Genomic DNA, 230686 nt, shown 5'->3' on the forward strand with positions numbered 1-230686 from the left:
CGATAAAAATTTTGAAAATAAAATTTTGGTTCTGGATATCGGGCGAATTAATAATAATTTAATTGTGCCCCAGCGGTATTCATTAGAAATAATGCCAGCAGCCACAATAATTGTAAACAAACTTATGATCATTGATAGACCGGCGTTTTCAAGGGTGAATTGCCATGCATCATAAGGATGAGGCTTGATATCATTCTCTATATGGTATTCATTAATTGCTATTTCAGAATCAAATCTTACATATTCCTGTCCCTCTTGTACCTTAAGTAACTCCTCGTTTTCTTGAGTTAGCTGCTCTTTCCAATTCTCGTTATAAGATTCTTCGTTTTGATCTCCAAAGATAAATACAATGAGAGCTCCAACAAGTAGAATGCCAGCCAAAATGATAAACATGGACCAAGTACCGAAACGCGAATAAAGCTTCATTTGTTCATTTTTTAATAACGATATAAAGTTAAGCAATGGTATTCTCTCCAATCAACTCAAAGAATTTATCTTCCAATTTACTACGTTCTACTCCTACCTCATAAATTGCTATATCTTCCTCCACTAACTTTTTCACCAATTGAGGTACTGAACTTTTTGGAAGACTTGCCACCACACGATCTTGAACTATTTTGGATGCAAGTTCAAATTGATTTTGGAGAATAGTCTTCGCCTTTTCGATATCATCCACGTCTAGCTTGACAGTAACATCGTCATTCTCTGTATTTGTATCTTCCACTTCTTCTACTGTAATTAACTCACCGTTCTTAATAATACCAATTCGATCACACATTAATTCTATCTCAGATAATAAGTGACTAGATACGATAACTGATACCTGCTCTTTTTCTGCCAAATTTCTTATGTGGCTTCTTATTTCACGTATACCTGCCGGATCCAAGCCATTAGTTGGTTCATCTAATATTAAAATAGAAGGCTTATGTAGTAATGCTTGGGCAATACCCATTCTCTGCCTCATTCCTAATGAATACTTACCAACCTTTTCATTTATAGCCTTTTCTAAACCTACTAATCTAATTACTTCATGTATTCTTTCATCTGTAATTTCTGGTATCATACGAGCGTAGTGTTTAAGGTTTTTCCAGCCAGTCAGAAACGGATACATTTCCGGATTTTCAACGATTGCTCCTACATGGCGGATCGCTTCTTTAAAGTTATTTTTAATACTTAATCCATTTATTTTGATATCACCTGACGTAATCTTCATTAAACCTACCATCATGCGAATAGTAGTTGTTTTTCCTGCTCCATTAGGTCCTAAAAAACCAAACACTTCGCCCTTTTTAATCGTAAAATTCAACCCTTTAATAATATGTTTATTTCCTATTGATTTATGTACATCTTGTAATTCCATTGATGTAGTCATATCGCACCTCCTCTTCATTCCATATTCTATACGTTACAACATAGTATTTCGTTTCATTTTCACTTGATTTTTTTATAACTTTCAATTATGATACTATATATAACAACTAATGTTATAAAAGTTAACATTAGAGAAAAAAAGAAGCAGTTCGCATAAACTACTTCTTTTTGTAAGTTGTTATTTATCTTATTTGTTCGATCTTTTTTACTTGGCAGTTGCATTTAGGCAGCTGCTCTTTTTTGTTTTGGGTAGATATTACGCGCATTACAAGCTATTTGTTAAGTGGATTCAGTTCTTCTTTCAAGAAACAATTATAATAGTTCTTCTTGTTCCTGTAATATATCTATTATTTCATTCGTTTCCAATACATTTACGCCTATGTTTTTCATTTCCTCTATACCTTTTGCATAAACCTGGGACATTGCATCTTCTACCATCACTATTCGAAAATCTCTTTCGCTTGCTTGATAAATGGAAGTTCTAGGACAATTAGGAAAATTACATCCACAAAATACAATAGTATCAGCTTTTTTATTGCGTAAGAATTGTTCTAAATTGGTATTATAAAAAGCTCCCCAACGAGGTTTATACATGACCCATTCATTCTTTCCGATAAGTTGAAATTTTCCTTTAAACAATAGATCTGAATTTATTTTTGATTCATCATTAGGGGTTATTTCAACAACTAACTCAGCTCCATCCGTATTTGGTGTGGCAACACGCAAACCATTTTCAATCGCTTCTCTACGACAAATATCAACGTTAGAGCCATCCTCTTTATATAAGCGAATAACGTGAAAGATAGGTAAATTATTCTGTCGATAGATGTTTAATAATCTCTTCATTTTAGGGACAACATCTAGCGTTCCTTCGATTTTTGCTGGTGCTTTAGGTAAAGTAAAGTCATTTTGCGTATCAATAGTTACTAAGACAGAATTTCTCCAATTTGGATTTGTATAGTTCATTTTAATTCCTTTCAGAGTTTTCTTTCTAATTCAATAAATAAAACCCTCTAAGATACACTGACATTCATCTAATAAGAATACACTCTTCTAAACACGATCTATTTGTTTAAATTGAGAAACTAATTCTTAACCCATATTGATTTTGTATACGCTATTCTCATACCCATCCTTTCCATATTATTTTGACTAATGGAGCCAAATTTCGCTTGTCCTACAATTAAATCGCACTCTTCTAGGGAAGCTTGATACATTCTCTTTTTAATAAGTACACTATGAATTCCATTTCTTCTTAGAGAAGGGATAGTTGTTGCAGCAGCTAGAGTAGCTATACGGTCTTTTGTGAATAGAACTCCAATTCCAGCAGGACTGTTATCTATACTGGCAAGATAAAAAGTCCAGTTCTTGTTGTTATACAATATTTTGTTATTTTGAGCTACTCCTCTTTTCAAAAATGCTGGCATTTGGAATCCTTTAGTGTAGATTTCAGCAAAAGTATCAAATTCATCATTTTTTAACTCACGAATAGAAATCTCAGGTTCAATTATTTCTTCCATTGTCTTTAACTCCACAGTTTTATAAAGTGACGTATGAAAATCTAATTGATAGAATCCTAATTTATTCAGATATGTAAGTAAATCCGATGAAACGTGTGCTGGAGTTAGTTCAAATCTCACAGGAATCTCCATTTGGTTGTAAAAATTTACTATCTTATCTACATATCGTGCATCATGATCTGTTAATCCTTTTACAGTATTAAATGAAGGACCTGGAATGTTCTTTACCGAAAAAGCAGTAGCATTTCCAAACCTTTGTATTTCTACTCCCATAGGATTTCTGCTGATCTCTTTTATTGCAGTCAGCCTTGAAAATAAAGTATCAATTTCTGAATTCTCTAATCGCATTGCCAATTCTTTATTTACAACAATGGTCATTCTTTCACTTCCCTAATCTATATAAGTTTGTTCTACAAATAATTCGGCAATGCCATTTATCGTTCCTCTCTAATTTTCGTTAAATTGCCCGTTAGCTATGAAACCTGGGAGTATTAGGATACACCCTTTCCGCCCAATGTCTTTAAAGTACTTATTCGCTCCACCCCTGTAATGATTGGCTTTGCGCGTTTTATTAATGTTTGTGTCTCTTCAAGACTCAAAGATGCTTGATGGGTATTTTCATCACTCCACACCTCATACACATATACAGAATTCGGTTCATCATCTGTAATACTTACAAGATATACCTCACAATCATCCAAACTTTCCATTGAATCCGATGCTTCCATTAAAAAATCTACCAATGTGTCTCGTTGTCCTTCTTTCACTGTAAATTTCCCAAACAATCCAAATTTGCTCATTTTAAATCCTCCTCGTATATTATGGCAATCACAGCCACTAATATTTTTTAACATTCACGCATTGCGCCTAATACGATGTTATATCCATCAATGTCTTTTATACATGCGTTTTTAAACTCCCACATACCGTGTTTACCAGTATACGGTTCAACAGCTATATAACCACCATTTCCTCGAATTTCCTCAACTAAGGCATCAAGGCTATCCCAACTAACATGAACAAACGTGTCCCAGCCAAAATCAGGCCCTTCCCATTCCGTCGGATAATCGTAACGTTTCTTCGCTCGAAGGTTTGGTCGCACATCCTCCGGTGAGTTAGCTTGTTGAAGAATAAAAATCATTTCATCACGTTCTGCATGCCCCCAATCATCTATTTTACATCCGAGAACATCACGGTAGTATTCCAGAGCTCTTTTTAAGTCTGAAACTAGGCGTACTTGAATTGTTTTTCCGAACGTTCCACTTACTTTTGGTTTTAAATCCACTTTTCTCATCCTTTTTTATTTGATGGGTATTCATTTCGATAACCAGATCACGATTTCCTCTTCTTTTTGAAATTTTATATCATTCGGGGATAATAATAGATGGAGAGTAATTTTGTAATAAAAAAACCGTAGACGTTTTCACCGCCTACGGTCACAATAAATCGAACGCCGCCCAACAAAGTATTGGTACACCATCCTTTATATGAAGTCGAATAAAGATGACCTTTACTTTTGTCTGGACGCACCATGTCTAACTGAGCCTATACCTTTTCCAAACGACAATGCATGTTCAATAGCATCGTGTACAACCTGTTTACTCACCTCAACAGCTCTTGTCATTGGTACATTTTTTGCTAATTCGGCAGTTAAACATGCAGCAAATGTACAACCAGCTCCACTGGTATGTATTGTGTCAATCAAAGGCATTCGAAAGATTTCAAACGACTGTCCGTCAAAATAAATATCAACTGCCTGATCTTCTACCTTTCCAGCCTTTAATAAAACTGATTGAGGTTTGAAGTCATACAACTCCTTCGTCGCTTGCTTTAGACCTTCCAGTTCAGACGGGATTTTTCGACCTAACAGCTTTTCTGCTTCTAACCGATTCGGTGTAATAACTGTTGCTTGCGGAATTAATTGTTCCTTTAATACTTCAATCGCATCATCTGCTAGCAGTTGTGACCCCATTTTCCCAATCATAACTGGATCTATTACTTTATATGGTACGGGGATATCTTCTAGCAATCGACTTACTTGTTCAATAATTTCAGCAGAAAAGAGCATACCCGTTTTAACAGCATCCACACCAACCATCTCTGTTGCGGCATAAAACTGTGCTTCAATCTCTTCTATTTCCCGGATAAAAATCCCTTGATCTGTTTTTGAGTTATTGGCTACTGTTGCTGTAATCACTGACATTCCATATACATCCCGTTCCTGAAATGTCTTTAAATCCGCTTGGATACCGGCACTTCCTTGTGCAGCAGCTCCAGCTATTGTTAATACTCGCTTCATTTGTAACACCTCGATGTCTGATTTCCATTAAATAACGATAAAAAACCAGATAATCATGATCAACTGAATAATAATTTTTGCGAAAGTTCCACTTAGAAATCCAATCAAGGACCCTAACGCTGCCTTGAGTGCTTCTTGTGATGTTTTTTTCTGAATCATTTCCGTGACGACGACTAAAACAAACGGAACAATAATGATACCGAATGGCGGGATAATAAATGAACCAACAATCACCCCGATAGCTGCCATCCGCTCACCTGTTTTACTACCGCCAAATTTCTTTACAAAATAGCTGTTGGCAATAATATCGGAAAAGATCAACAGCAATGTTAAAACAACCATTGCTATCCAGAAAATCCAGCCAATATTCTCAGCCGATAGTGCAAATTGGTAAATAAAAAAGCCAATCCAAATCACCAATACCGACGGAATAATCGGGAAAATAATCCCCACAAACGCCAATACAAAACAGACAATAATCAATGCCCACCATACCATTTCCATGTCTTATAATCCCCTATCCTACAATTTTGAAAAATCCTACTTACCGCTATGCGAGTAGTTTGTTTACCATATACTTTTGTCTACAGTTCAACCACACCCTATTTCCGTTATATCTCACTCATTATTAAAAATGGATGAACATATTAATGTATAGTTCGATTTTTACGACAAATCTTTGTTCTCTCACGGAAGATTTGTCGATTATCTTGGTTTATTCAACAAATCTTTGCTCACTCACAAGAGATTTGGTGGTTATCACTCATATAAAGCCAGACAAAATCACCAAAGTTACTTCGCACTGATGTATTCTCATAGTTATAAAAAGATCTTACAAGGAAAACCCTGTAAGATCAAGTTTGTTTACTGATTGGCAAGGAAGTCAGCATATGCTTTCACATATGGTGGTAAATCCGGTGGGCGACGACTGGAAATAATATGTCCATCTGTTACGACCGGTTCATCACTCCACAAGCCACCTGCATTCGTCATGTCATCTTTAATACCTGGCGTGCTAGTTACTTTTTTGCCACGCAATATACCAGCAGAAACCAGTACCCATCCCGCATGACAAATTTGGCCGATCGGCTTTTTCGCTTGATCCATATAACGTACCATTTCTAGCACTTCCGGGAACCTTCTTAGTTTATCAGGAGCCCATCCACCCGGCACTAGGATACCATCATAATCTTCTGCATTTATATCGGAAAAAGCATAATCAGAATTTGCTGGAACACCATATTTTCCAATATATTTTTGATTAGCCTCTTTTCCTACCAAATCAACCGTTGCACCTTCTTCACGCAAACGTAAAATAGGGTACCATAGTTCCAAATCTTCAAAATCTTCGTCTACTAAAGCAATTACTTTTTTATTTTCAAGACGCACAATATTACCTCCTTCACCTTAATACTATTAGTGTATCAAAAGTGAGCCCACATTATCGAATCATTGCTCCCGTGTATAATAATTAGCGTACTTAAAAAAAGTACTTGCTGTAGTCTCAGGATTTTCGGCTTGGCTAATTGCTGAAATGACTGAGACTCCATCTGCACCAGATTTCATCAGTCGAATCACGTGTCCTAAACGGATACCACCAATCGCCACAATCGGCAGATCTCCTACTCTTTCTCTTATTTCCTGTAAACCTTTTGCCCCAATTGGTTGTTTCGCATCCTCTTTCGTATTTGTGCTATAAATTGGGCCTACTCCAATATAGTCAGCACCGTCTTTCTTTGCCTGAACTGCTTCCTCTACATTAGTTGATGACACACCAACAAGCCAATTAGCAGGGACAATTTTTCTCACTTCATTTATCGACATATCGTCCTGTCCTACATGAACACCATCTGCCTCTATTTCCAGCGCTAATTCCACATCATCATTGACTAAAAAAGGGACATGATATTGATGACATAGCTCTTTCATTTGAATGGCTAATTGCTTTTTAGCTTCTCCTTCAAGAGCACCTCGGCCTTTCTCGCGAAACTGAAAAAGGGTAATACCACCCTTTAACGCTTCTCTTAGTACATATAAGGGATCTTCTTTCGTATTATTACTTCCGAGTATAAAATAAACTTGCAATACATCACGTTTCATTCTTTTAAGAACTCCTAGTTATTTGTTTTTTCTTGTTGACTTCTTCTCCATCTACTACAAACAATTGATCCAAGAATGCTATTTGAAAACTTCCTGGATAGGTATGCATTTCTGCAGCATTTTCTGCTGCCACTCCATAATAGCTAAGTGCATTAGTCACAGCTTCTATCACGTTTTCACTTACCGATAAGAAGGACGCAATAACAGCTGATAATAAACACCCTGCACCAGTTACTTTTGTTAGAAGTGGATGACCATTGGAGATTATAACTCGTTCATCTTGGTTGATAACCACGTCTTTTTCCCCAGTGATAGCAAGAGGTACTTGTAATGTATCAAAAGCTAACTCTGCTAATTGTTGTACATCGATACTACTTGAACCTTCGACACCACGAACTTGAGCATCAACTCCGGCTAAATTGGAAATTTCCCCTGCATTCCCTCTGATACATGTTACCTTGACTTCCTGTACGATTCGCTTAGCGGAATCTGTTCGGAATGTGGTAGCACCGACACCCACCGGGTCTAACACAACAGGTACCCCTGCTCGATTGGCAGCTTTACCTGCTAAAATCATCGCATCGACTTGCTCTTTTGTTAATGTCCCAATATTTAATACGACAGCACTTGCAATCTGCGCCATTTCTTCTACCTCTTCTTTGGCATTCGCCATTACAGGTGCTGCACCAACAGCATATAGTCCATTTGCTGTGAAGTTCATTACTACTTGATTTGTAATATTATGAATCAATGGTTGCTGCTTTCGTACCTCCTCAATTAAATGGCTCACTTGAATGCCTCCCTTTTATGAGGTAAACCTTTTAATCTGTATCCCCAATGATTTGTCGGACCATGGCCATGACCTAGCTCTAAAGGATACTGAATGGCATCTGTAATAAAATCCTTTCCGATTGCCACTGCGTCTTTTACTGTCTTACCTTTTGCCAGTTCAGCAGTGATGACAGCGGAGAAGGTACAGCCTGTTCCATGCGTATGTTTCGTATCAAAACGATCTGCCTTTAGATAATGAAGATTTTTACCATCATATAAAACATCCACAGCTTCCCCTTGCAGGTGGCCACCTTTAACAACCGCTGCTTTTGCACCTAAATCATCCACAATCACTTTCGCTGCTTTTTCTGCGTCCTGATTATGATGAATCTCAAAACCTACTAAAATTTCCGCTTCCGGTATATTGGGTGTTACTACTGTAGCAAGAGGAATTAGCGTATCACGAATAACTTGTCTTGATGCTTCATCCATTAAGGAATCACCGCTTTTCGCCACCATAACCGGATCAATAACATAAGGAATGTTCGTTTTTGCTAGTTTTTCTGCTATTAATTTCATCATATCGACAGTAGCGATCATCCCAGTCTTGATTGCTTGCGGTGGGATATCTGTTAATACAGCATCTAATTGCTTTTCAATAAAATCAATGGACAAGTGTTGCACATCTTGAACTCCCAATGTATTTTGCGCTACTACAGAGGTAATCACACTCATACCATAAACTTCTCGTTCCTGAAACACTTTCAAGTCTGCTTGAATACCGGCACCACCCGATGGATCGGTTCCAGCTATTGTTAGTGCTGACGCTACTTTATGCATTTTAATTCCCCTTTCCATCTAATGAAAATGGCCATGCTTCAACGTTATATGCCATCTCCCAGAATAAATACTCTAGCTGACAGCTTTTCATAAAGGCTAATTTTGCTTTTTGTTTTTCTCCTTCTCCTACTTGTTCTGCCCACTTATCTAAACGTTCACATAATTCAGTCGTAACGGATGCTGTTTCTTCTTTTGCGTAAAATGTAATCCATTCATAGAAAGGGTGTTGCTCTGTCGGTTGATATTTATCTTTTAAATAATGTCCGATTTCCAAATAGGTCCATGGACAAGGTAACAAGGCTGCAATTAATTCACCTATACTTCCTTGCTGAGCTACACTTTTCATGTGTGCTACATAATGATCAGCTGTCGGTGGCAGAGGATATCCTTGCAATTCATCATAGTCCACTCCTGCAACACGACACAAATTATGATGTGGATGAATTTCACTATTTAAGATGAAGCCGATTTTTTCATAAAAATACGTCATATCTTCTCTTGTAGTGCTTTTCGTAATGGCAATACCATAAATATTCATAAACGCATTAAGGTACTCAAAATCTGCTTTTACATAATGAATGATTGCTTCTTTGTGTAGGTTCCCTTCACCAATTCCCACTACAAAAGGGTGTTCAAAAATACCTTGGTAAATATCATTTGCCGCTACTCGCAATTCTTGACTAAATGTCATGTCTACTGCCTCCACAAAAAATATATATTTCCATAAAAAAGCCGCTCGCGGGTAGCGGAGCGGCTCTTTGAATAATCCATATCAAAAAATAAAGGTGCATGTATTCACACACCATCCGACTCCACTTTCCTACGCTGGTTTTAACCAGTTCAGGTTCAAAGGGATCAAGAAATCGATTCTTATCTCAGCTGCTCTTGCAGCACCCCTAGCGGAATTTATTATGAAGTTATAACCAATAAAACATGGATACGATGAAATGTCAAGTTTTCCCGTCTCTAATTAATTATCCCAAATGAATCAATCGGCCAGATCCGCATTTTGACATCTCCAATGATAGCTTCTTCATTAACAAACCCAAATTGACGGCTATCTTTACTAACTCTTCGATTATCCCCTAAAACAAATATTTTGCCTTCGGGAACACGTTCTTTTCCTGTTAATTCTTTAAGAGTGAAATCATTTGTAAGCTTTTGACCTTCAGAAAGCAAAGATTTGTACTTATCAAGATATGATTCTTCATAAAGTTCCCCATTAATATACAGGTTATCATCTCTCATCTCGATCGTATCACCAGGAAAGCCAATTACCCTTTTCACATAATTATCGTTTGAATCTGGTGCTTCGAAGGCAATTTCGTCAAAACGATCTATATTGCTTATCTTACTCAAAATGATCCGGTCTCCATCTTTTAAATTCGGCATCATCGATTCACCTTTGACAACTGAAGGTGTAATCAAAAAGTGCCGACATAGGAGTACGATTATAATAGCAACCAACAACGCCTTCAACCATGAAAGTAATTCTTTAACGACTTTATTCTCCATTATAGACCTTCCTTCACTTTACTTAACTTTTACTTGTGATTTATATATGTTATTCTATTATAATGCTAAATCCAATGATAGTTTCTTACTTATTTTAGCATATTTTGTATGGCAATTGTTAATTATACCATAGAAATAAGGTGAACAAATGAAAACAGATCAACATTTAGCAAAGAAGTATTATACTATTCTTTTTATTACAGGAATTATTCTATTAGCCTTTAATTTAAGACCCGCCATTACTTCTGTCGGGCCCATTATTGGAATAATCCGTGAAGATTTATCCATCAATAATTGGAGCGCAGGCTTTTTAACCAGTCTACCTCTCATAGCCTTTGCTTTTATGTCACCAATTGCTCCAAGAATTGCCAATCGAACAAGTAATGAAAAAGCATTACTTTACGGTCTTTTAACATTATTAATTGGTATTTGGGTTCGTTCCACTGCATCCATTACTTTATTATTCATCGGGACCACATTAATTGGTGTGGGAATCGCCATCATTAATGTCATTTTACCAAGTCTTATTAAAAGTAATTTTCCTACTAAGATTGGTTTAATGACCGGTGTTTATACTACTTCCATGTCTATTTTTGCAGCATTAGGATCTGGGTTAAGCGTTCCATTAACAACAACTGCTGGACTCGGCTGGAAATGGTCATTAGCTAGTTGGAGCATATTAACGATCATTGGTATTTTTGCTTGGTTAGTGGCGATGAATAAAGCGCCCCTTCAAGAAGATAGTGAACTGTTTGAACCGAGCACAGTCAAATTATTGCGTTCACCTGTTGCTTGGCAGGTGACCTGTTTTATGGGGTTACAGTCCTTTTTATTTTATGTGACGATCTCATGGTTAGCTGAAATTTTGATTTCCAATGGGTTTTCGGGATCAGTTGCTGGATGGTATGTAGCATATATGCAATTCATTAGTTTGCCTGCTACCTTCTTCACACCTGTTATCGCGAGTAAACTAAAAAATCAACAGCCTGTCGTCGCAGTTTTTGGTTTGTCTGGACTTATCGGATATAGCATATTGTATTTTGAGCCTGATATTATTGGATCCACCATTGCGATTACGTTAATTGGTATTATGTTAGGGGCAAGCATTAGTTTAGCATTAGCCTTACTTGGACTAAGAACCACTAACGCAAGACAAGCAGCTGAATTATCAGGTATGTCTCAATCTTTTGGTTACTTGTTAGCATCAATTGGACCAATTGTTGTTGGTCTTATTTTTGATATCACGAACGATTGGCAGCCTTCTATTCTAACGATCATATTTATTGCATTACTTATGACCGGTTTCGGTTTAGGAGCAAGTAGAAATAAGAAAGTTTTATAATCTGTTTTGCTCTTCGTGTGCTATTTTGGATAAAAAAGTAATAACATATTATATAAAGTGAGACTATGATCAGGGTGTTAGCGTCTATTAACCCTAACCTTATTCTTGTGTTACTTGAAGCTTGAAGTGGTGGTCTTTCAGACGGTTAGTACCGTGATAAAGAACTTAACTTTACCGTTCTGTATATCAGGTGTATACTGGATGTATGTAATAAGAAAGGGAGATGGTTGTAGCTATGAGAAAATCCCTCATCTTTGTCATGATAATGTTAACCATTTCTCACTTTATCACACTATCAAATTATCAATCTAATGTATTTAACATTGAATTAAACGAAGAACTACATGCGACTTATTATTATGATGCTGACTATCATGATTCATCGGCAGACAAAGGTATTTTTAATGAAGGTCGATTAATGATTGGAATATTACTATTATCCCTGATTCTTTACTCTCTTCAACAATCATTCGTAGCACGACATTATTTGCATGCAGTATTTTATCAATCTAATTATCTGATCACATTCGTACCCCTTCCACAAAAATAATTTGAAGGAGGTATTATCATGTGGTTTAGATTCTTTATGATTGGTCTATTTTCCCTTGCAGCATTGAGCGTCTGGTTGTACCAGGGAATTGAATTCATTCACGCATTTACTGATTACTTTAAAAATCGTTCTTAATAAAAAAGGGTTTTTCTTATCTAATAACAAGAGCACGGTTTCCAAAAAACCGTGCTCTTTCTATTATTTATACAGCTTTTGTTTTTAGTTCTACATCAATATTGCCTCTCGTTGCTTTTGAGTATGGGCAGAAGTCATGTGCTTGTTTTGCTAGTTCTTCTGCTTCTTCCTGTGATACGCCTTTGATTTCTACGTTAAGTACTACACCAATTTTGAATCCTCCGTCAGCTTCATCTTTTAATAAGCTAACTTCTGCCGTAATAGAAGAATCAATATCTTTTTTTTGTTTAGATGCCATTAAGTTCAAAGCACCGTCATAGCATGCAGAATAACCTGCAGCAAATAATTGTTCTGGATTAGAGCCTTTTCCATCACCATCACCAGCTGGATTTACCAGGTTTAAATCAATTAAACCATCATCTGATTTGACATGACCGTCACGGCCACCTTGTGCAGTTGCTTTGGATGTAAATAATTTGTTACTCACTCTATCCACTCCTTCAAATTAAATTAGAACGTTTGCTTTTTGTTCTATATTATTTATTCTACCAGTACTATTCCTTTTCCTTCAATTATTAAACATTCCTTTTAATTAAAGTGGAGAAAATCATCAGATTTCAACCGGTATTAGTTACACACTATTATCTTTAAAGAACATAAAAGCATTATACTTTACACAAACTTAGATTATTGCCATATTTAATAGTGGATGTTGATTCCAAGGAGGTAAAAGCATGCAAAATTTCATTTTTCATAACCCGACGAAGTTATATTTCGGTCAAGGGCAATTAGAGAACTTACAAACAGAATTACAAAGTTACGGCGATAATATTCTTGTTGTCTATGGCGGCGGAAGTATTAAACGAAACGGATTATACGATCGGGTTATTGATATATTAAAGCAAGAAAATAAAAAGATATTTGAATTAAGTGGTGTTGAACCAAACCCACGTGTAACCACAGCACGTAAAGGTATTGACATTTGCAAAGAAGAAAAAATAGATTTCATCCTTGCTGTTGGTGGTGGAAGTACCATTGACTGTACAAAAGCAATTGCAGCAGGAGCCAAATCAAATGATGATATTTGGAATATTGTAACTAAGAAGGCGAATGCTACCGACGCACTTCCATTCGGAACTGTTTTGACACTAGCAGCAACAGGTTCTGAAATGAATCCTGGATCTGTCATTACAAATTGGGAAACAAATGAAAAGCATGGTTGGGGCAGTCCTTATACCTATCCAGCTTTCTCCATTTTGGATCCTGTTTTCACCAAAACAGTACCGAAAGACCAAACGATTTATGGTATGGTTGATATTATGTCACACGCACTTGAGCATTATTTTCATCATGAAGAAAATACATTATTACAGGATCGTATGGTAGAAGGAATTCTACAAACGATGGTAGAAACAGCTCCAAAATTATTAGCAGACCTTGAAAATGAAGAACATCGTGCAACAGTTCTATACAATGGTACGATGGCTTTAAATGGAATGGTAAACATGGGATACCATGGTGACTGGGCAACACACAACTTGGAACATGCCGTTTCAGCTGTCCATGACATTCCACATGGTGGGGGTCTAGCAATTCTATTCCCAAATTGGATGGAATATGCGATCGATGAAAACGTACATCGTTTTAAGCAATTAGCTGTCCGCGTATTCAATGTGGATCCAAATGGTAAATCAGATAAAGAAGTTGGCTTAGAAGGAATAGCTAAACTACGTGCTTTCTGGAATAGTATCGAAGCACCCTCCCGCCTAGCTGATTATAATATTGATGAAGACAGTATCGAGGAAATGGCTGATAAAACAGTGATCGCAAGACCGGAATTCGGTAATTTCAAGAAACTGAACCGTGATGATGCGATTGCGATATATAAGGCTTCTCTTTAAGAATAAAACAGTGACCGATTAATTGTTATCGGTCACTGTTTTCATTTTCATCGGACTCTTTTTCTTCATTATATTCCTGTTCGTCTGGTAATGGATCAATAGTATGCTTATAACCATACCCTTTATTTAAAGTCAAAATCGACAATGCTAGTACACCGATTACTACAATAATACAAACAATAATGACAACCCACATGCCCCGTATCCTTCCCTTTCTTTGAAATAAAACCAATTATAACATAATACAGCATTGTGAAATAACTCACAAAAGGCAACTGTGGAAAGGTCATTTTAACAACCATAGTTTCCATATTCTGCGAAGTAACGTGGACTCCCAAATAAATCTGGGCTGAGCGTGGACATTTGTTCCGCTATTTGTGACGAAAGTCTCGTTGTTAGGGTGGTCGCGGACATCTATTCCGCTATTCATCGAAAATAGTGCTAATTCAAGCCGAAATGAACCAAATAAGGGATTCAATGTCCGCTAACATGAAAAAACAAGTGATTTTCATTCCAATAACGCACTAAATGTCCGCTCAATAAATGTTAGCACCTAGATAAATTTTCACTAGTTCGCAGTTTTTATCTATCACAAAGTATGATTTTGATAATTAGGATAGGTTGTGGCTATTAACGTGTTTTTTGACTGCCTTTTAAAATTCTAACTGGTCATTTTCATCGTTTTTATTGCACTCCCGAACGCTTTTATAGCGATCACATAAAATAAAATAGAAATGTTCATAATCTTGTATGATGAAGGAGTTTTGATCATGTCTAACATTACTCATACGTCTATCAACAGGCGAAAAAAAGGTCGAAAGAAAAAGTCATGCAGCTGCGGTGGTTCCAAAAGAAAAAGACAATAAAATAAGATTAAATAAAATAAGAAATAATCACTTCGATAATCGCCGCTACTCCTGCAACTGCTAATACGATAATGATTGGAATAAATACAGTAGAATAAAAGTGAAAACCTAAAAATAAAAATAGAGCTGACCAAATACCCGTACACCAGTGACACCGTAGTAATTCACCAATCCATCTTTTCCATCCATTCCCCTTAAACATCACAGTCTCTTCTATGGTACCATCGGGCAACCATTTTTCTTCTACTTCAAAAAAAGGTGCTCGAATAAAGCCCGTGATCTTATCATAAACAATCAATCTTGTTAACCTAAATGTCGCCAGTGATAGTAAAACAAAAGACAACCATGTAATCATATAGGCACCTTCTCTCATTTTTCCTTTAGTTTCATATTATTAAGTAGGTGCCTAATTCATGATTAGAAAACAAAAAAAGACCTTATGTTTACATCAGATCAGGATTACATCATTATTTATTTAATTGTTGTTCTACCAAATCACCTATCCAAGGTAATTTGACATAGTGACCTTTTAGGCTTTTACCATTAAGACAAGCGTTAAAGGTAAAATTAAAATATTTACACGCAATCCCAATATCGGAATCACAGCAAGAACCGTATTCATCACTATCACAACAATCCATGAAAAATCGACTGCAATGTATGAAAACGGACAAAGCGATTTTCTTTTTTTAACAGTAAAAAATGATACCAGTAATAAATCTTACTAGATATGTTAATACTCCCGCTACATTCTGATCTAATCCTGAAGATGTTTTGGGCTGTTGCTCTGACTTTTGTGCTTCATTATCTTGCGGCGATTGATTCTCTGTCATCTTCCCCTTCATTCATTTATATTACAATATATAATTTCCATAATATTCATATCATTCATTTCCTCCCCCGGAGAAATTTACTATATAAAGATGCCAAAACTTGTTGAAATAACATGCCAACAACAACCGGCACCGCCACGGGACCAGGAAAATATTGAACAGCTATAACCGCTCCAGCACTAATATTTCTCATTCCGCTGCTAAATGTTAGGGAAATAACATCTTGACTTGCTCGTTTTAACCACTTAGCTAGCAACCATGCTAAGTAATATCCACTCGCAGCTACCAAAAACATCGTAATAGCTACTTTAATAAGATGAAAATCAATATCTAATAAATACTCCGCTACCTCAGAGCTATTTATCATAATCACTAAAGCTAACGCCATTTTTGAGAATGGCGCTAAACGCGGACTCCATTTCTCATGAACTCCTCCACGAGTCATTTCATGTAGAAGCATACCTAATATAGATGGAATCACAATCATGATAAACAAACCTTTCATCATCGCCCATACTTCTAAATCAACGGATGCTCCGATAAATAAGGATATAGACAACGGGACAATAAAAGGTGATAAAATCGTATCAATCAAAATAACGGAAAGCGTTAAGGCAACATTTCCTTTATTCATGGAAACCCAAATAAAACTTGTAATGCCTGTCGGAATAATCATTGCTAATACAAAGCCAATAACCGTTAAATGATCATTGCTAAAAGTAATACTTCCGACTAGGTATGCCCATAGAGGCATTAAAATATGTAGAATAACAAGAGCTATCAATATCGATAAAGGATGTGCTACCACTCGATATAATGCAACAAAATTCAAACTTAAACTTCCTGCAAATGTCATAAATGCAAAGATCCAGATAACCCAGTTATCAAATTGCAGGAAAAAATCTGCAAATAAAACACCCACAATAACACTTGATGGTGCTATAAAGGGCATAATTCGTTGTAACATTTGATTCAAAAGGTTTAACATTTCAGTCTACTCCTAGGGTGTTATTTCTTTTTTAACCTCGGACGTTTCTCTGACCAATCCACCTCTACCGGCACCCCAAAAAATGCTGTTAAATTTTCTGAATTGATCATAGCTTTTGTTGATCCTTGATTAAATACATGACCATCTTTTAACAATAACGATTTCGAAAAAGTCGGCAAAATTTCCTCCACATGGTGAGTTACATAAATAATCGAAGGAGCGTTTCCGTCACTGCTGATATTCTCAATTGATTCTAATAATTTCTCTCTTGCGATAAAATCTAAACCATTTGTCGGCTCGTCTAAAATTAATAATTGGGGATTGTTCATCAGAGCTCGTCCAATTAAAACACGTTGCTGCTCACCTTGTGATAATGTCCGATAAGCACGGTTAGCATAGGAAAAGCAATCCAAGTCCTTCAGTAACTGCTGTGCCTTGGTACGCATCTCATCTGTTGGATTTTCATATAAACCGATCGAAGCGAATCCACCACTTAATACGACTTGGTATGCACTATCGGTACCGTAAATTCGTTGTTTTAAAGTAGATGACACAATGCCAATTTGTTGTCTTAACTGTTCCCCAAGTATATCCTTTCCAAATTGCTTTCCGATTACATTAACTTTTCCCTCAGTTGGAAAATAGTACGCACACAACATATGTAAAAGTGCCGTTTTCCCTGCACCATTCAATCCCAATAATGTCCAATTCTCTCCCTTCTCCATTTTCCAATTGATATCTTTTAGTATCCAATTCCCCTCTTTTTTTAGTCCTACTTTTTCTAAATCCAATACCATTCTATATCACTTCCTTCATCTATTTAGTATACACCTGAAAGCCTGAAATTTCTTGTGTTTGGTTTAGTAGAGAAATTTTTCAAAAAATGTGAACTTTTCTATTGAAAATGATTCTCATTATCGTTATAATGTATTTAATCACATAGAGTGATGAAACATTCCCTTTACACAAATCTTTTGTTACCCCCAATCAACAAAAGTTTCAAGGATGTTTCCCAATCCATAGAAGCAACTATCTCGTTGATAGATTGCTTCTCTTTTTTTACAATTTCTTAATTAAAATTATTTTAAATAAATATTGATTTTTATAAAACTTGTATTATAATAAAGAGTGTAAAATTTTTTAGGGAGAGGTGCTATATATATGAGTCAAGAAAAAAAATACTTAACAACTGCCTCTGGTGCGCCAGTTGGAGATAACCAAAACTCCATTACTGCAGGCCATAGAGGACCAACATTAATCCAAGACGTTCATTTACTAGAAAAACTAGCTCATTTTAACCGAGAAAGAGTTCCAGAAAGAGTTGTGCACGCGAAAGGTGCCGGAGCACACGGCTATTTTGAAGTAACCAATGACGTTTCTAAATATACAAAAGCAGACTTTTTATCTGAAGTTGGTAAGAAAACACCTATGTTCATCCGTTTCTCAACGGTTGCCGGTGAATTAGGTTCTGCCGATACAGTACGTGACCCTCGTGGTTTTGCTGTTAAATTCTACACAGATGAAGGTAACTATGATTTAGTTGGGAATAACACACCTGTCTTCTTTATTCGTGATGCCATTAAATTCCCAGACTTTATTCATACACAAAAACGTAACCCGCAAACTCACTTAAAAGACAAAAATGCGGTTTGGGATTTCTGGTCATTATCACCGGAATCACTTCATCAAATTACTATTTTACACTCTGATCGTGGTATTCCAGCTACACATCGTCATCAAAATGGGTATGGAAGCCATACGTTTAAATGGGTAAATAAAGATGGAGAAGCATTCTATATTAAATACCACTTCAAAACTGATCAAGACATTAAAAACTTAGACCCTAAGGTTGCGGATGAACTTGCAGGTACAAATCCTGATTATCACATTGAAGATCTATATAATGCCATTGAAGAAGGTAACTATCCTTCTTGGACATTAAAAGTTCAAATCATGCCTGAAGCGGACGCGCAAAACTATCGTTACGATCCTTTCGATGTAACGAAGGTATGGCCTCATGAAGATTATCCACTAATTGAAGTTGGTAAAATGGTATTAGATCGCAATCCAGAAAATTACTTTGCAGAAGTAGAACAAGCTGCCTTCTCACCTGGTCACTTTGTTCCTGGTATTGAAGCTTCTCCAGATAAAATGCTTCAAGGTCGTTTGTTTGCATATTCTGATGCACATCGCTACCGTATTGGTGCAAATCATGAAACACTACCAATCAACCGTGCCAAATCACCGGTTAACAACTACCAACGTGATGGTTACATGAGCCATAATGGTAATGGTGGCAGCGCGCCTAATTATGAGCCAAACAGCTTTAGTGACGCGCCAAAAGAAACACCAGAAAACAAAATTAATCCATATGAAGTTTCTGGATTTGCTGATAGTGTTCCATATGATAGTGATGATCACTATTCTCAACCTCGCGCATTATTCCGTGATGTAATGAACGATGAAGAACGTGAGCGTTTAATCCAAAACTTCGCAGACCATTTAAGTGGCGTAACTCGCGAAGGAATTGTTGAACGTCAATTAGGAAACTTCTATAAAGTAGATCCTGAATTAGCAGAAGGTGTTGCTACTAAACTAGGAGTAGAAGTACCAGCACACGTAAAAGAATAAAGAAGAGTCAAAAAGAGACCTAGCACGGTCTCTTTTTGGCTCTTCTTTCTCGGGAGACAAGAAAGTATAAAATTCGCGCGGATGTCTAGCTCCAAGCGCCCAAAAACTAGGCGACTTCACGAATCGCCCTACGATAAAGAAGACTTGCCGATTGGTGAAACCAGAGGCTTAGTCGCCCTTATACCCTTGGGTGAAAGTCATCATCGGATCGCAAGCTCACCGTGATTCCTTTATCTCAGTTGATTCTGAAGCCGCTACGTTTCTAAGCGGGCGCTTTGCGCTTTTCTTACTTTACTTATTATCTTTAAAATAATTAGTTTAGATTAAAGCTCACTACCTTTTGCTCTGTCATGGCTTCAATCGAGGACTTGATACCTTCTCTTCCTAAACCAGATTGTTTCACCCCTCCAAAAGGCATAGCATCGATACGATAATCACTACTATCATTCACCATGATGCCGCCGACTTCTAACTTTTGTATCGTTAAGAACGCATTTCCCACGTCCTTTGTAAATATCCCTGCTTGCAGCCCGAAATCAACAGCATTTGATTGAGCAATCGCTTGATGCACATCATCTACAGAATAGACAAGTACGACAGGACCAAATATTTCTTCTTGGGCAATCACAGCATTAATAGGGACATCTGTTAGAATAGTAGGATAATAAAAGGCTCTCTCTCTTTTTCCGCCAATTTGAATTTTTGCACCTTCTGCTACAGCTTGATTCACCCACGCTTCGACCCTTTTTGCTTCCCGTTCATTAATCATTGGGCCAATGTCTGTTAATGGATCCAATTTATCTCCCAACTGCAGTTCTGAAGTGCTTTGTTTATATAACTCTAAGAATTGATCATATACTTCCTTTTCTACATAAACTCGCTGGACACCAATACAATTTTGACCAGCAACTGTAAAAGCACCTGAAACACAAGCTGCCACTGCTTTTTCAACATCTGCATCATTTAACACAATTACCGGCGAGTTGGAACCGAGCTCCATTCCTACCTTTTTGACACCAGCTTTATGCGCTATTTTCTTCCCAACATCTACTCCTCCCGTAAATGTAATCATTGTAATAGAAGGATGCGTGACAAGTACATCGCCTACATCTCGACCTGATCCGGTCACAACGGACAACATGCCTGCAGGTAATCCAGATTTTGTGAACGCCTCCGCCAAAAGCAATGCACTCAACGGCGTATCAGATGCTGGTTTGACAATAACCGCATTTCCAGAGGCAATCGCTGGACCAACCTTATGAGCTACTAAATTTAAAGGATCATTAAACGGGGTAATAGCTCCAATCACACCTACTGGAAAGCGATAATAATAGCCCACCCTATTTTCTCCACTTTCACTTTGATCAAAATTAATCGTTTCCCCATTTATCCTTCTCGCTTCTTCTGCGCTAATTTGAATCGTTTGTATCGCTCGCTTTACTTCCATGCGAGCTTCGTTAATCGTTTTGCTTCCTTCTAATGCAAGCGTTTCCACATAACGCTCTTTATTTTCCTCTATATAGGAGGCTACTCGTTGAAGTACGGCCATTCTTTCATGAGTTGGCCAAGGTTTGTTACTTAAAAATGCCTCCTCTGCTTTTTCAATAGCCATCAGCATATCATTTTCTGTAGCCAATGGCACTTTGGCAATTAATCGATTATCTTGTGGGTCATATACATCAAATGTTTGATCAGCCGCTATCCATTGTCCTGCAATCAACATTTTTTCTTGTTTTACTTTTAATTGCATGGAAATCACCCCCTATTAAAGTTTGGTTAGCGCGTTTTGTCTGTGATAATGAATAATATCTATAAATAGTGAGTAACCTGTTTCGATTAGCCCTGCACCTGCACCTGTTAACATGATAGGACCAGATAAGTCACATTCGTAAACGATCGCATTTGTCGGACCATTAACACCAGCTAATGGGTCGTTACTATCTACCAGTTCTGGCTTAACTGAAGCTTCAACGGAACCATCTTCCCTTTTAATTAAGCGTGAGAGCAGACGCCATTTTTGATTATTATCTAGGGCTTCTTTTACCATCTCTAAAGTTACATCGCTAATTCCTTTACAGTAGATATCTTCTGATGCTATTTTTTCACCCATTAAATAGTTCGCTAAAATCGCTGTCTTATATCTTGCATCATAACCTTCTACATCACTAGTTGGATCCGCTTCTGCAAACCCGAGGCTTTGCGCTTTTTCTAATGCTTCTTGGTATGTCTTACCTTTTTCCATTTCAGTTATCATATAGTTAGTCGTCCCATTTAAGATACCTTTAATTTCTGTTATTTCATTACCTGCTAATGTCATGACGGGCAATCTGAGTGCTGGCGTCCCGCTCATTACTGTTCCTTCAAATCCCCAGAACACGCCATTTTTTTCAGCTAATGCTGATAATTCATCATAAGCTAAGGCAACAGGACCTTTATTAGTCGTTACCACACTTTTTTTATGTTCAAAAGCTGCTCGACAATGATCAATGGCCGGTTGACCTGTCTTCACATCTGTGAACGTTACCTCGACAATCATATCTGCATTCGTATTCTTGATTGTTTCCATGCTATCCAAGCCTCTAATTAATCCTGTTTGATCTGGATAAGCATCTAAACTCCCAGAATCTCTAACGGCAGATAACAACTTTTCGATGCTTAAACCATCCGGATGATACACAGATCCTTTCATAATATCGGATACAGCGACAACCTCGGGCTCAAAACCATACGATGGCTTTTCACCCTTTTGTTGTTTCAAGAAAATCTCTGTCAATGCCTGCCCAACACCGCCAAACCCAATAAAAGCGACCTTCATAGTCAATCTCATCACCTCCATCAATTTTTAAGAAAACTTGGCGACAGTTGTACGTCGAAATTCACTTCATTGGTAACACAATATAAGTTAAGTCGATGTTAAAAAGTATGATTTATTCCTTAGCAACTGCTTTATTTGTTTATAAATAGACTTTCTGGCAAAGATTGAAAAGCTTGCTCTAAATCATGAATTAAGTCATCCTTATCTTCAAGTCCTGCTGAATATCGAATTAATCCTTCTGGTATCCCCATTGCAGCTCTTTCCTCTGGTGTACATTCAACGTGACTTGTTGTGCGTGAAGGTCCTACAATCGTTTCAACAGAGCCAAGATGTGCTGCACGGTTCACATACTTTAGTTTTGGAAGTAGATGTCTGAGTGTATCCACCCCTCCCTTTACCGAGAAACTTAACATGCTACCAAATCCGTTCATTTGTTCCTTAGCAATCTCATGGCCTGGATGGTCCTCTAATCCTGGATAAAATACCGATTCAACGGTATCAACTGATTTCAAATAGCGAGCAACTGCCATTGCGTTTTCACTTTGTTTCTCAATTCTTAATTGGAGTGTTTTCATCCCTCGTAATAATAAATAAGCTGACATTGGATCTAGTGTTGCTCCATTGATTTCTCTATAATGATAAATACTTTCTACTAATTGTTTAGATCCGCAAACTGAACCGCCTAATGCATCTGCATGACCGCCTAAAAATTTAGTAGCACTATGAATCACTAGATCTGCTCCCAATTCGAGTGGATTTTGGTTTATCGGAGTAGCAAATGTGTTATCAACAATGACTATAGCTCCTGCTTTTTTTCCAACCTTCGCCATCTGTTCAATATCTGTTATTTTCACCGTTGGATTTGTCGGGCTTTCTAAATAAAGAACTTTACACCCTTTTGCTACCTCTTTTTCAATTGCTTCATGATCCCCCGTATCACATAAAACGACGTCCACTTTTTGCTTTGGCAGAAATTCGGTGAATATTTTATTGGTTCCGCCATAGGTGTCTTTTATGGAAACAATTCGATCCCCTGGGAACAATAGAGTTCCGAGTGTATTACTAATGGCTGCCATTCCAGTCGAAAAGCTAGTAGCAGCTTCTGCTCCTTCTAAAATTCTTATTTTTTCTTCAAATGCTTCAACAGTTGGGTTGGTATTACGACCGTAAATATGACCTTCTTTATTTCCGATAGCGACTTCATACCATTCATCCATATCGTCATACCCAAAAGATACACTGTGTACAACTGGAACTTGAGTGGCTCCAAAAGCTAATTGATCTTTTTCCCCTGCCCAAACTGCTTTTGTACTCATTTTTACATCTCTCATACTATTCCCTCCTCATCTAATATCTATCTTAATCATCCTGAAAGCTAGCTGATGATTCCACCCTGTTCTGGAAACGGAAAGGGATCTTGCACAATTAAATCTCTTGGAATATTGGTGAACGTTTCACCGCCATTTTTTGTTACTCGAAATGATTCACTGATCTCAATACCATAGTCTTCAAACCACAAGGCCGGAATAAGGTGGAAAGTCATGTTTGGTTGTAAAACGGTGGAATCCTCTGTTCGGATGCTTGCTGTATGCTCTCCCCAATCTGGCGGATAACCTAAACCTACGGAATATCCTAGTCTTGCCTCTTTTTCAATTCCGTATTTTTTGAGACAGTTATACCAATACCTCTCCAGTTCTCCACAAGTAATTCCAGGCTTTACCGCATCTAACACAGCATTCAAACCTTCTGCGACAATCGGCGCAATTTTCTCCAGCTGCATAGAAGGTTTACCTATCGATACCGTTCTAGCTACTGGTACATGGTACCTTTTGTAACAGCCTGCTAGTTCAATAACAACAGACTCTCCTTCTTTATATTTTCTCTCCGACCAAGTTAGATGTGGTGCACTAGTATTATCTCCAGACGGAAGTAATGGAACAATAGCTGGATAATCCCCTCCATAATCATCCGTACCAGAAATCATTTGGTGATATATCGCTGCTGCTGTATCACACTCTCTATTCCCTACCCGTACGCTTTCTACTGCTTTATACATTGCTTGGTCAGCAATTTTTGCTGCCCGCTTCATATATTCAATCTCTTGCTCTGATTTGATAATTCTTACATAGTTCACTAATAAATCTGCATTTTTAAATGTAGCATTAGGAAGTCCGTGCTTTAACCTTTCGTAAGCTTTGGCAGTGAAATAATAGTTATCCATTTCAACACCAATATTTCTATTTCCTTGCCCTATCTGTTTTAAAATTTCTGCAATGAAATCCATTGGGTGGTAAATCGATGATTGTACATAATAATCTGGGAATGGAATAATATTTTCGTTGTAGATCCATGTGGTAATTTTCGCGCCATTTGCATCTTGATAACGACCAATCCAAATTGGCTGAGGCTCATCAATGATGATAATTAACATTTGGTGAACATAGAATGACCAAGCATCATAGCCTGATATATAATTCATATTAGCTGGGTCAGTTACAAGTAACACTTCAATGCCATTTTCAGCCATCCGTTTTTTTGTCTTTGTTAAACGTGTTTGATATTCTAAAATATCAAAGGCTAACATCGTATCCCCCCTCCACCCTAAAAATATTCTTTCATTTCTTACTTTTATCTTATTAAACAGCCGCTTAAAATGTAATGTTAAGATTGTATGAAGTTTTTGGTTTTCTGTCATACAACATGAATATACACCCGAATTTTAAGATATAATGTCCAATTTTCACATCTTTTCACATAAAGTGAGACTTCCATCAGTGGGGGTTTTTATCCCCGCTGATGGTTAGTGAAACTTATCAGGGTGTTAGCGTCCGTTATCCCCCACTTAGCTTCTTTGATTTACTCGAACCTTGAAGTGGGGGTTTTACGGACGATTAGCACCGTGATAAAAAAAATTTCCGAACGATAACGAATTCTGATCACAGAATTAGTCTATTCGTTCGGAATTTTTTGCATTATAAAGTGAGAGTATGATCATTCGGGGTTTTGATCATTGGCGAAACTTTTCAGAGTGTTAGCGTCTATTATTCCCACTTAGTTTCCGTGTGTGTTACTTGAAGCCTGAAGCGGGACTTCACAGACGTTTAGCACCGTGATAAATGATAGTGTTCAGTAACTCGCTTAATGGTCATTTTGACATGAATGTTCTGCTTAACACTCGCTCCGGCTGTCCGCTTCCCTTTCCACGGTTTTTTCCCCTCAGCTAACTTCGGTAAGCAGAGATCGCTTACCAAAGTGGATCTTCGAGGAAAAATATCCCGTAGGAGTTGAAGCGAACGGCCTTCGCTAAAGGAATACTCTACAACGTTTGTAACAGTTAATATGTTGTTTCTTATTTCGATGAAAGTTAACTTTCTACTGGATGATAAGATCAACATGCTATTTCTTACTTTCGTTGTAGCATATAAAACTAGCGGCGGCCGACCGTTTCGACTCCTAGGGGATTAGCATGATCTGAAGATCCACTTTGAAAAGTGCCTTTCTTTTCAAAGTTATCTGAAGAGCATGCCCCCTGGAAAGCGAAACGGTCAGCCTAAGCGGCAGTTTAGCACTCTATTCATTTCAAAATTAAGACAAAGTAAGAGTATCCCTTAATCGGTTAATAAATGATATGTCTCCGCCTCATCTTCCCTATTATTTTATTTTATTCAGCATCCATAAACGGACACTCAACTCTAATAAGAAAGAATCATCAGCATCAATCAAGGATAAATGCGTTAGAGACTCTATTTTTCGCAACCGATGCAATAACGATTGACGATGCAAATTTAATTCTCTTGCAGTTTGACTAACATTTCCTTTGTATTTGTTGTATGTCTTAAAAGTAAAAATAAGGTCTGTCTGCCTTTTTTTATCGTATTCTAACAATGGTTTCAATGTATCTTTTACAATCTCATGAATATTTTCTTCTTGAGATATGGCCATTAACAGCCGATTAATTCTTGTATCACTATAAAAGGTTCTATTACCAGGACCATCATGCTGCAGTCCAATTTCTAGAGCCGTTTTTGCCTTTTCATAGCTTTCATAAAATGGATACGTACTTTCTTTTTGAAGTGCAATTCCCCAAGAAATATCAATATCTGAAAGCAATTGACTTAACCGTCGTTCAATCGTATCCAAAAATTGGTTTGCTAAATCATGATAAGAAGGATCCTCAACTTGCAAATAAAGAATCACTTCCCCCTTTTCAAAGGTAGTCATCGTTTTTCTCTTAAACAGTCGACCTGCATAGGTGATTTCCTTTTGGATATAATAATTAAAGCTTCTTAACGATGAATGATAAGGGTTATCTAACGTATCATGCTTATCAGATCCTAGATCTTTATGTCTAATTTCTCCAACAATACAAACATAAGGAAGATTTAGATCATATCCTAATAAATGTGCTTTTGTTAATAGTTGATGATCTACTTTCATTTTATTTTTAGCTAAATTTAATACAAAATTATCCTTTAATCGTATCTCGGTTATCTCAATGGCATTCTCCTTCACAAAATATAACGCACAGGCTGTCAATGCATGCTCTAACACATTCATCACAAACCAAGTCAGCTCTTTATTATCGCTCGGTTGAAATACAATATACCCCTGTACTTTGTGGTTGTTTAGAATTTGTAGTTGAAAAAAACGATCTTTATAAAATTTGTATTCTTTCATATGATAATACAATGGATGTTCTTGAAATTTCATATCAGATAGTGGTATCGGTTGTAAATGACTTTCTTCGACTTCGAGACTATAACTTTCTAAAATATTTTTATTAAAAAATTTAAGTGCCCTCCATCTTTTTTCAGAATCTGTGATGGCAACAGGAATTTTAATATGCTTATATAAAGTGTGTGCAATATCTTCTAACCCTTTATCTTCTAGGACACAATTAATTAATTCTTGTCTGGCATCTTCTACCTTTTGACGTTCTTTTTGTTTTACCTCTGTAATTTTATCCATCACTGATTGCCAAATATCCGTAAAACGAACTTCCCATGGAACGTCAATGATAATTAAATCATTTTGATTAGCCTTTTTCAAAATTCGATCAGGGATATTATAAATATATCGTCCTGTGGCAAAACCTAAAACAGATGCCCCCGATTGAATGACATCTTGCACAAAAGATTCTAATAAGTTGAGATTATCTTCGCATCCTATGCCAGTACTTAAAACAAACTCATTCTTTCTGACAAAATTTTCAACAGGAATCTCAATAACAGAAACCCATTCAATCGTCTTGTGCTCTTGCAAATCCTTTCCCGCCTTAACTTCACAACTTTTCATCACCGGCAATTGCATAATAGTATTCACCGTTAAACCCATACCACTCACCTCATTTTGCTACAAAAGTTCATCATCACATAAACATAAGTGCTTAATAAAGCGGGCGTTCTTTACCTTATAAGAATTTATAAATTTAAGGCTGTTTAACTTAAGCGCTCTACGATGAGGACGAGCTGTTAAACGTTTACCACATTTCCATTATCTCAGTCGCTCCAGTCCAACCCTACGTTCCTGACCGAATGCCTTGCACTTTTCTTACCATATAGGAGAGTATAAAGTAAGACTATGATAAGTGGGGGGACACCTACTTATCATTAGTGAACTTTTCAGGGTGCTAGCGTCTATTATCCCTATACACTTATCCTTGTGATATTTGAAGTGGGGCTTACAGACGGTTAGCACCGTATTAAATGGTCAGCAAGGAAGTTATCTCGACTAGTAGTAATCTTACGTGCAACTAGGCTATCGCACTGTGTTAAAAGCTTTGATATCCCAAATTTTCCTTATGACTAATATAGCAGAATGGATAGACGAACGTACAGTGGGGAAGTTAGACTATAATCAAGGTGTTAGCGGCTGTTAACCCAACATGTTGTTTGAAGCTTGAAGTGGGGGGATTTACAGACTTTTAGCACCGTGATAAAGGATTATTGTTATGATGAGTTCTCAATCAAAAGAGGTAAAGAAGCAAATAATTTTACTGTTATATTATTTTTACGCTTAAACACCATACAATATGCCTTTTCATTCCCTACTCTCAAGGAATAGGAAGCTATATTTACGACTTGTGTTTTTGGAAAAGAAAGTCTATCCAGAAAAAAGCACTAATAACAAAAGCTAAGGAAAACGACCGAAATTAACTAAAGATTTGTATACAATTTCGACAGACAACTTTCTGTTTAGGTATTAAATTTTTTATGCACCACTAGTGTTAAATCGCCTCTTCTTGTTGCTATTATATTTAAAAAATAATGTTTGATTTGAAAAAAATCGGGAATAAATAAATTGAATACTTGATGCTCTGACCAAATTTTGCTCATTTGTAAGGATAGATGACAATATTGGAGGATTTATAAAGTTATTCCAATTGAATGGAGCTCAAGTTAATAAAAGGAGATTTATAAAGTTTAATCAAGCTATAAGCGATTTGCGGAATATTGCAAGTCCCTTTATCATATTTAATGTACTATTTGTGCAAATAAATGATTGCCAAATAAGAAAGGAGTAAATTGTGATTAATAACGTACAGAACCAAGCTCCAACACTAGACGTTGTTTTTTCTAAACCAACAAAAAATGATGGAGCATCTATGTGGGAATTAGTTTCGAAATCAACATTAGACACAAATTCTCCCTACAAATACCTTTTAATGAGTGAGTATTTTAGTGATACTAGTGTCGTAGCAAAAGAAAATAACCAAGTGGTTGGCTTTATTACCGCATTTATCCCTCCAAAAAAACCAGATGCTGTATTTGTTTGGCAAGTCGGTGTTGATGCATCACAACGAGGTAAGGGTATTGCATCGAGAATGTTGCATTACTTATTAACAAGTGAGGCATGCCAGAACATCAAGTTTGTCGAAGCAACTATTACACCAGATAACAAGGCATCGCAATCTCTATTCCAGAAACTAGCTCGTGACTTCAATACGGAAATTACTTCAAGCGAGTTTTTTACCAAGGATGTTTTCCCTGGTGATGAACACGAAGAAGAATTAAAGTTTGTCGTCGGGCCTATTAACAAATAATATTGTCGTAATATTTCGTATTTTCAAAATTAGAAAGTGCGGAAATATTCGATATATAAAACAATTTAGGAGGAACTTAAAAGATGAGTAAAAATCTTGATATTATCAATCATCATGAATCTGTAGTTCGTAGTTATGTTCGTAACTTCCCCACCGTATTTACAAAGGCGAAGAAGCACAAAATGTGGGACGAGGATGGAAATGAATATTTAGATTTCTTCTCTGGTGCAGGTGCTCTTAACTATGGACACAATGATGATCATATGAAAGAAAAACTAATTGAATACATCTCAAGTGACGGAATTACACACTCTTTAGATATGGCATCAACAGCAAAAGCTGATTTTTTACAGAAGTTTGATGACGTTATCTTAAAACCACGTGATCTTGATTATAAAGTGATGTTCCCTGGACCAACCGGAACAAACACAGTAGAAAGTGCCTTGAAATTAGCACGTAAAGTAACAGGTCGTACTGATATTATCAGCTTTACAGGTGGATTCCATGGTATGACTATTGGGGCATTATCTGTAACTGGTAACTCTATGAAACGTCAAGGTGCTGGTATTCCACTACAAAATACTGTAACAATGGCTTATGACAACTATGTTGATCATGATACGGTCGTTTATCTAGAAAGATTCCTCGAAGATAGCGGTAGTGGGGTTGCGATTCCAGCTGCAATGATCGTGGAAACAGTTCAAGGTGAAGGTGGTATTAATGCTGCTCGCTTTGATTGGTTAAAACAAATTGAAGAAATTTGCCGTCGTTGGGGTATTTTATTAATCATTGATGATGTGCAGGCTGGTATCGGTCGTACCGGTTCATTCTTCAGTTTCGAAGCCGCTGGTATTAAACCAGATATTATCTGCTTATCTAAATCATTAAGTGGTTATGGTTTACCACTTGCCGTAACATTGATCAAGCCCGAGTTAGATATTTGGAAGCCGGGTGAACATAACGGTACATTCCGTGGTAATAACCATGCATTCGTAACAGCAACAGCAGCGCTTGACTATTGGAAAGATGAATCATTTGAAAAAGAAATCCACGAAAAATCTGAAATTATCTACAACTTCCTTGATAAAATCGTGAAGGATTATCCTGAAATTAAAGGTGAAGTTCGTGGTCGAGGATTTATGGTAGGTATTGCTTCAGAAGTTGAAGGACTTTCTGAGAAAATAACAGCTCGTTGTTTTGAATTAGGATTAATTATGGAAACAGCGGGACCAAATGATGAAGTATTCAAGCTGTTCCCACCATTAAATATACCAAAAGATGAGCTACAAAAAGGGCTCGATATTATTGAACAAAGTGTAAAAGATCTTGTTAAAGATCCCGTTACTAACTAAGTAAAAAACGCGGCTTATCGCCAATTCTTTGGTGAAAGCCTCCGTTTTCGATATTCGATGAAATCTAAATAAAACAGACAATACAGGAGGCAATTTAATATGAAAGTAGTAAAACTAGAAGACGTACTAGGAACTGAATTTGATGTTGATGGAGGTAACTGGGTTAGCCGTCGTTTGATTATGAAAAAAGACGGAATGGGCTACTCTGTTAACGATACAATTATTAAAGCTGGTACAGAAACTCATATTTGGTACCAAAACCACCTTGAATCTGTATACTGCATTGAAGGTGAAGGCGAAGTTGTCACATTAAGTGATAATAAAGTATGGCCAATTACTAAAGATACCCTATATGCACTTGATGAAAATGATGAACACCTACTTCGCGCAAAAACAGATATGCGCATGGTTTGTGTATTCAACCCGCCTTTATCTGGTAAAGAAGTACATGACGAAAATGGCGTATATCCAGTAGACGAAGATTAATTTTAAAAAAGCTTAGTGCGCCCGTGCAACACGGGTGGGTTTTAACTACTTAGGAAATCTATCCCATTTTCTAAGAGTCCTTAAGAAAGACATTCCTATATTTCTTATCCAAAAGCTCCCTTTTCCTTGGGGAGCTTTTACTTTTTTGTATATACTATTGGTGAGGTGTTTGAAATGGGCAAAAAAGAAATAGACGAATATTTACAAGAAGGTATTTACGGTGCAAAGGAAATTAATCCAGATGAAAAAAGAAAATATTTGGGCACTTTTCGAGAGAGAGTTTTATTAGCTTTATCTAAATCACAGGTTCGTGGAGAAAAGGGGCTAGCCGAAATGGAAGAAATGATTCACCAATTTTCTAATACGACGATATTGATGAATGGTAATATGAGTTTACGTTTCTTTAAATCGTACCGTGAGCTTGCTAATAAGCACGATGTTTCTTATACTTATGTATCTAATCGTGAAGTTGAAAGTGATTACGGACTTATATTGGCAGCAAAGACTGCTGTAGACATGGAAGATATTTTGTTAGCTAATGAGGAACAAAAGGAGCAATCTTCAGAGAAGAAGTCTTGGTGGAAAAGGTTGCTAGGCCTATAATATTGTAAAAGTGAATACTAAGGAAGCACACCGGAATATACTTGTTTCCCGTTGGCACCCAAAGGACTCACCTACATTCCAGTTGCTTCCAAAAATATTCATTTTAATTCTTCTTTTTTTCAAACTGACTTCACGCATGAGTATTGGTTGTTTCTAGTACTTTTACGAAGCGTTTCATCCCTTCTTCAATGAGCGCCGGTTCTGAGTTAGTGAAATTCAGCCTGAGTGTGTTTTGTTCTGGATTCGACACATAGAATGGTGCTCCAGGTACAAATGCTACTCCTTCTTTCACGGCTTCGTTTAACAAGTCTGTTGTGTTAATTTGTTTCGGTAGCTTCACCCAGAAGAACATGCCTCCCTTAGGAACTATATACTCCAAACCTTCTATGTCAACTGTCTCTAATAACCGCTTCATCACTAGCATTCGTTCATAATATGTTTTTCTGATGGTTTGAATGTGTCCATCGATATCAAAATCTTGTAATAAGTGTACTAATGCATGCTGACCAATAGAATTAGTATGAAGATCTGTTGCCTGCTTAGCTTGTGCCATAATACGAATAATTTGGTGCGGACCAACGATCCAACCAATACGAACAGCAGGCACCACTGTTTTGGAAAAGGTGCTTGTGTATAAAACAAGTCCATTATCGTCTAATGATGCAATCGAAGGTGGTGCTTCATTTTCATCAAATTGTAATTCTCCATAAGGATCATCTTCAAAAATAACAACATGATATTTATTTGCCAGTTCCAGCAGTTTTTCTCTTCTTTCTAACGACCATACTTTTCCGGTTGGATTTGAATAGGTTGGTACTACATAAATACATTTTGGTTTGTGTCGTACAATTTTCTCTTCTAAATCAGCTAAAATCATGCCATCATCATCAGAATCAACTGCCACTACCTTTGATTCATATGATTCAAACACTTGTAATGCTGCTAAATATGTTGGATTTTCTGTTAAGATAACATCATCCTTATTGAACATTACTCGTGAGAATAGATCAATCGCCTGCTGACTGCCTGAAGTAATCAAAATATTATCAGCTGAGCGGTGTAACCCTTTTTGTTTCATACGTTCAGCTAATAATTCTCGTAGCTGAGGTACTCCTTCTGTTTCACCGTACTGCAGTGCTTTTTTATTCGTCGTAATTGCTTTATGGAAAGCACTGTCAACAGCATCTACAGGAAATAAGTCTTCTTCCGGTAATCCACCGGCAAAAGAGATAATATTACCTTGATTGATTATTTTTAAAATATCACGCACTGCAGATGATTTCATATATTTTACCCGTTCTGAAAAACCATATTTCATTAGTGATCCCTTCTTTCTATACGTATAAGGAGATTTCATTTTAATTCAAAAGTGTGCATCGACGCAATTACTTTACGCAGCTATACCGTCGAAGAAAATCCACGAGAAGTTACGCCACATTTTATGTTTTTTGAGCACTATTTTAAACTACTTTTACTTTTTAGAAAGGACAGCTACTCTCCATCCGAAGTAACTGTCCTTACTTTAACCTAATATTGCTCGGTCATTCTCCATTTGTTTTCCGCGGATTTTCTGGAATTCATGTAGTAATTTTTCAATGGTAAGTTGTTGTTTTTCTTTTCCAGAAACTTCTAAGATGATTTGTCCATTATCCATCATAATCAGACGATTACCTAAGTCTAAAGCCTGTTGCATATTATGTGTAACCATTAGAGTTGTTAGACCGAATTGGTCTACCACATCACCGGTAAGCTTCGTAATTAACTCAGCACGTGAAGGGTCTAATGCCGCAGTATGTTCATCTAACAATAGAATATTAGGCTCTGTAAAAGTTGCCATTAATAAAGAAAGTGCCTGACGCTCCCCACCCGAAAGCAGACCAACCTTTGCATTCAGTCTGTTTTCTAGTCCTAAATGAAGCGTTTCTAAATGCTCTTTAAATAACGTCTTCCGTTTTTTACTGACACCTATCTTTAAGGTACGCTTTTTATTTCTGGCATATGCCATCGCAAGGTTTTCTTCAATCGTCATTGTCGGCGCTGTTCCTGCCATTGGATCCTGGAAAACCCTCCCTATAAACTGGGATCGTTTATATTCTGGCAACAACGTTACATTTTTATTATTAATCTCCACCGTTCCAATATCTGGCTTTAATGAACCGGAAATCATGTTCATTAATGTTGATTTTCCCGCACCATTACTACCTATAACTGTTACAAAGTCACCTTTTTTCATATCAAGGTTTATTCCTTGTAATGCTTTCTTTTCATCTAATGTACCTTCATTAAAGGTAATCTCAACATCCTTCATACTAAGCATTGTTAGCCTCCTCCCGTTTGGCCAGCATTGCCCGCTTTTTCTTTTTTAAGGTCATTTCCTTTCGTGATGAAATAACCTTCGGCGCGATTAACGCAATGATAACGAGGGTAGCCGTAATTAATTTTGTATCACCTGTCTTTAAGAATTCAACTTCAAGTGCCAATGTAAGCACAATACGGTAGATAATAGCACCGCAAACCACTGCTAACGTTGTTCTAGCAATATTTTTTGTACCGAATAATGCTTCACCAATAATAACAGAAGCAAGTCCAATGACAATCATTCCAATTCCCACACTAATGTCGGTAAAACCTTCATTTTGTGCAACAAAAGCCCCGGCGATTGCTACCAATCCATTTGATAATCCTAACCCAATAATTTTTAAATTATCTGTATTTGCAGAAAGACTGCGAATCATTTTTTCATTATCACCTGTAGCTCGTAAAGCTAAACCAACTTCAGTTTTTAAGAAATAATCAGTTAATAGTTTAATAGCTAAAGTAATAATAATCATAATGATTAATACCGCCCATGTTCCTGGAACCCGCTCTGCTCCCATGGCTTGCAATAGTCCATTTAATGCTGAATCAATTCCTAATGATCCCCAAAAACCTTCTATTTGATTAAATATAGTTGGTTCATTCAATAATGCTATATTCGGCTTTCCCATAATACGTAGGTTGATCGAGTAAAGTGCGATCATCATGAGAATACCTGATAATAATGGGTTAATCTTTCCTTTCGTATTCAAGATTCCTGTAAATACGCCGGCAATAAAACCTGCAATAAGGGCATAAAAAGTTGCTAAAACAGGAGGCACACCATTCACAATTGAAATCGCTGCAACAGCCCCTCCAGTAACAAAACTACCATCTACAGTTAAATCAGGGAAATCTAAAATACGAAATGAAAGATAAACTCCCAATGCCATCAGCGCATATATAACACCCGATTCTAGTGCGCTGAAAATTGAAATTAACATGCTACTCTTCCTTTCTATAATACGTGCTGTGATTTTAATCGTTTGTGAGAAAACCTCGACATCCACTCTCAGATAAATGTCGAGGTTCCTAATGAATTAATCTGTTGTGTTTGGTTCCACTATTTCAGCATCAGTTTCCCAATCTGTATTCCATTCAATACCTTGTGCTTCCGCTGCTTTTTTATTTAAGTAGAATTTAACAACTGGAGGATATTCTGCTGGAATCTCCGAAACATCTTTTTCACCAGTTAATATATCTACTGCCATTTCACCAGTGCGATATCCAATATCATAATATTCAATACCGAATGATGCAAAACCTCCTCGTTTAACAGAGTCAGGTTCTCCAACAAATAGAGGAATATCTTGTTCTTCTGCTACTTTAATAACCGATTCTAATGCTGAAACAACGGTATTATCAGTGACAATATAAAAGACATCTGCATCTCCAATTAATGATGAGGCTGCCTGCTGTACCTTACCTGAATTATCAACTGTTGCCTCTTCTATAGATAAACTTGTACCTTCTACCGCTTCTTTTACATAATCAATTTGGATAACAGAGTTTGGTTCACCGGCATTATAAATAAGTCCGACAGTGGATCCTTCAAAATTTTCATCTATAAAATCTACTGTTTTCCGAATCGCATCCGGGTGCAAATCGGTTACCCCAGTAATATTACCACCTGGATTTTCCATTGATTCAATCAATTCTGTATCCACGGCATCTGTTACTGATGTAAATAGAATTGGAATATCACTTGTTGCATTTACTGCCGTCTGAGCACTTGGAGTAGAATTCGCAAAAATAAGGTCTACATTATCCGCTACAAAACTATCTGCAATGGAATTTGCATTTGCTGCTTCACCATTTGCTGTCTGAAAATTATATTCTGCTTTTAAACCAGCATCTTCAATCGCTGCTTGAAACCCTTCATATGCAGCATCTAATGATGGATGCTCTACAATTTGTGTTGCTCCTATCTGATATACTTTACCGTCAGAAGCTGCATCTTCTTCTGTTTCTTCTCCAGCCTCTTCCGAATTTTCCCCCGTATCTTCTGCGTCTGATCCACCATTGGTGTTACCTGTATCATCACTTGCACCACATGCTGCCAAGACAAGTACACTGAAGAAAGAGATAATTAATAATAATAGCAATTTTTTCTTCATGATCCCCTATTCCCCCATTTTCTTTGAATTTGAAATTTTCAAACTTTTAAGATACATTATAGCACAAGTTAAACATCTTCGGTATAGCTTATTTGTGATTTCTCTATTGCTGAATAGGGTTTGCGATTATGAAGAACAAACTTTCCTGATTCCTTTCTTTTTATCCTTCATCATGCTTATGATAGACACTTTTTTCTGTCCTTCATCAAATAAGAAAAACTGGGCAAAACCCAGCCAACCTTCTAACTATATGCTAAGTAAATCTTTGGAGATTGCTGTTAGTAGCCATTTTGGAATATATCTCCGTTTGACCACCACTCCGGCTGCCCACTCCCCTTTCCGTGGTGTTTGCCCTTCAGCTAACTTTTTCGAGCAAAAACTGCTCAAAAAAGTGGATCTTCAGGGCAAACGAGTCCCACAGGAGTTGAAGTGGGCGCCTTCGTTTAATGCCTGAGCTACAACATTTGTCAGACCTAGCAACTTGGGTGATTATCCCTGTGAAAGTGCAAAAACATGGCATTTGCATCACTCATATGGTTATAAAACCAATATACTTTTTCTGATATTTGTTGTAGAAAAAGGTATAGCGGAGGCCGACCGTTTCGACTCCTAAGGGAATAGCATGATCTGAAGATCCACTTTTGCAGGAGCGAACTCCTCCTGCAAAAGTTAGCTGAAGAGCATGCCCCTTGGAAAGCGAAACGGTCAGCCACAGCGGGTGGCTTGCACACATTAACTTTCATCATAAACAACATCACTAGTCAACTATATCTTTATTTAACTCATTTCAAACGGGAATAGGATACCAAAATACTGTGATACCAATGGTTATATACTTTCCTGCTTATTAAAAAACGCGCCTCATCCAAAGATGAAACGCGTGTAGAAATCATTATTCTTATTGATCCGTACGATTGATAAAGTCTGTTACGGCACCTTGTGATGAGCAGGATACGTTGTGTGCATATTTTCCTAGCACACCACGTTTGTATAACTCTGGTGCTTTCCAGTTTGCACGACGTTTTTCTAATTCTTCATCAGAAACATCCATCGAGATTTCTCTTTGTTCAGAATCGATTGTTACCATATCTCCTTCTTCTAAGAAAGCAATTGGTCCACCTGTTTGCGCTTCTGGAGCAATATGACCTACTACAAGACCATGTGTACCACCAGAGAAACGACCATCCGTTAATAATGCTACTTTCTGACCTAGTCCTTTTCCAACTAGGATTGCAGAAATAGAAAGCATTTCTGGCATACCTGGTCCACCTTTTGGTCCTACATAACGAATAACAAGTACGTCACCTTCATTAATCTCGTTATTCATTACTGCTTTTGTTGCTTCGTCTTCATTATTAAATACACGAGCTGGTCCTGTATGACGTTTTACTTTTACGCCTGATACTTTTGCAACTGCACCACTAGGTGAAAGGTTACCTTTTAATACGATTAATGGTCCATCTTCACGATATGGGTTGCTTAATGGGTGAATGATCTCCTGATCATCTGATAGGACTGGTGCATCTGTATAATTTTCTGCAATAGTTTTACCAGTAACTGTTAAACAGTCTTCATGTAAGAAGCCATTTTCTAATAACAGACGCATTACAGCTGGAACCCCACCGATTTTATGTAAGTCTTCCATTACATATTTACCACTTGGCTTCAAGTCAGCTAAGTGAGGGACTTTTTTCTGAATACGATTAAAGTCATCAATGGTTAAATCTACTTCTGCTGCATTCGCAATTGCTAATAAGTGAAGAATTGCATTAGTAGATCCACCTAGTGCCATAACAGCAGTAATGGCATTTTCAAAAGCTTTTTTCGTTAAAATATCTTTAGGATAAATACCTTTCTCTAATAAGTGATACACAGCTTCTCCTGCTTTACGGCAATCATCCCATTTTTCAGGTGATTCTGCAGGATTAGATGAACTTCCAGGTAAACTCATACCAAGTGCTTCTACAGCCGTTGCCATTGTATTTGCAGTATACATACCACCGCAAGAACCTGCACCAGGACAAGCCTGACATTCGATGCCTCTTAATTCTTCATCATCAATATCGCCATTATTGTGTTTACCAACACCTTCAAAGACAGATACGATATCTAATTTTTCTCCATTACGGTAGCCTGGTGCAATCGTTCCACCATAAACAAAAACAGCTGGTACATCAGAACGAGCAATCGAAATTAAACAACCAGGGATATTCTTGTCACATCCACCAATTGCTACGTAACCATCCAGGTTCTCTGCTCCTACTACTGTTTCAATAGAATCCGCAATCACATCACGGCTTGGAAGAGAATAACGCATTCCCGAAGTACCCATTGAGATACCATCAGATACGGTAATGGTGTTAAATATAAGTGGAACACCACCAGCTTCTCGTGCTCCCTCTTTGGCACGAAGCGCTAGCTCATCTAAATGTACATTACAAGGTGTAACCTCGCTCCATGTACTCGCTACACCGATCATTGGCTTTTTAAAATCTTCATCTGTTATCCCAACAGCACGTAACATCGCACGGTTTGGAGCACGTTTTGAATCATCAAACACATTACTTTTGATACGCAAGTCTTTCCCCATTCCAATATGCCTCCCCATTATATTCTTTCAATTTATAATTTTCTGTAAAATTAAGTTTGAGAAATGATCGCTCTACATCTCAATAATGATATAGTATCATATAATTAGAAAATACGGAATAATTCGGACTTTAAAATAGAGGAGAAAAAAATGAAAATTCGCACAATTTTAGTTTTTTTGCTTATTATTGTCATTGGTTACGTTATTTTTCAATATCAAAAATATAGCAGTCGACCGATGCCGACAGAGCTACATCCGATCGTGGAAGACAACAAAGAAGACTTGATAAAACAAGCCAATCAACTCGGAATTTCAATTGTAATTACCGACAGTTTTCGCTCTGCTGCAGAGCAAAATGCTATCTATCAAAAAGGACGGGAAACAGAAGGAACCATTGTAACTTATGCAAAAGCAGGGGAATCCTATCATAATTATGGACTTGCAATAGATTTTGCCCTTCAAACAAATGAAGGTAACGTTATTTGGGATTTAGAATATGACGGTAACCAAAACGGAGAAAGTGATTGGATGGAGGTAGTGGAGATTGCTAAAAATTTAGACTTTTCCTGGGGTGGTGATTTTACCCGATTCAAAGATTATCCACACCTACAAATGGACTTTGGTTTAAGTATCAGAGAATTAAAATGGGGGAAACGACCTGAAGGTGTGGTCGATTAACCCCTTTGCATTATCGATAAAGAACCGTACTATACAATTGTTCAGTAGCACGAGGTTCGATAAATAAGTGTGCTTTATTTACAGCCGTTATAGCTTCCGAATAACCCGATGCAATCAAATTTGTTTTACCCTCATACTGAACAATATCACCAGCAGCAAAAACCCCTGGTATATTAGTTGCCATATCACCTTTCACCGAAATTCGCCCTTTATTTGTAGCAACGTCCCAGTTATCAAGCGGAGTCGCCTGTAATTCAAGGCCGTGATAGGTAAGCATTTCGTCTGTTTCGACGGTGAAAGTTTTCTGCTCTGCCGTTCGGATCTTCACTGATTGTAAACAATTATCTTTAACATCGATATCGGTAATGTCGGCCTCAAAGTAAACTTGTACAGAGCTGTGCAATAGCTGCTCGAGATCCTCTTCTTTTACTTGGTGGAATTTCTGATCAGGGTTTACTATCGTGACAGATTTGGCGTTATCCTTTAAATACAACGCCCAGCCTACCCCTACCTTATTATTAGCAGTGATCACAACATTTTTATTGCTATATTTATCCCGGTTCATCAGGTTAGTAGCAACGTGCTTGCGGAAATCTGGGAAAGGTAAAGCATCCCAATTATCAGGTGTTTTTGTATGGAACGTACCAGATCCTGTGGCAAGCAAAACTGCTTTTGTAGCATGACTTTCACCATTACTCGTAGTTAAAACAAAATGATCCGATTTCTTCTCCATAGTTCCTACCCATCTATTGGCTAACATCACAGGTTGATGGCGGTTTGCTTGAGCAATCATTTGCTCTACTAAATCTTCACCCGAAATATCAGGATACCCGCCGACATCATAGATTAATTTTTCTGGGAAAAATTGCATCACTTTTCCGCCAAATTGGGATTGAGACTCTATCAATTTAACTTTCATATTACGCATCGTCGCATAATACGTTGCAAAAAGGCCTGTTGTTCCACCACCAATAATAGTGATATCAAACAATTCGTAATCCCCCATGTATACACACCTCTATCTTTTATGTAATCGGTCAGTTGCTTGTAATGCCTGTAAGCTTTCTGCACCGACACCAAACATGACCATTTGCAATTCTAATTCTCGAATCTGCATCCATTCTATCACATTTTCAGCAGAATCAATCGCTTCTTTTAAAATAGATCTGGCGAAACCTGCATAATCAGCACCTAATGCAATCGCCTTTGCAGCATGATGGCCATTACGGATACCACCGCTAGCGATGATCTTTTGTTCAGGTGTCATGTTGGCAACCTCTTCTAAACAAGAGGCGGTGGTATTACCCCAGCTCGCGAACGCTTCTGCCGCCTCTCTTTTCAGCCTTTCTTGTGAACGCAATTTCTCTACTTGACTCCATGACGTACCTCCAGCTCCTGCAACATCGATAAAGGCGGCGCCAACATCGGTTAATTGCTTCGCCGTTCTGCCATCGATACCAAACCCGACTTCCTTGATCCCTACCGGAACCGATAACGATTGAACCAGCTTCTCAATCTTTGGTAACAGATTACTAAAATCCGTATCGCCACCAGCCTGTATCACTTCTTGAATCGTATTTAAATGTAAGACCAATGCATTAGCATCTGTCCACTCTAAAATTTGTTTGACTTGATCGACTGTCACCCCATAATTCAATTGTACAGCTCCGATATTTGCAATAATAGGTGTGTTGGGTGCATAATCTCTTACTTGAAACGATTTCCGGAATTTTTCACTTTCTAACATCACACGAGTAGAGCCTAAAGCAAAAATCCACCCCTGTTGTTCCGCTGCGATCGCCAAGTTTCGGTTTATCATCTCGGCCATTTCGGCACCACCTGTCATCGAACTAATCAAAAACGGTGTTGGCAGTGATTGACCAAAAAATGTCGAGGATATATCGATTGTTTCATAGTCGATATCAGGTAAAGCGTTATGTTGAAAATGAAATTGATCAAAACCATTTGTAATACCTTCACCTAACGCCTCGTTTTTTAAACTTAATTCTATATGCTCACTTTTCCGTTTATGGATCTTATCTGTCATAAGATTACTCCTTTTTTGGCAATAATAAATCATTTACTCATAGTATACATAATTCCATGTAAAATCTCTCGTCAACCCTCTTTTACCTTTAGTATGATATGATTAATGATAAAACTATGCATAATGCGAATAAAAACGGAGGCCAAAACATGAAACAAAAACTAATTGATCGACTAAGTAAATATGTACAAATCGATACACAATCTGATGAAAATAACCCAAACTGCCCGTCAACGGATGGGCAATGGGATCTGGCTCATTTGTTAGTAGAAGAATTAAAGAAAATTGGCATGAAGGATGTAACTGTTGATGACAATGCCTATGTGATGGCGACTCTTCCGAGTAACGTTGATAAAGAAGTACCAGTAATCGGATTTCTTGCCCACGTGGATACAGCGACAGACTTTACCGGTAAAGGAGTTCAACCACAAGTAGTTGAACAATATAATGGGAAAGATATTCTAATAAATAAAGAGAAAAACATCATCCTCTCACCAAATGAATACCCTGCATTAGAAAACTATCATGATCACACACTTATAACAACAGACGGTACAACCTTGCTTGGTGCCGACAACAAAGCGGGCATTGCAGAAATTATGACAGCATTGGAACACCTAATTGAAAACCCGGAGATTCCCCACGGAACGATTAGAATCGCCTTTACACCGGACGAAGAAATCGGACGTGGTCCTCATAAATTTGATGTAGACCGATTTGGTGCCCAATTTGCCTATACGATTGATGGTGGACCATTAGGTGAACTACAATACGAAAGCTTTAATGCAGCAGCGGCAAAAATTACGGTAAAAGGTAATAACGTTCACCCAGGTACAGCAAAAGGAAAAATGATTCATGCAACAAAAATAGCGATGGAAATCCAAACACAATTGCCTGCTGAACAAGCGCCAGAATACACAGAAGAATATCAAGGTTTTTACCATCTGCTTTCATTAGAGGGTGATGTAGAAGAAGCAAAACTGTATTATATTATCAGGGATCATGACCGAAATAAATTTAATAAGAAAAAGCAATCGATCACTTCCGTTGTGGAGGGATTACAAAATAAGTTTGGAGAAGACCGTATCCAGTTAGAAATGAAGGATCAATACTATAACATGGCTGAAAAAATCGAACCTGTTAAATATATTGTAGATATTGCAGCGGAGGCAATGAAAGATGTCGATGTAGAACCTTTAATCCAACCAATCCGTGGCGGAACGGATGGTTCACAGCTTTCCTTCATGGGATTACCAACGCCGAATATATTTACCGGTGGTGAGAACTTCCATGGCAAATATGAATTTATTTCTGTCAATAACATGGTCAAAGCTACAGAAACTATTGTCAAAATTGCAGAACGGTTCACAAAACAATGCTAATGATGGCATTGTTTTTTTTGTGTAAAGTTTAGTCTTTATACGTTGACACCCTGCTTGATATTTAATACAATAGCCTTCGTGACTGATAAGTCATTATTGTGACCAAATAGTCAGAAGGTGATCAATTGGATACTAAAAAGCAAATCATGAACACAGCTTTACAACTGTTTTCTGATAATGGATTTAATGAAACATCTGTCCAACAAATAGCAGAGCAAACAGGGATCTCTAAAGGTGGGTTCTATAATTATTTCTCTTCCAAACGGGATTTAATGCTAGAAATGATTGATGAACATCATAGCAAAATCATGAATAATGCCCATAAAATAAATGAAACTTATCATGATTTAGCTACGTATATACAACACGAGCTGGAAGCATGGATAGACCACCAGCCCTTTTTTAATGTTTTGTTTAATGAGTTTCAACCTAAAAAAGACCCACAAATCAATAAAAAAATGGATGAATTACATGTTACCCTTCAACAACAGCACAGAGAAATGTTTTATCATTGCTATGGCGAGGAAATTAAACCTTATTTAGCTGATATGATTGTAATATTAGAAGGTATGCTGAAAGAATATTTGTTATATATGGTCATCCACCAAACCCAATTTAATGCCAAACAATTGAGCATTTGGGTAAGTCATCACATCGATACCATCGCAAATAATCTCGGTGGACTTAAGCCTTTATTACAGGACACGGAAACTGAGACATATAAAAGTGTACTAACTGAAATAAAGAATGCCATTCGGCAAAAAGCTCTGATCAATCAAGGCAAACTATTAAAAGTATTAGAGCAGATTGAACAGGAAATAGAAAATGAAAATACATATTCTATCACTGTTGAAGTGAATCTCCACTACTTAAAAAAGGAAGAAACAATTCTGACAGATGTTTTAAGACTAGAGCGTTTGTGCAAACAAGGGGGAAATTAAATGAATCAAGAAGTAAATCCGACAGAAGTAAAAAGAATACCAATTGTCGCAGTAATGCTAGTAGGTGCCTTTGTCGGGATATTAAATGAAACACTTTTAGCAACTGCATTGCCAAGTATTATGAATGATTTTGGCATTGACGAAAACCAAGTACAATGGTTAACCACTGCCTTTTTACTAACAAATGGTGTGATGGTACCAATATCCGCCTTTTTAATTGAACGATTTTCAACCAGACAATTATTTATCACCGCCTTAAGTATCTTTGCTTTAGGGACCTTTATTGCATCGATTTCTCATACATTCGAATTATTATTGATAGCGAGGATAATTCAAGCAGCTGGTTCCGGTATCATGCTTCCATTAATGATGACTGTCATGTTAAAAATATTCCCTGAAGAGAAACGTGGGGCAGCAATGGGAATGGCCGGGATTGTTATTTCCTTTGCACCTGCAATTGGACCAACTCTTTCTGGTTGGTTATTAGAGTTTTTCTCTTGGAGAGGACTATTTTACGTCGTATTACCGATCGTCATTATTGCCATTATCATAGCCATTATTTTTGTCAAAAATGTAACAGAACAAACCTATCCTAAAGTTGATTTTCTTTCCATTTTGTTATCTTCATTCGGTTTTGGTGGTTTGTTGTACGGATTTAGTAGTATCAGTGGCGGACATGGTGGAGAAGAAGCTACAGCTCAAATAAATGGACAAGCAATAGCCATTATCATTGCTGGGGCAATTATCCTTACCATATTTATCATCCGTCAAATGAAATTAAAACGTCCAATGCTCGAATTTCGAGTATTCAAATATCCAATTTTCTCGTTATCATTAATCATTACAATGATCGTGCTTATGGCTTTGATTGGTGCTGAAACGATGTTGCCATTATACATGCAAAACACAAGAGGTTTTACCGCTTTGGAATCCGGATTAATGCTATTTCCTGGTGCAGTAGTGATGGGGATTATGTCACCTGTTACCGGAATGTTGTTTGATAAATTTGGTGCGAAATGGTTAGCAGCAATCGGAATGGCCATCGTAACAGTTACTACATTCCTATTTACAAGCTTGGAAATGGATACAGCATACAGTTTCCTTGTTGTTATTTATGCAGTTCGAATGTTAGGACTTTCTTTAGTAATGATGCCAGTAATGACTGCAGGCTTAAACCAATTACCACCAGAATGGCATCCACACGGAACGGCAATGGCAAATACAATGCAGCAAGTATCTGCTTCAATCGGAACAGCGATTCTTATCACCGTCATGACTACTGCTGCTACTAATTATCAGCCAGATCAAGCAGCACTAAAAGGTTTAACAGAAGCAGAGGCTATGAACCAAATCGCCAGTAATGCTGCCATTAGTGGCTATAATAATGCTTTCTGGATAGCAACCATACTATCAATTGTCGGTCTCTGTTTATCATTTTTCTTAAAAACTAAATCACAAACAGAACAAGCAAATAAAAATGCTTAGAAATATGGAGGATGATATTGATTCATCCTCCTATTATTTTACAAATGTTTTCAAAAATATATTTCATATATCCTAAATCATGTTAAAATAGGCAATGTATGATTGAAATTAGGGAGGAATAACTTTATGGATGGAAATATAACGAAACCATTAGGATTTGGTGAGATTTTAGATCAAACTTTTCGCATTATCAAGTCAAACTTTAAGTCTTTATTTATGATTACTTTCTTTGTAATGGTGCCAATATACGCTCTTCAAGCCCTGATATTTAGCTTAACGGGTCGTGATCTTATTGTAAGTGGTGATTCGGGACAGACCCTTATTGACCAACTGCTTTCGGGTGCTGAATCTGTAACTAACACAACTATTCAAGAGGACCTAATTGCCACTTTAGTCAATTTATTAACCATGTTTGCTATGCCTATTCTCGCCGGTGCGATTACTTGGGCAGTTAAACATGCTCGAGAAGGAAAAGATTTGAGCGCCAAAGGAATGATCAAAAAAACACTACCAAGGTACTGGCCACTTCTTGGAAGCACACTGCTTTTTGCTCTTATTACATTTGCTTTACTAGTACCTTGTTTTATAGTTATTGCATTAACTAGTGTATCGTTCATGTTTACAAATCCTATTATCAGCATTGTCATCATGATTCTTTTCTTTTTAGGAGTATTTATCGGGTTAGGATTACTTTTAACGAGATGGAGTTTATACTTACCTTCAGTTCTTTTTGAAAATGTCGCACCAGGATTAACAAAGAGCTGGCGCTTAACAAAAAAACAAACATGGAAATTTTTCGGATTATTTATTATCCTGTTCATCATCACTGGCATTATTAGCAGCGTATTACAACTTCCGCTTATCTTTTTAGGAAATAGTGTATTGTTTCAATTATTAACCAATATCATTTCATTAATTACATCTATTGTATTTACGGTTGGATATGCCGTCATGTTTTTTGACTCTTCCGTTAGACAAGAAGGAACCGACTTAAAAGAAATGATTAAAGAATATGAAGTGACAGAAGAATCATAAAGGAGCTTAGCGATGTCATCTTTTCGAAAGGAACGAGAACAATTAAATGACATTTTAAATAAGGAAGAATACCAAGTCTATTATGACGACAATCGCAGCTTTTTAGAAAGAATATGGGATAAGGTATCAGACTGGATTGGTGACATACTCCAAAAATTGTTTGATTCCTTTGAACCCGCCTCCACAGCTGGCAATCTCATTATTGTCCTCATCGTGCTGCTTGTTTCAGCCGTATTTCTATTTGGGATTATCACTTTAGTGATGTTCACAGTTAGAAAAAGACGATTATCGAAACAACAACTATTTACTATACGTGAAGAATTAAATTGGCGTTATAACGATCATTTGCAGGCTTCCAAAGAATATGAATCACAAGCAAATTATCAGCTAGCTACCAGACATCAGTTTCTGGCATTGTTGTTAATATTAGATGAGAATCGTTTATTACAAGCAAAACAGTGGAAAACGAATTGGGATTATTATGATGAACTAAAGCAAAGTAATAAACCGCTAGCAGTAGACTTTTACAACCTCGCTCTATTTTTTGAAAAAGTTACATATGGTGAACAAACTATCGCAGAAGACGATTATCGAAAATATAAGGAGCAAGTAAATAGATGGATCGATTCTACTATGCAGCAGTTAGATACGAAAGAAATAGGTGAACGATAATGTTTGGTAAAAAAACATGGATAATTGGAATCATATTTTTTCTTTTGCTTATCGCGGTCAGTATATTCTCTACAAGTAATACACCGGAGCAGTATCCTCCATACCTTGCCGAATCACCGTCACCTACAGGGTTAAAGGCTATTTATACATATTTAGAACAAAATGATTATGAGGTTTCAAATGAGAAAACATTACCTTCCAAAACAGAAGATACGTTAAGAATTTTAGTTAATCCTCCAGTATTTACTGATAGTAATGTGGAGAATCACTATCTCGATTATGTACGAGAAGGCAATACGATCGTACTTGCAAAAGAAAATCCTGATGGACTGTTTAACATTCAAACAGAATATAAGATGACGGAAACGTTAAACAGTGAACCGCAAACAACAGAAATAAATTATCAAGGAGAAACACTTGAAGTTCTGCAAAACAGCTTCGTACGCTTAGCAGTAACCGATTCAGATACTGTACTGTTAAAAGATAATGCTGGTCCATTGGCAATAAAAAGAAAAATAGGTGAAGGTTATCTCATAGTACTTTTAGAACCAGCCTGGCTTACAAACGAACAAATCAACAAATATGACCATACACCTGTTGTTTTTAACCTTATTCCCTTTGATGAGACGGAAAAAGTCATTTTTGATGAGTTTAGTAAAGTAACATCGGGCGGTCTGGTATCTCATTTTGAATTGTATCCTGGCTGGGCATATGTATTACTGCTTCAAGGAATTATCATTTCTATTTTTATTTTGTGGCATCAAGGTAAACGGTTTGGCCCCATTTATCCAGTACGTGAGGAAACGGTGAGATTAAGTAATGAACGACTAAAAGCAATCGCCATTTGGCAAGTGAAAGGGAAAAATTATCAGGCATCGATCGAGTACCAGCTCGATTATTTAAAAGAAGCCATCCGTGAACGATATGGGATACCATACCATAAAAGCTGGAAGGAAAGACTGGCAGTATTAGAGGATACATTAGATACTATTACGGCTAAAGAATTACAATTCATTGCTCAAGGCATTGAAACCATTTCGAGTGGAAATTCGTTAAATAAACAAGAGTATCTTTCCTGGTCTGCAAAAATAGATAAAATAAGAGATGAGGTGGAGTAAGGATGACTCAGGCGATTACATCTTTATTAGAAAACTATGAACAACGTATTCTTGGTCAACAAAAAAACTTACGATTGTTACTGACTGCTGCTTTAGCTGGTGGTCATGTATTAATAGAAGGGGTACCAGGAACTGGAAAAACTCAGATGGTAAAGACATTAGCTCAACTATTAGATAGTGACTTTAAACGTGTTCAATTCACTCCGGATTTATTACCTAGTGATATCACCGGAAATGCTATATACAATATGAAAGAACACGATTTTCAAACATTAAAAGGGCCGGTTTTTACTAATGTTCTGTTGGCGGATGAAATAAACCGTACACCTGCTAAAACACAAGCAGCACTGTTGGAAGCAATGGAAGAAAAACAAGTTACCATTCAGGGAGAAACATATCGATTACCGAATTTCTTTTTCGTTGCTGCAACACAAAACCCTATTGAATTTGAAGGGACCTACCCGTTACCGGAAGCTCAACAAGACCGGTTTTTCTTTAAACTTAAAGTCGACTTTCCTACGTTGGAGGAGGAAACATCTGTATTACAAATGGTTATACAGGAACAAACAAATCCAGGAGAGATATCAGCGATTTTCTCCAATGATTCACTACTAGATATTCAAAAAAACGTTCAGGAAGTTAATATTAGTAATGAAATAGCTGATTACATAATGAAAATTGTTCGTAAATCTCGTGAATTAGAACATATTCAATATGGAGCAAGTACTCGTGCTGCAATTGCAATAGCAAAAACCGCTCAAGCTTGGGCATACCTTGATGGTCGTGACTATATTACACCTGATGATGTCAAAACGGTAACAATTCCAAGCTTGCGTCATCGTATTCAATTATCTCCATATGCAGAATTGGAGGGATCTGATATCGATGAAACGATTCAAGAGCTTGTGGGATCGGTTGCTGTTCCGCGATAAAGGGATTGTCCCCACAAATAAATTAATAATCTATTACGCTCTGTTTCTCTTAGCTATGTTCCTTCTGGCATTCTGGCAATTTTCGTGGTTGTTCCTTGGAATAGCTACTCTATTGATGTTAAGTCTATTAATCATAGATGCCTTCTTATTACCGAAAAAGGGAGACTTTCAGGTAGAACGTTCTATAGCTGATGAAATGGAGCGCTATGACAAACAACATGTGAGCATTCGTATTCAAAATCGGACAAATGACACGTTTTCGGTCCGACTGAAGGATGGTATACCAGCATCATTTCAAACTATTTTCCCCTTTAATCAGCAGGTTCCAAGTGGGAAAACTGTTGATATTATCTATGAAGTATTTCCACAAACAAGAGGTAAATATCTGATAGATAAGGTATATCTTCGTTTCAAGACAAAAATAGGGCTCTGGGAAAAACAATTCACCTATGACTTACCTAACGAAGTAAAGGTAATTCCTAACCTTTCAGAGACAAAAAGATATTTAGAAAGTGCACAAAAATATTTATTACATGAAGGAATAAAAATCCGGAAAATGCGCAGTGGTGTCGGTGAATTTTCCAAAGTTAGAAGTTATGTAGTTGGTGACGATCCACGTAAAATAAATTGGCGTCAATCCGCTAAATTACAAGATATGATGACTAATGAATTCGAACCAGAACATGGAAAGAATGTAACGATCTTACTTGATTGCGGTCGCATGATGGGCGTCGAATTAGAGGAAGGAAACCGTTTGGAAAAATCTATAGAAGCAGCTATCACACTTGCTGCTGCCGCATTAAAAAATGGCGATCAAGTAGCTGTCATCGCTTTTTCTAAAGAAATTAAAGCAGTGGTTCCTAGTGGAAAAGGATTAGAACATTTAGATACGATCTTACAAATGATTTACGCTATTGAAGTTGATGCACAAGAATCTAACTATCCGCTTGCCTTACAGTATGCGCAATCCATCCAGCGAAAACGAAGTATGATGGTGCTTTTCAGTGATGTTCAAACATTTGCGAATGAAGATTATCAATTATTTTATATGAGAAAAGTAAGAAAAAAACACCTTTTTGTTTTACTGGGCATTAAAGACCGGCTGCTACAGGAACAAATAAGAATGAAACCCGACAGTACTTTATCAGCAATGGAAAAAAGTGTCGCACAAAAACAATATTTAGACCAAAAACAAGTGATCAATAAATGGGAAAAGCATGGATTACCAATGCTAGAAGCACCTGCTGAACGTTTAGCAGTTACCTCTGTTTCCCATTATATTGAAACACTAAACCGTGGACTGCTGTAATGCTCTTTTTTGTAATAGAAAATGGCCAATTATCATATATGCAATCAGACCAATGGCCGTCGTTATTGCTACTGCATACTTCATTTCTAGTGAAATATCAGCAGGTGTGATAAATCCTTCGATGGTACCGGCTATGACAAATAAAGGAATGGTCCCTATCAACAGCTGGACTGATCTTACTGTTTGCGTTTTTAGTCGGTACCCTCTCGAATGATTCCCGGGCACAAATAATTTATACCCCATTAAAAGCCCAGCACCACCTGCTATAAAAATAGCAATTAATTCAATCACTCCATGCGGGACTATATAAGCCCAAAACACGTAAGAATTGCCATAATTCCAAAAAAGGCCTGCAATAGCGCCAACAATAATACCATTATAAATCAATACATATACGGTCAGTAATCCGAACGTTATACCACCGGCAAACGCTAGAATAGCAACTCGAATATTATTGACCATAATTTCTGCTGACATAACAGGCGCATCTACTGCAGCTGGATCTTCGCCTAGTGATTCAGGTTCAAATGACTGTGCCATCTTTTCTGGTAGAATACCATATAAATGCGCTGGATTTTCAACTACAGCTACAAAACTTGCAATACCACCAAAACAAAATAAAAGCATGGCAATAACAATCGCCTTCCATTGTTCTAGTAATAAGCCTACAAATTTACCGGAAAAGAAATGATAGGCTTGTTTCCATGAAGAATGTTGAGATTGGTATAATACGTTATGTGCTTTTCCGACTAATTCATTTAAATAATTCGTCACATCCTCATTCGGAAAATAAGTTTGGCTGTATGATAACTGTCTAACAACTTTTTGATATGTATGTTGAAACTCCTCAAGTTTTTCACTGGTCTTTTTCTTTGGTAATTGGGTTATTAGCTTCTCAAGCCGTTCCCAATCTTGACGGTGCTGTTTAATGAATTGATTTAATTGCATATTATCACCTTTTTTACTAGCATTTTACTTTATTATAATGGAAAATGGTCTTAATGAACAGTATAGAAACATACTCTTCGTATGGAGAAAATGATAAGAAAGAGGTTTAACATGGAACAAGAACAGTTAAAGGTCAAAACACCCGAATATGTCTCTCTGCAATTTCAACTAGCTGGCCTAGGATCAAGATCAGCTGCACATATTATTGACTATACAATAATATTATTAACTCAGTTTTTAATAATAGTTCTATTATTTTTAGCGTTTAATAGTAGTTTAAATGATTTGTTTTTAGGACATCTCGAAAGCGGCATATTAGCTATTATCATTATCATGATTTTTTTACTGCAATTTGGCTACTTCATCTTCTTTGAATACTTCTGGGGAGGCCGTACAATTGGCAAGAGATTGTTAGGTATCCGAGTTATACAGGAAAATGGACATAATATTACATTCCTTTCCAGTATCATTCGAAACTTTGTAAGGTTAATAGATATGTTGCCAGGTCCATATGCTATTGGGATTATTATGATTTTTTTCCACTCTAAACATAAGCGGTTAGGCGATTTAACAGCAGGAACAATTGTTGTGCATGAAAGACGAAAAAAGACGCTTAAACAATCGCCACTTGAAAAATATATCGATCAACTTGGAATTCAAAAGGAAGATTTACAACTAGAAGCATACCATTTGAAACAATTTAATCAAAAGGATTGGCGACTTTTACAGACCTACGTGCACCGAATAACCGATATGGATATCCAAGAAAAAAGCGCTCTGACCATGCAAGTCAGCAAGATTCTCTTACCTAAAATTGAAGAACAAATCAAGGATAGTAAGAGAAGTAAGGAAGTATTGTTATTAATGCTTTATTTACAACTAAAAGATGAATGGGAATACGCTTAATGATAAAAAGGATAAAAGCCCATAAAGATGGGTTTTTATCCTTTTTCATTTCTTAGTTATTGTAATGGATCAGGGAACCTGGTACTAGGTCAATTCCTAGTACCATCCACACGATTAGCATTAATGTCCAAATGACGAAGGCTTTTTCTCAACCTTTGTTAAACCAGCTGCGTCTTCTTTACCTAAATCTTCCGGACCTAAAAACATTTCAGTTAAAACTCCTTTAACCAAAACAAAAAACCCCCTGAATAAAATCAGAAGGTTCTATTTTATCTAGTCCTACTTCCTTGACTAGTTGCTCATCTCATTTTTTTACCAGCAATTGCTGGTTGTACTTGTGAACTGGGTGTTTCTAAATTCATATCTACTTTTAGTTTTTTTCTACGGGACGTAACTTTTTCAATCGCAGATAAAACTAGAAAAGTAAGCAGAATAGTTAAAGAAACCATGTATAAAGAGGTAACCATAGCCAACTATCCCCTTTCCTAAAAAAATTTTCTCATTTATTAATGAATTCAAGTATATAGTACCATATATTTACGATTTGTAAACATATATTACGAAATTCTTTTAAATTCTTTTTCATTCTCCGCATTTTCCTCAATTGCTCTAAATTTGCAATCAATTCGTAATATATAGAAATGCGATTATATCACCATTTTTATAAATAAAGTGAATATTTATTCATGATAATTTAGAATTTTCTGATAATTCGTATCATATCAGTGCTATGATACGTATATACAAATAGACTAATTAAAAAGGAGTTGAATGGAAATGAACAATCATGAAATTGACTTTACATTATACGGGGATGATATGCAATTTGTAGAAGTGGAGTTAGATCCACAGGAGACGGTGATTGCTGAAGCAGGAAGTTTAATGATGATGGATAATGACATCTCAATGGAAACGATCTTTGGAGATGGTTCTTCTAATCAAGGCGGACTGGTCGGTAAATTACTTGGTGCTGGAAAACGAGTTATTACAGGTGAAAGTTTATTTATGACAACTTTCACAAATCAAGGTGTAGGAAAGAAACATGTCTCTTTTGCTTCTCCTTATCCAGGAAAAATCGTACCAATGGATCTAAGTGAACTAAACGGTAAAATTATATGCCAAAAAGATGCTTTCCTAGCTGCAGCTAAAGGAGTTGCAGTTGGTGTGGAATTCCAGCGAAAAATCGGGACTGGTTTCTTTGGTGGAGAAGGATTTATTATGCAAAAGTTAGAAGGAGATGGCATGGCATTTGTTCATGCCGGAGGTACCATCCACAAACGTGAATTACAGCCTGGGGAAAAATTACGTGTCGATACAGGATGTTTAGTTGCTATGACAGGTGATGTAGATTATAACATTGAATTTGTAGGTGGAATCAAAACAGCACTTTTTGGCGGTGAAGGGATTTTCTTTGCTACACTTTCAGGACCTGGAACTGTATGGGTACAATCATTGCCATTCAGTCGCCTTGCAAGCAAAGTATTTGCTGCACTACCTGAGAAAGGTGGAAATAAAGGCGAAGGTGGTATTGGCGGAGTTTTTGACTTATTTAATAAGTAATAAGAAAAGCTTAATGCGCCCGCTTAGAAATGTAGTGACTTCAGAGTCTACTGAGATAAAGGGATTACAGTGATGTTAGACAAGTGAATAATTAACTATTGGTTAATTATTTTACTTTCATTGTGTTTATTTCTCAATGCTCGACAATCAGATAAATTGATCGGAGGAAATTGGAACTCAATTAACTGAACGATTAGAAGATCATGTATTCCTAACAAAATCGATGATGATACTGAAGATGCGGTGGATGATGTAATCACCTGTGGTTCCTAACATGTATATTCACAAAGGAGACGGGGACAAAAGTGATTTGATACAAATAAAATCTAAACGATTATGCGCATTCTACGATTTGAAATTGTTATTGTTCGAATTATTCAATTGAACTATTGATCAAATAATGCTCCCCGTAACTCTGGTGTCAATTTTGAAATGGTTTGAACTGCTAAACATTCGCTTCGGCTACCCGCTTCCCTTTCCGCGGGGTTTTATCTTCAGCTAACTTTTCCAAGCAAAGGCCGCTCGGAAAAGTGGATCTTCAGAGAAAACATTCCCACAGGAGTGAAAGCGGGCGCCTCCGCTTAAAAAAAGTTCTACAACGTTTAGGACAGTTAGCTTTTTGACTTCCGAAAAGATTAGCTATAAATCAAGAAATCAGAGTTGGAATTCTACTACTGACACCGATTGTAGAACTTTTTTAGCGCAGGCGCCCACTTCGACTCCTGGGGGATCAGCGTGATCTGAAGATCCACTTTTGTAAAGTGAATTTCTTTACAAAAGTTAGCTGAAGACACGTCCCTCGGAATGCGAAGTGGGCAAGCCGTAGCGGTTTTCAAGCATTTTATAAATGTCAAAATTACCACTATTCCTATTGTGCATTTTCAGTCGCTGCGCATAACCTTCTTATGTTCATTTTAATTCATTACATTATTCGTCTTAGGAGTGGAAAAATTGTTTTGTCCCAGCCTCCTTTAACATTAATTTATTGAGTAACGGTGATACTTCCGTTTTTCGTACTTAATTTTACTAAATTATCTCCATCACCAATTACGGTATTGTAATCAGAGTTACCAAACAAATTCACCCTACCGTTCTTCACTTTTGTATCAATGATAGCATTGGTAGGTTCTTTTTCAGTCTGTATCTTAATTCTTCCATTGTCAGTCTCAAAATTAATATTGCGATTCAATTCCGCTGTTACGAGAGAAATTGATCCGTTATTCGCTTTGGCATTCAATTCTCCCTCGACGTTTTCAAGATCGATTTTGCCGTTGGAAGTTCTCAGTTGGTATGAATCTGCTACAATATCTTTAAGCTCTACTTTTCCATTTTTTGTTTCTACATTTACCTCGTTTACCATTAAATCTTCCGCTTGTAGGCTTCCATTACTAATATCAACTGCTAAACGTTGATATTCTTGTTCAGGTATATAGACTGTTAATGTACGTGAGCTATTAAAGAAATTAAAACTAAACCATTTCCCCATTTCGTTATCTGTATGAATCGATAATGTATGATTATTTTCCTCTACAACTAATTCCGTTTTAGAATGACTATCTTCTTTACCTGTCAGTTCAACCGTTGGGACTGGATCAGTTGTCGGTATTACTTCTACTTTTTCATTTTGCATTTCGATTTCAATGTCAGTAATTTCAGTACTTTCTATTTTCTTCGTTACAGCAAGAGTTGTTGGCTCATAAAACTGATAAGATATGATGCTGCCGATTCCACCCACTAGTAATAACAAGCAGGCAATCATAAGGAGTCTCTTTATATTTATCATGATTTCATCCCACCTTTAACAAGATTTACATTATAATTCAAATATTTGATCAGACCTTTTGTCGAGAATCGGGTGACATAAAGCATTCCAATCAGAACTAATAACCCGACTCCACATAGTGTAAGAGAAAAGAACATATCAAAAAATTCAAAAGTACCAGGAAAAGCAACTAAATTAACTAAGAACAATATTGGCGACAGTAAGAATGCCCCACCCGATATCCATCCGGCCACAATCAAACTGACTAAAGCGATAAATGGACCGAGTACAATTATTAGGTTAAAGAAGCTTAATCCGATAACAGCCCAAACAGCTTTTAATACATTGCCTGCTGATGAAGTGGATTCAACTTTTTCTACATAGTAACTAGCTAATAGTTCTTTCTCAATCTGACTTGGTGATCCTAACGAATGTGCGATTTCTTCTTCTGTCTTCCCTTCTGCTTTACCAACCTCAAAGTGTTCGCTGAAATCCTGCAAAATATCTTGCCTTTCTTCTTTCGTCAGCTTTTGTAACCTTTTATCTAAATTTGATAGAAAATCCTTTTTATTCATTACTAACACCTTCCTTTATAATATAATTTACCCCTTCTGAGAATTGCCGCCATTCCTTGAGTAAATCATGCAGATAATCTCTTCCTTTATCCGTTAATTTGTAGTATTTACGCGAGGGTCCTTCCAGTGATTCCTGCAAATATGTTGTAAAGTACTCCTCCTTCTTCAATCTCCTCAATAAGGGATAAACAGAACCTTCTGATATAGCAATTTGATCTGATATTTTTTTTACAAGTTCATAGCCATAATGATCCTGCTTATTCAATAAAGCAAGTACACATAACTCTAGCGCTCCTTTTTTAAATTGGATATTCATATTCACTCACCTCCATTTTTCTAACTACTATACATTGAACAGTACTGGTATATAAATAGTACTAATAAGTACACTATACCATCAGCTACTGTACAATGCAAGGTACTATTTTTCTGAAAGTTTATCTTGGGCATAACCCCTAATTAATATTTATTGAGCGGACATTTAGTGCGTTATTGGAATGAAAATCACTTGTTTTTCCATGTTAGCGGACATTGAATCCCTTATTTGGTTCATTTCAGTCTCCATTAGAACTATTTTCGATGAATAGCGGAATAGATGTCCGCGACCACCCTAAAACTGGCACTTTTGTCACAAATAGCGGAACAAATGTCCTCACTCATCCCAGATTTACTTAGGAGTCCACGTTATTTCGCAGCCTATGGCATAAAAGATGATTTTAGGCATTAAAAACCCCCCTTTGTTTTTCCTAAAAACCAGGGGGGTTTTTAATCCTTTAACATTGCTTTAATTCCTGCGATATTAATTCCTTGATCAATCAGTTCTTTAATTCTCTTTAATCGTTCGATATCCTGCAAAGAAAAAATTCTTCTGTTTCCTTCATTTCGAGCTGGGGAGATTAAACCTTGTTCTTCATAGTAACGAATTTGCCTTCCACTTAATTTTGTCAGTTCTTTTACAACACTAATCGGAAAGGTGGCCATATGATCTGGTATATCGTGATTCACTTTCATTTCCTCTCCTTTCAGAATTAAGGCAAACTAGCAATATGCGTATAAATATCCTTTAAATTCGTGAAGCCCATTTCTTCTACTTTTTTCATATGTTCTGACCATAATTTAGCAGTTGCTGCAGCATCATATAGCGCATGGTGTCTACGACCAATATCCACTCCATAATGATCACACCACTCATCTAATGTAACAAGTGACACTTCTGGTGAAACAACCTTTGTTAAAAAAGAAGTATCAATAATGCGATGCTGGAAACTTGTTTTTAGCGCAGTCCAGCTAGCATGTTTCATAAATTGCTTCTCATGGCTTGAGTGGTGGGCAATTAAAGTATCACTACGAACAAATTGGAAGAATTGCCTTAGTACTTCTGGCAAAGGCTCCGCTTGACTTAGCTCTGATGCAGTGATCCCAGTCAAAGCTGTAATTTCTTCTGAAGGAGGTAATTCCGTATAGACCGTTTTATAAAATAACTGGTCTTTTAGAATTTCTGATCCTTTCATTTTCACTGCACCAATGGAAAGAATTCGATCCCCATTGTAAGGATAAAAACCAGTTGTTTCAATATCAAACACTACCACAGCTAATTCTTTAAAAGGGGTGTTTAAAACATCTTTTTGCTTCAATTCTCTTTGTAAATTACGCATATAGGCAATCTTTCTTGCGTCCGTTTGACTTGTTACAGGGTTCATGTCACTCATTTTCCCTGACATCTGTTTAATAAATTGAAGCATTTGATTCATTACCATTTAGAACACTCTTTTTCTATCGTATTTTTTGTTCGCTCAAACAGCTCTCCACCCTTTTTCATGTATTCCTTCAACTCCTGTTTGTCTTTTTTTGATAACTTCTTTAAAGGAATATAATGCACTTCTTCATATTCAACTGCATTTTTTGTGAACTGGAATTTAAAAGCTAACAAACTTTCAAATAGTATCTGATACTCTGTTAAAAAAGAGTATTTTGCCGTAAGCGCTGTAAATCTCTCGACAGTAGGTGCTTTCATTATTTGATTACATAACACTAATAGTCGAAGTGCATTAACAAACGGAAACATTGCAGTGGTTTTGATATTTATTTGACCGGTTCTTTTTCCTGATTGTTGTGGCAATAACTGACCGAAAACTCCGACACCTTTTTGAATAAATCCTACATTATCAATTAGTCTATTCATTATTTCTGGATAACTTTGAATATATGAAAAAGCGACTTGTTTTACATCATCTAGCAATTTTGCTTCACCTAAAAAAAAGCGAGAATCAATGAATGTTGAAAAATGACGTAACGATTGCCAAGTTTCTTCATCAAGCCAGTCTATGACTTGCTGTTTCCATTCATCAATCGGTTTTGTCCATCGTGATTCTGATGCCATCACTTTGCCATCACATCGCTCATAACCTACTTTCTCCAGTCCATCCACAATCTCTTCGCCTAGTTTTTGGAAATAGTCTTGGTGTTGGCTTGATCCATCGAAAACAATGCCATGATCCTGGTCACTCCAAACCGATTGTTCTTTTCTGCCCGCACTACCCATTAGAAAAAAAGCGAAGGGAGCAGGGACTTCACCCTGCTCTTCCTCAAACTTTTCCATCGCTAATTGTACAGTTTTTAGCATTAAATCATCGTGAAAGTTATTTAATTGTTCATGGTCTATTTGTTCATGAATGTGTTGTTCACGCCATTTCTTTATGTCTTCGTAACTCATGACGGAGGTCCTCTCCTTTATCGAAGAACTATGCATTACTTCGCCTGTTGTTCATCAGGATGTGGAATGTTCTCAGGATAACCATAGCTACCATGCTCACTCATGTCAAGACCTATGATCTCTTCTTCCTCAGAAACTCTCAAGCCTCCCATTACTTTATCCATCACTTTAAGGATAATGAATGATACAACAAATGCATATGCACCAGATGCTACAACACCTAAGATTTGAACACCTAATTGTTCGAATCCACCATCATAAAATAACCCTGGTAGACCCCAATCCATTCCAACAGATAATTCATGTGTTGCAAAGAAACCTGTTGAAATCGTTCCCCAAACACCGACAGTACCGTGAACAGACAGTGCGAAAATCGGATCGTCAATACGTGCACGATCAAAGAATCTCATACTTGCGTAAACAATAAGACCACCAATTGCACCAATTACTACAGCTGCCCATGGTTCAACGAAACCACAAGATGCGGTAATAGCTACAAGTCCTGCTAATGCACCATTCAATGTCGTTGGAACATCTGCTTTTCCTGTAACTGCCCAAACTAACAACATTGCTGCGATTGCACCAGCTGCCGCTCCTAATTGTGTATTTAAAATAACATAACCAAAAAATGCATCACTCACACCAAATGTACTTGCACCATTAAATCCGAACCAACCTACCCATAGCAGTAATACCGCTAGTGCTGTGTAAACTTGGTTATGACCTGCTAACTCATTAGAAGAACCATCTTTATTATATTTACCAATACGAGGTTTTAAGATAATCGTTGCCGCTAATGCCGCCATTGCACCTGTTAAGTGTACAACTGTTGAACCAGCAAAATCTTGTTTACCGTGGTCAGCTAACCAACCACCGCCCCAAATCCAGTGTGCAACCACCGGATAAACTAGAGCTGAGAATAATACCGCAAATATAACATATGCTGATAATTTTGCACGTTCAGCGAAACCACCAAATGCAATGGTTAAAGCGATAAGTGCGAACATCATTTGGAACATAAAATCAACTGCTGGGGATAGCCCTTCTTCACTAAATGATGTGTCACCATAGAAGAAATCAGATAAACCGATAAACCAGTTACCTTCTCCATATATAAAGCCCCAACCGACAGCCCAGAATACTATTGATCCGATTCCAATAGTGAAAATTGTTTTTCCTGCAATGTGGCCAGCGTTTTTCATTCTAGTAGAACCAGCCTCAAGTAAAATAAATCCACCAATCATTAATAAAACTAAAAAAGTACCAATAATGACCCATAAATTATCCATAAGTACAGTATCCATAATCTTTTTCCCTCTCCTTGTAAATTTTATTAACATCAACTGTTAGATATATTCTAAGCCGAAACCAAATACTTCACAATTTTTGTGTAAGGATATCTAACAGGGTTTTTAGGAGAAGGTCTTTTGGACCAGTCCGACAAGGGAAAAGTCCTGTATCTTCAGTTAAAAGCACAAGCTTGCATAAAAAAACACCCCCTTCCGACCAAACTTGGGGGTGGGGGTGTTTTGTGTTATTGTATTTGATCTAGTAATTGATATGCTTCTTCCTCAGATTTCACATTTAACAGTTGCTCTCTAAATTGATCATCCATTAATTTTCTGGAGAGCATTTGCAATATTTTTAAATGAGCATCGCCTTCTGCATGTTTTGGTACGGCAATCATAAAAATCAGCTTCGCAAGGGAGTCATCAGCGCTATGCCAATCTACACCATCTCTTTGTATACCGAACACGACACGCGGAGCTTTTACTGCATCTGATTTACCATGTGGGATAGCCACATTCATACCAATACCTGTAGAGCTTTCTGCTTCACGGTCTAATATCGCTTTTCTGAAATCTTGTTTAGAAGTTAACACATCGTTAGCATCTAATTTTGCAATCATTTCATCAATTACATCATCTCTGTCATTTGCTTTTATATCTGTATCAATTAATTCGACATTTGTAATGTCTGTTAATTTTTTAATTTCTTCTATAGATTTGGAATTAGGAGTATTATTTGTTTTCTCTTCTTCTACTGTTGCTGATTCTTCCATTACTGGATTATCAACATCTTTTCTTAGTAATTTAAGCATGAATGCCGTCACAATCGCACCAACAATTATCGCAACAAAGAACATAATGACATTGTCCACAGCACCTAATATCCCAACAATTGGACCACCGTGTGCTACCCTGTCTCCTACATTACTTAACATCGCCACAACTGAACCTGTCATCGAACCAACCATAATACTCGGGATGACACGTAACGGATCCTGTGCAGCAAAAGGAATTGCACCCTCCGTGATACCGAAGAAACCCATCGCTAAAGATGCCTTACCAGTCTCTTGTTGTGCTTGTTCGAATTTATTTTTAAACATTATCGTTGCTAAACCTAAACCAATTGGAGGTACAGCAATTGCCACAGCGATAGGTCCCATAATTTCATAGTTACCTTCCCCAATCATGGCAGCACCAAATAAGAAGGCAACTTTATTTACCGGACCACCCATATCAAAGGAAATCATAGCACCTAAAATGAGCGCCAATAAAATCGAGCTTGTTCCTTGCATACCTGAAAGCCAGCCTGTTAGTGATTCAAATACTTGTGCTACTGGAGCACCAATTAATAATACAAAAAGGAGACCTACTATTAAACTTGAGAATACCGGTATAATAATAATCGGCATAATCGGTTGTACCATCTTCGGCACTTTAATTTTCTTAATCCATAACGCCACATAACCTGCTAAGAAACCTGCAATAATACCACCAAGAAAACCTGCACTAGCTTCACTTCCGTAAAAACTACCATTAGCTGCGATATAACCACCTATCATACCCGGGGCTAAACCTGGTCGATCTGCAATACTATAAGCAATATAACCAGCCAAGATTGGTACCATAAAGCTGAATGAAGCAGCTCCAATCGACTCTATCGTTTTCCAAAATGAATCTTCTGGTATCACAATACCGCCTTCACCAGGATTACCTCCGATGGTTAAAGCAATCGCAATCAATAAACCACCGACAACAATAAATGGCACCATAAATGACACACCATTCATTAAGTGACGGTAAATTGGATTTTGCTTCGTACCTTCTGAAGCAGTTGGCATTTTTTCTCTTTTGCCACCTTCTTCTCCATGATGTACCGGTGCATCATCACTTAACGCTTTTTCAATTAAGCTTTTAGGATTTCGAATCCCTTCCTGTACGCCTGCTGCAACTAATTTCTTCCCAACAAAGCGAGACTTCTCAACCGCTTTATCCGCAGCAATAATTATTGCATCTGCTTCTTCTATTTCAGAAGCAGTCAATTCATTTTCTGCCCCAATCGAGCCTTGCGTTTCTACTTTAATATCAATATTCATTTCGTCTGCTGCTTTTTCCAAATTCTCAGCAGCCATATACGTATGCGCAATCCCATTAGGACAAGATGTAATCGCTAATACTTTAGTCATACAAAACACCTTCCCTTGTTGTAATTACTCATAGTATACCCCTAATTCGACAAATCAAAATAAAAGAAACTTACCACTACTTCCGGCAAAAATGATTTTTTTAGTCGCTGGTACAAGGGAAAATGAATCATTTATTATCAATGAGAACAAAGAAAGCCAAAAGAGAAGGACATCCGCTCGAAATGAAATAATAAAGTTTACTGTAATAAAACATATTCGGGATTCGCTCACTCGTATTGCTGGGTGAATCCCTTAAAAAACCGGATAATCGGGATTCGCTCTCTTGTATCGCTGAGTGAATCCCTTAAAAAACCGAATAATCGGGATTCGCTCTCTTGTATTGCTGGGTGAATCCCTTAAAAAACTGGATAATCGGGATTCACTCTCTTGTATTGCTGGGTGAATCCCTTAAAAAACTGGATAATCGGGATTCGCTCTCTTGTATCGCTAGGTGAATCCCTTAAATAGATGATTGTTGTGACAAGCTTCGATATGCAGTTTATTCTTCTGAAACGTCTAATAGCATTTCTAATAATCATCAGATAGTGGATATTTCCATAAAATAGGATATGTTAAAGTGAATAACTGAGATAAAAGATGAGAACTCACGCATTTTAGTATTCCCTCCCCTATCAAAGATCCTTGCAATTCCTAGAACTGCAAGGATTTTTTAATCTATTAGAGTTAAAAATGTCTCTACATCTGTAACTCCAGTTAGTTTAGCAACCTTCTCCGGATTACCTGCCAACTTTGATAACTGATGAAATAGTCTTCTTCTTTTATCGGATGACTCCTGTTTCAACACAAGAAAGAAAATAAGTGAAACCGATTCTGTTCCCCACATGATTGGTTCTTTTAATGTTGCTACTACTATGGTAGATTCTCTTACTAAATTCGGATCACCATGTGGGATAGCAATACCTCCACCAATCGCGGTTGCCGCGGCCCGTTCGCGGATTAGAGCTTGATGCCCATATTCCCCTTCTACCAGACCATCATAAACTAATCTCTCTGCCAATTTCTCTATCAATTCGAAACGATGTTCTATTGCTAAATTCAAAAATATATAATTTTCTTTCAAATAGCTTCTTAATACAGAAGCACTATTACCTTGGCCCTTTGCCAGCAATGCATTTTGAAGCTTATGTTTATCATGCTCATTAAAAAGAGGTGTAATAGTCACGTGTGGAGGATCTTCGTCATCTAAAGGCATAGTGGAAACAATCAGATCTACTGATTGCTCTTTTAAAAATAGCTTCAACTTGTTTTGTGGAAGAGTCGCAACAATTTCAATTTCCTGAAATGACGCAGCAATTTTCGAATGTAGTATTTCTGATACACCAATACCCATATGACACACAATTATTATTTTTTTATTATACTGACGTTGACCTCTAATTCGTTCCACTGAAGCCTGATAGTGCAATGTTAAAAATGCCACTTCATCTTCTGGTATTTCAAATGGCAATTCTTCCTCCATATCCTGTAATGCGGTAATTAAAGCATCAAACATAAACGGGTACATTTGTTTTATATCTGATGCTAACGGATTTTGTACTGGGAGTTTATATGTCAAGCGGTTGATAACGGAATAAAGATGAATTTTTAGCCCTTCTTTTAATGTTTCATCATTTCCAAAAGGCATTAATGCTAAGACACTCAGTCGTTTTGTTAATACATCGGTTAGCCATTCTGCTTGCTGATCTACACTAGCATCGAAACCTGATGCCTCCCCATGCCTTTCCTGAAATTTCGCTCCAAGAAATTGCATTGTTAAGTAGACCTTTTCATGTTTTGGTACTGTAAGGAGAAAGATATCCTCCAACTCTTCTACTAATTTTTTAATCCACTCATATTCTTTCTTCTTTGTTATGAATGATAAATGATCTTCACTTATTTCCACCCTATGGTTCGTCTTCAATCTTTTCATCATTACAATCATATAGATCTTTAAATTCTTTATACTTTCATCGGTTAAAGGAATATCATAATTTTGAATAAAGGTTAAAAAAGATTGATCCAATGCTCGTCGTTCGTGCTCTTGTACTTGTTGATACATAAAAGAGTCAGATTGTTGGTTTTTCTTTTGTTTATAATAATCGATTTGCTGGATTGCTATTCTGATGTCTTTTTCTTCAGCTTGTACTACAATACCAACTTTTTGTTTGGTCTGAATCTGTACATTTCTAGTTTTTAACCACGCTTCCATCTCGTTAATAACTTTTTTTATAGTCGTATGTGAGACAAAGTAACGATCTGTTAAGTGTTGAATGGAGATATTTTCATGAATAAGAAGCTGATATAATATTTCTTTTTGCTCTGCAACATCTAACATATTTTTTGTTATATTACTCTCAGACTGAATCAATGATAAAATTTCCTGCTTTTCATCCTTAGAAATTTCAATGGATACACCAACACCAGGCTTCCTTATCAATCGGCCGTTACTATGATTATTCAAGAAGCTTTCCACCACTTGCAAATCATTTCGAATTGTTTTCTCTGAACAGTCCAGTTCTTTGGCAAGGCCTTGGACTAGGACTACTTGACTATCGGCTAACAATAAGTTTCTTAATAGGAATCGTTGCCTCTCCTTCATGAAATCACCTCCATCTCCTACACAACATTACTATAGATCATATTCTATCGCAATGGCAATAAACAAGAAAAGACACTAACGGAAATGTTAGTGCCTTCTGCTTCTCTATTTACATTATAGCAACCTTCCGAATACATAGGTAATCAAAAACCATAGAATTCCAAAGAAAATAATTAAATAGGTAATATATTTAATCGCAGCAACGCCAACTTTACTAGAGTCTGATTTCTTTTCTTTTCTCTCTACTTCAACATTTTTATCATGTGTCATATATCATTCTCCTCTCTTTAGTAGCGTTACTGATGTAATACCACTGAGAGAGAATGTGAAACAATCTGCTTTGAAATTAGGAAAAAAGTATTAGCACACAAAAATCTTGTGTGCTTGTTACACTTATTTCGCTCTTATTTGATCTTGAAAACCTATTTCTTTATGTGATCCATCACAGAATGGCTTGTTTTTGGATGCGCCACATCGACATAGTGAAAACTTTGGCTTTGTTTCAAACGGATTCCCTTCCGCATCCACTAATTCGACATCTCCTGTTACTAAAATGGATCCATTGTCTCTAACTTTTAATTGTACTTTGTTGTTCCCTTCACTCATCTTTTATTACCCCCTTTATAAATTTTACCGACTTTATTCTCTTCTGTCCATCATCTCTGTATAAAATCTTATGCTTGTTCACACATTAAAATGAAAGGCGGGATGAAAAATGGAAAATAATGAACATATAAATTATTTTGATCAATCAATTGCAGACTTCAAACGTGGCACCACTAGAATGGAAGAGTACTTGCCTGAAATGACTAGAGGATATTTTCACTTTACCGAAGAAGCATTTAAAGCCGGGACAATTGGTAAAAAAGAAAAGCAGCTCATGGCTCTAGCGATCAGCATTTATGCACAAGACGAGTATTGTATCATTTATCACACAAAGGGTGCTGTGGAAAACGGAGCTAGTGAGGAAGAATTAATGGAGACTCTTGCGGTTAGCGCTGCACTAGGTGGTGGGGCAGCCTTCGCCCAAGCAGTAACCCTAGCAACAGACTCCTACGCGCACTATCAGCAAAAATTGCATTAAAAAGGTCTCCCGACAACGAGTGGATTCATGCTGTTGATTAGCGGAAACTTTCTCCGACTATGATTATGGATAAGTGCTAACATACACTTCCAAAGAAAAGCTTAAAACCCACAGGGTTTTAAGCTTTTTTTAGGCAGGTCTTTTACAGTTCAAAGGGTGTCTCTTGATAAACATAATAATTCAACCAATTAGAGATCAATATATTGGAATGTGTGCGCCAGCGTAATTTTGGTTTGCGCTTTGGATCATCATCCGGGTAATAGTTTTCCGGTATCATCGGGTTCAAGCCAGCAGCCGTGTCCCGATCATACTCTTTCTTTAATGTTAAAGCATCATATTCGGGATGGCCTGTAACAAAGATTTGTTTCCCATCTTTCGAGGCTATCATATACACCCTTGCTCGCTCCGATTCACTTAATATTTTCAGATTCGGGACTTTTTCAATATCTTCTTTTCGGATATCAGCATGACGGGAATGTGGCACTAAAAACTCTTCATCAAAACCACTGACTAACTTTTCCCGCGGATCATTAATTGTATGTGTATAAATACCTGATAATTTTTCAGGCATTATATACTTATCCACTCCATAGTGATAGTACAGTCCAGCCATTGCTCCCCAACAAATGTGCAAGGTAGAGGTTACGTTCGTCTTACTCCACTCCATAATTTGAGACAGCTCTTCCCAATAATTCACTTCTTCATAAGGTAATTTTTCTATTGGTGCTCCAGTGATAATTAATCCATCATATTTATTGGCCTTTACATCATCAATAGATTTATAAAACTGCTTCAAATGTTCTGTTGAGGTATTCCTAGATGTATGCGTGCTTGTATGCAATAATCCGACCTCTATTTGCAATGGGCTGTTCCCCAATAAACGTAATAAGTGTGTTTCAGTTTGTTGCTTCAATGGCATTAAATTTAATATTAATATTTTAAGAGGCCGAATGTCTTGTTTAAATGCCCGACTTTCATCCATAACAAAAATATTTTCTTCTTGTAACTTATTCTTAGCTGGTAATAAATCCGGCACTTTGATAGGCATTTTCTGTGACTCCTTTTTAATTATAATTCACTTAAATACAAAAAATTCACGATAAGACTTATTTTACCTATATTTCGACTTAAAATAAAGGGAAATGTTTTAAAATTCTGACATATTATATTTCTGCTATTATGGTAAAAAAGGATGCCTTTTAAACTTAAGGCATCCTAACTATTACGACATCCATTTTGGTGGTGTATCTTTCCCCCAATAAACTTCTCCTATTGAAATATGTTCTTCAAATTGATCGTCTTGTAAATGATAGTGGAATTGAAAATAATAACCGTCTTGCGGTCTTTTTAACCGATTTACATGAAACTTAGCAACATCTTCTTTTTCTTTTGCATTGTATAAATTAAAAATACGCTCACCGTATCCGGCAGAAGGCTTTTCGGCAACCATTAAGTATTGGCTTTCCTCTTCACCAATTTTTTCATACAATCCATCTAATACCATTTCAAGATTCGGTAAGACTACTTGATTTACATCATTATTCACTTTTGCCGAAATTTTTGTGCCTAATTTTGCTTGCACTTGCTCTTTAGCAAGATTGTTTAATTCTTGCAGATAAAGTTGACTAGAGTCTTCAAGAACGAGGTTTTTTTCTGTTATTGAATCTTCTATTTCAGCTTTTGGCCGGTCTTCACTTGGCTCTATGTCCTTTTTACCTACACCTACATCAGCGTCAATATAGATCGGCGGAACATATAAACCAAGTGTTAAGATTGTCACTAATAAAACGGTTAATTTTTTCATCCACATTTTCATCTCGATCGAACTCCCTCACATCGACTTACTAAAATTTTATCACGTTTTACTAATTTGTCCATACATGTAAAGGGCTTTTTCATTTTTTACATAAATTTTACTTATGTCTGTGCTAAACTTTGTCGTGGAATTTCTGGCTCTTCGGCACCAATCACTTCACTGTTAAGAGATTTACTTAATGTTACGACCGAATCACCTAGTTCATGTAACCGCTGTTTAATACCTTCATCGGCAAGCTGTTTATTCTTAAAATGATCGTTGTGTGCATATACATTACCAGGCAATGTATATGCTTTAAAATAACCGGCTAACGGTTTTAATTGATGTTCAATTGCCAAAAAATGATGATACGTCCCACCAGTTGCGATAAATGCCAGCACCTTCCCTCGCAACGCTGTGTTGGGAATAAGGTCAAATACATTTTTTAATGCACCTGGGATAGATCCTCGATAAATGGGAGTACCTACTATTAGCGCATCTGCTTCAACTATGTCATTAATTATTTTTTTCGAATCACCCTCGTATTCAGAGGGATCGCGACCATCACAAAAATCTAGCTGGTATTCCTTCAAATTTATCAAATTCACTTCTACATGATCATGATGACAACGAATATGGTCAACAGCTTCTTTCACTGTCAGTAACGTTTTAGACAACGGTGTCAAGCTCCCTGCAATGGCAGCTATTTTCATGAAAAGACACCAGCTTCCTTCAATTCTTTTTCTTTTTGTTTCACTAAAGGAATCACTTCTTCACCAAAACGTCTTAGATCTTCTTCATAGTGGAAGTGTCCTGTCAACACCAAGTCGACACCGATTTTCTTTAGTTCAATAATCCGATCCGACACTTGTTCTGGTGTACCGATCAGACCCGTTTTAAAACCATCATTATATTGGACAAGATCTTCTTTTGTTGAATTGGCCCACATACCTTCTTTTTGTTTCGTCGATTGTCCTGCTTCTTTTACTGCTTGTCGGAAGCCTTCCACTGCATCGTCATCTTTATGTGAAATGATATCACGTAATAATTGGACAGCTTCTTCTTCTGTATCTCGTACAATGGCAAAACCGTTCACAGCGAATTTTACTTCTCTTCCTTCTTTTTCCGCTAACTCTTTTACTATGTTAATTTGCTTTTCAAAACCTTCTAATGTATTCCCATTCATGAAATAGAAATCAGATACGCGGGATGCCATTTCTTTAGCTGCTTGTGAATTCCCGCCTTGGAAGATTGGAACATTAGCTTCTGGCTTTGGCTTCATCGGTGCATCATGAATGGAGTAATAATCCCCACTAAAGTTTGCCGGTTCTTCAGTAAACATAGCACGTAATACACGTATAAATTCTTCCGAACGCTCATAACGCTTATCATGATCGATCCACTCTTCACCATAGGCAGTAAATTCATCCTTCAGCCATCCACTTACAACATTTACAGCAGCACGTCCTTTTGTTACATGATCCAGTGTGGACAACATCTTAGCGTAAACTGCAGGGTGCCAAAGTCCAGGTAACACGGCAGCAATTAATTTTAAATTCTTCGTTACAGCTCCTAAAGCGGTCGCTAATGTTATTGCTTCTAGTTGTTTGTCCGCTCCATAACTAGCAAAAAAACGCGTTTGTAACAACGCATAATCAAATCCAACTTCTTCAGCAATTTGTGCATAACGTTTGTTCGCTTCAAAGCTCCAATCTGTTTTTTGTGGTAACTTTGATACTACTAAACCTCCACTAACGTTTGGTACCCAATAGGCAAATAATAAATCACTCATCTTTGCATGCTCCTCACTTTTTTTATTTTTTAAATACTTAACTACATTAAAAAAATCCTTCTCTTAAAGATAGAGAAGGATTCTACTATTGATTGCATCACGTGAATCTTAAAAACAATCGGCGTCGAATCTTCTCATCTTTGAATCAAAATTTGATCCTCTGAAATTGGCACCGGGCACATCTGTGCTGGTTGCCGAGGCTTCTTAGGGTCAGTCCCTCCACCTCTCTGGATAAGAAAATCTTGCGGTTTATTAAATTGTAAGTGAATTACTTGAATTTGTTACAACATCATATCATACAACTTCAAAAACGACAAGTAATTTTTTAAATTTTTCGACAATAGTATAATTCAGCACTTTTCACACCAAAATAAAGATAGCTTATGCTCAAATAAGGTGGGACAAACAATGGATCAAGAACATATCGATAAGTGGAAAGAACTTGAACATGATTTCGATCATGCAATACCAGAAGAGGTACTTCCAGATATAGCTTATTACCGAACTTTTATTGTTAATGTCGTCATGATCGGTGCACCTAATGAAGATTGGGTTTTAATAGATACTGGCACTCGAAAATATCATGATAGGATTCTTCATGCTTGTGAACATCGTTATGGCACCAAACCACCACAAGCAATTTTATTAACACACGGGCACTTTGACCATATTGGTGCTGCGAAGAAATTGGCTGAATACTGGCAGGTACCGATTTATATCCATGAAAATGAGATTGACTATGTCACAGGAAAACAAGAATATCCTCCAGGTGATCCAACCGTTGGCGGGGGAATGATCTCTTTATTATCGACGATCTTTCCGACTAAACCAGAACACTTAGAAGGACTTGTTTCTTCCTTGCCTACCGATGGCTCTATTCCTTTTCTAAAAGATTGGAAATACATTGAAACATTTGGACATACACCCGGACATATCAGTTTGTTTCGTGAGAAGGATAAATTATTAATTGCAGGTGATGCAATTTCAACAGATAAACCAGAGTCATCATGGGCTGTGTTTTTCCCTATTCAGCATGTTTACGGTCCACCTGCCTATTTTACACAAGATTGGCATGGGGCAGAGGAATCTGTTAAAAAATTGGCTGATTTAGATCCTGATATCATCATCGCTGGGCACGGTCTGCCAATGGAAGGCGAGACAATGAAAAAAGAACTGAGAAAACTAGCGGATAACTTTATCGAACAAGCTATTCCTAAACATAAGCGCCACTGATAGGTAATTATCTCATAAAGTCACTCGGTTTATATCGGGTGGCTTTATTGGATTTGTTGTTTAACTTAGTTTATTCAACAAATCTTCGTTCTCCTTGTTGGTTTTGTCGATTATCCTCGTTTATTCAACAAACCTTTGCTTACCCTTCTTAGATTTGTCGTTTATCTCGATTTATTCAACAAATCTTCGCTCTCCCTTTTTGGATTTTTCGTTTATCCTCGTTTATTCAACAAATCCTTGCTCTCTCTTTTTGGATTTGTCGTTTATCCTCGTTTATTCAACAAATCTTTGCTTACCCTTCTTAGATTTGTCGTTTATCTCGATTTATTCAACAAATCTTCGCTCTTCCTTTTTGGATTTGTCGTTTATTGACTCTGCACTAAGTTCTTAAAAAAAAGAGATTAGCCACTAAAACTAATCTCCTTCTTCCTCGTCGTATGGTTTCCTGTTTTTAATAAAAAAGGATAAAAATAACCCTATTAAGGTGATAATCGAAAGTACTAAAAAAGCTGTATTTGCGCCTGTTATCCCTGGATACGGTTTACCACTTTGTTCGGCAATTGACTCTGCCTGTGTTAGTACCGTTACGATGATTGCAGTTCCGACAGAGGCGGATACGTTACGCAATGTGTTATCCATTGCTGCACCGTGCGCAATAAGTTTTTTCGGCAATTGATTTAAACCAGCAGTCGCTGCCGGCATCATTACCATCGAAATACCTAACATTCTGATCGCAAATACGATCGTCAAATAAGTAATGGATGTTTTATCATCTAAAATCGAAAACAAGAAGGAGCCAATTGTCATCAACGAGAAGCCTACAATTGCGAGCCATCTTGCACCAATTTTATCAAATATACGTCCTGTTATCGGAGACATAAAACCGGTGATTATCGCCCCTGGTAAAATAACTAGCCCCGATTGGACAGCCGAGAACTCCCTTGATTCCTGCATATACAATGGAACGAGAGTTTCTACCGCGATCAAGCCCATAAAAGCAATCATACCAAGTGTTACCGTTAATGGGAAAATCGAATAAGTAAAGACACGAAATTCTAACATTGGGTGTTCCAATTTCAACTGTCTTAAAATAAACCAAACAAGTGAAATAACTCCTACAATTAGTACAACAATAGTTATCGGAGAACCCCAGCCATTATTCCCTGCACTTGTAAAACCATATAGTAAGCCACCAAAACCAAAAGATGATAAGATAATCGATGGAATGTCCAGCTTCGGTTTAGATATCTCGGTTACATTTTTCATAACAAAATAAGCGATGACGATATCAATAAGGGCAATAGGCAAAATAATATAGAATAAAACACGCCATGAAAACTGGTCAGTAATCCACCCAGATAATGATGGACCAATTGCCGGAGCAAAAGAAATAACCAAACCTACTAATCCCATAATGGATCCTCGTTTATTAACAGGGAATATCATGAGAAATACGGTTTGCATCAATGGTAGCATAACTCCAGCACCAGCTGACTGAATGACACGTCCAGCTAATAACATGGCAAAATTAGGAGCTAACGCTGCAACTAATGTTCCAAAGGCAAATACGCTCATAGCTGTAATAAATAATTGCCTTGTTGTAAACCGATCTATTAAAAAGGCACTGATTGGAATCATAATACCATTAACTAGCATAAAAATGGTCGTTAACCATTGTGCCGAGTTAGCAGTAATCCCCATTTCATTCATAATTGGAGGAATTGCTGTAATCATTAACGTTTGATTAAGTATAGCGATAAAAGCACCAGCTAATAACAAAGCAACGATAGTTCCTCGCTTTTGAACGGATGTAGTCACTCTCTCACTCCTTTATTCACAGAATATTTCTAGTCACGAAGGATATTGTATTCCCTTTTACAAAAAAAAGCAAAAAATAGAAACTGAAAAACAGCCTCTATTTTAACCATCCTTTTTCATTCACTTTAGCAATCGCTTCAATACGATTATTTACCTCTAATTTATCTAGAATAACCGATATATAATTTCGTACAGTACCATTTGATAAAAATAGTTCTTTCGCAATATTTTTTGTCGTTTTTCCTTCCGCTAATAATTTCATCACTTCGATTTCTCTTCTCGTAAGAGGGTTTTCTTCTGAAAAGGCTATATCAATTAATTCCGGAGAATAAACCCGTTTCCCTCTCATGATCTGACGAATCGATTGTGCTAAATCCTCACTAGGACTATCCTTTAACAGATAACCACTGATACCGGCATTTTTGGCCCTTTCAAAATATCCCGGTCTTGCAAAAGTCGTAAGAATAATTACTTTACAAGAGTGATTGCGCAACTGTTCCGCTGCATCCAGTCCTGTCATCACCGGCATTTCAATATCCATTAGGCAAATGTCTGGCATTTCTTTTTTTACTAATTCCAATACTTCTTCGCCATTATTTGCTTTTCCGACTACTTCCATATCTTCCTCTAAATCTAATAAAGCCCCAAGTGCACCTAATAATAACTGTTGATCTTCAGCAAGCACAATTCGGATCACAGCTCTTCCTCCTCTTCGATCTGCCTCAAAACCTTTGGAACAGATATATACACTTCAAAACCATTGCTTTTCCTCTTAATATCAAGCGTTCCATTGACAAATTCCAGTCGCTCTTTCATGCCTTTTAAGCCATTTCCATAACTCTCGTTATCCTTCTTACCGATACCATTATCGATCACGGCTAGCCGTATTGCTTGTTGCGTTTCTGTAATATAAATGAAGCAGGAAATAGCTTGACTATGCTTCACTACATTGGTTACTGCCTCTTTTAAACACATGCTTAATACATTTTCTAAAAAAAGCGGGAGATGGTCGCAATCTGCATCGAATGTAATTTCTCTCTCTATCCCTGCCGCATCCAGTAACTGCTTGGCATGTTCCACTTCTTCTGCTAATCTGATACTTCTCATATCTGAAACCATTTCACGAACTTCTTTCAATGCTTGGCGAGCCGTATCCTGTACATCTTGTAACTCTTTCTTCACTACTTCAGGATCTTTCTCCACAAGTTTTGCGGATAATTCACTTTTTAAGCCTATCATTGATAGTTTTTGACCTAGTGTATCATGTAAATCTCTGGCAATACGATGTCGCTCTTCAATAATTGCTAATTGGGCAATTTTTCGATTCGCATCCTCCAGTTGTTCTTCTAGTACTTCTTGTTTAAATCGATTATAGCGATTTATCGGAATTAATATAACCCCTAAAATCGTCATAATTAAAAAAGGTGTCTGGGTTAAAAACAAGGAATAATTTAATAAAACTCCTGCTGTAATTGCGCTCACAGTGGTAACGAGATGGATAACATACATCGTAATAAAACCAGCTTTACTTCGAATGTTCCCTATATAAAAGGCGGTGAACAATGCAAAATAAACATATCCAAACAAAATTGTCATCATAATATGAACCACAAATTCGATGCTTAATCCTATGTATACCAATGGACCATGCGAATTAAACGTCATCCAATACAAACCAAAAAACAACATTGTCGCCACTATTCCAGCGGCAATCTCCCATAAGGAAGTGGAACGAAAAATAAAATAAAATGGTAACACACAAAAAATAATCCATATATACAAACTCAACCCTGTATTTCGGGGGAAAATATCATACCAATGCCTCATTACAACCACCTCATTAAGAAAAACCTAGTGACTAGACCAATCCATATTCGAAAAACTACTGCGAACTAGAGAAAATTTATCTAGGTGCTAACATTTATTGACCGGACATTTAGTGCGTTATTTGAATGAAAATCACTTGTTTTTTCATGTTAGCGGACATTGAATCCCTTATTTGGTTCATCTCGGCTTCAATTAGCACTATTTTCGATGAATAGCGGAATAGATGTCTGCGACCACCCTAAAAACGGCACTTTTGTCACAAATAGCGGAACAAATGTCCGCGCTCAGCCCAGATTCACTTGGGAGTCCAAGTTATTTCGCAGTTTATGTCGCCTAGTTCATCTAGACGTATCCTTTTATACTTTACTTTCCAAAAAAATAACCCCTATCTACATTGTACCAAAAAGTAATGGGACAGGGGATAGGGGTCGTCCCAAATTAGGAACGAATCGTTTGAGAACCTTTCGTCGAAGGTATCGATATATTTGATTTCTTCTTATTCTTACTACGCATTTTCATTTCCTTAAAACTAATGAAAGTCTTCTGCTCTTCATCATATAATCGGAATCGAATCGATTCTAAGCTTGTCTTTAGTGTTATAGTAGTTGCCTTCTGTAAAGGTGGTGTTTGCTGGTGTGCCTGCTCTAAATGATAGTTCGGTACTCTTGGTGCTAAATGATGAACATGGTGATAACCAATATTTCCCGTCATCCATTCCAGCCATTTTGGTAACTTATAATAGGAGCTTCCGTCCACTGCAGCCTTCACATAATCCCAATCCGATTCATTCTCAAAGTAAGAATCCTCAAATTGATGCTGAACATAAAACAACCAAATACCAAGAGCGCCTGCAACATATGCAATTGGGAGTTGGACAAGTAAGATCGCCTGCCATCCTAATGTCAATACAATAACCGTATAAATCGTTACCAGCATAAAGTTGATCAAATAGGTGTTCCATCGCTCTTTCTTACGAGCATCTTTGCGATTAAAACGATTGTCATATAAGAATAACGAAAATGGACCTAAACCGAACATAACAAAAGGATTACGGTAAAGACGATATTGTAATCTTTCCCACTTACTAGCCTGTTCATATTCGTTAACTGTCATAATCCAAATGTCGCCTGTTCCACGTTGATCTAAATTACCACTTGTAGCATGATGAATCGAATGCTCTCTTTTCCATTTTTCAAAAGCAAAATGTGTGAGAACACCTGTGATAGTTCCGAGCACACGATTCCATTTCTTGTTTTTGAAAAATGATTGGTGGGCGCAATCATGAAAAATAATGAATGTTCGCACCATAAATCCTGCAGCTACAATGGAGAAAGCAAGACTTAAGAAAATCGAGACTGACAAGCTCTGATATGCCAAAAACCACAATATAAAGAATGGTGGAATTGTGTTTAATAATTGAATCATGCTTGTTTTAGTCTTCGACGTTGCATACGGCATTACATCTTTTCTTAATTTAGCTTGTTTTTGTTTACTCATCATAATCCCTACTTTCGAAGCTTTCTATATATGAAAGTTTACTCCAATTTCGGTATTTTTATAAGACACAGTTGTCAGGATTTCAAGATGACATTTGTCATATTTAGAGTAACATTTTTCCATTACAGAAAATATAACAGGCTTTACCTAAGTCTTTTGCGTATAAGTAGTCATTTATGCGCAACTAAAAAGTTATGATCTCCAATCCGTATTAAACCCTGTTTCACTTGTTATGGAAACAGGGCTTATATCTTTCAGACCGCTATATCGTTATATTCGCTGACCTTTTTGTAAAATCAACATCTTGGTAATATGTATTTTTCACCAAGATATTCGGTCCTAAGCATTTAACAGCTGGGCAATGACAATTCAATGATTTCGCTGTTTTGGATTCCATCCAACGTTCATAGGAAGTTTGTAATGGGGTGTTCTGAATATTGCCAAGTGATGGCTCTTCATCATCACCAAAGTCCGTCACTATCACTTCTCCTGAAAAGATGTTTACGTTTAAACGAGATCTTCCATCCGGATCATTACGTACAGTTACATTTTTCTCTTGGTATAACCTTTTTAACAAAGCTAGTTCTTTTTCACTTTTGTTACATGGATAAAACGGCAATGTTCCAAATAACATCCACATCGATTCATCACGGTGATTCAATAGGCGTTCAATGCCTTCCTGCATTTCTGCTAGATGGAGCGTCTCCATATTACTGGCGAAATCAACTGGATACATGGGATGAATCTCATGACGTACACATCCCATCTCCACCACGTGATCATGAATTGACTCTAAATAAGGAAATGTTCGTTTGTTCAGCATGGTCTCCGCTGATACCATCACACCTTTTGCAGCCAGTCGCTGTGAATTTTCGACCATTCGATCAAAATACTTTTTACGATTTTCCTCACTTGGTTTTCGCTCCATATTCGCAAAACCTGTCTCTGCGAATTCTTCCGGTGTTCCCCAATTATGTGAGATATGTAATACGTCTAAATACGGAATGATTGCTTCATAGCGGGAGTACGGAAGTGTTAAATTTGAATTAATCTGTGTTCGAACTCCTCGTTCATGTGCATAACGAAGTAACGGCACCACATATTCTCGCACCGACTTCTTAGACATCATCGGTTCTCCACCAGTAATACTTAATGTTCGCAAATGTGGTATTTCATCTAATCGTTGCTTTAACAAAGAAAAAGGCAATGCATCTGGATCCTTATCTCGCAACGTATATCCCACTGCACAGTGCGCACAGCGCATATTACATAAATGAGTGGTAGTAAATTCTATATTCGTTAACGTCATTTCACCATATTGTTCAACATCCATGTACGCTTCCCACGGATCATGTGCTGGTGTAATAGGACGCTTTGCTTCATTCACAAACGTCATTTTATTAAACTTCCTTTCTACAGACCTTCATCACAATTGTAACAAATAAATGGATTTTTTTCTTCATGAAATCGACAAAAGAGACAAGAGCAGGAGTAATCCGAAAAGGATGTTTGATTTATATTTCATAAGTGTATGTTGGAAGTAAGGAGGGATCGTAATGTCGCAGGTTTTAGTAGTCGCTGCCATTATTTTCATCATAGCCAATTTGCTATATTTTTTCCGAAATAAAAACTATCAGAAAAGTTATTTCAGTACAGCTCTTTTCAAAAAGTTATTTTTTGTCATGTTTGGTGTTACGGTTGGCTTCGCTCTACTATATTATGCTTTGTCTTTCCAGGAAACAGTAGTTGTGCAGGAATTATCGGACAACACTCCTATTGAGCACAGCTTTAGCAATCTATTATATTTTAGTGGTGTTACTATCCTTGCTGTCGGTTATGGAGATATGATCCCCGTTAATTCTGCACGATTCTTTGCTTTAATTCAAGCAGCGATTGGCGTCCTGTTACCTGCAGCTTATTTTTTGAAGGCGCTAGATCGATCAAAAAGATAAAGCGAGACTATGATCATCAGGGGTTTTGACCCCCACTGATCATTAGTGAAACTTATCAGGGTGTTAGCGTCTATTTTCCCACACTTAGCTTTCTTGTGTTACTTGAAGCTTGAAGTGGGGGCTTACAGACGGTTAGCACCGTGATAGATAAGTTTAAAAAACCTTCGCGATATCGACCTGCCATAAGTCATCCTCACTTGATTCTTCTCCTCCCATTGTTCCATAAACTAAGTGTTGCCGATTATTTTTACATAACATCGCAGGATTAAGCGTATGAAAAGTCCGTTTTTTAGGTTCTAATCGATTCATCTTCATTCAGCGAAAAACTACTCCCGTTTCCGGAGGGATCACTGCAGCACCATATTCATGATAAATACTTTGAATCATCGATACAGCATTTCACCACCTTTCTACAAAACCAAACCAAACTGTATCTCCTTGGCTAAATATCCACGCTCTGGAATAATGTCATAACCTAACTGATAACAATATTTTCTTTTAGCTATTTGACCCGTACGTCCGCTGCCATTTAACCCTTTCAGTTCCTGTTTCTCCGCATTATAAAATTACCAAAAGTTGTCCTCCACCCGAACCGTTCATATGTGGATAGACAACACCTAGTGTAGCAGTAACCAAAATAACAGCATGAATGGCGTTACCACCTTTTTGCAATATTTTCATACCAGCTTGGGAAGCTAAGTAATGGTGGGAGATTACTACGGTTTTGGAGCCATAATCGTTGGTCGATATGCCTTCACACCATCACCTCTGTTAACTTAAGAAATTTAAAATTCATTAATTATTCCCTTTGTTAATTGGATAATATATAATAATTAACAATCGCAAAATCCATATGTTAAAATAACAAAAACTATTCCATTCTTATAGAAAGGGAGTCAGAGCTTCCATGAAACACTTTCAGATTTTTTGGGCGTTTTTTAAGGTTGGGGTGTTAGGCTATGGTGGTGGTCCTTCTTCGATTCCACTTGTTCATAAAGAAGTTGTCGATCATTATAAATGGTTGGATGAAAATGAATTTTCCGACATTCTGGCAATTGGTAATACGCTTCCAGGACCGATTGCAACTAAAATGGCTGGTTACATCGGATATCGTGTCGCTGGGTGGTTAGGTGTAATCAATGCCGTTTTATCAACGATAATTCCTTCCATTACAGTTATGATTATTTTACTTGTTTCATTAAGTACCTTTAGTGAATTACCATGGGTTATTGGTATGACTCATGCCATAGTACCTGTCGTAGGTGTCATGCTTGCCATTCTGACTTGGGATTTTATTAAAAAAGGAACAAAAGACTTAGGCTGGAAGGTTAATTTGATCCTAATTGTCGGAAGTACTTTGTTGTTGCAATTACTTAATATTCATCCGGCCATTATCATACTTGTTTTATTAATCGTTGCATTTGCGACAACACCAAAACAAGAAGGAGAGGGATAGATAACAATGATTTATTGGGAAATTTTTATCGCATTCTTTATCCCTGGTATTGTCGGTTATGGAGGCGGGCCAGCGAGTATTCCTTTAGTGCAGAATGAAGTAGTCAACCGTTATGAATGGTTAAGTCTTTCTGAATTTGGGGAAGTACTTGCCATCGGCAATGCTCTTCCAGGTCCAATAGCAACGAAGATGGCTGGCTATATCGGGTATGAACAAGCAGGTTTACTAGGTGCAGGTGTTGGTATTTTTGCAACTGTAGCACCTTCCCTGATTTTAATGATTATCTTACTAAGTATCTTATATAAATATAAAAATTCATCTAAGGTAAAAAGAATGACGATGTTTATCAGACCAACGATTGCGGTTCTTCTAGGAATTTTAACGTTTCAATTCTTCTTTCAATCGTATGAGAATGAAGGAACATGGCAAACCATATTATTAGTCGGAATTAGTTGGCTGTTTTTGGTGAAATTAAAAGTTCACCCTGCATTTGTCATTATAGGTGCATTAGCGTACGGCGCGGTTTTCTTAGCGTGACAGATTATAGCGCCTTGTAAATGGGCGCTTTCTTATAGTTTCAAGCCTTTTCTACTCTTAAACCGGCGTAATAAAATATGACTTTCCACTCTGGTAATGCCTTCTAAGCTATATAGTTCTTTATTGATAAACGACTCCAACTTTTTGAAATCCTCCACCAAGACATGCATATGTAACGTACTCGGACCTGTCATTTGATAGCAGCTGGCCACACTCGGATTATCCGCCAGACTTTGGGCTACCTGTACTAACGAAGATGGCTCACAGTCTACTTCAAAAAAAGCAGACACTTGTTTACCTACTTTTTCAGCATTAATCACGGCACTAAACCCTTCAATAACCCCTTCCTCAATTAATTGATTCACACGTTCACGTACGGCCACTCTTGATAGACCTAATTCCTTACCAATATCAACATAGGACATACGTCCATTTTGTGCTAATAATTCTAATATTTTATTATCTTTCTCGTCGATTTTCAATTCAAGCATCCTTTCGAACAACTATTTACGTATAGCATGCTATTCACTTAACAAAATGTCAAGAAAAGGTGCCATTTCCTTTCGAAACGAAAAAAAGATATACTTTATGCATACCTTTCCCAGCCTTCAGTAAATTAGTGAAGGCTCACAATCGCTATTTCTTTTCTGTCCCTTTCATTAAAATGGCCTTTACGTTTTTACAAATGAAAAACATCAGGGAACATATTTCCTAATTTACTGAAACTTTTTTCCTGCTACTAACGTCTAACATTTGAAACAAAAACCTTGAAAGGAATGGTTTTATGCAAATGTTAGCAAAAGTTTTACTAACATCATGTGTCCTCATTATTGGATTTTTTCTTTATTCTTCAGATGTGGAGGCTTCAGAGCACGATAAGCCTCAAATAAAAAAAGATATCATCAGTGTCCAATCAACAAATTATATTAAAGATGGGAATGCCTCGATTCGCAGAGTGGATTCACAAACAGTCGGAAGCAGTTGTAGTACTTCTAGCTATTCATCCGTGCAACAAATTTCTTGTACCATTTACTTACAAGTCAAAAATAAATCAACCGGTCAGTGGGTGAATACTGGTAATAGTAGGAGATTTGCTAATAGTTACAGTTCATATGTTAGTGGTAGCGTCAACTTTCGAATTCAAAGGGGGTATGAATATCGTATTCGCACCTATCACACAGCCACAAGATATGATAACACTGAATACCTCTATGCCACCACAGGAAGTCTAAGGTATTAATTTAGGTACCTGTAAGAACCAGGATCTTATTGCTAAATCTTCGCAAACTAAAAAGAGTTTCGCATCTGGCAAAAGATGCGAAACCCTTTTATTTCTCTATCGATTCAGCAATTTTTATAAGGTTTTCTTCTTTTTCTTTACCTTCCAGTAACCAATCCATCTGTGGTGTGCTCCAGATAATTTGTATCATACCATCCTTAAATTCTAACAAACTTGCTTCTCCACTATCTAAAGCAACTGTTTTGACCACTGTATCTTCATTATCAACTACTTTAGCGTCAGCAAAATCATTCGGTTGATAAGTTTGATGTAATGTCAATATATTGTTCGTGTCATTTACATAATTAAGTTGACTTTCCTTAGCTGAGGAATTTTCATAGAATACAGTTACTGTTTCTAATCGGTAATTATCTGGTAAGTAAGTTGGTTTAGCAATATAAAATTCTGTTTCTGCTTGTGCCTCTTCGTACGTCATTTCCTTGCTATCCACTTGAACTTCTTCTGTTTTTATAGTATTAAAGTCAGGCAGAGAATCTGTTGACGGTTCACTTTCTCCCGTTGTCGTTTGGTTAATTTGCGTCGTATCACCATCAGTTGTGACAAACATTTTCACAAACCAATCAAATGCTTGAATTTGATCAGATTGAGCAAAAGCAGAACCAATCACTATAACAGCTAACATGGCTGCTACCAACAAGCTCTTCTTCGGCTTTTTTTTCTGATCTTGGTTCTCCTTGGATACTTCTCTTATTATTTTCTCCCAGTTCTCTTCTTTTGAATGTGGAGCAGCTTCTACTTTGTGATAATCCTCTTTAAACAAATCCTTCCACATATGTTCTTCACTCAATATCATTCACCACCAATCCATTGTCGCTTCGGATCATGTTGCACCTTTTCCTTGATCTTATTCCGCGCACGATGAAGTCTAGTCTTTACGGTAGACTCCTTTATTTTTAACAAGTGAGCAATTTCCTTTATTGAAAGGTCATGGATATACCGTAACAGTATTACTTCCCGATATTCTGCATTTATTTCATAAATCGATTCCAGCAAATCCTCTTTCACTAAATTAGCCTCTACAATATGTAAGGTGTCAAAGCCTTTTTCATTTATATTTTTTTCTTGTATTGCAATGTCCTCTGTTAACACCTCACGTGCACCTTTTCGCTTTCTTAAGATGTCAATGGCAGTTCTTGTTGCAATGGTAGAAAGCCATGCCCCCATCCGTTCTTTATCTTCCAACCGATGCATATGTTGATATGCTTTCACAAATGTTTCTTGCAAAGCATCTTGAGCCAAATGACTATCTTTCGTGATGAAAAAGACATCTCGGTATACTCTCGAATAAAACATGTCATATACTAGACGGAATTCTTCTTGTGAAGGTTCCGATTTTTTAAATATTTTTTTCAACATCCTATTTACACCTTCTTCCATCATACAAATTATAACATTTTTCCAAAAAGTATAAATAGATTTTATAAATATATTTAAATCTCATTTTTTTTGTAACTTTTTTTATGTTGCTGCGTGATATAGTTGAAAGGAAAGGGGGAGCAAATGGGATCAATAGATAAGATTTACCAAAAATATTTTCGAGATATTTATCGCTTCCTTCTTTCTCTTTGTCATGATCACTATACAGCGGAGGACATTGTCCAGGAAACATTTCTACGGGCTTACTTATATTTAGAGTTTTATGATAATGAAAATGTAAAAACATGGTTATTCACCGTTGCATATCGTTCTTTTATCGATCATTATCGTAAACAGAAGAAAGCCGTTACCAAAGAAGGTTCCTTCTTTCATAGGATAAAGGATCCAAGATCGCCCCTTCACGAACAATTACTAATAAATGAAGAGACAAAACAAATTCTAATATGGATCAAAGAGTTGCCCAAGAAACAACAACACGCGATTATTCTTCACGATATCCATGGATTACCTTACAAGGAAGCCGCAAAAGTAATGAATGTAAAACTTAGTCATTATAAAGTCTTACTTTTCCGTGGTAGGCAAACATTAAGAGAAAGGAAGGAAAATGATGAATGATTCATTCCAAAAGAAACTAGAAGCTTATGAAAATGGCGAATTATCCGGAAAAGATTTAGAAGAATTTGAGAAAGAATTAGAGAAATTAGAAACATATCAATCTTTTTTGGAAAATGATGAAATGGATGATATGCCTTTGGATCAAAAGGAAAAACAAATAATTAAAAAAGGTAAATGGAAAGCTAGAATACAAACAACATATTTTGTCATTTTGTTATTCATTGGGTTTACCATCATAACTAGTATATTAACAAGCGTATATTATGCTTGGGGTGATCCTGATCGTGCTGAGGTTTTAAGAAATGTTGTCGATCATACCTTAACGGTTACTAACCCTTATGGATATCTTAGTCATTCCAGTTTGGATAGTGGCAACCTATATTTCAACATGGAACTTACAACCCCGAAAAAAAAGAAAATCGGAGATGAAATTATCGAAGTTGGGGAGTATAAATCCCATTTTATATTTTCATTTTTACGGATGCGCGAAGAAAATCATTTCGGTTCGATATCGCAATCTTCTCCATCTTTTGTTTTTCCTGGTGCAGGTTCTGATATGACATCAGACTGGAGAAAGCTTGAAAGACTTCCAGAGGGAACTGTTACTTCAGCATATGTATCTTTTACCGATTTATTGGATACAGAGGAAGTATATGAGCTTTTTTCAGAAAAAGAAATCGATTTGCTCTGGTTAGCAGTTGACTCAGGGGCAGAAAATGCGGATGAAAGGAACTTAGGAGTAATTTTTAATTCAATCGGCTTTCCAAGCTTTCCAATTTGGCATGATGACGACATGATCCTAGAAAGTCGTGAAGAAGAAAAAGGACTTTTTGGCAGCTCGGTCATTTCCGAAGGTTACAGTTCCCCAACGTATCGCGAAGGGGATTATGATGTACTGCATCAGCAGTTCCTCAAGACATTAACGTTTTTACAAGAACATGAGAATCTTGCCTCTAGAGTCATATTCGGAGATCTCGAACTTGAACATAAAATCAACTATTTAGAAAAAGAAGGGATTAAGCATTACGGCGTCGTTATTACCGGACCGACAAAAGAAATATTATCATTACAAGAGAATGATAATATTTCTGTTTTACAAATAGATGAGTCAAGATTATGGAATTGGATGAATAGAGGTGAGTAGTACCATGTCTGAAATCATCCGTTTCAATATTAGGCGGACATCTGATTCGTTAGTTGTATTAAAATAGCTATTTTCAAGATGTAAGTGGACATCGAGTACGTTATTTTCTTAAACTCCTAAGAAATCAACCTCTATTTTGCTAAATAGCGGAACAGATGTCCACTAACATGGCAATATCATTGTTTTCTCTTGATATAACGGAATAAATGTCTGCGTTAAGTCGATCTTTGTGCTCTTTTTACAAATCCAATCTCAAATTGCCACTTCTAAGAATCCACTAACGCAACTCCCAGGAAATTTCCTCATCGATGAACAGCTAGAACGACTACCCTTCACCGAAAAATATATTGTATTATATATCGATCTAGATCAGTTTAAAGCTTATAATGATATTTACGGATTTTCTAAAGGAGATAATGTTATCTATCAAACGGCAACCATTTTAAAAGAATGTGGTCATCATCTTTTCCTTGGACATATCGGTGGTGATGATTTTATTATTGTTTTATATGATTGGAATTTTCAATCCGTATGTGAGAAAATTATTGACCGATTTAATCAAATGATCCCTTCCATATATAACAAAGAACATTTAGAACAAGGTTACGTCATAACTAAAAACCGTGTGGGGATTCCGGAAAAAATCCCTCTATTATCTATTTCAATCGCTGTTGTAACCAATCAACACCATACATTTAAAACATCCTATGAAATTGTCGAGTTTGCAACAAAAATCAAAAAGGAATGCAAAAGTATATCCGATAGTTGTTATCTCACCAATGATTTAGTGAAATGTATGTAATGATATGATAAATTTTCATAATTAAAAGCCCTAGAAACAAAATATTTCCAGGGCTTTCTGGTTAATTACCAAAAAATGCTTCTGCCTTCTCCAAATATGGCTCTTGATCAACAGTCATTTCATATTCTTCGACAATAGCATCAACAGGACAAACTGCTACACAAGCTCCACAATCAATACAAATATCAGGATCGATATAAAACTGATCTTTCCCTTCTTCAATACAGTCTACCGGGCATACTGTTGCACATTCTCCGGCTTTTTCTGTTTCACAAGGCCCGGTTATCACAAATGCCACACTAAAAACCTCCTCATTAAAATAAGTGGAAAGACAGCAACCATCCTCCCACTTATCTAACACTAAATACTATTTACTTCACAGCTGCTTGAAATTTTTCTGCAACAACATCCCAATTAATGACATTATAGAAATTAGCAATATAATCAGGACGTCTGTTTTGGTAGTTTAAGTAATATGCGTGCTCCCAGACATCAATGCCAAGGATTGCAGTTTTTCCATCTGAAACGGGATTGTCTTGATTAGGTGTACTAGTTACTTCTAACTTACCGTCTGCATTTACGACTAACCAAGCCCAACCGGAACCAAATCTAGTAGCTGCTGCGTTGGAGAATTGCTCTTTGAATTGATCAAAGCTTCCAAATGCGTCATCAATAGCTTTCGCTAATTCTCCTTCTGGTTGATCTGCTTTAGATCCTGGAGCAATCACTTCCCAGAATAATGTATGGTTGAAGTGTCCACCACCGTTGTTTCTCACTGCAGTACGGATATTTTCCGGTACACTATCTAAGTCAGCTAGAAGTGCTTCTAGAGTTTTATCAGCTAAAGCGTCTTGCCCTTCTAATGCGGCATTTAATTTCGTAACGTATGTTTGATGATGCTTTCCGTGGTGAATTTCCATCGTTTTTTTATCAATGTGTGGTTCAAGTGCGTCAAACGCATAACCTAATTCAGGTAAAGTAAAGTTAGCCATATGTAAAACCTCCATTATATTTATTATACCTTTTAGTATAAAAAGTATAATTATATGTTATACTATAATTAACAATTATTCAACACATTTGCTTCAAAATTTCCATTTATTTCTGTATAGACCAATTATATTGTATAATGGAGATCATAAATATAGGGAAGCCAGTGCAGGAGGAATCCCATGACACAATTAACGAAAACGACTAAAGATAGAATATTAGAGTTATTAAAGAAAAAAGTCTCATTATCTGTCAATGAACTTATCAACCATTTAGATATCACGCACATGGCCATTCGCAAGCACTTAACCACACTAGAAAAAGACGGGCTTGTGTACAGTCAATATAAGAAAAAGGAAATTGGACGGCCAATCCAGGAATTCTTTTTAACGACAAAGGGAAAACGTCTGTTTCCTAATAACTATGAATCCATAAGTGTAGAGTTTCTAAAAGATATTCAGGCAATTCACGGGAAAAAATCGATTAATCAACTTTTTGAAAATAGAGAAGAGCGACTGACAAAGCAATATACCGATCTTGTCGATCAATCCTCAAATATCGAAAAAATAAGGGATGTCGTCAATATCCAAAACGAAAAAGGCTATATGGCGGAATTATCTCAACATAGTGAAGATCAATTTGAGATTATTGAATATAATTGCCCTATTTTTGCAGTGGCAAATGAATTTCATATCGCCTGCCAATGCGAAACAAGTATGTTCAAGAAAGTCTTAGCTACAGAGAGTGTAGAGAGAGTGGAATGTAAAACAGAAGGAAATAACCATTGCCGGTTTATGGTGCAATTTGATTAATGAAGAGATATGTTTGGCGGACATTTAATTCGTTATTTATATTAAAATAGCTATTTTCAGGGTGTGAGTGGACATCTATTCCGTTAACAACTTAAATTTCCACTAAATCAACCTCAAATTTGCTAAATAACGGAATAGATGTCCGCGTAAATGAAAAAGTGTCTTATGACATCCCCCATGAAAGCATTTGGTTAATTGCGACTATTTTTTTAATCGATGCTGTATATTGCCTATTGACTTCTTCCTTCCATTTTTGTACACTTTGTTTAATAAAAGCGAAAGGGTGAGCCTTGGGCCAATGAAGTTATAATCCTATTCTCTCATAAATATTTTCATAAAGATCATTATTCCAACATGGGATACGTATGTCTTTATGCAGAATATTCAGAATAGGATTCATACTCATTGACCGGCTTATGTATAAGGGATAATTCGATTATTTCCCTTATACTGATCTGCCTTTCTTACGGTATTGCCTCCTATTCTGAATATGAATAAGGAGGCTTTTTATTGTCTCCGAACAAGAATGGAGTAAAAAGCTTATGTTATTGCAAGCGAAAGATCTTATTATCTCTGTAGAAGCTAGGACGTTATTAGAAATTGATGTAATCGAAATATACGAGGGAGAGCGAATTGGTCTTGTTGGAAAAAACGGAACCGGAAAAACAACCTTATTACACACCCTGGCAAGAATATTGCCACCAGAAAAGGGAACGGTCCATCACTTTGGAACAGTAGATCTTTTACCTCAATTGAAAGCTTCTGATGATCATAAAAGTGGTGGTGAAATAACGCAAGACTATATTCAGGAAGCATTTTCCAAGCAAAGTAGTATTCTATTAGCAGATGAACCAACTACACACTTAGACACCAACCATATCGAGTGGGTAGAAAATACGTTAAAACATTGGCAGGGGTCCTATGTTATTGTGTCACATGATCGAGCATTTTTAGATGCAACCTGCAGCAAGATTTGGGAAATTGATCAAGGGAAACTAAACAAATATAAAGGTAATTACCAACAGTTCAAAGAACAAAAAGAGCAAACAGCACGCCAACATCAACAAGAATATGAAAAATATCAAACCAAAAAGCAACAATTAGAAAGGGCATTAACATTAAAATCAGAAAAAGCAGAAAGAGCTACTAAAAAGCCTAAAAAGACTAGTGCTTCCGAAGCAAAAATAACGGGGGCGAAGCCATACTTTGCAAAAAAACAAAAGAAACTCCAACAAACGGCCAAATCAATTGAAACACGATTGGAAAAGCTTGAAAAAGTAGAGAAGCCTTTTGAAGAAACCCCGATAAAAATGGACTTGCCGAATCAGGAAGCATTATCAGGAAAAGTGCTTGTACGAGTAGAGAATGTAGAGGGAAAAGTAGGCGATCAACAACTATGGAAAAAAGCGAATTTTCTTATCAAAGGTAGTGATAATCTTGCTATTATAGGAGAAAACGGCAGTGGCAAAACAACATTAATCCGTAAAATAGTTGAAGGGGAAACAGGTATCCACCTCTCTTCTGCTTGCAAAATAGCTTATTTTAAACAAGATCTGTCACTTTTGGATCCAAAACTCACCATCCTAGAAAATGTGCAAGAAGGCTCAATCCATAACGAAACATTGATCCGCACCGTACTTGCCCGACTTCATTTTTATCGTGATCAGGTTTATAAGAAAGTTGACGTACTAAGTGGTGGTGAACGGGTTAAAGTAACACTTGCAAAGTTATTCCTTAGTAATAGCAATACACTAGTCTTAGATGAACCAACCAATTTCTTAGACTTAGAAGCAATGGAAGCACTGGAAAAATTACTGATGGAATACGAAGGTACTGTCATTTTCGTTTCGCATGATCGAAGGTTTGTCGAAAAGATAGCTACAAAAATTATCTCTATCGAAGATCAACAAATTACTTACTTTGATGGAAACTACCAGCAATTTAAAAATCGGAAACAAACTCCTGCGAAGAATGACGAAGAAGAGAAATTGCTGATAATAGAGACTAAAATAACAGATGTATTAAGCAGGTTAAGTATTGAACCAACAGAAGAACTTGAAAAAGAATTTCAACAATTGCTAAAGGAAAAGAAACAGTTGGCAAAGAGCACTGACCATTAACCGGTTCAGTGCTTCTTTTCCATTTCTGAATAGATCTTAATAAAAACAAGTAGAGATAAAAATACTAAAATAGATCCGAAAAATAATGGGAAGAGGAAAGTTAACCATTGTGTCGTTACATACAAAAAGGTTAAACTAATCAGCCCCAGTGACATCGATAAAATAGGATGACTGAACATTATAACTGCTACACGTTTAAATAGTTCGCGTATTTTAATATCCATATATACAGCACCAGAGCAAACATGTAGATTATAAACAAACGCGAAAAAGCCAAGGACTATAAAAACATAAGACAAGTTGACGTTTCCTAATTTCATAACATAGAAAAAATCTATAATAAGAACTGCCCAGAAAACTGTGCTTATCATTCCTATCTTCATGCTCTTCTTATAATTTTCTCTATAAAAACTCCAAAAATCACTGAAGAGTTTTACTTCTTCATTTTTAATAAATCGATTAACAACGGAAAACAATGCGATTGTAGATGGAAAGAAAATAAAAGGTGATAACAATAAAGTTATAGTGAATAAGACCAATATAACAGCCATTTCATCTGCTAATAATAGGTTAATCAGAATAAAAATTATTGGAATATTACATACCATCCAAATGATATTAGCAAAGGTAAATTTATAAATCCACTCTGCGATCACATAAAACCTACCCATTATTCCTGAACTATACATATGCATCACCTTCCTATTTGCCAGACAAAACTTGGCAGGCTATTATTCGAACTAGTGAAATTATTACGGTTAAGACCTTCCCATCCCCATTCTTCCGCGAAATCCGTTGCTACAAAGTAGTGTTCAAGCAGCACTATTCACAGAATGAATGGAAAGAAGTGATCTCTAATGTTTGCTTTGCTTCCATTTTAATTTGAAAATACTTTTCTCCTAAGTCAGATTGTACTACTTCAGATATTCCTTTCCACTCATAATCCTTAAAGTGTACTGGTAAACATAAAAGGATATTTGTATCTCGATCCGCCTCAATTACAGCCGAAAATGCCCCTTTTTGCAGATCCCAACGAAAACTTATTGTCCCCGTACAAAAATGAAAGGTATTTATCTTCCCTACCGTCCATTCAGATGGTAATGCAGGCAGTAACTTAACCAGCTTCGGTGAAACATACATCAACATTTCCTGAATAGCGTTTACTACTCCCAAATTGGCATCCATTTGCACTGGTGCGTAGTCAATTTCCATCGTTAACCCCATATTGCGCCAGTCATTATGGACAGTATAAAGGTTATTTAATAAACAGGAACGTGCTAGATGATCGAGACAAGTACGTGCCTGACTCGCATCTTGTAGCCTCGCATAAATACTTGCCATATGAGCAAAGGACCAGCTAGTTTGGGCTCCCAGTTTTCTTTTTTGAACCGCTTTTCGAAACGACTCAAATAATCTTCCCTCTTTTTCTTTTACTAACTCCTGTCCAGGAAAAATCGGATAAATATGTGATAGATGCCTGTGTTCATGATTTTCATCAAACTCCTCACTCATCCATTCCCTGATTCCCCCGTCTTGATTTACTTGATAAGCAGGAATTCTTGCCAGCATTTCCTCCCAAACCGGCAGCTCCCGTTGATACATCGAAACTATTGAACTACCTTCTATTAAATTAGCAAGCAATTCTTTCATCACTGCAAAGTCCATTGTAGCGTTTATCGTAGTTGGCATTGGATGGGCAACAGGCTTACTACTTTCCGGCATAAAATTTGCTGGTGTATTCTCTGGTGATACCGAAGGATAATACTGATAAAATCCATCCTCCCCTATCACTAAGAAATCCCGATAAAATCTTGCTACCTCTTTCATAAACGGTAATGCCTTTTCCTTTAAATACTTTTCATCTCCGCTAAATTGATAATATTGATAAAAATGTTGTGCTAACCATCCAGCAGCTGAAGTCCAATTCATAATTACTGGTACTAATTGATTCGGTTTACCGATACCGGGTGTTGTCCCTGCAGGTATATAGATTCCATGACATCCAAATAGTTTCATTGCATTATCTCGAAAGTCATCGATTAAACTTTCATAATAATTGATTAAGGAAAGATTGTATTCCGACAAACCACCTACAGAACTATGCCAATACATCATTTGAATGTTTTCATTAGCCATCCGATGACTCCACATTAAATGGTAGTCTCCATGCCATATTCCATACATAGAGAAAGGTTGACCACTCGCTTTTGTGCCAGAAATAAATAAATAGCGCCCAAAAGACCATAATTTTTCAAAGAGCCTAATAGGGGCCTTCCCTTTATATGCTTGCAAAAGTAGTGCTTCATTAGGCCATTGCTCTTGGTCATCTGTTAATTGTAGCGTCGATGCAAAATACAATGGCTGATAAATTTGTAGGTGTTCTTCTAATAATTGCTGATAACTAGTATTGATTTTGCTTAACTCTTCCTTTATTGTTGTCCATTGTGTCGAGCTATTTGCTTTGACAAAAACTTTCACTAGTATTAATAGATTATTAGCATTAGTACATCGTAATTTTCCGTGATCTGAACGTATTTCCCCTTCTTCTGCTATTACTCTGGCAACGGCCCCGAAATCTGTGTTATCTTCGTTTGTAGCTTTATAGAATAGAAAGTTTCCTTCTGTTTGAACATCCACCGTACCCGATAGCTCATCATGCCTATCCTTCATGTTAGGCGAATGCGTTGGATGTAAGGAAAAATCTAATATTGCATCAATGGCATTTGTGTTATTCGAGCTAACTTTATAAACGATCAGATTATCAGACCGGGATACAAATAAGTCTCTAGCAAACGTCGTATCCTGTTCAGACCATGTGACTCTGACTTCCCCCGTCTCCATATTAATGCCTCTGCTATACTGGCAAAACCCCTGCTCACAGGGCATTTCCAATTCGAAGTCAACAAGTGGTAGTGGACAAGCTAACTTAGAAAAATAGCCATGTTTTTTTACTTCATTTGTTAAATGCCAATTTGCTTCTTGAAATTTTCCATCATGCATTAATGATCGTGTCTCATCTAAAGACTGACTGACATCGGGTAATTCTCCTTTTACACCCATATGCCATAATTCAGAGTGATTAATTAGTATCGTCTCTTTTTTTATCGCACCATAGACTGCTGCTCCTATTTCGCCATTTCCTGCTGGTAATGCCTCACGCCACATATTTCTCCACCACGAAGCTGGATATTGCAAGATTAGCTTGTTGCGATCGGCGACATTATCAAACAAATCATCGTCCTCCTTTGACCAAAGCACTAAATATAGGTTTGAAAACCTTCCGCCTGAATATTCCATTTCCCGTTTTTAGGGAATCCTGGGTATTCTTCATTTGCATGACCATCCCAACCTGCTATCATCATCGCTATAGCAATTAGCAGACCGCCATTCCCAGGCAGGTAGGCTGTCAACCCTGGCCGTTGATAATTATGTCCATTAGGTAAATACGTGTTTTTTACTGCATCCATTAATAAAAAATCAATAGCAAGTTCTGCCTCCCCTAAACGAGCTGCAGTCATCGCACACATCGGAAAATCCCAGCCCCAGGCCGTATCCCATCGCCATTCTTCATTCACCTTAAGTAAGGTGTTTTTCATTGTTCCTCTATCGATTAATGATCCCGGAAGAACGCCTAATGCCGCCACCATAGAAGGATGGTCATGATTTTTTTCTGAGAATGTATTGTCACCATTTTCATGTGCTAAATAAACACCGTCTTTTTCTCGTGGTCGCTTTATATGATTGACGACATGAAGCCATTTTTCATCAGGAGCAACCCCTAATCTTTCCGCCCATTTTACTGCCGTTTCTAAACCATATTTCCAATATTCGATTTCATATGGTGGATTTTTAGAATCCTCCATTCTGTGGCATTCTTGGGCAGGTATTAACGGCGGACCTAAAACATATACCTCTTCCTCCTCGTTCCAATTTGCAAAGGAAGCCATAAAATCAGCCGACTCAAATACTACTTCCTTATATTGATTAAGAATAGCTAGAGAATTATTATCTCGGTAAAGTAATTCTGCCAACATAATTGGGTGTGGCTGCTGCCATATAAGTCCGGGGGCTACAGGTGATGGACTTTGCTCCCCATCGATTCCCACCATCTTTGGCCACCTTGCACCTAGATACCCTTGCCTGCTAGCAATTTTTTTAGCAATTGGTAAAATGGTTGCATACCATTGTAGGCTTTTATTTAATTTATCAGCTCTACCCCAAAGCGGAAAATGAGCACTATGCCACCAGTGCATTTCTAAGTGTGCTTTGCCAAACCAGCTATTGTACATCAATCCCGTTTCCTGTGGTGGAATAGACCCACTACTATGAACGGCTGTTAGATATTGAGATAAAATTACTCTACGCTCTAACTCATTTGCTCTTAAGTCACTACTTCCCTCGAAGGAGACAAAGGCACCTTTTCGCCAAAAATCTTCCCAATATTGTTGAGAAGCTTCCATCATATCTGCCACTGAATTCACGTTTGCTGTTTTTTCAGGGCTAAACGAAACTGTAAAGCTGTACTCGGTTTTGTTCATCGGAGGAACAAATTGATATTGATGAGTATCTAGATGTGTAAAACTTGCACCATTTTTCTCCCATCGCACATAATAACTATCCTCATCCATCACTCGTTTTAAATGCACGACATAATCGTTATGGTCTGACTCATAAGTGTGATGTCTTTCCTTATGATCCCAGTTTAAAGTAGTCGCCTTATCCCAGCTATTGTGGCTAACATCAGGCAGCGGGAATGACTGTATGATCTGTATTCTACCCGTTTGTAATAAGGTAGAGGATACGTAAACTCCAATTGCGTCAGAGGTTGGATCACAGACTGTTTTTACTAAAACTTCTTCACCATCCACTTCATATCGACTAGTTATGATACCGGACCAAAGATCAAGTTCTTGATTAATATTAGTTATTTCATTTATGTCTATGATCTGCTCATTCTCAGCTAAAAATAGAAATGAAATTTGGCCAAGCTGCAATCGATGTGGATTTTGTCGCAACCAATGGTAAGCTTCTTCTTTATTTCCTGGTTTCATAGGATATGGGATGTTGCTGCCATAATGATCAAAGGTCTGGTATTCTATATCATTTTCACTGTAAAGATGCTTGCCTTTGCTATAATGCCACCCCCAATTAGATTGGGTACCTAAAGGTGTTTCATACATTTCGGGATAGGTTTGTAACCCTGTAAAATCAACACTGAAACCGAACTGACTATTACCTATCGATAATGGTGCTAATGATTCTATTTGATCTATTCTAGGATTATGTTTTTGTACAACACTTTTTCTGTCCAAATCAGTTTCCTCCCCTTACATTGTGCTCCTTATTTTCTATTACTCTATTTAACCTTCTGTACTTACCTGGTGTCATTTCTTTATATTCACGAAACTTACGTATAAAACTATTTTCATGTTGATAGCCAACCTCAAACGCAATGTCAGCTATTTTCTTATCTGTTTTAATCAACAATTCTTGCGCACGCTCCATTCTTAGCCTTGTAAAATAGCCATAAATGGTGTCGTTCATTTCTTCTTTAAACCACTGACTAGCAAGACTCACACTAACGCCAACGGATTCTGCTATTTCTGGAATACCGATAGGCTCACCTAAATGTACATTCATATACTGAATCATTTTTCTACACATTACATATCTTTTAGAATCATTCAACTTTTTTATATTTTCGATTCTTTCTGATATTCTTTCCTTGAATACAATGGCTATATCTTGTAGATTCATTGTTTGAATTTCTTCTGCAGTAAGGAAAGTTGAATTTGCATTCTCTTTATTTCCTAAAAAAACAACCTTTCTTACTTGCTCAATAAAATAAAAAGATAGCTCTGGACTAATATCACTCTCTTGAAATAACTGAAATAATCTAGTAACATCATCAATTGATTGCATAGGGTCTTCAAGTGTAAAAGATTTTACTAGACTATCTATTTTTTCAATCATATTCGTTTCTTTATCTTCCTCCTGTTGATCAGCTTTGGTATAAATATTCCCATATCCCTCAAACAGACGATATTGAAGGGCCTCCTCCGCTTCATTCATTGCGTCTTTTAAATCCAGAAATTGAACACCTGTTTGATTAAGTCCCAAAGAAACGGAAAATCCTAAAATATTTTTTATGTGTGAAAGCGCTATCTTCAAATGGTTTATAACATTGATTTTTCCCTCTAAGTGTTGGATGATGATAATCATTTTATCCCTGCCAATATCTACTGTCTCTACAGAGTAATGGGTCGATAATACTTCAGTTAAAATATTTGCCATACCCGACTTCACTACAGCATGATAATTGCCGGCCACACTCTCTTTCCATGCAGGATAATTGTCGATCGATACTACTAATAGTTGAATATTATCATCTTTCCATTCTTTAAAATAGGCTTGCCACTTTTCCTTTTGCTCGGCTCTATTCATTAATCTGCCGATATATATGTCATATAAAAATTTTGATTTAGCTTCAACCTTCATTTTTTTAATCAATTGGGATAATTGCGCATGGTCACTGACTAAGTCGTCAATAATATTTTCCAAATGAAGTAAGTCTCTTCTATAATGTGGATCACCATCTACTGAGAACAATTCCTTCATTCTTCTAATAGGTCTTAATTCAATTGAATGAATAAAGAAAATAGCGATTCCGCCAATGATTAGTGCAATTAAAGATACACTAAAAACCACATCACGTATCGTTTTTGATTTAGCCAATATACTCTCTTGAGAGACAACGGAAACAAATTTCCATCCAGTATACTCAGATTCAATTTGATTGGCTAATAATATCTTATCGTTGTAAGTAATGTCGCGTAGATTTCCTTTACTTACTTCTTCCTTCACAAATTGGACAGTTTCGTTATCCAATGTGTGGTTCTTTGTCGTATGTAGGATTGTATTATTTTGATCTAAAATATATTGCATGCTATTAGATTGTGGTTCATTAGATGATTTTAATTTTGAGAACAATTCTGTTTGATTAAGGTTAATTGCCACGATCCCTTTCGTTTCCCCGTTTAAATTTATCTTGCGAAACAAGGAAATGTTCGATCCTTTATACTTGGCTCCATCCGGCAGGTTACGATACTTAACAACCCTTGAGGTATCTTTAAATTCATCGATCACACTAGTCCACTCTGCATCATTAAACGTAGTACTGCTAGAGCTGAACCCTTGAGGGATGGCAACAAAGCTATCACTGTTCACATTATAAATATAAATACTTTGTATAAAAGATGAATTCCTTGTGATCGTAGTTAGCTTGTCATATATGTTCTTAATATTTTGATAGGAGAATTGCGATTGATTTGTTAAATAGCGATACACATCATTGTCTAATGCTAATTTTACTGCAATTTGATCGGATTCCATTACATATTCGTCAATAAAGTTCATGTTTATTTTTAACATTTGCTGCTGAGGTTCATTTAATTCCTGTTGTAAAATATCCTTAGAAGTATAATAAGAAGAAAATCCAACCGTCAGTATTATAAATGTAATAGGAATCATTAAAATAAGCAGTAATCTGATTTGTGTATCTGAAAGGTTTTTTCTAAGTAACTTTTTTATTTTAACCGGGAGAAACTTTGACATGAACTCACCCGCTTTCTGATTTCTCTTCTTATTATATGAAACTTCCATTCTTAAAATAACTCTACTCCTCCTCAATAGAAAGAGGAGGAGTATATCATCTACTTAGCTGTTTCATACCATTCCTGGACGCGTTTTGTTACTTCCTTGCCTCCAGATTGATGCCATTTTTCAACAAATTCATCAAATTTGTCGATGGACCATTCACCTATGACAATTTTAGTTAAATATTCTTGGAATAACTTATGTGACTGAATATCTGGATATCCTTCATAAACAGTGCTAGGCATTCCGTCACCAGCAATTCTTCTTGCATCTGCTGTAGTTACTTCAAAAATATCCTTAATCATCTGTTGGTCCTCTTCTGGGAAGGAATTCTCGATACGAATATCCATGGATTCTTTTGTTTGAAAATTTAACATCCCAAGTGCTAAAGGTGTTTCGTCGGTTGCTGGAAGTAATACTTTTTCACCGGCCACGACTTCATGTTGTACACCTTCTATGCCATACTGGATAAAATCTGCATTATCAGGATTATAGAAGAAATCAAGTAGTTTTAATGCATTAATAGCATTTTCTTCAGATGCTTTAGGAATTAGCCATTCAGGAAGTCCCATGCTTTTCTGTGTGATAAATCCCTCAAACCCCTCTACTTCAGGTAATTGCATTCCGCTAACATAGGCGTTGGGTGCTTCTTCTCTCATTGCAGTGAGTTTATCATTCAACTTGGCCGGAAGATGATACCAGCTTCCTACTAGATTATTATTAACTTTCGCTTGCCAGACGTCCCCTTTATTGAGGAATGTTTCGTTATCTAATAATTCTTCTTCGTATAATTCGCGAATAAACTCAATAGCTGCTTTCATATTTTCCGACGTTCCAGCATAATTGATTTCACCATTATAAATATCCCATTCCGGATAACCTTCCCACATTGCTACTCCAAACATCGCAAATAAATGGTCCATCCATCTTCCAAACTCTCTTCCTGTTGTCGGTAACTCATCTTGCTGTCCATTTCCGTTCGGATCTTTATCACGAAAAGCGATTAACATTTCTTTATACTCTTCCAACGTCTGCGGCATCTCCATACCTAATTCTTCGAGCCAATCTTGACGTAACAATGCTGCTCGTGAAGGAACTAGATAAACTTGAGGTACATAGTAAATTTTCCCATCAGGAGATACAGTACGAACTATATCCCATGCCTCTTCAGGAATTCTTTCCCATACATTTGGTGCATACTTAGGCAATAAATCATCTAATGCCAGAGCGCCGCCTTGACTGATAATTGTTTGCTCGACACCACCAATTGGTCTCAATATGTCTGGAAAATCCTTTGAAGCAATCATTAAGTTAATGTATTCCCCAGGGTCTGATCCAGGAGGAGTTGTTTGCAGCTCATACTCCACACCTGTTTTTTCTTTTACGTATTTCACATGTGGATCATCACTGTCAGGAATTGTACCCTTTCCTAAATGACTTTTAAACACACTAACAGTTGCTGATTCATTATCTTTTTCATCTTGACTAGCCGCATCATCACTATCAGAACATGCTGTGAGTAACAGCAAAAACAACATCCACATAGAAAAAAGTAAGAAATAAAAATAATAATTTCTTATCATCCTTTCTTCCTCCCCACGCTTCATTTCTTCAGTAATCTCAGCACCGCTCCATTCACAAATTATTTTTGTAAAGATGGATTTTGATACCATAATTTTGTTAGAGGTATAAAGATGATCGTATTTATGACTACTCCTCCTCTATAGATAGAAGAGGAGTATATAAGAGTTTATTTAGCTGTTTCATACCATTCTTGGACACGTTTTGTTACTTCCTCGCCTCCAGATTGATGCCATTTTTCAACAAATTCATCAAATTTGTCGATGGACCATTCACCTATGACAATTTTAGTTAAATATTCTTGGAATAACTTATGTGACTGAATATCTGGATATCCTTCATAAACAGTGCTAGGCATTCCGTCACCAGCAATTCTTCTTGCATCTGCTTTACTTACTTCAAATATATCCCTTACCATTTGTTGTTCATCTTTAGGGAAGGAATTTTTAATTCTTTCTTCCATCGATTCTTCTGTTGTTAAATTACGCATTCCCAAGGCAATCGGCTTATCATCTGAAGAAGGTAATAATTTCTTTTCTCCGTCTACTACTTCATGCTGGACTCCTTCAATACCATATTGAACAAAGTCAGCATTTGCTGGGTCATAGAAGAAATCAAGTAGTTTCAATGCATTAGCAGCGTTATCCTCTGATGCAACAGGAATCATCCACTCTGGTTCACCCATACTTTTTTGAGTAATAAAACCGTCAAAACCATCAACTTCAGGAAGAGGCATACCTGTAACATATGCATCTGGTGCTCCCTCTTTCATTGCCAGATATCGCTCATGCAAATTGGCAGGAAGGTGATACCAGCTACCGACTAAATTATTATTTATCTTAGCCGTCCATACATCTCCTTTATTCAAAAATGTTTCATTATCTAACAACTTTTCAGCATAAAGCTCTCTTATAAATGAAATAGCTGCTTTCATATTCTCAGACGTACCTGCATAGTTAATTTCGCCATCATAGATGTCCCACTCTGGGTAACCTTCCCACATTGCTACACCAAACATTGCAAATAAATGGTCCATCCATCTTCCAAATTCCCTACCCGTTGTTGGAAGTTCATCTTGTTTACCATTTCCATTCGGGTCTTGGTCACGGAAAGCTATTAACATTTCTTTATACTCATCTAATGTTTGGGGCATATCCATTCCAACTGCATCTAACCAATCTTGCCTTAATAAGGCAGCTCGCTCCGGTATTAGATATACTTTAGGTACGTAATAAATTTTCCCGTCAGGAGATGCAGATCTAACAATATTCCATGCTTCCTCAGGAATTCTTTCCCATACATTCGGTGCATATTTGGGTAACAAGTCATCTAATGCCAAAGCACCGCCTTGGTCGATCAACGTTTGCTCCACCCCACCAATTGGTCTCAAGATATCAGGGAAATCTTCTGAAGCAATCATGAGATTAATATACTCAGCTGGTTCTGATCCTGGTGGCGTTGACTGGAGCTCATACTCCACACCTGTTTTTTCTTTGACATATTGAACATGTGGATCATCACTACCCGGAATTGTCCCTTTGCCTAAATGACTTTTAAATACACTAACAGTTGCAGTCTCTTCATTTTCTTCCGTAGCCGGCTCATCATTTCCCTCTTCTTGACTAGCTGTATCATCACTATTAGAGCACGCTGTAAATAACAACAAAAACAATGTCCACACTGAAAACATTAAAAAATAGAAATTATGATTTCTTCTCATCCATTTTTTCCTCCCTAATTTAAACTTAATTTATTCTTTCAGTGACCCAAGTACTGCTCCTTTCACAAAGTATTTTTGTAAATATGGATAAACTAAAACAATTGGTACCGTAGCAAAAATAATGGTTGCCGCTTTTAAGGTGGTCGTATTAAAGTCATAATCACCCATTATTAAATCAACTGCAGCCATCTCCTCTTCCGATGTAAAAAAAGCTCGCAAGCGCATTTGTAAAGGCCAGAGACTCGGATCTCTTAAAAAAAGCACTGCTGTCTTAAAGGTGTTCCAATAACCAACAGCATAGAATAGACCAATTGTTGCCAACACTGGCTTTGATAACTGTAAATAAATCTGAAACAATAATCGAAATTCATTACAGCCATCAATTCTCGCAGCATCATCAAGATCAGATGGAATACCCAAAAAGAAAGTTCGGACAATAACCATATTAAACGTACTAATTAAGCCCGGAATAATTAAGGCCCAGATCGAGTCCATCAACCCTACCTCTCTTACTGTTAGGAAGAAAGGAATCATTGGCGCATTAAAAATCATCGTAATGACCATCATTAACATGATTGGCTTTCGTAAGAGAAAATCTTTCCTCGATAATGGAAACGCTGTCAAAACTGTGAACAACATACTTAGAATTGTTCCCACTACTGTAATAAATACCGTTACACCGAAGGCTCTCCATAACACTTCATTTTGAAGAATATGCTCCCAGGTAGCCAATGTAAATTCGACGGGTATTAAAAATACTTTTTTTGAATCGGCAGCAATCGGAGAACTAAACGAAACTGCCAGTAATTGCAATAATGGAGCAATCATTGTCACTGCTAATAAAATTAATAACGTATAGTTAAATATTTGAAATAATCTTTCTCCAATTGATTGTTTCATTTACCACAACCCCTGTTCTGATTTTCTTGCAAGCCTATTAAATATCCACAATAGAGCAAAACCAATGACAGACTGGAACAGACCAATAGCTGTAGTTAAGCTATATTGTCCCTGCAGAACCCCTGCACGATATACATATGTTTCAATAATATCTCCAACAGAGTAAGTCATCGGAGTTAACAAGTTAAATATTTGATCAAAACCTAACTCTAAAAAGTTACCAATATTCAATAAGAACAACACAGCAATAGTAGGTAACAGTAAAGGGAGTGTAATGTAAATAGTTTGCTTGAATCGATTAGCTCCATCTATTACCGCTGCTTCATAAAGACTTGGATTGATCGCCGTTATAGCAGCTAAATAAATAATCGTACCCCATCCTACTTCTTTCCAAATCCCAGAAATAATAACAATTGTTCTAAAATACGCTTCCTCTTGCATAAAAAGTATTGGCTCATATCCAAGCATTTCTCTAATTGCGTTTACGAATCCCTGACTTGCTAATAACTCAAATACGATACCACCAACTACAACCCATGACAAGAAATGTGGCAGATAAAATAAACTTTGGACCGTTTTCTTTACAATTAATAATCTTATTTCATTAAATAATAACGCTAAAATAATGGGTGCTGGGAATTGAAAAACCAATTGATACAATGCAATTAATGCAGTATTCCTCAATACCTCATGAAAGTCTTGATAATGCAACAAATGTTTGAAATTTTCAAGACCCACCCAAGGACTTGCGAATATTCCTTTAAAAATTTGGAAATCCTGAAAGGCAATTACACTACCCATAAGTGGAATATACTTAAAGATAATGTAATAGATGATACCAGGCAAAATCATTAGATATAACATCCAATGTTTTCGTACATTTTTGATCAAATTGTTTTGGATAAGCCGGTCCCATAATCCATCTTTCTCCACCATTACTTGTTCATTTTTTAGCTCATCCATGCACTCCCCCCTTTCTTCTCTTTCAATAAAATCATATCGCGAACCTTATAAAATAAACAATTAGCCATTTCCACAATTACTATTCAATTCTTATTTAGAGGCATAATCTATAATTCGTTTAGGCTATGTTGCTATTGTTTGTTCTAAAATTAGATTAAGAAAAACTGTGCAACCCGCCCAGCCTTATAACTATATGCTAAGTAAGTCTATGGCGATTGCTATTAGTAGCCATTTTGAAATATATCGACCGTTTGACCACCGCTCCGGCTACCCACTCCCTTTTCCGTGGGGTTTGCCCTATGAAGGTGCATAGACTGTGATACCAACGGTTATATACTTTTCTACCTTATAATGGAGACAATCCGTCAATCAATTGCTTTTAATTGACGAATTGTCTCCATTATACCAATAAATAGATTACATTTTTAAACCAACTTTATACAAAGAGATTACATTTTTTCATCCTATCCTTTTCTTATTCGCACTCGGTACAAACTGCGAAGTTGTGAAAGTTTGTGGAGTGAGACTTTCCTCCATTCTTTCCATAAGGAGTACTGGAATACCGCTCCGGCAGAATACTCCGCTTTCCGTGGGCTCGGCTTCAGCTAACTTTGTGAAGAAAAGCACTTCACAAAGTGGATCTTCAGCTCTCGCTGTCCCACAGAAGTCTCCGTATTCTGCCTACGCTAATAACATTATTCTAACTTTTTAAGAGGAAATACTCGGAAACATTCCCGTTTATTATCTCTTTCAAAAATCAGAACACTACACAGAGCGGATGGAAGATACGCAGACTCCTACGGGACCAGCACGTGTCCGAAGACCCCGTTATGCACCTGCGTCTTCTAGTAACGCTTCGTTGTAGGCTTCCTCAGTGCAAGGGAGCAAAGAAGTTTATTCAAGTAGTTCCCTGGCTGAGGCCGTGCCCGTGGAAAGCGAAGTATCTTGCCGTAGCATATCGTAGCACTCATCTCCAAAAGGATGGGAGGTAGGAACATAATAGTTGCTGCGCAGTTTATGTTTATTGTACATCTATTCTTTAATTTCCGAAAAAAAGATGCTCACTTGTTATAAGTGAGCATCTTATCAGCCATTAACTTTTATTCTTATTGTACACGTCAAAGCCAACGGCAATTAATAATACTAAACCTTTAATAAATTGTTGCCAATCGATACCGATACCGATTAGTGACATACCGTTGTTCATTACACCCATTACAAGACCTCCGACGATCGCACCGATAACCGTACCAACACCACCGGCCATGGATGCACCACCAATAAATACGGCAGCAATCGCGTCAAGCTCCAGCATATCACCAGCTGCTGGCGTTGCTGAATTTAATCGAGCGGCAAACATTAAGCCCGCTAAAGCAGCTAGCACACCATTGTTAACAAATACCCAAAATACAACACGTTTTGTTTTAATACCAGATAAATCGGCTGCTTTCTTGTTACCACCTGTGGCATAAACATGTCGTCCCATTACTGTGTTCTTCATGATAAAAGTGTAGATGACAATAAGTGCAATTACGATAATAAGTACGGTCGGAATCCCTTTGTTTAATGCTAATTGATAAGCAAACCAATTAATCGCAAATAGCAATAACGCCAATTTTACAATGGTAATCCATAACGGTGCTACTTCGAAATTGTACTGTAGTTGTGTTCTTCTTTTATTAATTTCTAAGTAGACCAATATTAATGACAAAATTCCGGTTAACACTATCGTAAAAATGTGTACATTAGCTCCATTAAATATGTCGGGTAAAAAACCACTACTTAGACTTTGAAACGAGTCAGGAAAGGGTGCTAAAGATTGCCCATCTAACAACCATAACGTTAGACCTCTGAAAATAAGCATTCCGGCCAAGGTTACAATAAAAGATGGTATCCCGATATAAGAAATCCAAAAACCCTGCCAAACACCAATTAATGCACCCGCAAAAATTGCAATAATAACCGCAAGCCAAACAGGAACATTCATATTAATAATTAGCACACCGGCAATAGCTCCAATAAATGCAACAACAGAACCTACTGACAAGTCAATGTTCCCGGTAATAATAACAAGTACCATTCCAACAGCTAATACAAGAATAAATCCATTTTGTAAAATAAGGTTGGTTAAGTTTAAAGGTTTAAAGTTGATCCCATCTGTCAAAATCCAAAATAGACCAGTGATCAAAACAAGTGCAATGATCATCCCATATTCTCTAATATTATTTTTAAATAAATTAATTACCCTTTGCATCGCTAGTCCCCCCTGTTCCAGTCATATAGCGCATGACATTCTCTTGATCTGCTTTATCTTTATTTAATTCACCTGTCAAGCGGCCTTCATTCATTACATATATTCTGTCTGATAATCCCAATACTTCTGGTAATTCAGAAGAAATAACGATTACAGCTAATCCTTGCTGAGCTAACTCATTGATTTGAGTATATATTTCAAATTTCGCTCCTACATCAATACCCCGTGTTGGTTCATCTAAGATCAAAATATCTGGCTCAGTAAAAATCCATTTACTTAAGACTACTTTTTGCTGGTTACCGCCACTCAAATTACCTGCCAGTTGTTCAAGTGTTGGTGTCTTGATATTTAACTGTTCCCTTAAATATTGCGATTCGACTACTTCTTTATTTTCATTAATTACACCAGATTTGGAGATTCTTTTTAAATTGGATAACGTAATATTGCGTTTTATATCATCAATTAAATTCAAGCCATATGTCTTACGATCTTCTGAAACATAGGCAATGCCACTTTTGATCGCTTTACTTACGGTATTGGCTTCAATTTGTTTTCCATCCTTATATAATTCGCCACTGATTTTCCTACCATATGATTTTCCAAAAATACTCATTGCCAACTCTGTACGGCCAGCCCCCATTAATCCTGCTATACCTACAATTTCACCTTTTTTAACATGAAAATTGATATTATCCAGGATTTTACGATCCTGTTGTTGCGGATGGTAAACATTCCAGTTCTTCACTTCAAATATAATCTCACCGATATTCGAATGGCGATTAGGGAACCTGCTTGTTAACTCTCGCCCCACCATCCCTTTGATAATTCTTTCTTCTGATACTGCTTCTTTCGCATCTAACGTTTCTATTGATTTTCCATCCCGAAGTACCGTAATCGAATCTGATACATAGGATACTTCATTTAATTTATGGGAGATTAATATAGATGATACTCCCTGTTGTTTTAACTCTAGTAATAATTTCAATAAATTCTCACTATCTGTTTCATTAAGCGCTGCAGTAGGCTCATCAAGGATTAATAACTTAACATTTTTCGATAAAGCTTTCGCAATTTCTACCAGCTGTTGTTTCCCTACACCGATATCCATTACAGCTGTTTCAGGTGAATCCTTCAATCCGACACGTTCTAACAATTTCTTAGACTCTGAAAACGTATCCTGCCATTTCATAATTTTATTAGATTGCCGTTCATTCCCAAGGAAAATATTCTCTGCAATAGACAGGTAAGGACTTAATGCTAATTCCTGATGGATAATAACAATTCCTAAATTCTCACTTTGTTTTATATTTTTGAATTGACCTTCCTGTCCTTCAAAATAAATAGATCCATCGTATGTTCCATATGGATAAACACCACTTAGAACTTTCATTAATGTTGATTTTCCTGCACCATTCTCTCCGACTAAAGCATGGATTTCTCCTTGTTTCACTTTTAAATTAACTTTATCTAAAGCTTTTACACCGGGGAATGTTTTCGTAATATTTCGCATTTCCAGAATATAATCAGACATTACTTCACCACCTTCAATAACTCTTTTATAACAATGGATTTAGTGATGACCTCAGATCACCACTAAATCCATTTCATAAAATGCTCTGGCTTACTCTAACTCGTCTTCAGAATAGTATCCACTATCAATAACCACTTCCTGATAGTTATCAATATCAACTGATACAGGTTCTACTAGATAAGTAGGAACAACTTTTTCATTGTTGTCATATGTTTCTGTATCATTAACCTCTGCTTCTTCACCATTAAGAATCGCTTCTGTCATATCTACTGCTACGGCAGCTAAATCACGAGTGTCTTTAAATACGGTTTGTGTCTGCTCACCAGCAATGATTGATTTAATAGAAGCTAGCTCTGCATCTTGACCAGTAATTACTGGTAATGGAAGATCACTAGAACCATAACCTACACCTTTAAGTGCTTGGATTACACCACGGCTAATACCATCATACGGGGATAATACAGCATCTACTGTTTCTCCACCTGAGTAAGAACTACTTAAGATATTCTCCATACGTGATTTCGCTGTGTTTCCATCCCATCGCATTGTTGCTGCTTGTTCAAATTCTGTTTGTTCACTTTGAACGACTAATTTGCCTTCATCGATATATGGTTGAAGGATACTCATTGCACCATCCCAGAAGAAATATGCATTGTTATCATCTGGCGAACCACCAAATAATTCAATATTAAATGGGCCTTCTGCGTTCTTTAAATCAAGAGCTTCTTCAATGTAAGATGCTTGTAATACACCTACTTGAAAGTTATCAAATGTTGCATAATACGAAACGTGAGGAGATTCCATGATCAAACGGTCATAAGAAATAACTTCAATACCTTGTTCATTTGCCTTTCTCAATACATCAGTAAGTGCTGTACCGTCAATCGATGCAACAACAAGTACTTTTGCACCTTTTACGATCATATTTTCAATTTGTGCGATTTGCTTATCTACATCATCTTCTGCATATTGCAAATCTGTCTCATAACCTAACTCTTCCAGTTGCTTTACCATATTATTTCCATCATCAACCCAACGCTGAGAAGATTTTGTCGGCATTGCTACACCGATTAGTTCACCATCAGTGGACTCTTCGCCATCACCTGAACTTCCACCTGAAGTATCATCACTTCCACAGGCAGCTAAAAATAGAATAAGACTAAAGAAGATTGCTAAAATACTAAACTTTTTCATCTTTGTAACCCCTTCCAACAAATATTATTTTATCTTGCCTGGTTATAAATTTATCACAAACCAAACTGTAAGCCTTTGCATAAATTTAATCAGTTTTTATAAAAATTTAATCAAAATGTAATGTAAGTGAAACATTATGCCATAAGAAAAGCGCAGAGCGCCCGTTTAGAAACGTAGCGACTGGAGCGGATCAACTGAGATAAAGGAATCACGGTGAGGTTACGAACCGATGATGACTTATCGTAGAGCGATCCGTGAAGTCGCCTAGTTTTTGGGCGATCGGAGCTAGACATCCGCGCAAATTTTCTTGTCTTATAAGAAAAACGAGACAACCCGCCCAGCCTTAACTATATGCTAAGTAGGTCTGTGGCGATTGCTATTCGAAGCCATTATGAAATATATATATCTTTCCGTGGGGTTTGCCCTTCAGCTAGCTTTTTCGAGCAAAAACGCTCAAAAAAGTGAATCTTCAGAGCAAACGAGTCCCACAGGAGTTGAAGTGGGAGCCATCATTTAAATCATGTGCTACAACATTTGTCAGACCTAGTAACTTGGGTTATTATTTCTGTGAAAGTGTATAAATTACTCCTAGGGGAATAGCGCGAGATGAAGATCCTAAGCACTCAAATTCAGAAGAATGGAAGAAAGCTCACACAAAACAGATTTTTTTAGTTCGCATGATATCTACTAAAAAAAAAAACGAAGACGTTTGGTAGATTACCATGTCTTCGTTTTGTTACTTTTCCGTTTATAATTGATGCTTGTACTGTTTTGGTGTCATTCCTATCGATTTTCTAAAGGCTGTGCTGAAATAGTGTTGTGAATCATAGCCTACGTGTTCGGCGATTTCGCGGATATTGAGATCTGTGGTTTTCAATAAATTTTTCGCTGCCTGCAAGCGCAATTGCGTTACTATTTTTACATAAGAAACCCCTAGATCTTGTTTAATCATTTTACTAAGGTAAACTGTCGAAACATGAAGTGACTCCGCAATACTTTCCAATGTTAAATGAGAATCCTGATAATGTTTGCGAATATACTGGATCGATTGTTTAACAAGAGGGGAAAGTTGCATATATTTATTTAAGTCTTGTTTAGCTTCAGAATAGATAGATGGAATACTTGCAGCTTCAACTTCTATTTGCTTTGAATAAACCTGCTGCTCTAATTCTACTCTTATCAATTCTTCTAAATGCAACGCTAAGTCCGCAGAAGCTTGATCCCAAATAAAAATAGATATCCACTGTGAATCTTCCACAAATATGGCACTTACGTACTGTTGCATTTCTTTTTCTAGTAACTGCTGCATGCTTTCCAATTGTAACTTTCGGTCTTGTTCATTAAGCAAATAATGCTCTCTCTCACCATCGAGCCATTTCATAATAATCAACGATTGAGGATTAGTTTGGGGGAGTTCTAAAAATTGTAATTGATCTTTTATTTCTTCTTCCCCTAGACTACCTGTCATCCAATCCAGAAAAAAACGATTTCTTAACTGTTTATGATTCCTCTTCACCTGCGTAGAAGCCTGTTGTAAAAAGTTTGCCTCTTGCTTTTTTTGATCTAATTGCTGTTTCACTTCATTTAAAATAGCAGTTAGCTGATTTGGGTTTACCGGCTTTAATAAATAATCCTCTACTTGCAATCGGATTGCTTCTTGAGCATATTGAAAATCATCATATCCAGATATCACTACCATACGACAATCCTGTAACTGATCCTTAATTTTCTTCATTGCTGTAATACCATTCATAATGGGCATATTTAAATCTATTAATAACACATCGATTTTATGTTGAATAGCCTGTTCTAATGCTTCTTCACCGTCTTCCGCTTCCGCTACAACTTCCATATTAAAATCTTCCCAATTAACAGAAGACCTTATTCCATCACGTATGATAAATTCATCATCTGCAATTAACACTTTCCAAGAATCCATCTGCATCACTTCTCCCTTTCCTCATCACTTTCATTCATACCTGGTAATAATATCGTCACAGTCGTTCCGATATTTTCCTGACTATCTATTGTCATACCATAACCTGATCCATGTGTTAAGCGAATTCTCGCTTGAACATTCAACATGCCATAACCCTTTTTATTCCTTGTTTCCTCTGAGTTTTCTGTTAGAGTCACGGATTCTGCCAATGCTTCTTTCATGTCACTCAATTGTTGTGGTGTCATTCCTTTTCCATCGTCACTGACTTGAATAAGTAAATCTTGACCCCACGGTTTAGCTTCTATATTTATATGTCCTGCTCCTCGTCGCTCTTTAATTCCGTGATAGATGGCATTTTCGATAATCGGTTGCAGGATAAACTTTAGAATGGCATTTTGTTTAATAGACGCATCCACTTTAATTTGATAATGTAGCTTTTCACGATATCTCGTTTTTTGTATTTTTAAATAGCTTTCGATATGATCAATTTCTTCAGACAAAGAAATAACATCTCGCCCCTTACTCAAACCAATTCGAAAAAGCTTTGCCAGTGATTCTACTACTTCTGCTACGTCATTTGCCTTCTGTTTCCTTGCCATCCACTGTATGGTATCAAGTGTGTTATAAAGAAAATGGGGATTAATATTCGCTTGTAAACTACGAAATTCAGCATCTCTTTTCTGTCTTTCCTGCCTTTCTGTGAGGTGCAATAAATCATTAAGCTTCGTTAACATCGTATTAAAACTTCTCCCTAATAGTCCTATCTCATCAAATCTTTTCTCCTCGTATCTAACGTTGAAATCGCCGCCTTCAGCTTTCTTCATAAATGATACCAATTGGACTATCGGTTTGGAAATCGAATGCGATAGGAAGTAAGAGACTGGAATACCAAAGAACATAATGATAAAAATAAACATCACTAAGTAAAAATTTATTTCACGCAAGCCAAAAATCGTTTCTTCCGCCGGAAATACACCGACCGTTACCCAGTTGGCAAAAGGTGACCGTTGATAAATAAATTGAATCTTCTCCCCTTTAATTGTTTTGGAAAAATCACCTGATTGTTGTTTACTAATCCAATTCAACGGTATTTTACTCACAATCGGTTGATTAGGTTGATAAATATTTTGACCACTATCATCAATCACCATTAAGTATCCACTTTTTCCCAATGTGATATCTTTTACCGTTTCAGCGATGACTCTTAATTTCAAATCAATCATTACTACACCGTGAACTTGCTCTGTAAAAGGGTCTATCACCGCTCTTACAACAGTCACCACATCATCGTTAGTATAATCCACGATAGAATGCAATCTTCTTCCATCAGGTCGGCCAATGATCTTAAAAATGCCATTATTCTCAATAGCTTCTTGATACCAGGAAGTCTCTGTTAAATCAATAATGGACGGAGCATACAATTCATTACTTACATAATCACCTTTATCATTTACTACCATTATACCGGCCACTTCTGGTGATACAGTTGTGAAATTTCGCAAATACCGTTGGATGTCATATTTATTATCGGATACAGCATTTGGACCACTTTCATTTCCTGCCAAGAATTGTTCCACATCTTGATTATTCGAAATCATATAAGTATAACTTTGCAGATTACTAGTATAGAACTCAAAAGATTCATTCACTTTATCAATAAGTTGAAGTGTATTATCATTTACCTGTTCTTCCATGACACGCTCAACCGTCCAACTGATCAATAGAGCCAAACAAAAAATGGGCAATATACTAATCAATAAAAAGTGTGAAATTAATTTATATCGAATTGGAATATTATTTATTTGTGTCCAGCGCTTCACTATTCATCCATCCATTCTTTAATCAACAGGATAGTAATCGTTAACATTTTCTTTTGTCACAACCTTAATACCTGTATCAACATAACGTGGTAGGTTCGTTTCACCTTCCAAATCTCCTGCTAGATCATGTTGAAGATGAAAGAGAAACTGTAATGACCAATATCCCATTTCCCAGGTACCTTGTGCTAGGGTTGCTGAAATAACACCCTCATCAATCATATCTAGCGTTCCTTTATCTGTATCAAAGCTAATAATATGAAGTTCTCCTTTTTTCTGTTGCTCTAATACTGCTTTACCTACTCCAACTCCGCCATTAGCCTCTGAAGCAAAAATACCTTTTATATTTGGATGTTCTCTCATTAATTCTTCGGAAACTTCTTTAGATATCATCTGATCTCCACGACCATCTTTGACATCAACCACAGTCATACCCGGGTACTCCTTTTCGATTGTCTCGCGGAAACCTTGCGTCCGCTCTTGATGATTAAGTTGATTCGGATGTGTTACAACACCCACTTCACCAGATTCGTTTAATAATTCCGCCATTTTGTGTGCAGCAGTAACACCAGCATAATGATTATTCGTTCCTAAAAAAGCATATGCTTTACTATCTGGTGCATCGGCGTCAAACATTACAACAGGAATACCAGAATCTACAGCTTTATTAATAACTGGATTTAATGCCTCGGGATCCAAAGTGGAAATTGCAATTCCAGAAGGGTTTTTCGCGATGACTTGTTCCAACACTGTAATTTCTTCATTTACGTCATATTGTGTTGCACCTCTGTATTCTACAGAAACATTAAGAGCCTCAGCTGCATCCTCGAAACCTTTTAACGGTCTCTTCCAATAATCAATACCAGTTTGAAATGTTACCATCACATATGTTTCATCAATGGTACCCCGCAACTCCTGTTCAGACCATTCATTATTCGTCGTTTCACTTGTTTGATATTGATATACATATAAAACAAATAATCCAATTAAGACAATATAAACAATCAAAAGCTTTCTCATTTTTGTAACCCCTTTCAAATCAAAATAGAGGGTATTTCTATCCTGTTAATGGAAAAATAGTATATATGATTTTTATTTCCTATATCGATTGTACTAAAATTGTATAGGAATTAAGTATATTCTTCAATATTAATTTTTCCCATTTAAAAAGCTACACTGGTTTGTGTAACTTTATTTTTGCGCTATAATTATTTCGAGATCAATTGTAACTTTTTCTATAGGCTGTTTTATTTCTTTTCCCCAGGTTAAAGGAGTCATATTCCATAGGTCTTCGCGTACATCAGGTGGAACTTGCCATTGATAGTGGATCGTTTGAACCTCCAAGTTCTCAAAATGCTGTTTAATATGCTCCAGTACTTCAGTATTTGTATAGGATTGCTGCTTCTCATCCATTACCTGTTCCCTTATCTCTTGTAAATAATTGCTTCTAGGTATTACTTTAATTAAGTGTCCATCTGTATGTAACAGTCTCTTAAATTCCTGATAATTTGCAGGAGATAAAATATTTAATAAGATATCAGTTTTCCCTGACTGAAATGGACTTTTAGCTAAATCAGCAACTGTCCATATCTGCCCTTGATGATATTTAGCTGCTGTTAAAATCCCATCTTTGGCAATATCCATACCAATTCCAACCGAAGAACGGTTCAATTTATTGGTGATTTTTTGGAGATGAGAGCCTTCACCACAGCCGAGATCAAAGATAGTTGCAGACCGATGATCCAGCGCATCAATAATATCGGCAATTTTTTGATGTAACCGATCGTACATACCTTTTTGAATAACATTATATCTAGCTTCGAACAACTTTTTATCATAATCCTTTGGAGATGATTTTGCATAGAAATTGATATATCCTTTTTTCGCCAAATCAAACTGATGATTTGAGGTGCAAATAACAGAGGTGTTCTCAACTCTCATCTCCCCCCTGCAGATCGGGCAAATGAAAAGAGATTTATTTTGCTCTATCAGTTGTGCTGCTTGCTCAATTTTCTTCATAATCGTACTCCAGTTTTTCTTTTATCACGGCGCTAAGCGGGGATAACAAACGCTAACACCCTGATAAGTTTTGCGAATGACCAGGTGGAGATCGCCCACACTGATCATAGTCTCACTTTATCATATCTTGAGTAGTCATCGATTGCAAATTCATCCACGAACTAATTTATTCCGTGTATAGTTAGACCACATTTCTACAATTAGAATTAGGACGACCAAACCGATTAATATCGAACCTACTTCATTCCATCTATACGCATTCATAGCAAAAATTAACGGTGCACCTATACCACCTGCTCCAACAAGTCCGAGAATGGATGCTTCACGCAAGTTCATATCAAATCGATACACCCCAATTGATAAAAACATCGCCGTTAGCTGCGGAACGATACCAAATCTGATTTTCTCAAAAGTGGTACAGCCTATCGATGTCATTGATTCAAAGATACTCGTATCCAAGTCTTCTACTGCATCGACAAAAAGCTTTGCAAGCATACCAATTGAAATTAGCGCAATTGTCAATACACCAGTAAAGGGACCTTGACCTGATACTCGAACAAACATTAAACCATAAACCAATGAAGGAATTGTACGAATAAAAATCAACAATAACCTTGTTAAAAATGCCACAGGCTTTGGAACCACATTTGATGCAGATAAAAAAGCAAGCGGAATTGCTAAGATTGCACCAAGAATTGTTCCTAAAAAAGCTATCGCAATCGTTTCCACTAGTAAATACATGACACCCTGCGTGGTAAAATCCAACAAAAAGTCTAAATCTGGCGTGGCAATTCCCAAAAGAATACTTTTAGCAATCGCCCAACCACTTTCCTCCATACTTCCAAAATCAATAACAAATAGTGACCAAATCATTAAACCTAGTAAAACTATGGAAATAACATAAATATAACTGTTGTTTCTTGGTTTTGCATATAATTGTTTTTCGATAGCATTCATCTTAAGTCAAGCCTTTCATATCAACTTTTTCCTGAAATATTCACTAACCGTCTCAATCAAAAACACTGTAATAGCTAGCATAAGTAATATCATTCCGACACTTGCATAATCACGCCAGCCTAGCCCCTCATTCAAAAGTATCCCGATTCCGCCAGCACCTACATAACCTAAGATTGCAGCATAACGAACATTTCCTTCAAAACAAAACATGGAAGTAGATAAGTAGTTAGGCAATACTTGAGGGAAAATCGCATAACGAAATGCTTGCATTCTCGTAATTCCGATCGATTCCATCGCTTCAAAGGCACCCATACTAGCATTCTCAATTTGCTCATACAATAACTTCCCTACATATGCTACCGTAAAGAGAAATATAGCTACTGTACCGGCTAATGTCCCTAAACCGAAAATAAAAGTTGCAATTAAAGCTGAGACTAAAGTAGGCATTGTCCTTAATATACTTAAAAATAGTCGTGCAATCATGACTACTAACTTACTTTTTATAATGTTAGAAGCTGCTAGGTAAGCAACTGGAACAGCAACAAGTGAACCTAATGCAGAACCAAGGATCGACATCATAATGGTGTCCAATAAGGACTGCCATAAATGCGGAAGGTATTCCCACTTAGGAGGAATCATTTCATTTATAATAACGAAAAACTCATCTCCTCGTGTTACTAACACACTAAACTGAAAGTTAGTAAACCTTATCGATAAATAGACTGCAATAAGAACCATAACCAATATCAAAGGTGTACGAGATCTTTTTTCCAAAACTTTCTTACCATTAGGTAATACTACTTGCTTTGGAGGAAAAATTTTATCAAACATAGGCACCTTCCTCATAAAGTTCCTGTTTCACTTCGTCGGCTTTCCCTTTATAAATATAGTCTAATACTTCATCTGTTACCTCATTAGTAGAGCCATCGTAGACAATTTGTCCTTCCCTTACACCGATAATTCGATCTGCATACTCCAGTGCCACTTCTACATGGTGAATATTCAAAATTACGGTCATATCCATCTCTTGATTGATTCGCCTGAAGTCATCCATTACTTGCTTAGATGTGACCGGATCTAATGATGCAATCGGTTCATCAGCAAGAAGGATAGCTGGATCTTGTGCTAACGTTCTCGCCAACGCCACACGTTGCTGCTGTCCCCCGGATAACTGATCAACACGAACATACGCCTTATCTAAAATGCCTACCTGATCTAAGGCAGTCAATGCTTGTAGTTTATGGTCTTTACTAAATATCCCAGTCACTTTTCGCCAAAAAGATAGCTCTGGCACAAAAGAAACTAATACATTTTTAATTACAGTTGTACGTGTGATTAAATTAAAAGATTGAAAAATCATACCTATCTTCTTGCGGAAATTACGAATTTGTTTTCCTTTTAATTCTTCAACATTCGTGCCGTCCACGATAAGAGAACCTTTCGTAATATCATGCATTCTATTAATACATCGAATAAGCGTAGACTTACCAGCACCAGATAAACCGATTACTGCTACAAATTCACCTTTTTCTATTTTTAGATTAATATTTTCCAGAGCTTTCACTTTATTTGGATATACTTTATCAACATTCGTAAATTCAATCATTTCTATCGCCTTCCTTGTGAAAAATGAGAACACCAAAGAATGATGTCCTCATTTCACCTTCAATATTATTATAAAAAGGTAGAACATTTAGTCTAATGACTGCACCATTTCTTGTGCTTCACGTTCTTTGTCATAATCTGAATCTTTGGCTTTTTGATAGCCTTCATGATTGTAAATAGAGATAACTTCTTTTCCTTCTTCTGTTTCTGCAATATTCATAAATGCTTGTTGAATAGCAGCTTTTAAGTCATCATCCATCTTTTCGGAATTTTTACTCACACTGATTGTGTCATTGTATATACCAGGAGTTACACCAATGACATTTGTTTCATCCCAGATGGTTCCTTCTCTAGATTCCCACGCTTTTTCATTATCTCGTCTAGCATCTGCATATGTTACCATTACATCTATTTGTTCTTCTGCTAGTCTTGCAAAAGCACTACCATATGAATCTACTTGTACTTTATTGGGCAGATCTGCAATCGTAAGATCAAAGTTATCTTTCAACCATAATGATGGATAAATATAACCTGCTGGAGATGATGATGACATGACTGCCCAGTTAGCACTTTTTATGTCTTCAGCTGTAAGCTCTTCGCCTTTGTTTACTTTATCCGCTAATTCTTGTCCTTTTTCGGAAGGACCAGCAATCATTAATGCGCGATAGTAAGTGACTTGTTCATCACTCGGTTCTGTCGGTTTATTTTCATTCCAGTCGCTCGGATCATCTGAGTCATTATTCAATCCTGCTCGAGTTGCTGTCAAAATAACCTCTGCACCATCATCATACAGTACATATGTACCGCCAGGAATAAAACCAATATCTGTTGTACCTGCAGAAAGTGCTTCACCTACCGCTTCATAATTGGTACCAACATCAATCTTCACTTCCCCTATGTCATAACCCAAAGTTGCCATTTCTTCCTTTAATAAATCTTTCAAAGGTTCTGTCGCTGTTACAATTTCCTCTGGATCACGTGAAGGTACAAATCCTATAGATAATGTATCGATAGATTTAGTTGACTCTTCCTCTGCTTCTCCGCTTTCAGACTCTGTATTATTTTCTGTTTCACTTGCTTCTGCTTCATTCGTAGTATCCTCTTCTTCACCGCTCCCACACGCTACTAAAAAAGCAATCAATGCAAGAACTAATAAACACCATAGCTTTTTCAACATCATTTTCCCCTCTCTAATATTTAGAAGATTCTAATCATTTATAATGGTAAAAAATAAACATTGAGATGGCATTAATTTAATGTAAAAAAATGTATAGTTTTTGCAAAAATTGAATAATAGCTGCTAACCTAAATAGGCTAGCAGCTATTCCATGCCTTACTCATTCTCAATAATAGTAAAATCATCGATATTAATACGTTCTCCTGATGTTCCACCTACAACAATTCGGAATCTAACCGTATTTGTTTCATTTACTTCGATCGTTTCTGACGACAGTGTACTTCTACTACTATAGGGACCAGCGACACTTGTCCAAGTTGCGCCTCCATTTGTAGACTTCTCTAAACTCCAATTTGCTCCACTGTCATTACCAAAGTTAGCATGCTCCACCTTCACACTTTCGGCTCCATTCACATCAAAATTCATCGAAATTGTTCCATTAGCACGAATACGACTAGATTGTGTGCCGTTTTTCTTATCTGAGGATAAAGACCCTAACAATGCATTATCAAAATGCCATGAACCTGATGCTAATGTTACATCATCTGCTGCATAAGCCGCTTTACTACCATTGTCAAAGCTTTCTATGACTCCATCCACTGGTTCATTTGGTTCATCACTATCCACATATCCATAGGAACCTTCTTTAAAAGTTGAACGATCCCACCACTTATAATCATGTGCTGGCTCACTCCAGGGCTCTGATTCCGGTTCAGTCGAGTTTATTGGGGTTTCCATACTTAATAAAGAGGTTTCCTCATCTAAGTTTATACCTGCTACCTGATCAAATGATGCATAATCTTTTTGTTCAGCTAACCAATTAATTAAATTAACAAGTAAGACATGATTATCTTGATCATAGAAGCCATCATATGTTGTTTTTGTACCACCAGTTTCTTCCCTTTTATATTTTGGAGTAATATCTTCAACTGGTGAAGAATCACCTATCACTGCTACTTTTCCTAAGTTGTATTTGCCTATCGCTACATAGGCTCCTTCGTCTATTCCACCGCCTTCATACACACCTTGATCTACTGCATGGGACCACGCCTCATTTGTTTCCTCTATATATACAATTCCCTTCGCTTTATCGGAATCCGTAATAGCAATTGTCGATCCAGCATGCATAGTGATCGTATTAACATTATCCGTAATATTAAATGACTGGGATGGTGACACGATAACGTCTGAATGAACATTACCTAATGCATTGTAGCGTATCCGCATCCCAAAATGATCACTTAACCAATCGGAACTTGAAACGTTTTGCATATAAAAAGAATCCTCTTCCGCTTGACTCATGCCCAATGCCGGATCTGACCATGCGCCACGTCGATATCCATTAAACACCTCTGAAGAATCCCATCTGTTCTTATTACGATCAGCATTATAATGGTCTGCAATGAAAAAAATACTTCCACCTTGATCTACATAATCTACCAAAGTCTCTTGTTCTTGATTGGAGAAAGGAATATTTGCTTCTGGTATGACAAACACATCATAATATTCTAAATCACTTAAGGTAAATCGCCCTTCTTTTCGCAACTCTTTCACATAATATCCCTCTTCTGCAATTGCTTCAGCAAAATCGGAAAATGCTCCGTCAATTACCCAATCTGCTGCACCTGCAGTCTGTGCATGTGTGTTATCAAACAAGACAGATAAACCATTTGTTGAACCACTAGGAGCTATTGCTGGGGCTGGATCTGATGGTCCCTCAGCATCAACAGTTGGTACAAACACAGTAAATAGACACATAAACGCAATTAACAAGTATGACCATTTTCTATACATCGTTAGCCCTCCTATTTTGTATTGTCACTCCACAAAACAAAACCTGCATCAACCATTACCTTCCATTAATATTAAATATAGCAAACTAATGTTATGTCAGTGTTAGAACGCTGTTAAAATATGGTTAATTTTTTATAAAACACGAATATTTACAAAGTAGACATAGCAGCAAAAGCAAAGAAGTTAGGATAGGACACTTGATCTGAAGTAGAAACAAAAAAAGGACGTACTATTCGAGGCGAAATAATGAAGTTTCTTGCATTAAAAAGCAGGTGAAGCATATAATCGGGAGTCGCATACTCTTTTTACTAGGTGAGTCCCTTATATATGCATATAATCGGGAGTCACATACTTTTTTGCTAGGTGAATCCCTTAAATACGCATTTAATCGGGAGTCACACTCTTTTTGCTAGGTGAATACCTTATATATGCATATAATCGGGAGTCACACACTCTTTTGCTAGGTGAACCCCTTATATATGCATATAATCGGGAGTCGCATACTTTTTTGCTAGGTGAATACCTTATATATGCATATAATCGGGAGTCACACACTCTTTTTGCTAGGCGAATCCCTTAAATACGCATTTAATCGGGACTCGCACTCTCTTTTTGCTAGGTGAATCCCTTATATATGCATATAATCGGGAGTCACATACTTTTTTGCTAGGTGAATCCCTTAAATACGCATTTAATCGGGACTCGCACTCTCTTTTTGCTAAGCGAATCCCTTATATATGCATATAATTGGGATTCACACACTCTTATTACTAAGTGAATACCGAAAAAAAGAGCCCGGTTAAACTGGACTCGGGATGACTTATCAATTCATGTTATATATATTTAATCCTAATATTCTTTCTCAAATTTCTTTGAACTTCTCACCGTGTCAATATGGCGAACCATTCCTTCAATTTCTTTTCGTTTATCTTCTAAAAATGGTGGTAATGATAGCTTTTCACCTAAGGTTTCATATGGTTCATCACCCATAAACCCTGGACCGTCAGTAGCTAATTCAAATAGTATCTGTGGTGCAACTCTTGTATATAATGATTTAAAGAAAAAGCGATCGACATATCCAGAAGTCTGTAAACCGAAGCGACGATAATGTTCATCCCATTGATGCAATGTCTCGAGATCATCAATCCGGAAAGCGGCATGGTGTACGGTACCATAACCTTGACGGGCCATAGGTAAGACACCATTTTCTTCCACAATTACTTGTGCACCATTCCCACCTTCACCAACTTCAAATAAGTGATACGAACCATCATGGTCAATTTCTGTAAATAGCAATACTTTTTCCATAACTTGTTTGAAATATTTATAGTCCTGGATACGTACAAAAATCGGACCTAACCCTGTGATTGCATATTCTAATGGAATAGGACCGTCCTGCCACGGGGTACCAGAGGCAACTCCTTCATTACCTTCATCAGAGATTAATTGATATTGCTGATCATCAAAGTCAACAAAATTTAATACTTTCTTACCGAATTGCTCTTTAATTCCGTCATGTTTTACGTCTAGCTTATCAAACCGTTTTACCCAGTATTCAAGAGCAGCATCTGACGGTATACGAAAGCCAGTACGGTAAATTTCATTCGTACCATGAGAGCCTTTCGGGATACCAGGGAAGTCAAAGAAGGTCATATCTGTTCCTGGGCTGCCTTTATCATCAGCAAAGAACAGATGGTATGTTTGAATATCGTCCTGATTAACAGTTTTCTTTACTAATCTCATACCTAATACATAGGTGAAAAACTTATAATTCTCTTCCGCACTGCTTGTAATAGCTGTTACGTGATGAATTCCTTTTAAGCCGTTCATATAATCATCTCCTATAATCGAAGTAATTTATTTCGAATTCGAGATAAATATAACAGAATAAATAGGGAAAATCAATTAAAAGTGCCTCACATTTTATTTATAGAGTGGACATCTGTTCCGCTATGTAGGCAAAAAACATTAGAATTGAAGTTAATGTTGCCTAATAACGGAATAAATGTCCGCGAACCCACTTAAAATAGCAGTTTTGTCACAAATAAAGGAACAGAAGTCCACTCCTCCCTCTCAATTACCAGGTTCACTGTTTATCTTTTCCACCAGTCGTCAAACACTGTAACAGGTTCTTCCCGCTTATGACGTGTTTTCATAAACCATTGTTCAATTGTTTCCGCATCTTTATCTGAAACTTGTTTGCCTTCTAAATAGTCATCAATTGCATCATACGTCACACCTAAAGCTTCCTCATCTGGTAATTGTGGACGATCACTCTCTAGATCTGCTGTAGGTGCTTTCTCATAGAGACGCTCCGGGGAACCGAGCAACTTAAGAATTGATTTCCCTTGGCGTTTATTCAAACGATATAACGGCAAAATATCTGCCGCTCCATCACCATATTTTGTAAAGAAACCAGTAACCGCCTCTGCAGCATGATCTGTACCAACAACAACACCATTACATGCAGCAGCAATATCATATTGTACCTTCATACGTTCACGAGCTTTGGTATTTCCTTTTACAAACTCACTAATATCACCGATTTCCTTCTCTACAGCTGCTTCACTAGCATCAACAGCAGCCTTGATATTCACTCGGACAATTCTACTCGGCTTAATAAAATCAAGCGCAACCAAACAATCATCTTCATCCGCTTGTTCTCCGTATGGTAAACGGACTGCTATAAACTGGTATTTTCCTTCACCTAGTTCTTCGTTTAACTCATTAATTGCTGTCTGACAGATGTATCCTGCTAACGTTGAATCTTGACCACCAGAAATCCCTAATACAGCACTTTTCAAAAAAGAATGCTTTTTCAAATAAGCTTTGACAAAATCTACACTACGACGAAATTCTTCTTGTGGATCAACCTCTGGCTGTACTTTTAATGTTTCAATAATTTCCTTTTGTAATGAACGCACCCCAAATGTCCCCTTTCCATTATTCAACCTTCTGCTTTACTTTTGCTTTTATATCACGGATTAAATTCATTTTATTCTCCCAGCATGCTTCACTTAAATCGACCGGATATTCTTCTGGTTTCATCGTCCGCTTGTACTCTTCCCATAACAGTTTCATATTGCTAATTGTATAATTTTGAATCTCTTCCAACGAAGGACTTTGATAATTGATTTCGCCATCTACCACCACATCTTCAAGTAGATTTACGGCGGTAAAATTCGTAACAAACTTACTAATATAGGTATGCACCGGATGGAACATTTTCAAACGTTCTTCTGCTTGTGGATCCTCACCCTCTAATGCAATATAGTCCCCTTCTGAGTGACGATTCTCATTATTAATGATTCGATAAACCTTTTTGCTTCCTGGTGTTGTTACTTTTTCGGGGTTAGCTGAAATCTTAATTGTATCAATCATTTTTCCATCTTCTTCTATCGCTACTAGTTTATACACACCGCCTAATGCTGCTTGATCATAGGCTGTGATCAACTTCGTACCAATCCCATAAATATCGATTTCGGCTCCCTGAGCCTGCAGGTTCAATATCGTATATTCGTCTAAATCATTGGAAGCTATAATTTTTGCATCAGGAAATCCTGCATCGTCTAACATTTTTCTCGCTTTTTTTGATAAATAGGCCATATCACCACTATCTAAACGAATACCTTGGAAATTTATTTCGTCTCCAAATTCCTTTGCCACACGAATGGCATTCGGGACACCAGATCGTAATGTATCATACGTATCAACCAGAAAGACACAGTTTTTATGTGTGCTAGCATATTTTTTAAAGGCGGTATAATCATCTCGATAAGCCTGCACCATCGCATGCGCATGAGTTCCAGCGATCGGTATTCCAAAAAGTTTCCCGGCTCGAACGTTACTTGTGGCAGAAAACCCACCGATATACGCAGCCCTTGTTCCCCAAATCGCTGCGTCCATCTCATGGGCACGTCTCGTTCCAAATTCCATCACGGTACTATCGCCAACCACATATTTAATACGGGCAGCCTTTGTAGCTATTAATGTTTGGTAATTCACAATGTTAAGTAAAGGCGTTTCAATTAATTGGGCCTCTGCAAGTGGTGCTTCAATCCGCATCAATGGCTCATTGGCAAAAACAACTTCTCCTTCTTTCATCGAACTAATCGTTCCTGAAAATTTCAGATTTCGTAAATAATCGAGAAAATCATCTTCATACCCACCAATTTCTTTTAAATAGGTTAGATCACTTTCAGTAAAACCAAAATTCTCAATAAAATCTAATACACGATCTAATCCGGCAAAAACAGCATAGCCGTTATCAAAAGGAAGCTTGCGAAAATATAATTCGAATACCGCCTTTTTGTTTGCTGTCCCGTCACGCCAATAGGTTTCCGCCATATTAACTTGATATAGGTCGGTGTGTAACATCAAGCTATCGTCTTCATACGTCATCGTTGTTCTCCTCCAAATTCTGTTACTATTGCTCCCAAAGTATGTTCAATCATTCACTCTTATATGCAAAATGGTGTATAACGTGAAGTTTTCAATTTAATGGGCACATTTTTCCTCTATCCATAGTTTAATCTTTAAAACCTCTCCTGTAAAAGAGAATACTCAAATATAACCCTATCATATACATATCATATTCTTTTTACCGATCTACACTATCGCACAAAAAAACTCTATAACAATACCTAATTAACAGTTAATTATAACAAAATGATGAACAATTGTCAGAAAAATTTAACAATAATGATCTATTTGATATGATAAAGGAAATGATATATAGGAGGATTTGGATGACAAAAAAAGTGGTACTTGCGGGCGGGACAGGATTTATCGGCAATTATTTTCAACAAAAATTCGAAGCACTCGGTTATGAAGTTATCGTGATCGCAAGAAGGGCTCCGGCGATTACTTGGAATGATCATGAAAGAATGGTACATGCATTAGAAAATGCTGAAATGGTAATTAATTTAGTAGGGAAATCTGTCAATTGCCGCTATCACGAACAAAATAAACAAGAAATAGTTCAATCTCGAACAGGGACAACGAAGTTATTAGGAGATGCTGTTGCAGCTTGTGAAAACCCACCAAAACTTTGGGTAAATGCCAGTACAGCAACCATTTATCGCCATGCTGAGGATCGTCCGATGACAGAGGCAGATGGCGAGATCGGAAAAGGCTTCTCTGTTGATGTCGCAACTAAATGGGAAAATACTTTTTTTCAATGTACTGTACCAAAGACCCGCCAAGTGGCATTACGTATCGCGATTGTACTTGGACCTGATGGTGGGGTCATCACACCGTATAAAAACCTAGTGAAATTTGGACTGGGTGGAGTTCAAGGTAATGGAAAGCAAATGTTTAGCTGGATCCATGTCGAAGATCTATTTAAAATAATTTTATTTATAAACGATAATAAAGACATGGAAGGAGTATTTAATTGCTCCTCCCCTAACCCAATTCCAAATCATCATTTGATGAAGGCCTTACGCGAGCAGTTAAACCGGCCCCTTGGTTTACCCGCACCTGCTCCATTATTAGAATTAGGTGCGATTTTCTTACGAACAGAAACCGAGTTAATTTTAAAAAGCAGATGGGTAATTCCTAAAAGATTATTAGATGCAGGCTATTCCTTCCGTTTCCCAACAATAGAACAAACACTTGAAGATATATTATAAAGCGAGACTTCCATCAGTGGGGGTTTTACAGGCGATTAGCACCGTGATAAAGACCATTTGTTAAATTATCAGCACTGCTAGTATTTTTTTCGATCATAATCCGCTATACTAGTAATAGTCATTAAGTAGTTATTATATAAAAGGTAGGAATCGTGCATGTCGGATCAAAATGAAAATATTACAAGAATAGATCTAGATGGGAAAGAATACATATTGATTGGAACTGCTCACGTTTCTAAACAAAGTGCAGAGCAAGTTAAACAAGTAATCGAGCAGGAGCAGCCTGATTCAGTATGTGTGGAATTGGATAAACAACGTTATGAATCAATAGCCAAAGGTGATAGTTGGCGAGATATGGATATATTCCAAGTAATCAAAGAGAAAAAGGCAACTTTATTACTGATGAATTTGGCTATATCCTCTTTCCAAAAGCGAATGGCAAAACAATTCGGTATTAAGCCCGGCCAAGAGATGATTCAAGGAATTGAATCTGCCAATGAAATAGGTGCAAAGTTAGTGCTAGCAGATCGTAATATCCAAATCACGTTTGCACGCATATGGCGAAGTATTGGTTTAAAAGGGAAAATGCTGTTACTGACGCAAGTGTTAGGTGGTGTTTTTTCTAGAGAATCTATCTCAGAAGAAGAATTGGAAAAAATGAAAACACAAGACTCGATTGACAGTGTATTGAACGAATTTTCGGAAGCATTTCCAAGGCTAAAAAAACCATTGATTGATGAACGTGATCAATATTTGGCACAGAAAATTAAAAAGGCACCAGGTAAGAAAATCGTAGCAGTTTTAGGTGCTGCTCATGTTCCAGGGATAACAAAGGAAATTCAAAAAGACCACGACCTTAAAAAATTGACTAACCTACCACCAAAATCGAAAGTACCAAAGATTATTGGCTGGTCCATTCCCTTAATTATTGTTGCGTTAATCGCATTTACGTTCTGGTCTAATCCTGTAGCTGGCTGGCAGCAAGTAATCAGCTGGCTAGTGTGGAATGGCGGCTTCTCCGCTTTGGGTGTGGTATTAGCATTAGGTCATCCTTTAACAATTTTAACTGCATTAATAGCAGCACCGATCACATCGCTAAATCCATTAATAGCTGCAGGTTGGTTTGCCGGATTTGTTCAAGCTCTAGTTAAAAAACCTCATGTGTCCGACTTTGAGTCTTTATCAGATGATGTTCATACGGTAAAAGGCTTTTGGCACAATAAAGTTACTAGAATACTGCTGATTGTTGTCTTCGCCAACCTTGGCAGTACACTGGGCACAATTATTGCAGGTACGGATATTGTTCGATTATTTATCAACAATTTATAGGACAAAAGGACTTTTCTCTATGAAAAGTCCAATTTTTTTCGTTAAAACTAGAACAAGTGTTCGATTTTGTGGTATACTATAGACAACCCTCTCCACAGAAAGGGGGTGTGGAATATATGGAAGTGGCGCTAACAATTATTGCATTAGCTGTTAGTATCGTGGTTGCTTGTGTAAATTTAACAACTGCGATAATGAATTTTAAAAGGCATAAGAAAAAGGATCACCGCTCTGCCAAGCGACGATCCGATTAAAAGCCACACGAGTGTGAGGATTATTCCTCGCACTCACTCCATATTCTACTTTTATTATACAAGAAATATGTATAGTATGTAAACGAATTTTGATTGAAGTTTTCCTTTCTTTTAAAATCCACTCACATATATGCCACTTTTTTAACGTTTTTCCGAAAGAAGTCTCCCTTTTCAAGCGTGTGAAGGGAGTAGCCCAACGGTAAGTTGGAGATGAAATTCGGTGGGTGTAAGCCCAAACGCTTTTTCTTTTGGCTTTTTCATTGTTAAAAGCCTAAGGATTGATATAACAATGAAATTAGATAGTAATAACCATTCAAGCCATTCACTCTAACAATCTGAACGATTTGAGAAATACTCTAAAAAAATATGACGAATCACCTTTAAACGACTCAAAACTATGCCCATCGATACAACTAACATCCGATATGTGGAAAGATGTTCAAGATTATGCAAAAAACATGGAAAGGTCTTGTGAAACAAGAGAGGAAATAACGGAAGTGGTAGAATGTATGTTAGGATGCGCTTCCAATTATTCATAATTTAAAAAGGTATTTTAAAGAAAATATATAATAAAAAGGATAGTAATCTGTTCATTAGTTTATTTATTCTTTTTTAGTATTTCTTCACATTTTATTGGAAATAACTGTATAGTATAGAATAGTTTCACTTTTTTCAATGAAAGGAAGTATCTCATGCATATAAAATTATTTTTAGTTGCAATTCTTTGTTCCATGGCTTTATTAACCGCTTGTACAGAAGAAAAGACTACTCAAACGGAGGAACCAGCTCCAGAATCAGACGAAACCCCTAAAGAACAATCTGATTCAACAGAAGAAGATACAACGGAAACAACTACAGAAGAAAATACAGAGAAAGAAACAGACAAAACAGAGAAACCAAAAGATGAATCAGACGCAGAGAAAGAAACACCTACGGCAGAAAAGGAAAGTAACGATTCAACAGAGGAAGATACACCAACAACTACCCCTGAAGACAAACCAAAATCTCCAAAAGAACTAGCAGACTTCTATTATGAAAAATTAGAGCTCGGCATGCCTAAAAAAGAAGCGACAACTTTACTTGGAAATACGTACGAAGAAGGGTTTGAAGATTTATCCGGAGACCCTACGATAAATTATTCCCTCGGATTTAATCAGGAAATTTTACCCCCAGATTCTTCAAACAAGAGCGATTTTTTGAAACTATATGAAGGTACATCTATGTTGCACATTTCTTTAGCCATCGATGAGGATAAAGTATCTAGTATTCATGTAAGCTATTTCAATGAATCAGACAATAAATTTGTTTTTTTGATGGAATTTTATGACTACGAAAATGGTGGCGATGGCAATCCTTATCAGAAAACAGAAAGAGTAAAAGCCGAACACGTATTGCAATAATTAGGAATGTAACTATCAAACCGGTAATGGATAACATGTCCATCCGGTTTTTTTTAACAAAAAAGATAGGTTGTAAGTGATGGGTAATTCACTTTTTCGAAGTTTGTCATATATGCAACAAACCAGTAACAAAATGTCATAATTTTCGTATTCCAAAAACTTGTCAAGAGCACATTTCGATTATTTTTTTCTATTATTGCTAATTTTTTCTTTTTCCTTTCTTCATGATAGGGCATGACTAAAAGATTCAAATTCTTTTTAAATTAATTAGTAAAATAATCCATAATTATTACAAAAATAGCATGCTATGATAAATGCGTACAAACAAAAGGACAAGGAGTGGATTACTTTATGATAAAGAAACTATCAATGACGCTTTTATTAATTGGAGCGTTAGTAATGACAACAGGTTTTTCATCTAATACAACATTATCTGCCCAAAACCATGCACAAAGTAATAGCTTTCAATTATCAACAGAAAAAATCTCTGAATCTACTATTCAAGAGCTACTTAATAAATGGTTTGGAGATATATCCGTTGAAGTAGAAAAACAGAAAGAAGCAAACGAAAAAGAAGCGGAACAGCCAGAAAAAGAACAAACAACACCTAAACCGCAACCTGAAGAAACTCAAACCGATAAAAAATCGGAACAACCAGAAGGAAATAATAATGAAGAACCAGTAGAAGTTCCGGTTGAACAGAAAGAAGCACAACCAGAGGAGCCTTCTAATACAGATAATGCACAAGAAAATACAGAAGAGCAAACAAAGGAACAAACTGAAGAGTCTAATCAAACCTCTGATATAAGTCAATTCGAAGAACAAGTTGTTGCTTTAACAAACCAGGAACGTCAAAAACACGGATTGCCAGCATTAGAAATCGATGCTGAGTTAAGCAAAGTTGCTAGACAAAAATCAGAGGATATGGCTGCAAATGGTTACTTTAGTCATAACAGCCCGACATACGGGTCTCCTTTTGACATGATCCAACAAGCAGGAATCAGTTACCGTACTGCAGGTGAAAATATTGCTAAGGGTCAGCGATCACCAGAAGAAGTAGTAAATGCCTGGATGAATAGCGAAGGCCACAGAGCAAATATTCTGAATGAAAACTTTACACATATTGGTGTTGGATATGTAGAACAAGGAAATCATTGGACACAACAATTTATAGGAAAATAAACTTATAACACCTAGAGTTTTCATCTCTAGGTGTTTTTTTATCTTCTTTAAGCTTTTCTTCTAAAAAACATACATAACATATAGAAGCCGACACCGAACATGATCAACCTATAGAATCTTGTTATATAATATAGTTATATTGTATAAATGTTTTTACTTCCTTAACAAATAAAATCTCCCGAGAATAACTCAGGAGATCGATTACGATTGTAGGATATATTCCATGATCTCATGGAGTTCTAACCGTTTTACATGGGTTATCTCAATATGTTGTTGTTTCAACTCTTCTTCTATTTCTAACAGTTGATTGGTTACGATTTGAACTGGACTATCTTCTATTTGCCACACTCTTACATCATCATTTAAATGATCAGGCAAATGAGATAGCCATAGTCTTGCCCAACGATGTTGTACCTCATCCTTTTCAAACATATCTTTGATTTGGCCATCGTCTAACAAGCAGATATAATCACATAATTGCTTAACTTCCTCCTGTTGATGAGTAGCCATTACAATTGTATTTTGGTCATCCTCCATAAACTGCGATAAATCCTCTCGCATTCGTTGTTGGGATATTAAATCTACATTAGCTGTCGGTTCATCTAATAATAAAAGTTTGGGATGATGAGCCATTGCTAAAACAAATTCTACTTTTTTCTTCGTACCCATTGAACAATGAGCAAGTTTCTCTTTCCGATTAATGTCATATCTAGTAATCAACTTCTCATAGTATGCATGATCCCAGTTGGTATGCCAATGTCTAACAAGTTCAGCAAGCCCATCAACAGTTAGTTGCTTAAAAGCCTCGTACAGCGCACCACCTGCATACCCTATACGTTCTTTAACTTTAACTTCATGCTCATTGATATCTATACCAAATAATTTGATGTTGCCATTGTTAGGTTTTCTTAAATTCATAAGCATTTGCAATAGTGTGCTTTTTCCTGATCCATTCGATCCTAACAATGCTACAACCGTACCTGTCTCTATTGCAAGATCGAGATGACCAAGTTTAAAATTCTTATATTGCTTTACGAGTGATTGAATCTCTATGACTTGGCTCATTCAAGATTCTCTCCTTTCTTTAGATCATCAAACGCTTTATCACTTATCTCTTTTAACTGTTTGAGTGAATAACCCATCAATTTGCTTTCTTCTATCGCTTTTTTGAAATTTGAATAGACAACCTCTTCTTTGATTTGTATCTGGGTATTCAACTCTAATGCCTTTACAAAGGTTCCTTTTCCCTGAACCGTTTCTATAAAGCCTTTATTTTCAAGGTTTTGATAAGCTCTTCTTGTTGTAATGACACTACAAGATAGATCATGCGATAAAGCCCGAATGGAAGGCAGTGCTGTACCTGCTTGCAGCTGACCACTAACAATTAGTGTTTTGATTTGCAGTTCAATTTGATAATAAATGGGTTCTTTACTATCATCTGATACTACGATAGGTAGCTTCATTCATTCTCACCTTCCATCTACAGATAATCTCTCTCAAGGAGTCGCTTTTTTAATAATTTCGTCATTGTAATAAGTCCCAATATACCACAAATGACCGAAGCTATCACAGGAATAACCGGGGATTTCGAAATAAGCAAAATAGTTGATTCCACAATACCGACTTCCCAGATCCGATAGACAAGAAAGAGAACAATGAGCAAACATAATGTTATTACAAACAGAAAAATATATAACACTTTTCCATTTGTACCAGATTCAATATACGTATTTACACTACCTAATGTTAACGCATAACCGATCCAAAATAACATGAAGGATAGAAAATCGGTATATCCTATAAAATTAAAAAATGCATCTGGTAAACTTAGAAAAATGGTTAAATAAAAAGCAGCCGACAATAACAAAAATATAGATAGCATAAATAGGATTCGACTAACTGTCAGTACATTAGTTGATATCGGCAATGAACGATAGACCGCTAACCTTTTACCAAATGGATCATCTTTAATAGTACGGAAACTTAAATAAGGTCCCCACATAAACAATGCTGAAAATGAAGGTGTGATACCCAAAAAAATAACATCTATTATGAAGCTGTCTATATATAAAACTTCTTCATCAAATATGATACGATTCGAATATAAAGTTGGATCATCAAATATATTCAATACAAAGGAATATAGGGTTGGGACGGCTAAACCACCTATAAAAATCGTTACGAGTAAGGTCACTATAATACCAGGAAACTGCATCTTAAGTTCTCTTTTCGTTAGCCACCAAGATTCTTTCCACATATCATTTTCTTCCTTTCATTATTTTTTGGTGAAGAATTGTTCGATAAATGGATTTTCCACTTCAAAAATCTCAAATCCTAATGCTGCCAGTATAGTCAATAGCAAACTCCAGCCAACGATACTTATCGTCATCCAAAGTGTTACCTTTCTCTTAGTACCACCAAAAATTAAACTTAAGAATGCGACTAGATGACTACCGATGAAGAATGGACCGATGATGGTTAACCCTGGCAGTCCATACTTTTTCCAAATACGTTGAGCTCTTTCTTGCCTTTTCTCTGCTTTTCCTAATTCCTCTTTCTTTTTCTTTCTCCACTGTTTCATTTTTTCTATAAATAAAATGACAAAGTAAACTGTCAAAAGATTTCCTAGCACCGCTAATAAAAAGGTCGGAGCAGGGGATAAACCTGCCACTACTGCTATTGGTGTAAGGTAAATAGCTTCGACAAATGGTATTGCTGCCAGTAAAAAGACAAGAAGATAAGCCCAAATTAATTCCATGAATTCCATTTTTTCACCTCAAATCGTTAAAGTGTTTATATCTATATATACAGTATAACATTTGTTGTTTTCAGTCAAGAACAAATTTTTATCTTTGAAATGAATGAATTGCCACAGTTATCTTCCTCCAAAAAATATAAAGCTTAATTCTCAAACCAATTAGGGTATTACATATTTACAGGTTAAATTGATTATATTATGTTGATTCAGGATAAGCTGATAAACAAAGAAGTAAGTACTGATGAAAGGAGCTCTCCTATGGATAGTGCAAAGTCCTATTCAAGTAACGAAGCTAACAATTTGAGGCGCAATTTATTCTCTGGCATATTCTTTGGACTTGGTCTTGTTGCTTTTCTTGATGAAATGCTCTTTCACCAGCTGTTACATTGGCATCATTTTTATGATAATTCCTCTACAAAAATTGGATTAATATCTGACGGGTTATTCCACGCTTTTAGTTGGTTTGCGACCATTGCTGGTTTATTTTTGTTTGCAGACCTCCGCCGTCGTAACGAATTGATGGTTACTAAATGGTGGGGTGGTGTTTTACTAGGTTGCGGGGCATTCCAATTATACGACGGGATTATTCAACACAAAATAATGCGCATACACCAAATCAGGTATGTGGACAATGTGATGGTCTATGATGTGATATGGAATATTATTGCACTTCTGATGACTATAATCGGGATTATTTTGGTTAGAAAAAGAGGAAATAAACATGCATGAACAAGTCCATCATGAATCGATCGGCTTGATTCCACAACTCATTCTACTCTTCCCTTTTCTAATTGGATTTATTATTTACTTTCTGGCAATCGTAATATCTCACCAGAAACAAAGGACATGGCCTGTCTATCGGACTTTATTTTGGGTTACTGGTAGTACCTTCGCAATGATAGCAGTTGCTGGACCATTAGCAGAACGTGCGCATTTAGATTTCACCATCCATATGTTGGTTCACTTATTGCTCGGAATGCTGGCTCCTTTGCTTATGGTGCTGGCAGCGCCAATAACGCTTATTGTTCGAGCGTTACCTGTCCAACATGCAAAGCTTCTGACTAAATGGCTAAGAAGTAGATTTGTTCACATCATTTCCGATTCTATCGTTGCTTCGATTCTCAATATTGGTGGACTATGGCTTTTATATACAACCGATTTATTCACAGCCATGCATGAAAACATGATACTTTATGTAGTCATTCATCTTCATGTGTTCTTAGCTGGCTATCTATTCACCATATCGATTATTTATATCGAACCGACAGCACATCGAAAGAGCTATCTATATCGTTCTATAATAATGGTGCTAGCTTTAGCTGGCCATGGTATTCTTGCTAAATATATGTACGCAAATCCGCCAATAGGTGTTCCTTCCTACCAAGCAGAAATTGGAAGTATGTTAATGTATTACGGAGGAGATCTTGTTGATTTGATTATCATTTTTATACTTTGCTCGCAATGGTATAAAGAAACCCGAACTTGCGTAGCTTTGAAAACGGAAGCTAAGAAAGTATTCCTAGATTGACATGATCCCAGTCAATCACCCATCTTTAGTCATAATCAGCAGACGTAATCGAATGAAAAGAAACTTGTGAGACTTTTTCACGAATTTTTGTTTTTTAACCATCAGAAAGCTACAACTAGTGTAGTGGGCATTGCTTTTTAAAGAGGCTTAAATTTTGTCTTCGGAAAGGGCTGTATTTTGCCGAAGCAATTATCTTCCACTTATTTTTGGAAGGATGATAGAAAGCTAAACCAATGAAAAGTTACTGCGCAGTTTAAGTATTTTGTGTATCTTTTATTCTTTCTAAAAAAGCTGACCTAGGACACTTTACACCCTCCGGTCAGCTTTTTTCTCCTATTCTCTTTGAAAGACTATGCCATTTCTTCTTGTACTTTTTCTTCTTTTTCCACTTGTTTGTCTTCTTTCCATAGTTGACCGATCTCTTCCAGTGTTTTGTTCTTAGTTTCTGGAACGATTGTCATAACGAAGATGAAACAGATAACGTTGATAACAGCGAACATCCAGAAAGTGAACGAGCTGCCCATGTTGTTGATGAGTACCGGCGTGAATTGACCAATTGCCCAGTTAGCTCCCCATAAGAAGATTGTCGCGATTCCTACTGCTTTTGCACGTAAGTGGTTCGGGAAAATTTCCGGAATCATAATCCAAGGAATAGGTCCCATTGATACACAGAAGGAAGCTGTGAACCCTGCGATTAAAATAATCAATAATACACCTGCATTTGCTGGTTCAAAAAAGAATACACTTCCGATTAAGAGCATAAAAAGTGCCATTAAACTGGAGCCAATTGCCATCAATTTCTTTCTACCTAGTTTATCAATTAAAAAGATCGCTAAAATTGTAAAGACAACTTGTACACTACCAATAATACTTGTCGCTAGAAATTCGGTGTTGTTCTCAAAACCTACACTTCGGAAAATATCCGGACCATAGTAGGTTACTGCGTTCATACCGATGACTTGGTTAAATAGTGCAAGGAAAATCCCCACACCCATTGCCATTCTTAAGCCGGGTTTTACTAGCTCTTTTACGGAGCTACTTTGTTCCACTTCGATAGAAGCTTTAATTTCTTTTGCTTCTTTATGTGCAATTTCTTCACCATTAATTCGTTTCAAAATATGAAGTGCTTCTTTGTCTTTACCTTTTTGTATGAGAAATCTTGGACTCTCTGGAATAAAGAATAAGAGGAACAAGAAAATAATTCCCGGTATTGTTCCATAACCTAACATCCAGCGCCAGCCAAGCTCTAGTCCCCATTCATGGGTACCACTATTTGCTACAAAATAATTAATGTAAAAAGTAGCACAAATACCGAAGATCGTGAATAACTGATATAGCGAGCCTAAACGTCCTCGAATTGCTGGTGGAGCACACTCACTGATATAGGTAACAGATAAAGCGGATGCAAAACCGATCCCAAGACCGCCTAAAATTCGTGCTAGTACTAATGTTGTTACATCAATCGCAAAAGCTGAACCTAATGCTGAAATGATGAAAAAGATAGCAGATACCATCAATAACTTCTTACGACCCCATCGATCACTTAAAAATCCGGATAACGCAACTCCTGTGACACCACCAATCATGACACAAGAGATAACCCAGCCTTCCATTGCCGGACTTAAATCATATAATTCCTGCAAATATCCGATTGCACCTGAAATAACAGCGGTATCAAAACCGTATAAAAGACCAGCCATTCCGGCAGATGCTGCAATTAAAATTACATACCAAAGCGAATGTTTCTTTTCCATGATAAATCCCCCATTATGATAAATTTGATATCGTTTTCTTTTTAGCTAAGTCATAACCTTTTTTTGATCCGCTTTCATTCTGTTACAAAGGTTTATAACTTTAAGATATATTAAACTTATCATGTATACACTTTCATGGGAGTATCATTATCTTCACTTTTTTGTCATTTGCTAGATTATTTTGTTATAGGGGGTGGAATTTAGGCTGATGGTAAATCCATTTCTCTTCATACCAATAAAGTAAATATCCATAGAAAGTTCGGAATCTGTTTTATACAAGTAGAAGCTGACAACTAAGCCAGCTTCTCCAGTAATTAATCTTCATTTAAATGATTATCATATGCTTCTTGATTAATTTCAACATATCTATCCACACCGAGAGATTCTAAACCTGCCACATAATCATCCCAGTCATTTTCTAAACTTAACTCTCCTGTAATAAATTGAACAGCCCTCTGCTCAACATTATCCAGAATTAGATTATATGTATACTATAGATGGGAAAATTCGTGCTCACCTTGGAGTTGAGGGTGAGGATTGCATTGCTCCTGAAGAAGGCGATGTGGCAATTAATGAAGAAATAGAACTAAATGTTGAATTTCTACATTCTGAAGTCAGCTTAATAGCTTTAACTGGCTTTATTAGTGATGGCAAAAGTAGCACCACTTAGTGGAAGTTCATCTTGCTTGCCATTTCCATTAGGATCCTGTTTCTTAAAGGCAGTCAACACTTCTCTAAATTCCTCATGTGTTGTAGGTGTCTCTAATCCCAACTTATCTAGCCAATCCGTTTTTAACCATAATTTATTGGACCAAGTACAATGAAAACATTCTTCTAACTCAGAAACACCATAAATATTTCCATCCATCTCCTCCGTAAGCTCACCATAAAAAAGTTAAACAATTCAGTTCATCGGAGTTATTATATAAGTCTTTGCTTTCTGCGTAGCAAACTTATAGAAAGAGTAATCCACTTCAATCCATTCTAATTTAGTATTCCTATTCTGTTCTGTTACCTTCCATTCTTTTGATAAAACACAGTTATTACCTTCCATAGAAGTTATTTCTACAACTGTTACTTTTCTGTCTTTCCATTGAATAGCTACCTCAAAACCACCTCTAGCCCGTAAGCCTGCTACAGAACCTGTTGACCACTCTTCTGGCAAGGCTGGTATGAAGGTCAACACCCCTTCATGCGATTGTAGTAACATTTCGGCAATCCCCGCTGTCACACCGAAATTTCCATCAATTTGAAACGGAGGATGTGCATCAAACAAATTGGTATAAACACCTCCCCTATGATAATTTTCTGAATCATTTTCTTTTACTATTTGTAATAGATTATCAATTAATTGAAAAGCCTGCTTCCCATCCTTAAATCGCGCCCAGAGACCAACTTTCCAACCAAGGCTCCATCCAGTCCCCCCATTTCCACGTCTTTCTAAGGATTTTCTAGCTGCTTGGTAATATTTACTTTCTATACTCTCGGTTAACTGCCTTCCAGGATATACACCAAATAAATGTGAGACATGACGATGATGGCGGTCTTCATCATCGAAATCCTGAAACCATTCCTGTAGCTGATTATCTTTGCCAATTTGCATGGGAAAGAGATCTTCCTTTACTTTACCTAACCGATTAGAAAATTTTTCATCTATATTTAAAATCTGGGCAGCTTCCATGCAATTTGTAAATAGATCCCATATTAATGCCATATCCATTGTTGTTGCTTGACTTACCGCATATACTTTTCCCTCTACTAAAAATTTATGTTCTGGCGATGTCGACGGAGAGGTCACATAGTACCCATCTTCATTCTTTTCAAGCCAGTCCAAACAAAATAAAGCTGCTTCTTTCATAATTGGATATGCTTTCTGCTCCAAATATTCCTTATTCTGAATGAAGCTGAAATGCTCCCATAAATGCTGACAGAGCCATACACCACCCATTGGCCACATCGCCCAGACCGGATCGCCTTTTCCAAAATCTCCGACTGGGTTTGTTGAGCACCATATATCAGAATTATGATGCGCTACCCAACCGCTAACACCATAATTAATCTTTGCTGTTTCTTTACCATTTTGCGCCAAATTTTCTATATACTTTAACAATGGTTCATGGCATTCTGTTAAATTCGTTGTCTCAACTGGCCAATAATTCATCTCTGCATTAATATTTAACGTATAATTACTGCTCCAAGGAGGTCTTGTTTCATCATTCCAAATGCCTTGCAAATTGGCTGGCTGACTACCTTTTCTTGAGCTTGCGATCATTAGGTAGCGACCATATTGAAAAAGCAATTCTACTAATCCTAGATCTGAAGCTCCATCTTCGATAATTCGCTGATCAGTCGGTTTGGATTGATTAACAGCTGATCCTTCTATTTTAAACTTTACCCTGTCAAATAATGCTTTATAATCCTCGAGATGCTTTTGAAGCAATGGATCATAGCTATGATCCATTGCTTTCTTTACAATTAATTCTGTTTGCTGGTTCAGCTTTGATACATCGTTGTGCGGCATTTGATTATAACCTTGGAAACTTGTTGCTGCAGCAAAATAAAACGTAGCAGATGTTCCCTTTAAAAGGTGGATTCCTTCCTGATTTAGTTCTAAGGTTCCTTCATCATACTCTATTCCAAGCCTACCTTGAAAACGGATAGCTTTAGTCTCCTTACTGTCTCCATATTCAATTGGATAATCGATTGTATGATAATTAGGTGCTACATATTCTGGAGCGTAGCCATTTATGATGAATTGCTCACCAGAACAAGTCGTTTTGTATCTTAGCTGACTAGAAAAGGATGCTTGAAGATTTAAACTGCCTTCTTTACTTGCTTGCAAACGCACTACCATAACCTGATCTGGATAGGAAATAAACGTCTCCCGTGAATACTCCACACTTTCTACCTTATAAGTGACAGTGCTCACACCTGTCCTCAGATCCAAGTTACGATGAAAATCTTTTGCAACACCACCATGTTCAAAATGAAAATACAAATCAGCAAAGGGCATATAGGATTGAGTATAGGACCCCATCATTTGTTTGGCTAACCGATCTGCCTCTTCAAAGTTATTTTCAGCGACACACTTCCTTATACTAGGCAATAATACCTTGGCTGTTGGATTATTCCCATCTCGTGGAAAACCCGACCATAAAGTATCCTCATTTAATTGTAAGCGCTCAGTTTCGATTCCACCAAAAACCATCGCACCAAGACTTCCATTTCCTAAAGGAAGTGCTTCTGTCCAACAGGAAGCTGGTTTATCATAATGGAGTTGCATGTTTTTTTCTTCTTCTCTATTCATTCCACTCGTTCCTTTCATTTTGGCATGAAAGTCTATTAATTGTTTTTAATCTATTAATAATGGAAGTTTAGCTATCGTCAGCTAAACTTCCTCTTCCCTTTACCTTTGAGATTAGCCCCTAACACGTTGGAAGTTGGAGACTGCTTCCAAAAAGACATAAAAATTATTTTGATAAGCCTTCTATTGTAAAACGATACGAATAATTTTGATTTGCAGCTAATCGATATTCAGTATGGGCGTGTTGTCCCCAGCTATCATCTCCACCAACTCCGGTTTGCCATCCATTAACCCTAACAGATACTTTATCGGAAACAGGTAACTTATAGTGGTGACTTGCTTCTTCCAACTCAAAAGGTGTATATGGTATTGCATTTATTTCCACAGTTGGATCCCCTGTTATTTTGATACCATTCCCATACTGGTCTTCAATTTTCATCCAGCGAACATCACATTTATTACCACTTTCTTGAGGGTTTAAATAGGGCTGAAGTTGTTCTGATACTTTTCCTTTATGTTTAGTGACTTTTCCACTTTTTTTGTCGATCCCAATACGTTTCATGCGGTCCTTTGCCAAACCATTCCATCTTATCAAATGAATTCGGTAACTCAAATCTCATACCAATTTCAGGAATATCTGGGGACTCCTTTCCTGGTTGTAGAAGATGTTCTATTTCAACTTTATTTGATCCATGAATAATGTAACGAATAGTTGCGATAGAAGGTGTTGTTGTAGCCAGTTGATAATGTGCTTCTACTAACACATAACTTACATCGATTGCTACAAATAGATCTATTAATGATCTATTTAAACTAGCCTTACGCCACTCATTACTTGTTCTATCAAAGTGTGCACCTATATCATTATCAGTCATTGCCCTCCAATAATTTGGTAGCATCGGACTTTTCATTAGTTCTTTGCCATTTACAATATAAGACGTAAGACTACCTATGGTTCATTTTTATAGACTACTTGTAAATTAATCACTTGTTCTTTTGATGAATCAAAGGAGCTTGTATGATAAGGCAATGTGATTAATTGTTCTGATTCAGGTTCAACATCTAACAGTTGAAAACCAGATTCTAGTATTTCTCCCTCTTCTTCAACAGTCCAAACTAACTTAAAATCTTTTAGTGACTGAAATAAAAACTTGTTAATGATTTTTACCTCGCCTTTAACAAAATTTACTTCTTCAAAATCGATATTTCGATAACAAGTTTTCACTTCTATCAATTTCGGGGAAATAGTACCATCTGCAAAAATAATACCATCACCAGAAAATTTTCCATCATTTGGTGAGTCACCAAAATCCCCGCCATAAGCTAAAAATTCGATACCATCTTCTGTCTGATGACGTAATGCTTGATCCTTCCAATCCCAAATAAATCCACCTTGTAAACACGGATATTGATCAAATAGTTTTGTGTATTTATATAGGTTATCTGTTGAATTACCAATAGAATGAGCATATTCACACAATATGTAAGGTTCCTTATCACCTAATTGTTTTGCATAAAGCTCCAACTGCTGAGGACTAAGATACATCTCTGTTTTAAGATCAGAAGCATCCTTAGTGGGAGGGTAATGGAAGCCTCCCTCATAATGAACTAATCGAGTCGGATCTTCCTTTTTAAGTAATCATACATCTTCAAGAAATTATCTCCACCAAACGATTCGTTTCCTAACGACCACATGATTATAGAAGGGTGATTCTTATCACGTTGAAACATTGATTGGCAACGATCTAGAACATTTTCCGTCCATTCTGGTTTACTACCAGGTATTGTATTTTCTAATGTTTTTTGACCATAACGCCATGTTCCGTGTGTTTCAAGATTTGTTTCATCAATAACATATAAACCATATTGATCGCATAAATCATACCATTTAGGATGATTAGGATAATGCGAAGTACGGACCGCATTTATATTATATTGTTTCATTAGAACTATATCATTGACCATATCTTGTTCTGTTACTGCACGACCTCGATCAGGAGAAAACTCATGACGATTTACACCCTTAAATACAATTCGCTTACCATTAATATGCATAATATCATTAATTTTTTCAAATTGACGAAAACCTATTTTAGTAGCAAATACTTCAATTATTTGATCATTATCACCGAATAATGTGAATATCACTGTATACAAATATGGATCTTCTGAACTCCATTGCCGTGGTTGTGATATATTAGAGTCGATTGTGACAGTAGAAATCTCCGTTTGATTCATATCTAAATTAATGGTTTGTTTTGTTACTGTGTGGTTATCTGCTGCTTTTAATTCGATTTCAAGTTTACTAGTTGTTAAAGATTGTTGAAAATAATTGAGTACTTGTGCCTCTACTTGCAGTGTTGAATCTTGATAGTTATCATCAAACGTTGTACGTATACGGTGGTCATAAAGGTGAAGATCAGCTAATGCATATAGATAGACGTCTCTAAAAATTCCACTCATCCTCCAAAAATCCTGATCTTACAGCCAACTAGCATCAGCCCACCGATAGACTTCCACCGCTATTTTATTTTCTCCATTTTTTAAATAAGGAGTAAGGTTAAATTCTGCCGGTGTAAATGTATCCTCACTATATCCAACTAATTCGCCATTTAGCCATACATAAAATGCTGCTTCCACTCCTGTAAAATGCAAAAAATAACTGGCGCTTCATTCCAGCTTTCGGGAAGTTCAAAAAATTTTACATATTGTCCAACAGGGTTATAATTTGTGGGTGCAAATGGATGATCTATGTCGTCATGTTCGATCCATGGATATCTTTCATTTACATATTGTGGATAATCATAACCTTCTAATTGCCAATGAGCGGGTACATTAATTTGTTTCCATTGAGAGACATTAAAATCATCCAAATAAAAATCCTTTATTCGTTGATCCGGATTCTTTGAGAAATGAAATTTCCATTTCCCATTTAGATCTTTAACAAATGGTGATTTATCTTTTTGAAAACTCAAAGCTTGCTCATGATTTTGATATGGAATCGCTAAAGCGTGTTGGGGCATGCGATTCAGCTTAAATATTTCTGGATTGTTATTCCATTCAGGATAACCGTTTACTGGTGGTTTATATTTTAGCTTTTTTTTGTTAAACATAATCGAAATACCTCCCTTTATGCTATTTTAGATCTTTATGAATAAAGAAGCTGGCAACAATAGCCAACTTCTTTATTCATTAATTTTCACTTGAATAATTATCGTATGCTTCTTGATTAATTTCAACATATCTATCAACACCGAGAGATTCTAAACCTTCCACATAGTCATCCCAGTCATTTTCTAAACTTAACTCTCCTGTAATAAATTGAACAGCGCTTTGCTCAACATTATCCAGAATATTTGTTTTTAAAGTTGAGTATTCGTCTTGGACTTCTTCAGGATACCACGCTGCCCAGAAAGGGAATTTTTCTTCAGGTTCTTTTCCTTCATATAAGTAGGTTGCTTCTTGAAGACGTCTTTCGTACCCTTCATCTGTATAGATATCCTCTGATTGTACTTGACCATCACGGAACTCTCTTGGTTGGAAATATTGAGCTGCGGCTGACCAGTTATTGTTTGTTGGTTCTTCAGGGTGTAACAACTTCAAATTTGGTTCAATTTCTTCATTTATTGCTACGTCTCCTTCCTCAGGAGCAACCCAATCTTCTCCTTCTACACCGATGTGAGAACGGATCATGCCGTCTATAGTGAACATATAATCTAATAGTTTAATTGCTTTAATCTGGACTTCTTCACTTGCTTTATTAGTAATGGCAAAAGTGCCGCCATTCGTTACTGGGTAATTATATGTTGCATATTGATGATTTGGGCCTTGCAAAGGTTCAATTGCATCAAAAGCAGGATGATTCTCATTATCGATAAATTCCCATGGATGCTGTGCTGCGGCCGCACCTAGAATAACAGCATCTGCATTATTACCTAACTGAATAAAAGCATCTCGATTTTGTGTGAAAGCTCCCGGATCAATCAGACCATCCTCATATAAAGAATGAATATATTCTAATCCTTCTCTCCACTCTGGTGTATTTGCAGCAAAACTAACTTCTCCATTATTTACAAGTAATCTAGTTTGTGCATCATCATATACAAAACCATTCATTAATATAGGAATGACGGAATGATTAGGCGATGCCGCGGAACCACTTAGTGGAATTTCATCCTGTTCACCATTCCCATTAGGATCTTGTTCTTTAAATGCTGTTAATACTTCTCTTAGTTCCTCATGTGTCTTAGGTGCCTCTAAACCTAACTCATTTAGCCAATCTGTGTTTAACCACAATTTATTAGGCCAAGTACAATGAAAACACTCTTCTAACCCAGGCATACTATAAATATTCCCATCTGGAGATGTTGCAATTTTTCTAAATGACTCACGTTCTTCTAGGACTTTAGATATATTTGGTGCGTGCTCTTCAATTAAATCATTTAGAGGAATTAAAGCACCTTGTTCACCATATTTTATAACTTCACTAGGTGCGAATTTATCTACCCAATCAACTAAAAAGAAAACTTCTGGATAATCTCCACTTGCTAAAGAAATTTGTCTTTTCTCCTTTGCAGCTGAAGAATCATAACCAGTTTTTTGAAAGTCAAAATTGATATCAAATTTATCTTCTGCAAATTTGGTAAATGAGTTCGTCTCTAAGTCCATTTCACCATTTTCAGCAATAAAAACAGACATGTTTGTCGCACCGTCAGTATTTTCTTCCTCACTTGCCTCATCATCAGAATTACAAGCAATTAGAACTAACATTAGCGATACAAAAATTACCCACGTACGAAAGCCTTTCCATTTCATTCTAATTTCCTCCCTTAATAGTAAAAAAATATTATTATAACTAAAAATCTACTCTTTCATCACCTCCTTTAATATCTAAAGTGCGTATTACCCCTTAACTGAGCCGAGTAACATCCCTTTAACGAAGTACTTTTGTGCAAAAGGATAAATAATCAACACAGGAATACTTGAGACAACAATTAATGAGTACTGCATTAAATTTGCCAACTGTTGTCTTTTTTGTTGCTCAGCAATGTCTTGATTGGCGCCTGATTCGGTTTGAGTGATCAAAATTTCTCTTAATTCTAACTGTAATGGGAACAAATCTTCTGTTCTTAAAAAAATCATTGCATCAAAATAGCTGTTCCATTGAAATACAGCATACATTAGAGCAAGCACTGCTATAATCGGCTTCGATAATGGTATTACTACGTGCCAAAGGAATCGTATGCTACTACATCCATCCATTTCACTAGCTTCCACCAACTCTTCTGGAATACTTGTATAGAAAAATGTTCTTGCAATAATAATTTGCCAAACTGCCATCGCCTTCGGTATAAGAATTGCCCAAGGAGTATCTAACATCCCTAATTGCTGGACAACTAAATATTCTGGAATTAATCCACCATAAAAAAGCATTGTAATTAAGATAAAAATCATAAAGAAGGTTTTTCCATAAAAATTCTTTCTAGAAAGTGGATAAGCAAAGATTACTGTTAAAAACACCGCAATTAATGTATAACCAATCGTATAAAGGATAGAATTTCTAAACCCTCTAATAACATCTGAATTATTAAATACTTCTATATATCCCTCAAGTGAAAAATCGACTGGCCATAACCAAACTTGCCCAGAAGTTACAGCTTCAGGACTACTAATTGAAGCGCTCACAATATAAACCAGAGGATAAAGTATTACGATCATCAATACACCAAGAAAAATATAAATTAATGTTAAAAATAATCGGTCATTATAGGATTCTTTTATTGATCTATTTTTACTGCTCATAGTGTTTTACTCCTTTCTACCATAATCCATTACCTGATACTTTCTTTGCTATTGCGTTAACTATAATTAATAAAATTAAATTGATGATTGAGTTGAACAATCCTACAGCTGTAGCAAAACTAAAATCAGCATTGATAATCCCCATCTTATAAACATAGGTTTGTAAAATCTCCGAAGTTCCTAAATTTAAAGGATTTTGTAATAAATATACTTTTTCAAATCCTATTGCCATTAAGTTACCTACACTTAAGATTAAAATGATTACGATAGTTGGCATAATTGCCGGTATATCAACATTCCAAATCTTTTGTAACCTAGAAGCTCCGTCAATTTTTGCTGCCTCATATTGCTGTTTATCCACTCCAGCAAGTGCTGCCAAATAAATAATGGCTGAATAACCTGTGATTTGCCAAGCATCTGACCAGACAAATATTGATCGAAACATTTCTGCTTGTCCTAGGAAATTAACTGCATCAAGTCCTACAGCTTCCATTAAATTGTTCACTATTCCTGTTCTTGGTGATAGCATTAATATAATCATAGAGACAATAACGACTGTTGAAATAAAATACGGTGCATATGTAAACATTTGTACAGAGCGTTTGAAGATACCATCTCTTATTTCATTCAATGCTAATGCTAACAGTATTGGAAGCGGGAACGTTACAGCTAACTGATAAAGACTTAGAAACAACGTATTTTTTATCAGGTCCCATGCAACTGGGTTGTTAAAAAAGTTCTCAAAATGCTTCCAACCAACCCACGGACTTTCTATGATACCTTGGACCACATTATAATCTTTAAATGCAATTACCGCGCCCAACATAGGTACATATTTAAAAATAATAAAATACAGTACTGGCAATATCATAAGAATATATAACTGCCAATGCCTCTGAAAACTTCTTTTAGCGAGGTGCCGTTGTGTTACTTTTTTTATTTCTTTTGGTTGATCAAGTGATTGATCCATTTCAATTTTACCCCCTTCTTTAAATTTTTCTTAATAGGAAACGCTTACAAAAAATTTATCATGATTTGATAAACCAGCAAACAGACAAATGAATTTAAAGGGTACAATACCGATTATTTAGCTTTTTGACTAAAAAGTACATATTCAGACGGAGGGTACATACTGCGAAACGCTACTAACAACGCTCAAAACAGTACTTTTTGAGTGAGATTATTTTTAACAACCTTCTATCCTATATCATTTTGAAAGAAAAAGTATCTGTTCATACGTATGAACAGATACTTTTTCTTTCTATTTATTCACTTGTTTTTCTAAATTGATTGGGTGTCATATTGTGAATTCGTTTAAAAGCTCGCCTAAACGAATGAGCACTATTGTAACCTACTAGCTCTGCTATATCATTGATCGTTTTCGATGAATTAGTTAGCAATGTCATCGCTTCTTCCATTCTTATTTTTTCTAAATATTCATACAAGTATTCTCCGGTTTCTTCTTTAAATATTTGAGAAATATACTTTTCTGGCCGTGATAAGTGCTCTGATATCATATAAACGGTTAAATCTGTACAAGAAAAATGCTCGTGCACATAGTCTTTTATAGCATTCACAATAGAATGGTTTGATTCTCTTCGGTTTCTATTAACAAATTCACAATAAAGCTGTAGAACTTCTATTAACCGTCCTTCCGTTTCCTTCATGCCTTCCTCGAAAGATATAGCCCTTATTTTCTGGCGCAAAATTTCAGCGGTTTTATCATTCCTAAAAGCATATTGATCCAACGCTTTAAAAAAGGTACCTTTTAACTCAGAGATAAGCTGTTCGTGCATATCAGCTGATAAACTTCTGTTGTCCACATTCTCTTCTAAAAGGTCATGTACAATCTGTTCAGCCTCTAATGTTTCTCCTTCTTTCAAACTTTTTAATAATCGAAATTCATATTCTAACGGATAATGGAAGACAGTGGTTTCTTTCATCACCGCATCATACCAATACATCCCTTGTTTTTCATTAGAAAAACTAGCAAAATCTATCGCATGCTTTGCCTCATTATAAGATCGACTAATATCTGATAATGATTGAAATGGGTGTCCAAGACCAATTTTTAATAAAACCTGATACTCCTCCTGAAATAGATTTTGTAAGGATGTAAACATTTTTTCGATCTCTTCTTTTAAGATTTTATCGCCTTCTTTATCCAACAAAATATAAACTAGCTTATCAGAATGAATAGTGACCACATAAAAATGATCAAATATTTTCATTGATTCCTGCTTTATAACTATGCGGATTGCATTTAACTCTTGATAAACTTCACTACTCGACATATCTTCATAACCTTCTACTTTAAGGATAGAAACATAACCATGATTACAAGATAAATTTACATCTGCTTGTTTCGCAAATTCATGTAGATTACTATTTCTTTCAGTAATCTCTCCAGACAACAACTGTTTAAGAAAGGCATCCTTCAAGAGTGGTTTTTGCTCTGTTAATTGCATTTGCAAATCTGTATTTGTAGAAATTAACTTCGAAATATTACCATGTAAGAAATCGTATTCATTTTTAACATCTGGATCTGCATATTCTTTTAATGTTTTAATGACATTGTTTATCGGACGACTGTTTCTATAAGCAAAAAATAAGGCTATAAACAAGCCGATAATAAAAGTAATACCAGTAACTATCCAGGTAATATACTTTATTGGGGCTGCTTCTTGAATTAATGCTTTTTGTGGAATTCCCGCAACATATAACCAATCATTTTTCTCAGATTTCTCCGTAATCAGCATTGTCTTATTTTCTAAATAAATTGGACCTTCTTTGTTCATAACTTTTTCTTTGAGTGGATTAATTTTTTCCTTATCAATGCCATTCGCTGTGATGAGTTGATGATTTTCATCTAAAATGAATGCCCATCCATTAAACTGTTGCTTTACTCCTTCAATTAAATTATTAAGTAATTGATTTTGTATTGGTATAATAATGGAACCTTTATGATCTGACAGATCACTCATTGGTAGAGGTTGGATATATGTGATAACATTTGTAGATTTCTCGCCTTGCAAATAAGGTTTACTCGGAATAATTTGTCTCTCATTATTCAGTATAGCTTCTTTCCATTCCGATATCGTCATATCCGTATAGTTATAATTTTCATAAAAATGATAAGGGCGATAATACACTGAGCCTGGTGTAATAATGAGATCGGAGTTTTTGATATATATATAATAATTCTCTAAGAATTCATTGGTTGTCGCATATGGTGAAATTTTTTCATCCAATTGCCTAAGTGTAGATACAATCCTATATTTTTCAGAAGCATTTTTGTTCAGTACAACATTTAAGTCCCTGTCTAACGACAACTGTTGTACAAAACGATCGATTTCGTCTAAGTTTTGCTCAAGTATTTTTTTGCTTTGATTGAGAACTTGTCTACTATTAATAATTGAGTATTTTTCAGCCGTATCTAAAGAAACCTGATATGATATAAAACCAGCCACCAACGGAATAATTAAAATCACAAGATAAGAAATTAAAAATCTCCTAAAGATTTTGGAGGATTCTATACGTTTCATAATGGACCTCCTCAAAGAAATTCAAAGTAAGTATTGCCGAGCTTCTAACATACTTCTGTTGTGTAACTTAATCTTATTTATTATAAACACTTTACCCTGAGCAAACAATAGGTGTTTATCGATAATTTAATTAACGTTTTCATAAAGACTTTCCATTTTAAAATCTTATATTTTTAAAATTAGTGCAAATTTTCTTTGGCGATAAATATAAAAAATTTGCTTTCTAGGTATATAATTGGAAGCGATTTCATTAATTTGCAGTAAAAATACAAATTGCATGATCTAGCCTTAATAATTCCTTAGTATATCTATTAAACGATTCTATAACCTCATTCATTATCCAATACCAGTAATATTGACACTCTTAACATATAATTCCCTCCATTTAAATCCAATGCAATAAATCTCAATTGCCTTCATGTGCAGGCAACTGAAATTTATTACCCTGGAAACTCTATTTGCTGTCCCATTAAAAATTAATGATTGTCTTCTCTCCTGTATACGATATCTTCCTTTGATCGACATTCTCTCCCTCACCATTAATAGTAGTCAATACTAATTCCGTCGACGTTTTCATACCAGGATAAGTACCTTGGCGATCTTCTATGACAAGAAGATTGTTTTGATCCTCCCAACGAATCGGTATTGTGGCATATGCCCCCTTTTCATAATTATAGCTATCTCCTTCATCATCGTACCACAAGAAGCTCCCATTATTCCCTTTATAAACATGTATTTCTATAGGGAGATTTGTTTCTTCAGATGTATACTGAATAGTAGGACCAATTGGTACAATAGAGCCAGCCCGAACATATAGTGGCATGGTTTCAAGATCAGCATCTGCTTCGATGGTTTGTCCACCAAGGAGGCGTTGATTCGTCCAAAAATTATACCAATCAGTACCAGCCGGGAGATAGACCGATCTTTTTTTAGGTACCCCTTCCAACTCTACAGAACCACTTTCATAATACATCGGATCTGTGACAGGGTTAACAAGAAATGATGGACCGAACATATATTGATCTTTTACATCATAGGTGTTCGGGTCATTTCTAAAATCAAAAGCTAATGTACGCATCATTGTATAATCTTCGTGCGTGACCCAACCAGCAACTGAATAAATATAAGGCATGAGACGATACCTCAGCTTAATATATTTCACCAATGTATCGTAGAATGGAGTGCCCGATTCACCAAATCGCCATACCTCTCTTGGCGTATCTGCACCATGAGAGCGGAACACAGGTAAAAATACCCCGTATTGTAACCATCGAACATAAAGCTCACGATAGCCTAAATCCTCACATCCCTCTTGGTAATCACCATTCCAGAACCACTGCTCCCGGTCTGCCACAAAAAAAGCACCAATATCCAAGGTCCAGTATGGTATACCAGTAACACACATATTTAAACCAGCTGCAATTTGATTGCGCATCGTCTCCCAATTAGCAGCAATATCTCCAGACCATGTAATGGTGCTGTATTTTTGTTGTCCAGCATAGGAAGACCGTGTTAAATTAACCACACGCTTACTTTCAGTAGTTTGCCGTTGATTTTCATAGAGACCCTTGGAATGAAGAAGCGAATAGGCATTAATATAAGCCGGGTCTAAATATTTTTTTGCTTCTTGCGTATTGATGAAAAGGCGCTCTTCCGGCTCCGGTTTGACTTCTCCCACCCAATCCGCTTCAAAGGGTTCCGTACAATCACACCACCACGCATCCGTACCATGTGAAAATATCCCTTCATTTGCTTGCTTCCAATACAGGTTGCGTGCTTCTTCATTGAACGCATCATACGTTGCTTGATTTCCCAGTAAATACCCTTTTTGTTTCATTTCTACATGGTTGGGACCATCATTACTCATAATCGGCCAAATGGAGACCATTAATTTTGCATTCAGCTGATGAATCTCCTCCATCATTTCAGTAGGATTGGGAAAGCGTTCCGGATCAAACGATTTTTGTCCCCAAAGGTCTCCGGTCCAAGACCGCCAATCCAGCACAATTAAATCGAGAGGAATCTGCCGTTGTCGATACTCTTGGATGACCGAGATCAGTTCCGCTTGCGATTTATACCGTTCTTTCGATTGGACATATCCAAACGCCCATTTCGGTAAAAGAGGCGCTTTTCCGGTCAAATAGCGATAACTTTTTACAATTTGATCAAAATCTGGGCCATATACGAAATAATAGTCCATTTCACTATCCATATCGGTCCAAATATAGGAGCCATGTATGTCATCACGGAACGTCATCGTCGAATAACTATCGACGACGATGCCATATCCTTTTGTCGACACCAATACAGGCACAACCGCTTTCATATTTTGTTGATACAGATATTGATGGGTTCCTCTCAGGTTGAGCACACCTTCTTCGTGTGAACCTAACCCATAAAGGGCTTCTTCCTCGACCCATTCGAATTCCAGTTTGGTATGATAAGCCATGCGATCTACCACGTGTTTCGTGGCCTCAGCTTTCGCACGCGCCCCATCTACATTGTGTGAATTCTCAATCTCTGTATGCTGATCATAAACCGGTTTGATTACTTCGGTTGGAACAAGCGTTTTGCCTCCATGCTTTGGTTCCTTGGTTAAAACTTTTCCTGAAACATCCTTATAAGTAAATGCAGCAGTATGTTTATCAATATGAATGTGTACCTTCCTTGTCGAAAATACAATTATATCCTCTTTTTCCTCTATGGAATAAGGAAGATTCTGTTGAGCATTTGGCTCTACAAAAAGGCTTTCCTTTTCATCAAATTGTTTCTCCAATGTATAACGTATACGAATGATAGACTCCGTATAAGGAATAATTTTCATGAGACCATTTCTGCATTCTATGAGCAACTGATCTTTTTGCCGTGTACTCTTTACTACTTCCATCACACTTACCTACCCTTCATGATTAATAAAGCGAGACTATGAACCGGGTGAGATTTTGACCCCACTGATCATTAGCGAAACGTATCAGGGTGTTAGCTTCTGTTTACCCCCATTTAGCTTCATTGTGTCACTTGAAGCTTGAAGTAGGGGTCTTACAGACGGTTAGTACCGTGATAAAATAATAGATTTTATCATGCTATATTTATCCTTTTAGATTTTTAATTAAATAGCCTCATGAAATACCGATGAAATCCGAAGTTATTCTAAAGTAAAAGAAGCTAGATTGGCTCTACCATTGCCTGTGTACGAAATATACAATGGATGAATACCATCTGGAATAGCAATATCTGCAGAATATTCGGTCCACACATTTGTAAACTTAACTGGTAGCTTTGCTAATGCTGGCCCGTCCCAAAATGTTTTCACTTCAAAAGCACCATTACAATATCCTCTCACCTTGATTTTTACTTTTGTTATTCCTTTGCAGTCAAAGTATTTAAAGCCAGCTGTTGCAGACTCAGTCATATTGGCAATATACCCTATTTCCTCATCCCCATCTTTTCCATCCTGTGTAATTTTAGGAAATTGAGTGTCCATCCAAAGATCTCCTGTATACATTGCCTCGTCATCGCAAAAGAGATTGCATGCCAGATAGGCAGGATACTCTCCACGTCCGATAAGCGGCTTGCCGTTAGCACCACATGATGTCATCTCTACCTGAGGAATCGTACCATCTGCTAGAATTTCGATTGGTTCGATACAACCTTGGCGACTGAAATTGGAACCATTGGTATGGCGATGATAAAAAATATACCACTGATTCTCGATTTCAATTATGCTACCATGATTATTCCCTCCATAGTACATAGGCTTGTTAACAGGTTTATAAGAATCAATATGCATATCGTTATTACTTACAATAACTCCTCCATATTCAAAACCTTTTGTTGGATGTTTGCTAGTGGCGTAACACAGCTCATGCATGACAATAGAAGAATAGATTAGATAATAAGTATCTCCTATTTTCCTTATGGAAGGTGCCTCAAAAAATTCATGACCTTCAAAACTACTACCTTTACTAAATGGTTCACTCGGTGTAACTGTTACCGTCTCTTCCATAATGGTAAGCATATCTGCTCCCAATACTGTCGCCATAGTACCACTTCTTGATGTATCACCAATAGCACAAAAACCGGTGTAAAGATATGTTTTATCTCCTTCAGTCAAAACACCAGGATCAAATTGCGGCTCGTCCCCATCTCTTTCTCCTAAACGACCGCCATCTTTATCCTGAACATAACCATAAAATTCGTATTTCCCAGCAGGAGTATCACATACTGCCACAGATACTACGGAGACTTTATCCAGTACATAGTACAAATAATACCGCCCATCAGGACCCACTGTAACATCTGGTGCATAAAGACACATATTTGCTTCCTTATTCAACGGATCGTCGGTTTTTTGGTAAATAACACCTTCATAACGCCAGTCTGCTAAATCATTTATCGGTGCGGACCAGCATACATAATCCTTTAAGCAATAAGCATGACCGTTAAAACAATCATGTGATCCATAAATGTAGACTCTATCATTGAAAACGTAAGGTTCTGCATCTGGTATATACTCCCATGAAGGTAGATATGGATTTACTGCTTGTTTTTTCAGTGAATGCATCTTAATTCCTCATTTCTATTCTATTTTTTAATAACCCGTTCACTCATTATTATTCTTTATTAAATACTACCGGATAGCTGTGACCTGCCGTCGTTTCAAACTCTGTTCTTTGATTATTAAATAAGACTACACATTTTTCTCCTTCTAAGGAATGAATAACAGCTTCTTTCAATTCACCTTTATCCCAAGATAAGTCTACTTCGAATCCTCCTCTTGCTTTTAGACCACTGACTTTCCCTGTTGTCCATTCATTAGGAAGGGCTGGAAGAAGGTGTAACTCGCCGGTATGACTTTGAAGCAACAATTCTGCAATACCTGCTGTTCCTCCAAAATTCCCATCGATTTGAAATGGTGGGTGATTATCAAATAAGTTTGGCAGAGTAGAGGACTTAAGCAATTCAAGAATATGTTGATAAGCTACTTCTCCCTCTTGTAAACGGGCCCACATGTTGATAATCCAGGCACGACTCCATCCTGTATGTCCTCCACCAGATTGTAACCTTCTTTCTAATGTTACTTTTGCTGCTTCAGCCAGGTCCGGTGTATAGTTTGGTGACATTTGTTTTCCGGGATACAAAGCAAACAAGTGTGAAATATGACGATGACCAGGTTCTTCTTCATCATAATCTTCTAGCCATTCTTGAATTTGACCATGTTTGCCGATTTTCGGTTTTGGTAATTTATCTCTTAATTCGAGCAATTGATCTCGAAATGTCTGATCCACGTCTAAAATCTCACTAGCTTCTATACAACTAGTAAAAAGAGCAAATATAATCTGACTATCCATTGACGGACCTTCACATAATGTTCCTTTTTCACCATTTGATAAAATGTACGTATTCTCAGGTGAAACAGACGGGGTAGTTATTAACAATCCCTCTTCATTTTCAATTAAAAAATCAACAAAAAATAAAGCAGCTTCTTTTAACGTATCATATGAATCATCCAAGAATTTCACATTACGTGTAAACTCAAAATGCTCCCACAAGTGTAAACAAAGCCAGGCGGCACCCATTGGCCAAATCGTCGCTGGCATGTAAATATCTTGTGGGGCGGTGTCTCCCCAAATGTCCGTATTGTGATGGGCAGTAAAACCACGACATCCATACATACTTTCAGCAGTTTTTTTACCATTCGTTTTTATTTTCTCGATATGTTCAAATAGTGGATGATGCAATTCAGATAAATTACAGATTTCTGCTGGCCAATAATTCATCTGCGCGTTAATATTAATAGTGAATTTACTGTCCCAAGGCGGCAGCATTTTTTCATTCCAAATCCCCTGTAATGTTGCTGGTAGTGAATTGGGTCGACTAGAAGATATCAGTAAATAACGTCCAAATTGAAAGTAGGTGCTGATTAAGGATTGGTCTTCCTTACCTTCTTTCACTAAATCTAAACGGTGATTTGTCGCCAAATCGGCGTTCTCGTTGTGATCTTCACCTAAATTTAAGGTTACTCTCTTAAATAGCTTCTGGTAATCTTCTATATGATTTTGCAGCAACTCTTGGTAAGTGTTTACTGATGCTTTTTCAATCATTTTTAAACATTGCTGCTCCGGATCATCATAGCGATATGAAGTAGCTGCTGAGAGAATCAATGTTACTGCATCCGCTTTGTCAACAATCAAATGATTTCCAAGTGTTTTAACTGAGCCATTTTCTGCTATTGCTTTTACTGCACATCGAAAGACAATACCGTCTTTCCCTCCTGTTTCTCCTCGCATGACCAATGAATTGTTTGATAAGGCATCAAGTTCATCGTAGTTTCTTGCCTCTCCCCGATCTAACAATGTTTGAAACGAGATAGCATTCGCTTTAGTAGACGTTAACCGGATCACCATTACTTGATCTGGATAGCTAGTAAATATCTCTCGTTTGAACCCGATGTTTCCTATCGAATATTGTACTCTCGTAATGGCATGATCCAAATCTAACTCTCTAGAATAATTAGATATATCGGAATCATCATGTTTCATATTTATAAAAAGATCACCCAATGGTTCATAATGGCGCTGTGTTTCGGGTGTTCCTGTAATGGTGAGTGCTGCCAAATCCTCTGCTTCTTTTAATCTTCCATCAGCTAATAACTTTCTAATTTGAGGTAAATGCTCCAATGCATCAGGATTGTTTCGATCTCTTGGTCCCCCGTACCAAACAGAATCCTCATTTAATTGCACTCGTTCCTTATGAACACGACCGAAAACCATTCCACCTAATCTTCCGTTTCCGATTGGTAAAGCTTCATTCCAATCGTTCGCTGGCTGTTTGTACCAGAGGCGATCATTTGAATTCATAGTGTTTCTCCTTTCCACTTTCAAAATATTTAGTTAAAAACAAATCTCTATACCATTTCGTATATCGTGAGACTTCCATTAGTAGCAGTGTCAACTATCAAATACGGACTTTCATGCCGATGTGTATGCTGTTCTACCATCTTTAGCAAATGAAAAATTATTTTCCCGCAAAGAATCTTCGGTCCGATCGATATATACGGTATATTGTTCTTCCTCCACTCTAAATAAAGGAATAAATTTAGATTCACTTCCTTGCTTGTCATAAACCGTATATTCTAATTGCTCTTTCCCTGATTCAATAAAAAATTGATTGATATTGTCGTTCGAAATTCCCTTCAAATTCCGACTAGGCCCTATTTGCGCGAGTAAGACATTTCCAAACATGACCGCAAGTCGATCTTTGTCACCTTGAAGCGGAATTACATGCAAAGCAGCATTAATATCAATTTCAATTTCATCCTTTTCTTCATAAATGCGATCGATTATAATGTAACCGTTTTCCTTGACAAGGTTAGCAGGTTGAGAATTAATTTTTATAGACTTTACTGCTTCTTCTTTCAGCATTAATTTAAACGGTGTTGGTTTCGTGACCTCAATGATAAGCGTAGAAACGAGACGATCAGGATATTCCGTGATTTGCGTAATCTTAGCATCCTTTTCATTCCACACAACTTCTGAAGCGATAAATGCATTGAGCAGGATGGCGTCTTCACTTTTAAACCAAATGTTCTTCTGGATTTCACTCATTGCCTCAACTCCAGACGCCGTACAACACCAGAACGAATCGTATAATCCACTGAATTTTTTGATGGCGTTTCTTCCCATCGGCTGATGATACTGAGAAAGCCCTGTTTTATTGCTTGCACTATTTAATACCGCATTATATTTTAAATTTTCCAGATGATTAAAATGCGTCACAGAAGCAGAAGAACTTTCCACCAATTTCTCTAAGATGCGCTCTGTATTATGTGCACAACAACTCTCGCTTTCACCACCTATAAGAGAATCTTTCAAATCACCATATCTTCCCCAATGTTCTGATTTTTCGGAAACCCCATCTTTAATGAAGGCAGTGGCTTTTGAACTATTATTTCCATTTGCAAAGGTTCTGCCTCGTACAAAATTATAAAAATTTTCAGCCGCTGACTTATATTGATGCTCCCCCATAATGTTATATCTGTGTATAGCTGCAATAATCATTGGAAGATGCGTGTTGGCGTGCAGATTTTCCAACACATCGTCTCCTTTATCTAAATGATCTATAAAGTAATCTCTATCAAAAATCTTGGCAAGCTCAAGTATGTTTGAATCCTTAGTAATCTCATACAACGTGTAAAGGGAATCACCGATCCCTCCAAACTCATTCACAGGATTCACCTTTGTACAACGAAGGATACCGTCTATCTTCCAAAAGGAGAGTTTTTTAAAACGACTCCTAATATAATACACCAGATTTAATGCTAGTTTCAGAGATTTCTCGTTACCAAGGAAGAGATAACAATCGACCAATCCTTGGATAATTTTATGCAATGTGTAATATGGTGCCCAGACATTCCTATTCTCTTCCAATTCAAGTATACCCAGCTGATCTTCTTCAAAAGCGCTCAGAAAACCATTTGGTTGCGCGCAACTTTCCATTATATCAACAATTTTATATGCTTTCTCTTGCAAACGTTCATCATGATCAGCAAATGCGAATTTGGAACAAGCGGATAGATAATGACCTACAAAATGTCCTCTCAAGCCACATTCAGTGTCTTCCCACCCACCAAGCGGTTTTGCAATTGAGGGGATACCTGCGTTGATTTTAAATGTATGCATAAGACGATCTATTTCAAAATCCATAATATATTTTTTTACGAGATCTCTTCGGAAAGCGAAGTATTTGTCGTTCAATGTTACTTCATCCAAGTTAAAGTTGGCAAACATGCTAACACCACTTTCTAAAATGAGTTAGATTAAATGTATAAAGTGAGGCTTACACCGTGATAAAAATAACTATCACCTTTCATTCCACTCTGCATTCCCACTTTGCCAGGTCTTATTATGAATAGGCTCAAGAATATCTAGAACTTCCCCTAATATATCCTGATTGATCGGTTCTTCGGTCCACTTAATATTTTTCGTTATGTTTTTCACACTAGCTGTGCTGACTAGTGTAGTGGGAATCGACTCATTTTGTGTTGCATATTGAATGGCCAATTTAGCAAGGTCTTCACCTTGTGCTTCACAAAATTCGGCTGCTTTCATACACAGCTGCTGAATTTCCTTATCAGCCGGGTGCCAGCTAGCTACGTCTCGCGAATTTAATAATCCCATCGATAATGGGGATGCATTCACTAACCCCACCTGCTTGTCTTCTAATAAAGGTAATAACGAAAGCAGAGATGTATCATTTAAAGAATAATGACAATAGGAAAGGATAACATCTAAATCTACCTGCTTTAGCACTTTTTCAAAAATAATAAGTGGTAAACCAGATACACCCAAAAAACGAATTTTCCCTTGCTTTTTTAATTCTTCCAAAGCAGGTATACCTTCCTCTATTACCTGGTTATATGAACCAAATTCGATATCATGCAAATATAAGATATCTACATAATCCGTCCCTAGTCTTTGTAAACTCTTATCTACACTTTTAGTTATTGCTTTCTTAGAGAAGTCAAAATCATTTGCACCAAATCTGCCTGCTTTTGTAGAAAGAAAATATTTATCACGAGGAACATCAGTTAATGCCTTACCTAAAACCGTTTCCGCCTTTGTTAAACCATAATATGGTGAAACATCAATCAAATTTATACCTTGATCAATGGCTGCGTGTACAGTCTTAATGCCTTCCGTTTCATTGATTTCCCTAAAAACAGATCCTAATGATGATGCTCCATAGCTAAGTACTGAAACATCTAATCCGGTATGTCCTAGTTTCCTATATTTCAAAATGACTCCTCCTCTATTAACTATTTAATTTGTAAAAGTCGATTGCATTTTGGCCAAAAATCAATTCCTTATCTACTTTGGTAACTTCTTGAGGGAGAGCATCGTTCAGTAATTGGTAAACCTGATCATAACTAGCTGCTAATAAACAGACAGGCCAATCACTACCATACATAATGCGATGAAGTCCAAATACCTCTACAATATGATGCACATAAGGAATCATATCCTTAGTAATCCAGTTATCATGATTTGCTTCGGTAACCATTCCAGATAGTTTACAATAGATATTCGGGTAACTGGCGATTTCAGCCATTTGTGTTTTCCAGGGTGCTAACTTTCCCTTTTCAATATCTGGTTTAGCAATATGATCGATTACTCCTCTTATCTTCACACGCTTTAACAATTCACATACGGCCGGAAGCTGACTAGAAGTAACTAATAGATCTACCGGGAGATCTATTTTTTCAAAATATGAGAATGCATCCAAGAATTTTTTACTTAAAATAATATTCTCATCAGGCATATCTTGAATCATAATGCGAATTCCAACAAACTTAGGATGTTTTCGAAAAGTCTCTAGTTGCTCCTTATAGGAGGGGTGATCAATATCAATCCATCCCACTACACCAATTACCGATGTTGCATGATCACTTAGTGAGAGAATGAATTCAGTTTCCTCAATCGTCGGAGCAGCTTGCACAACAATTGTTTTGTCTATTCCTGACTTCTTCAGTTGTTCAATTAAATCCTCTTCGAGAAAATCACGATATAGTGTAGGAATATCTGGAGTAATCCAACCATAATCATCTCTGCTTACCTTCCAATAATGCTGATGTGCATCAATTCGCATCTCTTCACCACCTTACCACTTTTTCAATTAATATAGATTTCAAAATGATTAATTGATGATTATATCTTAATCATCGCTTTCACTACACCATTCTCTGGCTTCAACCAATTTTCGAATTCATTTGTAAGGTCATCAAATGTCGATCGGTGCGTGATAAAACTCTTTTCATCAATGAAACCACTTTCAATAGATTGTATAACAAAATCAAAATCTTCTTTTGTCGCGTTTCTGCTTGCCATTAGCGAAAGTTCTTTTGAATGAAATAAGGGATCGGAAAAGGTAATATCTGATTTAACTAATCCTACATATATTAATTTCCCTCCATTGGCTGGATATTGGAAAGCATCCATCATGGATTTACTATTTCCGGTGGCATCGAAAACAATGCTTGGCATATCGCCATTCGTAATACTCATCAGTTGCTCAACAGGTCCGTTTAATACATTTATAGAATCGTCTACATTTGCCCATTGTTCAGAAAAAGCTAATCGTTCTTCGTTCATATCCATCGCAATTACTTTAGCACCTTTTTGCTTAGCAGCCTGCATAACTCCTAACCCTATCGGTCCTGCACCAATCACAAGAATAACGTCACCTTTTTGCAAATCAGACCGTCTCACCGCATGTGCACCAATACTTAAAGGCTCTAGTATAGCACTTTGATCCAACGTTAATGTATTGGTATTAATCAGGTGATCACATGGAACAGAGATTTGTTCCGTCATCCCCCCATCAAAGTGGACCCCCATCACCTGCATCTTTGTACAACAATTTGTTAATCCTTTTTTACAGGCAATACATTCACCACATTCCATATAAGGAATAACAGATACTTGATCACCTTGCTCTAAACTATAAGGATTTTTTCCTACTGATTCGATAACCCCCGCAAGCTCATGCCCTAATACTCTAGGATACTCAAAAAATGGTTGATTCCCTGTAAACGCATGCAAATCTGTTCCACATACTCCTATTCGCTTTACGTTAACAAGAGCTTTACCCTTTTCAAGTTGAGGGATTTCCTTGTTAATCGGCTTAAATACTCTAGGTTCTTCACAAACAATAGCCTTCAATTATATATGCCTCCTATGAGTGTTCATAATGAAATAAATATACTGTATAAATATAGGTTAACAAAAATAAATTGAAATAAAAATTGCATTTATTGCTTTATTTATACTGTTTTTTGATATAAAGTAAGGATAGGTGATATTTATGAAAGCTATTAAAAAAAATGCTAATTCCTTATTTCCTTTTTCCTTTGTTTATAAAGGCAGTAAGGAACCTCAAAATGAATTACCAACCCATATGCATGATTTTCATGAGATTATTTATGTTCATAAAGGTACAGGTACATTTTTTATTAATAACACGCTTTATGATATGAACCAAGGGGATGTATTCTTGGTCCCCAACGACACTATTCACCATGCTGTACCCAATCAAGATGATTTAGTGACTTCATCTGTCGTTTTTTTTAGCCCTGCATTAATTCAAACCATACCGATTGATGAAAACTTTTCCTATACATTTATTGTTGAAAAAATTAAAAAACACAAACACTATAAAATATCTCTGTCAGAAACGAAACAAATGACTTTTGAAAAGTATCTCAATGATATAGATCAGGAATTACAAGAAAAACAAATGGGCTCTATTCATGCCGCTATCTTAATTACCCATCAAATATTACTTTATTTATCTCGCTTAAGTATTGAGCAAATAGATCAAGCGTTTAAGGAAGAAAACTTTAACCGCTTTTGGATGAACGAAATATTCGCGTATATTGACCGTAACCTCCAAGATAATATATCTCTGAGCCTATTAGCTGAGAAAGCGCATGTTAGTCCAGCTCATTTCAGTAGAGTCTTCAAAGAAGCAACGGGCATTGGACTTACTGTATATATGAACAAAAAAAGAACCTTTAAAGCTAAAGAGCTATTGTGGAAAACGGACTACCCTGTTGCTCATATTGCCGAGCTAAGTGGATTTGATAGTACACCTCATTTTTATCGCACGTTCAAAAAATTTATAGGGACTACTCCTTCAAGCTATCGCAAAAAACAAAGAAATATGTTTAAATCGTCCAGCGATTAGATGAGGTTTCATCTAAAAAAAGACTAAAGTTGTATGCGGTTTCACGCAAGCTTTTGTTTCAATTTATCCGAGACATTTTATGAAAACATATCGAAATCATGATTAGTGTTTGTGTTATCAAGAATGTTTGTAATGTTACAATCTCATCTTGCATATCTTCTGGGTACCATATTGCACAGAACGAGAAAAACCCTTTAGGTTCTTTTCCTTCATATTTAATTGGTAAAAGGTACAAGTTTAGTGCAATTTTAAAAAGTGCCCAAACATAGAACGAATAACACAAAAAAGAGAAAGAGCCTAAACCGCTTGATAGAACAAGGTTTCAGGTTCTTTACATAGGATGATTCCGATTGGGCTCGAACCAACGACCTCCCCCCTGTCAAAATTATGTTCTCAGGAGAAAAGTGATCCTCTAACCGCTGTTAAGAATACTGCTTCCGATACTCACTTGGACTTAGTCCGGTTTCTTTTTTAAATACTCGACTGAAATAGTTGGGATCTTTGTATCCGATCGTTAAAGCAATTTCTTTCAGAGATTTTCGATCATCTAATAATAAGTCTTTTGCCTTTATCAGCCTAGTTTGCGTTAGATATTCAACAAAAGTAATTTGAAAATGTTCTTTAAACAGCTTACTCAAATAATACGAACTTAGCCCTACTGCCTCTGCTACTTCTTCCAGTGTTATATTTTTCTGATAATATGCTTCAATATAATCCTTTGCCTGCAATAACACGCCATGGACTCCAGTCGAACGCCATTCGCGTATCTGTTTAATGACATCTTGTACATGGGCCTTGGCTGCTTCTTTTATTTGTGTCGCTGTTTCGAACTGATCAAAGCTCATTTGGATATTCTGATCAAGACCGAGTTCTTTTGTCATTCTCGATAATACTATAAAAAAATTTTCGACTGTTTTTTGAATGATAGGTACTTGATAATTTTCATTTTGTTGTACCGATTGAAAATACCTATCAAATAAATACGTCCCTTGCTGATGATCTCCTTTCTTAATGGCATGAAGTAATGCTTTCTCTTCTTCAAAATGGATCCGATCATTTCTTTTTTCAGCGATCTGCTCATTAAAGACCTGATATTTAGCACGGGAGTGGTTTTGCACCTGTTCCAAAGCATACAGTGCTTCTTGGTAAGACCTAGAAAAGTCCTGTAAATCCGTAATAATCGCGCCTATTCCGACATAGAGTTGGCAATCGTGTAAATCACGTTGAATATCCTGAATAACATCTCTAGCAAATTGATCAAGGGTATACTCCTCATATTTCACTAAAACCGGAACTTGATAGCCAGTCAGTGGTCCCACGAAAGTATGATAAGGCAGCTTTGATAATCCGTCCTTTAAAGTGCGATACCAGTTACTCTTTTGTTCACGTTCAGGTCGAAGTGACTCCGACTGAAAAGAAAAGACAGCCGCAAACCCTTTTGTATTCTCGACATCCAGCCATTTCAACCAATCTTCGGTATTAAACTCATGCACATGATCCATCATCAGTGTTAAAATAAATTCCATTTCCACCAATGCACTCGCTTGTTCTAATCGTTCGTTTACATCATTTTTTTCATTTAGTTCCGCAACCATACGATCGAAGGCTTCCAGTACCTCAGATACTTTACTTGGCTTCAATAGATATTCTTTTATGCCGAATTTCATTGCCCGTTTAGCATATTGAAAGGTATCAAATGCAGATACCATTACACACTTTGTATCAGGTAAGCGATCAAGAATGTTTTCAATCGCAACCAAACCATCAAATTCCGGCATTTTAATATCCATAAAAATAATGTCTGGCCGATGAATCGTTGCAAGTTCAACCGCTTCTTTGCCGTTTTTCGCTTCTACAACGATTTCGGCATTAGATCTGTTACGACTTAGCATCATCCGAATTCCTTCCCGTTCAATTGCCTCATCATCTACAAGCATAACTTTTACCATTTTGTCACTCCTTCCGTAGCTTAATGGTAACTCTTGTTCCTTTGCCAACCTCTGATTGAATTGTTACATCACTTTTTTTATCAAATAACTTCAGGCGATCGATTACATTTCGCATTCCGATACCTGTGGAATGACCTTTTCTGTTCGTTTCGGTATGCTCCTCAGCTGCTAATAAGCGATCTACCGTTTCCTGATCCATCCCCACACCGTTATCTGTTATGTCGATCCAGACTTTTTCTTCCTTTTGATAAATGGCAAGTGTAATCTCTGCACCATCCGCCATTTCCTCAATACCGTGCATAAAGGCATTCTCCATGATAGGCTGTAATGTCAAACAAGGTATTGGTGTTTGTAAACACTCTTCCTCAATTTCTTGATGGAATCTTACCCGGTCACCGAATCTTGTTTTTTGAATAAAAAAGTATTCCTTTACGATCTCTACTTCATCTTTCAAATAAGTTTCCCTGTCCAAACTACCGATATTGTAACGTAACAAGGTAGAAACAGAAGAAATTAAATCACTAGTTCGCTCTGCTCCCTCAATATAGGATGTTTTCGAAATCGTATTTAATGTGTTAAACAAAAAATGAGGATTAATTTGATTTTGTAAGCTTTTTAGTTCCATTTCCTTTAATAATTGAGACATCCGAGCTTTTTCTTTCATTTCCCGAATTGCTTCAACAATATTCCATTTCATTTGATTAAACGTGTCCGTTAAAATTTTTAGTTCATCTTTTTGAGGCACAACGACATCTTCCACGGTGTAATTCCCCTGCGAAATTTCTTTAGCAGCACCAGTCAGACGTTCAATCGCCCTTGTAATCCCATTAGAAAACCATAAGGCAAACAAAATACTTAGGATTATCACAGATATAAAAATAGCGGTCCCCATATTTTTGGAAGATTGCACTCGTTGGTCTTCTAGCTCTATTAAATTTTGATACACGGTAAGCTCTGAATTTATTAACTCTAATGTTTTCTCATGAATATAGGTTGCACTATTATCTGCTTCATTCAAATAATAGGAATACTCTTCAATGTTATCTTGCGCTACACCTTTTGCCGTTAGATCTGTAAATTCGAGAAAGCTTGTTAATAAATGGACATAGTTTTTCTTGTCTATACTATCTTCTGTAGCCATCGCAAACTGTTGTTGTAACTCTTTTAATCGTTGCTTGTCTTCCTTATAATATTGGAGGTTTTCATCTGATGGTTCATGAACATAAATTTGCAGTGATTGATAAGTTTGGTCTGTATTATTCGTTATTTCGTTTAACAAAAAATAACGATCGGAACGTTCATTATGTAATTCTACGATTCTTTGTGCACTTTGTTCACGAATGAAAAATAATATAATCACTAATAACAGGATAGCAGCAAAATAAATAAGTAGTTTCGTTCTAATCCTAATCATCAGAATCACCTATATCCTCTTTCCTTACCACAGATGCATTAGTGTGATAAACATCCTTTATTTCACGATTGTTCATCAAGTCCAACATTAATTCTACACTACGAAAGCCCATTTCATATGGTTTTTGACCAATCAATACATCAATTTTTCCTTTTTCTAGCAGTGCAATATTCGATGGTAATGTATCAAAGGCGATCATATATAGGGACTCTTCTACTCCTAATGATTCAGCAGCAGCAACCATACCAATTCCGTCTAATGCACTCGTACCGTATAAAGCAGTAATTTCAGGGTGATCACTTAACATATTGTGCGTTTTTTCTTCCGCAATCACTCTCGTAATATTCGACTCCTCGATCGCTACAATATCAATTCCAGGTTCTTTTTCGACAACATCTCTGAATCCTTCCACACGCAGCTGATGATGAGCGTTGTCATAGCTACCTGTGATGATTCCGACTGTAGCTTTACCACCAGTATCTTCTACCAATGTCTTACCAGCGAGTTTACCAGCTTCATAATTATCTGTTCCAATGTAAGCAGATCGTTTGCTATCTGGAGCATCGGTATCAATCGTTATCACAGGAATACCTTGCTCTACTGCTTGATTAATCACTGGCAAAAATTTGTCATTCAACGCTTGTACAATTATGCCGTCGACTTTGGATTTCATCGCAATGTCGAGAAGCTTCAATTGTTCCTCTGGATTTGAACGCCTTGGCCCCTCATATTCAACAAACACATCGTATTTTTTCTCCATATCTTTTGCACCTTCACCTACTAACCGCCAGTAATCATGATCCATTTCTTCTCCGATTAAAGCAAAGTGATATGTCGGTACCTCTTCTTTTGATGTGGCATCCGTTATTTTGGATTGATAGCCTTTAGATTGCATATAAAAATATATCGAAAAACTCACAGCTATAGCAAAGCAAGAAATAAGTATGATATGTAATAACTTACTACTTCTCATGTCATCCTCCTGTTCTTCCATGATGGATACGAATTATGATAGCACACCGATTTTGAAACGAAAACTAACTACTCTTATGTTTATTCATCCTATATATGGGAATCGTACATTATGAAATAACAATTCTAGAATGGAGGTTATAATGATGATTAATCCAAAATACCAAAAATTATTAGACCATTTACACATTTGTATGACAAAATGCAACCATTGTTTTGATGCGTGTCTAAAAGAAGAAAATGTAGAGATGATGACTGAATGCATTCGGCTTGACCGGGAATGTGCGGATATTTGTAGTTATTTAGAATCAGCTATTACAAAAAATTCACCCTTTATCAAGCAACTGGCTGCTGTTTGCGCTGAAATTTGCCAATCATGTGGGGAAGAATGTAACAAACATCATCATGATCATTGTCAGAGTTGTGCAAATGCTTGCTTCCAATGTGCAAAAGTTTGTAACGATGTTGCCTAAATGATAATAGGAGAGGAGAGATACAATGCCTTGGGATGCAAATGATTATCCAAGTTCATTAAAAAATTTAGAAACTCCCGTAAGAAAAAAAGCCATTGATATCGCCAATGCCATGGTCGATGAAGGGTACAAGGAAGGACAAGCTATTCCAATTGCAACCGAACAGGCAAAGGAATGGTATGAAAATGCCTCTGATGAAGAGATTCAACAAGTAAAACAAATGAGTGACGAAGACTTGCGTAGCCGTGATGACGATGCACAGAATAGTAGACCCGAATTATTGGAAAAAGGCGAGCACGTCATTCCACATGAAAATGGCTGGGCAGTAAAAGTACAAGACGCCAAACAAGCTTCTTATGTTTTCGACAATAAACATGAAGCTATTGACAGAGCAAAAGAAATTGCCGCTAATAAAGGAACCGCTGCTATAATCCATAAAAAGGACGGTTCCATTCAAGAAAACGTAACTTTCTCAGAATAATATAGTTTAATCGTTTTAGCATCGGGTATCACATTAGTACAACATAGAGAAAGGAGATGATACTTTATGGCCAACAATCAAGGAAAAAGCGGCGAAGAAAGAACAAATAAAATCAACAAAGAATATGGCCGCCAAGGAAAATATGCAAAAGGCAATCAGAAAAACAGTGAAAATGATAATAACTAATATAAGAAGGCTGACCAGAGGTATCTCACACACTTTGGTCAGCCTTTTTCTTGATAGTAAAATTAATAAACTTGAATAAAATCGTAACCAGACGACTTATTATTTCCAGGTCTCTTCCCTTACCAAATCCACTTGTTTACCACTAGGCACTTCCATAACCTGTTCATCAACACTTAGCCAAACAGATTGCGCTGACGGGTTATAGACAAACTGACTATTTGCTGAAAAATGCAGTCTCCTAAATGCCTTGATATAATTAACAATTTCAATATTAGTTGCATACCAAATACCTTCTCTACCACCAATAAATTCAGAAAATTGCTCGATTAAGTCCCAATTATTATCATGGTCAAATTCATAGCTATGGCCCCATACATAGAACATGTATAAATATTGTTTTTTATGTAAAGAAACAAACTCCTCTGCCAGTTGGAAAAGGTTTCGATTATGATGACAAGTTGGATTCCATTCGATAAAATTATCCGGCATGCTAAAGTTGCCTGTACTATTTACTGTTCTTGCATATTCGATCCCTAAATAAGGTAACAACTCTTTCACCAAAGAATTATAAGAACCATTCGGATAGGATAGTCCTCTTACTGGGTAACCTGCCAGTTCTTCCAGCTTTTTTCGATCTTCCATTACTTCTTCTATTAGCTGTTCTTTCGGGGAACGTGCAATGGTAGGGTGTGTGACAGTATGTGCTGACAACTCATGTTCTTGATATAACGACGCTATTTCTTCTGCTGGTATTCTATCTCCTTCTCCGAGTAAGCCTGAATTCAAGTGAAAAGATCCCTTAATTCCATATCGATTAAAGATATCGACTAAACGTCTGTCCGCCGCTCTCCCATCGTCATAGCTCATCGTTAATACTTTGAATTTTCCTTCTGGGAAAGTCATCACTACTTTAGGCATATTATCCATCTCCTTTTGAAGCGTTTTCATTTAATTATAACGTAATTGCGGCAAAATATCTTCTAGTTATACCCGATCGAAATGTGTCTGTTTAAAATCGGTGGAATATTTTAATCCAAAGCCCACCATTCGATCCATTCCAATATGTGCTGTCCAGATTAAACTAACCGCCAATAACAAATCATTAACAAGAAAACCAATAACAACTCCACAAAGTGAAAGAACATATGTATGAAAAATGTTATAGATAATAGATCCGACCTTGTTATTAATCCAATATCCTAGCATTGCAAGATCTGGAGCCAATAATAATAAGACTAGCATTAGCCAACCAAAAGAGAAATAAAAATATGCATAAAGACTTAACGCAAAAACAGCAGCACCTTCTACATGTAACAATAGTTTATTCACAGTACACCGCCTTTTTTTAGCTTACAACCATTCTACTACAAATTAACATTTCGAATGAATAAAGTTTTCGTTAATTTTATCTTATAATAGTAGATAATAACTTTTTTTACACAAAAGGAGACTAATCGATGAACTTTTCACTACTAAACAACCATTATTCCGTCATAAAATTAGCACCGCAAGAAAGCATTCCAGCTCACCTGTTGCAAAGCGATGAGCTTTTTTCTGTATCTTATACAGTAGAGGAATGCTCCATTGTTTGTAATAGTAACATAACGTTTGATAATCATATTATTGTCGACAAGGAAGATGGATGGCGTTGCTTAAAAATTCAGGGGATGCTTGATTTTTCGCTTACAGGAATATTAGCCAACATAGCGACCACTCTTGCTAATCATGATATAAGCATCTTCGCTCTTTCGACTTTTAATACAGATTATATTCTGATCAAAGAAGAAAATCTGAAAAAAACAATAGAAGTGTTGACTGAATCTGGGCATTATGTACACAGTATGAGACAATAAACTTTAAGTGAAGGAAAGGAGAAAGATAAATGCCAACCTCAAATATTAGAATTTGTGATAATGGCCACAAGTACTATAAAAGCAGTGATTGCCCTGTTTGCCCAATTTGTGAACAAGAACGCAAGCCAGGAAGCGGATTTCTTTCTTTACTTTCGGCACCAGCAAGGCGAGCTTTGGAAAACAACGGGATAACTACTTTGGAACAGCTATCGACATATAGCGAAAAAGAGATTTTGAAGCTTCACGGTATGGGTCCAGCTTCTATACCTAAATTAAGAGCTGCTTTAGAGGAATACGGGTTATCATTTCGAAATTAATCACTTAAATTCCTTATGCATACATAATAGAAAAAATCCCCCAGCTTGTTAATTGGGGGATCGCAATTGTTATTCTAAATAAAAATTTCTCATATGTTCCAACTGTTCTGAGTTTAGACCTAATCCTTTTTCTAAAAACAGATCAACGGTTAAATATGTACGCTCTATTTCATCAAGGAAAGACTCTAAATACACTTGTTTTGCTGACATTAACTCTTTAATCGAATCTTTATATTCCTCAGTTAAAGGCTGTGTATTCTCCAATTGTTGCAGCTGCTCCAAATATAAATTTGTTTTTAAATAATCTTCTATAATAATATCTTTAGGTACACCAAGTGCTAGTAAAATAACTGCACTTCCTACTCCGGTACGGTCCTTACCTGCAGCACAGTGAATCAATAATGGTGAATTTTCCGTGTCACATGCTATCTCTATCAATTGCTGCAAGTACAATGTTTCATGAGCCATTTTACGATTCATACCAATCAAAAGCTGTTCCGGCTTATTTTGATCGAACTGTTGTTTCATCAATTCCCAACGTTGTCGGGGATCTAATAGTTGTTCTTCTTCAGTAATCAACGGTAGTGCAATATTCTTAATCCTATCAAATTCAGGGTCTGGATTTTGTTCCCGTTCTATTGAACTTCTAAAATCAACAATCTGTCGAATTCCTAATTGCCGAAACCCTTCTTTGCCGCTTTCACTAAGCTTGGACAATTCACCTGATCGAAATAATACACCTTTTTTCACTTTGCGTCCGTCTAAACTCGGGTAACCACCGAAATCTCTTAGATTAATTGATCCTTCCATTTCCTGACTAGTTAATTCCACATTTGGCAAAATTACAACACCCCTTCTATTAATTTTTAATTCTCATCTTGAGTTGATTACTTATGATTTCCACACTAAATACCATCGCGAAAATTACCAGTGATACAAAAAAAGCTTGGTCAAACTTGTATGAGCGCATAGCGTGTGTCAGCTCCCAACCGATACCACCTGCACCTACCGCTCCTAAAATAGTAGATTCAGCCATATCACCTTCAAACCGCAAGACACACCATGCAATAAAAGCTGTTAATACACTCGGGAATACACCATGGGCTATGATCGAAAACCACCCAGCACCAGTCGCTTTCATTGCTTCGATAATTCCTTCATCAATTTCCTCAATGGATTGAGTAAACACCTTAACCAGCATACCAGCTGCACCCACTGTGATTGCTAGTATCCCTGGAAAGGGGCCTAATCCAACCGCTACAATAAAGATCAACGCCCATATCAGGGTTGGTATTGCACGCAATAACGATGCAATACTTTTGATCAGCCATGACACTATTGGATGTATGGATAGATTATCTGCAGCTGGAAAAGCAAGCACTAATGCACTGAGGATCCCAAGTACTGTTCCAAGAACCGCGACTTGAAAAGATTCCAGCGCTGCCGCTAATACCGGTTGCCATTGTGAAAAGTCAGGAGGAACCATTACAGTGAGTGTTTGAACAAACTCTATCGTCCCTGTTAATAATCGTGTGTAATCAAAGTTTAATTGATATAGAGAAAAAAAGAAAAATAGCGTTCCTATGATTAAATAGACTTTTATAAAGGTATTTCCTTTAGGCTTCTTTGGCATGTTGATTTCTTCCATTTTCAATTGATAAGAACTAGTATTTAAACTCATATAATTCTCTCCCTGACCTGATTTGTTATGAACTCAGTTAATAAAACAATCACTAGAGTTAACAATACAGCCATACTAACTTGTTCATACTGAAATAGCTTAATTTGTGATTGAATCACAAATCCGAGTCCACCACCACCAACCATACCGATGATGGTAGATGCCCGTACATTGATCTCGAGCATATATAATGACCAGCCAAAAAATCCAGGTAAAAATTGCGGAAATACACCTTGTGCTAACACCTGCCAATAACTTGCTCCGGTTGCACGAACTGCTTCAACCTGTCCCATATTGATTTCTTCCAATACCTCTGCAAAAGCTCTTGTTAACGCACCTGTAGATACCATTATGAGAGCAATCGTTCCAACTAATGTTCCAATGCCATATGCCGCTGCCAATAATATCGTCCAAATTAACACAGGAATATTACGAAATAGTGATGAAAAGGCCCGTATAGATACTTGAACTATTGGATGTGGTGATGTCGTAGCAGAGGCAAAAATGGATAAGCACAAAGCAATAGCAGCTCCAACTACCATTGCGACAAAACTCATATAAATCGTTTCCAGTGCCGGTTTTATAAGACCTGCTAACATCGTTAAATCAGGTGGTAATAAATCGAAAACAATAAATTCTGCAGAGGTAGCCGTACCCTCTATTAATCTTCCAAAAGAAAAACCCGTACTTGCACCAGACCAAACTGATATAGCCAATAAGCCAACTAGAAAAAGAACTATTTGTAATCTTTTCTGCTTGCGAATATCATCCAAATGTTTCTGATTCATATTATGCTGACTCCTTTTTTGTTTGATTATAAATTCGATCAATTTCTTCATCTGTTAACTCATCAGGCGTTCCTTCAAACACCTTCTTTCCACTATTAATTCCGATAATACGTGTTGCATATTTCTTCGCTACGTCAACCTGATGAAGGTTACATAAACACGTAATCTTCTCTTCCCGACAAATGGTGTATAAGTAATTCATAATCATTTCTGAAGAGATGGGATCTAAACTTGCTATTGGTTCATCCGCTAACATTAAAGATGGATTTTGAGCTAATGCTCTCGCTATTCCGACGCGTTGCTGCTGACCACCACTTAATTCATCCGCTCTTTTATAAACTTGATCCTTTAATCCAACTCGATCCAAAAGAGTATAGGCTGCTTTTTTCTCCTCAGAAGAGAACAGATAGAACATCCCACGTAAATCACTCATATAACCTAATCGACCGTGTAATACGTTGTTAAGTACAGAAGACCTTTCGATTAGATGAAAGCTTTGAAAGATCATACCAATCTCTCTTCTTATCTTTTTTAACTTTCTACGATTAGCACTTGTAATGTCCTCACCTTTAAAAATAATGTTCCCCTCAGAAGCTTCTACCAAGCGATTCACACAACGAAGTAATGTACTTTTTCCGGCACCACTTGGACCAATTACAACGATAAATTCTCCTTCTTCGACTTTAAAATCAATTCCTTTTAACGCCATTGTTCCATCATTATAGGACTTTTTAACATTGTTTACTTCTAATAAACTCATCTTTAGTACCTCCAATTAATCCAACATTTCTTCCGGCGACATATTTAAGCGTTCGGCAACATCTCTTATGGCATCATAATCTGAGTCATCTACTGGATAATAAGCGTTTGCTCCTTGAAGCTCAAAATATTCCGGATTTTGCTCATGATAATGAAGGGCAAATTCTTTTATTTTTTCTACTAAATCCTCCGGTAAACCCTCTCTATACGTCAGAGGTGCACTTGGTATAGGATCAGTCGTCGCAATTACCTTGTAATCATCTTTATTAATCATGCCAGACTTTGCAAACATATCGATTGTCATTGGTGCCACTGCTGCAGCATCTGCATCACCATTTGCCAAAGCTAATAACGATTTATCATGACCACCTGAATAAGCAACACTCCCAAAAAAGCCTTCAAGATCCTCATTTTCAAGACCTAACTCGTCTAATAAAAGAGCGCGAGGGAATAGATTTCCAGATGTAGATGCCGGATCTACAAATAGAAAAGACGTGCCCTTCAGTTCTTCAAGCGATTCGATATCTGAATCAGCTGGTACGACAATTGCACTTGTATAAAACGCAGATTCCTCACTTTGTCCCATGATCGCAATCGGAACTGCCCCACTTCTTTCTGCTGCAATAATATAACCAAAAGGACCAAAATTCGTTAGATCAACCTTTTCCGCTCTCATGGCTTCAATCATCATCGTATAATCCTGACTCTCAAAAAATTCAATCTCAATTCCTAATTCTGCCGAAAGATCTTCCGCAAACGCCGTACTTGTACGTGCTAACGCATTGTCATCTTCCGTAGCAAGTTTGGCCATTCTTAATACGTCTGGCCATTCACCCTTTTCTTTTCCTTGTGCTTCCTCTGTTCCACTACAACCAGCTATCAGAAAAAGTACACCGACAAACATCATTCCAAACTTTAACTTACGAACAAACATCGTAATCCCTCCATTTGTATTCAACTTGTATACAACTTGTATTATAATGATTAATTATTAATGTTATATAAATGGATTGTTAAAAATCTGTAAAGGATGTTTCTACCAAAAATTACTTGCTGTAGGTACTGAACCGTTGTACTATTATCGTAAGTTCTATTCAGTTAAAGGAGTAAAATGGATGAAGCCATTAGCAGAGGAAGCTTATAGTAAAATAAAAGAAAAAATGCTAGAAGGCACTTACTTGCCAGGAGATATGTTATCAGAAAATCAATTAGCAAAAGAACTAGGTATGAGCAGGACACCCATTCGATCTGCTATTGCAAGATTAGAATCACAAGGTATTGTTACGTCATTTAAAAATAAAGGGATTCTTATCAAGGAAATATCCGCAAAAGATCTACAAGATACTTTAGAGATACTGAATTCATTTATGATATATATATTTGAAACTCGGACTCCTGAAAATCTTGCACTGGACCTTGGAGAATTGAAAATGCATTTAGATAAGCAACTGCGGGCACGTGATGACAATAATTATATTGAGTATGTCAAGAATTCACTTATGTTCGTTAAGTGTATACTGAGTGCTACGCATAACCAGGTAATGGTTCAGACATTGGAGCATAATTATGATCGTCTGTTGATTGTTTCGTTAATGAACTACAAAATCAATCCTCATCAAAAACACTATTCTGCAAATGCACTTAACGAAAAAATCTATACTGCGATTGTTTCTGATCAATTTGAAAAGATAAAACCAATTGTCATTGAACATTTTCAGAGTGTGCGATTGCGATCATTTAATGAAAGGAGAATTTAAAGAAATTAAAATACAGGTAGAAATATACTCTACCTGTACTTTTTCTTAAATTTATTTAATTAAAGTTCTTCCCCATTTGTTTGTATCACATTTTGATACCAGAAAAATGATTTCTTTTTGCTACGTTCAAGTGTTCCGCTGCCATCGTCTTCTTTATCTACGTAAATGAATCCGTAACGCTTGGACATTTCACCTGTAGATGCACTCACTAAGTCAATACAACCCCAAGCGGTATAGCCCATTAAATCAACGCCATCCTCAACCGCTTCTCCCATGGCGATAATATGATCACGTAAATAATCAATTCGATAATCGTCATTTACTGAGCCATCTTCTTCTACTTTGTCCTTCGCGCCCAGACCATTTTCGACAACGAAAAGAGGTACACGATAACGGTCATGTAACTGGTTTAAAGCAATTCTTAAACCGGTAGGGTCAATTTCCCAACCCCAATCACTTGCTTTTAAGAATGGATTTCTAACACCAGCTAAAATATTACCCTCTGCTTGTGTTTCACCCGCTTTTTGTTTCTTCTCTGTACGGGACATGTAGTAGCTAAACCCAATATAATCAACCGTATGTTCTTTAATCAGGTCTAAATCGCCTTCTCTTATATCCAACTCAATATTATGTTCTTTGAAGTAACGATTCATGAACGCAGGATATTCACCGCGCACTTGCACATCTGCACAATAATAGTTAAACAGACGTTCTTCTTGTAGTGCATGCATTACATTTTCCGGATTAGAATCATATGAATAAACTGGTGCATATAGAATCATACAGCCAATTTGTGCATCAGGAATAATTTCATGACAAGCTTTCACCGCTAAGCTGCTTGCGACAAATTGATGGTGGAAAGCTTGGAATGTCGGGGTATATTTATCCTCTTCCCTTTGAATAGAGAAGCCTAACCCCATAATTGGCATGATTAGTCCACTGTTAATTTCATTAAATGTCATCCAGTACTTGACTTTGTTTTGATAACGTTCGAAAATCGCTTTAACATAACGCTCAAAGAATGTTACCACTTCTCTGCTTCTCCAGCCACCATAATTCTTCACTAAATTAACCGGCATTTCATAATGAGAAATAGTTACGACTGGTTCAATATTATGTTTATGCAGTTCATCAAATACCCGATCATAAAATGCTAATCCTTCTTCATTAGGTTCAGTCTCATTACCATTTGGAAAGATTCTCGTCCAGGCAATCGACATTCGAAATACTTTAAAGCCCATCTCAGCAAACAAAGCGATATCTTCTTTATAACGATGATAAAAATCTATCGCCTCATGATTGGGGTATGTATGTTTCTCCGTGTTTACTTCAAAATTAAAGCCAGGTTCTTTTAGTATATCTAGCCGACCTTTTCCACCTGGTAATACGTCCGCTATGTTTAAACCTTTATTTTCCTCATGGAATCCACCTTCAATCTGATTGGCTGCAGTAGCTCCACCCCATAGGAAATTTTCCGGAAAATGATATGTTTTTGTCGACATGACATGACCTCCTGTTACATATTCTATTTGCATTATAGTGTGGATCATAAGTATGGTAAATATAAATCCAACTTTCTGTTGTATATAACAGCTTTCGTGACATGTTTCATCAGTGATTCACTATGTAACATTATGTTAAAATGGAAGAAAGACTTTTGGAAGAAGGGATTCCACAGACATGTTTACCCATGAAATGATTGCTTCCTTTAATGAATTAGAGTTAGCGCTGTATAACTATATATCGAAAAACAGTGAAAAAGTAGCTTACATGAGAATTCGTGAATTAGCGGAGGAAACACATGTATCGACAGCTACGATTTTACGCTTTTGTCGCAAAGTAAATTGTGATGGCTTTTCAGAATTTAAAGTAAAATTAAAAATCGATTTAGAGGAAAACAAGCGGACGGTTATCAAAAATCCTCAGCATTCCATTACAGAATTCTTTGAGCGTACACTAACTGGAGATCTGGAAGGAAATATGAATGATGCGGCCAAATTAATAGCAGAAGCAGAAAGTGTAATTTTCACAGGGATCGGAAGCTCAGGTATTCTAGCAGAATATGGAGCAAGATATTTTTCCAGTATGGGGAAATTTTCGGTTTATATCAAAGATCCTCATTATCCGATTCACGCTAAGTTTCGCTATAATAGTGTAACAATTGTGCTATCAGTGTCCGGAGAGAACCCGTTTACTGTGACTCAGGTTAATCAGCTCAAACAAGAAGGCAGTAAAATTATTAGCATTACCAATAATAAACTTTCAACAATAGCCAAAATATCAGATATTAATCTTGCCTACTATGTTACGGAAGAATGGTTTCAAGATTCCAATGTTACGACGCAAGTACCGGTTGTTTATATATTGGAATCTATTGCAAGAAAAATATCACATCACCATGATCATTGAGTGAAAAAAGAAGAGGAAAAAACGATATCCTTCCCATAATAGATTGTCACCAATGTAAGACCTAATAACACAATGTTTTCGACAGTCCCACCAGTCTTAGTCGTGAATGGGAAACGAACGGTTATATTAACTGGATAGAGCAATTTGATACCTTGTTTCGTCGCAGCATCTAATAACAAATGGCTGATGATACCAACAATAATTCCTGCGATTAAAGATGCATTACTAGTCATCATTGATAATAAAAATCCAATTAAAAGTAGAAATAATAGACTATGTGTAAAAGTCCGGTGACCGAATAATGTATTGATTAATTTTGATAGAAGCGGGAACTTCCGTCCAATCTTACTTCCTCCGTGACATATATCTGGTATGATGCCACCAATTGCTCCAGCAAAGATAAACCAGGCAGGGTCATAACCTGTAGAAGTGGTTAAAGCGGTTGTTGCGGCAATCCCACCCATGATATGTGTTTTTCCAGTCATATGTATGTCTCCTCTTCATGATGCAAATAGATTACGAGATGAAGTATTTATACTATCATATCATTTTTAACCAATCAAGAACATACGTTCACACCAAAAAGGAAATTGACCCGCCTGTAGCCCAGTAATGTAACTATGACACACTTCCTTTATACATCTTGATCCATTCATTTACTGTTATTTTAGAAGCCAATTCGCCAAGTAGATCAAATGGAATCTTTTTAGGATTTGTAAATCGGATACAGCTTTTACCCATGTTCAACTTGGTTGACATGTGATTGGGGTATTCCTTCTGAAACCAATCTAACAATTCCTGATCAGCATAGATTCCCATATGATAAACAGCGATGTGTTTCTTTTGTGCCGCGATACTGATAAATGGAAGTGGTGTGCCTTCTTGAACATGATAACCTTCCGGAAATATGGACAATGGAACAACAAACGAAGGCATTCCGTACTGCATTTCAAGTGTAAAACCATCTGGAATGTTCTGATTGATCGTATGATAAAGTTTTGTAAAAGGTTCGTGCCACTTTTCTTCTTTATCTTTTAAATATGTTTGAATCATCGCTTCTGACATAAACGTTCCTCCTTATTTTCTTTCTATTTTAACATAGTGTTTTAATTAGGTGGAGAAAGCAAATCTAGGACTCTCCAATCTTACGGACAGTTTGATCGGGTTTTGTTAATTTTTGTCCATAAGATTAAATCTTATGGACAACTTATTTTGATATAACATTATTTTGTCCGCAAGAAACATTCTTATGGACAGTTAAATCGCAAATAACATTTTTTTGTCCGTAAGAACGATTCTTACGGACACATTCCTAATTCCTCTGCTTATTTTGTCCATAAATATAAGAGGGTAGGCTTAAACCTACCCTCTATCATTATTCTCCATTCGTTACTTCTGGCTTTTCTGTTTTTGCCCCTGCTAAACTATTCTTAATTTTTGATTCATTATTGGATGCCACATTATCTAACATCCCTTTTAAGTCAACGCCAGATACATCCTTTAATGTTTCTGGTAAATGGCTCATTAATTTAGTTACATAATTACTCATACGAGTAGCTCCATCGCCATCACCTTTGCCACTATCAACAACGGTAACCTTATCAATCGAACGAACTGGTTCAGCAATTTTGCCAGCGAATTCAGGAAGCATATTGATAATCATTTCGAGTATCGCTGCTTCTCCATATTTCTCCATTGCTTCGGCAAGTTTTTCTTTTGCTTCTGCGTCTGCTAAACCTTTTTGACGAATAGCATCTGCTTCTGCTTCCCCGTCTAAACGAATTTGTGCAGCTTCTGCCTCTGCCTTTTTAACACGAGTAACTTTATCTGCCTCCGCTTTTTGCTCCGTTGCATAACGTTCTGCCTCTGCCTTTTTAGAGATTTCCGCTTCATATTGACGTTGCTTACGAAGTACTTCTTTTTCGTCAATTTCAATTTGTTTATTTTTCTCTACAAGCTGGATTTGCATTTCTTCTTGTTTAACTTGTTGTTCTGATTTTGCTCCTTGTAATTTGTACGCCATATCTGCTTCTGCCTTGGCAGTATCTTGATCACGTTTATATGCCGCTACTTTCAATTCTTTCTCTTTCGTTGACTCAGCAATTTGTGTCTCACTTAACAATTCTGCACTTTGACTTTCACGCTCTGCTTGCGCTTTTTGAATGCGGGCATCTCTCATTGCGTTCGCTTCGGCAATTTGGGCATCTCTTTTTACTTCTGCAATACGAGGCTTCCCTAGCGCTTCCAAATAGCCATTTTCGTCTTGCACATCTTTGATAGTAAACGAAACAATTTGCAGCCCCATTTTCTTTAAATCAACAGCAGCTTGAGTTTGTACTTCTTGGGCGAATCGTTCACGATTTTTGTAGATCTCCTCTACTGTCATCGTACCTAAAATTGCTCGCAAATGACCTTCCAATACTTCTTGTGCTTCTTTTCGAAGTTCGGAATCGTCTTTTCCCAAGAATTGTTCCCCTGCTGTTGCAATACCTTCTGTTGTGCTTTGCACTTTGATAATCGCTGTCCCATCAGCCATTACTGGTACACCATTCTCGGTGTAAACATTCGGTGTAGAAATATCTAAACTATGAGAGCGCAAACTGATGTTTTCTTTCTGTTGGAAAACTGGTAGGATAAAAGCACCGCCACCACGGACGATCTTAATGCCACCTCCATCATCCGTTCTGTGTACATTCTTGCTCCCTAAAAAACTACCTGTTACGATCATAGCATCGTCTGCGCCAACTGTTTTATAGCGGGCTGCAAATAGAATCGCAAATGCTAGGATAACCGCAACGACGACACCAATAACAATCAAAAAATCCATTCTTAGCCTCCTATATTAAATTTCATCGAGCTCAGAAACTTGTAACACATGGTCTTCCACCTTGACTACCACAACCTGCTGTCCTTGCTTAATTACCTTTTGATCAAAACTTACTGCGGTTTCATTTCGGCTTCCACTAGTTGAGGAAATAAATACTTCCCCCATGCCTTGAGCAGGGATTGTGGTAATCACCTCGCCAACTTTACCCTCTAGGTCATGAACCGATATGGAGGTAGAAGACTCGGCATTCGACATCGGAATCACGAGAAAATAGTATATAAGTACGTATGCCCCTATTCCTATTAATAAACTAATTAGTAAGACATAGATCTCACTTAAGGAAGAATACTTAGTCAGTAAGACACCTGATCCTCCCACAACAGATAACGTACCAAAAACTAGTAATGGATTAAAAAATTCTCCTAAACTATCAAAAAGACTATCTAAGAGACCGTCCAATACATTGCCTAGTAAAAGGGAAATAATCGCAAATCCTAGACTTCCCCACAATAACCACCAATAAATATCTAGTACTCCAATATGTACACCTCCTGATGATTTCTTATTAGTATATACGAACCAGAAACAAAAAAGTTCCCAATTTTTTGCACAAAAAGGGAACAGTGTAATAGTTATGTAAATTTATTACTTTTTACAACGCAAATCTTCTTATTGATTTTAACCTTCTATCTGTTCACTAGCTTGTTCAGATCGTTGACCCTTCACAAACATAATAAAGCCAAACATAAACAGAGATAACCCTGCAAGTACTAATGAAACGATCATTGTGGGAAACTGATCCATCATACTACCAGTAACTAGTGGAAGAACAATACCTCCTACTCCCCCAGACGCTATCAATATACTAGTATTTCGTTCGGTACTACCGGGAAGCATTTGGTTAGCATATACAAGGGCAATGCCAAATATACCAGCCATCATCAACCCGATCAGGACAATTAAGACATATCCTAGCCACAAGTTTGTAATAAAACCTAGACTCGCAACAAAAACGACGGTTCCAAAGCAACAAACCATTAAATACCGAGCATAGTTCATTTTTTCGGCTAAGTAACCTGCTGCCAAGCGTCCTACAACCATCGCTCCCCAAAAAATGGTGACGGCTAGCGTTGCCGCAAAGGTTTCTGTGTTTAATTTGCTAATAAGAATGGATGGTAAAAAATTCATGATACTGACTTCTGTTCCAACATAAATAAGGAAAAACAGAATAAATCCAATAAATAGGACATATTTGCCTCCTAAAAATGCAGTTGATTCTGTCTGCTTATGTTTTTCTGGCTCGATTGATTTTGTCATCAAATTATCTAGTGAGCCAAAGGATACCTTCATCCATACCAGACACATAAGAAGCGCATATAAACCTAGCACCAAGAAGGAATAACGCCATAAGTCTGTTGATGCTAACCAACCAGATATAATAGGCATAATCAGTGATCCTATCCCAAAGAAAACTTCTAATCTACTAAATGCCACTGCTGGTTTATCTTTAATCGCATCAATAATAAGTGATCCTACCAAAGGCTCGATAATTCCAAATCCTAATCCACAAAATACAGCGATGACCAACCACCAAGTCCATGGTATCAATAATACAAATGCCATTTGTGCGATTCCAATCGATAGAATGGCGAATATGACAGCACGTCTTCGTCCTAGAAATTTCGATATATAAGACGAGCAAATAACACCTGTCAGAAAGCCAACTGATTGACAGGCTATCAAGACACCACCATCTGTATAATTTCGGTTATAATAATCCAAAATTTCCGTTAACAAAGAACCTATAATAATATGTGTTAATCCTATTAACAAATAGGTAAAGCAAGCAATCCATAGTAACTGTTTCATATTATCCCCCAAAGTAACTGATTGTTTTTTTACAGATTATTTCACTTCTTATACGGAAGTGATGAGTTTACTATATCACAGAGAGTATCATACTTCCTTTCTGATTATTGGTAGATAAAGCTATTGATAGTAATAGATTTGTTCATCCTGTTGGTTTTGGAGATTATCCTAGTTTATTCTACAAATCTTTGCTCTTCCTTATTGGATTTGTCGTTTATCTTGGTTTATTCTACAAATCTTTTGCTCTCTCTTAATGAATTTAATTTATTATTCACCTCCATTTGAACTATTCACGATGATTCACTAATCATCCACGAGTTTCTGAACGCTCGTAGCTAGACCAATACGCAAATTTTCTTTACTTATAAGAAAAGCGCAGAGCGCCCGCTTAGAAACGTAGCGACTGGAGCTAATTAACTGAGATAAAGGAATCACGGTGAGCTTGCGAACCGATGATGACTTATCGTAGGGCGATTCGTGAAGTCTCCTAGTTTTTGGGCGCTCGGAGCTAGACATCCGCGCAAATTTTATACTTTCTTGTACAATGAACAAAAGAGTTACGTATAAATATCACGCAAACTCTATCATTCAACTATTTTTATTCGCCTTCTTGTAATACTTGATTAATGCTTTTAATAATTCCAAAATGCATACCTTCATGATAAATGATAAAACTTACACAATCCCCAACCGTTAAAAATTTTGCACCTGTTGAAGTGGTATACACTTCCGGAATGGCATCATCTAAACTTTTTGATTGTAAAGAAGCAAGCCTTTCCAACTGATCTTCCAATAAAGTAATTAACTCTGTTGTTTCCGGTACTTCCATTGTCCATTGTTTTGGTGAAGTGCCAGGGCTAAATAATTCTGGGAAATTTACCGGAAACTTCGCATTTTCGCCAGTCAATCGAAAAACAATGTTTTCAAAAGCAACATAGATATGACCCAAGTTCCACTTAATATGATTATTAAATCCTTTAGGCATGCCCTCTAACCGTCTTTCATCCAACTGTTTAACATAATCAATGGTACTTTGTCTTGCAAATTGTAACTGTTTCAAAAGCTCATCCATCCAACTCAGCACCTTTCCTCTTACGATTTTTATGATGTAACGGTTTTGTCCTTCACCGTAACAGCCGTGGAAAATAGCGGGTAACATAGCAATCTACCAAAAAGTCAGTTATCTTACAATATATAGAAAAACAAGAATTATATTCAACCCTATTCTATAAGATACTTGCCCAGATATCCACACCGAAATTAATGTTTCTGTTCGCCTAGCTGCTATTGGAATTCCTCGCACTTTTCTTTATTAAAAGCAGCTTTTATTGTATGTTATACTGAGACAAATTTAAGAAAAAGGACTATCATGGACGGGAATTTGAATGACCGCTACAGAAGAAACCCATAATATTGTCAAGACAAGATGCCTATCCCTTCATTAAAGTCCATTACCCCAATCATTATGTGTCTAGTTCAACATTGTGAGACTTAATCAACGGGGTTTTACAAACGATTAGCACCGTCATAAAGGGAAAACAACTACTATTACCAAAGATTAAAGAAGGGGTTTTATTCGTATGATCACTTTTAAAGATGTTACCAAGCAATTTGCTGATGGTACGACTGCTGTAGACAGGATGAGCTTCTCTATTGAAAATGGGGAATTTTTTGTGCTGATTGGACCGAGTGGCTGTGGAAAAACCACTACACTTAAAATGATGAATCGTCTCATCCCACTATCCACTGGAACCATTCTAATTGATAATAAAAGAATCAGTGATTACAACATCCATGAACTAAGGTGGAATATTGGTTATGTTTTGCAGCAAATTGCGCTTTTTCCACACATGAACATCGAAGAAAATATTGCAATCGTTCCAGAAATGAAAAAATGGAACAACGATCAGATCAAACAACGCACCTACGAATTATTACATATGGTAGGCCTTGATCCCGATACATATCGCAAGCGTAAGCCGAGCGAACTTTCAGGTGGCGAGCAACAACGAGTCGGTGTTATCCGTGCATTAGCGGCAGACCCGGATATTATCCTAATGGACGAACCATTTAGTGCATTAGATCCGATTAGCCGAGAAAAATTGCAGGACGACATGATAGACTTGCAAAAGAAAATTAATAAAACGATTGTATTTGTTACCCATGATATTCAAGAAGCACTGAAACTGGCGGACAGAATTTGCATCATGAAAGAGAGCAGCATCGTTCAGTTAGGCACTCCTAACGATATTCTAACGAACCCTGTCAATAACTTTGTCCGAGACTTTTTAGGTTCTTCTAACAAAATAGGCACCGCTTTTCACTTAGAAGATATTGTACAACCTTTAGATACACAGGAACCAAAACCAGCATTTACGATTGATGCATCTGCTACTCTGGAAGAGGTATTAGAGCTGTTATCCAAAGAAGAAACGCTACATGTTACTTCAGAAGGTAAGACAATTGGGCAAGTGAATAGACAGATAATCGTTCATTACTTTTCTTCCTCCTTAAAAGAAGGGCGGGGAGAATATGTCTAATTTATATGATGTGTTTCAAAGCAGACATAATCAATTATGGCAGGCATTATTGGAACATATACAGATATCTTTCATTGCCTTATTATTTGCCGTAATAATTTCCATCCCACTTGGAATCTACCTGACGAAACAGGAAAAAATTGCAGAAGCTATTATCGGTGTGACCGCAGTTTTACAAACTATTCCTTCCTTAGCTTTACTAGGCCTGTTCATCCCTTTATTCGGAATCGGTAAAGTACCGGCAATCATCGCGTTAATCATTTATGCACTGTTACCAATCTTGCGAAACACGTATACAGGCATCAAAGAAGTTGATCATTCATTAATTGAAGCCGCAACAGCGATGGGGATGAATACATCAAAAAAACTGATGAAAGTAGAACTTCCACTAGCAATGCCAGTAATTATGGCGGGGATCAGAACAGCCATGGTCTTAATTGTCGGGACAGCAACGCTTGCCGCCTTGATTGGTGCCGGCGGTTTAGGGGATATCATTTTGCTAGGAATCGATCGGAATAACTCGTCACTTATAATATTAGGGGCAATACCCGCTGCACTTTTAGCAATCGTCTTTGATCTATTGTTAAGAAAGATGGAGAAATTCTCTTTCAAGCAATCGATGGTGACGATCATACTCATAGCGATTATTTCTTTATTGTTTATTCTTGTACCAAATATCATAGAAAATGATGAAGACACCATTGTTATTGGTGGAAAATTAGGCACTGAGCCGGAAATTTTAATCAACATGTACAAAATATTAATCGAAGAAGAAACAGATCTGCAGGTAGAATTAGAACCTGGACTAGGTAAGACATCCTTTTTGTTTAATGCATTACAATCAGGAAGCATTGATATCTATCCGGAATTTACCGGAACAGCATTATCGCAATTTTTAAATGAGACTGCCTCAAGTAATGATGAAGAAGAGGTATATCAGCAAGCACATGATGGATTATTAGAAAAATATGACATGAAATTCTTACAGCCTATGCAATTTAACAATACATACACATTAGCAGTACCAGAAGAATTTGCCGAACAACATCATTTAGAGACTATTTCTGATTTGCAAAGAATAGAAAATGAGGTTCAGGCAGGGTTCACGCTCGAATTCTCTGATCGGCAAGATGGCTATTTAGGAATTCAGGAATTATATGGACTAAATTTCCCGAACGTTACCACGATGGAACCTCAACTTCGATATGCAGCTATCGAAGAAGGCGATGTCAATCTAATTGATGCTTATTCTACGGACAGTGAATTAAGGAGATACCAATTACAAGTGTTAGAGGATGATAAAGGGCTTTTTCCACCTTATCAAGGTGCACCACTACTAAGAAAAGAAACACTGGATCGTTATCCTGAACTAGAGGAAATACTTAACCAACTTGCTGGAAAAATTACAGATGATCAAATGCGCGAAATGAATTACCAAGTAGCAGTCGGGGGAAAAAGTGCACGAGAAGTTGCACAAACCTATTTAGAAGATGAAGGCTTATAACCATGTTACAATAGTGTTTAAATAGATGTGAAAGGTGATTTTAATGAAAAAAGTGTTAGATCATATCGGGATTGCAGTTAGAGATCTGGAAGGCAGTATCGATTTTTATATAAATGTCTTAGGTGGAGAATTATTCGATCGCTATCGTAGTGAAGCTGCTGGTGTCGAAAGCGAAATTGCGATCATCGATATAGAGGGTGCTCGTACAGAATTATTGATGCCTACCAATAATACTACCTCTCCCATTGCCCGGTTTATCAAACAAAAAGGCAAAGGTGTTCATCATATCGCTTATCGCGTGGATAACTTAGATATAGCAATTGAGGATCTAAAGAAAGAAGGTATTCGTGTGATGGAACACACTAGACGAGTCAACAAACACGGCAGACGATTAATTTACTTAAACCCTGCCGATACAGAAGGAACCATTATCGAATATTGTGACTATCCTTAAACAAGGTTCCAGGACGATTAGCACCGTGATAAATAGTGGACAAATACCAAATGCACATTACATGTGTCTTGATAGAAGGCGAGTACGCATATATGAAATTAGAATGGAATCATAAAAAAATAGAAGAAGCCTGTGGTAAAACTTCCTTCAAAAAAGGACTTTCCTTTTATCATTCAAATAAGGTATATCTTGAGACTTTCACTGCTCATCGTTGCGAAGCAATCGTAGCAGGAAAAGAAAATTTCCATGTCACAGTTGAAAAGGATGAAAGTGGTCGTATAAGTACAACATGTAGCTGCCCTACATTAGCTTCTATAAAAAATGACTGTCAGCATGTAGCTGCTGTTTTACTGGCGATATCTGAACATTCTCTAAGCGAATTACACTCTTCGTCTAAAGGCCTAATGAACCTATTTGATAATCGCCCGATCCGTCCAAGTGCCCAACAGCCACGATTTGAAAGCCGGAATGTGCTTCCATTAGCTTTCACGTGCAAGCTTATTAGCAATAACAAACTTGGAATAGAAGTTGAGGTCGGCAGTACAAAAGTTAAAAATATCCGTACCTTTCTTAAGCAAGTGAAAGAAAGTAATAGCTATGTTCTAGCTGATTCATTCACTTATGATCCTGAATTACATTGTTTCTCAACGGAAACAGACACCATTATCCAACATCTGATCCAGGTGATTAATGACGAGAAGGCATATGGCTATGATCAGTTAATAAATAAATTTGCATATAACCTTAGCGATCAGCTATTAGTTATTCCGCCTTCTCCCTGGGAACGACTGGTGCCCTTACTCACTAAAGCACCAGTTGTGAAATTAACAAACGGGAACGAAATAATAGAGAAACTCTACTTTTCTGATCATGTCACATTGCCATTATCGTTTTCCTTTACCAAAACTGACAATCAAGATCATCTACTCACCGTTAAAGGACGAGATAAGATCATTGTGTTAGATGCATATAGATCTCTACTGTTTGATGACCATTTAATACAGATAAAAGAGGAGGACTTTCAGTACCTATCTGAACTCATCCATATACTAGATACTTCTAAAACCAATCAAATTCCGATTCCATCAAGACAAACAGAATTTTTCATTGAAAAAGGACTACCCATATTGAAAAGGTTAGGTAAAGTCCATTTACATGATGCTGTCACCAATCAACTGAAGCAAACTCCTTTAATAATAAAATTATACTTAGATCGAGTGAGAAACCGACTTCTTGCAGGTTTGGAATTTCATTATGGAAATATTTTGATCAATCCATTAGATGATGAGCAAATCGAGACGACATCGATTTTAGTAAGAGATGAGGAGAAGGAAAATGCCATACTGCAAATGATGGATGACAGTCAGTTCACAAAGACAGATAGTGGATACTTCTTGCATAACGAAGCTCTGGAATATGACTTCTTATACCATATGCTTCCGAAGCTGCAAAAATTAGTACAAGTATATGCTACAACCGCTGTGCGAAACAGGATATTCAAAGAAAATCCGCGGCCAAAGATTAAAGTAAAAGTTCAAAAGGAACGAACCAATTGGTTGGAATTCAAGTTTGAATTGGATGGCATTCCTGACCAACAGATACGTGAAATTTTATCGGCTTTGGAGGAAAAGCAAAAGTACTATCGTCTGCGGGACGGATCACTATTGTCATTGGAAACAAAGGAATTCGAAGAGCTTCAACGTTTTTTAAGAAGTGCTGCTCCGATCCAGGATCAAGAAGACGTGGTAAGTGGATTACACGTACCAGTCATTAGAGGCGTGCAGCTACTAGACTCCGCTGATGATCAGGTATTCACTTTCGAACAGTCGTTTCGGCAGTTCCTACACACTATCGAAAATCCTGAAAATCAGACATTTACAGTCCCAAATAGTCTAAAGGCGATATTACGAGATTATCAGACACACGGCTATAAATGGCTAAAGACGCTTGCTAGTCACGGATTTGGCGGAATTCTTGCAGATGATATGGGGCTTGGCAAAACATTACAAAGCATCGCATTTATTTTGTCTGAGCTTCCTACTATGCGTAAGAAGAAACTCCCCACTCTGATTGTTTGTCCATCTTCTTTAGTGTATAACTGGCAAAGTGAGATCAGGAAATTCGCACCAGACATTCAAGTGGCTATTGTTGATGGAAATAGAACGAAACGGGCCAAAAGACAGGCAAGTGCATTGGAAATGGACGTTGTCATTACTTCCTACCAGTTGTTACGAATGGATATAGACTGGTATAAGAAACAAACCTTTCACACTGTCTTCTTTGATGAGGCACAAGCCTTTAAAAATCCAGTTACACAAACCGCACAGACCGTAAAGAAGATACAGGCTAATAATCGCTTCGCCCTAACTGGTACACCAGTAGAGAATAATCAAGAGGAACTATGGTCGATTTTTCATGTCGTCTTTCCTGAGCTATTTCAAGGGTTGAAGGAATACAGTAATCTCACGAGGAGACAGATTGCTCGGAGGATTAAGCCGTTTTTACTTCGCAGGGTAAAAGAGGATGTGCTCTCGGAGCTTCCAGAAAAAATTGAATCGAGAGAATCTATCGAACTGCTACCAGATCAAAAAAAGATTTATGCCGCTTATTTGGCAAAACTTCGTCACGACACGTTAAAACATCTAGACAAGGACACATTACGGAAAAATCGGATCAAAATCCTTGCTGGCCTCACACGGTTACGACAGATCTGTTGTCATCCTGCCTTATTTGTAGATGGGTATAAAGGGAGTTCTGCTAAATTTGAACAGTTAAAACAGATTCTAGAGGAATCCAGGCTTGCTGGAAGAAGAGTATTGATTTTCTCACAGTTCACGAAAATGCTTGAGTTGATAGGTAGAGACCTAGCGATTCAAGGAAGGCCGTTTTTGTATTTGGATGGGCAAACTCCATCAGAAGAACGTGTCGAACGATGTAATCAATTCAATGCTGGTGAATGCGATTTGTTTCTCATTTCAATGAAAGCAGGCGGAACAGGTCTTAATCTGACAGGTGCAGATACGGTTATTTTATATGACACTTGGTGGAACCCTGCTGTGGAAGAACAAGCAGCTGACCGTGCCCATCGTATCGGTCAGACGAGTGCCGTACAGGTTATCAAGCTTGTTGCCCGCGGTACAATAGAAGAAAAAATGAATGATTTACAAGAACAAAAAAGATCCCTCATAGAAGAGATCATCGATTCGAAAGAAAAATCATCGTCTACACTAACGGAAGAAGATATTCGAGAAATATTGCTATTGTAGCAAGATATGGGTTGGGGGCCATATTGTTTGTCCCTCCGTCCCAATTCTAGTTACTTTTCAACTTTCGTTTATAGTCTCCATATAATAAGATAGTTAGAATGATAAAGAAAGTGATCATCATAAGCGATATGATCCATAATCGACTTTCTTCTATCGCCCAGCCTACTACCATAATTGATACCGAAATAATCGGAGCGACTATATAATAAGGCTTTGCATCATAGAACCAGCCATAAGGGAAAAAGTGCGCACCTGTAATGATAGCAAAAAAGATAATCATTTGTTTCGGACTTTGAATAAACGCCCAAAACATTATTGGAAAATACATAAACTGAGCTAAATTCAAGAATAATCCTAACATGCCTAATGGATTATCTGCTAATTTCCAATCGGCCTTTACTATAGCGGAAACAGCTAATGCAAGCGGAAAAAAGAAAGCGGTGAGAAACAGCAAGATGATATTCTTCGTTTGAAGTGGTATCGTTTGCAAATAGACGACCGTAATCGCAAGCCAAATAAGCGTTGCTGCCATAATAAAAGCAATTCCGTTCTTTCCTTTTACAGAAGCATCTCGTTTCAATTCAAGAATATTCAACAGTATAAACCTCCACCATTTTTAGAATTTGCGTAGTGTGATCCTCTGGTTGATAATTATTATTATACCATGCATGGTATAACTTTCCTGGTTATTTTCTTAATCCTTCCAACAAATGCTCCAGAACAACCATCGCCTCATCTATTACCTCTTTATGATCACGACGATCAGCAATCCATAGCACCGCTTCATTCATTGCTCCCGACAGGCAATGTGTCATCGCCTCAATGGAAATCGGCTTAAGTAACCCTTTCTCCTGCATCAACTGTAATTGTTCTTTTAAGGAGTTCATTGAATATTTCTCATCCATTTTTCGGAACATATCCCATCCTAGAACAGCCGGGCCATCAATCAATAGGATACGTTGATTGTGTGATTGTACTGCCCCTTCCAAAAAAGCTCGACACCCACGGATTAATTGCACCCAGATATCATTGCTTTTTGCCGCTTCTGCTTCAACATATTCTCCCACTTCCTGTTGAACAGTCTCAAATACAGCCAGAAAAAGTCCTTTTTTATTTTGAAAGTGGTGGTATAATGCTCCTCTTGTTAAATTGGCTTCTTTCACTATGTCTTCAAGTGCAGCCTTGGTGTATCCGTGCTCTGTAAAATGATAACGTGCGATTTTGATTATATTTTGTATCGTCTGTTCTGTTTCTATTTTATTCTTTTTCATGCGGTTACACTCCTCATTTTACTTGTCGCAATAATTCTAATGCTTGTTCATTCTTTAATTTTACCAAAGTTCTTAATCCATTTTTAATAATTTTAGGATTTACATCAAGGTTATTTTCCATAGTTTGATGTACCCATAACAAAACTTTTTCCGGATTTTCTTTCGTTAAATCGTTGAGGTGATTAGCTACAGATTTTTGAACATATGGAGAGCTGTCATGAAGCAAGTTTTTAAGTAAACGTAAATTGGTTTGTATATTATTTTTTAACGGAGGCATTTTTTTGGCCCATGGAAGCCTTGGCCGTGTTCCTTCGCTCACTAACCGTCTAACATGTGGATTTGGATCTGTTACCCAATCTCGCAAATAAATCATGCAATGATCTGCATTTGCTATTAAATAGGGACGGATTGCATATTCTGATGTATGGCGTTTCGTTATTTCATACATCGCCTGAAAAGAAAGATCCAAGTGATCCTGCCCATATTTTTCAACAAAAAAGGCTACAGGCATGAGGAAATACCCGTTGGTAAACATCCCCACTTCTCTCTTATTTTCCGGACCTAGTATTTTTAACAAGATAGCTAAAGCTGCTTCATAGTCTGATGGAAGGTGTTGTTCTAATGCATCCGTAATTACCTCAACTCTCGCCTTCAGCTCTTTATTTTCAACTTCTCTTGTTACAGTTTCTATAAAAGCTTTTCTGTTGAAAGAATGATAATAAGGATGTATGGAATCTGCTAATCGAATGGCTAACGCTTGATCAAAGAAATATTTTAAAGGTACATAATCGCTCATTATGCCTCGTCCTTCCATACTTCTTCGTTATACTGATTTTGAAAGGACTCATCAGGTGGGATGACGGTAATCACATCAATTAAAACCCCATTAGGATCACTAGTAATAAAATGTCTTTGGCCAAATGCCTCGTCACGCAATGCAAGATGTAAAGGAAGTTGTTTTTTCTTAATCAACTGTTGATACACTTGGTCAACATTGTCTACCTCAAAATTAAGAATTAATCCCTGCACAGACTTTCCAAACGGAGATGGCACTGTTTCATGACTAGCTTGAAGGATCGCTAATTCATCTCCAGTCTCATCCTGTTTCAAGCTCATGTACCATTCGGCATCAAATACGACAGAGAATCCAAAATGCTTTTGATAAAACTCACCTGTTTCCTTCACTTTATCTGTCATCAATACTGGATAAAAACTCCTTAGCTTCATCATACTCACTCCTCTTTATAAGATATAATTATTTTAACATACGTACCGTATGTATGTAAAATGATTATATCAATTACTAACACTGACACTTTGCATATAATCGCCTTTTGTAAATGCAAGAGGATGCATTCTCCTCCTTTTGGTTATACAATATTTACATTACTTCTTTTTTCTTAAAAGAAGATCAATCACTGCTGAAAAAGGAGGCATACATTTAAATGAAACACTTTAATCAATTACTTCAACTAGATGCTCTAGGTCAAAAAGAGTTATTGGATCAAAAGGAGATATCTGTATTAGAACTAACTGACTTTTATATCCATCAAATCGAGCAATACAATCCTATATTAAATGCGGTAGTAACAAAAAGTTTTGAACTAGGGCGAGAAAAAGCAAAAAAAATGAAAGGTCATGAAGGTAAAGTTACTGGACTTCCTTTTTTAATAAAAGATCTAAACGCGGTTAAAGGAGTAAGACAAACCAGTGGTTCTGCAATGTTGAAGGATTTTATCGCTCCTGAAAATGACGAAATCGTTCATCGATTTGAACATGCTGGACTTATCTTTCTAGGAAAGACCAATACACCTGAGTTTGGATTTCTACCCAACACAGAACCAGAACTATTCGGACCGACTAAAAATCCGTGGAATATAGACCGTTCACCAGGCGGATCAAGCGGGGGTTCTGCTGCTGCAGTTGCGGCTGGTTTAATTCCTTTTGCTCATGCTAATGATGGTGGTGGATCGATTCGGATCCCGGCTTCTGCTTGTGGACTATTTGGTTTAAAGCCAAGCAGAGGAAGAATGCCATATCCTTCTTATATGAATCACTTTTCTATTAATCACGCACTTACTCGTTCTGTCAGAGATAGCGCGGCATTATTGGATGTTTTAAACGGAGCTGGCGATCACCAGCTGTACCCCAGTTTTGCTACACAGAACAACTTTTTAGAACGCAGCAATAAAACTCCAAGAAAACTGAAAATTGCTGTTCAATATCAAGAAGATGAGACTATTCATTTTGATTCGGAGACAAGAATTAACATGGAGAACACTGTACAACTCATCAAGGACTTAGGACATGAAGTAGTGGAGAGAATGCCAAAAATCGATTTTCAAGAACTTGCCAAACATTTTATTAATATTTGGATGGGAAGTGGATCCGCTATTATCAAGCATTCTGGACTGATGTCAGGTCAAAAACCTACTTGCAACAACTTAGAGTCGTTAACCTTTGATATTTTAAAATACGGTAGAGATTTGTCTGCTTTAGAGTATGAAGAATCGCGGGTATACATCCAGAAAGAAGCACAAAAAATCTTAGCATTTTTTCATGATGTGGATGTATGGATGACACCGACCTTAAACAAATTACCAGCAAAAATAGGAGAACTAGCAGAACCAAAAACTGATGCGTATCAACAAATGTTGGATAACATGTTAGATTATAATCCATTTATGCCGATCGCAAATGCGACGGGGCAACCGGCAATGAGTGTTCCAACCCATTGGACAAATGATGGACTCCCCATCGGCACTCACTTCTTTGGCAGGCTAGGAGAGGATGAGCTGTTATTCCAACTCGCTTCCCAGATAGAAAAAGAAAAACCATGGTTTCATTACTATCAAAATATTAGCAACAACTTATAATGAGGGAGGGCGGCAATCAACCTCCCCCATCTTTACTCCTTAACTGAACCAGAAGTTAAACCTGAAACAATCCGTTTTTGGAATAACAATACTAAAATAACGATCGGAACTGTTACGATAACTGTTGCCGCGGAAATATCGCCCCACGGAATAGAAAATTCACTTTGATACATGGATATCCCTACTGGAACAGTTCTCCATTTATCATCACTATTAATGGTTAAGGCAAATAGATACTCATTCCAAGCGGCGATAAAAACTAAGATCGCTGTAGTAAAAATACCTGGCGTTGCTAGAGGGAAGATAATTTTACGAAACGTTTGAAATGGACTAGCACCATCTAATTTTGCAGACTCCTCTAATTCAAACGGAATCTTTTGAAAGAAGGTGGAAAGAATCCATATCGATAATGGCAAACTGATCGTAATATATGGGATTACTAAACCGAAATAGCTATTACGTAAGCCCAAAGATGTAATCAAATTAAACATTGGCGAAATAATCGCAATTTGTGGGAACATAGATGCTGCCAGGACGATTCCTAAAAACCAGCCTTTCCCTTTGATCGGTAACCTTGTAACGGCATATGCTGCAAATGAAGCACAACCAACTGCTAATAATGTCGTTAAGGTGGAAACAACAAAACTATTCAACATATAACGCATTAATGGTCGGTTCGTAAGTGCTGCTTCATAAGAAGATAACGTTGGATTTGTTGTAAACCATTTAAATGATGTAAAGATTTCCCCAACTGGTTTAATCGATGTTAAAAACACCCATATAAATGGAAACATAACTAAAAATACAAATAACGCAAGAAAGATATAAAAGCTAATACCAGCCCGTTTCTTCATATTATTACTCCCCTCTCTATTTCGTACGTCCTGTGAATAAGTCCGAACCAATTAGACGTACGTAAATGAAACTTATTAATGCCACACATAAGAACACAATTACTGATAATACGGAGCCCTCGCCAAAATTCTGTTGTGAGAATAATGTAATATAAGCATAGATGGAAATAGATTCAGTGGCATTTGCTGGTCCTCCACCAGTTAATACGTAAATTAAGTCAAACACGCGGAAGGCGTCTAATGTTCTGAATAATAAAGCCACAAGAATCGATGACTTTAGTAGTGGTAAAGTAATTTTGAAAAATTGTTGAAATTTATTGGCACCATCCACATCACTCGCTTCATACAACGAACTAGGAATCGTTTGTAAGCCTGCAAGTAATAGTAATGCCATATATGGAGTTGTTTTCCACACATCTGCAAAGATAACAGAAAACATTCCACCATCAGAGGTCGAGAGTAACCATGACGCATCTGATATGAAGCCTAATTGTTCGAAGTAATGTCCAATAATCCCGGTTTGCCCATCATATAAAAAGCCCCACATCATGGCAGCAACAGCTGTCGGAATTGCCCATGGGATTAATACAGAAGCACGGACTAATCCACGTCCTTTGAATGAGCGATTGATTAATAATGCAATACCTAGACCTAATACAAGTTCAAAACCGACCGAAACTACCGTGAAATAGATAGTATTCCATAATGACTGCCACATTCGTTGATCTTTAAAGTATTTAACGTAATTTGATAAGCCAATAAAATTAGATGCTAATATGTTGTCACTAGTAGAAGAAAGCAATTCCCCCGCTTGTTGAAAGCTTTGAGCTAATTCTTCATTCTCTAGAGAGGAAGCAATTGAGCTGAATTCACTAGCTGATTCTTGCAAAGCCGCCCGATACTCTTCAGCAAAATCATTGTCTACTTCGGTATATTTTAATTCTGAATCGGATACTGGCTGAAAATTCATTAACATCTCATCAATTTGCTTGATTTTAGCATTAATTGCGGCATCATCAGTTAATTCACTATGATAAGTATCTACGGTTTCCCTTGCTTTTTGCACCGCCTCCAACTGTTCTCCTTCCGCGTTACTTTCTAAATTACTTAATTGACTGTCTATATAAAAGTAATTATCTACATAGCGTTCTAGATCAATATTTGCATTTAACATTTTTTGTGAACGAGTTGGGTCATTTAATCGATAATCAAATAAACTATTATAGAAGGATTGTGCAACAGGCCATAATGTCACGATACAGACTAATATTAATGACGGTAATATCATGGCATAACCGAGTTGCTTTTCATTTAATTGAAATTTTCTCATCATTTAACTAACCTCCTTTTCTATCAAATACACCTATGCACTTAGGTCAAGATGTACTTGAAAGAAAAAGCAAGATGCAAATATTGTTGTCCATCTTGCTTTTTTCTTTTTTTAAAATACCTTTATTCTGCCATTGCTTCCTCTATTTTTATTTGCATATTTTCTGCAGCGGTCTCGGCTGATTGATCGCCTGTTAACACTTTAGAAATCTCGATTTGCATAATATCAGAAATTTCTGGATAAATCGGCGATACTGGACGCGGTACAGCAGATTTCAATACGCTAACAAATTCAGGATTTGAGAATAAAGGACCTGCCTCTTGTACTTCCGGATCATCATAAAGCGCTTCTATAGTTGGTGCACGACCACCATTTACAGCGATTATTTTTTGACCTTCTTCACCTGTCATGAATTTTAAGAACTCCCAAGCTTCTTCTGGATGCTTAGAATAGCGGTTTATCATTCCCATCCAACCACCTAAAGTTGCTGCATGACCTGCATCCCCTGCAGGAAGTGGTGCAATATCCACATTATCTACTACAGAAGAACGCTCTTCATCTTGTGAAGACGCTTGTAAATATGGCCAGTTACGTGCAAATACAGATTCACCAGCAATCCACGCATTTTCTGTTTCTGTCTCCATAAAGTTTAGGATATTATCTGGTACGAAGTCAGAGTTAACGACTTCGGCTAATTTTTCAAGACCTTTTACCGTTTCTGGGCTGTTTACGACAACATTGTTATCTTCGTCAATAACTTGCCCACCATATGAGGCGATAAATTCGATAAAGTTACATACTAAACCTTCGTATTGTGCTGCTTGCATTAAGTATCCAAATTTTGTACCTTCTTCACCTTGCAACTCACTTGCTTGAGCAATTAATTCATCCCATGTCTCAGGTGCTTTATCCACAATATCTGTTCTGTAGTAAAGCATACCTGCATCTGTAAACTTCGGCATTGCCCATTGTTTACCGTTAAAGTTAGCCGCTGCTACAGTACCTGGAAAATAAGCATCCATGTCGATACCATCGCGTTCGATAAATCGATCTAACTCTAATGCATAGTTTGCTTGCGCAAATTCTGCCGGCCAAATAACATCAGCATCGAATACATCGACTTCATCACTCATCGAACTGAACATGGTTACATATTGATCATGTGATTGACCGGTATCAGCTGGCATCTCTCTAAATTCAACATTGATATTAGGGTTTTGTTCCTCAAAAGCTTCAATCACTAAATCAATTGCTCCGGTAGTATCTACACCACGAGCATAAACAATAGTTACTTCCTCTTCTTCTGAAGCGCTTTCATTTCCTTCACTGTTTGTTTCTTCATCAGATGTACCTTCTGCATTATCTGTTTCTGATGTACTATCACTATTACACGCTGCAACAAAAATAGCCAATACTAAGATAATACCTACTAGTAAAAATCTTTTCATCTGTTCCATAACAGAACCCCCTATTACAGATTTTCGATTTCATTCAACTGTTTGAAATCGATTACATTTTTGATTCTATATCAACTGTATATACAAGTCAATGATTTTTGAAAATAAATTATCTTAATTTAATCAGTGGAAAAAGGTGCGCCGCAATCTTTAAGTAGACTCTCTTATAATTAATTCATGATCTAATATGACATCTTCTATTTTCTCGCCACGGATTTTTTTTATTAACATATCTACTGCCATACTGCCCATTTGATACATTGGTTGTGCAACCGTTGTTAATCTTGGGAATGTCATGTTGGTAAAGTCAATTTTGTCGAAACCAACGATCGCCATCTCATCAGGAACATGGATGCCTAGTGTATTTAACTCCTTTAACGCACCTATAGCTAATACATCTGATACAGCAAAAACTGCAGTAAACTTCCCTTCCTTGCTACTCAATATTGACCTCATTGCATGTTGACCAGCTTCAAACGACACATAATTTGTTTTATAAATCCAATCATCTTCAAATTCTATATCAAATTCTTTTAATGCTCTAAGAAAACCTTTTTTTCGTTCGCGAGCGTATAGAAATTTTTCATCACTATTGATTAAGACAATTCGCTTATGCCCTTGTTTTAAGAGAAATTTTGTCATTTGATAGGCTGCCAATTCACTATCAATTGTTATATAAGACAAGCTTTTATCTTTGTCATACTCACTACATTGTACAATCGGAAATTGCCTAGCCAGTTGAACAAGTTTCTCTTTATCTATCGTGGGATCCATTGTTATAGCACCATCCGCTAATCGGTTTCTTAATAGATCAAAATAGACACTTTCCCTTTCAGTTTTGGAATGAGTTTGACAGACTAATATATTATACCCGTTCTCTAGTGCAGTCTCTTCAATTCCTTCAACAATTCGCAAATAGAAAGGGTTTGATATTTTTGGTATCAAGACAAGCAACATCCTACTTTCAGAATTCCTGAGATTTCTACCTAAAATGCTTGGCGAGTAATCTAATTCTTGCATCGCATGCTGAACTTTTTCCCTCGTTTTTTCGGTAACTGCAGAGGGATTGTTCAAAACACGGGAAACGGTCGCAACTGAAACTCCTGCTTTTTTTGCTACATCTTGAATAGTTGGCATGGTAATACCTTCTTTCTAGCATCATTAAATTTTTCCCATTATTAATATAAAAAAATGAAACTTCATCATATCTGCGTCTATTTTTATCTTTCGAAATGTAATCCATTACATTTTGATAACAGTATAATATAGTCCAGAATAAAGTCAATTACACACTGTTACATAACAATGATTTCAAAAATAGAGATATGATGAAGCAAAACAATAGTGATAATACAGCTTAGCTTTGTGATAAGTACCCTTTATAAGACCGTTAGGAAACGACCATTTCTTATGCCCGTTTCCTCACCTAATAACCGAGATACGAATATGTAATACGTATCTCGGTCCATTTCTTGCAAAATTTCCTTTTTTTCTTTACTACGATCCTGCAAGCATATCCAGCCATTTTATATCCGCTTCTAAGTGTAATAAGGCGCCTTCGATAAGCATTTTCATCGTATTATTTCCTGATTGTGTCATTTGCTTTTTTAAATGGGTTAAATGAAGTACGTCCTTTATCATCGTTTCTTTTTGTTTCTTGATCATTTTTTGTTTCTCATCGTATGCTACATGATCAGCACAGAGAAACTTAAAATAAAATTCGTCTTTTAATAATGACCGTCCGACCGGCTTTTCTAACCAATTCCACAGTTCTTCTTTACCTGCTTGTGTTATCGTATAGAGCTTACGATCCTTTTGGTCGTTTCCCGGAGATTCTACTAAAGCATCACGCTCCAACCGATCAAGAGTGGTATATACTTGGCCGGCATTGAGTGGCCACATTCCTTGAACAAGTTCTTCGAAGCCTGTTTTCAATTCATAGCCGTGTCTCGGTTTTTCATATAATAATGCAAGCATAGAATGTTTTACTGACATGGTAATCCCCGCTTATTCATAGTTTATCGCTTCTTTCACTGGTAAATGTGATGCTGTTCTGCTCGGAAACCATGAAGCAAGAAGTGTAAACAATAATCCTCCTGCAATTGCTAAAAACAAGCTCATCCCGGGAACTGTAAAGCTCAGTAAGGCTTGACCTTGAGCAGAATGGGCATTAAGGTAAATGACTAGTATACCATATAACGTGCCTATAATAATTCCGGTAATACCGATCATAAGACCCTCGGCCATTATCATAACCTTTACCTGTGTTCTTGTAAAACCAATCGCTCGCATTGTACCCAGCTCTTTTATCCGTTCCATCGTATTCATCAATAATGTATTACTAATACCGATAGCAGATAAGGCAATAATCAACAATAACAAGCCTTGCATTAATTCCTGCATTCCTGTTAAAGCTTGCTTCCCCTGTTCAATACTAACTGTAATTAGGTTGACCTTTACTAGCGAATCCTCAAAGGAATGCCAAAGTTGTGTAAAAACGAGCGGAATCGTTCCTTCATCAGTTGTATCAATAATCAGATGAAACTTCTCTGGCCAATTTAAGTTAGTCGTCAATACACTGTCTTCTACAAATGCAACATAGTTCATATAATGAGAAGTTTGAACAGTTCCTTTGACAAAAAAGGTTACTAGACCAGAAGGGGTATTCAATGTTATATCTTCACCAAGCTCACCTCCCCATTCTGCTAATGCTCTTTCCCCAATAAAAATTGCCGGATTCTCTCCCTGCTCTTCCGTTATTTGCGAAATGTCAAACAGCTCCGCATTATGTGGTTCACCAGTATAACTAATAATCGAAAACTCTCGTAATCCACCTGTTTTTGTTTGCCATGTTATGTTGGGAATTTCCGCATAAGGGATAGTATCACTTACACCTTTTATCTTGTTAACTTTTTCCAATTCTGTATCTACCCACGGTGTTTCTTTCTCCACATGTATATCCCCACCAAAAGTGGACTGAATATCGTCTTCTATTCCATCAGGCAAAGATTCTAAAGCAGCACTCATAAATAAGGCTAAACTCACACCTATCGCTAGCATGGCAGATGTATTTACATTTCGATTTTCGAATTGCTTCACAGATCGGATAGCTTGCTCTCCTGCATATCGGAAAAACAGTTTATATAGAGGTTGTAATAACCACTGAAATAGCTTCATCCAAATTGGATACAACAGTACTAAACCGACGAATAAGAGTAAGAATGCCCAAGTATTATCAATCAATCCAATTCCTGTGCAGATAACACCCGCTAGGATACGTATAAGCGACCCCTTTCCACTTCTATGACGATTATTAATTGGGCTCTCTGATAATGCCTCCATAACAGACGTTTTTCCAGCTTGATAAATGGGAAATATGACGGCAAGATAAGGAAAAGCAAGACTAACCATTCCTGAAATTACTAAAGGTTTAACCAGTTCTAATTCATAGGTAATCGTTTGGGTAGCAATGGCAGACATAAACATCTCCTGAAGAAAAGAACCTAACCACACACCTAGTGGTAATCCAAGTACTGAACCTATGACGGCAAGAACCCCGATTTCGTTTATTATCAGTCGTCTAATGCTTTCATTTGTATAACCCAGACTTTTCATTACAGCAAATTCTTTCCTTCTTTCAACAATAGTTGTATAAAGCATATTAAAAACAATAAATGCACTGATGAATATAGAAAGAATAGCAATAATATCAAACATGAAATATAGACCTGCTACATCATTATTCTGTTGACTGTCAACAACTACCGGCTGCACAAATAATTGTGAGCCTTCTAGGTGCGCTTGATAGGCTTCCAAGAATTCTGTTTGTTCTTCCCCTTTTACTGAAAAACGGTAATTAGAGATTTGCCCTTCCATCCCAGTCCATTCTTGTAAAGTATCTAAAGGCACCATGACGCGTGCATCACGGAAAGTCGATCCTTCTAATGTTTCGGGACTGCTCAGCATTGCTCCTTCATAAACAACTGCCGTCACTTCGATCTGCCCCATGTTCTGAAATGTTACTGTATCCCCGACTCCTTTTTCCCATAGAGCAGCAGCATTTTCCGTAATGATTAAACCTTCTTTAGTGACATCCCCTTCTTTAACAGGTAATTCAATTAGTTCATGATCATAACTCGAAACACCCGAAACCCTAACGGAAGCTTGTGCAAGGTTCTCCGTCTCTATATTTATAAATCCTTGTTTAAGTAACGCTGCAACACCATTTGTGACTTCCTCACGATCTTTTACCCACTCCACTTCACTCTCTGAAAAAAAACGCTGATTGCTCTTTATCCAAAAATCAGCATCTCCTGCATATAACTGCTCTTGTTCATCCATGATTTTAATCGTGGTTTCTTTCGCTATCAGCATACTGGTCATTACGGTAACACTTAAAATCATGGCAATAAGCGTTAGGAAAAAGCGTGTTTTATGCCGGGTCAGGTTACGCCATGAAACGAGAAAGGAAAAACGCATATTCTTCATCCTCTCTTTGTACTTCTGCTTCAATCACCCCATCTTTAAATAACACAATTCGATCTGAATAACCTGCCGCAAACATATCATGTGTCACCATCACAATCGTTTGATTTCGTTCCTGATGAAGTTTAGCTAATAAGTCGAGAATTTCACTGGAGCGTTCTCGATCTAAATTTCCGGTCGGCTCATCTGCTAATAAAATAGCTGGTTTATGGATTAACGCTCTTGCGATTGCTACTCTTTGCTGTTGCCCTCCACTAAGCTCATGGGGAAAACGCTTCTCATACCCCTTCAGGTCGACTGCTTCTAGAAGCTCGCTCACGTCTTTTGCGGAAGTCCTTTTCCCATCTGCATGCAGTGAAAAAGCAATATTCTCGAACACAGTTAAAGTAGGCAATAATTGATAATTTTGAAAAACCAATCCTATCTTCTGACGCCGAAGAATAGTACGCTGCTTTTCAGATTGGGATGATAATTCCTTTCCATTTAACTGAATAGACCCATCTGTTGGGGTATCCAACCCTGCCAATAAATGCAACAGTGTCGTCTTTCCAGATCCACTTGGTCCTATAATCCCTACAAACTCCCCTTCTTTGACGGTGAACTCTACTCCTTTTAATACGGAAACCATCTCTTTTCCTGCCTTAAAATCCTTTGTTAAACCTATTGTTTTAATCAACTTTTTCATCCTTTCGCCGGAAAAATGGTATAAGACATCGACCAGATAAAATCAACGATAAATATTAACCCCCATAACATCGAAATACGATAGAGTGTCTCATTTGGATATGGCGTTTTCGCTAAGTCCTCCGTTCCAACCCAGGAAAAATCGGTAATATATTCTCTGAAGTGTCCGAAATCTCCCAATCCATATAGCCAGAAACCCGTTTGTACGATAACAAATATAAATAAATGAGCTATTGCACTATATCGATTTATTTTCGCAAAATACTTTGGATCCTGTTGCTTTTTCATAATCGCCTTATCTTTTTCTGTTAGTAAATCGATACCTCTCCACTTTCCTATTTTTATCCGCATCCATCGATCAAGCTTTTTAAAATCGTTAATACCGAACGTGCATGCATAAATAACAAATATAGTAATAACTATTTGGAATGTGGAGATTTCACCTGTTTCGTTATAGATCAGGAAGGCTAATCCAACTTCTAGAATTAGTAAGAAGAGAAACAAAAACAGAAAGAATAAACTTTGTTTCCTCTTTCCAAACAAATAACGCACTCCGCCAAATAACAATAAGCAGACCAGTGATAGTATTTCAGCGGCAATAAAGATTTCCCATTGGTAATGAACGATAAAATTCAATCTTCCCACCCTTTTTTATATACTGAGTAAATATATATTGAGTATATACTTACTCAGTATATAAAGTCAATCAGTTTTTGAAGGCCAATTGTAAAAAAACCGAAAAAGTACTACATGTACTCTTTCGGCAATTTTTTTATTTAACTCATTTATATTTCTAACTCTTTCAAGGCATCAACCGGGGAAATAACACTAAACCCTTTATTTTTCAAGTGTGTGGCTGCCTGATGCATGGAAAGCTGAGTAAATACTATAAACCCCTGAGGCGGATTATTTTCGATATAGTCAATAATCACTTCACTATATGCGTCTTGCTTATTAGACATTAGTAGCTCAAAAGCATGATCAATGATCTCCACCTGGAAATCAGCTTTTACGTTTGGTTGCTGTTTAAGTCGATTAATAGTACCTTCCACTGTAGCAGGATTGGTAAAACATAAAGTTGCAGCTGGGAAATCAATGAGAGACCGGAAAAATAAATCGTCTATTTTTAGTATGGGAATATCGTTTATCTCAGATTCCTTTATATATAGACTATAATTGGTACACGTGATTAAAATAGCATCTGGCTTAGCAGATGCCAACCATTCTAATTGAGTCTTTACTCTTTTTTCGATCTGTTGCGTTGATTTATTTTTAATCGCATCAATAAGACCAGGATCAACGTGGTGAATTTGTTCTACGTTGGTACTTTTAAGTGCTGTCTCCGTATAATCAATGTTACTATGGTGCGCGTGTAAAACTACTAGTTTCGTTTTCCTATCAAGATTCATAGTTTTCTAACCCAACCTTCTAATGGATAATTCCGTTATGATACTCATTTTACTAATAGTTCCTGATTATTTCTAAGCATTATTCGGAAGATTTTATAAAAGAGATGGAGGATAGGAGGTTATTACGGACACGATTACAGGTTTTCACGATTTTGTGTCCATAAGAATCTATCTTATGGACACATTTTGACTTGTTTACTATAAACTGTCTGTAAGACGCATTCTTATGGACAAAATTGCTCGCATTTCCCTCATACTGTCCATAAGATCTGTTTTTACGGACACAATTTTGCATATGGACTCTAAACTGTCCGTAACAAAACCAAAATTCTAATACAACAGCTTATACTTTAAGTGTGTAACATTTGAACCATCTGTGACTTCTTGAGATTCTAACTTTATTTTGCTGCTTCTTGTGCCTGTACAATAGCATCTTCAACTCCGGTTCCTAAATAGATGCTAGAACTAGCTAAGAGAATCTTATATCAGTTATGAGATCGGGTATACCATTAGAAAAGTAATGATCTTCTCTTTCAAATACTCTAGTAATAGCTTGAGGAATTTTGTTTGTGTAGTGATGGATGTGCGTAACCGGCACTACCTGATCATCCGTGCCATGATACAAATATATGTTGGATATGTGTGGAAGATTTGATGTAAAATTCTCTGTTAGGGTAAACTCCTCAGCCTGCCAGTCCTCATCTTTTCCCCAGTATGGTGATGCAATTAGAAACAAACTAGCAATGTCAGGATGTACATCCATTTCCGTAATATATTTTAATAGAACCGACCCACCCAGCGAATGGCCAATAAGTATTACTTCATTATCCAAGTTAGCGAATATATTAGTTAATGCATCTTTCCATCTGGCATACTCAGGATTTTCCGGATTAGGCATTTTAGGAGATATCAAATGATACGTATCACCAAGTTGATCTTGTAGATATTCGATTAAATCACTACTTCCTTGCTGAGGACCCTGTGGCCCTGCACTATGGATAAAAAGTATTTGCTTTTTCACCTATTACACCTCCAGCACTATAGATCATGATAACTCGAATGATCTTGCTTCAATATTCGCTGCATTGCGAGAATCTGACCCAAATGCATCGCCTCATAAAATAATCCAAGACTAGCAAACTCTTCAAAACGGTCGATCCCATCAAATGGTTCTGTTAAACGTTCTTGCGCCTCTTCAGGTGATATCTTCCCAATTCGATTTACTTGATCTTGTAAATCTATTATCAATTGTTCCATGCTTGGTACATTTTGAGGCCACTCATTAGGTTTGGTACCTCTTCCAAACAACTTCTTATAATCATCTGGTAAACTACTCTTACTTCGATGCGGGAAATTAGCAATTTCTTCTGCTATGACTAATACATGACCAATCTGCCAATGAATCGTATTACGAAATCCAGGGGGGTGCAGATCAATCAAATCCTTAGATACAGATGAAATGGAATCGGTAAATAAATCTCTCGTCAACTTATATTGATCAAATATTGTCATGTACTTCCTCCTTTTCTCCCTGTTTTAGTTATTCAATCAATCAAACGTTAGTGAGAGTATAACAAAGACTCACACAATACATTTCTTATTATTTGCTACGCTTCTGTTGAATTTCATAAGCAAAAAACTCCGTTCACTTTTCACATGTGAACGGAGGTCATTATCGATTATATTAAATATTATTTGCAAGTATTTCTGCCAACCGATCAGGATAATCTGTAAAAATGCCGTCAACTCCCCACCTTATCATTTGTTCCATATCCTCTTCCGTATTGACTGTATAAGTATGAACATGTAAATCTTCATTATGAATCTCTTGAACAAGCTCTTGATCTAGCTCTTGGTATGAAACACCTACTCCTGTTGCATATTGTCGAATCTGATTGTAATTAACGGACTTTGCTTCATCTTTATACAATAGTTGAATAAGCGGAATCGACTCATATTTTGCATGAATTTGTTCCAAAGTCTCTTCACTAAAGGATTGAATGATGACTTTATTTTCTTCGATTAGGTGATAGTCTTCTAACATGCTAAGAAATTTGTCAGTCATCACAGAATCCGGGTCTTTTATCTCGATATAATAATTACTGTGTAAACCGAAAGAATCGAGAATCTCTTCTAAAGTAGGCACTTCTATTCCAACATAATAATCGTTTGCTTTTTCAGGATAAGCTATATTGAACCAAGAACCGGCATCCAAATTTTTCAACTCATTAAGAGACATATCTTCGACTAAACCACTTCCGTTAGTTGTACGGGAAACATCCTCATCATGCAGCGCAACTAACTCTCCATCAGCTGTCATGTGTAAGTCAATCTCTAAATAATCTGCATTCATCTGTTGAGCAGACTCATAAGCAATTAACGTATGTTCTGGTGCATAGCCGGATGCTCCACGATGGGCTATATTTAAAATTTTATCAGAAGATAAAGAGACGGGTGGAACACTATTAACATTTCCCACCTCTTCCTCAGTCTTCCATAAATATGTCGCTCCAATTATTACTACCACAACCAAAAGTACGACGAAGCTCCATTTCAAAGCTGTCTTCACAACATCACCTTCAATATGAACGTTTCTTACATAAAAATCCAGAAAGGTAAAAACACCCATTTATCATCTACAAAAAATACCATGATAAAACCAATGGTTACACCTAAGCTAACAAAAAGTAAAATGTGTACTTTAGTCTTAATCCAACTGAAAGTATATGCAATAGCTAACAATAGTGGTATGAACGTTAACCCCACTGTTAATTGTCCAATTGAAAAACCCGCTATAAAACTAAAAATATAAATACCTACGGCAGATAGCCAGTAAAAATGACGTTTCCCGCTAACAGCTAAAATCAAGGATACAAGCGCTACAATCAATGAGGAATATGCGACGATGGTAAACAATGACCTCACCTCAACTGTTTTCTATTTAAAACTATGAGTATCTACTAATTGATTCATCTTGTTATTCGATACCAATATTGATACGCTTCAGTGAATCCTAATTTTGCATAAAGGTTTATTGCCTGTTTATTATTTAACATCACTTGAAGATAAGCATTCTTTGCTCCAAGACTTTCTCCCCAATGGAGAATAGAAGAAACGATTTCCACACCATAGCCTTTATTTCTATACTTTTCACTTACTACGATATCATATAATCCCAACCATCCATCTTCTAACACACCCATTCCACAAGCGAGAGTTTCCTTATTATTAATCAAACATATATAACAGACCTCTGCACTGATATTTTTTAACATCTGTTTAAACGTATGCTGGTCCGTATCCGCTATATGATTTAATTCACAAAAATCAGTAAACCATGTTTCAGCAAATTGATTCGAAATAACAGCCTTATCTGACATTTTTATTTTCCTTTGCTTTAGTGATAACACTTGAACGCTTGTCTCTCCGGTAACATCATACCCTTTTTGTTCAAGAATCTGGTCTAATTGTTTGGGGAAAACTTGTTTCGTAAGTTTGTAGATTACTCTTAGACCTTTTTCTCGGTAAATTTTTTCGCATTCTTCTATCTTCTGTTGGATATCCTCTTGAGAATCATATATAGGATTAACAGAGTTGGCTCTTTTTGCATATCCATTTGAAAAGCGAAGGATCCAACCATTGATAAGCTGTGTTTGCAGTGAGGGAAAAGCATTCATCGATAATTCTTCTATTTTCTGAATATCGAGATGATTACTCATTCACCTTTTGTCTCCCTTGAAGGTTATATGATTCTACTAAATGTGTTGCGTATTGAATGCTTTCAGCAGGATAGGGAAGATTCTTTAACTTACAAACTTCTATAGAAAGTTCATCAAATAGATTCATCGTAAGCTTTAGCGCTTGCCAAACATCTTCTTTATCATAATGTGCATATATATCCTTGAATTTCGTTACAATCGAAATGTCAGCCCATTCTTCAAAAAAACGAAACCCATGCCATGTGTTATACGCTATTCCGTTCTTTAATTTTGCTTGCGTTCTAATTAACGAGATAAGTAGGTTCTTCATATAAGTATCACATATTGATTTACCTTCTAATAACTCACCCCTACATAGTTTTTTTGCGGCAAGAACTGCATGATACCAAAAATCCTGCATCATATTTTCTATTTCTTCCGACATTTCTTTTTTGCTAAGATCTGCCTTTATTCTCTCTTTAAAAGCAGGTATGATTCTATCCTTATCTATTAGAACGTCAATTCCTTTTGCAAGAACACTTAATACTTGATAATGAGATTGCATGTCTGAAATTGCTGATATAGGGAAACAGGCAAAGTCGACGTCAAGTCCCCCTTCAAACAAAACCCTTCGTTCTAAACCTCCGCCAACTGCTGTATTTTCCAGGAAGGTAATATGCGATTCACCTATTTGCTCTAACCATTTTGTATGATAAAGTAACAAATTAGGATTTTCTGCGAATATCACTAGATCGAGATCTGAATATTTATCGGCTGGTTTATCCTGTCTTGCTCTTGATCCCACTATGATCACTGCCCGAATATTTTGTTCTCGACCCGCAAATGACAGAAACCTTTCGATTATGATATCGTAAGTTAAATTAACCACACTTACTTACCTCCCTATTTTTCCCTTGCTTCAACTTTTTCATTTAAACTCTATACAGGGAAAAAAGTAGTTAGTGGTTCCATTTTTCATCCCCATTTATGTATATAAGTACCTTCATAATTTAACAAGCAATCGATTAATTTCTTTGCATCATTTTCAATTAAAATTAATTCCTTATATGCTGGTTTCACAAAGCCTTGCTCTATCATATGATCAAAAAGCGTCATAATCGGATCATAGTAATTATTGATACTAAGAAGTGCACACGGTTTCTTGTGATACCCAATTTGGGCCCAAGTAAATACTTCAAACCATTCTTCTAATGTCCCAGTACCTCCCGGCAATGCAATAAAGCCATCCGCATAATCTGCCATCATTGCTTTCCGTTCATGCATGGTTTGAACTACATGCAGTTCAGTCAATTTTTCATGGGCAATCTCCACATTTTTTAACTTTTCCGGGATGACACCAATCACATTACCACCAGCTTCTAACACACCATCGGCGACAGCCCCCATACAACCTACATTAGAACCTCCATATACAAGATCAATACCATTCGCTACTAATAGTTGGCCTAGCTTTTTTGCCTCTTTTACATAAATCGGATCAGTTCCCGTACTAGATCCACAATATACTGCTAACCTTTTCATTGATTTTACCTCACTCATTTATCATAAATTTATTCCGCTATTACTATATTTCTATATACAAAAACTTATTCCTTCTATTAGAAAGAGCAATTTTTTAAACCTTAAGTCAGAAGGTAATGCCTAGTATTTCTTTCATTTCTTCTAAAAGATCTTGATGGCTGTTTACGGTGATAAGAGGATGGCTAGGGGTGCTTGGCTGATCATAGCTGAATAGAATAGTTCCATTTTCCAAAAATTGAAATCCATAATCTCCTCTGCCAAGACTTGTCCTATCGTCTTTATAAAAGCCAAACATATAGTAATTATCTTGATCCTCTAGGATCCTGATTAATTCATCGGTATTAATTTCTTCTGCTTCAAGACCCTCTACCATTGATAACACTTTCTTTATCTTTTCTTTATCTTCTATTGGCTTCGATAATTTTTCTGAAGTGAAATTATTTTCAATTTTTTGCACAAATAATATCTTTGCAAAATCTTTATTTTCTATTTGAACCGTTTTTACATCGGTATTACACGCACATACTAGACATAAAAGAACAACTAGGATAACTGATACCTTCCTCAACGTTTAATTGCTCCTTCCTTTAATAGATTATCACGGTGCTAAGCGGGGGATAACAGACGCTAAGACCCTAATAAGTTTCGCTAATGATCAGTGGGGTAAAACCCACTGATCACAGTCTCACTTTATAAACCAGGGATTTTTCCAGTCCCTTCATTCTATTAATCCTTAATAAAGGAGACGATTTCACCACGTGATTAGTTTCATTTATCCATATTAAATTAATGTTACAATTTTGTATCCTTTCCTACATTCTCTTTATTTTAAACAAAGTCGTTACGGCTATAGCTATTAATCGCTGTGAAGGGTATCTAGACAAGGATATTTTCTTTTTTGTCTTGTAAATTGTTTGTTTGGGTGATAAAATTTGATTGATTAATCAAAATAAATATTGAACAACCAAAATAAGGAGTGATCTGATGGATAATGTCGAAGTGTATAAAAACCTTCCAAGTTGGCTTCAACGTATTCTCCCCTTTGCAAGTATTGTATTGTCGTTACTAGCTTTTTCTTATGTTTTCTATCGCTACACACAAGGTAATTTAGAAATTGTACATTGGCTACGAATCATTATATTTTCTATAATAGGTGTCGTATTACTAGTTTCTACTATTATCTTTGCCTTCCATAAAGAGGAAGCTTGGAAGTTGTTCATTGGAGGATTAACGTTACTTCCCGTGCTTTTAATGCTGCAGCTTTTCTTGCTTATTTTACAAGTGATCCGAATAGTTTTACAGTTCATTTTTCAAGGAAGTATCCCCGAGCCGATTAAAATGTTTATCGAGAACTACCCAAGTAAATTCGATATAATCATATTAGGCGTGCTTTTTATAATTGGTGTTATGTGGATAATCGATCAACTAAAAAAGCCTAAAAAGTAATATATATGCAGGAGGAACAAGAATGGAGAAGCAACCGTCTTTTATCACTCAAGCAAGAAGAGAACAAATCATCAAGGCAACAATTGATACATTAGACGAAATTGGCTATAAAAATATCAGCTTGGCCAAAATAGCAAAAAAAGCAAAAGTTAGTACAGGACTAATCTCTTATCATTTCTCAGATAAAGAGGATGTATTAAACAACACACTAGTCTATTTATTAAAAAACCAATATGAATATATTAAAGAGAAAATTGATGAAAGTAAATCTGCGAATGATCAACTCATTACTTTCATAGATGCATCATTGGCATATCAAGCTACCCATTACGTTCACAACGTAGCATTAATTGAAATTATCTTTAATGCCCGTACACCAGATAATATTCCATACTATAAATTATCGGATGATGATGAAGATCCATTATATAACCTATTGCAGGAAATATTACGATCTGGGCAGGAAGCGAAGGAATTTAGTAGATTTGATATTAAAAATGTTTCCATCATCATTCAAGGCGCTATTGGTGAAAGCATGCTAATGAATCAGGAGAATTTCAACCTAGAAACATATAAAAGTGAATTAGTAACAATGGTGACAAAGATGGTCAAATAAGTCGGGCACAGCTCACAGAGTAGAATCTAGTATCACTTACTTTGGTGAAAATTAATAGCTCTCTTAGCCAACGACACAACTTCATCTATAAGGTGCACAGGCGAAACTATTTTGATTTGATCTCCAAATCCTAAGATATACTCTATGGCTTCCTGTCGATCATTGAAACGCAAAATTGCAGGGAGCCAACCTTGTTCATTTGCACTCTCCTTATTCATCACTTGCACAAATTTACTAGTGAAAGTGATTCTGTTTATGATGGACGGTGCAATTTCTACATCGACATCATAGGCGGGCAAATTACGAATAAAATTGTCTTTTGATTGCTCCCAATACGTGGCTAAATGAAAATTAGCCGGACGTTCAAATCGTCCCATTTCCATTTTTGCGGAATGAATTCTTGATGCTCGATAATTTCGCAATTCTCCATCTCTTGATGCAACAAGATACCACCTGTTACCTTTTGCAACTAAGCCTAACGGTTCAATTAATCTTTCTACTTTGTTACCATCCGCCTTCTCGTAGAAAATCTTCAGCTTTTTATCCTCCCAAACTGCTTGTTGAATTGTTTTAAAGGTAGCCACTTTTTCTTTAGATTGCCTCCAAGAACTTACATCAATATGAATTCGATCCCACAATGCTCGAGCATCAGCTTGATAATGAATAGGGAGCGAAGCAAGCAACTTGTGTCTAGGATCTATCGAATCAGTTAATCCCAAATCTTGAAGTAACTCTGTTGAAGGAAACACAAATAAAGCTTTCATATCCTCTAATGTTAATGTACTCAATTTACTTTGAAAGTTATCTAATAAGCGCCAGCCACCCCATTTGCCTCTCTCTGCAACCACTGGAATTCCTGCTGTACTTAATGCATCCATGTCTCTAAGAATAGTCCTGTTTGAGACTTCTAATTCATTAGCCAATTCCCTCGTAGTTATTTTCCCTCTGTTCTGCAACAAAACCATAATATTGATTAATCGATCTGCTCGCATCTAACTCATCCTTTTCGTAAAATATATATTTTTAATCATGACATAGGATGTCGTATTTGTAGTATATACTTTAGATCAATGTAAAGAAAGGAGACGAAACAATATGAAATCTTTAAGAGGGAAAATTGCTGTAGTAGCTGGAGCTACACGTGGTGCTGGACGCGCCATCGCAGTCATGCTTGGTAAAGCCGGTGCTACTGTATATGTAACCGGTAGAAGTGTTAGAGGTATGCCTTCAGAAATGAAGCGACCCGAAACGATTGAAGAAACGGCAGAACTCGTTAACCAACAAGGTGGAAAGGGAATAGCTGTCAAAGTGGATCATACTTTGGAACAAGAGGTTAAAGTACTTTTTGAAAGGGTTGCAATGGAACAAGGAAAGCTTGATATTCTTGTTAATGACGTTTGGGGCGGTGACCCATTAACCAATTGGGACCAACCGTTCTGGGAACATAATCTGCACAATGGTTTAAAAATCCAAACACAGGCTGTCCATTCCCATATCATTACGAGTCACTATGCTATCCCCCTAATGATAAAACAGAGAGAAGGATTGGTTGTAGAAATTACAGATGGAGTCAATTATGACTATCGAGGGAATCTATATTACAGTCTTGCCAAAATATCCGCTATCCACCTTGCAGAAGCTATGGCACATGATTTAAAAAAATATCATATTACCTCTGTTGCTGTTACACCAGGCTTTATCAGATCAGAGGCAATGCTTGATCACTTTGGTGTATCAGAAGAAAATTGGAAAGAGGCAACTAACATCGAACCTCATTTTATTGCATCTGAAACACCTTTCTATCTTGCAAAAGGTATTGCTGCTTTATCATCCGATAAGAACATTTTTCGAAAAACAGGGCAAATATTAAGTTCTTGGGAATTAGCTAAAGAATATGATTTTACAGACATCGACGGAACAAAGCCTGATTGGGGAGACTATTTTAATAAGACGTTTAACAGCAAATCAGATGAATAACACTAGTTGTCTTTATTATGTTTTTTCTTTCAACGAAAAGGAATAATATTGATGGAAACGGTGAAAATTACATTGAATTGCCTATCCTCAATCCAGATGAATATCGAAACAACGTAAGAAGGAGTGTATGGCTAATGAATCGTTTTGAAGACAAAGTGGTTGTCATCACAGGTGGTGGTGCTGGACTCGGTAGGGCTACCGCTATAGAGGTAGCAAAGGAAGGCGGAAAATTAGTACTCGTTGATGTGAACAAAGAAGGCCTTGAAGAAAGTAAAGATGAAATTAAAAAGGTAGTTCCTCAAACAAAAGTAGAACTTGCCGAAGCTAATGTTGCAAAAGAAGAAGATGTTTCCCGTTATGTTCAATTTACGATTGATACATTTGGCAGAATTGATGGTTTCTTCAATAATGCCGGTATTGAGGGAAAACAAAACTTAACAGAAGACTATGGCATTGAGGAATTCCAACGTGTATTGGATATTAACTTAAATGGTGTATTCTATGGAATGAAACATGTGTTAAAAGTAATGAAAGAACAGGGGCATGGCTCCATAGTTAATACAGCATCTGTTGGCGGGATCAGAGGTGTCGGTAATCAATCTGGTTATGCCGCCAGTAAACATGGAGTAGTCGGTTTAACCCGAAACTCAGGTGTTGAGTATGGTCAATACGGTATCAGCATTAAAGCTATCGCTCCTGGCGCAATCATGACCAATATGGTAGAGGAATCATTAAAACAAATGGCTGGGGATGATTGGGAAGAAGCCGGAAAAGAGTTTGTCAGTGTCAACCCAATGAAGCGATTCGGTAAACCGGAAGAAGTGGGTTACCTGGTTACATTTCTATTATCCAATCAAGCTGACTTTATCAACGGAGCGGTTATCCCTATTGATGGTGGACAATCCTATAAATATTAATTACCTTATCACGAATAAACAACGGCACTTTTTGCCGTTGTTTTTGGTTCACTCTCGTAATCATCTAAAATAACCCCAGCTGTACCATTAAGTCAACACCATCAGAAGATACCCAGTAATCTTTGATTTTTCCTTGATTCGCATGTTAACTAAAAGGGTAAACATCCAACCCAAATAAAAAGAAAACCTGAAGAAGAATACAGTGAGATTCTCTTCAGGTTTTCTATATTTATATTGTTATCTTTTTATGAATGAAGACATCCATCAGTTTATACACAAAGAACAGGACGAAAAAGCCGGTACCATATAGCAAGAACGTTACCTCAAGTACGATACAAATTAACGGCGGATCAGTAAGCACATTTGATATCACTAGCAATATGATCGATGCCGTTATTCCAATCAACGCATATCCACCTAAATAGTAATGAGCATGCATATTGAAAAGTTGAGTGTTCTTGGATATAGAAGAAAACTCATTCACTTTAAATTCGTTTATAGCCGTTATGACTGCTTCTTCTTTTGTTTTTCCTTGCTCTATGAGATCTTGAGAATAGTCTTCTAGATATGCTTGTAACTCTAATCTTTCATCATTAGATAAAACGAGATTATCAACAAATACTTGAATATTGTTATTTCTTTTGTACATGGTATTCAGCCGAATATGACCAATATAATTAAACACCGACCAGATAAAGGCAATCAAAAGAGCTATTGCGTATATGGCTAATGCAATCTTTGGTGATCCAGATGGATGATACGCTAGATCAATATAAATAGTAATAGTGAATATTAATATCGATATAACTAGTAACCAACTATAAGTTATGTCCTTTAGATGAAGTAGTTTTTTAAAGAAATGTTTCATATTAAATTCCTCCAAGTTATTAAACGATTAACAGTAAGTCGTTCATGCTACCTACAAGAATAGAATGACAAGAACGCCGACAATCAGACAATAATAGGAGAAGTATCCCAAATTACCTCTTGTCATAATATTAATAAACCACTTCAAAGAAAATAACGTTGCAATAAAAGTAGCTACAAATGCAAGCACATACGGAATGACTAATTCTGAAAAGTTTGGATCATTTACAATTTCGGGAATTTCTAAAATGCCTGTTCCGAGGCTTACCGGAATATAGAGTAAGAATGAAAATCTTAACGCTGTTTCCTGTTTCATTCCTACAAGCATAGATCCTACAATCGAAGCTCCTGAACGACTGATACCTGGTGTTACAGCTATAGCCTGAGCAGCCCCTACAATAACCGAATCTTTTACAGATAAATCTCCATCGTACTTTCTACCTTTAAGGTTACGAATCATCCACAATGCCGCTGCAGTAATGAGTAATGTAACACCTACCACTTTAGTATTACTAAGCCATTCACTAATTACATCTCCAAACAATACACCAATGACACCGACAGGAATGGTAGCAATAATTAAGTAAATGATAAAATGAAAATCACTCTTTTGCTCATGCTCACGGGTAACAACAAATTGCACACCATTTTTTGCTAGCCGGATGATATCCGTTCTATAGACTACGAGAACCGCTAAAAGAGAAGCAAAATTAACAAATATCTCAAACGAAAGACCAGTAGCTTCAATGCCAAAAAGCTCCCTTAAAATGATAAGGTGTCCACTTGAAGAAATCGGAATAGGCTCCGTGATCCCTTGCGTCAAACCTAATACTAAATATTTTATAACTGTCCATAATTCTGAAAAACCTTCCATTCCTAAATCCTCCTCAATTTTACTTTTCTTTAGGTTCATGTCAAAACCTTCATATGTACTCTCTTTGTGAACAACCTCTTCTATAAAAAGCGTTCTACTAACTGAGCCATAACCTCCCAGTCTTTTTTATACTGGTTATACTGTTCCTGTCCCAATTCTGTTATTGAATAATATTTTCTCTTACCTCCCTGACTTTCTTTCCCCCAATAAGAAGTAATGGCACCGTTTTTCTCTAAACGCTTTAACGACAAATAAAGAGTGGGTTCTTGTATATTAAATGATCCGTCAGACTTACCTTTAATCCGTTTTGAGATCTCATATCCATATCCATCCTTCTCCTGCAGAAGTGAAAGTATAAGAAGATCAATAGTACCTTTCAGCATTTCTTTATTCAATGATCTGCCCCCCACCTTATTACTTAATATTATTAAGTAATTTTTAGTATATAGCATATTACTTAATAATACAAGGTAATTTTCTCAACAAAAAAACTGCCCCAATATATACTGGTGGCAGCTTTTCTCAGAATAAGCTATATCTTTTCTTTCATTTTTAATAAAATCGTTTATAACTTGCGAAATGTTTCTTCCAATAAGTATGATCCAAGCTCGTGATAACAACCCCACTGGAACCTGCATGGATAAACTTATTATCTCCTAAATAAATGCCCATATGAGAGATACCAGATTTATAGGTTCCCTCAAAGAATACTAAATCTCCTACTTTAGGATTGTTTACATAATAGGAACGGTCGTAGTAATCAGAACTAGAGAGACGACGAAGATCCATCCCAGCTTGGTTATAGACATAATATATGTATCCACTGCAATCAAACCCACTTGGTGTTGTTCCAGCCCATGCATAACCAGTGCCTTCCAAACTTTTTGCTACATCAATAAGTTTGTCAACATTATAATCCACATCCACGTTTGATTCATTACTAGAACTGTTATCTTTCGAAGCGGATCCAGCATTTGGAGCCTCTCCAATGTTTAATTTTTGACCAATATAGATTCTATCTGAGCTTAGTTTATTCCACTTCTTCAAGTTAGCGACCGTAACATGATACTCTGCCCCAATACCGGAGAGCGTATCACCGGATTTTACAGTGTATACGGTTGAAGACGCAACACTTTGTTCTTTAGGCTTAGATGTTGAAGCGGAAGTGTTATCTTTGTTAGAACTGCTACTAGTGGTAGAATTCTTAACTACTAAAACATTGCCAGGATAGATTAATGTAGTATCTAAATCATTCCATTTCATGAGATTACTAAGAGAAATATTGTGATGGGATGCAATGCCGCTTAAAGTATCTCCGCTCTTCACTGTATATTTAGTAGTACTCGTTTGTTTTGTTTGACTGCTGTTCTTATCGTTATTTTTTACATTACTATTGGAAGGAGTTTTATCAGTTTCTAGTACTTGATTAGGATAAATGACATTTGAGGTAAGTTTATTGACATCGACTAATGACTGAACACTTGTATTATACTTTTGCGCAATCTTCCATAAAGAATCACCACTCTGGACTTTATATGATGCCGCTTCTGCTTCATCTGCACCTACCGTTGCTGCTGCGATTGCTGCACCTAATGTAACCGACATTACCACTTTTTTATTTGCCAATTTCCATATCCTCCTATTAATTAATATTGATAGTTTAAAGTATGATTTAAAATAAAGTTCAATCAAAGCACCATTCGATTGAAAAAGCGTAGGACTTTTTACTAAACAATATGACTTTATTTTAAATTCGCTTAAAGGTATTATAACTTTTTTTCATGGAAATTGATAGATAAGTGTAAGATTACGAGAAAATTTGTTAGATTTTCCCGATTATGCAAAAACAAAAAGCCCAGACAATAGCTGAGCGAGTGGTGATATATCGATAAGATTTTACAAATGTTCAGGGAGATGGCGTTTATACATGTCTATTACATTTGTATTCGATTGTAAAGTTTTGATAGTTTTGGCATTTGGATTAGAAAAGATAATAGGAAAATCTATTTCTCCTTGCTTCTCTTGAATGGGAAATGCTAACTTTTCTTCATCTATGGAAAATTCCGCTTGTACTCCCGGCTTATTTCCACGAGCATCTAATCTTATCCACCGTTTTAATGAATCAAGATACACTCCATTTAATGCATGAAGGGAATAACCTTTTTCAGGTGTATCAAAAAGTAGTAGTCTCTGGTAACAGAAACCTGTAGGTATACCTTCTGCTCTTAATAAAGCAGCTAGTAAATTAGATTTGGCATAACAAATCCCTTCTTTATTTGTTAGAACGTCTGAAGCTTTACATGTTACAATCACACCTTGAATATCCCAGGAATGCGATACTCTATCCCTAACAAATTCAAAAGCCTTTTTCACCTTTTCAATTTCCGTATGCTGAGGTTGGAAAAGTTCGGTGAGTTTATCTTGAATGACTGGATTCGAATAATCAATTACCTCTGACTCTTTAAGATACTCCTTCAAATCATTTGACTCAGGTTTAATTTGCATAATTATCCTCACTCCTCCTTTGTATAATTATACAACATAACGCATTTTTATTATACACAAATTAAACCGGCCAGAAGGAGAGCAACTAATAAGTCTAAAAGTGAAACATTGCTACTTTTTAGAAAGTATAATTAATTCCATTATTTCCTTCCCATATGCCAAGACTTTTCCGAATCTGCAAAATCTGCCCGATGTGGTATGCGTTATGTAAGTTTATATAAGTAAGGCTTTCTAAATATTTTTCTAAATATTCTTGATCACATCTGCTAATTTCATCTTCCCAATCTGCCATCGCTGTAAAAATTTTGTACACCAACGAGTCCCAATTCATTTCTTTTGGATTTTGAAATGTCGTCTTATTATCCGTCACACTAACATGATCAGGTATTTCTTTAAATCGATTTAATTCCAGTAAATTATAGAAATATAAGTGGTGAACAATCTCAATTATGGAGTGTGTAGAATCTTCACTTTTGTAGGAAGCTTGTTCAGCACTAATTCCTTTTAATGCTGTCTTCAATGACACAAACCAAGTGTCTCTGTTATGGCACGCTTGAAATTGTTTCAAGATAAGTTCCTTTGTAGTCACTTTTTCCACTCCTCTTTTTTTTTATTTAATTCTAATGCTCAATCTCAGGATATCCTATGTTACTATTATAAAAAAGTATTCAGACAACAAAATATAAGATAGCTTTTTATGTAGAGGTGAGAAAAATGAGCGAAGAACTTAAAATTTTCGATAAGAATCGAAATGAAATAGGTGTAGCCGACAGGGATGAAGTGCATAAACATGGATATTGGCATGAAACATTCCAATGCTGGTTCGTGGATAAAAAAGATGGTATCGATTACATTTATTTACAAAAACGGAGCAATGACAAAAAAGATTTTCCTAATCTTTTTGACATAACTGCAGCTGGTCATTTGTTGTCAACTGAAACTGTTGCCGATGGTGTTAGAGAAATACAAGAAGAACTAGGGATCGATGTACATTTTGATGAGTTAATACCTATAGGAGTAATAGAAGACCCTATCGAAACAAATAGCTTCTTGGATAGAGAATGGGCAAATGTATATCTATACCACGTAAAAGAGCATGATGAATTCAACTTGCAGCAAGAGGAGGTTTCCGGGGTTTTCAAGGCAACGTTTAATGATTTTTCTGACTTGTGCTTTGACAAGAAGAGTGAAATCAAGGTAGAAGGATTTGAAATCAATGAACTTAGGGAGAAAATCATCGTTAACAAAAACCTAAGTTTAGACAAGGTTGTTCCGCATCGGAAAGAATATTTACAACAAGTCGTGAAACAAATTGCTTGTCACCTATCATAACAAAATCTTTTTGTAATATTTGTTTAATTGAAGTACTCTTAGAAATTATCAAGGAGGAGAACAATGAAGTTTGTCTTAATTTTCGGACCCCAAGCAGTTGGAAAAATGACTGTTGGGCAAGAACTTTCCAAAATAACAGGCCTAAAACTATTACATAATCATATGACAATTGATTTGCTAGAGCCTTTTTTCGGCTTTGAAACGGAGACGTGGAGATTATCCACCTTGTTTCGTGAGGAAATCATGAAATCCTTTGCTAAAAGCGATAACTATGGCATGATCTTCACATATGTATGGGCATTTAATGAGGACGAGGATTGGGAATTTGTGACTGGTATTTGTAAGATATTTGAATCTGAAGATGCCGAAATATACTTCGTTGAGTTGGAAGCTGATCTGGATCAGAGGATAATGCGTAACAAAACCCCTAATAGACTTGAACAAAAGCCAACGAAAAGAAATACTAAACAATCTGAAGAAGAGTTATTAAGTTCTTTAGACGCCTACCGATTAAATTCTGAGCCAGGAGAAATTAAACAGCAACATTATCTTAGAATCAATAATACTGAGTTAAATGCTAAAGATGTTGCAAGTATAATAAAAAAGAAGTTTAAATTATAGCAAGACGTAAATTGCATTAGTTTTACAACCTACTGATTGAGTGGAAGGAAGACTTATCATTTTCTGACTGAAAAAAAGTAAAAAATTCCTCCAAGCATCCAGAATGGCTCCCAAAAAACTAATCTCCAGAAAGTTGCGTATGAATCTAGATCAAAATCTAGTACATTAATCGCGCTTAATGTAATCGTGATAAAATTTAGTAAGCCATAGAGAAATAAGGCTATTCCAGCAATTTTTGTCATGTAGTAAAGTGTTTTAATTATTGTATTATTATTCCACTTGATCAGCAGCATCAACAATAAAATCAAGCCAAGAAGTTTAATTACGCCGGTTAGCCATACTATTACAATAAACGAGGGTTCAGGGTTTAACGACATCTCATAAATGGATCCTCCCAAGGATCGAACACCCTTTAAACCACCCATTGCCCAATAAAAGCTCATACCAGCAAAAAGAACTGTCCAAACGATTCCCATAACTATGGACCAATAGCGCCTTTGCAATGGAATGCCTCCTCTCATTTCCCTTTTAACCAATAACCAGTCAATTCAATGTTGAGATAGCAGGTTATTAACGTTTGTTGTCTTGAACAGAAGCCCACCAAAAGGAATATTAAACAATCCGAAAAAGAACTACTTCGTCCTTGGATACGTACCGGTTGAATTCTTATCAAGGAGAAATTAAACGAAATAATTATCTAAGAATTAATAATAGTGAACTAAGTGCTGAAAAAGTCGCCAGGATGATAAAGAATCAATTTAAAATATAAGAGATGAAGTAGGTAAAACACTTATCTAATGATGCAATTTCCACCTGATAAGTAATCCGCTAATGCATCCTCATGTTGTTTATTTACCAATTCAGGTGGTTCATTTGGGTCAAAAAATTTTAATTCTAATGTTTCTTCATCAAATGTTGAAAGTTCGCCGCCAACAACTTCAAGTTCAAAGAAATGAACAATGGTTTGGGCTTTATCCCCATTAGGATAGCTATCAAAGTATTTGGAATAAATACCTATAAGTTTTTTAAGTTCTACGACTAGCCCGGTTTCCTCTAGTATTTCTCTTTTGACTGCTTCTTCTATTGATTCACCCAATTCTAGAGCCCCACCAGGAAAACCCCACATTTGTTTGTCATGGCGCTTTTGAAGTAATATATGACCTTCCTCATTCACTACACATCCCCCTGCAAAGTTTAAGAAAATCTTTTCTCTACCTACTTTACTTCTAATCCATTGTATGTAATTCACTTTATATACCTCCGAAAATACTAATTGTTACAATGAGATGATATCTCTGGATTGTAAAGGTTTTTTTAAAATTTTTAGACTAATCATATATGGTCCTCCATATTAATGGGGCAATCAGAGGTTGTATGACATCAGTACTTCTTCGAAAAAATAAAATATTTTAAATATGAGCCAGCTAATAATAGTATAGATGGTGCAATTATAGGTATGAAAGGTAGATTAACCTTGTTTGAAAAACCTAATACATTTAAAAATGGTGAATTTATCAAAAAGTAAAAGTAATACATTAATGACTCTTCTTGCACACTTTTACTATAAGTAAATGTAAAATAAATAAGTAGATTGAAAATAACAATAAGAGAAACTGATAAAAAGTTATAATACCATTTTTTGTATATGTCTATTAGTGACCCTCCGATCACATATAAAATTATTGTTAAATAAAATACTAACTGGATAATTTGATTTTTTTCGTTTAATGTCCATGTTAAATATATACAACAAAGCTTATAACAATTGAAACTACCGTAAATAGGAGAAGCGATTTAATATTTAATAGAAAATACTTTTTTAAGCACTTTAAAATCATTCCATTGCCCTCCTGAAATACACTTTAGTACAACCTTTGAGAATAACTTTTATCAAGCCTTCCCTGGATGGACTCTACACTAGTATTAGGAAGATTAGCATGTTCAAATATCATTTTAGCAGCAGTTGGTAACAAGTTTTTATCCGTCCAAGAATCTGGATCCCATAACCCAGAACGCTTGAATGCTTTTGCACAATGAATAAAACATTCTTCGACCTCTACTCCAATACCTAAAAGAGGCTTTTTTCCTCTAACTGCCATTTTTTCAAGTAGTTCGTCATCTGTTACCAATATTGCTTTTCCATTCACTCTAAGTGTTTCACCCAATCCTGGTATAAAAAAGATAAGACCTACCTTGGGGTTTGCTAAAATATTTCGCATTGTATCGCCCCTCTTATTTCCTGGTCGTTCAGGTATTATTAATTTATTTTCACTTAACACCTCAACAAATCCTGCCTTATCACCTCTTGGAGAAGCATCACAAAAGCCTGCCTTATCTGAAGTAGATATAACCAAAAATGGGGAATTGGCTATAAAATCAGAACAATTCTGGTCAAGAGTGGGAATCACTTTATTATTTACTAATTCACTTGGAAAGCCAATGATTGATCGAAGTTGTTCTTCTGTTTTTATAACACTCTCAAATTGATAATCTTTACTGTTCATTTAAACACCTCTTAGGCTAACTTTTCCATTTCTATATTAAACTATTTGATTATAATAGTCGGAATTTTATTATGAATGCAGTACCACATAAAATCAACTGAAGCACCTAAGATAGTAGTGGTCATTTTTTGTGATAACATTTCAGTTTTTTGTAAAATTATGTATTAGTTAGTGATAGAATATTATAAATAGAGTAGGAGAGTTGATAAAATGAATATTTCAATAAACAAATTAATTGGAGAATATGTCCAAATTGTCCCTATGACTCGTAACCATATACAAGACTTATATGAGATTGGTACCGATATCAGAATTTGGACTCATCTACCAAAATCCATACAAACAATTAATGATATGGAATCTTTTGTAGAAGAAGCCTTAGACAAAAAAGAAGCTGAAACTGAATTTCCCTTTATTATATTCCATCCATCAAACAAAATAATTGGTACAACAAGATTCCTTGACATTTCTAATGTAAACAAGAGCTTAGAAATAGGTTGGACTTGGCTAACCCCATCCGTTTGGGGTACACATATTAATACAGAATGTAAGTACTTATTATTATGTTATTGTTTTGAAGTAATGAAGGTTATTCGAGTTCAATTTAAAACGGATGAACTAAATGTTAGGTCACAAAAAGCAATAGAACGTATAGGCGGAGTGCGAGAAGGTATTTTGAGAAATCATATGATTCGTAAGTAAAGATGGAACTTTTCGTAATTCAGTATTTTACAGCATCATCGACAGCGACTGGATATCTGTAAAACAGAAATTACATATAATTTTGCACAAGAACTAAAAATGAATTGATCACTCTCAAAATGTGCTTAACATCAAAAAAAGCAGTATCTTACTTCAAAAAAACATATAGGTGAGAGCTGCTAACCATTCTTCACCACAAATGTTATCGCCTTAGTTTTTAATAAAATGGATTTCTCATTACGCACAATCTGGTACTCTAATGGTTTGACTACTTGTTTGATTACTTTCCAGTCTTGATAAATGTTATTTAATTTATTTATCATTTCCTCTGTTGAAATATTGACCTCCATGAGTGCTTCCAACTGCTTATTTGTTTCCATTTCGATTTCTTCTATTTCCGAATTTATGATTAGGCAGTTAATACCACTTTTTTTGGTGCCTTTAACCATCCGTTTAATTGTGTCTTCAAGGGCATTTTCTGAATTAACATGTTCCAAACTCGATACTGCAACAATCAAATCATATGTATCTTCTTTTATTGGATACTTTCCTATATCAGCCTTTTCTGTTTCAATTATGTCTGCCACTTCAAATTTTTTACTGTATTCGATTAATTTATTAATAGCTGAATCCAGTAAATCAACACAGACAACTTTTCCATCTTTATCTTTAATTTTTTCAGCGATAGGAATACTATTTCTCCCAACACCAGCACCCAAATCCAAAACATTAAGCTGACCTTTACCATCTAATAAAGGTATTAATTCCATTACCGTCTTAACAGGCTTGTATAACCAGGAACCCTTTTCGAATAATTGATAATTATCATAACAATAGTCATGGTACTTCTTTTCTTCATTACGAATGAATTCTATCCTATTCATATTATCCCTCCATTTATCATCATTAGAAAAGACTTATTACCCTAGCCAGAAACGAAACAACAAATCCAATATATAGAAAGCCACTTTCTTCTTAATACCTAGAAAACTAATAATTTAGGTCGTCCTCAAAGGAACCTATCATCAGAAATACGTAAGTTGTATACTATTTGCTTTGATTAAACAACAGAATAGTCTACAATAAAGTTACTACAAACACTTCTTTTTGAACAACAAAATGAATACGATTACATTTAGGCAGTGAATTAATTCTATGCAGGAAAATATGCAAAAAAGAAAGGGTTGGAATATTATGTCCAAAGGTACAGTATGGCCGGCAGAATGGAAAACTTACAGTGATCGATTTTCAGGAGTGTCTATAACACAATTGACAGATTATACAGGGCACAGTCACCATCTCTATTTTACAGAAAATGGTTGGTATGATAATGGTAATAAGATATTGTTTTGCTCCGATAGGGAAAATAAAACAAATTTATTCAGTATTAATATTTCCTCCGGAGAAATCGTACAGTTGACTGATCATGATACGACATATGGGAGTTTATCTGCATGCCTACATCCAACTGAACAAATGGCTTATTTCAGAAAGGAACACCAAATTATCGAAATTGATTTAGTAACATTGGAAGAAAGAGTAATCTATGAAGGAGATAAATCCCTTGTTGGAGGGAATATTAACTGTACTTCGGATGGAAAATCTATTATTACTTGCTTACATGAGGATTTTAAAAACAAATTTCCAATTGATTTAAAAAATGGCTATGTAGGTCACCGTGAATTAATGGAAGCAAAACCTTACTCTCAAATTCTTAAAATAACCATTGAAGATGGAGACGCAACAGTAGTTTACGAGGATCATAATTTTATCACTCACATCAACACTTCTCCAAAACACAAAGACCTGATCACATTCTGTCATGAAGGGCCGTGGCAACTTGTTGACCACCGAATATGGGGGCTCAACCTGAAGACCGGAGAAGCATGGAAAATTCGTGAGCGTAAAGAGCCTTATGAAATGGTAGGGCATGAATACTGGTATCCAGATGGAGAAAACATTGGATATCATGGTTTTCGAGCGAATGGAACAGCCTTTTTCGGGAAAATCCACTACGAGAATAAAAATATGGAGGAGGTAGAGTTTTCTTTTCGCAATTGGCATGCCCATTCTCACGGATTTTCAAAAGTAGTTATTGACGGGAGAGCTCCACTTGATAAATTAATTGTCTGGGATCAGGTTAATGGGGAGTTTTCAAACCCTAAAATATTGTGTGAACACCGTTGCAGTTTTCATGTTCAAAAAGTACACGCCCATCCCAGATTCAGCCCTGACGGTAGCAAATTATTATTTACCAGTGACAAAAATGGCTACGGAAATTTATATTTAGTGGATTTACCGGAGAATTTTGAGACTTTACCAGATTTCGATACAGATAATGCGAATTAAGTAAAAATTGATTTTGTTAACACTTGTTAGAGTAGCATTCATTTTGAATTAATTAATTCAAAATGAATGCTTGTTATTTTATTGATTTATGGCTTCGTATAAGTAGCAAATTCAATAAAACCAACAATAAATACACATATCAGCATAAATAAAAATAAACCAAGCGCCCACAATGCAAATCTTTTTTTATAGTTTAATCGGGTGAAACTCAATAGTGCTGAAACAACCCCCATTCCGGGAACTATTTGTAAGAATAGATTCGAAAATAATGGCAAACCATTTGATGTCATCAAAAAAATATTGAAATAGGCCAAGGTCAATAATGCGCAAATAAATGAGAATATACTTAATCTTGTCTCACGTAGCTTTGGTTCCTTTCTATTAACCCCTTTTACCAATTCCATAACCGAACCTCCCCAATAGATATTGTTCGAATGGATTCGTTATCTTTTAGTTTTAAAATTTCCTTGGCAGGACCAGTTATTACGCCACCGTAGGTATTCAGTCCATTATTTTTGATATAATCAATTCGATGTTCCAGATCTAACCATTTGGCATGAGCAATATTTGTTGCCTGTTCTTCATAATCTTTCAGAAACACAAGACTCTCCATAAATTGTTCCTCATTTGGCTCTCTATTGTTGTATGGTGACCATGCATCTGGATCCGGCTGAGCAGGATATCCAATTGGTGCTAAATACCCTCCTTCAAGACTTTTTCCTGAAGCCTCCAACCCGGTGTCAATCGCATACCATCTCCATTCCACATCAAGTCCTTCGATGATTTCCTTGGCATTTCCAGGTTGTATTAAATCATTCAATGAAACATATACTTCTGCTACCGTTCCTTCCGGGAGTCTATCTAACGTATCCCATGCATCCATATCTCGATTGGTTATCCTTGCTTCTGGATGATAGAGTTTTTTTGTATCAAAATAAGGAATATCTTGTGGTGGGTTTTCTGAAATATAATTTCTTTTAGGAAACTCTGCATCATCATACTGATAAATTACTTCCCAATCACCTTGTTTGATATCACTTTTTCCTACCCGTTTATACAAATCCATTGTAACTTCAAAAGTAAATAACCCAAACGTTCTTTCGATATCCATTTCTTCTAAACTGACATTCGGTTCTGTAATATATATCGTTTGAATTGGCACTTGAATAAGATCTTCCGCCTTTTGATGCCATCCATAGTAAATATAACTAGTCACTGTCAATATCGGATAAATGAGTAAGAGAATCATAATGACATATGCTGCTAATGAAAATCTTGCATTTCGTATTCCATCATCGAGAATTCTCTTAATCTTTTCGGGTGGCAGATCCTCATTCGAGCTTTCAGTCTCTGCCTCTAACTCCTCAGAAATAACTTCCTGATAAGCACTTAATTTTTCTAAATCTTTTTCGACTTCTTCCGCTTCTTCCTCTGGGAGATTACCTTTATAGTATTTTTGTAACTGTTCCTTCCAATCATCGCTCATTCTCTGACACACCCTTCCTGTAGAGTTGCCTTAGTTTCCCTTTTCCACGGAAAATATGGGTTTTTAATGTGTTTTCTTTTATCGAAAGCATTGATGCTGCTTCTTTATAAGAAAAACCTTGTAAGTCACACAAAACAATCGCTTTTTTCTGCATTGGTTTTAATTGCTCTAACTTCTTATAGAGTTCCTCTTTGTCAGCATATTTTTGTAATTCCTTTTCTACTGAATCATCAGATGGAAAATTCGTAAAATAAGTTGGTGATTCGAAGCTCACTTTTTTAATTCGTCTCGTATAATCAACAAATGTATGATAAGCAATTTTAATTAACCAGGATTTAAGAGCCTTTGGTGGACTTCTATCTAATGCTTGGTACGCTTTCATAAATGTATCTTGTGTTAGGTCTTCTGCTAAACTCTTATCCTTACAAAGGGAGAAAAGGAATCTATATACATCATGAATGTATAGTTTATAAAGTTGTTGAATATCCAATGCTTCTCCCCCTTTCATTTAAACAAACGGATATTCAGACTTTAAAGTTGCACTTTTTTGAAAATTTTCTAAATCTTTGTAAGCATTATCCAAAACATTTTACGAATTAGAAGATAAGTATTGTTTCTTAACCGTAAAATAAGTAAGATTAATATAGAGATGTATCGAAAGGGGAATTCTACTACATGTGTCCAATCCTGTAATGTATAATTTACCAAAATAAATAGCTTCTTACCCAGAATGTAAACGGGATAAGTATGTCTATTTGTTTGAATAATTATCATTACAGGGATGCGTGGTATGGAGGTATAAATACCCATTGACTAGGCAGATCCTATTTGGGTCTGCTTTTGTTTTAATGAGAAGATACATCTCTATTACCCCTTTATCGAGTATCCCTAAAACGGGGGTATGAATAATGAATCATTGTCAAAATAAAATTGGATTAATTACAGGAGCTAGTAGCGACAGAGATATCGGTACAGCTATCTGTCGCAAGCTAGCAGCCGAAGGTATTGATATTTTCTTTACACACTGGAAATCAAATGCTGTTTGGATTGAAAAATTTCAACAAGAGATTAGAAAAATGGGAGTTCGTTGTGAAAACTTGCAAATAGATCTATCTCAGTCTGATGCGGCCTTTGAAATACTTGATACAGTTACCAAGAAGTTTGGCTTACCATCCATATTGGTCAATAATGCAGCGCATTCGACGAGAGATGGATATGTAGAGTTAGATGCCCAGACGCTTGATGATCATTATGTGGTCAATATGAGGTCAACTTTTCTCCTTTGTACTCGATTTGCTCGACTTTTTGAAAAATCTAATTTAAACGCAGGAAGAATAATCAATATGACCTCAGGGCAAGATCTCGGCCCTATGACCGGAGAGTTAGCCTATGCAGCAACAAAAGGGGCTATCGTAAGCTTTACCAGATCATTGTCACAAGAACTTGCCCCATTAGGAATTACGGTTAATGCCGTAAATCCAGGGCCAACTGACTCAACTTGGATGACAGATGATGTAAGAAAAGCACTTTTACCTAAATTTCCAATGGGACGAATTGGTAGACCTGAAGATGTAGCACGCACCATCCGGTTTCTTGCAAGTGATGAGGCTGCATGGATAACGGGACAGGTTATAAACTCTGAGGGTGGATTTATTAGAGATTAATGAAAGAGTCTAAATAGATGTTATTTGTCCATTTGCTTCATTAAATTCAATAAGACAAAAAGCCACCATTCCGAAAAATTCGAAATGGTGGCTTTTTCATTTATCTTTAGAATAACACTTCTTTATTCATTAAAAAGCTTGTCGAATACCTCTATTAGACTTACCATTCATGCTATAAAAGAGTAATCAATAGATCGACTTCATATGAGGGGTGGCGCACCTGTATGACCTTCTTTGAATGATTTTCAAGAAGGGAGGTGGCGCTTATGGATATCGAAAACGTATTAACGCTGATGATTTCATTCGGCATGTTAATAGCGTTTATCATGTCCGATAAAAATAATAAAAGATAACCCCTCATATGCTTTGACTAGGCGCTGAGGGATTATCTCTCGTAAGTGCCGCCCCTCTTATCGGGGTTCGGTCTATTGTAACCGTAGACGTTGCACCGTCTACGGTTTTTATTATGTTATGCCTTTTCTAGTTTTAGTATACCCAATCATGGGATTTTTTACAACTAGCTTCATCATTAAGAAGATTGAATATAAGTATTTCACATTTCAAAGTATTTACTGTAATGATTCGCACAATTTGGATTAAATTTTGCATTACAGTTATTACATTGTTGATGATGTATATAATCATCTATTGTTAATTCATGGAAGCAATTACCACAAAGTATCGCTTTTTCATTAAACTCTTCTTGTTCCCACGTCTGTCTCTTATGGTCAGTGCTTTCATCATGGCATTTGTAACAAGGATAATATCTATTACAGCACTTAAACTTTATCGATACAATATCATTTTCTCCGTGATAATGTTTACATCTCCCTGCAGAATCAACAGGGAATCCAAATATCTTCATCATTACACACCTCTTTTATAGTATTTCTATGTAGAATAATCAGATACTCTCATATTTTAGAAGACTATGCAAAACACGTGTTGCTTAGAAAAGAAACTTCTATCTCTGCTAAATAGGAAGTACAATTCATTTGTTGTAATAAAAAACTGCACCTTAAAAAGTCTTATTCCTTTTTAAGATGCAGTGCGATTAATTACTATTCTCCTAGAAAAGCTTCTTCAAAAATGTTCGTTAAATACTCAAGTGTGATCGGGTCACTGTACGTGGATGCTTCTTGATCAATTTCGATAACACGGTTGTTCTTAACAGCCGGAATATTGTTCCAAGTATCACTCTGCATAAATTCATTATCCTCAGACGATTTTTTGCTGATCACAATAAAATCTCCCGCATATTCCGGAAGTGCTTCTAATGATAACGTATGGTATCCTTCTTCTAGCGCATCCTGACTTACTTTTTCAGGCATGTTTAAATCCATAGCTTGATATAAGATTTCTGTACCTCGTGCCCAATTATCACCGAACACATAAAAATTTTTCGCATCCACTTCAAACACTGTCACCGTGACATCTTCACCATATTTGGCTTTAATCTCTTCACCAATCTTTGCTGTACGCTGTTTGAAATCATCTACCCACTCTTGTGCCTCTTCCTCTTTATTCAACAACTTTCCTATTTCTACTTGCTGGGATAAATAATCAAGTTTTCCCCATGTATATATGACTGTTGGGGCAATTTTCTTCAGTTCTTCAAGGTTCTCCATGTGTGATCCAGCAATAATTAAGTCTGGATCTTGTGCCATAATAGTTTCGGGCTCATTTTCCGATACGACAGCTACCTCTTCTAGATCATCTGCAAAAAGCGGATTAGATTTTGTCCACTGATCAACACCGACTAGCTTTCCGTCTAGCGCATGTACGTTAGGTGCATTAGTCAACGCAACAATTCGTTGTGGGTTAGCAGGAATTTCTACTGGACCAGTTTCTGATTCATATGTAACAGTATCTGAAGCCTCTGCTGTATTGTCTTCTTGAGAAGATTCCGATTTGTTACTAGACTCACTTCCACAAGCACTAATGACAAGGACAAGAGAGATAAAAACGATCATTAAGAAATAATGTTTGATTTTCATATATTATATTCCTTTCTTTAGAAAAATTGGTCAGTTCTCTTTCTATTTCGCATATATATATTCTTTATTTTTTTCTTTAAAACGGGCATTGTGAGAAGACACCATTGCCACTTTTTGTGCTTCCGGATCTAAATATCGTTTCGCAGCATTCACAGCATTTGCGGCATCTTGAAAAGCACCGGCAATAAGGTGTAACTTGCCGTCGTACGTCAAAATATCGCCAGCACCATATAGTCCCGGAACATTTGATTCTCCAAAGACATTTCCTTTAATAAAATAATTATCTTTCAAATCAATTTGTAAGCTGCTTTCCTTCATTAATTGATGATTCCGATTGTAGCCATGGTTCACAAGAACGGCATCCACAGCAATACATTCCTTCTTATTTAATTGATTTTGAAGTAGTTCCACTTCATTAATCCGAGCATCTCCTAGTAATGCCGTTATCTCTGTGTGTGTACGATATTCCACTTTATTTCTGGCTAATTTAGAAATGTCTGCTTCATGTGCCTTCAATTCATCTTTTCGATAAGTTAAGATGACGCGCTTCGCAATCGGAGCTAATTCATTAGCCCAATCAACAGCAGATGGTCCCCCACCTGATATTAGTACCGTCTTATTTTTAAATTCTTTAATGGATTGTACACTATAAAACAAATTGCTATGTTCAAATTGAGTTGCGTTGTCGACATCTAGCTTAATTGGGTCAATAACTCCTCCACCGACTGCCATTATGACTGTTTTGGAATAATGTTTCTTTTGTTGATCGGTTTCTATTTCAAATATGTCGGAATCTAATTTATTCATTTTCGTTATGGTTTGTTGAAGCTCAATGGTTGGATTAAAAGTAAGTCCTTGTTCTATCATTTGTTCAATTAACTCTGAACCAGTAACTGGTGTCATACCTCCGACATCCCAAATCATTTTCTGCGGATAAACATGGACTTTTCCCCCTAACCGATTCTGTGCTTCAATCACTTTCACCTTCATCTCACGTAATCCAGCATAAAAAGCTGCGAATAATCCAGCAGGTCCTCCCCCTATGATCGTCACGTCATATAACTCTTTATTATTTTCCTCCACTGATTACACCTCTCCTTTTAATTGATTTAATGGAAACTAATCTTTCGTTTTCGCCAGCAAATATAAGAAATATGGTGCACCAATTACAGCAACAATAATACCTGCTGGAATTTCAGAAGGCTGCATCATCCACCGCCCCATAGTATCAGCAGTAAGAAGTAGTAATGCACCCACCATGGCAGAAATCGGGATAATATATTCATGTTTATCTCCTACTAACCGTCGTGTTAAGTGGGGAGCTATTAGACCAACAAAACCTATCCCACCACTTACCGAAACACAAGCCGCTGCGACAACAACTGCTAATGCTAATAAAATCCTTCTCTCCTTCTCCATGTGAGCTCCTAAACCGACAGCTGTTTCATCACCAAGGTTTAATATATTAAGGACAGATGATTTGGAGTAGATGAATGGAATAAACACAAGTAACCATGGCAGTAACGCAAGTACAAACTTCCAATTTGATCCCCAAATACTACCGGCTATCCATGTAGCTAGAAATTGATAATTTTCGGGATCAAGCTTTAATGTCAGTACAATCATTAATGCGTCAATCCCAGCCGCAATCGCGATACCGGTTAGCACAAGGCGAATCGGAGAAATTCCTTCATGACGTTTATAGGACAACACATAAATCAAGAGGGCTGCACCTCCAGCACCAATAAATGCAATAATCGGCATCAAAAATACTGGAGCATCTGATACAGACGCAAAAAAGGAGATGAATAGCATTACCGCAAGACCTGCTCCTGCATTAATCCCAATGATGCCGGGCTCTGCTAGTGGATTGCGAACAATCCCTTGTAATACCGTCCCAGACACCGCCAAACCTATCCCTACTAATATGGCTATGACCATCCGTGGCAAGCGAAAGTCGAATAAGATTAACGATTGCTGTTCTGTTCCTTGACCAAATAAAGTCATAAGTGTTTCTTGTGGTGTTAATCGGATATGACCGGTATTTAAACTAATAAAGAAACATACAGTTATCAACAGA

At 36.7% G+C, this 230686-nt stretch carries 219 protein-coding genes, 3 pseudogenes and 2 riboswitches (2 of these 224 only partly in view); of the genes and pseudogenes, 58 read left to right on the plus strand and 164 right to left on the minus strand.

Annotated features, from left to right (window positions below; all coding sequences use genetic code 11):
• From ACTWP4_RS08630 to lepB, 14 genes are all read right to left on the minus strand, one after another.
• On the minus strand, window positions 1-462 hold the start of the coding sequence (locus tag ACTWP4_RS08630; RefSeq protein ID WP_443128358.1) for an ABC transporter permease. The gene continues 486 nt to the left of window position 1, outside the view; only the first 462 of its 948 coding nucleotides appear in the window; the start codon lies at window positions 460-462; the stop codon falls past the left edge of the window.
• Window positions 455-1372 carry an ABC transporter ATP-binding protein gene (locus ACTWP4_RS08635; protein WP_443128359.1) on the minus strand — a complete coding sequence of 306 codons (918 nt, stop codon included), beginning with the start codon at window positions 1370-1372 and terminating at the stop codon, window positions 455-457. The genes ACTWP4_RS08630 and ACTWP4_RS08635 overlap by 8 nt, the downstream gene beginning before the upstream one ends.
• 311 nt (window positions 1373-1683) lie before the next feature.
• A complete protein-coding gene (locus tag ACTWP4_RS08640) occupies window positions 1684-2337 on the minus strand; it encodes a cysteine hydrolase family protein (RefSeq protein WP_443128360.1) in 654 nt (217 codons plus the stop codon).
• Between the two features lie 119 nt (window positions 2338-2456).
• The gene (locus tag ACTWP4_RS08645; RefSeq protein ID WP_443128361.1) at window positions 2457-3269 is read right to left on the minus strand and encodes a GNAT family N-acetyltransferase; all 813 of its coding nucleotides are present in this window, start codon (window positions 3267-3269) and stop codon (window positions 2457-2459) included.
• A 113-nt stretch (window positions 3270-3382) separates the two neighbouring features.
• A complete protein-coding gene (locus ACTWP4_RS08650) occupies window positions 3383-3691 on the minus strand; it encodes a putative quinol monooxygenase (protein ID WP_443128362.1) in 309 nt (102 codons plus the stop codon).
• A gap of 47 nt (window positions 3692-3738) precedes the next feature.
• On the minus strand, window positions 3739-4176 hold the full coding sequence (locus ACTWP4_RS08655) for a VOC family protein (protein WP_443128363.1): 438 nt from the start codon (window positions 4174-4176) through the stop codon (window positions 3739-3741).
• Window positions 4177-4401: 225 nt separating this feature from the next.
• Entirely contained in the window at window positions 4402-5190 is a 789-nt protein-coding gene (thiD, locus tag ACTWP4_RS08660) for a bifunctional hydroxymethylpyrimidine kinase/phosphomethylpyrimidine kinase (RefSeq protein ID WP_443128364.1), read from the minus strand.
• A gap of 27 nt (window positions 5191-5217) precedes the next feature.
• Window positions 5218-5694: a DUF456 domain-containing protein gene (locus ACTWP4_RS08665; protein ID WP_443128365.1), complete on the minus strand. Its 477-nt coding sequence runs from the start codon at window positions 5692-5694 to the stop codon at window positions 5218-5220.
• Between the two features lie 360 nt (window positions 5695-6054).
• Entirely contained in the window at window positions 6055-6579 is a 525-nt protein-coding gene (locus tag ACTWP4_RS08670; protein WP_443128366.1) for a type 1 glutamine amidotransferase domain-containing protein, read from the minus strand.
• Between the two features lie 60 nt (window positions 6580-6639).
• Entirely contained in the window at window positions 6640-7290 is a 651-nt protein-coding gene (thiE, locus tag ACTWP4_RS08675) for a thiamine phosphate synthase (RefSeq protein ID WP_443128367.1), read from the minus strand.
• Between the two features lie 4 nt (window positions 7291-7294).
• Window positions 7295-8080: a hydroxyethylthiazole kinase gene (thiM, locus tag ACTWP4_RS08680; RefSeq protein ID WP_443128368.1), complete on the minus strand. Its 786-nt coding sequence runs from the start codon at window positions 8078-8080 to the stop codon at window positions 7295-7297.
• Window positions 8077-8901, minus strand: a complete 825-nt coding sequence (gene thiD / locus ACTWP4_RS08685; RefSeq protein WP_443128369.1) for a bifunctional hydroxymethylpyrimidine kinase/phosphomethylpyrimidine kinase — start codon at window positions 8899-8901, stop codon at window positions 8077-8079. Before thiD (ACTWP4_RS08685) ends, thiM begins: the two co-directional genes overlap by 4 nt.
• 1 nt (window position 8902) lies before the next feature.
• On the minus strand, window positions 8903-9592 hold the full coding sequence (tenA, locus tag ACTWP4_RS08690) for a thiaminase II (RefSeq protein ID WP_443128370.1): 690 nt from the start codon (window positions 9590-9592) through the stop codon (window positions 8903-8905).
• A gap of 109 nt (window positions 9593-9701) precedes the next feature.
• A riboswitch (TPP riboswitch) is annotated at window positions 9702-9809 on the minus strand.
• Window positions 9810-9867: 58 nt separating this feature from the next.
• Window positions 9868-10416: a signal peptidase I gene (gene lepB / locus ACTWP4_RS08695; RefSeq protein ID WP_443128371.1), complete on the minus strand. Its 549-nt coding sequence runs from the start codon at window positions 10414-10416 to the stop codon at window positions 9868-9870.
• Between the two features lie 148 nt (window positions 10417-10564).
• Here lepB and ACTWP4_RS08700 point away from each other — a divergent pair, with 148 nt between their 5' ends.
• Both ACTWP4_RS08700 and ACTWP4_RS08705 read left to right on the plus strand, forming a co-directional pair.
• The gene (locus ACTWP4_RS08700; protein WP_443128372.1) at window positions 10565-11758 is read left to right on the plus strand and encodes a CynX/NimT family MFS transporter; all 1194 of its coding nucleotides are present in this window, start codon (window positions 10565-10567) and stop codon (window positions 11756-11758) included.
• Between the two features lie 235 nt (window positions 11759-11993).
• The gene (locus tag ACTWP4_RS08705; protein WP_443128373.1) at window positions 11994-12308 is read left to right on the plus strand and encodes a hypothetical protein; all 315 of its coding nucleotides are present in this window, start codon (window positions 11994-11996) and stop codon (window positions 12306-12308) included.
• 202 nt (window positions 12309-12510) lie between these two features.
• Here ACTWP4_RS08705 and ACTWP4_RS08710 read toward each other — a convergent pair whose 3' ends face one another.
• Entirely contained in the window at window positions 12511-12930 is a 420-nt protein-coding gene (locus ACTWP4_RS08710) for an organic hydroperoxide resistance protein (protein WP_443128374.1), read from the minus strand.
• A gap of 247 nt (window positions 12931-13177) precedes the next feature.
• Here ACTWP4_RS08710 and ACTWP4_RS08715 point away from each other — a divergent pair, with 247 nt between their 5' ends.
• Complete coding sequence (locus ACTWP4_RS08715) at window positions 13178-14344, plus strand: iron-containing alcohol dehydrogenase (RefSeq protein ID WP_443128375.1); 1167 nt, start codon at window positions 13178-13180, stop codon at window positions 14342-14344.
• A 25-nt stretch (window positions 14345-14369) separates the two neighbouring features.
• On the opposite strand, the gene ytzI is transcribed toward ACTWP4_RS08715, so the two are convergent.
• From ytzI to ACTWP4_RS08740, 5 genes are all read right to left on the minus strand, one after another.
• Window positions 14370-14540, minus strand: coding sequence for a YtzI protein (gene ytzI / locus ACTWP4_RS08720; protein ID WP_443128376.1), 171 nt, complete (start codon window positions 14538-14540; stop codon window positions 14370-14372).
• 677 nt (window positions 14541-15217) lie between these two features.
• The gene (locus ACTWP4_RS08725; protein ID WP_443128377.1) at window positions 15218-15565 is read right to left on the minus strand and encodes a DUF1360 domain-containing protein; all 348 of its coding nucleotides are present in this window, start codon (window positions 15563-15565) and stop codon (window positions 15218-15220) included.
• A gap of 334 nt (window positions 15566-15899) precedes the next feature.
• Entirely contained in the window at window positions 15900-16043 is a 144-nt protein-coding gene (locus ACTWP4_RS08730; protein ID WP_443128378.1) for a hypothetical protein, read from the minus strand.
• 55 nt (window positions 16044-16098) lie between these two features.
• Window positions 16099-17031 carry a bile acid:sodium symporter family protein gene (locus ACTWP4_RS08735; RefSeq protein ID WP_443128379.1) on the minus strand — a complete coding sequence of 311 codons (933 nt, stop codon included), beginning with the start codon at window positions 17029-17031 and terminating at the stop codon, window positions 16099-16101.
• Between the two features lie 20 nt (window positions 17032-17051).
• On the minus strand, window positions 17052-17828 hold the full coding sequence (locus ACTWP4_RS08740; RefSeq protein WP_443128380.1) for an ABC transporter ATP-binding protein: 777 nt from the start codon (window positions 17826-17828) through the stop codon (window positions 17052-17054).
• Window positions 17829-18192: 364 nt separating this feature from the next.
• Here ACTWP4_RS08740 and ACTWP4_RS08745 point away from each other — a divergent pair, with 364 nt between their 5' ends.
• Entirely contained in the window at window positions 18193-19662 is a 1470-nt protein-coding gene (locus ACTWP4_RS08745) for a catalase (RefSeq protein ID WP_443128381.1), read from the plus strand.
• Window positions 19663-19975: 313 nt separating this feature from the next.
• On the opposite strand, the gene ACTWP4_RS08750 is transcribed toward ACTWP4_RS08745, so the two are convergent.
• From ACTWP4_RS08750 to ACTWP4_RS08770, 5 genes are all read right to left on the minus strand, one after another.
• Window positions 19976-21412, minus strand: coding sequence for an aldehyde dehydrogenase family protein (locus ACTWP4_RS08750; protein WP_443128382.1), 1437 nt, complete (start codon window positions 21410-21412; stop codon window positions 19976-19978).
• 15 nt (window positions 21413-21427) lie between these two features.
• Window positions 21428-22483 (minus strand): homoserine dehydrogenase, encoded by a 1056-nt coding sequence (locus tag ACTWP4_RS08755; RefSeq protein WP_443128383.1) that lies wholly within the window; start codon window positions 22481-22483, stop codon window positions 21428-21430.
• A gap of 125 nt (window positions 22484-22608) precedes the next feature.
• On the minus strand, window positions 22609-23808 hold the full coding sequence (locus ACTWP4_RS08760) for a cystathionine gamma-synthase family protein (protein WP_443128384.1): 1200 nt from the start codon (window positions 23806-23808) through the stop codon (window positions 22609-22611).
• A 44-nt stretch (window positions 23809-23852) separates the two neighbouring features.
• Window positions 23853-25061 (minus strand): M24 family metallopeptidase, encoded by a 1209-nt coding sequence (locus ACTWP4_RS08765; protein ID WP_443128385.1) that lies wholly within the window; start codon window positions 25059-25061, stop codon window positions 23853-23855.
• Between the two features lie 1067 nt (window positions 25062-26128).
• Window positions 26129-27811, minus strand: a complete 1683-nt coding sequence (locus ACTWP4_RS08770) for a PucR family transcriptional regulator (protein ID WP_443128386.1) — start codon at window positions 27809-27811, stop codon at window positions 26129-26131.
• Window positions 27812-29003: 1192 nt separating this feature from the next.
• On the opposite strand from ACTWP4_RS08770, the gene ectA reads away from it, so the two are divergent.
• The 4 genes from ectA (at window position 29004) to ACTWP4_RS08790 (ending at window position 31960) form a co-directional block, all read left to right on the plus strand.
• Window positions 29004-29519: a diaminobutyrate acetyltransferase gene (gene ectA / locus ACTWP4_RS08775; protein ID WP_443128387.1), complete on the plus strand. Its 516-nt coding sequence runs from the start codon at window positions 29004-29006 to the stop codon at window positions 29517-29519.
• 83 nt (window positions 29520-29602) lie between these two features.
• Window positions 29603-30871 (plus strand): diaminobutyrate--2-oxoglutarate transaminase, encoded by a 1269-nt coding sequence (gene ectB / locus ACTWP4_RS08780; protein WP_443128388.1) that lies wholly within the window; start codon window positions 29603-29605, stop codon window positions 30869-30871.
• Between the two features lie 99 nt (window positions 30872-30970).
• Complete coding sequence (locus ACTWP4_RS08785; RefSeq protein WP_443128389.1) at window positions 30971-31357, plus strand: ectoine synthase; 387 nt, start codon at window positions 30971-30973, stop codon at window positions 31355-31357.
• Between the two features lie 174 nt (window positions 31358-31531).
• Window positions 31532-31960, plus strand: a complete 429-nt coding sequence (locus ACTWP4_RS08790) for a YueI family protein (RefSeq protein WP_443128390.1) — start codon at window positions 31532-31534, stop codon at window positions 31958-31960.
• Window positions 31961-32090: 130 nt separating this feature from the next.
• Here the strand turns inward: ACTWP4_RS08790 and ACTWP4_RS08795 are convergent, their stop codons facing one another.
• The 5 genes from ACTWP4_RS08795 to ilvD all read right to left on the minus strand — a co-directional run bounded on the left by ACTWP4_RS08795 (window position 32091) and on the right by ilvD (window position 39022).
• Complete coding sequence (locus ACTWP4_RS08795; RefSeq protein ID WP_443128391.1) at window positions 32091-33278, minus strand: aminotransferase-like domain-containing protein; 1188 nt, start codon at window positions 33276-33278, stop codon at window positions 32091-32093.
• 204 nt (window positions 33279-33482) lie between these two features.
• A complete protein-coding gene (locus ACTWP4_RS08800; protein ID WP_443128392.1) occupies window positions 33483-34277 on the minus strand; it encodes an ABC transporter ATP-binding protein in 795 nt (264 codons plus the stop codon).
• Window positions 34270-35259 carry an ABC transporter permease gene (locus ACTWP4_RS08805; RefSeq protein ID WP_443128393.1) on the minus strand — a complete coding sequence of 330 codons (990 nt, stop codon included), beginning with the start codon at window positions 35257-35259 and terminating at the stop codon, window positions 34270-34272. Before ACTWP4_RS08805 ends, ACTWP4_RS08800 begins: the two co-directional genes overlap by 8 nt.
• Before the next feature lie 96 nt (window positions 35260-35355).
• The gene (locus ACTWP4_RS08810) at window positions 35356-36432 is read right to left on the minus strand and encodes an ABC transporter substrate-binding protein (RefSeq protein ID WP_443128394.1); all 1077 of its coding nucleotides are present in this window, start codon (window positions 36430-36432) and stop codon (window positions 35356-35358) included.
• An 898-nt stretch (window positions 36433-37330) separates the two neighbouring features.
• A complete protein-coding gene (ilvD, locus tag ACTWP4_RS08815; protein ID WP_443128395.1) occupies window positions 37331-39022 on the minus strand; it encodes a dihydroxy-acid dehydratase in 1692 nt (563 codons plus the stop codon).
• Window positions 39023-39172: 150 nt separating this feature from the next.
• Here ilvD and ACTWP4_RS08820 point away from each other — a divergent pair, with 150 nt between their 5' ends.
• Complete coding sequence (locus tag ACTWP4_RS08820; protein WP_443128396.1) at window positions 39173-39700, plus strand: M15 family metallopeptidase; 528 nt, start codon at window positions 39173-39175, stop codon at window positions 39698-39700.
• 10 nt (window positions 39701-39710) lie between these two features.
• On the opposite strand, the gene ACTWP4_RS08825 is transcribed toward ACTWP4_RS08820, so the two are convergent.
• The gene (locus tag ACTWP4_RS08825) at window positions 39711-40706 is read right to left on the minus strand and encodes an NAD(P)/FAD-dependent oxidoreductase (RefSeq protein ID WP_443128397.1); all 996 of its coding nucleotides are present in this window, start codon (window positions 40704-40706) and stop codon (window positions 39711-39713) included.
• Window positions 40707-40718: 12 nt separating this feature from the next.
• Window positions 40719-41747 carry a type 2 isopentenyl-diphosphate Delta-isomerase gene (gene fni, locus ACTWP4_RS08830; RefSeq protein ID WP_443128398.1) on the minus strand — a complete coding sequence of 343 codons (1029 nt, stop codon included), beginning with the start codon at window positions 41745-41747 and terminating at the stop codon, window positions 40719-40721.
• A gap of 149 nt (window positions 41748-41896) precedes the next feature.
• On the opposite strand from fni, the gene pepT reads away from it, so the two are divergent.
• The 8 genes from pepT to ACTWP4_RS08870 all read left to right on the plus strand — a co-directional run bounded on the left by pepT (window position 41897) and on the right by ACTWP4_RS08870 (window position 50621).
• Window positions 41897-43129: a peptidase T gene (pepT, locus tag ACTWP4_RS08835; protein ID WP_443128399.1), complete on the plus strand. Its 1233-nt coding sequence runs from the start codon at window positions 41897-41899 to the stop codon at window positions 43127-43129.
• Between the two features lie 125 nt (window positions 43130-43254).
• Complete coding sequence (locus tag ACTWP4_RS08840; RefSeq protein ID WP_443128400.1) at window positions 43255-44070, plus strand: TetR/AcrR family transcriptional regulator; 816 nt, start codon at window positions 43255-43257, stop codon at window positions 44068-44070.
• The gene (locus ACTWP4_RS08845; RefSeq protein ID WP_443128401.1) at window positions 44071-45555 is read left to right on the plus strand and encodes an MDR family MFS transporter; all 1485 of its coding nucleotides are present in this window, start codon (window positions 44071-44073) and stop codon (window positions 45553-45555) included.
• Window positions 45556-45681: 126 nt separating this feature from the next.
• Window positions 45682-46590 carry a hypothetical protein gene (locus tag ACTWP4_RS08850; RefSeq protein ID WP_443128402.1) on the plus strand — a complete coding sequence of 303 codons (909 nt, stop codon included), beginning with the start codon at window positions 45682-45684 and terminating at the stop codon, window positions 46588-46590.
• A 12-nt stretch (window positions 46591-46602) separates the two neighbouring features.
• Entirely contained in the window at window positions 46603-47262 is a 660-nt protein-coding gene (locus tag ACTWP4_RS08855) for a DUF4129 domain-containing protein (RefSeq protein ID WP_443128403.1), read from the plus strand.
• Window positions 47262-48380, plus strand: a complete 1119-nt coding sequence (locus ACTWP4_RS08860) for a DUF4350 domain-containing protein (RefSeq protein WP_443128404.1) — start codon at window positions 47262-47264, stop codon at window positions 48378-48380. Before ACTWP4_RS08855 ends, ACTWP4_RS08860 begins: the two co-directional genes overlap by 1 nt.
• A gap of 2 nt (window positions 48381-48382) precedes the next feature.
• Window positions 48383-49312 (plus strand): AAA family ATPase, encoded by a 930-nt coding sequence (locus ACTWP4_RS08865; protein ID WP_443128405.1) that lies wholly within the window; start codon window positions 48383-48385, stop codon window positions 49310-49312.
• Window positions 49266-50621, plus strand: coding sequence for a DUF58 domain-containing protein (locus ACTWP4_RS08870; RefSeq protein WP_443128406.1), 1356 nt, complete (start codon window positions 49266-49268; stop codon window positions 50619-50621). The genes ACTWP4_RS08865 and ACTWP4_RS08870 overlap by 47 nt, the downstream gene beginning before the upstream one ends.
• Here ACTWP4_RS08870 and ACTWP4_RS08875 read toward each other — a convergent pair.
• Window positions 50601-51569, minus strand: a complete 969-nt coding sequence (locus ACTWP4_RS08875; RefSeq protein ID WP_443128407.1) for a stage II sporulation protein M — start codon at window positions 51567-51569, stop codon at window positions 50601-50603. The genes ACTWP4_RS08870 and ACTWP4_RS08875 overlap by 21 nt on opposite strands.
• A gap of 111 nt (window positions 51570-51680) precedes the next feature.
• On the opposite strand from ACTWP4_RS08875, the gene ACTWP4_RS08880 reads away from it, so the two are divergent.
• Window positions 51681-52475, plus strand: a complete 795-nt coding sequence (locus ACTWP4_RS08880) for an RDD family protein (RefSeq protein WP_443128408.1) — start codon at window positions 51681-51683, stop codon at window positions 52473-52475.
• Between the two features lie 299 nt (window positions 52476-52774).
• On the opposite strand, the gene ACTWP4_RS08885 is transcribed toward ACTWP4_RS08880, so the two are convergent.
• Window positions 52775-52942, minus strand: coding sequence for a hypothetical protein (locus ACTWP4_RS08885; protein WP_443128409.1), 168 nt, complete (start codon window positions 52940-52942; stop codon window positions 52775-52777).
• Window positions 52943-53252: 310 nt separating this feature from the next.
• Here ACTWP4_RS08885 and ACTWP4_RS08890 point away from each other — a divergent pair, with 310 nt between their 5' ends.
• The gene (locus ACTWP4_RS08890; RefSeq protein ID WP_443128410.1) at window positions 53253-54035 is read left to right on the plus strand and encodes a TIGR00266 family protein; all 783 of its coding nucleotides are present in this window, start codon (window positions 53253-53255) and stop codon (window positions 54033-54035) included.
• 982 nt (window positions 54036-55017) lie between these two features.
• Here ACTWP4_RS08890 and ACTWP4_RS08895 read toward each other — a convergent pair.
• From ACTWP4_RS08895 to ACTWP4_RS08945, 11 genes are all read right to left on the minus strand, one after another.
• Complete coding sequence (locus tag ACTWP4_RS08895; RefSeq protein ID WP_443128411.1) at window positions 55018-55818, minus strand: DUF4097 family beta strand repeat-containing protein; 801 nt, start codon at window positions 55816-55818, stop codon at window positions 55018-55020.
• Window positions 55815-56372 carry an HAAS signaling domain-containing protein gene (locus ACTWP4_RS08900; RefSeq protein WP_443128412.1) on the minus strand — a complete coding sequence of 186 codons (558 nt, stop codon included), beginning with the start codon at window positions 56370-56372 and terminating at the stop codon, window positions 55815-55817. Before ACTWP4_RS08900 ends, ACTWP4_RS08895 begins: the two co-directional genes overlap by 4 nt.
• The gene (locus ACTWP4_RS08905; RefSeq protein WP_443128413.1) at window positions 56365-56688 is read right to left on the minus strand and encodes a PadR family transcriptional regulator; all 324 of its coding nucleotides are present in this window, start codon (window positions 56686-56688) and stop codon (window positions 56365-56367) included. The genes ACTWP4_RS08900 and ACTWP4_RS08905 overlap by 8 nt, the downstream gene beginning before the upstream one ends.
• 449 nt (window positions 56689-57137) lie before the next feature.
• On the minus strand, window positions 57138-57383 hold the full coding sequence (locus tag ACTWP4_RS08910; protein WP_443128414.1) for a MerR family transcriptional regulator: 246 nt from the start codon (window positions 57381-57383) through the stop codon (window positions 57138-57140).
• Window positions 57384-57400: 17 nt separating this feature from the next.
• Window positions 57401-58129 (minus strand): exonuclease domain-containing protein, encoded by a 729-nt coding sequence (locus ACTWP4_RS08915; RefSeq protein ID WP_443128415.1) that lies wholly within the window; start codon window positions 58127-58129, stop codon window positions 57401-57403.
• Window positions 58123-59085, minus strand: coding sequence for a DUF294 nucleotidyltransferase-like domain-containing protein (locus ACTWP4_RS08920; protein ID WP_443128416.1), 963 nt, complete (start codon window positions 59083-59085; stop codon window positions 58123-58125). The genes ACTWP4_RS08915 and ACTWP4_RS08920 overlap by 7 nt, the downstream gene beginning before the upstream one ends.
• Window positions 59086-59120: 35 nt before the next feature.
• On the minus strand, window positions 59121-60389 hold the full coding sequence (locus ACTWP4_RS08925) for an ammonium transporter (RefSeq protein WP_443128417.1): 1269 nt from the start codon (window positions 60387-60389) through the stop codon (window positions 59121-59123).
• Between the two features lie 230 nt (window positions 60390-60619).
• Window positions 60620-62557, minus strand: a complete 1938-nt coding sequence (locus ACTWP4_RS08930) for a fructose-specific PTS transporter subunit EIIC (protein ID WP_443128418.1) — start codon at window positions 62555-62557, stop codon at window positions 60620-60622.
• Window positions 62558-63227: 670 nt separating this feature from the next.
• Window positions 63228-65156, minus strand: coding sequence for a BglG family transcription antiterminator (locus ACTWP4_RS08935; RefSeq protein ID WP_443128419.1), 1929 nt, complete (start codon window positions 65154-65156; stop codon window positions 63228-63230).
• A gap of 114 nt (window positions 65157-65270) precedes the next feature.
• On the minus strand, window positions 65271-65426 hold the full coding sequence (locus tag ACTWP4_RS08940) for a hypothetical protein (protein ID WP_443128420.1): 156 nt from the start codon (window positions 65424-65426) through the stop codon (window positions 65271-65273).
• A 123-nt stretch (window positions 65427-65549) separates the two neighbouring features.
• Window positions 65550-65762: a CDGSH iron-sulfur domain-containing protein gene (locus ACTWP4_RS08945; protein ID WP_443128421.1), complete on the minus strand. Its 213-nt coding sequence runs from the start codon at window positions 65760-65762 to the stop codon at window positions 65550-65552.
• Window positions 65763-65871: 109 nt separating this feature from the next.
• On the opposite strand from ACTWP4_RS08945, the gene ACTWP4_RS08950 reads away from it, so the two are divergent.
• Window positions 65872-66240, plus strand: a complete 369-nt coding sequence (locus ACTWP4_RS08950) for a carboxymuconolactone decarboxylase family protein (RefSeq protein WP_443128422.1) — start codon at window positions 65872-65874, stop codon at window positions 66238-66240.
• Window positions 66241-66382: 142 nt separating this feature from the next.
• Here ACTWP4_RS08950 and metA read toward each other — a convergent pair whose 3' ends face one another.
• The 4 genes from metA to sfnG form a co-directional block, all read right to left on the minus strand.
• On the minus strand, window positions 66383-67288 hold the full coding sequence (metA, locus tag ACTWP4_RS08955; protein WP_443128423.1) for a homoserine O-acetyltransferase MetA: 906 nt from the start codon (window positions 67286-67288) through the stop codon (window positions 66383-66385).
• A 174-nt stretch (window positions 67289-67462) separates the two neighbouring features.
• Window positions 67463-68056 carry a YpjP family protein gene (locus tag ACTWP4_RS08960; RefSeq protein WP_443128424.1) on the minus strand — a complete coding sequence of 198 codons (594 nt, stop codon included), beginning with the start codon at window positions 68054-68056 and terminating at the stop codon, window positions 67463-67465.
• 101 nt (window positions 68057-68157) lie between these two features.
• Window positions 68158-68712, minus strand: a complete 555-nt coding sequence (locus tag ACTWP4_RS08965; RefSeq protein WP_443128425.1) for an NADPH-dependent FMN reductase — start codon at window positions 68710-68712, stop codon at window positions 68158-68160.
• A 32-nt stretch (window positions 68713-68744) separates the two neighbouring features.
• The gene (sfnG, locus tag ACTWP4_RS08970; protein ID WP_443128426.1) at window positions 68745-69827 is read right to left on the minus strand and encodes a dimethylsulfone monooxygenase SfnG; all 1083 of its coding nucleotides are present in this window, start codon (window positions 69825-69827) and stop codon (window positions 68745-68747) included.
• Window positions 69828-69958: 131 nt separating this feature from the next.
• Window positions 69959-70065: riboswitch (SAM riboswitch) on the minus strand.
• 170 nt (window positions 70066-70235) lie between these two features.
• Between sfnG and ACTWP4_RS08975 the strand changes: the two genes are divergently transcribed.
• Entirely contained in the window at window positions 70236-71060 is an 825-nt protein-coding gene (locus ACTWP4_RS08975; protein ID WP_443128427.1) for an MBL fold metallo-hydrolase, read from the plus strand.
• Window positions 71061-71474: 414 nt separating this feature from the next.
• Here the strand turns inward: ACTWP4_RS08975 and ACTWP4_RS08980 are convergent, their stop codons facing one another.
• From ACTWP4_RS08980 to yfkAB, 5 genes are all read right to left on the minus strand, one after another.
• On the minus strand, window positions 71475-72878 hold the full coding sequence (locus ACTWP4_RS08980) for an MDR family MFS transporter (protein ID WP_443128428.1): 1404 nt from the start codon (window positions 72876-72878) through the stop codon (window positions 71475-71477).
• A gap of 97 nt (window positions 72879-72975) precedes the next feature.
• Entirely contained in the window at window positions 72976-73575 is a 600-nt protein-coding gene (locus ACTWP4_RS08985) for a response regulator (RefSeq protein WP_443128429.1), read from the minus strand.
• Complete coding sequence (locus tag ACTWP4_RS08990) at window positions 73572-74705, minus strand: histidine kinase (protein ID WP_443128430.1); 1134 nt, start codon at window positions 74703-74705, stop codon at window positions 73572-73574. The genes ACTWP4_RS08985 and ACTWP4_RS08990 overlap by 4 nt, the downstream gene beginning before the upstream one ends.
• A gap of 438 nt (window positions 74706-75143) precedes the next feature.
• The gene (locus tag ACTWP4_RS08995) at window positions 75144-76202 is read right to left on the minus strand and encodes a fatty acid desaturase (RefSeq protein ID WP_443128431.1); all 1059 of its coding nucleotides are present in this window, start codon (window positions 76200-76202) and stop codon (window positions 75144-75146) included.
• Window positions 76203-76464: 262 nt separating this feature from the next.
• Window positions 76465-77598: a radical SAM/CxCxxxxC motif protein YfkAB gene (yfkAB, locus tag ACTWP4_RS09000; RefSeq protein ID WP_443128432.1), complete on the minus strand. Its 1134-nt coding sequence runs from the start codon at window positions 77596-77598 to the stop codon at window positions 76465-76467.
• A 160-nt stretch (window positions 77599-77758) separates the two neighbouring features.
• On the opposite strand from yfkAB, the gene ACTWP4_RS09005 reads away from it, so the two are divergent.
• Window positions 77759-78154 carry an ion channel gene (locus tag ACTWP4_RS09005; RefSeq protein WP_443128433.1) on the plus strand — a complete coding sequence of 132 codons (396 nt, stop codon included), beginning with the start codon at window positions 77759-77761 and terminating at the stop codon, window positions 78152-78154.
• A 153-nt stretch (window positions 78155-78307) separates the two neighbouring features.
• Here ACTWP4_RS09005 and ACTWP4_RS09010 read toward each other — a convergent pair whose 3' ends face one another.
• Both ACTWP4_RS09010 and ACTWP4_RS09015 read right to left on the minus strand, forming a co-directional pair.
• Complete coding sequence (locus ACTWP4_RS09010; protein ID WP_443128434.1) at window positions 78308-78469, minus strand: gamma-glutamyltransferase; 162 nt, start codon at window positions 78467-78469, stop codon at window positions 78308-78310.
• Between the two features lie 243 nt (window positions 78470-78712).
• A complete protein-coding gene (locus ACTWP4_RS09015) occupies window positions 78713-78835 on the minus strand; it encodes a gamma-glutamyltransferase (protein WP_443128435.1) in 123 nt (40 codons plus the stop codon).
• Between the two features lie 226 nt (window positions 78836-79061).
• Here ACTWP4_RS09015 and ACTWP4_RS09020 point away from each other — a divergent pair, with 226 nt between their 5' ends.
• Window positions 79062-79610, plus strand: coding sequence for a chromate transporter (locus ACTWP4_RS09020; RefSeq protein ID WP_443128436.1), 549 nt, complete (start codon window positions 79062-79064; stop codon window positions 79608-79610).
• A 6-nt stretch (window positions 79611-79616) separates the two neighbouring features.
• Window positions 79617-80147: a chromate transporter gene (locus ACTWP4_RS09025; protein ID WP_443128437.1), complete on the plus strand. Its 531-nt coding sequence runs from the start codon at window positions 79617-79619 to the stop codon at window positions 80145-80147.
• Window positions 80148-80179: 32 nt separating this feature from the next.
• Here ACTWP4_RS09025 and ACTWP4_RS09030 read toward each other — a convergent pair whose 3' ends face one another.
• Complete coding sequence (locus ACTWP4_RS09030) at window positions 80180-80629, minus strand: Lrp/AsnC family transcriptional regulator (RefSeq protein WP_443128438.1); 450 nt, start codon at window positions 80627-80629, stop codon at window positions 80180-80182.
• 302 nt (window positions 80630-80931) lie between these two features.
• Between ACTWP4_RS09030 and ACTWP4_RS09035 the strand changes: the two genes are divergently transcribed.
• Window positions 80932-81387 (plus strand): hypothetical protein, encoded by a 456-nt coding sequence (locus tag ACTWP4_RS09035; protein ID WP_443128439.1) that lies wholly within the window; start codon window positions 80932-80934, stop codon window positions 81385-81387.
• 88 nt (window positions 81388-81475) lie between these two features.
• Here ACTWP4_RS09035 and ACTWP4_RS09040 read toward each other — a convergent pair whose 3' ends face one another.
• Complete coding sequence (locus ACTWP4_RS09040; RefSeq protein ID WP_443128440.1) at window positions 81476-82234, minus strand: DUF4367 domain-containing protein; 759 nt, start codon at window positions 82232-82234, stop codon at window positions 81476-81478.
• Between the two features lie 2 nt (window positions 82235-82236).
• Window positions 82237-82803 (minus strand): RNA polymerase sigma factor, encoded by a 567-nt coding sequence (locus ACTWP4_RS09045; RefSeq protein WP_443128441.1) that lies wholly within the window; start codon window positions 82801-82803, stop codon window positions 82237-82239.
• A gap of 144 nt (window positions 82804-82947) precedes the next feature.
• Here ACTWP4_RS09045 and ACTWP4_RS09050 point away from each other — a divergent pair, with 144 nt between their 5' ends.
• From ACTWP4_RS09050 to ACTWP4_RS09060, 3 genes are all read left to right on the plus strand, one after another.
• A complete protein-coding gene (locus tag ACTWP4_RS09050) occupies window positions 82948-83439 on the plus strand; it encodes an RNA polymerase sigma factor (protein ID WP_443128442.1) in 492 nt (163 codons plus the stop codon).
• Window positions 83432-84583, plus strand: a complete 1152-nt coding sequence (locus ACTWP4_RS09055; RefSeq protein WP_443128443.1) for an anti-sigma factor — start codon at window positions 83432-83434, stop codon at window positions 84581-84583. The genes ACTWP4_RS09050 and ACTWP4_RS09055 overlap by 8 nt, the downstream gene beginning before the upstream one ends.
• A 229-nt stretch (window positions 84584-84812) precedes the next feature.
• Window positions 84813-85385: a GGDEF domain-containing protein gene (locus tag ACTWP4_RS09060; RefSeq protein WP_443128444.1), complete on the plus strand. Its 573-nt coding sequence runs from the start codon at window positions 84813-84815 to the stop codon at window positions 85383-85385.
• 61 nt (window positions 85386-85446) lie between these two features.
• On the opposite strand, the gene ACTWP4_RS09065 is transcribed toward ACTWP4_RS09060, so the two are convergent.
• Window positions 85447-85683 (minus strand): indolepyruvate ferredoxin oxidoreductase subunit alpha, encoded by a 237-nt coding sequence (locus ACTWP4_RS09065; RefSeq protein WP_443128445.1) that lies wholly within the window; start codon window positions 85681-85683, stop codon window positions 85447-85449.
• Window positions 85684-85756: 73 nt separating this feature from the next.
• The gene (locus tag ACTWP4_RS09070; RefSeq protein ID WP_443128446.1) at window positions 85757-86377 is read right to left on the minus strand and encodes a superoxide dismutase; all 621 of its coding nucleotides are present in this window, start codon (window positions 86375-86377) and stop codon (window positions 85757-85759) included.
• 180 nt (window positions 86378-86557) lie between these two features.
• Between ACTWP4_RS09070 and ACTWP4_RS09075 the strand changes: the two genes are divergently transcribed.
• Complete coding sequence (locus ACTWP4_RS09075; protein ID WP_443128447.1) at window positions 86558-87187, plus strand: helix-turn-helix transcriptional regulator; 630 nt, start codon at window positions 86558-86560, stop codon at window positions 87185-87187.
• Between the two features lie 542 nt (window positions 87188-87729).
• Window positions 87730-89307, plus strand: coding sequence for a Vga family ABC-F type ribosomal protection protein (locus ACTWP4_RS09080; protein ID WP_443128448.1), 1578 nt, complete (start codon window positions 87730-87732; stop codon window positions 89305-89307).
• Window positions 89308-89312: 5 nt separating this feature from the next.
• On the opposite strand, the gene ACTWP4_RS09085 is transcribed toward ACTWP4_RS09080, so the two are convergent.
• From ACTWP4_RS09085 to ACTWP4_RS09195, 23 genes are all read right to left on the minus strand, one after another.
• Window positions 89313-89996 (minus strand): YesL family protein, encoded by a 684-nt coding sequence (locus ACTWP4_RS09085; protein ID WP_443128449.1) that lies wholly within the window; start codon window positions 89994-89996, stop codon window positions 89313-89315.
• 133 nt (window positions 89997-90129) lie between these two features.
• On the minus strand, window positions 90130-92538 hold the full coding sequence (locus ACTWP4_RS09090; protein ID WP_443128450.1) for a glycosyl hydrolase family 95 catalytic domain-containing protein: 2409 nt from the start codon (window positions 92536-92538) through the stop codon (window positions 90130-90132).
• Between the two features lie 26 nt (window positions 92539-92564).
• Window positions 92565-94619 (minus strand): glycoside hydrolase family 65, encoded by a 2055-nt coding sequence (locus tag ACTWP4_RS09095; RefSeq protein ID WP_443128451.1) that lies wholly within the window; start codon window positions 94617-94619, stop codon window positions 92565-92567.
• 1 nt (window position 94620) lies between these two features.
• Entirely contained in the window at window positions 94621-96921 is a 2301-nt protein-coding gene (locus tag ACTWP4_RS09100) for an AraC family transcriptional regulator (protein WP_443128452.1), read from the minus strand.
• 98 nt (window positions 96922-97019) lie between these two features.
• Entirely contained in the window at window positions 97020-98546 is a 1527-nt protein-coding gene (locus ACTWP4_RS09105; RefSeq protein WP_443128453.1) for an extracellular solute-binding protein, read from the minus strand.
• A gap of 167 nt (window positions 98547-98713) precedes the next feature.
• Complete coding sequence (locus ACTWP4_RS09110) at window positions 98714-100264, minus strand: extracellular solute-binding protein (RefSeq protein WP_443128454.1); 1551 nt, start codon at window positions 100262-100264, stop codon at window positions 98714-98716.
• A gap of 30 nt (window positions 100265-100294) precedes the next feature.
• The gene (locus ACTWP4_RS09115; protein ID WP_443128455.1) at window positions 100295-101164 is read right to left on the minus strand and encodes a carbohydrate ABC transporter permease; all 870 of its coding nucleotides are present in this window, start codon (window positions 101162-101164) and stop codon (window positions 100295-100297) included.
• The gene (locus ACTWP4_RS09120; RefSeq protein ID WP_443128609.1) at window positions 101165-102100 is read right to left on the minus strand and encodes an ABC transporter permease; all 936 of its coding nucleotides are present in this window, start codon (window positions 102098-102100) and stop codon (window positions 101165-101167) included.
• A 1120-nt stretch (window positions 102101-103220) separates the two neighbouring features.
• Complete coding sequence (mmsB, locus tag ACTWP4_RS09125; protein WP_443128456.1) at window positions 103221-104381, minus strand: multiple monosaccharide ABC transporter permease; 1161 nt, start codon at window positions 104379-104381, stop codon at window positions 103221-103223.
• Window positions 104365-105912, minus strand: a complete 1548-nt coding sequence (gene mmsA / locus ACTWP4_RS09130) for a multiple monosaccharide ABC transporter ATP-binding protein (protein WP_443128457.1) — start codon at window positions 105910-105912, stop codon at window positions 104365-104367. The genes mmsB and mmsA overlap by 17 nt, the downstream gene beginning before the upstream one ends.
• A 90-nt stretch (window positions 105913-106002) precedes the next feature.
• The gene (chvE, locus tag ACTWP4_RS09135) at window positions 106003-107106 is read right to left on the minus strand and encodes a multiple monosaccharide ABC transporter substrate-binding protein (protein ID WP_443128458.1); all 1104 of its coding nucleotides are present in this window, start codon (window positions 107104-107106) and stop codon (window positions 106003-106005) included.
• Between the two features lie 748 nt (window positions 107107-107854).
• Entirely contained in the window at window positions 107855-109045 is a 1191-nt protein-coding gene (locus ACTWP4_RS09140; RefSeq protein WP_443128459.1) for a response regulator transcription factor, read from the minus strand.
• 5 nt (window positions 109046-109050) lie between these two features.
• The gene (locus ACTWP4_RS09145; RefSeq protein WP_443128460.1) at window positions 109051-110865 is read right to left on the minus strand and encodes a cache domain-containing sensor histidine kinase; all 1815 of its coding nucleotides are present in this window, start codon (window positions 110863-110865) and stop codon (window positions 109051-109053) included.
• Window positions 110866-110883: 18 nt separating this feature from the next.
• The gene (locus tag ACTWP4_RS09150; RefSeq protein ID WP_443128461.1) at window positions 110884-111882 is read right to left on the minus strand and encodes a substrate-binding domain-containing protein; all 999 of its coding nucleotides are present in this window, start codon (window positions 111880-111882) and stop codon (window positions 110884-110886) included.
• 171 nt (window positions 111883-112053) lie between these two features.
• The gene (locus ACTWP4_RS09155) at window positions 112054-112881 is read right to left on the minus strand and encodes a putative RNA methyltransferase (RefSeq protein WP_443128462.1); all 828 of its coding nucleotides are present in this window, start codon (window positions 112879-112881) and stop codon (window positions 112054-112056) included.
• Between the two features lie 150 nt (window positions 112882-113031).
• Window positions 113032-113838, minus strand: a complete 807-nt coding sequence (gene phnE / locus ACTWP4_RS09160) for a phosphonate ABC transporter, permease protein PhnE (RefSeq protein ID WP_443128463.1) — start codon at window positions 113836-113838, stop codon at window positions 113032-113034.
• A gap of 15 nt (window positions 113839-113853) precedes the next feature.
• Entirely contained in the window at window positions 113854-114669 is an 816-nt protein-coding gene (gene phnE / locus ACTWP4_RS09165) for a phosphonate ABC transporter, permease protein PhnE (RefSeq protein WP_443128464.1), read from the minus strand.
• Window positions 114662-115444 (minus strand): phosphonate ABC transporter ATP-binding protein, encoded by a 783-nt coding sequence (gene phnC, locus ACTWP4_RS09170; protein ID WP_443128465.1) that lies wholly within the window; start codon window positions 115442-115444, stop codon window positions 114662-114664. Before phnC (ACTWP4_RS09170) ends, phnE (ACTWP4_RS09165) begins: the two co-directional genes overlap by 8 nt.
• Before the next feature lie 87 nt (window positions 115445-115531).
• Window positions 115532-116620, minus strand: coding sequence for a phosphate/phosphite/phosphonate ABC transporter substrate-binding protein (locus ACTWP4_RS09175; protein WP_443128466.1), 1089 nt, complete (start codon window positions 116618-116620; stop codon window positions 115532-115534).
• A 156-nt stretch (window positions 116621-116776) separates the two neighbouring features.
• Window positions 116777-118414, minus strand: a complete 1638-nt coding sequence (locus ACTWP4_RS09180) for an Ig domain protein group 2 domain protein (protein WP_443128467.1) — start codon at window positions 118412-118414, stop codon at window positions 116777-116779.
• 849 nt (window positions 118415-119263) lie between these two features.
• Window positions 119264-120244 carry a ring-cleaving dioxygenase gene (locus ACTWP4_RS09185; protein WP_443128468.1) on the minus strand — a complete coding sequence of 327 codons (981 nt, stop codon included), beginning with the start codon at window positions 120242-120244 and terminating at the stop codon, window positions 119264-119266.
• Between the two features lie 263 nt (window positions 120245-120507).
• Window positions 120508-121338 carry an ammonia-dependent NAD(+) synthetase gene (nadE, locus tag ACTWP4_RS09190; RefSeq protein WP_443128469.1) on the minus strand — a complete coding sequence of 277 codons (831 nt, stop codon included), beginning with the start codon at window positions 121336-121338 and terminating at the stop codon, window positions 120508-120510.
• A gap of 19 nt (window positions 121339-121357) precedes the next feature.
• On the minus strand, window positions 121358-122815 hold the full coding sequence (locus tag ACTWP4_RS09195) for a nicotinate phosphoribosyltransferase (RefSeq protein ID WP_443128470.1): 1458 nt from the start codon (window positions 122813-122815) through the stop codon (window positions 121358-121360).
• Between the two features lie 347 nt (window positions 122816-123162).
• Between ACTWP4_RS09195 and ACTWP4_RS09200 the strand changes: the two genes are divergently transcribed.
• From ACTWP4_RS09200 to ACTWP4_RS09220, 5 genes are all read left to right on the plus strand, one after another.
• Window positions 123163-124047 carry a TIGR01777 family oxidoreductase gene (locus ACTWP4_RS09200; RefSeq protein WP_443128471.1) on the plus strand — a complete coding sequence of 295 codons (885 nt, stop codon included), beginning with the start codon at window positions 123163-123165 and terminating at the stop codon, window positions 124045-124047.
• Window positions 124048-124203: 156 nt separating this feature from the next.
• Window positions 124204-125376 (plus strand): TraB/GumN family protein, encoded by a 1173-nt coding sequence (locus tag ACTWP4_RS09205; RefSeq protein ID WP_443128472.1) that lies wholly within the window; start codon window positions 124204-124206, stop codon window positions 125374-125376.
• A 116-nt stretch (window positions 125377-125492) separates the two neighbouring features.
• Window positions 125493-125627, plus strand: a complete 135-nt coding sequence (locus ACTWP4_RS09210; RefSeq protein ID WP_443128473.1) for a hypothetical protein — start codon at window positions 125493-125495, stop codon at window positions 125625-125627.
• Between the two features lie 692 nt (window positions 125628-126319).
• Window positions 126320-127027 carry a hypothetical protein gene (locus ACTWP4_RS09215; protein WP_443128474.1) on the plus strand — a complete coding sequence of 236 codons (708 nt, stop codon included), beginning with the start codon at window positions 126320-126322 and terminating at the stop codon, window positions 127025-127027.
• 351 nt (window positions 127028-127378) lie between these two features.
• The gene (locus ACTWP4_RS09220; protein ID WP_443128475.1) at window positions 127379-128209 is read left to right on the plus strand and encodes a CAP domain-containing protein; all 831 of its coding nucleotides are present in this window, start codon (window positions 127379-127381) and stop codon (window positions 128207-128209) included.
• Between the two features lie 201 nt (window positions 128210-128410).
• Here the strand turns inward: ACTWP4_RS09220 and ACTWP4_RS09225 are convergent, their stop codons facing one another.
• From ACTWP4_RS09225 to ACTWP4_RS09240, 4 genes are read right to left on the minus strand one after another with little or no spacing between them, the layout of a single operon-like run.
• Window positions 128411-129274, minus strand: coding sequence for an ABC transporter ATP-binding protein (locus ACTWP4_RS09225; protein WP_443128476.1), 864 nt, complete (start codon window positions 129272-129274; stop codon window positions 128411-128413).
• On the minus strand, window positions 129271-129672 hold the full coding sequence (locus ACTWP4_RS09230) for a GntR family transcriptional regulator (RefSeq protein ID WP_443128477.1): 402 nt from the start codon (window positions 129670-129672) through the stop codon (window positions 129271-129273). Before ACTWP4_RS09230 ends, ACTWP4_RS09225 begins: the two co-directional genes overlap by 4 nt.
• Window positions 129673-129689: 17 nt before the next feature.
• Window positions 129690-130466: a hypothetical protein gene (locus ACTWP4_RS09235; protein WP_443128478.1), complete on the minus strand. Its 777-nt coding sequence runs from the start codon at window positions 130464-130466 to the stop codon at window positions 129690-129692.
• An 18-nt stretch (window positions 130467-130484) separates the two neighbouring features.
• The gene (locus ACTWP4_RS09240; protein WP_443128479.1) at window positions 130485-130976 is read right to left on the minus strand and encodes a small multi-drug export protein; all 492 of its coding nucleotides are present in this window, start codon (window positions 130974-130976) and stop codon (window positions 130485-130487) included.
• Window positions 130977-131225: 249 nt separating this feature from the next.
• Here ACTWP4_RS09240 and ACTWP4_RS09245 point away from each other — a divergent pair, with 249 nt between their 5' ends.
• Both ACTWP4_RS09245 and ACTWP4_RS09250 read left to right on the plus strand, forming a co-directional pair.
• Entirely contained in the window at window positions 131226-131696 is a 471-nt protein-coding gene (locus tag ACTWP4_RS09245) for a DUF2243 domain-containing protein (protein ID WP_443128480.1), read from the plus strand.
• Window positions 131689-132495 carry a cytochrome c oxidase assembly protein gene (locus ACTWP4_RS09250; protein WP_443128481.1) on the plus strand — a complete coding sequence of 269 codons (807 nt, stop codon included), beginning with the start codon at window positions 131689-131691 and terminating at the stop codon, window positions 132493-132495. Before ACTWP4_RS09245 ends, ACTWP4_RS09250 begins: the two co-directional genes overlap by 8 nt.
• Window positions 132496-132845: 350 nt before the next feature.
• On the opposite strand, the gene ACTWP4_RS09255 is transcribed toward ACTWP4_RS09250, so the two are convergent.
• From ACTWP4_RS09255 to ACTWP4_RS09350, 20 genes and pseudogenes are all read right to left on the minus strand, one after another.
• Entirely contained in the window at window positions 132846-134249 is a 1404-nt protein-coding gene (locus ACTWP4_RS09255; RefSeq protein ID WP_443128482.1) for a sugar porter family MFS transporter, read from the minus strand.
• Window positions 134250-134907: 658 nt separating this feature from the next.
• Window positions 134908-135117: pseudogene (locus ACTWP4_RS09260) on the minus strand (ABC transporter substrate-binding protein); the annotation flags it as partial.
• 36 nt (window positions 135118-135153) lie between these two features.
• Window positions 135154-137556 carry a glycoside hydrolase family 95 protein gene (locus ACTWP4_RS09265; RefSeq protein ID WP_443128483.1) on the minus strand — a complete coding sequence of 801 codons (2403 nt, stop codon included), beginning with the start codon at window positions 137554-137556 and terminating at the stop codon, window positions 135154-135156.
• 163 nt (window positions 137557-137719) lie between these two features.
• Complete coding sequence (locus ACTWP4_RS09270; RefSeq protein WP_443128484.1) at window positions 137720-138130, minus strand: hypothetical protein; 411 nt, start codon at window positions 138128-138130, stop codon at window positions 137720-137722.
• Window positions 138072-138464, minus strand: coding sequence for a hypothetical protein (locus ACTWP4_RS09275; protein WP_443128485.1), 393 nt, complete (start codon window positions 138462-138464; stop codon window positions 138072-138074). The genes ACTWP4_RS09270 and ACTWP4_RS09275 overlap by 59 nt, the downstream gene beginning before the upstream one ends.
• Before the next feature lie 38 nt (window positions 138465-138502).
• The gene (locus tag ACTWP4_RS09280) at window positions 138503-138778 is read right to left on the minus strand and encodes a DUF4981 domain-containing protein (RefSeq protein WP_443128610.1); all 276 of its coding nucleotides are present in this window, start codon (window positions 138776-138778) and stop codon (window positions 138503-138505) included.
• 33 nt (window positions 138779-138811) lie between these two features.
• Window positions 138812-140016: pseudogene (locus ACTWP4_RS09285) on the minus strand (glycoside hydrolase family 2 TIM barrel-domain containing protein); the annotation flags it as partial.
• Window positions 140017-140034: 18 nt separating this feature from the next.
• Complete coding sequence (locus tag ACTWP4_RS09290) at window positions 140035-140193, minus strand: sugar-binding domain-containing protein (RefSeq protein WP_443128486.1); 159 nt, start codon at window positions 140191-140193, stop codon at window positions 140035-140037.
• Window positions 140166-140666, minus strand: coding sequence for a sugar-binding domain-containing protein (locus ACTWP4_RS09295; protein WP_443128487.1), 501 nt, complete (start codon window positions 140664-140666; stop codon window positions 140166-140168). The genes ACTWP4_RS09290 and ACTWP4_RS09295 overlap by 28 nt, the downstream gene beginning before the upstream one ends.
• A 79-nt stretch (window positions 140667-140745) precedes the next feature.
• Entirely contained in the window at window positions 140746-142368 is a 1623-nt protein-coding gene (locus ACTWP4_RS09300) for an ABC transporter substrate-binding protein (RefSeq protein ID WP_443128488.1), read from the minus strand.
• 87 nt (window positions 142369-142455) lie between these two features.
• On the minus strand, window positions 142456-143355 hold the full coding sequence (locus ACTWP4_RS09305; protein ID WP_443128489.1) for a carbohydrate ABC transporter permease: 900 nt from the start codon (window positions 143353-143355) through the stop codon (window positions 142456-142458).
• A gap of 16 nt (window positions 143356-143371) precedes the next feature.
• Complete coding sequence (locus ACTWP4_RS09310) at window positions 143372-144325, minus strand: ABC transporter permease (RefSeq protein ID WP_443128490.1); 954 nt, start codon at window positions 144323-144325, stop codon at window positions 143372-143374.
• 295 nt (window positions 144326-144620) lie between these two features.
• Entirely contained in the window at window positions 144621-146900 is a 2280-nt protein-coding gene (locus tag ACTWP4_RS09315) for a helix-turn-helix domain-containing protein (RefSeq protein ID WP_443128491.1), read from the minus strand.
• A 469-nt stretch (window positions 146901-147369) separates the two neighbouring features.
• Window positions 147370-149787, minus strand: a complete 2418-nt coding sequence (locus ACTWP4_RS09320; RefSeq protein WP_443128492.1) for a glycoside hydrolase family 31 protein — start codon at window positions 149785-149787, stop codon at window positions 147370-147372.
• A gap of 258 nt (window positions 149788-150045) precedes the next feature.
• The gene (locus tag ACTWP4_RS09325) at window positions 150046-151464 is read right to left on the minus strand and encodes a family 43 glycosylhydrolase (RefSeq protein ID WP_443128493.1); all 1419 of its coding nucleotides are present in this window, start codon (window positions 151462-151464) and stop codon (window positions 150046-150048) included.
• Window positions 151465-151513: 49 nt separating this feature from the next.
• The gene (locus ACTWP4_RS09330) at window positions 151514-153760 is read right to left on the minus strand and encodes a glycoside hydrolase family 95 protein (protein ID WP_443128494.1); all 2247 of its coding nucleotides are present in this window, start codon (window positions 153758-153760) and stop codon (window positions 151514-151516) included.
• A 111-nt stretch (window positions 153761-153871) separates the two neighbouring features.
• A complete protein-coding gene (locus tag ACTWP4_RS09335) occupies window positions 153872-155689 on the minus strand; it encodes a beta-L-arabinofuranosidase domain-containing protein (protein ID WP_443128495.1) in 1818 nt (605 codons plus the stop codon).
• Window positions 155690-155761: 72 nt separating this feature from the next.
• Window positions 155762-156697, minus strand: a complete 936-nt coding sequence (locus tag ACTWP4_RS09340) for an aldo/keto reductase (RefSeq protein WP_443128496.1) — start codon at window positions 156695-156697, stop codon at window positions 155762-155764.
• 16 nt (window positions 156698-156713) lie between these two features.
• Window positions 156714-157547, minus strand: coding sequence for an amidohydrolase family protein (locus tag ACTWP4_RS09345; RefSeq protein ID WP_443128497.1), 834 nt, complete (start codon window positions 157545-157547; stop codon window positions 156714-156716).
• Between the two features lie 59 nt (window positions 157548-157606).
• The gene (locus ACTWP4_RS09350) at window positions 157607-158620 is read right to left on the minus strand and encodes a zinc-binding alcohol dehydrogenase family protein (RefSeq protein ID WP_443128498.1); all 1014 of its coding nucleotides are present in this window, start codon (window positions 158618-158620) and stop codon (window positions 157607-157609) included.
• A 142-nt stretch (window positions 158621-158762) separates the two neighbouring features.
• On the opposite strand from ACTWP4_RS09350, the gene ACTWP4_RS09355 reads away from it, so the two are divergent.
• Window positions 158763-159644 carry a helix-turn-helix domain-containing protein gene (locus ACTWP4_RS09355; RefSeq protein WP_443128499.1) on the plus strand — a complete coding sequence of 294 codons (882 nt, stop codon included), beginning with the start codon at window positions 158763-158765 and terminating at the stop codon, window positions 159642-159644.
• A 422-nt stretch (window positions 159645-160066) separates the two neighbouring features.
• On the opposite strand, the gene ACTWP4_RS09360 is transcribed toward ACTWP4_RS09355, so the two are convergent.
• The 3 genes from ACTWP4_RS09360 to ACTWP4_RS09370 are packed head-to-tail and all read right to left on the minus strand — an operon-like array spanning window position 160067 to window position 163980.
• Window positions 160067-161593, minus strand: a complete 1527-nt coding sequence (locus ACTWP4_RS09360; protein ID WP_443128500.1) for a helix-turn-helix domain-containing protein — start codon at window positions 161591-161593, stop codon at window positions 160067-160069.
• Between the two features lie 4 nt (window positions 161594-161597).
• Window positions 161598-163007, minus strand: coding sequence for a sensor histidine kinase (locus ACTWP4_RS09365; RefSeq protein ID WP_443128501.1), 1410 nt, complete (start codon window positions 163005-163007; stop codon window positions 161598-161600).
• Window positions 163000-163980, minus strand: a complete 981-nt coding sequence (locus ACTWP4_RS09370) for a sugar-binding protein (RefSeq protein WP_443128502.1) — start codon at window positions 163978-163980, stop codon at window positions 163000-163002. The genes ACTWP4_RS09365 and ACTWP4_RS09370 overlap by 8 nt, the downstream gene beginning before the upstream one ends.
• Window positions 163981-164125: 145 nt before the next feature.
• Between ACTWP4_RS09370 and ACTWP4_RS09375 the strand changes: the two genes are divergently transcribed.
• Window positions 164126-164452, plus strand: coding sequence for a four-helix bundle copper-binding protein (locus ACTWP4_RS09375; RefSeq protein WP_443128503.1), 327 nt, complete (start codon window positions 164126-164128; stop codon window positions 164450-164452).
• Window positions 164453-164477: 25 nt separating this feature from the next.
• Complete coding sequence (locus ACTWP4_RS09380; protein ID WP_443128504.1) at window positions 164478-164933, plus strand: DUF2188 domain-containing protein; 456 nt, start codon at window positions 164478-164480, stop codon at window positions 164931-164933.
• Between the two features lie 285 nt (window positions 164934-165218).
• Here ACTWP4_RS09380 and ACTWP4_RS09385 read toward each other — a convergent pair whose 3' ends face one another.
• Complete coding sequence (locus ACTWP4_RS09385; RefSeq protein WP_443128505.1) at window positions 165219-166037, minus strand: polysaccharide deacetylase family protein; 819 nt, start codon at window positions 166035-166037, stop codon at window positions 165219-165221.
• 66 nt (window positions 166038-166103) lie between these two features.
• On the minus strand, window positions 166104-166448 hold the full coding sequence (locus tag ACTWP4_RS09390; protein ID WP_443128506.1) for a DUF4260 family protein: 345 nt from the start codon (window positions 166446-166448) through the stop codon (window positions 166104-166106).
• Window positions 166449-166576: 128 nt separating this feature from the next.
• On the opposite strand from ACTWP4_RS09390, the gene ACTWP4_RS09395 reads away from it, so the two are divergent.
• A complete protein-coding gene (locus ACTWP4_RS09395) occupies window positions 166577-166972 on the plus strand; it encodes an ACT domain-containing protein (RefSeq protein WP_443128507.1) in 396 nt (131 codons plus the stop codon).
• A gap of 29 nt (window positions 166973-167001) precedes the next feature.
• Entirely contained in the window at window positions 167002-167289 is a 288-nt protein-coding gene (locus ACTWP4_RS09400) for an RNA polymerase alpha subunit C-terminal domain-containing protein (RefSeq protein ID WP_443128508.1), read from the plus strand.
• 69 nt (window positions 167290-167358) lie between these two features.
• On the opposite strand, the gene ACTWP4_RS09405 is transcribed toward ACTWP4_RS09400, so the two are convergent.
• From ACTWP4_RS09405 to ACTWP4_RS09425, 5 genes are read right to left on the minus strand one after another with little or no spacing between them, the layout of a single operon-like run.
• Entirely contained in the window at window positions 167359-168120 is a 762-nt protein-coding gene (locus tag ACTWP4_RS09405) for a tyrosine-protein phosphatase (protein WP_443128611.1), read from the minus strand.
• Between the two features lie 28 nt (window positions 168121-168148).
• A complete protein-coding gene (gene phnE, locus ACTWP4_RS09410; protein WP_443128509.1) occupies window positions 168149-168970 on the minus strand; it encodes a phosphonate ABC transporter, permease protein PhnE in 822 nt (273 codons plus the stop codon).
• The gene (gene phnE / locus ACTWP4_RS09415; RefSeq protein WP_443128510.1) at window positions 168967-169758 is read right to left on the minus strand and encodes a phosphonate ABC transporter, permease protein PhnE; all 792 of its coding nucleotides are present in this window, start codon (window positions 169756-169758) and stop codon (window positions 168967-168969) included. The genes phnE (ACTWP4_RS09410) and phnE (ACTWP4_RS09415) overlap by 4 nt, the downstream gene beginning before the upstream one ends.
• A 1-nt stretch (window position 169759) precedes the next feature.
• Window positions 169760-170518, minus strand: coding sequence for a phosphonate ABC transporter ATP-binding protein (gene phnC / locus ACTWP4_RS09420; protein WP_443128511.1), 759 nt, complete (start codon window positions 170516-170518; stop codon window positions 169760-169762).
• A gap of 15 nt (window positions 170519-170533) precedes the next feature.
• Window positions 170534-171451 (minus strand): phosphate/phosphite/phosphonate ABC transporter substrate-binding protein, encoded by a 918-nt coding sequence (locus ACTWP4_RS09425; protein ID WP_443128512.1) that lies wholly within the window; start codon window positions 171449-171451, stop codon window positions 170534-170536.
• Between the two features lie 181 nt (window positions 171452-171632).
• Between ACTWP4_RS09425 and ACTWP4_RS09430 the strand changes: the two genes are divergently transcribed.
• The gene (locus ACTWP4_RS09430) at window positions 171633-172274 is read left to right on the plus strand and encodes a GntR family transcriptional regulator (RefSeq protein WP_443128513.1); all 642 of its coding nucleotides are present in this window, start codon (window positions 171633-171635) and stop codon (window positions 172272-172274) included.
• Window positions 172275-172333: 59 nt separating this feature from the next.
• On the opposite strand, the gene ACTWP4_RS09435 is transcribed toward ACTWP4_RS09430, so the two are convergent.
• On the minus strand, window positions 172334-173776 hold the full coding sequence (locus ACTWP4_RS09435) for a glycoside hydrolase family 1 protein (protein ID WP_443128514.1): 1443 nt from the start codon (window positions 173774-173776) through the stop codon (window positions 172334-172336).
• 178 nt (window positions 173777-173954) lie between these two features.
• On the opposite strand from ACTWP4_RS09435, the gene ACTWP4_RS09440 reads away from it, so the two are divergent.
• Window positions 173955-174683 carry a MurR/RpiR family transcriptional regulator gene (locus ACTWP4_RS09440; RefSeq protein WP_443128515.1) on the plus strand — a complete coding sequence of 243 codons (729 nt, stop codon included), beginning with the start codon at window positions 173955-173957 and terminating at the stop codon, window positions 174681-174683.
• On the opposite strand, the gene ACTWP4_RS09445 is transcribed toward ACTWP4_RS09440, so the two are convergent.
• From ACTWP4_RS09445 to ACTWP4_RS09470, 6 genes are all read right to left on the minus strand, one after another.
• The gene (locus tag ACTWP4_RS09445; protein WP_443128516.1) at window positions 174677-175168 is read right to left on the minus strand and encodes a metal-dependent hydrolase; all 492 of its coding nucleotides are present in this window, start codon (window positions 175166-175168) and stop codon (window positions 174677-174679) included. The two genes, ACTWP4_RS09440 and ACTWP4_RS09445, sit on opposite strands and share 7 nt — an antisense overlap.
• 133 nt (window positions 175169-175301) lie before the next feature.
• Complete coding sequence (locus ACTWP4_RS09450) at window positions 175302-175748, minus strand: DUF1801 domain-containing protein (RefSeq protein WP_443128517.1); 447 nt, start codon at window positions 175746-175748, stop codon at window positions 175302-175304.
• 310 nt (window positions 175749-176058) lie between these two features.
• The gene (locus ACTWP4_RS09455; protein WP_443128518.1) at window positions 176059-177510 is read right to left on the minus strand and encodes a flotillin family protein; all 1452 of its coding nucleotides are present in this window, start codon (window positions 177508-177510) and stop codon (window positions 176059-176061) included.
• Window positions 177511-177525: 15 nt separating this feature from the next.
• Window positions 177526-178020, minus strand: a complete 495-nt coding sequence (locus tag ACTWP4_RS09460; protein WP_443128519.1) for a protease — start codon at window positions 178018-178020, stop codon at window positions 177526-177528.
• A gap of 168 nt (window positions 178021-178188) precedes the next feature.
• The gene (locus ACTWP4_RS09465) at window positions 178189-179379 is read right to left on the minus strand and encodes an MFS transporter (RefSeq protein ID WP_443128520.1); all 1191 of its coding nucleotides are present in this window, start codon (window positions 179377-179379) and stop codon (window positions 178189-178191) included.
• A gap of 598 nt (window positions 179380-179977) precedes the next feature.
• Window positions 179978-180451: a DinB family protein gene (locus ACTWP4_RS09470; protein ID WP_443128521.1), complete on the minus strand. Its 474-nt coding sequence runs from the start codon at window positions 180449-180451 to the stop codon at window positions 179978-179980.
• A gap of 508 nt (window positions 180452-180959) precedes the next feature.
• Between ACTWP4_RS09470 and ACTWP4_RS09475 the strand changes: the two genes are divergently transcribed.
• The 4 genes from ACTWP4_RS09475 (at window position 180960) to ACTWP4_RS09490 (ending at window position 187143) form a co-directional block, all read left to right on the plus strand.
• Window positions 180960-181919 (plus strand): ABC transporter ATP-binding protein, encoded by a 960-nt coding sequence (locus tag ACTWP4_RS09475; RefSeq protein ID WP_443128522.1) that lies wholly within the window; start codon window positions 180960-180962, stop codon window positions 181917-181919.
• The gene (gene opuFB, locus ACTWP4_RS09480) at window positions 181912-183423 is read left to right on the plus strand and encodes an osmoprotectant update ABC transporter permease/substrate-binding subunit OpuFB (RefSeq protein ID WP_443128523.1); all 1512 of its coding nucleotides are present in this window, start codon (window positions 181912-181914) and stop codon (window positions 183421-183423) included. Before ACTWP4_RS09475 ends, opuFB begins: the two co-directional genes overlap by 8 nt.
• A 43-nt stretch (window positions 183424-183466) precedes the next feature.
• On the plus strand, window positions 183467-183877 hold the full coding sequence (locus ACTWP4_RS09485; RefSeq protein WP_443128524.1) for a VOC family protein: 411 nt from the start codon (window positions 183467-183469) through the stop codon (window positions 183875-183877).
• Between the two features lie 92 nt (window positions 183878-183969).
• Window positions 183970-187143: a DEAD/DEAH box helicase gene (locus ACTWP4_RS09490; protein ID WP_443128525.1), complete on the plus strand. Its 3174-nt coding sequence runs from the start codon at window positions 183970-183972 to the stop codon at window positions 187141-187143.
• Window positions 187144-187189: 46 nt separating this feature from the next.
• Here the strand turns inward: ACTWP4_RS09490 and ACTWP4_RS09495 are convergent, their stop codons facing one another.
• From ACTWP4_RS09495 to ACTWP4_RS09510, 4 genes are all read right to left on the minus strand, one after another.
• Complete coding sequence (locus ACTWP4_RS09495; RefSeq protein WP_443128526.1) at window positions 187190-187738, minus strand: DUF7010 family protein; 549 nt, start codon at window positions 187736-187738, stop codon at window positions 187190-187192.
• Window positions 187739-187829: 91 nt separating this feature from the next.
• Complete coding sequence (locus ACTWP4_RS09500) at window positions 187830-188414, minus strand: TetR/AcrR family transcriptional regulator (RefSeq protein ID WP_443128527.1); 585 nt, start codon at window positions 188412-188414, stop codon at window positions 187830-187832.
• Window positions 188415-188427: 13 nt separating this feature from the next.
• Window positions 188428-189210, minus strand: coding sequence for a DNA alkylation repair protein (locus tag ACTWP4_RS09505; RefSeq protein WP_443128528.1), 783 nt, complete (start codon window positions 189208-189210; stop codon window positions 188428-188430).
• A complete protein-coding gene (locus tag ACTWP4_RS09510; protein ID WP_443128529.1) occupies window positions 189210-189641 on the minus strand; it encodes a VOC family protein in 432 nt (143 codons plus the stop codon). Before ACTWP4_RS09510 ends, ACTWP4_RS09505 begins: the two co-directional genes overlap by 1 nt.
• 218 nt (window positions 189642-189859) lie before the next feature.
• Between ACTWP4_RS09510 and ACTWP4_RS09515 the strand changes: the two genes are divergently transcribed.
• The gene (locus tag ACTWP4_RS09515; RefSeq protein WP_443128530.1) at window positions 189860-191290 is read left to right on the plus strand and encodes an amidase; all 1431 of its coding nucleotides are present in this window, start codon (window positions 189860-189862) and stop codon (window positions 191288-191290) included.
• Between the two features lie 32 nt (window positions 191291-191322).
• Here ACTWP4_RS09515 and ACTWP4_RS09520 read toward each other — a convergent pair whose 3' ends face one another.
• The 17 genes from ACTWP4_RS09520 to ACTWP4_RS09600 all read right to left on the minus strand — a co-directional run bounded on the left by ACTWP4_RS09520 (window position 191323) and on the right by ACTWP4_RS09600 (window position 207317).
• Entirely contained in the window at window positions 191323-192144 is an 822-nt protein-coding gene (locus ACTWP4_RS09520; protein ID WP_443128531.1) for a carbohydrate ABC transporter permease, read from the minus strand.
• Window positions 192145-192160: 16 nt separating this feature from the next.
• Window positions 192161-193474 (minus strand): carbohydrate ABC transporter permease, encoded by a 1314-nt coding sequence (locus tag ACTWP4_RS09525; protein WP_443128612.1) that lies wholly within the window; start codon window positions 193472-193474, stop codon window positions 192161-192163.
• A 122-nt stretch (window positions 193475-193596) separates the two neighbouring features.
• Complete coding sequence (locus ACTWP4_RS09530; protein ID WP_443128532.1) at window positions 193597-194931, minus strand: ABC transporter substrate-binding protein; 1335 nt, start codon at window positions 194929-194931, stop codon at window positions 193597-193599.
• A gap of 150 nt (window positions 194932-195081) precedes the next feature.
• Window positions 195082-196068, minus strand: coding sequence for a LacI family DNA-binding transcriptional regulator (locus tag ACTWP4_RS09535; RefSeq protein ID WP_443128533.1), 987 nt, complete (start codon window positions 196066-196068; stop codon window positions 195082-195084).
• A gap of 360 nt (window positions 196069-196428) precedes the next feature.
• Window positions 196429-196926 (minus strand): PadR family transcriptional regulator, encoded by a 498-nt coding sequence (locus ACTWP4_RS09540; protein WP_443128534.1) that lies wholly within the window; start codon window positions 196924-196926, stop codon window positions 196429-196431.
• Window positions 196927-196938: 12 nt separating this feature from the next.
• Window positions 196939-199410 (minus strand): ABC transporter permease, encoded by a 2472-nt coding sequence (locus ACTWP4_RS09545; protein WP_443128535.1) that lies wholly within the window; start codon window positions 199408-199410, stop codon window positions 196939-196941.
• Window positions 199379-200092, minus strand: a complete 714-nt coding sequence (locus tag ACTWP4_RS09550) for an ABC transporter ATP-binding protein (RefSeq protein WP_443128536.1) — start codon at window positions 200090-200092, stop codon at window positions 199379-199381. Before ACTWP4_RS09550 ends, ACTWP4_RS09545 begins: the two co-directional genes overlap by 32 nt.
• A 5-nt stretch (window positions 200093-200097) precedes the next feature.
• Window positions 200098-200736: a hypothetical protein gene (locus ACTWP4_RS09555; RefSeq protein WP_443128537.1), complete on the minus strand. Its 639-nt coding sequence runs from the start codon at window positions 200734-200736 to the stop codon at window positions 200098-200100.
• Window positions 200737-200885: 149 nt separating this feature from the next.
• Window positions 200886-201509 carry a hypothetical protein gene (locus ACTWP4_RS09560; RefSeq protein ID WP_443128538.1) on the minus strand — a complete coding sequence of 208 codons (624 nt, stop codon included), beginning with the start codon at window positions 201507-201509 and terminating at the stop codon, window positions 200886-200888.
• A gap of 469 nt (window positions 201510-201978) precedes the next feature.
• A complete protein-coding gene (locus ACTWP4_RS09565; protein ID WP_443128539.1) occupies window positions 201979-202530 on the minus strand; it encodes an alpha/beta fold hydrolase in 552 nt (183 codons plus the stop codon).
• Between the two features lie 17 nt (window positions 202531-202547).
• Window positions 202548-203021 (minus strand): DinB family protein, encoded by a 474-nt coding sequence (locus ACTWP4_RS09570; protein ID WP_443128540.1) that lies wholly within the window; start codon window positions 203019-203021, stop codon window positions 202548-202550.
• A gap of 172 nt (window positions 203022-203193) precedes the next feature.
• Window positions 203194-204078 carry a glycerophosphodiester phosphodiesterase gene (locus ACTWP4_RS09575; RefSeq protein ID WP_443128541.1) on the minus strand — a complete coding sequence of 295 codons (885 nt, stop codon included), beginning with the start codon at window positions 204076-204078 and terminating at the stop codon, window positions 203194-203196.
• A 26-nt stretch (window positions 204079-204104) separates the two neighbouring features.
• Window positions 204105-204425: a hypothetical protein gene (locus ACTWP4_RS09580; protein WP_443128542.1), complete on the minus strand. Its 321-nt coding sequence runs from the start codon at window positions 204423-204425 to the stop codon at window positions 204105-204107.
• A gap of 53 nt (window positions 204426-204478) precedes the next feature.
• Window positions 204479-205228: a GNAT family N-acetyltransferase gene (locus ACTWP4_RS09585; protein ID WP_443128543.1), complete on the minus strand. Its 750-nt coding sequence runs from the start codon at window positions 205226-205228 to the stop codon at window positions 204479-204481.
• The gene (locus ACTWP4_RS09590; protein ID WP_443128544.1) at window positions 205221-206096 is read right to left on the minus strand and encodes an aminoglycoside 6-adenylyltransferase; all 876 of its coding nucleotides are present in this window, start codon (window positions 206094-206096) and stop codon (window positions 205221-205223) included. The genes ACTWP4_RS09585 and ACTWP4_RS09590 overlap by 8 nt, the downstream gene beginning before the upstream one ends.
• An 86-nt stretch (window positions 206097-206182) precedes the next feature.
• A complete protein-coding gene (locus tag ACTWP4_RS09595; RefSeq protein WP_443128545.1) occupies window positions 206183-206749 on the minus strand; it encodes a TIGR00730 family Rossman fold protein in 567 nt (188 codons plus the stop codon).
• Between the two features lie 106 nt (window positions 206750-206855).
• Window positions 206856-207317: a hypothetical protein gene (locus ACTWP4_RS09600; RefSeq protein ID WP_443128546.1), complete on the minus strand. Its 462-nt coding sequence runs from the start codon at window positions 207315-207317 to the stop codon at window positions 206856-206858.
• A gap of 416 nt (window positions 207318-207733) precedes the next feature.
• Between ACTWP4_RS09600 and ACTWP4_RS09605 the strand changes: the two genes are divergently transcribed.
• Window positions 207734-208195, plus strand: a complete 462-nt coding sequence (locus ACTWP4_RS09605) for a hypothetical protein (protein ID WP_443128547.1) — start codon at window positions 207734-207736, stop codon at window positions 208193-208195.
• A 22-nt stretch (window positions 208196-208217) separates the two neighbouring features.
• Window positions 208218-208811 (plus strand): TetR/AcrR family transcriptional regulator, encoded by a 594-nt coding sequence (locus tag ACTWP4_RS09610; protein ID WP_443128548.1) that lies wholly within the window; start codon window positions 208218-208220, stop codon window positions 208809-208811.
• Between the two features lie 32 nt (window positions 208812-208843).
• On the opposite strand, the gene ACTWP4_RS09615 is transcribed toward ACTWP4_RS09610, so the two are convergent.
• The gene (locus tag ACTWP4_RS09615) at window positions 208844-209803 is read right to left on the minus strand and encodes a helix-turn-helix transcriptional regulator (protein ID WP_443128549.1); all 960 of its coding nucleotides are present in this window, start codon (window positions 209801-209803) and stop codon (window positions 208844-208846) included.
• A gap of 103 nt (window positions 209804-209906) precedes the next feature.
• Between ACTWP4_RS09615 and ACTWP4_RS09620 the strand changes: the two genes are divergently transcribed.
• Both ACTWP4_RS09620 and ACTWP4_RS09625 read left to right on the plus strand, forming a co-directional pair.
• Complete coding sequence (locus tag ACTWP4_RS09620; RefSeq protein ID WP_443128550.1) at window positions 209907-210788, plus strand: SDR family oxidoreductase; 882 nt, start codon at window positions 209907-209909, stop codon at window positions 210786-210788.
• A 134-nt stretch (window positions 210789-210922) separates the two neighbouring features.
• Window positions 210923-211705: a glucose 1-dehydrogenase gene (locus ACTWP4_RS09625; RefSeq protein WP_443128551.1), complete on the plus strand. Its 783-nt coding sequence runs from the start codon at window positions 210923-210925 to the stop codon at window positions 211703-211705.
• Between the two features lie 229 nt (window positions 211706-211934).
• Here the strand turns inward: ACTWP4_RS09625 and ACTWP4_RS09630 are convergent, their stop codons facing one another.
• The 6 genes from ACTWP4_RS09630 to ACTWP4_RS09655 all read right to left on the minus strand — a co-directional run bounded on the left by ACTWP4_RS09630 (window position 211935) and on the right by ACTWP4_RS09655 (window position 216540).
• On the minus strand, window positions 211935-212573 hold the full coding sequence (locus ACTWP4_RS09630; protein ID WP_443128552.1) for a hypothetical protein: 639 nt from the start codon (window positions 212571-212573) through the stop codon (window positions 211935-211937).
• Between the two features lie 51 nt (window positions 212574-212624).
• Window positions 212625-213446 (minus strand): undecaprenyl-diphosphate phosphatase, encoded by an 822-nt coding sequence (locus ACTWP4_RS09635; RefSeq protein WP_443128553.1) that lies wholly within the window; start codon window positions 213444-213446, stop codon window positions 212625-212627.
• Window positions 213447-213526: 80 nt separating this feature from the next.
• Window positions 213527-213841: a PadR family transcriptional regulator gene (locus ACTWP4_RS09640; RefSeq protein WP_443128554.1), complete on the minus strand. Its 315-nt coding sequence runs from the start codon at window positions 213839-213841 to the stop codon at window positions 213527-213529.
• 157 nt (window positions 213842-213998) lie between these two features.
• Window positions 213999-215072: a LysM peptidoglycan-binding domain-containing protein gene (locus ACTWP4_RS09645; protein ID WP_443128555.1), complete on the minus strand. Its 1074-nt coding sequence runs from the start codon at window positions 215070-215072 to the stop codon at window positions 213999-214001.
• 270 nt (window positions 215073-215342) lie between these two features.
• Window positions 215343-215951 (minus strand): transglutaminase-like domain-containing protein, encoded by a 609-nt coding sequence (locus ACTWP4_RS09650; protein WP_443128556.1) that lies wholly within the window; start codon window positions 215949-215951, stop codon window positions 215343-215345.
• A gap of 118 nt (window positions 215952-216069) precedes the next feature.
• Window positions 216070-216540 carry a DinB family protein gene (locus ACTWP4_RS09655; protein ID WP_443128557.1) on the minus strand — a complete coding sequence of 157 codons (471 nt, stop codon included), beginning with the start codon at window positions 216538-216540 and terminating at the stop codon, window positions 216070-216072.
• 125 nt (window positions 216541-216665) lie between these two features.
• On the opposite strand from ACTWP4_RS09655, the gene ACTWP4_RS09660 reads away from it, so the two are divergent.
• Window positions 216666-217283, plus strand: a complete 618-nt coding sequence (locus ACTWP4_RS09660) for an NUDIX hydrolase (protein ID WP_443128558.1) — start codon at window positions 216666-216668, stop codon at window positions 217281-217283.
• A 63-nt stretch (window positions 217284-217346) separates the two neighbouring features.
• The gene (locus tag ACTWP4_RS09665) at window positions 217347-217904 is read left to right on the plus strand and encodes an AAA family ATPase (protein ID WP_443128559.1); all 558 of its coding nucleotides are present in this window, start codon (window positions 217347-217349) and stop codon (window positions 217902-217904) included.
• 56 nt (window positions 217905-217960) lie between these two features.
• Here the strand turns inward: ACTWP4_RS09665 and ACTWP4_RS09670 are convergent, their stop codons facing one another.
• From ACTWP4_RS09670 to ACTWP4_RS09680, 3 genes are all read right to left on the minus strand, one after another.
• On the minus strand, window positions 217961-218407 hold the full coding sequence (locus tag ACTWP4_RS09670) for a DUF3995 domain-containing protein (RefSeq protein WP_443128560.1): 447 nt from the start codon (window positions 218405-218407) through the stop codon (window positions 217961-217963).
• A gap of 287 nt (window positions 218408-218694) precedes the next feature.
• Window positions 218695-219153, minus strand: coding sequence for an NUDIX hydrolase (locus ACTWP4_RS09675; protein WP_443128561.1), 459 nt, complete (start codon window positions 219151-219153; stop codon window positions 218695-218697).
• A 613-nt stretch (window positions 219154-219766) separates the two neighbouring features.
• Window positions 219767-220408 carry a pyridoxamine 5'-phosphate oxidase family protein gene (locus ACTWP4_RS09680; protein ID WP_443128562.1) on the minus strand — a complete coding sequence of 214 codons (642 nt, stop codon included), beginning with the start codon at window positions 220406-220408 and terminating at the stop codon, window positions 219767-219769.
• A gap of 210 nt (window positions 220409-220618) precedes the next feature.
• Between ACTWP4_RS09680 and ACTWP4_RS09685 the strand changes: the two are divergent.
• Window positions 220619-221207: pseudogene (locus tag ACTWP4_RS09685) on the plus strand (GNAT family N-acetyltransferase).
• Window positions 221208-221289: 82 nt separating this feature from the next.
• Here the strand turns inward: ACTWP4_RS09685 and ACTWP4_RS09690 are convergent.
• Window positions 221290-221994, minus strand: a complete 705-nt coding sequence (locus tag ACTWP4_RS09690) for a class I SAM-dependent methyltransferase (RefSeq protein WP_443128563.1) — start codon at window positions 221992-221994, stop codon at window positions 221290-221292.
• A gap of 310 nt (window positions 221995-222304) precedes the next feature.
• Here ACTWP4_RS09690 and ACTWP4_RS09695 point away from each other — a divergent pair, with 310 nt between their 5' ends.
• Window positions 222305-223459 (plus strand): oligogalacturonate lyase family protein, encoded by a 1155-nt coding sequence (locus tag ACTWP4_RS09695; protein WP_443128564.1) that lies wholly within the window; start codon window positions 222305-222307, stop codon window positions 223457-223459.
• Between the two features lie 86 nt (window positions 223460-223545).
• On the opposite strand, the gene ACTWP4_RS09700 is transcribed toward ACTWP4_RS09695, so the two are convergent.
• From ACTWP4_RS09700 to ACTWP4_RS09710, 3 genes are read right to left on the minus strand one after another with little or no spacing between them, the layout of a single operon-like run.
• Complete coding sequence (locus ACTWP4_RS09700) at window positions 223546-223863, minus strand: hypothetical protein (RefSeq protein ID WP_443128565.1); 318 nt, start codon at window positions 223861-223863, stop codon at window positions 223546-223548.
• The gene (locus tag ACTWP4_RS09705) at window positions 223851-224945 is read right to left on the minus strand and encodes an anti sigma factor C-terminal domain-containing protein (RefSeq protein WP_443128566.1); all 1095 of its coding nucleotides are present in this window, start codon (window positions 224943-224945) and stop codon (window positions 223851-223853) included. The genes ACTWP4_RS09700 and ACTWP4_RS09705 overlap by 13 nt, the downstream gene beginning before the upstream one ends.
• Window positions 224935-225435: a sigma-70 family RNA polymerase sigma factor gene (locus tag ACTWP4_RS09710; protein WP_443128567.1), complete on the minus strand. Its 501-nt coding sequence runs from the start codon at window positions 225433-225435 to the stop codon at window positions 224935-224937. The genes ACTWP4_RS09705 and ACTWP4_RS09710 overlap by 11 nt, the downstream gene beginning before the upstream one ends.
• A gap of 418 nt (window positions 225436-225853) precedes the next feature.
• On the opposite strand from ACTWP4_RS09710, the gene ACTWP4_RS09715 reads away from it, so the two are divergent.
• A complete protein-coding gene (locus ACTWP4_RS09715; RefSeq protein ID WP_443128568.1) occupies window positions 225854-226609 on the plus strand; it encodes an SDR family oxidoreductase in 756 nt (251 codons plus the stop codon).
• 553 nt (window positions 226610-227162) lie between these two features.
• Here ACTWP4_RS09715 and ACTWP4_RS09720 read toward each other — a convergent pair.
• From ACTWP4_RS09720 to ACTWP4_RS09735, 4 genes are all read right to left on the minus strand, one after another.
• Window positions 227163-227477, minus strand: coding sequence for a CHY zinc finger protein (locus ACTWP4_RS09720; RefSeq protein ID WP_443128569.1), 315 nt, complete (start codon window positions 227475-227477; stop codon window positions 227163-227165).
• A gap of 193 nt (window positions 227478-227670) precedes the next feature.
• The gene (locus tag ACTWP4_RS09725; RefSeq protein WP_443128570.1) at window positions 227671-228606 is read right to left on the minus strand and encodes an iron-hydroxamate ABC transporter substrate-binding protein; all 936 of its coding nucleotides are present in this window, start codon (window positions 228604-228606) and stop codon (window positions 227671-227673) included.
• Window positions 228607-228648: 42 nt separating this feature from the next.
• Entirely contained in the window at window positions 228649-229689 is a 1041-nt protein-coding gene (locus ACTWP4_RS09730; RefSeq protein WP_443128571.1) for an NAD(P)/FAD-dependent oxidoreductase, read from the minus strand.
• 36 nt (window positions 229690-229725) lie between these two features.
• Window positions 229726-230686 carry the 3' portion of a FecCD family ABC transporter permease gene (locus ACTWP4_RS09735; protein WP_443128572.1) on the minus strand. It continues 77 nt past the right edge of the window, so the window shows 961 of its 1038 coding nt (coding positions 78-1038); the start codon falls outside the window, past its right edge — the gene reads right to left on this strand; its stop codon occupies window positions 229726-229728.

The sequence above is a fragment of the Gracilibacillus sp. D59 genome, assembly GCF_052246695.1.
In the GTDB taxonomy this organism is placed as follows: Bacteria; Bacillota; Bacilli; order Bacillales; family Amphibacillaceae; genus Gracilibacillus.

Excerpts from the sequence above, each read along its gene's own strand:
- ACTWP4_RS08635 (WP_443128359.1), bottom strand. The coding sequence starts at position 1,372 with ATGACTACATCAATGGAATTACAAGATGTACATAAATCAATAGGAAAT.
- ACTWP4_RS08640 (WP_443128360.1), bottom strand. The coding sequence starts at position 2,337 with ATGAACTATACAAATCCAAATTGGAGAAATTCTGTCTTAGTAACTATT.
- ACTWP4_RS08645 (WP_443128361.1), bottom strand. The coding sequence starts at position 3,269 with ATGACCATTGTTGTAAATAAAGAATTGGCAATGCGATTAGAGAATTCA.
- ACTWP4_RS08650 (WP_443128362.1), bottom strand. The coding sequence starts at position 3,691 with ATGAGCAAATTTGGATTGTTTGGGAAATTTACAGTGAAAGAAGGACAA.
- thiD (WP_443128364.1), bottom strand. The coding sequence starts at position 5,190 with ATGAAGCGAGTATTAACAATAGCTGGAGCTGCTGCACAAGGAAGTGCC.
- ACTWP4_RS08665 (WP_443128365.1), bottom strand. The coding sequence starts at position 5,694 with ATGGAAATGGTATGGTGGGCATTGATTATTGTCTGTTTTGTATTGGCG.
- thiE (WP_443128367.1), bottom strand. The coding sequence starts at position 7,290 with ATGAAACGTGATGTATTGCAAGTTTATTTTATACTCGGAAGTAATAAT.
- thiD (WP_443128369.1), bottom strand. The coding sequence starts at position 8,901 with ATGCATAAAGTAGCGTCAGCACTAACAATAGCTGGAACCGATCCATCG.
- tenA (WP_443128370.1), bottom strand. The coding sequence starts at position 9,592 with ATGACATTTAGTCAAGAATTGCGAGTAGCGGCAAATGATATTTACCAA.
- lepB (WP_443128371.1), bottom strand. The coding sequence starts at position 10,416 with ATGGAGAATAAAGTCGTTAAAGAATTACTTTCATGGTTGAAGGCGTTG.
- ACTWP4_RS08700 (WP_443128372.1), top strand. The coding sequence starts at position 10,565 with ATGAAAACAGATCAACATTTAGCAAAGAAGTATTATACTATTCTTTTT.
- ACTWP4_RS08705 (WP_443128373.1), top strand. The coding sequence starts at position 11,994 with ATGAGAAAATCCCTCATCTTTGTCATGATAATGTTAACCATTTCTCAC.
- ACTWP4_RS08715 (WP_443128375.1), top strand. The coding sequence starts at position 13,178 with ATGCAAAATTTCATTTTTCATAACCCGACGAAGTTATATTTCGGTCAA.
- ytzI (WP_443128376.1), bottom strand. The coding sequence starts at position 14,540 with ATGTGGGTTGTCATTATTGTTTGTATTATTGTAGTAATCGGTGTACTA.
- ACTWP4_RS08725 (WP_443128377.1), bottom strand. The coding sequence starts at position 15,565 with ATGATTACATGGTTGTCTTTTGTTTTACTATCACTGGCGACATTTAGG.
- ACTWP4_RS08730 (WP_443128378.1), bottom strand. The coding sequence starts at position 16,043 with ATGACAGAGAATCAATCGCCGCAAGATAATGAAGCACAAAAGTCAGAG.
- ACTWP4_RS08735 (WP_443128379.1), bottom strand. The coding sequence starts at position 17,031 with ATGTTAAACCTTTTGAATCAAATGTTACAACGAATTATGCCCTTTATA.
- ACTWP4_RS08740 (WP_443128380.1), bottom strand. The coding sequence starts at position 17,828 with ATGGTATTGGATTTAGAAAAAGTAGGACTAAAAAAAGAGGGGAATTGG.
- ACTWP4_RS08745 (WP_443128381.1), top strand. The coding sequence starts at position 18,193 with ATGAGTCAAGAAAAAAAATACTTAACAACTGCCTCTGGTGCGCCAGTT.
- ACTWP4_RS08750 (WP_443128382.1), bottom strand. The coding sequence starts at position 21,412 with ATGCAATTAAAAGTAAAACAAGAAAAAATGTTGATTGCAGGACAATGG.
- ACTWP4_RS08760 (WP_443128384.1), bottom strand. The coding sequence starts at position 23,808 with ATGAGAGATGTAAAAATGAGTACAAAAGCAGTTTGGGCAGGGGAAAAA.
- ACTWP4_RS08765 (WP_443128385.1), bottom strand. The coding sequence starts at position 25,061 with ATGTTAGCCTTTGATATTTTAGAATATCAAACACGTTTAACAAAGACA.
- ACTWP4_RS08770 (WP_443128386.1), bottom strand. The coding sequence starts at position 27,811 with ATGGGTTTAACGGTGAATACTATTATGCAATTGCCGGTGATGAAAAGT.
- ectB (WP_443128388.1), top strand. The coding sequence starts at position 29,603 with ATGAGTAAAAATCTTGATATTATCAATCATCATGAATCTGTAGTTCGT.
- ACTWP4_RS08785 (WP_443128389.1), top strand. The coding sequence starts at position 30,971 with ATGAAAGTAGTAAAACTAGAAGACGTACTAGGAACTGAATTTGATGTT.
- ACTWP4_RS08790 (WP_443128390.1), top strand. The coding sequence starts at position 31,532 with ATGGGCAAAAAAGAAATAGACGAATATTTACAAGAAGGTATTTACGGT.
- ACTWP4_RS08795 (WP_443128391.1), bottom strand. The coding sequence starts at position 33,278 with ATGAAATATGGTTTTTCAGAACGGGTAAAATATATGAAATCATCTGCA.
- ACTWP4_RS08800 (WP_443128392.1), bottom strand. The coding sequence starts at position 34,277 with ATGCTTAGTATGAAGGATGTTGAGATTACCTTTAATGAAGGTACATTA.
- ACTWP4_RS08805 (WP_443128393.1), bottom strand. The coding sequence starts at position 35,259 with ATGTTAATTTCAATTTTCAGCGCACTAGAATCGGGTGTTATATATGCG.
- ACTWP4_RS08810 (WP_443128394.1), bottom strand. The coding sequence starts at position 36,432 with ATGAAGAAAAAATTGCTATTATTATTAATTATCTCTTTCTTCAGTGTA.
- ilvD (WP_443128395.1), bottom strand. The coding sequence starts at position 39,022 with ATGGGGAAAGACTTGCGTATCAAAAGTAATGTGTTTGATGATTCAAAA.
- ACTWP4_RS08820 (WP_443128396.1), top strand. The coding sequence starts at position 39,173 with ATGAAAATTCGCACAATTTTAGTTTTTTTGCTTATTATTGTCATTGGT.
- ACTWP4_RS08825 (WP_443128397.1), bottom strand. The coding sequence starts at position 40,706 with ATGGGGGATTACGAATTGTTTGATATCACTATTATTGGTGGTGGAACA.
- fni (WP_443128398.1), bottom strand. The coding sequence starts at position 41,747 with ATGACAGATAAGATCCATAAACGGAAAAGTGAGCATATAGAATTAAGT.
- pepT (WP_443128399.1), top strand. The coding sequence starts at position 41,897 with ATGAAACAAAAACTAATTGATCGACTAAGTAAATATGTACAAATCGAT.
- ACTWP4_RS08845 (WP_443128401.1), top strand. The coding sequence starts at position 44,071 with ATGAATCAAGAAGTAAATCCGACAGAAGTAAAAAGAATACCAATTGTC.
- ACTWP4_RS08850 (WP_443128402.1), top strand. The coding sequence starts at position 45,682 with ATGGATGGAAATATAACGAAACCATTAGGATTTGGTGAGATTTTAGAT.
- ACTWP4_RS08855 (WP_443128403.1), top strand. The coding sequence starts at position 46,603 with ATGTCATCTTTTCGAAAGGAACGAGAACAATTAAATGACATTTTAAAT.
- ACTWP4_RS08860 (WP_443128404.1), top strand. The coding sequence starts at position 47,262 with ATGTTTGGTAAAAAAACATGGATAATTGGAATCATATTTTTTCTTTTG.
- ACTWP4_RS08865 (WP_443128405.1), top strand. The coding sequence starts at position 48,383 with ATGACTCAGGCGATTACATCTTTATTAGAAAACTATGAACAACGTATT.
- ACTWP4_RS08870 (WP_443128406.1), top strand. The coding sequence starts at position 49,266 with ATGAAACGATTCAAGAGCTTGTGGGATCGGTTGCTGTTCCGCGATAAA.
- ACTWP4_RS08875 (WP_443128407.1), bottom strand. The coding sequence starts at position 51,569 with ATGCAATTAAATCAATTCATTAAACAGCACCGTCAAGATTGGGAACGG.
- ACTWP4_RS08880 (WP_443128408.1), top strand. The coding sequence starts at position 51,681 with ATGGAACAAGAACAGTTAAAGGTCAAAACACCCGAATATGTCTCTCTG.
- ACTWP4_RS08885 (WP_443128409.1), bottom strand. The coding sequence starts at position 52,942 with ATGGTTACCTCTTTATACATGGTTTCTTTAACTATTCTGCTTACTTTT.
- ACTWP4_RS08890 (WP_443128410.1), top strand. The coding sequence starts at position 53,253 with ATGAACAATCATGAAATTGACTTTACATTATACGGGGATGATATGCAA.
- ACTWP4_RS08895 (WP_443128411.1), bottom strand. The coding sequence starts at position 55,818 with ATGATAAATATAAAGAGACTCCTTATGATTGCCTGCTTGTTATTACTA.
- ACTWP4_RS08900 (WP_443128412.1), bottom strand. The coding sequence starts at position 56,372 with ATGAATAAAAAGGATTTTCTATCAAATTTAGATAAAAGGTTACAAAAG.
- ACTWP4_RS08905 (WP_443128413.1), bottom strand. The coding sequence starts at position 56,688 with ATGAATATCCAATTTAAAAAAGGAGCGCTAGAGTTATGTGTACTTGCT.
- ACTWP4_RS08910 (WP_443128414.1), bottom strand. The coding sequence starts at position 57,383 with ATGAAAGTGAATCACGATATACCAGATCATATGGCCACCTTTCCGATT.
- ACTWP4_RS08915 (WP_443128415.1), bottom strand. The coding sequence starts at position 58,129 with ATGGTAATGAATCAAATGCTTCAATTTATTAAACAGATGTCAGGGAAA.
- ACTWP4_RS08920 (WP_443128416.1), bottom strand. The coding sequence starts at position 59,085 with ATGAGTTACGAAGACATAAAGAAATGGCGTGAACAACACATTCATGAA.
- ACTWP4_RS08925 (WP_443128417.1), bottom strand. The coding sequence starts at position 60,389 with ATGGATACTGTACTTATGGATAATTTATGGGTCATTATTGGTACTTTT.
- ACTWP4_RS08930 (WP_443128418.1), bottom strand. The coding sequence starts at position 62,557 with ATGACTAAAGTATTAGCGATTACATCTTGTCCTAATGGGATTGCGCAT.
- ACTWP4_RS08935 (WP_443128419.1), bottom strand. The coding sequence starts at position 65,156 with ATGAAGGAGAGGCAACGATTCCTATTAAGAAACTTATTGTTAGCCGAT.
- ACTWP4_RS08940 (WP_443128420.1), bottom strand. The coding sequence starts at position 65,426 with ATGACACATGATAAAAATGTTGAAGTAGAGAGAAAAGAAAAGAAATCA.
- ACTWP4_RS08945 (WP_443128421.1), bottom strand. The coding sequence starts at position 65,762 with ATGAGTGAAGGGAACAACAAAGTACAATTAAAAGTTAGAGACAATGGA.
- ACTWP4_RS08950 (WP_443128422.1), top strand. The coding sequence starts at position 65,872 with ATGGAAAATAATGAACATATAAATTATTTTGATCAATCAATTGCAGAC.
- metA (WP_443128423.1), bottom strand. The coding sequence starts at position 67,288 with ATGCCTATCAAAGTGCCGGATTTATTACCAGCTAAGAATAAGTTACAA.
- ACTWP4_RS08960 (WP_443128424.1), bottom strand. The coding sequence starts at position 68,056 with ATGAAAATGTGGATGAAAAAATTAACCGTTTTATTAGTGACAATCTTA.
- sfnG (WP_443128426.1), bottom strand. The coding sequence starts at position 69,827 with ATGAGTGATTTATTATTTGCCTATTGGGTACCAAACGTTAGTGGAGGT.
- ACTWP4_RS08975 (WP_443128427.1), top strand. The coding sequence starts at position 70,236 with ATGGATCAAGAACATATCGATAAGTGGAAAGAACTTGAACATGATTTC.
- ACTWP4_RS08990 (WP_443128430.1), bottom strand. The coding sequence starts at position 74,705 with ATGAGGCATTGGTATGATATTTTCCCCCGAAATACAGGGTTGAGTTTG.
- ACTWP4_RS08995 (WP_443128431.1), bottom strand. The coding sequence starts at position 76,202 with ATGAGTAAACAAAAACAAGCTAAATTAAGAAAAGATGTAATGCCGTAT.
- yfkAB (WP_443128432.1), bottom strand. The coding sequence starts at position 77,598 with ATGACGTTTGTGAATGAAGCAAAGCGTCCTATTACACCAGCACATGAT.
- ACTWP4_RS09005 (WP_443128433.1), top strand. The coding sequence starts at position 77,759 with ATGTCGCAGGTTTTAGTAGTCGCTGCCATTATTTTCATCATAGCCAAT.
- ACTWP4_RS09010 (WP_443128434.1), bottom strand. The coding sequence starts at position 78,469 with ATGAAGATGAATCGATTAGAACCTAAAAAACGGACTTTTCATACGCTT.
- ACTWP4_RS09015 (WP_443128435.1), bottom strand. The coding sequence starts at position 78,835 with ATGAAAATATTGCAAAAAGGTGGTAACGCCATTCATGCTGTTATTTTG.
- ACTWP4_RS09020 (WP_443128436.1), top strand. The coding sequence starts at position 79,062 with ATGAAACACTTTCAGATTTTTTGGGCGTTTTTTAAGGTTGGGGTGTTA.
- ACTWP4_RS09025 (WP_443128437.1), top strand. The coding sequence starts at position 79,617 with ATGATTTATTGGGAAATTTTTATCGCATTCTTTATCCCTGGTATTGTC.
- ACTWP4_RS09035 (WP_443128439.1), top strand. The coding sequence starts at position 80,932 with ATGCAAATGTTAGCAAAAGTTTTACTAACATCATGTGTCCTCATTATT.
- ACTWP4_RS09045 (WP_443128441.1), bottom strand. The coding sequence starts at position 82,803 with ATGTTGAAAAAAATATTTAAAAAATCGGAACCTTCACAAGAAGAATTC.
- ACTWP4_RS09050 (WP_443128442.1), top strand. The coding sequence starts at position 82,948 with ATGGGATCAATAGATAAGATTTACCAAAAATATTTTCGAGATATTTAT.
- ACTWP4_RS09055 (WP_443128443.1), top strand. The coding sequence starts at position 83,432 with ATGAATGATTCATTCCAAAAGAAACTAGAAGCTTATGAAAATGGCGAA.
- ACTWP4_RS09070 (WP_443128446.1), bottom strand. The coding sequence starts at position 86,377 with ATGGCTAACTTTACTTTACCTGAATTAGGTTATGCGTTTGACGCACTT.
- ACTWP4_RS09075 (WP_443128447.1), top strand. The coding sequence starts at position 86,558 with ATGACACAATTAACGAAAACGACTAAAGATAGAATATTAGAGTTATTA.
- ACTWP4_RS09080 (WP_443128448.1), top strand. The coding sequence starts at position 87,730 with ATGTTATTGCAAGCGAAAGATCTTATTATCTCTGTAGAAGCTAGGACG.
- ACTWP4_RS09085 (WP_443128449.1), bottom strand. The coding sequence starts at position 89,996 with ATGTATAGTTCAGGAATAATGGGTAGGTTTTATGTGATCGCAGAGTGG.
- ACTWP4_RS09100 (WP_443128452.1), bottom strand. The coding sequence starts at position 96,921 with ATGTCAAAGTTTCTCCCGGTTAAAATAAAAAAGTTACTTAGAAAAAAC.
- ACTWP4_RS09105 (WP_443128453.1), bottom strand. The coding sequence starts at position 98,546 with ATGATAAGAAATTATTATTTTTATTTCTTACTTTTTTCTATGTGGATG.
- ACTWP4_RS09110 (WP_443128454.1), bottom strand. The coding sequence starts at position 100,264 with ATGAGAAGAAATCATAATTTCTATTTTTTAATGTTTTCAGTGTGGACA.
- ACTWP4_RS09115 (WP_443128455.1), bottom strand. The coding sequence starts at position 101,164 with ATGAAACAATCAATTGGAGAAAGATTATTTCAAATATTTAACTATACG.
- ACTWP4_RS09120 (WP_443128609.1), bottom strand. The coding sequence starts at position 102,100 with ATGGTGGAGAAAGATGGATTATGGGACCGGCTTATCCAAAACAATTTG.
- mmsB (WP_443128456.1), bottom strand. The coding sequence starts at position 104,381 with ATGCAAAGGGTAATTAATTTATTTAAAAATAATATTAGAGAATATGGG.
- mmsA (WP_443128457.1), bottom strand. The coding sequence starts at position 105,912 with ATGTCTGATTATATTCTGGAAATGCGAAATATTACGAAAACATTCCCC.
- chvE (WP_443128458.1), bottom strand. The coding sequence starts at position 107,106 with ATGAAAAAGTTTAGTATTTTAGCAATCTTCTTTAGTCTTATTCTATTT.
- ACTWP4_RS09140 (WP_443128459.1), bottom strand. The coding sequence starts at position 109,045 with ATGGATTCTTGGAAAGTGTTAATTGCAGATGATGAATTTATCATACGT.
- ACTWP4_RS09150 (WP_443128461.1), bottom strand. The coding sequence starts at position 111,882 with ATGAGAAAGCTTTTGATTGTTTATATTGTCTTAATTGGATTATTTGTT.
- ACTWP4_RS09155 (WP_443128462.1), bottom strand. The coding sequence starts at position 112,881 with ATGAAGAAAATTGAGCAAGCAGCACAACTGATAGAGCAAAATAAATCT.
- phnE (WP_443128463.1), bottom strand. The coding sequence starts at position 113,838 with ATGAATGCTATCGAAAAACAATTATATGCAAAACCAAGAAACAACAGT.
- phnE (WP_443128464.1), bottom strand. The coding sequence starts at position 114,669 with ATGTTTGATAAAATTTTTCCTCCAAAGCAAGTAGTATTACCTAATGGT.
- phnC (WP_443128465.1), bottom strand. The coding sequence starts at position 115,444 with ATGATTGAATTTACGAATGTTGATAAAGTATATCCAAATAAAGTGAAA.
- ACTWP4_RS09175 (WP_443128466.1), bottom strand. The coding sequence starts at position 116,620 with ATGTTGAAAAAGCTATGGTGTTTATTAGTTCTTGCATTGATTGCTTTT.
- ACTWP4_RS09180 (WP_443128467.1), bottom strand. The coding sequence starts at position 118,414 with ATGTATAGAAAATGGTCATACTTGTTAATTGCGTTTATGTGTCTATTT.
- ACTWP4_RS09185 (WP_443128468.1), bottom strand. The coding sequence starts at position 120,244 with ATGAACGGCTTAAAAGGAATTCATCACGTAACAGCTATTACAAGCAGT.
- ACTWP4_RS09195 (WP_443128470.1), bottom strand. The coding sequence starts at position 122,815 with ATGACGTATGAAGACGATAGCTTGATGTTACACACCGACCTATATCAA.
- ACTWP4_RS09200 (WP_443128471.1), top strand. The coding sequence starts at position 123,163 with ATGACAAAAAAAGTGGTACTTGCGGGCGGGACAGGATTTATCGGCAAT.
- ACTWP4_RS09205 (WP_443128472.1), top strand. The coding sequence starts at position 124,204 with ATGTCGGATCAAAATGAAAATATTACAAGAATAGATCTAGATGGGAAA.
- ACTWP4_RS09210 (WP_443128473.1), top strand. The coding sequence starts at position 125,493 with ATGGAAGTGGCGCTAACAATTATTGCATTAGCTGTTAGTATCGTGGTT.
- ACTWP4_RS09215 (WP_443128474.1), top strand. The coding sequence starts at position 126,320 with ATGCATATAAAATTATTTTTAGTTGCAATTCTTTGTTCCATGGCTTTA.
- ACTWP4_RS09220 (WP_443128475.1), top strand. The coding sequence starts at position 127,379 with ATGATAAAGAAACTATCAATGACGCTTTTATTAATTGGAGCGTTAGTA.
- ACTWP4_RS09225 (WP_443128476.1), bottom strand. The coding sequence starts at position 129,274 with ATGAGCCAAGTCATAGAGATTCAATCACTCGTAAAGCAATATAAGAAT.
- ACTWP4_RS09230 (WP_443128477.1), bottom strand. The coding sequence starts at position 129,672 with ATGAAGCTACCTATCGTAGTATCAGATGATAGTAAAGAACCCATTTAT.
- ACTWP4_RS09235 (WP_443128478.1), bottom strand. The coding sequence starts at position 130,466 with ATGTGGAAAGAATCTTGGTGGCTAACGAAAAGAGAACTTAAGATGCAG.
- ACTWP4_RS09240 (WP_443128479.1), bottom strand. The coding sequence starts at position 130,976 with ATGGAATTCATGGAATTAATTTGGGCTTATCTTCTTGTCTTTTTACTG.
- ACTWP4_RS09245 (WP_443128480.1), top strand. The coding sequence starts at position 131,226 with ATGGATAGTGCAAAGTCCTATTCAAGTAACGAAGCTAACAATTTGAGG.
- ACTWP4_RS09250 (WP_443128481.1), top strand. The coding sequence starts at position 131,689 with ATGCATGAACAAGTCCATCATGAATCGATCGGCTTGATTCCACAACTC.
- ACTWP4_RS09255 (WP_443128482.1), bottom strand. The coding sequence starts at position 134,249 with ATGGAAAAGAAACATTCGCTTTGGTATGTAATTTTAATTGCAGCATCT.
- ACTWP4_RS09265 (WP_443128483.1), bottom strand. The coding sequence starts at position 137,556 with ATGAATAGAGAAGAAGAAAAAAACATGCAACTCCATTATGATAAACCA.
- ACTWP4_RS09275 (WP_443128485.1), bottom strand. The coding sequence starts at position 138,464 with ATGAAAAGTCCGATGCTACCAAATTATTGGAGGGCAATGACTGATAAT.
- ACTWP4_RS09295 (WP_443128487.1), bottom strand. The coding sequence starts at position 140,666 with ATGTTTAACAAAAAAAAGCTAAAATATAAACCACCAGTAAACGGTTAT.
- ACTWP4_RS09300 (WP_443128488.1), bottom strand. The coding sequence starts at position 142,368 with ATGAAATGGAAAGGCTTTCGTACGTGGGTAATTTTTGTATCGCTAATG.
- ACTWP4_RS09305 (WP_443128489.1), bottom strand. The coding sequence starts at position 143,355 with ATGAGCAGTAAAAATAGATCAATAAAAGAATCCTATAATGACCGATTA.
- ACTWP4_RS09310 (WP_443128490.1), bottom strand. The coding sequence starts at position 144,325 with ATGGATCAATCACTTGATCAACCAAAAGAAATAAAAAAAGTAACACAA.
- ACTWP4_RS09315 (WP_443128491.1), bottom strand. The coding sequence starts at position 146,900 with ATGAAACGTATAGAATCCTCCAAAATCTTTAGGAGATTTTTAATTTCT.
- ACTWP4_RS09320 (WP_443128492.1), bottom strand. The coding sequence starts at position 149,787 with ATGGAAGTAGTAAAGAGTACACGGCAAAAAGATCAGTTGCTCATAGAA.
- ACTWP4_RS09325 (WP_443128493.1), bottom strand. The coding sequence starts at position 151,464 with ATGCATTCACTGAAAAAACAAGCAGTAAATCCATATCTACCTTCATGG.
- ACTWP4_RS09330 (WP_443128494.1), bottom strand. The coding sequence starts at position 153,760 with ATGAATTCAAATGATCGCCTCTGGTACAAACAGCCAGCGAACGATTGG.
- ACTWP4_RS09335 (WP_443128495.1), bottom strand. The coding sequence starts at position 155,689 with ATGTTTGCCAACTTTAACTTGGATGAAGTAACATTGAACGACAAATAC.
- ACTWP4_RS09345 (WP_443128497.1), bottom strand. The coding sequence starts at position 157,547 with ATGCGAATTGATGCACATCAGCATTATTGGAAGGTAAGCAGAGATGAT.
- ACTWP4_RS09355 (WP_443128499.1), top strand. The coding sequence starts at position 158,763 with ATGAAAGCTATTAAAAAAAATGCTAATTCCTTATTTCCTTTTTCCTTT.
- ACTWP4_RS09360 (WP_443128500.1), bottom strand. The coding sequence starts at position 161,593 with ATGGTAAAAGTTATGCTTGTAGATGATGAGGCAATTGAACGGGAAGGA.
- ACTWP4_RS09365 (WP_443128501.1), bottom strand. The coding sequence starts at position 163,007 with ATGATTAGGATTAGAACGAAACTACTTATTTATTTTGCTGCTATCCTG.
- ACTWP4_RS09370 (WP_443128502.1), bottom strand. The coding sequence starts at position 163,980 with ATGAGAAGTAGTAAGTTATTACATATCATACTTATTTCTTGCTTTGCT.
- ACTWP4_RS09375 (WP_443128503.1), top strand. The coding sequence starts at position 164,126 with ATGATTAATCCAAAATACCAAAAATTATTAGACCATTTACACATTTGT.
- ACTWP4_RS09380 (WP_443128504.1), top strand. The coding sequence starts at position 164,478 with ATGCCTTGGGATGCAAATGATTATCCAAGTTCATTAAAAAATTTAGAA.
- ACTWP4_RS09385 (WP_443128505.1), bottom strand. The coding sequence starts at position 166,037 with ATGCCTAAAGTAGTGATGACTTTCCCAGAAGGAAAATTCAAAGTATTA.
- ACTWP4_RS09395 (WP_443128507.1), top strand. The coding sequence starts at position 166,577 with ATGAACTTTTCACTACTAAACAACCATTATTCCGTCATAAAATTAGCA.
- ACTWP4_RS09400 (WP_443128508.1), top strand. The coding sequence starts at position 167,002 with ATGCCAACCTCAAATATTAGAATTTGTGATAATGGCCACAAGTACTAT.
- phnE (WP_443128509.1), bottom strand. The coding sequence starts at position 168,970 with ATGAGTTTAAATACTAGTTCTTATCAATTGAAAATGGAAGAAATCAAC.
- phnE (WP_443128510.1), bottom strand. The coding sequence starts at position 169,758 with ATGAATCAGAAACATTTGGATGATATTCGCAAGCAGAAAAGATTACAA.
- phnC (WP_443128511.1), bottom strand. The coding sequence starts at position 170,518 with ATGAGTTTATTAGAAGTAAACAATGTTAAAAAGTCCTATAATGATGGA.
- ACTWP4_RS09425 (WP_443128512.1), bottom strand. The coding sequence starts at position 171,451 with ATGTTTGTTCGTAAGTTAAAGTTTGGAATGATGTTTGTCGGTGTACTT.
- ACTWP4_RS09430 (WP_443128513.1), top strand. The coding sequence starts at position 171,633 with ATGAAGCCATTAGCAGAGGAAGCTTATAGTAAAATAAAAGAAAAAATG.
- ACTWP4_RS09435 (WP_443128514.1), bottom strand. The coding sequence starts at position 173,776 with ATGTCGACAAAAACATATCATTTTCCGGAAAATTTCCTATGGGGTGGA.
- ACTWP4_RS09440 (WP_443128515.1), top strand. The coding sequence starts at position 173,955 with ATGTTTACCCATGAAATGATTGCTTCCTTTAATGAATTAGAGTTAGCG.
- ACTWP4_RS09445 (WP_443128516.1), bottom strand. The coding sequence starts at position 175,168 with ATGACTGGAAAAACACATATCATGGGTGGGATTGCCGCAACAACCGCT.
- ACTWP4_RS09450 (WP_443128517.1), bottom strand. The coding sequence starts at position 175,748 with ATGTCAGAAGCGATGATTCAAACATATTTAAAAGATAAAGAAGAAAAG.
- ACTWP4_RS09455 (WP_443128518.1), bottom strand. The coding sequence starts at position 177,510 with ATGGATTTTTTGATTGTTATTGGTGTCGTCGTTGCGGTTATCCTAGCA.
- ACTWP4_RS09465 (WP_443128520.1), bottom strand. The coding sequence starts at position 179,379 with ATGAAACAGTTACTATGGATTGCTTGCTTTACCTATTTGTTAATAGGA.
- ACTWP4_RS09470 (WP_443128521.1), bottom strand. The coding sequence starts at position 180,451 with ATGGATGAGCTTTTGAAACAGTTACAATTTGCAAGACAAAGTACCATT.
- ACTWP4_RS09475 (WP_443128522.1), top strand. The coding sequence starts at position 180,960 with ATGATCACTTTTAAAGATGTTACCAAGCAATTTGCTGATGGTACGACT.
- opuFB (WP_443128523.1), top strand. The coding sequence starts at position 181,912 with ATGTCTAATTTATATGATGTGTTTCAAAGCAGACATAATCAATTATGG.
- ACTWP4_RS09485 (WP_443128524.1), top strand. The coding sequence starts at position 183,467 with ATGAAAAAAGTGTTAGATCATATCGGGATTGCAGTTAGAGATCTGGAA.
- ACTWP4_RS09490 (WP_443128525.1), top strand. The coding sequence starts at position 183,970 with ATGAAATTAGAATGGAATCATAAAAAAATAGAAGAAGCCTGTGGTAAA.
- ACTWP4_RS09500 (WP_443128527.1), bottom strand. The coding sequence starts at position 188,414 with ATGAAAAAGAATAAAATAGAAACAGAACAGACGATACAAAATATAATC.
- ACTWP4_RS09505 (WP_443128528.1), bottom strand. The coding sequence starts at position 189,210 with ATGAGCGATTATGTACCTTTAAAATATTTCTTTGATCAAGCGTTAGCC.
- ACTWP4_RS09510 (WP_443128529.1), bottom strand. The coding sequence starts at position 189,641 with ATGAAGCTAAGGAGTTTTTATCCAGTATTGATGACAGATAAAGTGAAG.
- ACTWP4_RS09515 (WP_443128530.1), top strand. The coding sequence starts at position 189,860 with ATGAAACACTTTAATCAATTACTTCAACTAGATGCTCTAGGTCAAAAA.
- ACTWP4_RS09520 (WP_443128531.1), bottom strand. The coding sequence starts at position 192,144 with ATGAAGAAACGGGCTGGTATTAGCTTTTATATCTTTCTTGCGTTATTT.
- ACTWP4_RS09525 (WP_443128612.1), bottom strand. The coding sequence starts at position 193,474 with ATGAGAAAATTTCAATTAAATGAAAAGCAACTCGGTTATGCCATGATA.
- ACTWP4_RS09530 (WP_443128532.1), bottom strand. The coding sequence starts at position 194,931 with ATGGAACAGATGAAAAGATTTTTACTAGTAGGTATTATCTTAGTATTG.
- ACTWP4_RS09535 (WP_443128533.1), bottom strand. The coding sequence starts at position 196,068 with ATGCCAACTATTCAAGATGTAGCAAAAAAAGCAGGAGTTTCAGTTGCG.
- ACTWP4_RS09540 (WP_443128534.1), bottom strand. The coding sequence starts at position 196,926 with ATGTCAGTAAAACATTCTATGCTTGCATTATTATATGAAAAACCGAGA.
- ACTWP4_RS09545 (WP_443128535.1), bottom strand. The coding sequence starts at position 199,410 with ATGCGTTTTTCCTTTCTCGTTTCATGGCGTAACCTGACCCGGCATAAA.
- ACTWP4_RS09560 (WP_443128538.1), bottom strand. The coding sequence starts at position 201,509 with ATGAATCTTGATAGGAAAACGAAACTAGTAGTTTTACACGCGCACCAT.
- ACTWP4_RS09570 (WP_443128540.1), bottom strand. The coding sequence starts at position 203,021 with ATGACAATATTTGATCAATATAAGTTGACGAGAGATTTATTTACCGAT.
- ACTWP4_RS09585 (WP_443128543.1), bottom strand. The coding sequence starts at position 205,228 with ATGAGTAATCATCTCGATATTCAGAAAATAGAAGAATTATCGATGAAT.
- ACTWP4_RS09595 (WP_443128545.1), bottom strand. The coding sequence starts at position 206,749 with ATGAAAAGGTTAGCAGTATATTGTGGATCTAGTACGGGAACTGATCCG.
- ACTWP4_RS09605 (WP_443128547.1), top strand. The coding sequence starts at position 207,734 with ATGGATAATGTCGAAGTGTATAAAAACCTTCCAAGTTGGCTTCAACGT.
- ACTWP4_RS09610 (WP_443128548.1), top strand. The coding sequence starts at position 208,218 with ATGGAGAAGCAACCGTCTTTTATCACTCAAGCAAGAAGAGAACAAATC.
- ACTWP4_RS09615 (WP_443128549.1), bottom strand. The coding sequence starts at position 209,803 with ATGCGAGCAGATCGATTAATCAATATTATGGTTTTGTTGCAGAACAGA.
- ACTWP4_RS09620 (WP_443128550.1), top strand. The coding sequence starts at position 209,907 with ATGAAATCTTTAAGAGGGAAAATTGCTGTAGTAGCTGGAGCTACACGT.
- ACTWP4_RS09625 (WP_443128551.1), top strand. The coding sequence starts at position 210,923 with ATGAATCGTTTTGAAGACAAAGTGGTTGTCATCACAGGTGGTGGTGCT.
- ACTWP4_RS09630 (WP_443128552.1), bottom strand. The coding sequence starts at position 212,573 with ATGAAACATTTCTTTAAAAAACTACTTCATCTAAAGGACATAACTTAT.
- ACTWP4_RS09635 (WP_443128553.1), bottom strand. The coding sequence starts at position 213,446 with ATGGAAGGTTTTTCAGAATTATGGACAGTTATAAAATATTTAGTATTA.
- ACTWP4_RS09650 (WP_443128556.1), bottom strand. The coding sequence starts at position 215,951 with ATGCAAATTAAACCTGAGTCAAATGATTTGAAGGAGTATCTTAAAGAG.
- ACTWP4_RS09660 (WP_443128558.1), top strand. The coding sequence starts at position 216,666 with ATGAGCGAAGAACTTAAAATTTTCGATAAGAATCGAAATGAAATAGGT.
- ACTWP4_RS09665 (WP_443128559.1), top strand. The coding sequence starts at position 217,347 with ATGAAGTTTGTCTTAATTTTCGGACCCCAAGCAGTTGGAAAAATGACT.
- ACTWP4_RS09680 (WP_443128562.1), bottom strand. The coding sequence starts at position 220,408 with ATGAACAGTAAAGATTATCAATTTGAGAGTGTTATAAAAACAGAAGAA.
- ACTWP4_RS09690 (WP_443128563.1), bottom strand. The coding sequence starts at position 221,994 with ATGAATAGGATAGAATTCATTCGTAATGAAGAAAAGAAGTACCATGAC.
- ACTWP4_RS09695 (WP_443128564.1), top strand. The coding sequence starts at position 222,305 with ATGTCCAAAGGTACAGTATGGCCGGCAGAATGGAAAACTTACAGTGAT.
- ACTWP4_RS09700 (WP_443128565.1), bottom strand. The coding sequence starts at position 223,863 with ATGGAATTGGTAAAAGGGGTTAATAGAAAGGAACCAAAGCTACGTGAG.
- ACTWP4_RS09705 (WP_443128566.1), bottom strand. The coding sequence starts at position 224,945 with ATGAGCGATGATTGGAAGGAACAGTTACAAAAATACTATAAAGGTAAT.
- ACTWP4_RS09715 (WP_443128568.1), top strand. The coding sequence starts at position 225,854 with ATGAATCATTGTCAAAATAAAATTGGATTAATTACAGGAGCTAGTAGC.
- ACTWP4_RS09720 (WP_443128569.1), bottom strand. The coding sequence starts at position 227,477 with ATGATGAAGATATTTGGATTCCCTGTTGATTCTGCAGGGAGATGTAAA.
- ACTWP4_RS09725 (WP_443128570.1), bottom strand. The coding sequence starts at position 228,606 with ATGAAAATCAAACATTATTTCTTAATGATCGTTTTTATCTCTCTTGTC.